The organism is Mesorhizobium comanense (assembly GCF_005503535.1).
GTDB classification, from domain to species: Bacteria; Pseudomonadota; Alphaproteobacteria; order Rhizobiales; family Rhizobiaceae; genus Mesorhizobium; species Mesorhizobium comanense.
Window position 1 is genome coordinate 171,863 of sequence record NZ_SCNN01000005.1, and the last position, 194,584, is coordinate 366,446.

Consider the following 194,584-nt stretch of genomic DNA (forward strand, 5'->3'; position numbering starts at 1 on the left):
TCGGGGCAGGGCCGGTCGGCCTGTTCGCGGTGTTCGAACTCGGCCTGTTGGACCTGAAGTGCCACCTGATCGATATCCTCGACAAGCCCGGCGGCCAATGCGCCGAACTCTATCCGGAAAAGCCGATCTACGATATTCCCGGCTGGCCCTCGATCTCGGCGCAAGGCCTTGTCGACAAGCTGCTGGAGCAGATTGCGCCGTTCAAGCCGGAATTCACCTACAACCGCATGGTTTCCAGCCTTGAAAGGCTGGAGGATGGGGGCTTTCGCGTTGTCACCGACGAAAACGAGGTGTTCGAAGCCAAAGTGGTGGTCATCGCGGCCGGCGGCGGCTCATTCCAGCCCAAACGCCCGCCGATCCCGGGCATCGAGGCCTATGAGGGCAAGAGCGTCTTCTATTCGGTGCGGCGGATGGAGGATTTCCGCGGCCACGACCTCGTCATTGTCGGCGGTGGCGATTCGGCGCTCGACTGGACGCTCAACCTGCAGCCGGTGGCAAAGAGCGTGACGCTCGTTCACCGGCGGCCGGAGTTTCGTGCCGCACCTGACAGCGTCAACAAGATGTACGCCATGCAGGAGATGAAAGAACTGGAGTTCCGCGTCGGCCAGGTGACCGAATTGAAGGGAGCCGACGGCCAGCTTTCATCGGCCACCATCAAGGGCGGTCCCGACGGCGATATCGAGGTGCCCTGCACGCGCATGCTGCCTTTCTTCGGGCTGACCATGAAGCTCGGTCCGGTCGCGGAGTGGGGGCTCAATCTTCATGAGAACCTGATTGCGGTCGACACCGAGAAGTTCCAGACGTCGGCCCCCGGCATTTTCGCGGTGGGCGACATCAACTGGTATCCAGGCAAGCTGAAGCTGATCCTATCGGGCTTTCATGAGGTCGCGCTGATGGCGCAGGCGGCCAAGCGCATCGTCAGCCCCGGCGAGCGCATCGTCTTCCAGTACACGACCTCGTCGACCAGCCTGCAGAAGAAGCTCGGCGTTTCCGAATAGGGCGTTACTCCGAAAGGATCGGCGCTGGATTGTCGACATGGCCGCGAAGTTCTTTCTCGGGCATCAGCGTCAGTGTGACGAGCCCCAGCAAAAGGGTGCCGGCGGCGACAAGAAAGATCATGACGAAGGGTTGGACCGACGCGGCATGTCCAGCGATCTCCACGCCTTCGCCGGCCAGCGGCAGTCCAAAGCCCAGGGCGACGGCGCCGAGCATCGCCACGCCCAAGGCGCTGCCTAGCGAGCGCAGGAAGGTCAGTACGCCCGTCGCGACGCCAAGATGAATGCGGTCGACGGCATTCTGCACCGAGACGGTGGTTACCGGAAATGTCGTCCCGGTTCCCAGCCCGATGCAAACGGTCAGCACCTCGACAACCAGCAGCGATGCATGGCCGGCGACAAGCGCGAGCAGGCCCAGGCACAATATCGAGAAGATGACGCCGAACATCGCGATGCGCTTGTAGTGCGTGAAGCGCGGTATGAGGCGGCCGCTGGAAGCGGCGCCCGCCACGGTCCCCAGCAGGAGGCCAAGCATTGCAATGCCGGACTCGCTGGCCGTCAGGCCGATGATGGATTGCAGATAGACGGGCAGATAGACCGCAAGGCCGACGCTGGATGCCTGTAGCAGGAACATCGACAGCGTGCCGGCCAGGACGATCGGGTTGCCCAGCACCTCGAGCGAGATCAGCGGTTCGGCCGCCCGCATCAGCCGCAGGGCAAAGGCGCCCCAGAACAGCGCGGAGCCGGCGAGGACGCCGATGACCTCCGGCGATATCCAGGGGTAGGCGCTGCCGCCCCAGTTCAGCGCCAGCAGCAGCAGCGCCGTGGCCACGATGAGAAGCAACGCGCCAAGGCCGTCGATGCTGTGGTTCTTGGCAGCGATCGGCAGCTTCTTGAGCGGTTTGTTGATGATCGCCATGGCGAGAAGACCGAGCGGTATGTTGATCCAGAAGATCAGCGACCAGTGCAGGTGTTCCGCAAAGGTACCGCCCAACAGCGGCCCGGCGACGCTGGCGACGGCCCATGTGCCTGAGAACCACGCCGCGTAGCGCGCCCGCTCACGTGGCGGGACGAGGTCGCCGACCACGGTCTGCGTCAGTGCGAAAAGGCCCCCGCCGCCGGCCCCCTGGATCGCGCGTCCAAGGACCAGGACGAACATGTTGGGGGCCAGTGCGCTGACCAGTGACCCGGCCAGAAATATGAGGATGGCCGCATAGACGGTCGGCCGGCGCCCGTAGACGTCGGAAATCTTGCCGTAGAGCGGCGCCACGGCGGTGGCCGTCAGGAGATAGCCGGTGACGATCCAGGGCAGGTAATCGGCATGGCCAAGCGCGCGCCCGATGGTCGGCATGGCTGGCGCGACGATGGTCTGGTCGAGCGCCGCCAGCAGCATCGACAGGAGAACGCCGCCGATGATGGCGTTCTTTTCGCTTTCGCTCAGTGGCGTGGCTGCAGCCGCCATGGCCTCTTTGTCGACAGCCTGATCCATCAGAGTTCGTCCGTATTTTGCGCGCTGCGCGGCTCACCGATTGGGCTTGACCGGCGTGCGATCGGTCGCGATGTCGGTTCTTCCGGGGTTGTGCCCTGCCAACCCATAATATGTCGCCCGGTATAGGCCGATTTCGACCGGCGCTCGAAAAAAAACCAAGGCTGGCATCATGCTTCGGCTCGATTGGCTCGCCGGCGACGATTCACCGAGGCAACCAAAATTACGCCGGCGGCGGCAACTGGCCATTCCCGATGCGCTCCATGCGGTAGCGCAACAGCCGCAGGATGCGGCTTTCGAAATTGACGCTTTCGACGCGATCGAACTGCACCTGGGCGCGGTCATGCTCGGCGAGGATCGTTGCGGTGATCTCTGCCGCCTTTGCCTTTGCCGCATCGCAATCCTTTTGCGGATAGCTTGCCTTCAGGGCGTCTTCCAGTTCGCGGGCGTGGTTCTTGGCGATCTCGACATGGCGCTCCTCATGGCGCTTGATGTCGGCCGACAGCGTGTCCCAGAACAGCCGTACATCGGCATCGGCCTTTCGGGGCCGGCGCCATTCCGGCAGGATCACCTTGACCTTGACGGTCACGACCGCGGCGGCGATCCGGCAGGAACCAGGCTGCGCGGCGTAGCTGATACGGGTCGTGAAGGCCATCTGTGTGGCGCCGGGGTGGCGCGAGCCGGTGCTTTTGACCTGCGGCCCATGTTTGGAAAGCTGCTTCTCGATATCCTCCAGCGTGCTGCCGCCGATGGAAAAGTAGCTGTATGTCTTGACGAGATTGGCCGCGCCGGCGGGGAGGGCGGTCGCAGCAAGCACCAGCGCGCAGAGCAGGGGTCGTTTCATCATGTTGCCTCTCGATCCACCTTGCTTTACGGCCATTGCCGGCGCAACGGAATTGATCCTTTGCGGATCACGCATCCTTGATGGACCATGGTTGATATCCAATGACGGCGAGGCAATGGCAACTGGCCCATGGACGCCTTATCGACCTCGGCGGCAAGGCTGTGGTCGTGGGCATTCTCAACGTTACCCCCGACAGCTTCTCCGATGGTGGCCTTTTTCATGCTCCCGAAACGGCGCTGGCCCAGGCCCGGCGCATGATCGGGGAAGGCGCCGACATCATTGACGTCGGGGGCGAATCGACACGTCCGGGTGCTGCCGCCATTTCGGCTGGCGAGGAACAGGACCGTATCCTGCCCGTGATCGAGGCTCTGGCGGGCCTCGGCGAGGTGCTGATCTCGGTCGACACCTATCGTGCCGAGACCGCGCGGCTTGCGGTGGCCGCCGGCGCGCATATCGTCAACGACGTCTGGGGCCTTCAGCGCGAGCCCGGCATCGCCAGCGTCGCGGCGCAAACCGGCGCCGGGCTGATCGTCATGCATACCGGGCGGGACCGCGAGAAACTGCCCGACGTGATTGCCGACCAGTTTGCGTTCCTGGAGAGATCGCTGGATATCGCGCGCCGGAGCGGCGTTGCGGATGACCACATCGTGCTCGATCCCGGCTTCGGATTCGCCAAGGAGACGGCGGACGAAAACCTCGACCTCATGGCGCGGTTTTCAGAACTGCACGCACTGGGCTTTCCGTTGATGGCGGGTACTTCGCGAAAACGCTTCATCGGCACTGTCACTGGCCGCGACGCCGCCGACCGCGCGGCCGGAACGGCGGCGACGAGTGTCATTCTCAGGCTCAAGGGCGCTCATCTGTTTCGCGTCCATGATGTCGCAATCAACGTGGACGCGCTGGCTGTGGCGGATGCTATGCTGGCGCGACAAACCGCCAAGCCGGACCCCAGATCGGAACGCTGAGCCATGTATGTCATCCGCATGAAGAACTGCGCCTTCTTTGCCCGGCACGGCGTGCTGGACGAGGAGGAGACGCTTGGCCAGCGCTTCTATGTCGACGCCGCGCTGACCGTCGAACCGGGACGGGCGCTGGTCGATGACGCCATCGGCGAGACCGTCAACTACGGCGTCGCCTTCGCGGTCATCGAGGAGATCATCACCGGACACCGGCGCTTTCTGATCGAGGCCCTCGCGCTCGAGGTGGCGAAGGCGCTCACATCGCGCTTTCCGCAGATCCGGAAGGCCGAGATCACCGTGCGCAAGCCGAACGCGCCGGTGCCTGGTGTGCTCGATTATGTCGAGGTGACCGTTGTCTGGCCAGAATAACACCGTTTTTCTCAGCCTTGGCGGCAATCTCGGCGATCCGGCCGCGTCGATGGCGGCGGCGCTGCGCCTGCTCGACGCCGATGCGCAGACAAGCGTCACGGCTGTTTCCTCGCTTTATCGCACGCCGCCCTGGGGCAAGCTCGACCAGCCGGATTTCCTCAACGCCGCCGCGGCGCTGTCGACGCGTCTTTCGCCGCGGGCGCTGCTCGACCTCTGCCTCGATGCCGAGCGCAAGCTGAAGCGTGTTCGGGAGGAGCGATGGGGGCCTCGCCTGATCGACATCGACATTCTGGTGTTCGGCGAGCGCGTCATCCACGAGACGGGGCTGGAAGTGCCGCATCCGCGCATGCTGGAACGGGCCTTCGTGCTGGCGCCGCTGGCCGAGATCGCTCCCGATCTGGCGGTCGGCGGCAGGAGCGTGGCCGAACGCCTTGGCGCGGTCGACGCGGCAGGTATCGAGCGGCTGCCGTCCGGCCGCGACTGGTGGCTGCGCCGGACCTGAGGTCAGGGCCGATGAGATGACGCCGGCTCCAATAGGAGTTTCCTGGCTACAGCATCCGCTTCAACACATCATCCCTGCGGAAAAAATGATGCCAAAGGGCCGCCAGCACATGCAGGCTGAGGATTGCGTACAGGCAATAGGCGCCATATTCGTGGATCCGGGCCGCGGCCTGCTCCAAAGGCCTGTCGAGCGGCAGGATGTCGGGCCACTGGAAGAGCCCGAACCATGGCAGGTCATGACCGCCGGCAGCCGAGGTGATGTAGCCGGCGATCGGCATCAGGATCATCAGCACGTAGAGCAGGATATGCGTGCAGCGGGCGGCATAGTGAACGAAGGCTCCAAACGGCTGACGATTTGCCGGTTCGCCGAAAGAAAGCCTGAGCGGCAGGCGGATTGCGATCAGGACCAGCGCTGTCATGCCAAGCGACTTGTGCACGTCGAGCAGCGCTCGGCGCAGCGCGGTCCCCTGCTCGAGATACGAGCAGTAGAGGCCGATGGCGAGCGCCGAGATGATGACAACGGCCATCAGCCAGTGCAGGACGCGCTGAGACGGCCGATAGCGTGGTGACAACCTATCCGGGGCGGCCTCGGCGACAGTGGACATGGGAAACTCTCCGGCGATCGATATTGCGGGCTATGAGCCCACGGCGATCGGCCGGAATATGGTTGATTTGACGGCTCGCCCGTTCACCTCTTCGCGAGCGGATTGGCCCGCAACGGATATGGTGTACCAGAGGGCCTCAGCCGGAGAAGCCGCCGTCATCGAGGAATGCCTTTTCCTGCGCCGTGGTGTCACGGCCAAGCATCCTGTTGCGATGCGGAAAGCGGCCGAAACGCTGGATGATGTCGCGATGCTCCAGCGCGTATTTCAGATTGAACGCGGCCCTGGCGGTATGCAGGTCCACCGATATGTCCTGGTCGGCAAGGTTTTCCGAGTGCTCGAACGGCAGGTACAGGAACACCCGCAGTTCAGGTTCCAGCGCCAGATCATGCCCGGCCGCAACCGCCTTGTGCGCGAAATGCTTCGCCAGCGGGTCGGTCGCAAACATATGGCCGGTGCCGCGAAAGCAGTTTCGCGGAAACTGGTCGAGCAGGATCATCAGCGCCAGCGAACCCTCGGCATGACTTGACCACTGGTCATGTTCGCGCCGCGCGGCCGCAAAGTGCAGATCGAGAAAGCGGTTGCGGAAGTCCGTGTCAAAGGCGTCGTTCTTCTCGAACCAGGCATCCTCGCCGGCATCGCGCCAGAATTTGGTGACCGATAGGGCTCTGTTGTCCAATTCCATGCTGTTTCCCTGGTCAGTCCGCCTGCTCGGATTTGTGCAGGACACCGGCGGTTTCCTCGTTGAGCGCCTGGCCGGGGCGGCGCGGCGTCGAGAGCGGGGTCGGGATCGGCGTGCCGATATTGCCTTTCAGGAAGCGCTGTCCGGAGCGTATGCCTTCGGCAAGCTGCGTCTCGAAACGGGCGGTATCCCGGCGTCTGACGTCCTCGATCGTTTCGGCAACCTCTTCGGGATCGACGCCCAGTGCTTCCAGGGTGGAGCCGCCAAAGACAAGCGCCGATTCGAAGGTTTCGCGCAGCTGATAGTCGACGCCGACCCGGATGAGCTGTAGCGCGGTGCCGCGGTCGAAGGCGCGGGCCAGAACCGTCAGCAGCGGAAACTCCGCCTTGACGAGCTCCGCGATCCGGACGGCGGCGTCGGGCTTGTCGACGCAGATCAGCACGGCGCGTGCGCGGCCGGCGCCGGCCGCATGCAGGATATCGAGCCGCGTGCCGTCGCCATAATAGACCTTGAAGCCGAAATCGGCTGCCGCCTGGATCATCTCGACATCATTGTCGATGATCGACACGTCGATGCCCCGCAACAGCAGCGGCTGACTGGCGATCTGGCCGAAACGTCCGAAACCGATGACCAGCACGCTGCCGGTCAGGCCGTCGGCAACGTCGACCCCGTCCAGCGATTGTTCGTCGCGCGGTGTCAGGTAGCGCAAGGCAATGATCGCCAGGGGTGTCAGCACCATGGAGATGATGACGATCGCGGTCAGGGTCGCATTGGCCTGGCCGTCGATGATGCCGACGGACGCGGCCGCGGAATAGAGAACGAAGGCGAATTCACCGCCCTGCGCCATGAAGACGGCGCGCTCCAGCGCTTCGCGATGGCCGGTTTTGAGGATGCGAGCGACGATGTAGATGCCGAGTGCCTTCATCACCATGTAGGCGACGACATAGATGGCGATGAGCTTCCAGTTCGCGGCGACGACATGCAGGTCTAGCGACATGCCGACCGCGAGGAAGAACAGGCCAAGCAGGATGCCGCGGAAGGGTTCGATGTCGGCCTCGAGCTGGTGGCGGAAGGTCGACTCGGATAACAGCACGCCGGCCAGGAACGCGCCCATCGCCATCGACAGGCCGCTGAGTTGCATGGCAAGCGCCGATCCCAGAACCACCAGAAGCGCGGCGGCCGTCATGACCTCGCGCGCACGAGCATCCGCCAGGATGCGGAAGAAGGGGTTGAGGAGAAAACGTCCCGCCAGCACGAGCCCGACGATCGCGGCCAGGCCGATGCCGACCTCCGTCAGCCGCTCCGACAGGCTGGTGTCGGCGCCGCCGGGCGCCAGGAAGGCGATCAGGGCCAGCAGCGGCACGATAGCCAGGTCCTCCAGCAGCAGGATGGAAACGATGCGCTGGCCCTTGGGAGTGGACATTTCGCCGCGTTCTTCCAGAAGCTGCATGACGATCGCCGTCGAGGTCAGCACGAATCCAGCGCCGGCGACGAAGGATTGCGCGACCGAAAACCCTCCGGCCATGCCGACACCGGTCAACAGCACCGCGCAGAGGCCGACCTGAAGCGCGCCCAGCCCGAAGATTTCACGGCGCAAGCCCCAAAGCCTTGATGGCTGCATCTCCAGGCCGATGATGAACAGGAACATGACGACGCCGAGTTCGGCGACATGCAGGATGGCCCCCGATTCGGAAAAGATGCCGATCCCGAACGGGCCGATCACGACGCCGGCCGCGAGATAGCCCAGAATCGAGCCGAGACCGATGCGCTTGAAGATGGGGACGGCGACGACCCCCGCGGCAAGCAGCGCCACCACCTGAATGAGATCGCTGCCCGATGTCTCTACCGCCATGCCTCTTGTCCCTGTGTCTTAGAGCACTCCTTGCATGCAGTGAGAGTGCGAGGCAAGGGCGGCAGACCTGCCAGCACGGGGAGGGTACCGTTCAGCCGAGTCCCCCGTGGAACAATGGTCGGTGCTTGTCTGCCGGACGTTCGGCATCTATATCGGAGGAATGCCTGACCATTCGTCCCGCCCGTCTTCGCCGCCTCATATCCCGATGGATGCCCTCAGCGAGGTTCTGCAGGACTTTCGCATGAGCGGCGTCAATTATGGCCGCTGCGAGCTTCGGCATCCATGGAGCATAGAGTTTCCGCAACAGCAGCTGCTTCGTTTTCACTTTGTCGGCCAGGGGCCGTGCTGGATCCATACAGAGGCGCAGGGCTGGCAGGAGTTGCGCGACGGCGATCTGGTACTGTTGCCGCAAGGCATCGCGCATCGGCTGGCGAGTGCGCCGGATGTCGCGGGCAGCTCGCTCGAGGGGTGCCAGGTAACCAAGCTGGGCGGCAATGTCTGCGAAGTGGTGCGGGAGGGGACTGGAACGGCGAGCACGCTTTTCTGCGGTTCCATGGCCTTGGGCGCCTGTGCGCTCAACCCTCTGATCACGCTAATGCCGCCTCTCATCAAGGGTTGCGACGTGGCCGGCAACGACCCTGTCGTCGGCCCCTTGCTGGCGGCAATGACGGCGGAGGCAGCGCAGCCGCAGATGGGCAGCGCCACCATTCTGTCGCGCATGGCGGACTTGCTGACAGCCCGGCTCATCCGCTGCTGGGTCAATTGCAATGGGGCCTCGACCACGGGCTGGCTGGCAGCCATCCGCGACCCCCACATAGGCCGTGCTTTGGCGGCCATGCACCGGGACCCCGGCGGTGACTGGACGCTGGAAAGCCTCGCAGGCGTGGCGGGCCAATCGCGCTCCATTTTCGCCGAGCGTTTCAGCGCCGTATTGGGGGAGGGTGCCGCACGCTATCTCGCCCGCCTGCGCATGCAGCTTGCCCGCGAGTTGCTGGGGCAGAACGGCCTGTCCGTTGCCGAGGTCGCGACCCGTCTGGGCTACGATTCGGAAGCATCCTTCGCTCGCGCGTTCAAGCGCATCACGAGTGTCTCGCCGGGCATTGTGCGTCGCACAATTTCCGGACGAACGGACATGAATTTCGGATTTTAAGATACATATCATCCGGGCGAACTTGTCTATGAAGAGCTCCAAACTTTGGAGATCTTCCCGTGACTGACACAACACTACAGCTTGAAGACGCCGCGATCGGCCTCGATGACGATGCGCCGGCCGCATGGAGCGCGGCGACCTGGTTCGCGGTCATTTCATTGGCTGCCACCAGCTTTGCCCTGGTGTCGGCCGAATTCCTGCCGGCGGGTCTGCTGACGCCAATGGCGCGCGATCTCGGCATCAGCGAGGGGACGGCCGGGCAGGTCGTCACCGCCACGGCCTCGGTCGGCGCCGTGACGGCCATGCTAAGCAATGTTCTCATCGGCCGGTTGAACCGCAAGACGGTTCTGGTCGGGCTCATGGCCCTGGCGGTCGCTTCCAACATTCTCGCGGCCCTGGCGCCCAATTTCTGGCTGTTGCTGCTCGGCAGGGCAGGGCTCGGAATCGCGCTCAGCGCATTCTGGGCGCTTTCGGTTGCCGTGGTCGCCAGGCTGGTCGGCGCCAATGCGACAGGCCGGGGCATGGCTATCGTCACCCTCGGCGTCTCGCTCGCCACCATCGCCGCGCCCTCGATGGGCGCTTTGATCAGCGATTGGCTGGGGTGGCGCAGCGCCATGGCGATGACGGCGGGGCTGGCGGTGCTGGCCATGCTGCTGCAATTGCTTAGCCTGCCGACCTTGCCCGCAGCGGAAAGCAACAGTCTTGCCGACGTGTTCCGGCTGACGCGGCGGCGCGGCATTCAACTCGGCATGCTGGCCATCGTTTTGCTGATGACTGGGCATTTTGCCGGCTCCGTCTACGTGCGACCCTTCCTCGAACAGGTTGCGCAGCTTGCAACCGGGCCGATTGCCCTGGCGCTGCTCGGATTTGGCATCGCCGCCGTGATCGGCAACATTGTCGGCGGCCGCATGGCCGACGCCAACATCCGCCTGGCTTTGGTGGTCACGGCAGCTTTGATGGCGATTGCCGCGCTGGCACTGGTGCTTTGGGGCGTGCACATGGGCGTTGCCTTCGGGTTCGTCACGCTTTGGGGCCTGGCCTTCGGCATGGGGCCCGTGGTGCTGCCGACCAATCTGTCCCGTGCCGCGCCGGATGCGCTGGAAGCGGCGGGCAGCCTGATGGTGGTCTCCTTTCAGGTCGCCATCACCATCGGCGCGATCGTCGGTGGTTATGTCGTGGACAATTACGGCGCCACGGCGCCCTTGACCCTTACCGCCGTCCTTGCCGCGTTGACCGCTTTGCTGGCGCTGCTGCAGCCTCGCGGCTGAACCTTGCTCCACCCGATGCGGCGGCCCGGATCCGGGCCGCCGCGATGTTGCAGCCGCGTTACAGAAGTTTACGCGCTGCGCGTTGCGTTCTGCCGCAATCGGCGGCTAAGGGACGCTCGGCTTCGGCCATTGGAGGGTGAGCGACGATCAAGCCGCGCCCTTTTGAGGAGATGACTGACATGAAGAAGTTTTTGCTTGTTGCCGTCGGCCTGGCGGTGCTTGCCGGTTCGGCCTGTTCGAAGGCTCCGGAATGCACGGCCGAAGTCGCCACCAAGAAGGCGCAGGACATGGCCGCCGCGTTGCAGGAGGCAATCACCAAGGATCCGTCCAAGGCGGCCGACCTGACCGCCAAGGTTCAGGCGGTGACGACCAAGTATCAGGGCACCACCAACCCGGCCGACGCCTGCAAGGCGTATGACGAGGTGACGGCGGCCATCAAGGGCTGACGTCCGGATTCATCCGGTTCAGGAGGGGCGGTAGCGATGGGCTGCCGCCTCTTTTGTTTTGAGAATATCGGGTCGGGCGCGATATACGCTCAGTTCGGCGTGATGGAACCGACTTCGACGGCGTCGACCCGCTTCAGGCTCATGCCGATGACCGGGACCAACTGATCCTGGACGCGCACCGCGACCGTCACCGTCATCGAATTGTCGTCGGGTATGCGGGCCTGCATGACGCCGTGCAGCTGGTTGCGGTTGATGGTGAAGACCACCTTGCGGGCATCGACGACATTGCCGCCGACGATATCGAGGCCGGAGCCGGAAGAGCCGCCCATGAAGGAGCCTTTGTAGTCGCGGCCCTTGCGCTCTATCTTGGCCGACATGGGTTGGGTGAACACGCCCACCCGGCAGCCGCCGTCCAAAGTCATGCCCGTCTTGCCCTCCGGCGTCGAGCCGGTGAAGCTGCAGTTGAATTTCGTGCCCTTGTACTTGCCGGCGATGATTTCGCCCGGGCCAACCCATTTGCCTTCGGCCGACTGGAAGAACTGCTTGTCGGGCTCGGTCGCGGATGCCTTGCCGACGATGCCTACGGTTGCGGCGATCGCGACCGCCAGGGGCAGCACGCTGGACAGATTTACGCTTTTCATCGACGACACCCGGCAACAACAGAGGCTGTTTTGGAACCAGTGTGACCATGAAGAAGATTGGTTAACGCTTCGTCACCGGGAGGGGCTTGTTCATCGTTCGGACGGTGTGCCGTCGCTTTCCTTTTTGCTTGCGAACGTCGTCAATGCCGAGAGAAAATCACCCAGTCCAGGACGCCTTGCTGCGCTGAAGGGCAGGGGCCGCGCCGTCTCCATCGCCGCGATGCCGATGCGCGCCGTCATCATGCCGTTGACCACCCCCTCGCCGAGCTTGGCCGAAAGCCGGGCCGCCAGGCCGTGGCCGACGATCTGCTGGACGAAACTGTCTCCGACGGCGATCGAGCCGGTCACCGCCAGATGCGCCAGAACACTGCGAGCCAGCCGGAAGAAGCCCAGCGTTCCGGGCCGCCCGCCATAGAGTTCCGACAGACGGCGAATGAGACGCCCGGCCTCGAAGACGACATAGGCAACATCGACGAGCGCACGCGGGCTGACGGCGGTCACCAGCGAGACGCGTTTGGCGGCCTCCAGGATCATCACCTTTGCCCGGGCATCGAGCGGCCCCAGGATTTCTGCTTCGGCCAGCCGCACGAGATTGCCGCCATCGATGATTTCTCCGCGCAGGTCCGCCAGCGCGCGCCGGCCAGCCGCTGTCTCGGGCTTGGCCGCGACGAAGACCGACAGTTCGTCGACCACCGATCGCGCCGCCTTAGGGTCGTCGCGCGCGATGGCATCGAGGGCGCGCTTCTGCAGTTTCTCGACCTCGGCGAGGCGGGCGATCGTCAGGAATTCGCGGACCAGAATCACAAGAAGCGCCAGCACGGCAATGGCCGCCATGCCGGCGGCCAGCCAGCCGAGCCATTCGGCCCGCGCGAACAGGTCTCGTATCAACTGGTCGGCCCAGAGGCCAACAGCCAGCGAAACCAGTGTGCCAACGGCGCCGAAGAAGATGCTGCCGAGCAGCGAGCGCCTCCTTGGGGCGATTGCCGGCGGCGGTTCGGCGACGACGATGTCGGGCTCGTCGAACACGTCGACCTCCGCCGGGATGACCAGCGCCACATCGGCCTTCGCCGCGCGGGGTCTGCGCGGAGCCTCAGGCTGTCGCGCCTGCGGCGCCTCCTGTGTTGGCGCGGCTTCCGGCTCGATGCGGAATGCGGCCGGCTTGCGGGGCGAGTTCATGCGAGATGGTCTCCGATCAGGAACTGCAAGGCGCGGTCCAACCTGATATGCGGCAAGGACAGGGTGACGCCTTCGGCGGTACGTTCCAGCTTTGGCGGGCGGAACCGGACGAAGCGGATCGCGGGATCCGAGGCGTCCTGCCGGTGCTCTGCTCCGGAAGTATCGAACACGGCATCGATTTTCTCCGGCAAGTCGCCGGGAAATATCGCGGTTTCCGTCTTTCCGTCGAATGTCTCGCCATTGATCTTCTCGCCGGCTATCGGCGTGCCGATGATGACGGGCAATGTCTCCCGGCCTTGCTTGACCGTGCCTTCGCGGGTCGCGCGCACCGCTGCCATGGCGGCCACGTCGACGTCGGCGCCGGTGAAGTTTGCCCGCGCAAGGGCGCGGTCGGCCAGCCGCCGCACGATCGCCTGCAGCCGGTCATGGCTTTCGTGGTGCAGATGATCGGCCTTGGTCGCCGCGATCAGGATACGGTCGATCCGGCGGGAGAACAGGTCGGTGATGAAGCTGCCCCGGCCCGGGCGAAAACAGGCAAGGATCTCGGTGACCGCCCGCTCCAGGTCGGCCATCGCGCCCGGGCCGGCGTTCAGCGCCTGCATGGCGTCGATCAGCACGATCTGCCGGTCCAGACGCGTGATGTGTTCGCGGAAGAACGGTTTGACGACATGCGTCTTGTAGGCTTCGTAGCGCCGCTCCATCATGGCATGCAGTGAGCCGGCACGCGGACGCTTGTCGCCGATGCCAGCCAATGGCGCAAAGGTCAGCGCGGGTGAGCCGTCGAGGTCGCCGGGCATCAGGAAACGGCCGGGCGGCAAGGTCGACAGCGCCCGCTCATCGAGCTTGCAGGCCTTGAGATAGGCGGCAAAGCTCTCAGCCAGGCGCCGTGCCGTCATCTCGTCGGCGTCGGCATTCGGGTCGATGTCCGCCGAAATCGCCCGCCAGGCCCGCGACAGGTCCTCGCGAACGGGCAGCACGGCCATTTCAAAGGCCTCGCGCGAAAAATCGGCGAAGGACTTGCCGAGCAGAGGCAGGTCGAGCAGCCATTCCCCGGGGTAGTCGACGATGTCGACCGAGAGCTTGCCGGAAGAGAACATGCGGCTCCAGCCGGAGGCCGATTCATACTCTATCGTCAGCCGCAATTCGGAAATGGCGCGCGTCGAATCGGGCCAGACGCGGTCGTTGACCAATGCCGCGATATGGTCCTCGTACTGAAAGCGCGGGACCGCGTCGTCAGGCTGCTCCTCGAGGAAGGCGCGGGCGATGCGTCCGGATTTCTGCGCTTCGAACAGCGGCAGCCGGCCGCCGTGGATCAGATTGTGGACAAGCGCGGAGATGAACACCGTCTTGCCCGCGCGGGACAGGCCGGTGACGCCCAGGCGCAGCGACGGAGAAAAAAGCCCCGTGGCGCGCCCCGAAAGCGTATCGAGGGCAATCCTTGCCTCGTCGGTGAAGGTGGTCAGCGATGATGCCAAAATGCAGTCTCTCGGGCTTCGGTCCGTCCGATATAGGCGCTGGAACCCGGCTTTGAAATGGCGCCTTGGCCGACATCACCGATCGGCGGGCGTCAGGAATGCCTCGAGATATCCCAGGCCCTGGGCCGCCTTTGCCAGGTCGTCGAGGAAGCGCACGACCGCCAGGCCAGCGGTCGGGAAGCCATGATTGAGCGTCGCGCGCGCCGTCGCGTCGCCGTCGCCGGAAACGGCCATGGCAAGATCCTCCATCATCGGGTTGTGGCCGATGACGAGCAGCGAGCCGGCCCCGCCATGATCGCGGATGAGATGGAGGTAGCCGGCCGCATCCTCACTGTAGAGCGTATCGAAGAACAGGACTTTGCCGGTGTCGGTCTGGCCCGCAAGGCCCTCCAGCGTTTCTCGCGCACGGGCGGCGTTGGAGCAGAGCGTCCGGTCCGGGACATAGCCGCGCGAGCGCATGGCGGCCCCCATGGTCTCGGCATCGGCGCGCCCGGACGCGTCGAGCGGGCGGTCGAAATCGCGCATGCCCGGCATTGCCCAACCGGCCTTGGCGTGTCGCAACAGATAAAGCCTACCCACCCAACCTCCAATGGTGCCGACGCGGTGCCGATTAGCCACGAGAACGGCATTGCGCACAAGGCCATGTTCTTCTGCGTCTTGAATAGCGCACGAGATGATGTGGCCAAGAGTTCAAGTACTTCCGACGTCAAAACAGCGGCGTCTCGATCCAAAGGGGGTTGTCAGGGCGCTTTAACAATTGCGTGAGTCGATGGCCGATTGCGCTTGTGCAGGCGTCTGACGGCGAATATATAGGCGCCAAATTTGGGGCAGTTTGGGTGAGTCGAATGAACGACATCGTTACCGCCGATTACGTACCCTCCGAAGACGAGCCGTTCATGAACGAACGGCAGAAATCCTACTTCCGCCTGAAGCTCGTCACCTGGAAAAACGACATACTGCGCGAAGCGCGCGAAACCCTCGAAATCCTGCAGCAGGAAAACGCCAACCACCCCGACCTCGCCGACCGCGCCTCTTCTGAAACCGACCGCGCCATCGAGCTCAGGGCCCGCGACCGCCAGCGCAAGCTCATCTCCAAGATCGATTCGGCACTGCAGCGCATCGACGAGGGCACTTACGGCTATTGCGAGGAAACCGGCGAGCCGATCGCGCTAAAGCGGCTCGATGCCCGCCCGATCGCAACCTTGTCGATCGAAGCGCAGGAGCGGCATGAGCGCCGCGAGAAAGTCTATCGCGACGACTGAGTATCTTGCGTGGAGGTTGCCGGAGCAGCCTTGAACTGAAATCGAAAATGGCCGGGATTCCCGGCCATTTTCGTTGGTGCTGACGCACCTGTCGCAGCAAATGGACGCGGGCGGAGTTCGGCCGCCGAACGGGTAGGTGCGGATTATCGCTTCTGGCTCGAGAGTTCGCCCAGCAGCTTTGTCATCTCGTCATCGAGGGATTGCGGTGCCTTGGGCGCCGGTTTGCCTACCGGGCCGCCGGAACGAGGCTGGTCGAGCGAAACCTCCAGTTCCTTCATCAGCGTGTCGTCGATGCTGTCCTGTCTCGGCGGCGGTGGCGCGTGCTTGACGACATTGGCATTGGCGGACCCATAGGCGGGCAGCGGTGTGACATTGGTGGACTGATAGTTCTGCACCGCCGGCTTTGAGGCAGGCGCGGTGGCGGGTGGCGGCGCCGCCGGGCGCTGGCGGGCTGGTGCCGCCACAGGCTGGGGAGCGGGCGCCTGTCTTGCGGGCGCGGCAGGGGCGGGCGCGGGAGGGACGGGCTGCGGTGGTCGCGGTTTCGCCGTCGGAGCCGGAGCGGCGACAGGCACGGGCTGCAGGCCGCCATCTCCAGTCAATGCCGGGCGTCGCGGTGCGGCGAGGCGTATATCGCGCTCGACGACGACGTCGGTCGGGCCGCCGATCAGGAGCAGATGCTCGATGTCGTCGCGGCGCACCAGCACCAGCCGGCGATGGCTGTCGACGGCGGTGGCGTCCATGACGGCGAGCCGCGTCTTGCGGTTCCGGCCGCCGGCGACAAAAGTGCCGAAGGTCAGGTTGCGGATCAGCCTGATGATGACGAGAACGATGACCAGCAGGATCAGCGCCGCGAAGGTCCAAAGCAGCGCTGCGGCATAACCGGGGCCCGCCACGCTATCCAGCCACTGCATTGGTTTCCCCCGATCGGTTTTGGAAAGTGACGCGACACTAGACCGTTGCGGCTGGCCACCGCAAGTTGCCTTTCACGCATCGTGAACAGGTTGAAACAGTCTGAGCCCAAGCCGGCATCATTTTTATCTGACATTTGCCGCCCGGGCCTTTTCCAGACCAGGAGAATGTGATTCAACCGGCTAGAGCGCGTCGTGCTGAAAGGGATTCCCCAGGTCCTTGTTTTCATGCATGTCGCCTTCCCAAAACCGAAGTCACTTTTGGGCGGCATGCATTAGGGGCGGGTGTCGGAAGATCGGACTTCACGAGCAGGGGGCATATGGCCAAGGAAGCGCGCGGCGATTTCTATCCGGTACCGATCGTCGACCAGAACACGCGACCGGGTGCGGTCACCCGGCTCATCATCTTCATCGTCGTTCTGACGGGCGCCGCGATCGTCTTTGGCCTGTTCCGCGAGCGCCTCGGCGATCCCTTCCTGCTCGGCATGCTCGGCGTGCTGGCGATGATCGGCGTGGGCTTCCTGTTCGCGACCGCGATCGGCTTCGTACAGATCACGCCGCGCTCGACCGGCGATGAACTGTCCAAGGCTTTCGTCGATTCGATGTCGCAGGGCCTCCTGGTCACGGACACCAAGGGCCGCGTCGTCTACGCCAACCGCGCCTATGCCGAAATGACCGGCGCCTCGTCGGCCGCCGATCTCAAGACGGTCGAAGGGCTGCTTTCGGATGTTCCCGAAGCCTCGGTGACGATCTACCGGCTGGCATCCGGCCTGCGTGACGGTCAGCCCGGCGACGGCGAGTTCCGCCTGGCGCAATCGATCCGGCCGGGCGCCGAACCGGGCGCTCGCTGGTACCGGGCGCGCGCCCGCACCTTCAGCGTTCCGGGCCAGCGTCTGCCGATGCTGGCGTGGCAGCTCGCCGACATTTCACAGGAACGGGCCGAGCAGGAACGGTTCTTCCTCGACCTGCAGAAAGCGATCGATCATCTCGACCACGCTCCGGCCGGTTTCTTCTCCGCCGACCAGGATGGCCGCGTCACCTACATCAATGCCACGCTCGCGGAATGGCTGGGCATCGATCTGGCCAGTTTCACGCCCGGCGCCGTCGCCTTGCCCGACATCGTTGCCGGCGACGGCATGGCGCTGGTGCGTTCGGTCAAGGCCGATCCCGGCACGACGCGCAACGCCGTCATTGATCTCGACCTGACGACGATGACGGGGGAGGCGCTCCCGGTGCGCTTCATGCACCGCGTTTCGGCCAGCCGCGAGGGCGTTGGCGGCCCCACGCGCACGATCGTGCTCAACCGCACGCAGGGCGAGGACGCCTCGGCTGACCTGCGCGCTTCGGAAGTGCGCTTCACCCGCTTTTTCAATTCGACGCCGATGGCGATCGCGGGTGTCGATGCCAGCGGACGCATTCTGCGCACCAACGCGCCGTTCCTGTCGCTGTTTTCCTCGGTCGTCGACCGGGACGCCGTCGATCGTCGCGTGCGGCTCGACACGGTGATCCACGACCGCGACCGGCCGGCCTTTGCCGCCGCATTCGAGAAGGCGCGGCTACGGCAGGCGGATATCGAGCCGATCGACACCGTGTTGCCTGGCAATGAGGAGCGGCATATCCGCTTCTACGTCAACGCCGTCGCCGACGGTACCGGCGGCGAGGGGGCCGAGGAATCGGCCATCGTCTACGCTGTCGAGACGACCGAGCAGAAGGCGCTCGAAGGGCAGATGGCGCAAAGCCAGAAGATGCAGGCGGTCGGCCAGCTCGCCGGCGGCATAGCCCACGACTTCAACAACGTACTGACCGCCATCATCATGGCTTCAGACCTGCTTTTGACCAATCATCGGCCTTCGGACCCGTCCTTCCCCGACATCATGAACATTAAGCAGAACGCCAACCGGGCTGCTTCGCTGGTCAGGCAATTGCTGGCCTTCTCGCGCAAGCAGACATTGCGGCCGGAAGTGCTGAACCTCACGGACGTCCTCGCCGATCTCAGGATGCTGCTAGCCCGCCTTGTCGGCAACGACATCAAGCTCAAGATCGACCATGGTCGCGACCTGTGGCCGGTCAAGGTCGACATCGGCCAGTTCGAGCAGGTGGTGGTCAATCTGGCGGTCAATGCGCGCGACGCGATGCCCGCGGGCGGCGATCTCACGGTGCGTACCCGCAACGTCACCGCCGAGGAGTGCAAGACCTTCCCTTACCGTGAACTCACCGCGGCCGACTATGTCGTGGTCGAAGTCGAGGACACCGGCAGCGGCATCGCGCCCGATGTGCTGAAGAAGATCTTCGAACCGTTCTTCACCACCAAGGAAGTCGGCAAGGGCACGGGCCTCGGCCTGTCCATGGTCTATGGCATCATCAAGCAGACCGGCGGCTTCATTTTCTGTGATTCAGAGGTCGGCAAGGGGTCTACCTTCCGCATCTTCCTGCCGCGTCACATTGCTGAAGCGAAAAAGGCGGCCGAACCCGGCGAGACGCCGGCCGCCGCGCCGGTCAAAGCCGCCGACAACGCCAAGGATCTGTCCGGATCCGCCACCGTGCTGCTGGTCGAGGACGAGGATGCCGTGCGCATGGGCGGCGTGCGGGCGCTGACCTCGCGCGGCTACACCGTTCACGAGGCGTCCTCGGGCGTCGAGGCGCTGGAAGTTTTCGAGGCGCTTGGCGGCAAGGTCGACATCGTCGTATCCGACGTGGTGATGCCGGAAATGGACGGTCCGACCCTGCTTGGCGAACTGCGAAAGCGTCAGCCGGACATCAAGTTCGTCTTCGTCTCCGGCTATGCCGAGGATGCATTCGCCAGGAACCTGCCGGCGGAAGCGCATTTCGGCTTCCTGCCGAAGCCGTTCTCGCTCAAGCAATTGGCGACGGTCGTCAAGGACATGCTCGAATCCTGAAGCAAGCTCCCGCAAGCCGATCGGAAGGAACGGTCCAACGCCTGCATGCGGCGATGAACCGTTCTGGATATGCTGATCAGGCCGCTTCCCGCTTCAAGGCCATCTGTTCATCCCTATCAGGCCGGTGGCCGCGCAAATAGAGCGCGCATGTCGTGCGCAGCATCGACGCGAAATTAGGGATAGCGCCATTGATCTCGATGGCTTCATCGTACAGCTTCGAGATGAATTTGGGTGTCGTCAGGCCCTGACTGTCGGCGATTTCATCCAGCAGGGCCCAGAATGTCGCCTCCAGCTGGATACTTGTTGAATGTCCGTCGATACGGATCGACCGGTTGATCTGGCGGTAGCCTTCCGGATCCTGTGCGGCAAAGACTCTGCACATCGTTTTCTCCCGTTTTGTTGGTTTTGGGCTCCGACGGACATGTCGGCGCCTATAAGCACTGCCTGCGGCATCATCTTCGGCCGGTCGGACTGACACGGCAATCAGACTTTCGTCCTTAGAGCCGTTCAGGACTTCACGGAATCGCTGAACGGCTCTAACTCTTTGTTTTTAAGCAATTCCGGACGGAAAACCGTTTCACACTTTTCCTGGAATTGCTCCAGACGCGGTGACACTACCCGTTTTTCGATCTCATGCGTGGTAATCGGCTGCCACCACCTTTCCCAGTCAAAGCGCATAATCGCCTTCGAAGCATGAACGCTGCGGAGTTTGATTTGGCGAAGGCGATCCACACCATGATCCGGGTTCTCGACGAAGCCCGGTCCATCGATTTCTACACCAGGGCGTTCGGGCTGGAGGTCGCCCAGCGGCTGGATTTCGAGACCTTCACGCTGCTCTATCTCAGCAATGTCGACGCGCCGTTCGAGGTTGAGTTGACCGTCAACAAGGGCAGGCAGGAGCCTTATGCGCTCGGCGACGGCTACGGCCACCTTGCGGTTTCGGTCGCCGATCTCGATAGCGAGCACGACCGGCTCGGCGCTCTCGGCCTCAACCCGAAAAAGATCGTCGAGTTCAACCGCGACGGTTCCCTCATCGCCCGTTTCTTCTTCATCGAGGATCCCGACGGTTACAAGATCGAGGTCCTGCAGCGGGGAGGACGCTTCCTATAGGGACCACCGGCCGCGCGGGCCGGCGCGGCGCCAGCAACGGCACTCTTTCGGGTGCGAACAGCAAGCAGGGAGGAAAACATGGTCACAATCTACGAGCGGAAGCCCCATGAGAGCAGGAATGGGCTCTCGCGGCGCGAGCTTCTCAAACGCGGCGGCGTCGGTGCGCTGCTTGTCATCTCCGGCAGTGCCGTCATCAGTCCGGAACATGCCTGGGGACTGGAGACGGCGGCGCTGAAGCCTGAAACCATGGCGACGCTGATCCAGGTGGCCCGCGACACCTATCCGCACGACCAGGTGCCGGACAAATACTATGCCGTCGCCGTCAAGGGGCACGACGAGATGGCCGCCAAGGATCCAGCCCACAAGGATCTTATCGAGAAGGGCATTGCCGAACTCGACAAGAAGGCCGGGGCCGGGGGCTATCGCGGACTTGGCTGGGAAGAGCAGCGCGTCACGCTGCTGAAGGATATCGAGAACTCGTCCTTCTTCCAGACGGTTCGCGGCGGCCTCGTCGTCAGTCTCTACAACCAGAAGGAGCTCTGGCCGATCTTCGGGTACGAGGGCGAGTCCTACTCCAAGGGCGGCTACATCGCGCGCGGCTTCAACGACATCGAGTGGCTCTGAGCCGCTCTGTTTTCACCGTTATTGACCGACTTCATGGGAGGAAACCATGGCAGCACCATTTGATCTGAAAAACGACGACGTCGTCGTCATTGTCGGCTCGGGCGCCGGCGGCGGCACGCTCGGCAACGAACTCGCACAGAAGGGCATCGATGTCGTCATCCTCGAGGCGGGCGCGCGTCACGAGTACGAAGACTTCATCAACGACGAGTGGGACTCCTTTGCCCAGCTCGCCTGGAAGGACAAGCGCACCACGTCAGGTGACTGGCGCGTGGCCAAGGATTTCCCGAACCTGCCGGCCTGGATCGTCAAGTCGGTGGGCGGCTCAACCACGCATTGGGCGGGTGCGTCGCTGCGCTTCCAGGAACATGAGTTCAAGACGCTTTCCACTTACGGCAAGCTGGAAGGCGCTAATCTTCTGGACTGGCCCGTCACCCTGGCCGAGATGGAGCCCTACTATGCCAAGGCCGAAGCCAAGATGGGCGTGACCGGCACCAACAACTGGCCGCGCCTGCCCGGCAACAACAACTTCAAGGTTCTGAAGGCCGGCGCCGACAAGCTGGGTTACAAGGAATGCCATACCGGCAACATGGCCATCAATTCGGTCGAGCGTGACGACCGCAACTCCTGCCAGCAGACGGGTTTCTGCTTCCAGGGCTGCAAATGGGGCGCCAAATGGTCGACCCTCTACACCGAAATCCCCAAGGGCGAGGCGACAGGCCATCTAGAGGTCCGGCCGAATGCCATGGTGATCAAGATCAACCATGACGCCTCGGGCAAGGTCACTGGCGTTGTCTACGCCGACAAGGACGGCAAGCTGCAGGAGCAGAAGGCCCGCATCGTCGCCGTTGCGGGAAACTCCATCGAGAGCCCGCGCCTGCTGCTTAACTCCGAGTCGAGCAAATTCCCGCATGGCCTCGCCAATTCGTCCGGGCAGGTCGGCAAGAACTACATGCGCCACACCACGGGCTCGGTCTACGCCATCTTCGACAAGCCGGTGCACATGTATCGCGGCACCACGATGGCCGGCATCATCCGCGACGAGGCGCGGCACGATCCCTCTCGCGGCTTCGTCGGAGGCTATGAGTTCGAGACGCTCTCGCTGGGTCTGCCCTTCATGGCAGCATTTCTCAACCCTGGCGGTTGGGGCCGTTCCTTCACCACCGCGCTTGATCGCTATGACCACATGGCCGGCTTGTGGATCGTTGGCGAGGACATGCCGCGCGAGGAGAATCGCATCACGCTGCACAAGGATGAAAAGGACGAGCACGGCATGCCGATCGCCGACGTGCATTTCGATGACCATCCCAACGACACGGCCATGCGCAACCATGCCTACAAGCAGGCGACGGCTCTCTATGACGCCGTCGGCGCGACGCGCAGCTTCCCGACACCGCCCTATCCCTCGACCCATAATCTCGGCACCAATCGGATGAGCGAGAAGGCGGAAGACGGCGTCGTCAACAAGCACGGCCAGGCGCACGACATCAAGAACCTGTTCGTGTCGGACGGCAGCCAGTTCACGACCGGCGCCGCCGAGAACCCGACGCTGACCATCGTGTCGCTGGCGATCCGCCAGGCCGACTACATCGCCGCGCAGATGTCGGCAAAGACGATCTGACCTCCCGACTGCCTGCTGGCGCGGGACCCGGCCGGGTTCCGCGCCTTTTTTCTGCCTGATGTCATGCCCCGACCGGCTGTCTGTCCTTGCGGCGGATGGCGACGACGGAGGGTCTTGGCGGCTGGCCGTCCTTGAAATCGGGCCAGAGGGACTGGGCCTTGTCGAGCGTTTCGGCGTCTTCGGAAGGATGCTGGACGGACAGGAACAGCGTGGTGCCGTCCGGCGTGAAGCACGGGCCGGTCGCCTCCGCGCCATGCGGGCAGGTGAACAGGAGCTTCGGCAAGCCGCGCGCCGGGCCTTCGGTGTCGACACCATAGACCCCGTCGGGCAGGTCGAAGTCATTGGCGCCGTCGGTCGCCACCCAAAGCCGCCCGGCCGGATCGAAGGTGATGTTGTCGGGGCAGACGAACCAGCCATTGTCAGACGTTTCGGGATGGAAGGTGGCGCCGACCTTGGCATCCCTGGGGTTGCCGCAGAGGACAAAAAGATCCCAGGCGTATATGTCGGCGGTGTGGTCGGCATCCGCGCCGCGGCCGCCGGGCGGTATCAACTCGACGATATGGCCCCACAGATTTTCGGGGCGGGTGTTGGCCGGATTGACCTTTGATTCGTCACGCTTCTTGTTCTTGGTCATGACCGCGTAGACCCGCCCGGTAACAGGATTGGTCTCGATGTCCTCCGGCCGGTCCATCGGGGTCGCACCGAGCGCATCCGCCGCCAGCCGCGTCTTCAGCAGCACCTCGGCCTGGTCGGCAAAGCCGGTCTCGGCGGTGAGCTTGCCCTGCCCATGGACGAGCGGCAGCCAGGTCATCGAGCCATCGGCGTCGTAGCGGGCGACCGAGAGCACGCCGTCGTCCAGAAGGCCTTTGCCGGACGCCGGGTTTGCCTTGTCGTAGGCCTTGTTCGAGACGTAGCGGTACATGTACTCGAAATAGTCGTCGTCGCCCATGTAGACGACGATGCGGCCATCCTTGTTGAGCACGACCGTCGAGGCCTCATGCGACATGCGGCCAAGCGCGGTGCGCTTCACCGGCTTTGACGCGGGATCGTAAGGATCGATCTCCACCACCCAGTCGAAGCGGTTCGGCTCGTTCGGTTCCTTGTCGATGTTGAAGCGGTCATGGAAGCGGCCTCGGCCGTAGATGTCGGAGCCGTCGAAGCCATAGCGGTCGAGAATATCCGTTGTCGGCGCTTTCTTGGGATCGCCGCCGAACAGATCCGACACGCCTTCCTCGCAGGTCAGCACAGTGCCCCACGGCGTGACGCCGCCGCTGCAATTGTAGCTCGTGCCGAGCACTTTCGTGCCGGTCGCATCGGCCGAGGTCTTCATCAGCGCATGGCCGGCGACCGGCCCGGACACCGTCATTGCCGTGCTGGCGGTGATGCGGCGGTTGAGCGGGCTGTCCTCGATGGCGGACCATTTGCCGTCCTTGAGCATCACCTCGACGATCGAATGCCCCATCGCCGCCAGGCCGAGATCGACCTGTTCCTTGCTCATGGCCTTGCCGGCGCCATCTTCGGTCATGCCCGCGAACATCACGTTGGGCGAGATGTACTCGTTGTTGACGCAGAGCAGGCCGTGGTCGGAGTTCACCGAGCCCTTGGGCAGCGGCATGAAGGCGATGTAATCGCAATTATAGCCAAAACGCTTCTGCTGTTCGTCGGCCGTGATGGTGTTGGCGTCGAACTCCGTCAAGCCGGCGACCAGCGGGTCGCCCCAGCGCGCGACGACGGTGGTTTCATAGCCTTCGGCGGCGGCATGGGTCTTGTCGTAGACCCGTTTCAGTTCCGGGAAGCCGAGCGTGGAAAGCGCTGCCGCGGCATGTGTTTCGCCGGCAAACAAGGAGCCGACAAAGCCGCCGCCGGCGGCCAGCGCCCCGGTCGCCAGGCCGCCTCTGAGGATATCGCGGCGGGAGGCCCTGGCGGCGATGACATCGCGGATGACGGGGGAGGGTGAAGACGGGGAAGTGGCCATGATATCTGCCTCTCGGGGTGGATGTTGACGGCGCACCGCTGCCTAGTCCGCTTCGGCAACATCCGAATGACAACGGTGCCGTCGGCCGGACGCGTGGCGGCCAGGCGAAGTCCGAGGGGCTGGGGGTTTCAGTTCTTTGTACAGGTCGAGGCGGTGAAGGCGCCGTCGGGCTGTTTCATGATGATATCGAAGGATGGCGGGCTCTCGCCGTCCAGCGTCGCCTGGGTCAGCGAGATCGTGTTGCCGCCCGTCGTGTAGCCGCCCACGGGCCCAAGCCAGGAAATCACGCCGTTCGCATCCATCTGGTAATTGTAGGCCTGTTGCGACCTGCCGAAAGTGATCGGCCCGCTGTAGACATTGCCTTTGATGGTGATCTCGCCGAGATCGATGAACATGCCCAGCAGATAGACCTCGCAGTGATACGTGCCGTCCGGCATCTTGCCGTCGCCGAAGTCGGCCCGAGCGGGGCCTATCGTCGTCGCCAGGAGCAGAAGGCCGATGGAAATGCGGGAAATCAGGGATGCCATGGTGTTGCTCGTTTGAAGCGTGAGCTTGCCCCATTTCCGTTCCGCGCCGCAATACGCTGGGCTCCCAGCCGAGACTGCAGGATAAAATATAGGCACTGACCGAATTTGGGCAAAAATTAGGCAAAGGCTTTGTGCGCTGCGCAAATTTCTCTCAACTAAATCTTAACCAGGCCGCCCCGGCCTTGCCTGTGATGTCAGGATAACGGTCTGATAACATTCGATTATTAGCTGGTTGTCGACACTCTCATGACGGTTGGCACGCGGGTTGCATTGCGTTGTTGCGGTGCAATCAACCAGCTTGGGAGTTTTCCGTATGAGGGGTAATTTCTCGACAATAACAAAAATGGTCTCGGCGAGCGTGGTTGCCGCCGGTCTGATGATGTCAGCGCCCGCAAGGGCGGCCGACGATACGATCAAGGTCGGCATTCTTCATTCGCTGTCGGGGACCATGGCGATTTCGGAGACGACGCTGAAGGATGCCATGCTGATGCTCATCGACGAGCAGAACGCAAAGGGCGGACTGCTCGGCAAGAAGCTTGAGGCCGTCGTGGTCGATCCGGCCTCGAACTGGCCGCTGTTCGCCGAAAAGGCGCGCGAGCTGATTTCCAAGGATCACGTCGCTGCGGTGTTCGGCTGCTGGACCTCGGTATCGCGCAAATCGGTTCTGCCGGTGTTCTCGGAACTCGACAACATTCTTTTCTACCCCGTCCAGTATGAGGGCGAGGAGAGCGAGCGAAACGTCTTCTACACCGGTGCTGCTCCGAACCAACAGGCCATCCCCGCCGTCGACTATCTGATGAGCAAGGACGGCGGCTCGGTGAAGCGTTGGGTGCTGGAAGGCACCGACTATGTTTATCCGCGCACCACCAACAAGATCCTCGAAGCCTACCTCAAGTCGAAGGGCGTGCCGGCCGAGGACATCATGGTCAACTATACGCCGTTCGGCTTCTCCGACTGGCAGACCGAGGTCTCGGCGATCAAGAAGTTCGGTTCGGCCGGCAAGAAGACCGCCGTCGTCTCGACAGTCAACGGTGATGCCAACGTGCCGTTCTACAAGGAGCTCGGCAACCAGGGCATCAAGGCCGAGGACATCCCGGTCATGGCCTTTTCCGTTGGTGAGGAAGAGCTTGCCGGTCTCGACACCAAGCCGCTGGTCGGCCATCTCGCCGCCTGGAACTATTTTGAGAGCGTCAACACGCCGGAGAACAAGAAGTTCATCGCCGACTGGCACAAGTTCATCAAGAACAACAAGCGCACCACCAACGACCCGATGGAAGCCCACTATATCGGCTTCAACATGTGGGTGAAGGCGGTTGAAAAGGCCGGGACCACCGATCCGGACAAGGTCATCGATGCCATGATCGGCGTTTCGGTGCCGAACCTGACCGGCGGCTATGCGACGATGATGCCGAACCACCACATCACCAAGCCGGTGCTGATCGGCGAAATCCAGGCCAACGGACAGTTCCAGACGGTATCGAAGACGCCAGGCCTGGTTATGGGCGACGAATGGTCCGACTACCTGCCCGATTCCAAGGACCTGATTTCCGATTGGCGCGCGCCGCTCAGCTGCGGCAACTTCAACGTCAAAACCGGCAAGTGCGGCGGCAAGGGCACAAACTGATCCTCCCCGGGCTGGACCTCCGGTCCATCCCAAGACCGCGTGCGTCCGGACGGCTACCTCCACCGTCCGGACGCCCATTCAACGTTCTAAGGGTCACCAAAAACCGATGAAGATTTTCCATGCGATGGGACTGACGCTCTTGCTCATACTGGCGACGCTGTCGTCTTCGGGCGCTGCGGAAGCCGATCTGCGTGCCATTATCGCAAAGTTCGCCACCGTAACGGATTTTTCCCAGACGGGAGCTGTCGTTCAAGAGTTGGCAGCCACGAGCGATCGGGCTGTCGAACGGCCGCTCGCTGCATTGGCAGACGGCAATCTCTACATTCGCATGGCCGACTCGATGGTATTTATCGGCAAGGAAGGCGATGAAAACGTCCAGCTTTTCGACCCGCTGAGCGGCGAAGCAGCCGGCGAGGCTTCACCGGACGACTTAACCCAGATCGGCGTCAACAACACCTTGCGCCGCACCATCCGCGATGCATTGGGCACGTTGACGCTTGGCTCCAAGGATCCGACAGTCCGCATCGCCGCCGCCGATACCATGTTCAAAACTCCCGATGCCGCCAACATCCAGCCGCTCGATGTAGCGATCGCCGGTGAGACTGTGGCGAGCGTCAAGGCTCTTCTGGAACAGGCGCGTGCGGCTTCGATACTGGTTTCAGACCAGCCCTATGCGGACAAGCTCGCAGCAATCGCAGTGATCGGTGCGCGTGGCGACCGCAACGCGGTGTCGCTCCTCACCTTTGTCGAGGCCAACGCCTCTGGAGACGTGAAGGAAGCGGCCACGGCTGCAATCGCCAGCATCAATTCGACGCTTGCCATCTGGGATGCCGGTCAGAACATCTGGTACGGCATCTCGCTGGGCTCGGTGCTGCTGCTGGCCGCGATCGGACTGGCCATCACCTTCGGCGTCATGGGCGTCATCAACATGGCGCATGGCGAAATGGTTATGCTTGGCGCCTACACGACGTTTGTCGTTCAGCAGGTGATCCGCACATCCTTCCCTGGCCTTTTCGACTGGTCGCTGATCATCGCCCTGCCTTTGGCCTTCCTGGTCGCGGCCTTTGTCGGCCTCGTCATCGAGCGCGGCATCATCCGCTTTCTCTATGGGCGGCCGCTCGAGACGCTCTTGGCGACATGGGGTGTCTCGCTGATCCTGCAGCAGGCGGTGCGCTCGATCTTCGGGCCGACCAACCAGGAGGTCGGCAATCCCTCCTGGATGTCGGGTTCGTTCGCTATCGGCCAGCTTGCCATTACCTGGAACCGGCTCTGGATCCTGGTTTTCGCGCTCACCGTCTTCGCGGTACTGCTTTACCTGATGAAGCGTACCTCCTGGGGCCTGCGGATGCGCGCCGTCACTGCCAACCGGCGCATGGCGGCTTCGATGGGCATCAGGACGCCATGGGTCGACGCGTTGACCTTCGCGCTCGGTTCCGGGATTGCCGGCATTGCCGGGGTCGCGCTCAGCCAGATCGACAATGTGTCGCCCAATCTCGGCCGCGGTTACATCATCGACAGTTTCATGGTCGTCGTCTTCGGTGGCGTCGGCAATCTGTGGGGCACGCTGGTCGGCGCTTTTTCGCTGGGCATCGTCAACAAATTTCTCGAGCCCTATGCCGGCGCCGTGCTCGGCAAGATCGTCGTGCTGGTGCTGATCATCCTGTTCATCCAGAAGCGCCCGCGCGGCCTGTTCGCGCTCAAGGGCAGGGCGGTGGAAGCATGATCACGGGACGCTTCTTCGCCCCTGGCGCTGACCGCCGCATCGCGATCACCATCTTCGTCCTGTTGGCGGCGGCCATCATCGTGCCGCTGCTCAATCTCGCTGTTTCTCCAGCAAGCGCTTTCTATATCCCGCCCTATATGGTGGCGCTGACCGGCAAGTACCTCTGCTATGCCTTGCTGGCGTTGTCGCTCGACCTGGTGTGGGGCTATTGCGGTATCCTATCGCTCGGGCACGGCGCGTTCTTCGCGCTCGGCGGCTACGCGATGGGCATGTATCTGATGCGCCAGATCGGCTCGCGCGGCGTCTATGGCAATCCGGTCCTGCCCGATTTCATGGTGTTCCTGAACTACAAGGAACTGCCCTGGTTTTGGCATGGCTTCGACCATTTCTGGTTCGCTGCGCTGATGGTGCTGGCGGTGCCCGGCCTGCTCGCCTTCGTCTTCGGCTGGTTCGCCTTCCGTAGTCGCGTTACCGGCGTCTATCTCTCCATCATCACCCAGGCTATGACCTATGCGTTGCTGCTCGCCTTCTTCCGCAATGACATGGGATTCGGCGGCAACAACGGCCTGACCGATTTCAAGGACATTCTCGGCTTCAACGTCCAGGCCGACGCGACGCGCTCGGCGCTGTTCGCTGCGAGCGCCGTTACGCTGGCCCTTGCCGTCTTCGTCACCTGGGCGATCGTCGGCTCCAAATACGGCAAGCTGCTGATGGCCGTGCGTGACGCCGAAAGCCGTACGCGCTTCCTCGGATGGCGGGCCGAAAATGTGAAGCTCTTCGCCTTCACAGTCTCGGCCGTGATGGCCGGCATCGCCGGCGCGCTCTACGTGCCGCAGGTCGGCATCATCAATCCGGGCGAGTTCGAACCGTCCAATTCGATCGAGGTGGTGATCTGGGCGGCGGTCGGCGGGCGCGGCACCATTGTCGGGCCGATCATCGGCGCTTTGTTGGTCAATGCCGGCAAGTCCTGGTTCACCGGCGTGTTGCCCGAACTCTGGCTGTTCGCGCTGGGTGGCCTGTTCGTCGCCGTCACGCTGCTGCTGCCAAAAGGCATCGTCGGCATGTGGGACAGCTGGCGCGGCAATGCCGGAACTCCGCGTGCGGTCCCTTTGGCTGACAAAGCCCACACCGGGGCCGGACTGGTGTCCGCGACTTCGAAGCCGGCTCGTTCGCCGGCAAGAAATCCGGGCGAATGGTCCTGGTCCGACCCCGAACCGCAGGCGGCGGAGTAAGCGCCATGAGCAAATCCAACACCATCCTCTACCTCGACGGCGTCTCGGTTTCCTTCGACGGCTTTCGCGCCATCAACAATCTGTCCCTGGTGCTCGACAAGGGCGAGATGCGCGCCATCATCGGTCCCAACGGCGCCGGCAAGACGACGATGATGGATATCGTGACCGGCAAGACACGGCCTGATGAGGGCGAGGTCTTCTTCGATGGTCAGGTTGACCTGACCAGGCACGACGAGGCCGAGATCGCAATGATGGGCATCGGCCGCAAGTTCCAGAAGCCGACGGTCTTCGAGAGTCACAGCGTTGAGGACAATTTGATGCTGGCGCTCAAGGGACCGCGGTCGATCTTTCCGGCATTGTTCCATCGCCGCTTCGCCGCCGAGGCGCGGCGGATCGACGAGATCCTCGGTGTCATCCGGCTCGGCGACAAGCGCGGCGACCTGGCGGCCAGTCTCAGCCATGGCCAAAAGCAGTGGCTGGAGATCGGCATGCTGTTGGCGCAGGACCCGAAGCTGCTTCTGGTCGATGAGCCGGTCGCCGGCATGACCGACGCGGAAACCGAAGAGACCGCGCGCCTGCTCAGGGATATCGCGCGCGACCATTCGGTCATCGTCGTCGAACATGACATGCATTTCGTGCGCGAGCTCGGCGTCAAGGTGACCTGCCTGCACGAGGGCTCGGTGCTGTCGGAAGGCACGCTCGATTTCGTTTCAGCCGACGAGCGGGTCGTCGAAGTGTATCTGGGGAGATGAAATTGGTGTGGCGGGTGCAATTCCATCGCTTCGATCTGTCGCTTCTCCGGTTCTGGAGAAGACGCTGACATGCTCGAAGTTTCCAACGCCACGCTCCATTACGGCGCCGCCCAGGCGCTGCGCGGCGTTTCGCTGAAGGCCGGCGCCGGTAGGATCACCTGCGTGCTCGGCCGCAACGGTGTCGGCAAGACCAGTTTGATGAGATCGATCGTCGGCCATCACAGGCTGACGAGCGGAAGTGTTGCCTTCGAGGGGAAGGCGCTCGACCGGAGCGCGGCGTATGACCGCGCCCGGTCGGGCATCGCATTCGTACCGCAGGGCAGGGAGATATTTCCCTTGCTGAGCGTGCGCGAGAACCTGGAGACCGGCTTTGCGCCATTGAAACGCGCGGACCGCACCATACCCGCGCATGTCTTCGAACTTTTTCCCGTGCTGAAGCAGATGCTTGGCCGCCGTGGCGGCGACCTGTCGGGCGGCCAGCAGCAGCAGCTCGCCATCGGGCGCGCTCTGGTGATGCGGCCGAAACTGCTGGTGCTCGACGAGCCGACGGAAGGCATCCAACCGTCGATCATCAAGGACATCGGCCGCGCCATACGCTACCTGCGCGACCAGGCCGGCATCGCCGTGCTTCTGGTCGAGCAATATCTCGATTTCTGTCGCGAACTTGCCGACGAGGTCAACATCATGGACCGTGGCCAGATCGTGCATACCGGCCCGGCGCATGATTTAGACAGGGCTGATATTCGCAAGTTCCTGACGGTCTAGAATCGGTCCTCGACTTCGGACTGGCCCCGATGTCCTTGGCAAGTCCAATATTTCTCCCGCCCGATCAACCGCGTACCTAGCCAACCAACTGTCGCATGCTAGTCTTTTCTTGGCTTTGTGAGTCGGCCGCTTCCGTATCAGTCTGGTTCGTCGCAGATCGAGGGGCGCGCGAGTGTCGGGCAAGGCCCACGCAAGCAAGCATTCCTAGCTTACCTCCTGCGATCGCTGTCGTTCAACGCGTTTGGGCACACAGGCTAAGGGACGGCCATGGAACGTTACGTCGAGGACTACCAGAAGAGGCGGCTGACGGACCGCGTCGACATCATCACCGCCATCAACATCCTGAGGTCCCAGGGCTGCGAGTACGATGATCTGATCGAGGAGATCACCAAGGTGTTTTACGTCGACCTCGACACCTTCAATGAAATCGTGATGGCGGCATAGGAGCCGCTTCTGCTCGCCGGCGCCTGCCTAGCTTGCGCGCCGGAACGCGGACGCAGTGACGCGGTTACGGCCACCTCGCTTGGCGACATAGAGGGCCTTGTCGGCGGCGCTGAGCACCTTGTCGAAGCTGAGCCCTTCCTTGGTGCCGAAGGCAAAACCGGCGCTGACGGTGCATGTCAGGGCACCCATCTCCGTGTCGATCCGGCGCGTCGCGAAAGCGACGCGGATGCGTTCGGCTGCTTCCTCCACCGTTTCGGGCAAGGTTCGCTTCAACACCAGCGCGAATTCCTCTCCGCCCATGCGGGCGGCAACGTCGGTCTGGCGAAGATTGCCAACGAGTTCCCTGGCGAAAACCCTCAGCACCTCGTCGCCTGCCGCGTGGCCAAATTCGTCATTGATGGCTTTGAAATTGTCGAGGTCGAACACGATCACCGCGGTGAACGCGCCGACCGGGACATGGCCATGCATGTCGAACAGCGCGCGCCGGTTCAAGAGGCCGGTCAAGGGATCGGTCAAGGCGTTGCGCCGGTGATGCCTGGCCAGGCGTCCCTGGTTAAGGGCAAGCGACAAGGCGCCGATGCCTGTCATGCTGGCGATGACGACGATGAGGCTCAATTCTTCGGCCCAGTTGCTCGGCGCGTGCCCCAGGACCAGCTTTCCATCCCAGGCAAGAACCATGGCGCAAAGGGCAAAGGAGGTCGCCGTGGCCGAATAGAGCGCGGTGATGCCGATCGTCAGGGCAGGGGCCTCGTCGCGGCCTCGCCAGTATTCGAACGCCGTCGCGAAAAGCAGCAAGGCCGCAAACGAATTCTCGAACATGAACCCCAGGCCGTCATAGCCCAGCGCCATGGGCGGCAGCGTCACCGCCAGCGAGATGCAGCCGAACAGTGTTCGCTTCATGGGGGAACCGCCGGTCCTGTACTGGTAGGCGGCCCCCAGCATCGCTGAAAAGCCGATCAACAGCAGCGCCAGCGTGGCAATGCCGAGCAAGCGCCCGGGCATGTCGATATAGGCGTCATAAACGAAGATATCGCCGACCACGAACAACAGGCTGGTTGCCCACGTCAGCAGGAAACGTTCCGAACGGGCGGTCAACCACATGCCGAACAATGTCAGGCTGAGGCAGGCGGCGGAAAAACCGACAGCCAGCAGAAGTGAAGTGTAGTCGAGCGACATGCCCCTCTTTCCCTGCCGGCGGCGGTTCCAGCTCTGCGGCTTGGCGTCTCTGCATTCTTGCAGAAGGAAGTGTCGATAAGGTTACGATCGCAGCGAAGATGCCACGAATAAGGTCTGCGCTACGCGCAAAACGCGTATGCGGTACACTTATAACGTGTAGCCCGATCTCGACCGTGAATTTGTCAGCCGGCCGTTCGCTTCATCAGCGCCATTGCCCCGAAAGGCGCGCGTACCTTGCCTTCGGTGATGAAATAGACGAACACGTCACGCGGCTGGACCGGCGCGTCGGTGGCGGGGTCGGCACGGCGCAAATCGGCTGGCTGCTTGCCCTCCGCCCAGATTTTCGCCCGCGCCGCCCATTCGTCGAGACCCTTCGGCGTGTAGCAATCCGGGTTGTCGTCGCTGCCGGTCTGCAGCCGCGCATAGACGAAGTCGCCGGTGACGTCGGCGATATCGGGGTACTTGGCATGGTCGGCGTAGACGATCGCCGCCCTGTATTTGCGGGCAAGTGCTGCGAATTCCGGCACGATGAAGCTGTCGTTGCGCACTTCGAGCGCATGGCGAAGGGCTACGCCATCCTGCTTTTCCGGCAGGAGCTTGAGGAAAGCCTCGAAATCATCCGGATCGAATTTCTTGGTCGGCGCGAACTGCCAGAGAATCGGCCCGAGCTTCTCGCCGAGCGCGGCGACGCCGGAACCGAGGAAACGCATCATCGATTCACCGGCTTCGCCCAGCACACGGCGGTTGGTGACGAAGCGGTTGCCTTTCAGCGAGTAGACAAAACCGTCCGGCGCCTCACTGGCCCATTTGACGAAAGTCGGCTCCTTGAAGGAGGAATAGTAAGTGCCGTTGACCTCGATGCTCGGCACCTGCCGGCTTGCATATTGCAACTGCTTGGCCTTCGACAATTTGTCCGGATAGAAGGACGTATCCCAGGGCTCGAAAGTCCAGCCGCCCATGCCCGAGCGGATTGTTCCCGATTTGCTCATTGTCGTCCTCCCAGGTTCAAACGTTCTGGCCAAGTAGGAAATCAGGCCGCGCTCAGAAAGATCAGTCCGTCATGGCTCCGCCGACCGGTTTTGCCATGTCGACGAGTACCCATCCTGGCCGGTAGGGATTGGGCCGGCGACCCGTTTCGCGATAACCGTAAGCTAGATAGAGCGCGATGTTCCGTTCCATTTTCGCATTGGTGTAGAGCCGTATCTCCGGCAGGCTCCACGAACCCGTCCGCTCGTCGGCGTGTTTCAGCAATGCGATACCGAACCCCTTGCCCTGAAAGGCGGGCGACACCGCGACGGAGAAGATCATCGCGTGGTCCTGATGCCGTTCCAGCGTGAGCACTCCGGCAAGTTCGCCGCCGCTCTCGAGCAGCCAGACCTCGCCGTTGGCGATGCGCGGCGCATAGTCCTCGGTCACCGGGATCGGCGGCGCGTCGAGTACGGCGCTATAGGGAGCGTAGGCTGCTTCCGTCAGCGCGACGATCGCGGCGAGATCTTCGGAGTGGGCAAGCCTCATGATTGATCCATTCCAGCGGCAGCGGCGATCACCTTCTTCATGCCGGCAACCATCGCCTCGACCGCGGCGCGGCTGGCTTCGCCCAGGCCATGGCGCTCGGCGATCCAGCGCGGATCATTGTAGGACAGCCAGATCTTGCCATCTTCATCCTCCCAGGCCAGCGCCTTCACCGGCAGGTCGATGCCGGCAAGTTGCCTGTCCTGCATCAGTGGTGTGCCACCTCTGGGGTTGCCGAAAACCAGCAACTCGGTCGGCCGCAGCGAGGCGCCGACATCGCGTGCGCCGGCGGCATGATCGATGCGTGCGAAGACGAGCAGGCCCGCGCGCTTGACCACCTCGGCCAGACGATCGATGGTCTCGGTCACAGCGAACCGGCTTTCGACGGAGACGAGGCCGTTGTTTTCCGTCACTCCGTCACTTCCTTCAGGGCGAGGACGATGACAGAAAGACGAGCGTTCGGAACGGCCTTTAACACTGTATTCTGCCAAAGCCGGGGAGCATCAAATCGCTCCGAATTCACGGCGGATAGTCGCGAGCACATCGCCAAAAACCTCGGAAATATGGCCTCGTTTAAAGCGAATTTGTTGTATTCCATCGAAATTGGAAGCGAGTTCAACCCCTTGCTCAACAACCATTATCGCACGATCGAAGCCTAAACGACCTTGGAAGAGTCCGCATTCGTGAATAACATTCTGCCGGGCTCTAATTCCGCTCTCAGTTTTGTCTTCTCCGGTAAGAACAAGCATAGCCAAAGACGTCTCCCCGGCCATACTGTCCAAAATGTCTCGAATTGTATGCCCAGATCGAGCGCCGGTCTCATATGCAACTACGCTTATGCCGTGCTTGTCTTGTAGATGGTTTTTTATTTTTTCCCACTGAGGGCTGCGGCCATGCCCTATGAAAATGTTTAGATTTTTCTTCGATATTTCCTCTGAAAGAACAGTCTTTTCGGAAGCATCGGCATCGGAAAAGATGGATAGAATTGATTCTATTATCGGTCTTGATTCCGCAAAAACGCTTATTTCCGTTTGACCTAGAATAAACTGTAGCTGTAATTCAAATTTCCTTTCATGATCCTTTAGTAATTCTACTCTAATAATGCAGCTTCCGGTTGTGTTTTGTCGATATAGGTCAAAAAACTCTTCAAGATTGTCAAATCTCCATCGTTCATTTTTATTCTTTACAGATAGAGTAGAAAATTTTGTCGTAATTCCTTTTCCGCCTTCAGTGCCGAGTTTATCAATGGCAGTGCGAATAAGCTTGGGGCTAAACTTCACATTGCCAAAATTTACTTCTTTTTCCATCAAAACTGCCCTGATCGGACGATACTAGAGGGTGAATGGCCGCTGAGCCAATCTAGGCATATGCCAAATGCCATCACTCAGCCGCTTCGCGCTTGCCTCCGGGGCGTCGCTCCAGCAATTCCTTGAGGAACTGGCCGGTGTAGCTGCGCTTCTCGCGCACAATCGCTTCCGGCGTGCCCGAGGCAACCAGTTCGCCGCCGCCGTCGCCGCCTTCAGGACCAAGATCGAGCACCCAGTCGGCGGTCTTGATCACTTCGAGATTGTGCTCGATGACCACCACCGTATTGCCCTGGTCGACCAGTTCATGCAGCACTTCCAACAGCTTGGCGACGTCGTGGAAATGCAGGCCGGTGGTCGGCTCGTCGAGGATGTAGAGCGTCTTGCCGGTCGCCTTGCGCGACAGTTCCTTGGCGAGCTTGATGCGCTGCGCTTCACCGCCCGAAAGCGTCGTCGCCTGCTGGCCGATATGGATGTAGCCGAGGCCGACCTGTTTCAGCGTGTCGAGCTTGTCGCGCACGCCGGGCACCGCGGCGAAGAATTCGACACCTTCCTCGACGGTCATGTCGAGCACGTCGGCGATCGACTTGCCTTTGAACAGCACGTCGAGCGTTTCTCTGTTATAGCGCTTGCCGTGGCAGACGTCGCAGGTGACGTAGACGTCGGGCAGGAAGTGCATCTCGATCTTGATGACACCGTCGCCCTGGCAGGCTTCGCAGCGGCCACCCTTGACGTTGAAGGAGAAGCGGCCCGGCTGGTAGCCGCGCGCCTTGGCTTCCGGCAAGCCGGCGAACCAGTCGCGGATCGGCGTGAAGGCGCCGGTATAGGTAGCGGGGTTCGAACGCGGCGTGCGTCCGATCGGCGACTGGTCGATGTCGATGACCTTGTCGAGGAATTCCAGTCCCTCGATGCGGTCATGCTCGGCCGGATGTTCGCGCGACCCCATGATGCGCCGCGACGCCGCCTTGAACAGCGTCTCGATCAGGAAGGTCGACTTGCCGCCGCCCGATACGCCGGTGACGGCGGTGAAGGTGCCGAGCGGAATCTCGGCCGTGACGTTCTTCAAATTGTTGCCGCGCGCGCCGACAACCTTCAGGCGCCGGCCCTTCTTGGCCTCGCGGCGCACGGCCGGCGTCGCCACTTCCAGTTCGCCCGACAGATATTTGCCGGTGATCGAATTGGGGTTGGCCATCACCTGCCGGGGCGTGCCCTGGGCGATGATCTCGCCGCCATGGATGCCGGCGGCCGGCCCCATGTCGACGACATAGTCGGCGTGCAGGATGGCGTCCTCGTCGTGCTCGACGACGATCACCGTGTTGCCGATGTCGCGCAGGTGCTTCAGCGTGTCGAGCAGCCGTGTGTTGTCGCGTTGATGCAGGCCGATCGACGGCTCGTCCAGCACGTAGAGCACGCCGGTGAGGCCGGAGCCGATCTGCGATGCGAGCCTGATGCGCTGGCTTTCGCCGCCGGACAGCGTGCCGGAATTGCGCGAAAGCGTGAGATAGTCGAGACCGACATCGTTGAGGAAGCGCAGCCTTTCGCGGATCTCCTTCAGCACGCGCACGGCGATCTCGTTCTGCTTGTCGTTGAGCTGCGCGGGCAGGTCGGTGAACCAGCGGTCGGCGTTGCGGATCGATTGTTCGGTGACCTCGCCGATATGCTTTCCGCCGATCTTCACAGCCAAGGCCTCGGGCTTCAGCCTGTAACCCTTGCAGACCGGGCAGGGCGTCGCTGACATGAAGCGCTCGATCTCCTCGCGCATCCAGGCGGACTCGGTTTCCTTCCAGCGCCGTTCGAGATTGGGAATCACGCCCTCGAAGGTCTTGGTCGTCTTGTAGGAGCGCAGCCCGTCATCGTACTGGAAGGTGATTTCGCGCTCGCCGGTGCCGCGCAGGATCGCTTCCTGGGCTGCGGCGGAAAGATCCTTGAACTTGTCGCCGAGCTTGAAATCATAGGCCTTGCCCAGCGCTTCGAGCGTCTGCGCATAGTAGGGCGAGGTCGATTTCGCCCAAGGGCTGACGGCGCCGTCGCGCAGCGAGACATTCTCGTCGGGGACGACGAGGTTGGCGTCGATGGCGCGCTGGCTGCCGAGGCCGTCGCAGGTGGGGCAGGCGCCGAACGGGTTGTTGAACGAGAACAGGCGCGGCTCGACCTCCGGAATGGTGAAGCCGGACACAGGGCAAGCGAATTTTTCCGAGAACAGGATGCGCTCATGCGTCTCGTTCTTCGATTTGTTGACCGAATCCTCGCCGGTCTGGCTTGCGTCGAGCGGCTTGTCGGCGAATTCGGCCACCGCAAGCCCGTCGGCGAGCTTCAGCGCGGTCTCGATCGAATCGGCCAGACGCGTGGCAAGATCGCCGCGCACGACGATGCGATCGACGACCACGTCGATGTCGTGCTTGTACTTCTTGTCCAGCGCCGGAACATCCGCGATTTCGTAGAAGATGCCGTCGACCTTGACGCGCTGAAAACCCTTCTTCTGCAGTTCGAGAAGTTCCTTGCGGTACTCGCCCTTGCGGCCGCGCACGATCGGCGCCAGCAGGAACAGGCGCGTGCCTTCCTCGATGGCCAGCACCCGGTCGACCATCTGGCTGACCGTCTGGCTCTCGATCGGCAGGCCGGTGGCCGGCGAATAGGGCACGCCGACGCGCGCGAAGAGCAGGCGCATGTAGTCGTAGATCTCGGTGACGGTGCCGACCGTCGAGCGCGGGTTCTTGGATGTCGTCTTCTGTTCGATCGAGATTGCCGGAGACAGGCCGTCGATCTGGTCGACGTCCGGCTTCTGCATCATTTCGAGGAATTGCCGGGCATAGGCCGAGAGGCTCTCGACATAGCGGCGCTGGCCTTCGGCATAGATCGTGTCGAAGGCCAATGACGATTTGCCGGAGCCGGACAGGCCCGTCATGACGATCAGACTGTCACGCGGCAGATCGAGATCGACATTCTTCAGATTGTGTTCGCGCGCCCCGCGAATGGAAAGGAATTTATGGTCGGCCATCGCCGCTCGCCGCCTCAGATCTGGAATTCGTGGGATTGGCGGGTTTTCCCGGCCATCCCCTATGTAGGTTGTTTTGCCGCTACGTCGAGGGACGTCACAATTCTCGACCAAGCCGTTTAACCGTCTTTCGCGCGAGGGGGCAAGCGGAAAGAACAAAAACCGAACACGCTCCTGACAATCGCGGTCAGGCTGGTGTCGCGAAGGAACCAGCCAGGCGCACCAGCTCGGCTTGCCGATGCGTGCCGGTCTTCGCGAAGAGCCGCAGAAGATGTGTCTTTGCGGTCGCATGGCTTATGCCGAGCGCTTTTGCCGCCTCGCCAAGCGTTTTTCCGTCGGCCATCGCCATATAGAGGCGCGTTTCCGCCGGTGTCAGGTCGAACAAGGCGGCGATGGTCTCGGCGGGCGGCTGGGACAAACCGCTCGCAGGCGCGATGAAAATGGCGGCGCTGGCGCCGGGGGCCAGATTCGGGCGCAATTCCCCCCGGTCGAGGGGCAGCACATGCACCACGGCAGGCGAGCCATCCGGTCGCATTGCGGGAATGCCGCTGACGCGTCGGCGAGGCATGTCTTCTTGCGATCCCTGAGACCAGCTCACCGCCCGCCGAAGGGCGGCGGTGCCGGCGGCGTTGCCGAGGGCCAGCGATCCTCTCTGGTCGATAATCGGGCCGCCGCTGGCGAACATGGCGCGTGCGGCCTTGTTGGCGCACAGAATGCCGCGCTCGCCATCGACCAGCACGATGCCGGCGGCGACGGCATCCAGCGTGGCGATCAGGTTTGCCGCCGCCAGGGTTTTTACGTCGAGGATCCGGCTTATCGCCACCGCGCGCTGAATATGGGGGACAAGCAGGCGGGCGAGTTCCACTTCGCGTTCGCCGATAGCGCCCTGGCTGTGGTGCCGCGCGAAGCCGACCGAGCAGGTCGTGTCCCTGTCGCGCGTGATCGCTATCGCCATCAGGTCGATGATACCCTGCGGCTCGATCCAGTCGCGATAGTAGGAGGTGTCTGGCCAGCTTGTTTGCTCCCGCTCCCGGGAGAGTACCTTCGGCTCTCCGACGGCGAAGCTTGCGATGCGCTCGGCGCCGCCCCATTGCGCGACGATGTCCGCGCCGTGCTCAGGAATGCGCCGCGCGTAATCGTCGGCGATGCCGCTGGTGACGTTGAGGATCGGCAGACCGTTCGGCGCCGTCCACACCGTGAACATGCCATTGCAGAAACCGAGCGACCGCCGGATTTCCGCCAGCGTCCGTTCCCAGTTGGTCGGGTCGATGGCGCAATCGTAGATCAGACCGATCAGCAGCGACAAAAGCTCTGTGTCGCGCAGGCTGTTCGCGGTCTTCGACATGCTCCCCCCGAAGCTGATTTTCGCGACCTTATGGTGGCGAGGCGAAAACGTCCACCGTTCGGTGGACGACGATTGCCCAGGGATTTGCGAGCCGTTCCGCGACTTGATTGAAAGGGGAAGATGGTGAGAAAATCAGTTTTGGTCCTGATGGTCCTCGCGGCGTCGATGGCGGTCAAACCCGCCTCGGCGTCCGAAGAGGTCTTCAAGCACCCGAAAGTCGGCGGCAACCGGCTCGACTGGTGCTTTTCGTTCCAGAAGGGTTGCGGCGAGAAGGCCGCCAATGCCTGGTGCCAGAGCCAGGGTTACAAGAACGCCGCCGCCTTTTCGAAGGCCGCCAATGTCGGCCTGACCCGCACCATTGGCGACTCATCGCTGTGCGCGGACACCCATTGCGACAGCTTTTCCCAGATCACCTGCTTCAAGCCGCCACTGCCCGTGGCTGTGCTGAAATACGAGGCTCCGACCTTCAAGGGGCTGCGGCTGGACTGGTGCTACGCCTGGCAAAAGCAGTGCGGCAAGCCCGCAGCGGAGGCGTTCTGCCAGAGCAAGGGCCATGCCGGCGTGAAATCGTTCGAGAAGGCGGCGCATGTCGGCGGGATGACCAGGGTCATCAGCAATTCGCAGGTCTGCGACGGCAATTGCGACAGCTTCGCCGCCATTGTCTGCCAGTAAGCGAGAAGGGGAGATCATATGCTGTTGAAAAGCCTTCGCCCAAAAGAACTGGCCCAGGTGCTGGTATCGGTGCTGTTCCTGGCCGCTCCCGATGTTGCGGTTGCGAACGAGCAGACTTTCATCAAGCCGACTTTCAAATTCAGCAGTCTGGCTGTCGTCAGTATGGTGCGCCTCGACTGGTGCTGGAAACATCAGCAGATGTGCGGCATGCGCGCCGCGGATCTCTACTGCAAGTCGCGCGGTTTTCAGAAAGTCGGCGCCTTCGCCAAGGATCCGTCCATCGGGGCGACCGTTTCGATGGGTGACAAGACGGTCTGCAACAAGGGTGTGTGCGATGGCTTTGCCAGCATCACATGTCAGGGTCCATGACGGTTTGTTTCAACCTCAATCGATTAAATCACAAAATGGCTTTGCCGGCTCTTCTTTCTTGACCCTTCCGGCCAAGAGGCGCAGTCTCGAAGGCGTCAGATGAAGCCGGCTGTCTTTCGATGGCCTCGCTGCCCCGAGGCGGCCTGCGAGACGCCGCAGGCATAAGCGATTTGCGCTTCGGAACGACAATGTCGCAACGGACAAAAGGAGCGGAGCATGACGCCACCGGACAGTCCCCCAGGGCTTCAATTGCCATTGAAGCCGCGGCAGGCATAAGTGCCAGAGGCAGGCGTATACGCCGCCCGACAAACCGTGACCTGCCGTATCCCCGAAAATCAGAGACCACTGGTCGGATCGTCGGCTGACTGCCGCGAAGCATCCGAGACCGAAAGCCGGTAAACATTCCCGGCAAGTTGGATTGGAAATCCATGAAAGCCCCGTCAGACTGCGGAAGCAGCGGCGGGGCTTGCATTTTATGGGCCGACCGATGGTCCGACAAACCGCAACAGCAAGCCTATCAGCGGTTCGGAATTCGACTGTCTCCGGTGGCCATGTCTATAGTTATGCTGCCGCCGATCCTGACATCGGTGTCGCCGATCTTGAACGACCCATCGTTGCCGGCCGGTAGCGCGTCATCCGGCTCCGGCTGTGGCGCCGGCTTGGCGATGCGGTAGTCGCCACTGACGCCGGGCAGTTGGGACGAACTGTCGTCGGCGAGAGCCGCGGTGCCCGCCATCGCGGCGCCGGCGAGGGCCGCGAGGGTGATACGCAAAAGCCTTGGTGTCCGACGACTGGTCATTGGCCAGATATAATCTGACAGCGGAGGCGATGCCACAGGCAGGGCAATCAAATTCCTGCGCCTGACGATCAAGCCGCCTTCTTGCGGGTGTCGAAGACGTGGTCGACAATGCCCCATTCCTGGGCCTCGCGCGCGGTCATGAAATGGTCGCGGTCCAGCGTGCGCTCGACCTCTTCGTAGGTGCGGCCGCAATGCTGCGCATAGAGTTCGGTCATGTGCCGCTTGGTCCGGCTTATCCGTTCGGCGTGACGCTGGATATCGGAGGCCTGACCCTGGAAGCCGCCCAGCGGCTGGTGCAACAGGACGGTGGCATTTGGCAGCGCAATGCGTCGCCCCGGCGTGCCGGCCATCAGAAGGAAAGAGCCCATCGACGCGGCAAAGCCCATGCAGACCGTCGACACCGGGCAACTGATGTACTGCATCGTGTCGTAGATGGCGAAGCCGCTGGTCACGACGCCGCCCGGCGAATTGATGTAGAGAGAGATTTCCTTGTCGGGATTGTCCGATTCCAGCGACAGAAGCTGTGCGCAGACCAGTGCCGAGACATCGTCATTGATCTCGCCGTTGATGAAGACGATGCGCTCGCGCAAGAGCCGCGAGAAAATGTCGAAGGCGCGTTCGCCGCGGCTGGATTGCTCGATCACCATCGGCACAAGGCTGGCAATACCGCTCATGGTCTTCTCCATTGTATGTGTTCAGGCCGCGCGCATCAGCGGCGGGATGTTCGCGGCGACAGGCTTTGCGGTCTCACGCAAGCCCAGGGAAAGCCTGCAGCCGGCGTTCGCCATGGCAACCGCGGGCATGGCCTTGCGGGCAAAGCCGTCATGGACGATGCGCAGATGCGTGCCGCCGGAGGCTGTGCGATCGAGGGTGAAAGTAACGACGCTGTCGAGTGGATCGCCCACGATGCCTGCATGCTCGCGCCAGGAATAGCGCAGCAATCGTTCGGGCTGAGCTTCGAGAACCTCGCATTCGATCGCCGTATCCGATCCGGTGAAGGCAAAGCGGCTGCCGGGTTGCGGCTTCATGTCGTTCGGCATCATCCAGGCGGCCAGCAGTTCCGGAACCGTCAGCGCCCGCCATACTTTTTCCGGCGGCTCGGCAAGATCGTATTCGAACTCGAGCGCGTCCGCTTCGGTCTCGGTCTTCATTGATCCATCTCCTTCAAAACGGTCTTCAGTCTTTCGATGCGCTCCGGCCAGAAGGCGCGGTAGCGTTCGATCCAGGAGAGCAGCGGCGTAAGCCCCTTGGGGTCGGCGCGGTAGTAGGCGTTGCGGCCGGCACGCCGCTCGATCACCAGGCCGGCGCTACGCAAGACCGCCAGGTGCTGGGAGACGGCCGGCTGCGACACCGTCATGCCGCTGCGCAGCTCCGACACGCTCATCTCGGCCGCGGCGAGCCGTTCGAAGACGGCGCGGCGCGTCGGGTCCGCCAGGGCGCGGAAAATCTCTGCTTCGATCATGGCAAAAGCATAAGTCGATACTTATTGATTTGGCAAGCGATGTTTTGAGACCCATATGCGTGTCCAGCCCATTGCTGCCATTCCTTGACAATCAGCGGCAGTGCATATAGGAACGAAAAGAGAACAAAAACCTTGTGGGAAAAGCCAGCCTTGGCAGGCGGGTGACGTGCGCAACCTGTAAGGTGCTGCCACAAAATTTGTTTCGGATGAGCGCGGAGAAGTATCATGGCGGGTAGCGTCAACAAGGTCATTCTGGTCGGCAATCTCGGCGCGGATCCTGAAATCCGCCGCCTGAATTCCGGCGAGCCGGTCGTCAACATCCGCATCGCCACGTCGGAAAGCTGGCGCGACAAGAATTCCGGCGAGCGCAAGGAAAAGACCGAGTGGCACAATGTCGTCATCTTCAACGACCAGCTCGCCAAGGTGGCGGAGCAGTATTTGAAGAAGGGCATGAAGGTCTATGTCGAGGGCCAGTTGCAGACCCGCAAATGGCAGGACCAGACCGGCGCCGACAAGTACACGACCGAGGTCGTGCTGCAGAAATTCCGCGGCGAGCTGCAGATGCTCGACGGGCGCGGCCAGGGCGAGGGCGGTCAGGTCGGCGGCTATTCAGGTGGCGGCAGCAGCCGCGGTTCCGATTTCGGCCAGTCCAGCCCGAATGAAAGCTTCAACCGTGGCGGCGGCTCTTCGAGGGGCGGCGGCGGCGGCGGTTCTTCGCGCGAACTGGACGACGAAATCCCGTTCTGATCGCAGACATGGACGGGCGGCCGACGCCGCGGATGATGCGCGCCCCGAAGGTCCGGCATGGACTTTCGGGGTTTTGCATTGTTGATTTCGCCGGAAGCAGGCGGTCAAGGACTGAAAGGACAGGGCAATGAAGGCACGGGTGAAATGGGTCGAGGAGCGCACTTTCGTCGGCGAGTCCGGCAGCGGCCACAAGCTCGTGCTGGGCACTGCCTCCGGTGCTGAAGGCCGGACGCCGGGGCCGAGCCCGATGGAACTGGTTCTGATCGGCACCGGCGGCTGTTCGGCCTATGATGTCGTGCACATTCTCGAAAAGGGGCGTGAGGCGGTCGAGGACTGCGTGGTCGAACTCGATGCCGACCGAGCCGAGACCGAGCCGAAAGTGTTCACCCGCATCCATATGCATTTCATCGTCAAGGGCCGCGCGCTCTCGCACGACAAGGTCAAGCGCGCGATCGACCTGTCGATCGACAAGTACTGCTCTGCCTCGGCCATGATGGCCAAGACCGCCACGATCACGCATGATTTCGAAGTGGTCGACACAGCGGCGAAGTAGGGGCAGCCGGCGACCGCTTCATGGGAATGCCGCCTGGCCTATGAGGCCGCACGCGTTCCCTGGTGGAACACGAGCCGCCAGTTTCCGTCGCGGCGCGACCAGACGGAGCTGCGCAATGACGCCACGGCATTCCCTGTCTTGGGTCGCAGGCGATAGGTGAGGAGCACAACCTCCGGAGCCAACTGGACTGCCCGGATGTTGGTCATCTCCAGATGATCGTCGGGCACCGGCCCATCTTCGGAGGCTGTCAGCGCGGCCAGGATTGACCGCTTGTCGTATTCATGGCCGGACTTGCCGAACTCGATCATGTCGTCGTCCAGGACAGCGTCGAGAAAATCCGGATCGGAGCGCGTTGGCGCCTTCAACAGTGCCAGTTCCAGTTCGACAATCCTTGGATCGACAGTCATTTCAAATGCTACCCAACCATCAGCGCCTTGATTCCGTCGGCCACGAACTGCACGGCCAGCGCCGCCAGGATGACGCCGAGCAGGCGGGTCAGGATCGAGCGGCCGGTCTGGCCGAGGATGCGGTCGATGCGCTCCGACAGCACGAACACCAGGTAGGTGATGACCAGGCAGGCAAAGATGATGCCGACGAGTGCCGCCTGCGCGGCAAAGCCCTGGAACGAGCCGGAGAGCAGCACCGTCGCCGAAATCGCGCCGGGGCCGGCGATCAGCGGGATTGCCAGCGGGAAAGCGGCGATGTTGTGGATCATGTCCTTGGTGATGGCGACGTCGCCGATCTTCTCCTTGCGGTCCTGCCGGCGCTCGAACACCATTTCGAAGGCGATGAAGAACAGCAGGAAACCGCCGGCGACGCGGAAGGCCGGCAGCGTGATGCCGAACACCGACAGGATCGAGGCGCCGGCGATGGCGAACAGGGCCATCACCAGGAAGCCGATGACCGAGGCGCGCACCGACACTTGCTGGCGCTCGTCGCGGTTCATGCCGCGTGTCACGGCAAGAAACAGCGGCGCCAGGCCGGGCGGATCGATGGTCACCAGAATGGTGACGAAGGCGTTGAACAGGCTGTCGAAGCTCGGCATCTCTGACCCCTCCCGCCGGGCCAGGCCCGTACCGCGATATTGGTAGAGCAAAGCCTGGTCGGTGGGAACAGTCAGGGTTGTGAAACCCGCTCAGCTGGCAGCGCCGCAGTAGGCTTCAAGACGATAGCCGTCGGGATCGACGACGAACGCGGCGTAATAGTCTTGGCCATAGTCCAAGCGCAGGCCCGGCGCGCCATTGTCGCGCCCGCCCGCACGCACGGCACCGGCATGGAACGCATCGACACTGTCTCGCGTCGGTGCGGTGAAGCAGAAATGCAGGCCGGATTTTTCGTCCGCCGGCACCGGCCGGGACGCTTCGTTCACCCACAATGCGACACCTTGCGCGCCATAACCCAGCGATCCCTGCGACTGGCTCAGGCAGCTGTACCCCAGCGGCTTCAGCGCGGCGTCGTAGAAGCGCTTGGAGGCGTTGCAGTCGCGAACGCCGATCGAGACGTGATCGAACATGTTTTTCTCCATTGTTACAAGGTGTTGTCAGGTTGAATTGCCGTAACGCGGCGTGCCAGGAATTCCACCTCCAGCCGCCAGGTCGCGCCATCGTCGTGCGAGCGTTCGCCGAGCCATCGGAACGAATTTTCGGTGATCCGCGAAAAACTCCAGCGCACCGACGAACCGCTGCCGTCGGCACCGACCTGCACGATCCTGTCGCCCTCGGCACGGCCGGACTGCCGGCTGTAATACTGATTGCGCGGGTCACTCCAGAATATGTGCCAGGCATCCGCGCCGGGGTCGTAGAGGCGCAGCGTCGTCCCGTAGAACGTCCATTTGCCAAGGGCGGGCGAGGGGCCGGCGTCACGTGCCGGGAGGATCCAGACGTCCTGGATGGCGCGGCCCTCCAGCACCCAGCCGAAATGCACCTCGCCGCGTCCGGTCAGCACGGTGCCGTCCTCGAGGTGGCGCGATGCGTCGAACGTCCAGGCGCCGACGAAGCGGCCGTAGAGGTTCAGCTTCCCGGCAAGCCCCTCGATCGGTCCGGGACTGTGCAAAGCTTCGGCAAAGGGGTCGAACATGGCGCGGTCTCTTCTTGTCAGGAGACCGATAGGAGTAGGCGGCGGCGCACTTCCGGGCTTGGGAAAAATTGCTATATCTGGGCGATGACCGCGATCACCCGCACCCTCGCATCCGGACCCGGTTGGCATGTGGCGGACGTGATCTGCACCGCCCGCGCCGGCGATCCGCCTTTCGAGGAAGCGCATCAGGATTTCTGCGTCGCCGTGGTCACCAGCGGCACATTCCGCTATCGCGCACCACAGGGCACAGCCATGCTGGCGCCTGGCGCGCTTCTGCTCGGCAATTCCGGCACCTGCTATGAATGCGGGCACGAGCATGGCGGTGGCGACCGCTGTATCTCGTTTCATTTCCGGCCGGCCTATATGGAAAGGATCGTCGCTCACGTGCCCGGCGCCAGGGCGCTCGACTTCGGAGCGCCGCGCCTGCCGCCTCTGCCGGCCCTGGCAGCGCTGCTGGCCGAGATGGAGGCCGCGCGCGAGACGAGCGAGGCCAGCTTGTTCGAGGAACTCGGACTGCGTATCGCCGGTGCCGCCGTGGCAGCCGCCTCGGGCACGACGCCTCTCGCGCGCACCCCGAGCCGCCGCGATCAGAAACGGGTCGCCGAAGCGGTGCGGCGTATCGAGATCGAAGCCGACGCACCGGTTTCGTTATCGATGCTTGCCAGCGAAACCGCGACCAGCCCGTATCATTTCTTGCGTACCTTCCGGCAGGTAGCCGGCATGACGCCTTACCAGTTCCTGCTGAAGACCCGCCTGCATCGCGCCGCCGTCCGGCTGCGCATGTCGCCCGATGCCATCTCCACGATCGCTTTCGAGGCCGGCTTCAACGATCTGTCGACCTTCAACCGCCGGTTCCGAAACGTCATGGGCCAGACGCCGGGCCGCTATCGCGCAGAGCGCTGACAACGATTCCCGGTCCCGCGGCGTCAGTCCGTGGTCGGCCCGCACCAGCCGGGCAGATAGTTCGCTTCCGCGCCCTTGGCCAGGACGAGGGCTTCCTTCATCGCCTTGTCGAAATTCTTCGTCACGGCATCCCGGTCGATGCGCCGGCGCAGGAAATCCGCCCAGATGAATTCGCTGAACGGCGTCGTGTCCTTGGCGTAGCCGCCCAGCCGGCGCAGTTCGCCCGCCATGCTGCGGTAAGGGTCGTCGACGAGCTCGCCGATGGTCTTGGGGATCGCCGCATAGTCGCGGCGCTGGCCGTTTGCGTCGAAAGGATGCATCCAGCCCCTGTTGTCGAGCATGAAAAGAAACGCGTCCTTGTCGAGGGCCGACAAGTCGCTGATCACCGTTACGAGCACGTCCTTGACCCCTTCCTCGAGCAAGGCGCGCGCCAGATGATGATGATCGGTGACATAGTTGCGTCTTTTCGGTCCCAGCACCACGGGAACCATGTGCTTGCCAAGGAAGGCGCCTGTCTTGGCCGCACTCTGCGAACGGATCATCTGGCGCTTCAGCTCGACCTCGCGCATGCCGACGGTAATCTGCGTCGGCCGCAGTTCCTTGACCGGAACCGGGGTCACCAGCGGCTCTCTGAGCACGATCATGCGGGGCTCTCCTGTTTTTCCGGCGGCGGACCGGCATGCAGCGCCCTGACGGCGGCATCGACGCTGTGGAAGATCCGCTGCGGGCCGACAAGGTCGATGATGCCGAAGCGGGCCAGGGCAGCCTGGGCGCGTACCGATTCCATGCGAGCAATGGCGAATATTGCGCCCGCATTGCGGCAATGGGTGATGGTTTCGATCAATGCCTGGGCGGCGGTGTAGTCGATCTCGACAATGTTACTGGCTTCCAGGACGACGAGCTTCACGTCACCCTTTCCGGCATCGACCAATTGGCAAAAGCCGCGCTTGAAGCGGTCGGCATTGACGAAGGACAGCGGCGCCTGGAACGCCGCGACCAGCACGCCGGGCGTCTGATTCCCCGGCGCTCCTTGGGTTGGCGGCCACCAGACCGATGTTCCGGGCACCTGGTCGAGCTCGATGGGCTGCGTGCGTGTCGCGCTCCAGACGCCATGCAGCAGCGAAAGACCGATGCCGATGGCAACGCCGATCTGGATCGGCAGCGCAACGATCGCCACCATCGTGATCAGGATCAGCACGAATTCGATCGGGGCCTGGCGGTAGACATTGGCGAACACCTGCCAGCGCAGAATGCGCTGCGCCACGAACAGAAGCACGCCCGCGAGGGCTGCCTGCGGAACGCTGGCAAGCAGGCCGCCGCCAAACGCGCCGAGCGCCAGGACGATGGCGGCCGCGACGAGGCCCGCCACTTGCGAATGCCCGCCTGTCTGGGCGGCGATCGCCGTGCGAGGGGGACTGGCATTGACCGGAAAGCCCCCGAACAGGCCGGAAGCGACGCCGCCGGCGCCGACGCCGACGAAATCGCGGTTGACGTCGGGCGCCTCGCCCTGGGGCGGCACGAAGGAACGGGCGGTTGCCGCCGTCTGGACCATGACGACGATGGCGATCAGCAAAGCCAGTGGCAACAGCGCCTGGATGTCATCGAGGCCGGCCAGGGGAAGGCTGGCCCGGGGCAGGCCGTTCGGCAACGCGCCGAGCACGGCGACGCCACGGTTTGCCAGACCGAGCACGATGACGGCCAGCGTCGCCAGCACGAGCCCGATCAGGGCTCCGGGAATGCGTGCGCTGATGCGCTCGCAGACAAAGACGATGAGGAACACGCCAAGGCCCAGGATCAGGCTCCACGGGTTGGTGAGGTGGATATTGGCGGCAATCTCGCCGACGCGTTGCAGCGTCTCTCCGCTTTCCGCCGGCAGGCCAAGCAGTCCCGGCAGTTGCGAGACGATGATGTGGATCGAGATGCCGGCAAGGAAACCGGTGGTGACCGGAACCGACAGGAGGTCGGCGATCCAGCCGAGTCGAAGCAGGCCGCAAAGGATGACCAGCGCTCCAACCATCACCGCCAGTGTCGCCGCCATCGCGAGATATTGCGGCGAGCCGCTGGCCGCCAGCAAGGCCAGGCCTCCGGCAAAAAGCGGCGTGATGGTCGAATCCGCGCCGGCCGACAGGTAACGGTTGGCGCCGAAGGCCGCGAACGCCACCGAACCGGCGACGAAGACGAAAAAACCGATTTCGGGTGCGAAGCCGCCGAGCCGCGCCGTCGCCATCTGTTCGGGAATTGCGATCGCCGCCAGGGTGAAGCCGGCAATGAGGTCGCCATTGATGTTCGCCGGCGTCCAGCCGCGCAGCGATTGGAAGGGCAGCCAGGAGGCCAGATTCGTCATGGGGCAGGCCTTTGCTGGAAAGACACCCAACAGGCGGCTTTTGCCGCGACGGTCCTGAAAAGCACCTTGGCCATATCGTCGCAATCGGTGGTATCCATTTGAAATTACCACCAAAAATGACACTGGAAAAGTGCCGACGACATTGGAGTTTCAGCCCCGCTTCCTATATAAGCAGCAAGTGATTCCTGATTAGATTGTGATCCGATTTGACCGACCAGAAGACACCGCGCGGCGCCGATGGCGGCCCCACCGGCATCGAGCCGATATCCATCATCGAGGAGATGCAGCGCTCCTATCTCGATTACGCCATGAGCGTGATCGTCAGCCGTGCGCTGCCGGACGTGCGCGACGGCCTGAAGCCGGTGCACCGCCGCATTCTCTTTGCCTCGCATGAGAGCGGCTACCACTGGAACCGCAAATATGTGAAATCGGCGCGTCCTGTCGCCGACGTGATGGGTAAATACCATCCGCACGGCGACGCCTCGATCTATGACGCCCTGGTGCGCATGGCGCAGGACTGGTCGCTGCGCGTGCCGCTGATCGACGGGCAAGGCAATTTCGGCTCCATCGACGGCGATCCGCCGGCGGCAATGCGTTACACCGAGTCCAGGCTGACCAAGGTCGCGCATGAGCTTCTGGAAGACATCGACAAGGAAACCGTCGATTTCCAGGACACTTACGATGCTTCCGGCAGCGAACCCAAGGTCCTGCCGGCTCGTTTTCCCAATCTTCTGGTCAACGGCTCCGGCGGCATCGCCGTCGGCATGGCCACCAACATCCCGCCGCACAATCTGAGCGAAGTCTGCAACGGCGCGATCGCCATCATCGACAATCCGGCGATCGACCTGCCGGCGCTGATGGAAATCATTCCGGGCCCGGATTTTCCGACCGGCGGCATCGTGCTTGGCCGTTCGGGCATCTACAGCGCCTATTCGACCGGCCGCGGCTCCATCGTCATGCGCGGCAGGGTCAACATCGAGCCGCGCGGCAATGATCGCGAATCGATCATCATCACCGAGATTCCCTATCAGGTGAACAAGGCCTCGATGATCGAGAAGATGGCCGAACTGGTGCGCGACAAGCGCATCGAGGGCATTTCAGACATCCGTGACGAGAGCGATCGCCAGGGCTATCGCGTCGTCATCGAACTGAAGCGCGACGCGGTGGCCGACGTCATCCTCAACCAGCTTTACCGCTTCACGCCGCTGCAGACCTCTTTCGGCGCCAACATGGTGGCGCTGAACGGCGGCAAGCCGGAACTGCTGACGCTGACCGACATGCTGAAGGCGTTCGTCACCTTCCGCGAGGAGGTGGTCACCCGGCGCACCAAGTTCCTGCTGCGCAAGGCGCGCGACCGCGCCCATGTCCTGGTAGGCCTCGCCATCGCCGTCGCCAATATCGACGAAGTGATCAAGCTGATCCGCACCGCGCCCGATCCTCAGACGGCGCGCGAGCAGTTGATGGAGCGGCGCTGGCCCGCAGGCGATGTCGAATCGCTGATCCTGCTGATCGACGACCCGCGCCACCGCATCAACGAGGACGGCACCTACAACCTGTCCGAGGAACAGGCGCGCGCCATCCTCGAACTGCGCCTGCAGCGCCTGACCGCGCTCGGCCGCGACGAGATCGCCGACGAACTGAACACGATCGGCACAGAGATCCTCGATTATCTCGACATCCTGTCTTCGCGCGCCCGCGTCCAGCAGATCGTCAAGGACGAGCTCGCCGCAGTGCGCGACGAGTTCGGCACGCCGCGCCGTACCGAACTGACCGACGGCGGCGCCGACATGGAAGACGAGGACCTGATCCAGCGCGAGGACATGGTCGTGACGGTGAGCCATTCGGGCTACATCAAGCGCGTGCCGCTGTCGCTCTACCGGGCACAGCGCCGCGGCGGCAAGGGCCGCTCCGGCATGTCGACCAAGGACGAGGATTTCGTCACCCGTCTGTTCGTGGCCAACACGCACACGCCGGTGCTGTTCTTCTCCTCGCGCGGCATCGTCTACAAGGAAAAGGTCTGGCGGCTGCCGATCGGCAATCCGCAGTCGCGCGGCAAGGCGCTGATCAACATGCTGCCGCTGGAGCAGGGCGAGCGCATCACCACCATCATGCCGCTGCCCGAGGACGAGACGAGCTGGGGCGAGCTCGACGTGATGTTCGCCACCACGCGCGGCACCGTGCGCCGCAACAAGCTGTCCGACTTCGTCCAGGTCAACCGCAACGGCAAGATCGCCATGAAGCTGGAGGAAGAAGGCGACGAGATTCTCGGCGTCGAGACCTGCACCGACAATGACGATGTGCTTCTGACCGCCAGCTCCGGCCAGTGCATTCGCTTCCCCGTCGGCGACGTGCGCGTCTTCCAGAGCCGAAACTCGGTTGGCGTGCGCGGCATAACCATGGCCGAGGCCGACCGCATCATCTCCATGTCGGTGATCGAGAATGTCGATGCGCCGCCAGCGGAACGCGCCGCCTACCTCAAGCGGGCCGCGGCCGAACGACGGCTTGCCGCCGGGGTTGCTGCCGGTGAAGAGGAAGAGATCGCGCTGACCAATGAAGAGGTCGGCGAGGAGACCGAGCTCTCCGAAGAGCGCTACGAGTTCCTCAAGGCGCATGAAAAGTACGTGCTGACGGTCACCGAATATGGCTACGGCAAGCGGTCTTCGTCCTATGATTTCCGCCTGACGGGGCGCGGCGGCAAGGGCATCCGCGCCACCGACGTGTCGAAAACCGCCGAAATCGGCAGGCTGGTGGCGACGTTCCCGGTCGGCAATGACGACCAGATCATGCTGGTTTCCGATGGCGGTACCGTCATCCGCGTGCCGGTCAACGGCATCCGTTTCGCCAGCCGTGCCACCAAGGGTGTGACCATCTTCAACACCGCCGAAGGCGAAAAGGTGGTTTCGGTCGAGCGCATTTCGGAGCCGCAATCGGACGAGGAAGGCGAGGAGGCCGTCGAGAATGGTGCCGGCAGCGATCCGTCGGCCGAGGCCGGTCCGGAGAGCGCCGAATAAATCCGGCAACAAGTCTCCTGATGTGGCAACGCCGGCCAATCGGCCGGCGTGTTGAAAAAGTCAGGCAGGTTAGCCGGGATCGGCTTAGTAGTTACGATAGGGCTTGCGCGGACCGAAGCCTTCGAAGCGTTTCGTGGTTGCCTTGACGCGGGCGCGTTGCGCCTCCTGATGCAGCCCGAATACTGTGGCGATCAGCATGGCAACGGTCATTGCGGTGGCGAGCATGTAGATCAGCATGTGCGTGTTCTCCTGCGCCTTACAACGGATAGATGGGACTTTGGTTTCATCTTATTAAGATGCAACCTAGTGAACGCTGCGTGAAGGCTTCGTGATCAGCGTGTTCATCTGTCGTTCATGTGCGCCGAAAGGTTCACAGAGATGATCTCGATCGGATTTGCCTTCCGCCCGCGCGCCCGCTAGAAGCACCGGCATGACCGAACGCACCGCCCTTTATGCCGGCTCCTTCGACCCGCTGACCAACGGCCATCTCGATGTGCTGAAAGCGTCGCTGGCTGTGGCCGACATTGTCTATGCGGCTATCGGCATCCATCCCGGCAAGAAGCCGCTGTTCTCCTTCGAGGAGCGGGTGCATCTGATCGAGGCCGCGACCAAGGCCGAGTTCGGCCGCGATGGCGCCCGCATCAAGGTCGTCGCCTTTGACGGACTGGTCATCGATGCGGCCAGGAGAGAGGGCGCCTCGATCATGATCCGTGGGCTGCGTGACGGCACCGATCTCGACTACGAGATGCAGATGGCCGGCATGAACGAGACCATGGCGCCGGAGCTGCAGACGGTTTTCCTGCCGGCCAGCCCTTCAGTGCGAACCATTACCGCCACACTCGTGCGCCAGATAGCCTCGATGGGAGGCGACATTCGCCCCTTCGTGCCGGCGGCTGTCGCCGGCGCGCTCACTGCCAAATTCGCCAAATAGGAATCCCCGGAGATAGATATGCAGCTGAAGAAGCTTGCCTCGTTCCTCGTCGTGCTTGCCGGTCTCGTGGCCGCCACGGTCTCGGCCCATGCCGCCGATCCCGAAAATACCATGATCATCACACTGAAGGACGGCGACGTGACCATCGCGCTCCGCCCTGACCTGGCGCCCAAGCATGTCGCGCAGATCAAGAAGCTGGTGCGCGACCATGCCTATGACAATGTCGCCTTCCACCGCGTCATCGACGGCTTCATGGCCCAGACCGGCGACGTCAAGTTCGGCAACATGAAGAAGGGTTTCAGCGCCGAGGCCGTGGGCACCGGCGGCTCCGATCTTCCCAATCTGCCTGCTGAATTCTCGCAGACCGAACACTACAAGCGCGGCGTCGTCGGCATGGCCCGCTCACAGGATCCGAACTCCGCCAATTCGCAGTTCTTCATCATGTTCGCGCCGGCGCCTTCGCTCGACGGCCAGTACACGATCGTCGGCAATGTCGTCAGCGGCATGGATCTTGTGGACAAGATCAAGAAGGGCGATGAGGCCGACAACGGCACCGTCACCGACCCCGACCGCATGATCAAAGTGCGCATCGCCGCCGACAAGTAAATCTCGTTCAAGAAAGGATATCCGACATGGCCGAAATCAAGGACCGCGAGAACGCGCTCATCATGGAAACGACCAAGGGCAAGGTCGTCATCGAACTCTTCCCCGATCTGGCACCCGGCCACGTCGCGCGCATCAAGGAACTGGCCAGGGAAGGCGCCTATGACGGCGTGGTCTTCCACCGCGTCATCGACGGCTTCATGGCGCAGACCGGCGACGTGAAGTTCGGCAATTCGAGCAAGCCGACTTTCGCGCCTTCCCGCGCCGGCATGGGCGGCTCCGACAAGCCTGACCTGAAGGCAGAGTTCTCGAACGCCAATCACGGCCGAGGCACCTGTTCGATGGCTCGCGCGCAGAACCCGAACTCGGCCAATTCGCAGTTCTTCATCTGCTTCGACGATGCCGCTTTCCTGAACCGTCAGTATACGGTCTGGGGCCAGGTCATTGAAGGCATGGACAATGTCGACAAGATCAAGCGCGGCGAGCCGGTGCAGGATCCCGACAAGATCGTGTCGCTGAAGGTCGCGGCGGACGTCAAGTAAGGCGAAACGACGATGATGGGCGTTGTCTGGTCCCTGCTCGGCATACTGTCCGGCGCCTTCATCGCCATCCAGGCGCCGATCAATTCGCAGCTGGCGCGCGGCCTCGGTCTACCGGTCGCCGCCGCGGCGTTCTCGTTCCTGTCCGGCGCGGTGGTGCTCGGCATCATCTCGGTCACGGTGGTGAAGCTGCAAGGCATCACCCTCGACTGGAAGGCGCCGGCGCCATGGTTGTTTGTCGCCGGCGGCATGCTCGGCGGCTTCTACGTGACGCTTTCCACCATCCTCACACCGCGTATCGGGGCCGCCGCGCTGATGGCGTTCCTGGTGGCCGGGCAATTGCTGGCCGGCATGCTGATCGACCGCGTCGGCTTCCTCGGCGTCGCGGTGCGTGAAATCTCGCTCGGCCGCATCGCCGGCGCGGTGCTGCTTCTGGCCGGAGCGCTGCTCGTCAGGCTCTACTGATGCGCGTCGACCTCTTCGATTTCGACCTGCCGGAGGAGCGCATCGCGCTTCGTCCGGCCGAACCGCGCGACAGCGCCAGGCTGCTGGTGGTCAAACCCGGTCACGCGCTCGATGACCGCAGGGTTGGCGACCTGCCGGCCTTGCTCAGGGCCGGCGACGTGCTGGTGTTCAATGACACCAAGGTCATTCCGGCACAGCTGAAGGGTATCAGGCGGCGTGGCGAGGCGGTGGCGCAGGTCGAGGCCACATTGCACATGCGGGTGGCGCCCGACCGGTGGTTGGCCTTCATGCGGCCTGGCAAGCGCGTCGCCGCCGGCGACCGCATCCATTTCGGCCATGACGGCAATTCCTGTTTCCTCGGCCAGCTGGACGCCACGGTGATCGAAAAGGGCGAGGGCGGCGAGGCGCTGCTCGGCTTCGACCTGTCGGGACCATTTCTGGACGAAGCGCTGCACGCCGTCGGCCACATTCCCCTGCCGCCCTATATCGCCTCGAAGCGCGCCGACGATGAGCGCGACCGGGCCGACTACCAGACGATCTACGCCAGGGAGGAAGGCGCGGTCGCTGCGCCGACCGCAGGGCTGCATTTCACGCCGGAACTGTTCGCGGCGCTCGATGCCAAAGGGGTCGATCGCCATTTCGTCACCTTGCATGTCGGCGCCGGCACGTTCCTGCCGGTGAAGGCCGACGATACATCAGACCACAAGATGCATGCCGAAATCGGCTCGGTCAGCGAGGCGACGGCGCAGGCTCTGAATGCGGCCAGGGCGAGGGGCGGGCGCATCGTTGCCGTCGGCACCACATCGTTGCGCCTGCTGGAGAGCGCCGCGCGCCAGGATGGCACGCTGGCCGCCTGGGCAGGCCCGACGGACATCTTCATCACGCCCGGCTACCGGTTCAAGAGCGTCGACGTGCTGATGACCAATTTCCATCTGCCGCGATCGACCCTGTTCATGCTGGTTTCCGCCTTCAGCGGTCTCGACACGATGCGCGCGGCCTATGCGCATGCCATCGAAAACCGCTACAGGTTCTATTCCTACGGAGACGCGAGCCTGCTTCACCGTGCGGTGTCCGATGCGCCGGCCCATGACAAGGAATTCAATGGCTAAGCCGTTCTCTTTCAAGGTGCTCGCGACCGATGGCAAGGCGCGGCGCGGGCTCATCGACATGCCGCGCGGCGAGATCCGCACGCCTGCCTTCATGCCGGTCGGCACCGGCGGCACGGTCAAGGCGATGTACATGGACCAGGTGCGCGGTGTCGGCGCCGACATCATCCTTGGCAATACCTACCATCTGATGCTGCGCCCCGGCGCCGAGCGCGTCGCGCGGCTTGGCGGCCTGCACGAGTTTGCCCGCTGGCCGCAGCCGATCCTCACCGACAGCGGCGGCTTCCAGGTGATGTCGCTGTCGAAACTGAGAAAGCTGACCGAAAAGGGCGTCACCTTCCGCTCGCATATCGATGGCGCGCCCTACGAGATGTCGCCGGAACGCTCGATCGAAATCCAGGGCCTGCTCGATTCCGACATCCAGATGCAGCTGGACGAGTGCACGGCGCTGCCGGCCGAGCTGAAAGAGATCGAGCGCGCCATGGAGCTGTCTCTGCGCTGGGCCGAGCGCTGCAAGACGGCGTTCGGCGACCAACCCGGCAAGGCGATGTTCGGCATCGTGCAGGGCGGCGACAATGCGGCGCTCAGGGTGCGCTCGGCGCAGGCGCTGAGCGCGATGGACCTGAAGGGCTACGCAGTCGGCGGCCTCGCCGTCGGCGAACCGCAGGCCGTGATGCTTGAAATGCTCGACATCACCTGTCCGGAACTGCCGGCGGATAAGCCGCGCTACCTCATGGGCGTCGGCACACCAGACGATATCCTGAAATCGGTGGCGCGCGGTATCGACATGTTCGACTGCGTGATGCCGACGCGCGCCGGCCGGCACGGCCTGGCCTACACAAGGCGTGGCAAGGTCAACCTGCGCAACGCCCGCCATGCCGACGACCACCGTCCGCTCGACGAGGAAAGCGACTGCCCGGCGGCGCGGGACTATTCACGCGCCTATCTGCACCATCTCGTGCGCTCACAGGAAGCGCTCGGCGCCATGCTTTTGACCTGGAACAATCTCTCCTACTATCAGAAGCTGATGCAGGACATTCGCGCCGCGATCGAGACCGGCAGCTTCGACGCGCGTGGGGCTGAAGTCACCGAAGGTTGGGCTAGAGGCGATATCCCAGTCCTGTAAGGCCTCAGGTGCTCAGCGAGTTCGACGCGCGCAGGCTGCAGCCGGTGATCTGGAACGTGCCGTCAGGCTGCTGCTGCAAGGTGTAGACCGCCTCGTAATCCTTGCCGTCGGGGCCGACGATCAGCACTTGCTGGATGATCGAACCCGGGCCTGTCTGCTCGACCTTGCCGAACGAATAGGATTGCGGCTTGCGCACCGGCGGGTAGCCGTTGGTCACCATGTTCATGAAGGCGTCGACCGTGGGGAAGATCTGCTTCACGTTCGGGGCGGCGAAACTGTAGGCCTTTGCGCCGTCATTGGCGATGAGAGCCTTCAACTGGCCGTCGATGACAGCCTGGCCGGCTTTGATCTCGGCGTCTCCGGCGAAGGCCGATGAGGCCAGGATGAATGGAACGAACATGAATGCGAAAAAAGCACGGCGCATCGCCTGTCTCCGCTGTCCCTCGAAAACTGCCTCCTGAACGCAATTCCGGAGACATCCTAACATACGCGCGGCGGTGACTTACGGTTTCATCGGTGGCCAATATTCCCCTCGTGTCGGCAGATTCCCTATGCTTAAGCTTCCGTTAAGGCGGGGCGCTCATCGTGGATGGCGGGGAGAGAGCGAGCAAACCATGGGACGAATGACGTTCGCGCAGCCTGTCGACCGGCGCTTTTTGTTGAAGGGCGCTGCTTCCCTTGCCGCTTTTGCTCCTTTTCCGTCCTGGGCGAACACCGCTCCGACGGTCACCGAAGTGGCCTTCGATCCGGCCATCCCCGCACTTGGCAATCCCGCCGGCGATGTGACCATCGCCGAGTTCGTCGACTACCAGTGCCCGGTCTGCAAGCTCGTCTTCGTCGAGCTGAAGAAGCTGATGGCCGAGGACCACGGCATCCGGCTGGTCATGAAGGATTGGCCGATCTTCGGTGACGTGTCACGCGACGCGGCGCGAATGGCCTTGTCGGCCGGCGGCCATTATGCGGCGGCCGTGGATGCACTCATGGCCAACGAGCGCGGGCTTTCCGAGCATCGGACCGACGATATTCTGGGCTCCGTCGGCGTCGACGTTACCGGGGCGCGGGCAAGCCTGGCCGGACTGCAGCCGGAGATCGATGCCCTCCTGTCACGTAACGCTGACCAGGCCGCCGCCTTCAAATTGCAGGGCACGCCCGCTCTGGTGATTGGCGGCAGGCTGTTCAAGCGCGGCATGCCCGTCGCCGAACTGCGGGATGCCGTGGCGAAGGCACGGGCCGGCTAAGTACGGTCGCAACGCTTGAAAGGCCGCCTCCAGTCTGCCAGAAGGGCCGCTTGGACTTGGAAGTTTTAGCGGGACGAAGCCATGAAGGCGTTTTTCGTGCAGATCAAATGCGAGCTCGGCAAATCCTATGAGGTTGCCAGCGCGCTTGCCGATGCCGAGATCGCCTCGGAAATCTACTCCACTGCCGGCAATTACGATCTGCTCGCCAAATTCTATGTCGATGACGAGGAAGACGTCGGTCATTTCGTCAACGAGAAGGTGCAGATTCTCCCCGGCATCAAGGACACTTTTACGGTCGTCACCTTCCGCGCCTTCTAGCCGGGAATGCGTTTGCCCGGGCACAAGGCAAAGCCTGATCAAGCCCGTCGATCAGCTGCCCCAATTTTAGGCAGTCGCAACATACTGATCTCCCGCCCCCTCGAAATCACCGATTGCGCTTGATTTTCTCCGGCGACGCCAGTGAAATGGCGTTACAGGGGAGTACGCGATTGGCAGCGTTCGATGAAATGCTTCCGGAAGTCTCCGGATTGAGAAGACCGTATTCGGCTTATGATCGCTGGCTCCAGGAGCAGGATCCCGCCAGGCTTACCGAGAAGATGCAGGACGCCGAGCGCGTCTTCCGCAAGACCGGCATCACTTTCGCCGTCTATGGCGAGCAGGAAGCCTCCGAACGACTGATCCCGTTCGATATCGTTCCCCGCATCATCTCAGGCAATGAGTGGCGTCGCCTGACGCAAGGCATCGAGCAGCGCGTGCAGGCGCTGAATGCTTTCCTCGACGACATCTATCACCGCCAGGAAATCCTGCGCGCGGGCCGCGTTCCCAAGGAACTGATCGCCAGGAACGAGGCTTTCCTGCCCGAGATGATCGGCGTGCGGCCACCGGCCGGCGTTTACACCCACATCATCGGCGTCGACATTGTCCGCATCAGCGAGGACGAGTTCTACGTGCTGGAAGACAACGCCCGCACGCCGTCCGGCGTTTCCTACATGCTGGAGAACCGCGAGACGATGATGCAGCTATTTCCGGAGCTGTTCCAGAAGATCAAGGTGCGGCCGGTCGAGAACTACCCGCAGCTGCTGCGCCAGTCGCTGGCGGCGGTGCGACCGCAGAGCACCAAGGGCGCGCCGACCATCGCCGTGCTGACCCCGGGCAGTTTCAACTCGGCCTATTTCGAGCACGCCTTCCTAGCCGACCAGATGGGCGTGCAACTGGTCGAGGGGCAGGATCTGCGCGTCGTCGATGGCCATGTCGCGATGCGCACGACCGAGGGCTACAAGCAGATCGACGTGCTTTACCGCCGCGTCGATGATTCCTTCCTCGACCCGCTGACCTTCCGGCCGGATTCGGCCCTTGGCATACCCGGCATCATGGATGTCTACCGCGCCGGCAACATCACTATCGCCAACGCACCCGGCACTGGCATCGCCGACGACAAGGCGATCTACTCCTACATGCCCGAGATCGTCGAATTCTATACCGGGCGCAAGGCGATCCTCGGCAACATACCGACCTGGCGCTGCTCGGAACCGGATAGCCTGAAATATGTGCTCGAGCACATCCACGAACTGGTCATCAAGGAAGTGCACGGCTCCGGCGGATACGGCATGCTGGTCGGGCCGGCGGCAACCAAGAAGGAATGCGAGGCCTTCGCCAAGAAGCTGCAGGCCAAGCCCTCGAACTACATCGCACAGCCGACACTGGCGCTGTCGACCTGTCCGATCCTGACCGAGAAGGGCCTGTCGCCGCGCCATGTCGATCTCAGGCCCTATGTGCTGGTCTCCGATCGCATCCAGATCGTGCCGGGCGGGTTGACGCGCGTTGCGCTGAAGGAGGGATCGCTGGTCGTCAACTCCTCACAGGGCGGCGGGACGAAGGATACGTGGGTGCTGGATGATTGAGTGAGTGAGTAGGGATTAGTGAGTAGTGAGTAGTGAGTAGTGAGATATAGAGGGGAAGCGCATGCCATATTTCGTTGAAATTCAACTATTTACCACTGACCACTCACTATTCCCTACTCACTAGCCCGAAGGGCCTTCCCATGCTTCTCGGCCGCACCGCCAACGGGCTCTACTGGATGAACCGCTATATCGAGCGGGCCGAAAACATGGCGCGCCTGGTGGATGCCGGCCTGCGCATGGCGCTGACGCGCACGCAGAATGCCTCGGAAGAGTGGAACTCGGTGCTGCTCAGCGCCGGCTCGGACGTCGCTTTCACGCAGAAATACCAGGACTATACGGCGGCCAACGTAGCCGACTTCCTGCTCCGCGACACGTCGAACCCGTCAAGCACGATGGCGTCGATCGAGACCGCTCGCAACAATGCCCGCATGGTGCGCACGGCGCTGACACGCGAGACCTGGGAGAGCATCAACGAGGCCTGGATGGCGCTGAAGCGGATGCTGGCAAGACCGATCGATGAGCGCGACCTGCCGAGCGTGCTCGACGCGATCAAGCGCGAGACGGCCCTGATCCGCGGCTCGTTCTACGGCACCATGCTGCGCAACGAGATTTTCGACTTTTCGCAGCTCGGAACCTATGTCGAACGCGCCGACAACACGGCTCGCATCCTCGACGTGAAGTATTACGTGCTTTTGCCATCGATCTCCTGGGTCGGGTCGACCCTCGACAACTACCAGTGGGAATCGATCCTGCGCTCGGTGTCGGCGCATCGCTCCTACCGCTGGGTCTATGACGCCGACTACAAGCCGACCAACATCGCCGACTATCTGATCCTCAATGTCCGCATGCCGAGATCGCTGACCTTCTGCTACCGCTTCCTGGCCGAGCATCTGAAGTTCCTCGGCGATGACTATGGCGAGCGCCATGCCTGTCATGCGACCGCGGAAAAGACGCAGGCGATGCTGCGCGCCGGGTCGATCAAGGACATATTCGACACCGGCCTGCATGAGTTCCTGGCCGGCTTCATCCGTGACAACACCAGGCTGGGCGACGAGATCGCGCAGGACTATCGGTTTTACTGAGCGGAAGATGGCGATGCGGCTCAAGATCACCCATCGGACCGAGTACAGCTACGATGCGCCGGTGCAGTATCTGCTGCAGCGGCTGAGGTTGTTGCCGCTCAGCGGGCAGACGCAGACGGTCAACGCGTGGACGATCAAGGTCGACGGCGCGCGCGAGGAGTTGCGCTTCGCCGACCATTTCGGCAATGACACGCGGCTGGTGAGCATCGAAGGCGGTCACAATGCCATCATCGTCGAGGCCTCGGGCGAAGTGATGACGCGCGACACGTCAGGTGTGAGCGGACCGCATCAGGGGTTCGCACCGCTCTGGCTGTTCACGCAGGAAACGCCCCTGACGATGATCGGCGCGGGCATACGCGGCCTGGCCGAGGCAGTTGGCAAAGGCACCGATATCGAAAGGCTGCACCGGCTGATGGCGCTCATCGGCGAGCGCGTCGCCTATACGTCAGGCGCCACCAACGCGGCGACGCCGGCGGAAGAGGCGCTGGCGCTGAAGACAGGGGTCTGCCAGGACCACAGCCATATTTTCGCGACCGCGGCGCGCGCCATGGGTTTTCCGGCCCGCTATGTCAGCGGCTATCTGATGATGGATGCCGCCGTCGAGCAGGCGGCCAGCCATGCCTGGGCCGAGGCGCATGTCCCAGGCCTGGGCTGGGTCGCCTTCGACCCCGCCAACGGCATCTCTCCCGATGAGCGTTATGTGAGGATAGCGATCGGCCGCGACTATCGCGATGCCTCGCCCGTCTCGGGGATTCTGCTCGGCCAGGTGCAAGAGAAGCTTGCTGTAACCGTCAGCGTCGAGCAGTAATCGGCTGGAGCCGGACGCTGAAGGACGAATCGACCTGAAATCTCGATCCGTCTCTGGTCAACGGGATGGGCATGGTGTCGTTCGGCGTCGTGCTCGAAAGCAATTTCAGGAAAAGTGTGAGCGGTTTTCTGTCTGAAATTGCGTGATAACAAAGAGTTGGAGTGATTTGCCGTCTCCGTGAAACGGTGAAGCACTCCAGGGATTACCGCCGGAAGAGAAATCATGACTTATTGCGTCGGCCTCAAGATCGATCGCGGGCTCGTCTTCATGTCGGACACGCGCACCAATGCCGGCATGGACTCGATCTCCACCTTCAAGAAGATGCATGTCTGGGAACAGCCCGGCGAGCGCGTCATCGTCTTGATGTCGGCCGGCAATCTGGCGACGACCCAGGCCGTGGTCAGCCTGCTCGACGAGCGCACAAAGGCGGTGGGCGACCGCCACGAAAAGCTCCTCGAAACGCCATCGATGTACCAGACGGTGCGGCTGGTGGGCGACACGGTGAAAGAGGTCATCGCGCAATCCTCGCCGACTGGCGACAAGGCCGATTCCTATTTCAACGCCTCCTTCATCCTGGGTGGTCAGATCAAGGGCAGTCCGCCGCGCCTGTTCATGATCTATCCCGAAGGCAATTTCATCGAATCGACCGACGACACGCCCTTCTTCCAGATCGGCGAGACCAAATACGGCAAGCCGATCATCATCCGCGCCTATGAGCGCACGATGAGTCTGGCCGAGACGGTGAAACTGCTGCTTGTGTCGTTCGATTCGACACTGAAGTCGAACCTGTCGGTCGGTCTGCCGCTGGACCTGCTTTTCCTGGAAAAGGATGCCTTCCAGGCCGGGCTGAAGAAGCGGATCGGCCAGGACGACCCGTATTACCGCGCCATCTCCGAGGGCTGGTCGAACGCGCTGAAGACGGCTTTTGCCAGCCTGCCGGATTTTCCGGGGTGAGGGCGGCTGCCCCTGAGCTTGGCCGGTTGCTTCAACATAATTAACGTGTTAATGAAATGCCGACACCGGATTGGTCGCCGGCATTACGTGCTGCCTGGGAGGATGGATGAACAACGAAGAGTTCCGCGGCTGGTCGCGGCGCGCCGCCGACTGGGGCGCCGACTATCGGGCAAGCCTGCGTGATCTGCCGGTGCGTCCGGCGGTTGCGCCCGGAGACATCTTCCGCAGCATCGAGGTGTCGCCGCCAGAAAATGCCGAGCCGATGGACAGGATCTTCGCCGATTTCGAAGACAAGATCGTGCCGGGGATGACGCATTGGCAGCATCCGCGCTTCTTCGCCTATTTCCCTGCGAACGCGGCGCCGGTCTCGGTGGTGGCGGAATATCTGGTCTCGGCAATGGCCGCGCAATGCATGCTGTGGCAGACATCGCCGGCGGCGACCGAACTCGAGACGCGCACCGTCGACTGGATGCGCCAGGCGCTCGGCCTGCCTGAGGGGTTTTCCGGGGCGATCCAGGATTCGGCTTCGTCCGCCACGCTGAACGCTGTGCTGACCATGCGCGAGCGCGCACTCGACTGGCAGGGCAACAAGAAGGGCCTGGCAGGCCAGGCGAAGCTTCGTATCTATTCCTCCGACCAGGTGCACACCTCTATCGATCGGGCGATCTGGGTCGCCGGGATAGGCGAGGACAATCTCGTGCGCATTCCTGTCAGCGGCAGGTTTCGCGCCATGGACACGGCCGCGCTCGAGGCGGCTATCGTCGCCGACAAGCAGGCTGACCTACTGCCAGCCGGCATCATCGCCTGCGTCGGCGGCACGAGTACCGGCGGCACGGACGACATAGCGGCGGTCGCAGAAGTGGCCAAGCGGCATGGGCTCTACCTCCATGTCGATGCCGCCTGGGCCGGATCGGCGATGATCTGCCCGGAGTACCGCCATTTCTGGAGCGGCGTCGAAGGCGCCGATTCGATCGTCTTCAATCCGCACAAATGGCTGGGCGCGCAATTCGACTGCTCGATCCAGTTCCTGCGCGACCCCGAAAGCCATGTCAGGACGCTGGCGATCAAGCCGGACTATTTGAAGACCCATGGCCATGACGGCATCATCAATTATTCCGAATGGTCGGTGCCGCTCGGCCGGCGCTTCCGCGCCCTGAAATTATGGTTCCTGCTGCGCGCTCACGGGCTGGAAAACCTGCGCGCCATGATCCGCAACCACGTCGCCTGGAGCGAACGCCTTGCCGGACGGCTGGCGAACGAGCCGGATTTCGAGATCGTCAGCGAACCGATGCTGTCGCTGTTTTCATTCCGGCACAAAGCTGTCTCAAGCGTCGATGCCGACGAGCACAATCTGCGCCTGGTCAATGCGATCAACGATGATGGGCGCATCTACCTGACGCAGACGAGGGTGGATGGGTGGGTGGCGATCCGCTTTCAGGTCGGGCAGTTCGAAGCGACGAGCGATGATGTCGATGCTGCATTTGGCGTCATCACCGAAATCGCGAGAGGCATGGCCTGAGCAAGCCGGATCATGATTGCGTCGGGTTTTCCTTTGCAATCAATCAAATTCAGTTAGCCGGCTCATGCCTTTTCATTGTTTTCGTTTTCGGCTATAAGCAAGAAAAGCGAAAACGGGAGCTTGCCTGATGTATCTGTCGCCACGCCACGCCGAAATCATCCAGATGGCGAAGGACAATGGCCGCGTGCTGGTCGATGACCTCGCGTCTCATTTCAATGTGACGCCTCAGACCATTCGCAAGGATCTCAACGATCTCTGTGATCAGCGCCTGCTTTCGCGCATCCATGGTGGTGCTCTGTTTCCGTCCGGCATCGAGAACATGGAGTATGAGGCGAGACGCAAGATCGCGGCCGAGGAGAAAGAGGCGATCGGCAGCGCCGCGGCCAGGCTGATCCCCGACAATGCTTCGCTTTTCATCAATATCGGCACCACGACCGAGGCCGTCAGCAAGGCGCTGCTCGATCACAACGGCCTGATGGTCATCACCAATAACATCAATGTTGCCAACAGGATGCGGATATATCCGTCAATCGAGGTGGTGATTGCCGGTGGGGTCGTGCGCGGTTCTGATGGCGGCGTTGTCGGCGAAGCAGCGGTCGATTTCATCAGGCAGTTCAAGGTCGACTACGCCGTGATCGGTGCATCTGCGATCGACCATGACGGCGCTTTGCTCGATTTCGATTTTCGCGAAGTAAAGGTGGCGCAGGCAATCATCGCCAACGCCAGGCACGTCATACTGGTCTCCGACCAGACCAAATTCGAGCGAACCGCGCCGGTGCGCATCGGCCATCTCTCGCAGGTCAACACCTTCATCACCGATCGATGCGACATTCCCTCGGTGCGTAGGATCTGCCAGGAGGCCGAGGTTCAGCTGATCGAGACATCGACTGGCTGAGCGCTTCACGCCATGCTCACGAGCTTGTGATATTTCGTTTGACATTCGTTATTAGTTCGAAATAATTCCGCCACGGTTTCGCAAAAGACCAAAATTGGTGCAATGCGAAATCGTGGAGGAATTAAGTGGACACGTCTTCAGTCCGGGACATCTTCGTCATAGGCGGCGGCATCAATGGTTGCGGCATCGCCCGTGATGCCGTTGGGCGCGGGTTTTCGGTGTTTCTGGCCGAGATGGACGATCTCGCCAGCGGGACCTCTTCCGGCTCGACCAAACTGATCCATGGCGGCCTGCGCTACCTCGAATTCTACGAATTCCGGCTGGTGCGCGAAGCGCTCATGGAACGCGAGGTTCTGTGGAAGAACGCGCCGCACATCATCTGGCCAATGCGCTTCGTGCTGCCCTACGCCAAGGGGCTGCGCCCGGCCTGGCTGATCAGGCTCGGTCTGTTCCTCTACGACAATATTGGCGGCCGCAAACTGCTGCCGGCTACCAGGACGCTGGACATGACCCGCGATCCGGCCGGCAAGCCTTTGAAGCCATTGTTCAAAAAGGCTTTCGAGTATTCGGATGGCTGGGTCAACGACGCCCGCCTTGTGGCGTTGAACGCGCGTGATGCCGCCGACCGGGGCGCAACGATACGAACCCGCACGAAAGTGGTTGCCGCGCGCCGCGAAAACGGCCTGTGGGCGATCAGCATCGAAGACCTGCGGACCGGCGAGACCGAGGAGGTCAAGGCGCGGCTTCTGGTCAACGCCGCGGGACCCTGGGTCGATCATGTGCTTTCCGGCGTCGTCGGCCAGAACAATGTGCACAATGTCCGCCTGGTGCAGGGCAGCCATATCGTCATCGCCAAGAAATTCGACGATCCGCGCGCCTATTTCTTCCAGAACAAGGATGGCCGCATCATCTTCGCCATTCCCTACGAGGAAGAATTCACGCTGATCGGCACCACCGACCAGGATCATCCCGGTGACCCGCACGATGTGAAGATCTCTGATGCCGAGATCGATTATCTCTGCGCCGCCGCCAGCGAGTATTTCGCGGTGCCGGTCAAGCGCTCGGACATTGTCTGGACCTACTCGGCGGTGCGCCCGCTCTATGATGATGGCGCGTCCAAGGCGCAGGAAGCCACGCGGGACTACGTGCTGAAGGCGGATGGCGGCGAGGGCACCCCGCCGCTGGTCAATGCCTTCGGCGGCAAGATCACCACCTATCGCCGCCTGTCGGAATCGATGCTGGAGAAGATCGAGGGTTTTCTCGGCAAACGCGGCAAGCCCTGGACTTCGGATGCGCCGCTGCCGGGCGGCGATTTCCCGGCCACCGGTTTCGATGCGCAGGTGGCGAAGCTGAAGGCGGCCTACCCCTTTCTCGATGCGCGTATCGCGCGCCGGCTTACCCGGCTTTACGGCACACGTGCATCTGTCCTGCTTGGCCTCGCCAAGTCGAATGCGGATCTCGGCCGCGATTTCGGTGGCGACCTCTATGAGGCCGAGGTGCGCTATCTCGTTGAAAACGAATGGGCTCTCACCGCGCAGGATGTGCTGTGGCGGCGCACCAAGCGTGGCCTGCATCTCAGCCGCGAGCAGGTCGCCGCATTGGACGAATTCATGCACGGCATAAGCCGCAGGCATGTTGCGGCGGCCGAATGATGAGGTCTTGAGCCGATGCAGAAAGCCTGGGAGGAGGCAGCATGCTGGAACTGAGGAACGTCACCAAGACAGTGGGTGCTGTCGAGCATATCAGTGACGTCTCGCTGACCCTCAAGCACGGCTCGCTCAACGTCCTGCTTGGCCCCACGCTTTCCGGCAAGACCAGTCTGATGCGGCTGATGGCCGGCCTCGACAAGCCGACGTCCGGCTCGGTCTGGTTCGACGGCAAGGACGTCACCGGACAGCCGGTGCAGAAACGCAACGTCGCCATGGTCTACCAGCAGTTCATCAACTATCCGGCGATGACTGTTTACGAGAACATAGCCTCGCCACTGCGGGTGGCTGGCATCGAACAGGCCGGCATCGAAAGCCAGGTGCGCGAGGCCGCCGCGCTTTTGAAGCTGACGCCCTATCTCGACCGCACACCGCTCAGCCTGTCGGGCGGCCAGCAGCAGCGCACCGCGCTGGCGCGCGCCATCGTCAAGAATGCCAGCCTGGTGCTGCTTGACGAGCCGCTTGCCAATCTCGACTACAAGCTGCGCGAGGAACTGCGCGCCGAACTGCCGAGGATATTCGCCGCCGCCGGGACAATCTTCGTCTATGCCACGACCGAGCCGCACGAGGCGCTGCTGCTCGGCGGCAACACGGCGACGCTGTCAGAGGGCCGCATCACCCAGTTCGGCCCGACCATCGATGTCTTCCGCAAGCCCGTCGACCTGGTGACGGCGAAAACCTTCGCCGACCCGCCGCTCAACACCATCGTGCTGGCCAAGAAGGGCGGCCACTTCCTGCTCGATGGCGGCGTCAAGCTGCCCGTGCCTTCGGATCTGGCAGGCATTGCCGACGGCAATTATACGATCGGTTTCCAGCCGCACCATCTTTCGCTCGAGCGTCCCAATGCCTCTGCGGTGCCGGTACGGGCAAAGGTGACCATCACCGAAATCACCGGCTCGGAAAGCTTCATCCATCTGGATTTCGCCGATGCGCGCTGGGTGATGCTGACCCACGGCATCAGGGATTTCGAGACCGACGCGGCGGTCGAAGTGTTCATCGACCCGCGTCACATCATGGTCTTCGACGGGCACGGCCGCGCCGTGGCCGCGCCGAAACTGGCGGCTTGAGGAGGGCGATATGGCGCGCATCGACGTCCACCATGTCAGGCATTCCTACCTGCCGAACCCGCAGAAGGATGAAGACTTCGCGCTTCGGGAAGTGCATCACGCTTTCGAGGATGGCGGCGCCTATGCGCTGCTCGGTCCCTCCGGCTGCGGCAAGACCACGCTGCTCAACATCATTTCGGGGCTGCTTCATCCCTCGCACGGCCAGTTGCTGTTCAACGGCAGGGACGTAACCAATCTGTCGACGCAAGAGCGCAACATCGCGCAGGTGTTCCAGTTCCCGGTCATCTACGACACCATGACCGTCTACGACAATCTGGCCTTCCCGCTGCGCAATCGTGGCGTGCCGGAGGCCGACGTCGACCGCAAGGTGCGCGAGACGCTCGACATGATCGACCTGGCGTCGTGGGCGAAGAAGAAGGCGAGGGGCCTGACCGCCGACCAGAAACAGAAGATATCGCTCGGCCGCGGCCTGGTCCGCTCCGATGTCAACGCCATCCTGTTCGACGAGCCGCTGACCGTCATCGACCCGCACATGAAGTGGGTGCTGCGCTCGCAGTTGAAGCAGCTTCACCGTCGCTTCGGCTACACCATGGTCTATGTCACCCACGATCAGACCGAGGCGCTGACCTTCGCCGACCAGGTCGTGGTCATGTATGATGGCGGCATCGTCCAGATCGGCACGCCGGCAGAGCTGTTCGAGCGGCCGCGCCACACTTTCGTCGGCTATTTCATCGGCTCGCCCGGCATGAACGTCCTGCCGGTGGCGGTCGAAGGCAGGACGGCGACGCTGGGCTCGCAGCGCATCGAATTGCCGGGGGTGCCCAAGGCCGCTGGCGGCGCGGTCGAACTGGGCATCCGCCCCGAATATGTCAGGCTCGGCCGCGACGGCATGGCTGTCCAGGTCGGCAAGGTCGAGGATCTCGGCCGCCACAAGGTCGTGCGCGCCAGGCTGGAGGGCCGCGACATAGCAGCCGTCATCGGCGAGGACGAGACGGTCCCGGCCGAGCCGAAAGTGCGGTTCGATCCGGCCGGCATCAACATCTACGCCGATTCCTGGATAGTTGAGATGGGGCGCGTCGAGGTGGGGGCCTAGATGGAAAAGACCTGGAACAACAGGGCCTGGTTCCTGGTGCTGCCGGTGCTAGTGCTGGTGGCGTTCTCGGCCGTCATCCCGTTGATGACCGTCGTCAACTACTCGGTGCAGGACACGTTCGGCAACAACGTGTTCTTCTGGGCCGGGACGGAGTGGTTCGAGGAACTCCTGCATTCCAATCGCTTCTGGGAAGCGATGACCCGCAATCTGATCTTTTCCTTCATCATCCTGGCCATCGAGGTGCCGCTCGGCATCTTCATCGCCCTCAACATGCCTAAGAAGGGCTGGGGCGTGCCTGTCTGCCTGGTGCTGATGGCATTGCCGCTGCTGATTCCATGGAATGTCGTCGGCACCATCTGGCAGGTGTTCGGGCGCAACGACATCGGTCTGCTCGGCTACTACGTCAACGCGCTCGGCATCGACTACAACTATGTGCAGGATCCGTTCGACGCCTGGGTGACCATCATCGTCATGGATGTCTGGCACTGGACCAGTCTCGTCGTGTTGCTCTGCTATGCCGGGCTGGTTTCGATCCCCGACGCTTTTTATCAGGCAGCCAAGATCGACGGCGCCTCGCGCTGGGCTGTCTTTCGCTACATCCAATTGCCGAAGATGCAGCGCGTGCTTTTGATCGCGGTGCTGCTGCGTTTCATGGACAGCTTCATGATCTATACCGAACCCTTCGTCGTCACAGGCGGCGGGCCGGGCAATTCGACAACCTTCCTGTCCATCGACCTCGTCAAGACGGCTCTTGGCCAGTTCGACCTCGGCCCGGCGGCCGCCATGTCGCTGGTCTACTTCCTCATCATCCTGCTGTTGTCGTGGGTGTTCTACACCGTGATGACCAACTACGACGCGGAGCGCTGAGATGAGCGGCGCCAACGAAAGAACGGAGCGGAACGCGATGAACGGCGCGGCCGCTTCCGAGCGGCTGGCGAGCTCGCTGTCGCAGAGCGAACTCGACAGGCGCATGCGCCGTCGCGGCGAGGAATCGCGCTGGTGGTGGATCGTGCCGACGCTCTACATCTTCCTGCTGCTGCTGCCGATCTACTGGCTCATCAACATGAGCTTCAAGACCAATGCGGAGATCGTCAACTCGCTGACGCTCTATCCGCATCAGCCGACGCTGGCCAATTACTATACGATCTTCACGCAGAAGGCCTGGTATTCCGGCTACATCAATTCGATCACCTATGTCGTCATGAACATGGTGATCTCGGTCGCCGTGGCGCTGCCGGCGGCCTATGCCTTTTCGCGCTACCGCTTCCTTGGCGACAAGCATCTCTTCTTCTGGCTGCTCACCAATCGCATGGCGCCCCCGGCGGTGTTCGCGCTGCCATTCTTCCAGCTCTATTCCGCCTTCGGCCTGATCGACACGCATATCGCGGTGGCGCTGGCGCACTGCCTGTTCAACGTGCCGCTGGCGGTGTGGATCCTGGAGGGCTTCATGTCGGGTGTGCCGAAGGAAATCGACGAAACCGCCTATATCGACGGCTATTCCTTCCCGCGCTTCTTCCTGAAGATCTTCATGCCGCTGATCGCCAGCGGCATCGGCGTCGCCTGCTTCTTCTGCTTCATGTTCTCGTGGGTGGAACTGCTGATCGCCCGTACCCTGACCACGACCGACGCCAAGCCGATCGCCGCGACAATGACCCGTACCGTGTCAGCATCGGGCATGGACTGGGGGCTGCTGGCCGCCGCCGGCGTGCTCACGCTGATCCCCGGCGCGCTCGTCATCTGGTTCGTGCGAAATTATATCGCCAAGGGCTTCGCCCTGGGGAGGGTGTGATCCATGAACCTCGACTTCTCCTGGATGGCGTGGACCTGGCCGACGGCCGCCTTCTTCACCGTCATCGCGCTGCTGCTGGTCGGCATGGGTGTGTGGGAATATGCCTCGCCGGGCGGAAATCCACGCGTCGGCGTGCTTCGCTTCGAGACGACGCGCGGCGACCGTCTCTTCGTTTCGCTGCTTGGCAGCGCCTTCATCCATCTTGCCTGGCTGGGTCTGGTCGGACCGAGCCTCTGGTGGGCTCTCGCTCTCTCCGTGGTCTACGCCGTTGGCGTGTTCCGCTACGTATAGAGGGGGAAAAAAGTTGGAGCGGCCGCGTGCAGGCGGCCGCTCCAGATCGCACTTGAAACCTGACAACTGGAGGAAACACATGCGACGCCAATTTCTAACATCGACAACTGCCCTTGTGCTATTGCTCGGCGTGGGCAACGCCTATGCCGGCATGGATGAGGCAAAAGCCTTTCTGGACAAGGAGATAGGCGATCTTTCGAGCCTATCACGCGCCGATCAAGAAAAAGAGATGCAGTGGTTCATCGACGCCGCCAAGCCGTTCGCCGGCATGGAAATCAAGGTCGTCTCGGAAACCCTGACCACGCACCAGTACGAATCGCAGACATTGGCACCGGCCTTCACCGCCATCACCGGCATCAAGGTCACGCATGACGTCATCCAGGAAGGCGACGTCGTCGAGAAAATCCAGACCCAGATGCAGACCGGCCAGAACCTCTACGACGGCTGGGTGAACGATTCCGACCTGATCGGCACCCACTGGCGTTACCAGCAGGTGCGCAACCTGACCGACTGGATGGCCAACGAGGGCAAGGACGTCACCAATCCGGGCCTCGACCTGCAGGACTTCATCGGCTCTTCCTTCACCACCGCGCCGGACAAGAAGCTCTACCAGCTTCCCGACCAGCAGTTCGCCAACCTCTACTGGTTCCGCTACGACTGGTTCAACGACGAGAAGAACAAGGCCGACTTCAAGGCCAAGTACGGCTATGACCTCGGCGTGCCGGTCAACTGGTCGGCCTATGAGGATATCGCCGAGTTCTTCACCGGCCGCGATGTCGACGGCAAGAAGGTCTATGGCCACATGGACTACGGCAAGAAGGATCCCTCGCTCGGCTGGCGCTTCACCGACGCCTGGCTGTCGATGGCCGGCAACGGCGACAAAGGCATCCCGAACGGCCTGCCGGTCGACGAATGGGGCATCAAGGTCAACGAAAAGTCGCAGCCGGTCGGCTCCTGCACGGCGCGCGGCGGCGATACCAATGGCCCGGCCGCCGTCTACTCGATCCAAAAATACCTGGACTGGCTGAAGGCCTACGCGCCGCAGGAAGCGCAGGGCATGACCTTCTCCGAATCCGGCCCGGTGCCGGCGCAGGGCAACATCGCCCAGCAGATCTTCTGGTACACGGCCTTCACCGCCGACATGGTCAAGCCCGGCCTGCCGGTCATGAACGATGACGGCACGCCGAAATGGCGCATGGCTCCGTCGCCGCACGGCGTCTACTGGAAGGACGGCATGAAGCTCGGCTACCAGGACGTGGGTTCCTGGACGCTGATGAAGTCCACGCCCGAGGACCGCGCCAAGGCGGCTTGGCTCTATGCCCAGTTCGTGACCTCCAAGACCGTGGACGTGAAAAAGAGCCATGTCGGCCTGACGTTCATCCGCGACTCCACCATCCACGACAAGAGCTTCACCGACCGCGCGCCGAAGCTCGGCGGCCTGATCGAGTTCTACCGCTCGCCGGCTCGCGTCCAGTGGTCGCCGACCGGCACCAACGTGCCGGACTATCCGAAGCTGGCACAGCTCTGGTGGCAGGCGATCGGCGATGCGTCTTCCGGCGCCAAGAGCGCGCAGGAAGCGATGGACTCGCTCTGCGCCGAGCAGGAAAAGGTCATGGGCCGCATCGAGAAGTCCGGTGTCCAGGGCGACATCGGGCCGAAGCTGGCGGAAGAGCATGACCTTGCCTACTGGAACGCCGACGCGGTCAAGGCCGGCAATCTCGCTCCTCAGCTGAAGATCGAGAACGAGAAGGAAAAGCCACAGACCATCAACTACGACGAGCTGGTCAAGAGCTGGCAGAAGTAAGTTTCTGCAACTACAGTTTGCCGGGGCATGGTGCCCCGGCGAACGCTTCGGAGCGGCCAGTGATTTCCTCGCTTTTTCGGCTTGCTGAACGTTGGGCTCCAGCCACAAGAGGTGAGAACGGTGAGCCGCTTTTCACTGTGGATTTGGCCCTTGAATTGGCCGAGCTGCACGTTTCAGATGATCGTGAAAGCGGATCTGAATCGGATCGACTGAAGCAAGTTCTGCAGAATCCGGAACTGCGACTGGCTTTCGAGCTGGTTCCAGAGATCATCGCGGAACATGCATTGAGAAAGCTCTCCGCGCCAAAGGATTTTGAATACGTGCTATGCGACCGGCATGGCCGGGGCCATGGCTTTAAAGTCGCCACGCACCCAATCGCTCAACTCATCCATGAGGCGCTTGCTCGCGACCTGCTCCCCGCGCCCACCGTACAAACTGTTGGAAAAGCCTCGAGCTATGCCGACGCCGTTTCCAGGGCCTTGAACGCGGGTGAGAAATTGGCGGATTTGACTGTTTGCGTTGCTCCGATCGGGCTTGGCCTGCATCGGGGCAAACTTGAAATCAGATAGGGTTGTCAACTTTGACCAGACACATCCTCGCCATCGACCAAGGTACGACATCGACCCGGGCGATCCTGTTCGACAAGGACATGAAGGTCGCCGGTACCGGCCAGCAAGAATTCACCCAGCATTATCCGGCCTCTGGCTGGGTCGAGCATGACCCGGAAGAAATCTGGGCGAGCGTGGTGGCGACTGTGAAGGCAGCGCTGAAGGCTGCAGGCCGCACCGCCGCTGAAATCGCCGCCATCGGCATCACCAACCAGCGCGAAACCGTCGTCATCTGGGACAAGGCGACCGGCAAGCCGATCCACAACGCCATTGTCTGGCAGGACCGGCGTACCGCGCCCTTATGCCAGAAGCTCAAGAAACAGGGGCTGGAGAAGAAGTTCACCCGCAAGACCGGCCTGCTGCTCGATCCCTATTTTTCAGGCACCAAGATCGCCTGGATGCTGGACAAGGTGAAGGGCGCCAGGAAACGCGCGGAAAAGGGCGAACTCATCGCCGGCACCATCGACAGTTTCCTGATCTGGCGGCTGACCGGCGGCAAGGTACACGCCACGGACGCCACCAACGCCTCGCGCACCCTGGTGTACAACATCGCCGAGAATGCCTGGGACCATGAACTGCTTTCCATCCTGCGCATACCCGCCGCCATGCTGCCTGAGGTCAAGGATTGTGCCGATGATTATGGAATCACGGAGAAAAACCTGTTCGACGCCGAGATAAGAATCCTCGGCGTTGCCGGTGACCAGCATGCGGCAACCATCGGCCAGGCCTGTTTCGAACCGGGCATGATGAAATCCACCTACGGTACCGGTTGCTTCGCGCTGCTCAACACCGGCGCCGATCTGGTGCGCTCGAAGAACCGGCTCCTGACCACCATCGCTTACCGGCTGAACGGCAAGACCACCTACGCGCTGGAGGGCTCGATCTTCATAGCGGGGGCCGCCGTGCAATGGCTGCGCGACGGCATCAAGGTGATTGGCAAGGCGGAGCAGAGCGGCGAGCTGGCGGCCCAGGCCGACCCAACGCAGGATGTCTATCTGGTGCCGGCCTTCGTCGGGCTTGGCGCGCCGCATTGGGACGCCGAAGCGCGCGGCGCGATCTTCGGGCTGACCCGCAATTCCGGCCCGGCCGAATTCGCCCGTGCCGCCCTGGAGTCCGTCGCCTACCAGACCCGCGACCTGCTCGACGCCATGCACAAGGATTGGAAGGGCGCCACGGCCAAGACGGTGCTCAGGGTCGACGGCGGCATGGTGGCATCGGACTGGACCATGCAGCGGCTGGCCGACATCCTCGATGCCCCTGTCGATCGCCCGACAATTCTTGAAACGACCGCGCTGGGCGCCGCCTGGCTCGCCGGCTCGAAAGCGGGTGTGTGGCCAAAGGCGAAGGAGTTCGCCAAGAGCTGGGCACTCGAGCGGCGCTTCAAACCGGATATGGAGTCCGCTGCACGCGCCGCCAAGCTGGCGGGCTGGCGCGATGCTGTGCGCCGGACCCTGAGCGTGCCATGAGGGGTCGCCATGAAACGGCTTGAGGGTGGTGGCATGCAGCCGGACTGGTATCCCGAATGGCGCGACGAGGCTTTTGAACAACTGGTCGCCAAGAACGCAGCCTTGGAGAAGGAGTTTCGCCTCGGCCACTGGCCGCGTTATGACTATGACCTGACGACCGGCAAGCTTCTGTTCTCGGAGCAGGGGGCGGTCAAAGTTGTCGCCGAGATTCAGATCGCAGGCTCGACGAGCGCCAAAGCCGGCAACTGGCTTTGGGCCTCGTCAAACTCAAACTTGCCAAGCGGCCTTCTCAGCGACGCAAAGCGGGCTCGCTCTTTCGGTGAGGAGAACGATATCGCTGCACTTCACCAGCCTTATGTGACCGACATGGAAAATGATCTGGAGGCACTAGGCTGGCAATTGACGGCAGTGATGGTGCGGGTCTGCGCCGCGCTCGGTGCCTACCGATCTCCGCGCGGCGAGGGCGGCGGCCTTTATCTGGTCCTTAAAAGCGTTGGCTGGGCGAGCTGATACGACGGCTCGCCGACCAATCCTTGCAAAAGGCCCGCATCGTCTTCGATACGGGCCTTATCCTTACGCCTGTCCCTGATGCTCAGTCTTGGATCAGTAAGGCGAACGGCACTGCTGGCGCGGGCCGTTATAGGGCTGGAAGGTATTGTCGGAAGCCCGGTAGCTCTTGTAGCGATCATAGCACCACTGGACGTGAGAACTGCCCTGGGCGCGGTTGTTCTCGCTGTTGACGATCGCACCCGAAATCAGTGCGCCGGCGGCAAAGGCGGCAAGCGGGAACCAGTAGTCGCCGTGACGGCGGTAGCCGGGCCGGTATTCGCGGTAGCCGCGATGACCATTCCAGTAAGAGCCGTTACCGCCGCGATAGAAATTGCGGTTGCCGTTGAAATTCCGGTTTCCGCGGAAATGGCGGTTTTTCATCCACGGCTTGTAGTCCACCGTTTGAATGTCGGGTGAGGTAGAAGCAGTCAGCGGCATAAAGGCAGGCGCTGCTTCAGCCGGGATCGCGGCTGCGACCGCGAATGAAACTGACAATGTGGTGGCCAGTAAACCTGAGATGACCTTGTTCATGCGGTTCTCCTTGAGAGGTGACGTCCCTTGTCCCAGGCAAAACGGGGGGCTGCATGAATTGTTCCGGTTGAAAAAGCCAAGTTGCTGATTTGTAATGTTTCTGCGGCTCGACATTGATGCTGGGGGATAGATCATCGGGCCTTTTCAAATGCCGACATCGGCCGCAATGGGGATAGCCGGACGTGGGGGACGGGATAACCGGTGAAGCTCGCCTGAAGGCCCGTTTTTTCCGGTTGACCGGCCGAGGCACTCTCCCTATGTTCCGCGCAATTTCGAGGGTGCCGTGTCCGCGCCCGCGGGAGCGCGTAGCTCAGCCGGTAGAGCAACTGACTTTTAATCAGTAGGTCATGGGTTCGAATCCCATCGCGCTCACCATAGTTTCACCTGAAATATCAATCGCTTAGCCTTTTGGCCTCTGGAGCAGAGGCGGCGAGAAAATGTGCGACCGTGCTAGAAAAGTTTTCTCGCACGGTCCGTTCGCTGCCTGTTCCCGCTTTGATTCATGCAGCGTGACGCGGCAGCTGGCTGACATCGCGATTGGCCGCTTGAAGAAAATGATCGTCCGTGAAATCTATTGTGCCGTGGCTGGCGCTGTTGTTTGCTGCGTTTTGTCCTGCTGCTGCAGCTGTTGCTGCTTTCTCGCCGCCTTCTGCTTTTTATGAAGCTCGTGGCCGGCGACGCAGCCGCCGATGGCGCCAAGCACGGCGTGATGGTGGGCATAGTGTCCAGCCACGGCACCGGCCGCGCCACCCGATATGCAACCGATAGCCTGCGCCTGTGTGCTTGCGCCAACAAACGCGATCATTGCCGAAATCAGGACGACCTTCATAAGCATCTCACCTTGAGTAGTCGCCACCCCAGGGGAGCGTAGTGCTGGAGAGGGGGCGTTACAAGCGAGCAAGACGGGTGTTCACGGTGTCGTGCTTGGCATGGGCTGGCCGGCGATCGGAGGCAGAACGGGCGGCGCGCGAAGCTTTCGGTAGCTCGCAGGAAGCTTCAAGGAGGCCCGAAAACCAGCGAAACATTGCCGCCGGCATGGCGCTCCAGCCTGCCAGCGAGATCGAGTTCCAAAAGCACCATGAAGACCTGCGCGGGATGCAGACCTGTGTGGCGGATGATTTCGTCTACCGAAACCGGCGCCGGGCCAAGCGCCTCCGTCACCTTGGCGCGGTCGCTGTCACCGGGCGGCGGCGTGGCTGAAAAGTCCGGCGGTTCTTCGAATGGCGGCACTTCAGGTGCGCGCATGCCGGTCAGCGGCGCGATTGCCCTGGAAATGTCCGACGCCTCCGTGACAAGCGTGGCGCCGTCCTTGAGCAGGCCGTTGGTGCCAGCCGCGCGCGGGTCCAAAGGAGAGCCTGGCACGGCAAAGACGAGCCGGCCCATTTCGCCCGCCAGCCGCGCGCTGATCAACGATCCCGACCGTTGCGCCGCCTCGACAACGACAAGCCCGAGGGAGGCGCCGGCGACAAGGCGGTTGCGGCGGGGGAAGTCCTGCGCGCGCGGCTGCCAGCCGAACGACATTTCCGAAATGACCGCGCCGCGTTCGGCAATCTCCTCGCACAGTCCGGCATTCTCGGGCGGGTAGGGCAGGTCGAGGCCTCCCGCCAGCACTCCGACGGTGCCGGTCGCAAGACTGCCCCGGTGCGCCGCGGTATCGATGCCGCGCGCCAGACCGGAGACGATCGCGTAGCCCTCGCCACCAAGGTCGGCGGCCAGCACACGCGCCATCTTGACGCCAGCCAGCGATGCGTTGCGGGCGCCGACGATGGCTATCCCCGGCAAGCGGAACACGGCACCGCTGCCCTTGACCGCCAGGAGCGGCGGCGGATTGTCCATGTTGCGCAACAGCGATGGATAGTCGGCCTCGCCGATTCCGACAAAGCGCGCGCCGGCTCGCCGGGCGGCTTCCATCTCGGCCTCGGCTTCGGCTGGCGAAGGGATGCGCACGATCCGGTTCGCGCCGCCTGAAATCATCAGTTCCGGCAGCATTTCCAGCGCCACCTCGGCCGAACCGAAACGGTTGATCAGGTCGCGGAAGGAAGCAGGGCCGACATTCGGGGTGCGGATCAGCCGCAGCCAGCTCAGCCGCTGCCGGTCGCTGAGGCGTGGGCCGGCGGCCGGTTCGCTGACCATGGTGGCGTGCTCGCTCACCCCTTGGCTCCGATCTTGCCTTCGGTTCCGGCAAGCAGCCGGGAAATGTTGGCCCGGTGCTTGATGAAGACGATGATGCTCATCACCACGAACAGCAGGGCCACCTGTGGCGTGCTCATGAAATAGAGAGCGATCGGCACGACGACGGCTGCCGTCAGCGCCGCCAGCGAGGAGTAGCGCAACAGAAACGCCATCAGCAGCCAGACGAGCGCGAAGATCAGCGCCACCGGCCAGGCAAGGCCGATCAGCACGCCGAGATAGGTGGCGACACCCTTGCCGCCCTTGAAGCCGAGCCAAGCCGGAAAGAGGTGACCAAGAAAGGCGCCGAGGCCGGCCCAGACCGCCGTTTCAGGCGCGAAATGGCCAGCAATCAGAACTGCGGCCGTGCCCTTCAGCGCATCGAGCAGAAGCGTCGCGGCAGCCAGTCCCTTGTTGCCCGTGCGCAGCACGTTGGTCGCGCCGATATTGCCGGAACCGATCTTGCGCACATCGCCGAGGCCAGCGGCACGAGTCAAAAGCAGTCCGAACGGAATCGACCCCAGGAGGTAGCCGAACACCAGGGCCAGGATCAGGCCGTAAGTCATTGTTTCCCCCGCATTTCCCATCGCCGGCTTGTAGCGGCTTCAGGTGGCGCCAGGATGCGTTCCTAGGCGCGGAACACTGTGCGGCCCGCCACCAGCGTTTGCAAGACCTTGCCTTGCAGCCGCGCGCCTTCGAAACAGGTGTTTTTCGAGCGCGAGCGGATGCCGCTTTCGCTGACGATCCAGGGTTCGTCGAGATCGACTAGCGTCAGGTCGGCCACGGCTCCCGGCGTCAGCGTGCCGCCGGGCAATCCGAACAGCCTTGCCGGCGCCGTCGACAAGGTTTCGATCAGCCGCAGCAGAGGCACGTCGCCATTGTGGTAGAGCCGCAAGGCTGCCCCAAGCAGCGTCTCCAGCCCGATGGCGCCGGCGGCGGCGTCCGCAAAGGGCAGGCGCTTGGTGTCGACATCCTGCGGGTCGTGCGAGGAGACGATGATGTCGACCGTGCCGTCCTTGACCGCCTCGATCATGGCCAGCCGGTCTTCCTCGGCACGCAATGGCGGCGTCAGCCGGAAGAAGGTGCGGTATTCGCCGACATCGTTTTCATTGAGCGAAAGATTATGGATCGACACGCCTGACGTCACGGCGGCGCCGTCGGCCTTGGCTCGTGTTACCGCGTTTACGGCCATTGCGGTCGAAATCTTCGCCGCATGGTAGGAGCCGCGCGTCAGGCGCGCCAGGGCCAGATCGCGTTCGAGAGGGATGGACTCGGCCTCGCGCGGAATGCCGGCAAGACCGAGCCAGCTCGCGTAAAGGCCTTCGTTCATGACACCGGACGAACCGAGATCGGCGTCCTGCGTTTCGTGGACGATCGTAGCGCCGAAATCGCGTGCGTATGTCAGGGCACGGCGCATCACCAGCGAGTTGGCGATGGTGTGGCGGCCATCGGTGAAGGCGACGGCACCGGCCTCGCGCAGCAGGCCGAATTCGGTCATCTCGCGGCCTGCGAGGCCCTTGGTGATGGCGGCCGCCGGGAAAATGTTGACGCTCGCGGTGTCACGTGCCGTGCGCAGCACGAACTCGACCAGCGCGACATTGTCGATGACGGGGTCGGTGTCGGGCATCATGACGATTGATGTTACACCACCGGCCGCCGCGGCCACACTTGCCGAAGCGATGGTCTCGCGATGCTCGCCGCCCGGTTCGCCGACGAACACGCGGCCGTCAATCAGCCCGGGAATGATCGTCTTGCCGGCGCAGTCGATCACGGCCGCACCCTCGGGAATGCCCTGGTTCAGCGCCGCCTTGCCGGCAGCGGCGATCTTCTTGCCATCGACCATGACGGAGCCGATTTCATCGATGCCGCGCGAGGGATCGATGATGCGTGCGCGTTCGAAGACCGTCGTGCTCATGGGCCGCGACCCTCCTGGTTGCGGCCCTGTTGGTTGCGACGGGGGTCGAGCAGCGCTTCCATCACCGCCATGCGCACGGCGACACCCATCTCAACCTGCTCCTGGATGACGCTTTGCGGGCCGTCGGCGATTTCCGAGGCGATCTCGACGCCCCGGTTCATCGGGCCCGGGTGCATCACCATGGCATCCGGCTTGGCGGCCTTCAGCTTTTCGGCGTCGAGGCCGAAATAGCGGAAATACTCGCGCACCGACGGCACGAAAGCGCCTTCCATACGCTCGCGCTGCAAACGCAGCATCATCACCACGTCAGCGTCCTTCAGGCCCTCCGCCATCGAGCGGCAGACGATCACGCCCATCCGGTCTATGCCGGAGGGCAGCAGGGTGGAGGGCGCCACTACCCGCACCTGCGCGCCGAGGGCGTTGAGCAGCATGATGTTGGAGCGCGCCACGCGCGAATGGAGGATGTCGCCGCAGATCGCCACGATCAGCTTCGACAGCGGCCCCTTGGCGCGGCGGATGGTGAGCGCGTCGAGCAGCGCCTGTGTCGGGTGCTCATGCGCTCCGTCGCCGGCATTGACGACGGAGCAGCCGACTTTCTGGGCCAGAAGTGCCGCCGCACCCGCCGACTGATGGCGAATGATCAATATGTCCGGCCGCATCGCGTTCAGCGTCATCGCGGTGTCGATCAGCGTCTCGCCCTTCTTCACCGAGGAGCTTGCCACCGACATGTTCATGACGTCGGCGCCGAGCCGCTTTCCCGCCAGCTCGAACGACGACTGCGTGCGGGTGGAGGCCTCATAGAAGAGGTTGATCTGCGTGCGGCCGCGCAGCGTCGAGGTCTTTTTCTCCGACTGCCGCGAAATGGCGACAGCCCGGTCCGCCCTGTCGAGCAACAGCTCGATGTCTCCGGGCGAAAGATCGCTGATGCCCAGAAGGTGTCGGTGGGGATAGAGTGGCAGGGACGAGGCGTCGGTCATCTCAAGGCGCTGCTATAGGGTGCGGATTTTGTGGCCGCAAGCACCTGCTTTGGATTGGAGCCGTTCTCCTCAATTTTTTCGTGTAGATAGCCGATTATATCGACCGGTATTTTCGTCGCGCGCGAAGCAGGGCTTGGGCTATATCTAGCCGACGGTCTTGGATTCGTGGCTATCCGACGATATGGACCTTTCGGCCGACAGAAGGATTGGGCGTGACCGACGACGTGACGAACCAGCCGCCGCCGCAGACAGGCGGCAACGCCTGGCGGGGCGATCCGTTGCTGATCCAGCTTGCGGAACGCTTTTCCGATCCGGTACGCAAGGATCTCGATGGCCTTGGCCGCTTTGTCCTGACGCAGGAAGCGCAGGAACTGGCGCGCCTTGCCAATGTCGACACGCCAAGGCTGAGGACGCATGACCGCCAGGGGCGGCGCATCGACCTGGTCGAATTCCACCCGGCCTATCACGCACTGATGCGCCGCTCGGTGGCGAACGGCCTGCATTCCTCGGTCTGGGAGAACGGTGATGCAGAGATCGGCCGTCGCCATCAGGTGCGCGCGGCACGGTTCTATCTGACCGCCGAACTCGAGACCGGCCACCTTTGCCCCATCACCATGACCAGCGCCTCGCTGGCGGCGCTGATGGCCAGCCCAAAACTGTTCCGCGAATGGGCGCCGCGCGTCACGACGCGCAAATACGACCAGAGCCAGAAGCCGCCGGTGGAAAAGACCGGGCTGACGCTGGGCATGGGCATGACCGAGAAACAGGGCGGTACGGATGTGCGCGCCAATGTGACGAGGGCCGAGCGTGCCGGCAGCGGGTTCTTTCGCCTGACCGGGCACAAATGGTTCATGTCGGCGCCGATGTCGGATGCGTTCCTGGTGCTGGCACAGGCGCCGGAAGGGCTGTCCTGTTTCCTCGTGCCGCGCGTCCTTGGTGACGGGTCGGGCAATGGCTTCCGTTTCCAGCGCTTGAAGGACAAGCTTGGCAACCGCTCCAACGCATCGTCGGAGGTCGAATTCGTCAACGCCATCGGCGAGATGGTCGGCGAACCCGGTGCCGGCGTGAAGACGATCATGGACATGGTGACATTGACGCGGCTCGACTGCGCGGTGGCGTCCTCGGCGATCATGCGTGCCGGTCTTGCCGAGGCTGTGCATCACGCCCGGCATCGCCAGGTGTTCGGCGCCACGCTTATCGAGCAGCCGCTGATGCAGCGCGTGCTGGCCGACATGGCGCTCGATGTCGCGGCCGCGACCGCGCTGTCGTTCCGGCTGGCACGGTCCTTCGACGAGGCCGCCAGCGATCGCGGCGAGGCGGCGTTCGCCCGCGCCATGACGCCTGTTGTGAAATACTGGGTCTGCAAGATCGCGCCGCCGCTGCTCTACGAGGCGATGGAGTGCCTCGGCGGCAATGGCTATGTCGAGGAGGCGCCGCTTGCCCGCTACTATCGCGAAGCGCCGGTCAACGCGATCTGGGAGGGATCGGGCAACGTCATGGCACTCGACGTGCTGCGCGTGCTCGGCCGCGCGCCTGGCCTGTTCGAGGAGGTGCTGGCCGGCATAGACCGCGACCTCGGCGCCGGCGGGCGTGGCACGATCGGCGTGCTGAAGGCGGCGATGCAGGTCGCTTCGACCGACGAGGGCTCGGCCCGGCTGCTTACCGAACAACTGGCGCTGTCGGCCGCGGCGGCCGAATTGCGCCGGCTGGGGGCAGGGCGGATTGCCGATGCCTTTGTCGAAACCCGCCTGGCTGGGCAGTGGCGCAACACTTATGGCATGATCGATTCACGCCACGATGCGCGCATGATCATCGATACGCTCTATCCGCCTGTGAACTGAGCCGTCCGGGGGAGTCGGGACGGCTGGTCTGCGGGAGTTGCGTCATTATCCGCCGGCTTCCGCTGCGCCGTTAACCTTAACAAATGGTTTCCATTGCGGCGGCGCGGCGCAAAGCCCACTGTCATTCCTGTCGAAGCAGGAATCACGATGCGACACCTTTTGACCTCATTTCTGTCCGCGCACTGGGCGATCGTTTTCGCCCTGCTCGCGGTGATCTGCATCGATGGAAACCGTGGTGTCGCGGCAGCGCTCGGCATGCTTGGAGTGGCCGCCGAGAGCGCCCGGCTGGTCGATCTGGAAAGCGTCGTGGTGGTAGCGCCGCTGGCGACCGCACTGCTGGTCGTGTCGGTGCTGTTCTTCTGGGCCTTTGTCGATACGCTGATGAACGATGCCGGCAGTCCCGGTGCCGACAGCGTCGTTCGCATCGCCTTCATCTCCGCCTCGGGCGTGCTGTCGCTGATCATGATCGGCGGTGCGGCCCAGGGTATCAATGGCTTGTTCATGGTCGTCGCCGTGCAACTGGCCGCGCTGTTGGCCTCTTACGTCGCCATGCTTGCCGAGCGGCGGTCCGCTGTGATGGCCGATGAGGGCGATGTCCGCGCCACGGCGCACAGCATGGCAAAGGCCGCTGCCCATAACTCGTTGCTCTCGCTGATATCGGGCCGTACGGGTTCGGACGGGAAGGGAGGCCGCTGATGCGTTACATCTTCGCATTGTGGGCCGCTCCGATGGCTCTGTTCTGGGGCTGGTTCTACCTGTCGCTCAACGACATGAATTTCGGCTATGTCATGCTCAGCCGGCAGCTTCACGATTTCGTCTTTCAGCTCTACGGCCAGATGCTCGGTATCGATCCGGCGATCATCCCGGGCATGGTGGCCAAGGCCTGCGTCTTCGACGGCTTCCTTTTGATCGCGATATGGGCATTTCGCCGCCGCCGCGAAATCTGGAGCTGGATCAAGCGGCGCGAGGTGGATCGGGTTCCGTTCGATCGGTTGCATCGAGCGACTGAAGCCGGTCCAAAACTCCCTGCAGAATAAAGGCGGCCGCGGCCGAATCGATCTTGCCGGCGCGTTTGGCGCGCGAGAAATCCATTTCGATCAAGGTGCGTTCGGCTGCCACCGTCGATAGCCGCTCGTCCCAGAACACGAACGGCAGCTCGCTCAGCTGCGCCATGTTGCGCACGAACGCACGCGATTTCTGCGCGCGCGGGCCTTCCGAGCCGTCCATGTTGATCGGCAGCCCGATCGCCACCGCGCCGACATTTTCCTTTTCCAGCAGGGCCAGGAGCACGGCGGCGTCGAGTGAGAATTTCCGCCGGATGATGACCGGCCGCGGATGAGCGAACGAGAATCCCCGGTCGGAAACCGCGACGCCGATAGTCTTGTCGCCGAGATCGAGGCCCGCCAGGGTCCTGCCATCGGCGAGCCGTGCCGGCAATTGCTCGATCGTGATGACTGCCAATGGATTTCCTTATCTTTTTCGGCGTCTGGCATTCTTCCAGATGCATCGCGAACGCTGTACCCTTCGATATGAAGGCCGTGACCGTTCTATCGTCCGGCCGGGCAAAAATCGAGGAACGCATTCATGAAACTGACCTGGTACGGCCACTCGGCCTTCCGCATCGAAACCGGCGCCGCCCAGATCCTCATCGACCCCTATCTGATCGGCAACCCCTCCTGGACGGGTGGCTGGGAAGGGCCGGCGGAGGGGATCACGCATGTCCTGCTGACGCACGGGCACAGCGACCACATCAGCGGCGCGCTGGAAGTGCTCGGCAAGAGCGGCGCGCAGCTGGTCGCCAATTTCGAAATCTGTATGTATCTGGTCGGCAAGGGAGCCGACGGCAGCAAGATCAATCCCGGCAACATCGGCGGCACCGTCGATTGCGGCGGCTTCACCACGACATTTGTCCAGGCAATGCATTCCTCGTCATTTGGCGAGGACGGCGGCAAAAATGTCTATCTCGGCAATCCTGGCGGGCTGGTGTTGCATTTCCCTGACGACAGGACGCTCTATCACATGGGCGATACCGATATCTTTTCCGACATGGCGCTGATCAACGAGCTGCATGAACCCAAGATCGGCATCGTGCCGGTCGGAGACCGCTTCACCATGGGCGGCGCGGTGGCTGCCCTGGCCTGCCGCCGCTTCTTCAACTTCGACACGGTCGTCCCGTGCCATTTCGGCACCTTTCCGATGATCGATGCGACCCCGGAGAAGTTCGAGGCGGGACTTGAAGGCTCGGGCGTCAAGGTCGCATTGCCTCGGATTGGAGAGACAATTACCATTTAGAGGTAGGGAAAGCGGAATTAAATCATGGTGTTGAGGCGATCTCTTTGTGTGTCGATGTTTGTCGCGGCGTCTCCGGCGCTCGCTGCCGATGATTTCATCGAAGGGGTCTATCTCCAGTCAGAGGAGCTTTGCGCGCAGGCCAGGAAGGATACGCTGCAGACATTGATCGACACCGGCAACATCGTGCTGTCGGCGCATGGCTTGCAGGGCGTCGAGTATACCTGCGAGTTCGTCCAGATCAGCAAGGCGACACGCTCGCCAAGCTGGGCTGTGACGGCCATCTGCCGGGAGCCGGGCTATGTCTTTCCCGATGTGCTTTCGGTGACGCGGGTCAGTCCGACGCAACTCGACCTCGTATCCGTCCGGCCCATCGACAACGAAAGCGAGGCGAGCGGCAACAGCGGCAGCTACTATTTGTGCGAGGGAATAGCGCCGCCATAATGGGACGATGATCGGTTCGTGGGGGACTGTGTTCGATGGCAATACTCAAACGGATGGCGTTGCTCCTGCGCGCAAAGCAGCCTGTGTTCCGGAATCTGGAGCTGCATGTCGCTCACGGCTGCAATCTCTCCTGCGAGAGCTGTTCGCACTACTCCAATCACGGCCATGCCGGCACCGTTTCGCTCGAGGATGCCGACCAATGGATGAAGCTGTGGAGCCGGCGCGTCTCGGTCAAGCGGTTCACGCTGCTTGGCGGCGAGCCAAGCATCCATCCGCGGTTGCCCGATTTTGTCGGCTTGGTGCGGCGTCACTGGCCCGATACGCGCATCGAAATCATCAGCAATGGCTTCTTCCTGCACCGCCATCCGACGTTGCCAGGCATTCTTGCCGCCGACGCGGACAACAAGTTGATCGTCTCGGTCCATCACGATTCGGATGAATATCGGGAAAGGTTGCGGCCGATCTTCGAGCTTCTGGAGACATGGCAGGGGGAACACAAGCTGCGCGTCGACATCCGTCCCTCGGACAAGAACTGGACCCGGCGCTACGAAGGTTTTGGCGGCGCCATGCTGCCTTTCGAGGATGGCGATCCTCGCGCCAGCTGGAAGATCTGCCCGGCCCGCCATTGCAAGCAACTGCATGACGGGCAGATCTGGAAATGCGCGCCGCTGGCCTATCTGCCGATGCAGAAGGCAAAGTACCAACTCTCCGGGAAGTGGGATCCCTATCTCGCCTATCGTCCGCTCGATCCGGATTGCTCCGACGCCGAACTGCGCGCCTTCGCTGCGCTGGAGGACGAACAGGCTTGCGGTATGTGTGCGGCGAAGCCGCGCCTTTTCGAACTGCCCAATCCTTTGCATCGTCAAAGGGGGCAGGCAGGTTTGCCAGCCTAGGCTTCGCATGATGGATGTTGCGCGTGGCGCGTGGCGCCGCTATAGCCCGGACTGGTTTTCCCCGAGGCAAGAATATGTCCGTTGATCTTCAGACTGTGAAGCGCGTCGCGCGTCTCGCCCGCATCGCGGTGAGCGAGGAGGACGCGGAACGCATGACCGGTGAGCTGAACGCCATTCTGGGCTTCGTCGAACAGCTCAGTGAAGTCGATGTCTCCGGCGTCGAGCCGATGACCTCGGTGACCCCGATGGAGATGAAGAAGCGGCAGGACGTCGTCACCGACGGCAACAAGGCTGCCGATATCGTCGCCAACGCACCCGCGACCGAAGAGAATTTCTTCCTCGTGCCGAAGGTCGTGGAGTAGCGGGCCGATGGCAATCGAGATCGCCGTCGAGACGCCGCTGCAGGACGATGTGCGCGGCCTGGTCGCCGAGCTCAACGCGACGCTGCTCGAACTGACGCCGCCGGAACATTGCTACCACCTGACCGTCGAACAGATGGCGGGCGAAGACACAACCGTCTTAATCGCCCGTGACGATGGCCTTGCCATCGGCTGCGGCGCGCTCAAGCGTCACGGCGACGCGGTCGGCGAGGTCAAGCGCATGTACACGCGGCCCACGCATCGCGGCCGCAAGATCGGCGCCAAAATCGTCGAACGTGTCGAGGCGCTGGCTCGCGAAGAAGGGTTGAAGCGCCTGGTGCTGGAGACCGGCGACCGCCATCCGGCCGCGTGGACCGTTTACGAGCGCGCCGGCTTTTCACGCTGCGGCCCGGTGCTGGATTATCCCGACTCCCCGTGGTCGGTGTTTTACGAAAAGAGCTTTTGATGAGCGACCTGACCCGACTGACGATTTCGCAAGCCCGCGCCAAGCTGCGCGCCAAGGAAATCACCGCGACCGAGATTACCGAGGCCTATCTCCAGGCGATCGATCGCGCCAATCCGGCGCTGAACGCCTATGTGGCGGTCACCGGCGACAAGGCCCGCGATATGGCCAAGGCGTCCGACGCCAGGCTGGTCAAGGGCGAGGGCGGTGCGCTGGAAGGCATTCCGCTTGGCATCAAGGATCTGTTCGGCACCGAGGGCGTGCACACCCAGGCCTGCAGCCATGTGCTCGACGGTTTCAAGCCGCGCTATGAATCGACCGTCACCTCGAACCTGTGGGCTGACGGCGCCGTCATGCTGGGCAAGCTCAACATGGACGAGTTCGCCATGGGCTCGTCCAATGAGACATCCCACTACGGTCCGGTCATCAATCCGTGGCGGCGCTCGCGCGTCGACACGGTGGTGATGCCAACGACCCATCAGGGCGACGGTGGCTTTGTCTCGGCCGGCGGCACCAAGACCCAGCGCAGCCTGGACAATGCCCAGCTGGTGCCGGGCGGTTCTTCCGGTGGTTCTGCTACGGCCGTCTCCGCCTTCCTGTGCGCCGGCGCCACGGCCACCGACACGGGCGGTTCGATCCGCCAGCCAGCGGCCTTCACCGGCACGGTCGGCATCAAGCCGACCTATGGCCGCTGCTCGCGCTGGGGCATCGTCGCCTTCGCCTCGTCGCTCGACCAGGCCGGGCCGATCGCGCGCGACGTGCGCGACGCCGCGATCCTGCTCAAATCCATGGCTTCGGTCGACCCCAAGGACACCACATCGGTCGACCGGCCCGTGCCGGACTACGAGGCTGCGATCGGCAAGCCGATCAAAGGCATGAAGGTCGGCATTCCCAGGGAGTACCGCGTCGACGGCATGCCCGAGGAGATCGAGGCGCTCTGGCAAAAAGGCATTGCCTGGCTGAAGGACGCCGGCGCCGAGATTGTCGACATTTCGCTGCCGCATACCAAGTACGCCCTACCGGCCTATTACATCGTGGCGCCGGCCGAGGCGTCGTCCAACCTGGCGCGTTATGACGGCGTCCGCTATGGCTTGCGGGTGCCGGGCAAGGACATTGTCGAGATGTACGAGAAGACCCGCGCCGCCGGCTTTGGCCGCGAGGTCAAGCGCCGCATCATGATCGGCACCTATGTGCTGTCGGCCGGCTATTACGACGCTTATTACTTGCAGGCACAAAAAGTGCGCAACCTGATCAAGCGCGACTTCGAGAACGTTTTCGCCGCCGGTGTCGACGTCATCCTGACGCCGGCGACGCCATCCGCCGCCTTCGGCATCGCCGACGAAGACATGGCCGCCGATCCGGTCAAGATGTATCTCAACGACATCTTCACCGTGACCGTCAACATGGCCGGGTTGCCGGGCATCGCCGTGCCGGCGGGGCTTGATCCCAAGGGCCTGCCGCTTGGCCTGCAGCTTATCGGCAGGCCGTTCGAAGAGGAGACGCTGTTCCAGACCGCCGGCGTCATCGAGCAGGCGGCCGGCACGTTCCAGCCCGAGAAATGGTGGTGACGTTGTCTCTCATCTAAAGGGGTGAGGGATGTTCTTCTATCTGTCGAAGATATTCTGGTTCTTCATCCAGCCGGTCAACCTGGCGATCTTCCTGCTTTTGGCGGGTCTGATCGCGAGGACGATCAGCCGGCGGCGGCTCGCCGCCACAGCCAGCGTTCTGGCGTTTCTGATCCTGGCTCTGTCGGCATGGACATCGCTCGGCGCCATGATGCTCAATCCGCTCGAGGAGCGCTTTCCCAAGCCGCCTTTGCCGGAGAAAGTCGATGGCATCGTCGTGCTGGGCGGCGGCTTCGAAGGCGCCATCAATCTGGCGCGCGGCGGTTATGAGCTGAACAGCGGCGGCGACCGCATGGTGGAGACGGCCATCCTCGCCCGGCGCTTCCCGCAGGCAAAAGTGGTCGTGTCCGGCGGCAACGGTTCGCTATTCCTGGATGGAGAGGGTGACGCGGACACGGCACCCCGCCTGCTTGGCGCGCTGGGTGTTGCGGCTGACCGGCTGATCCTGGAAGACAAGTCCCGCAACACCTACGAGAATGCCGTCTTCAGCCGCAATCTGGTCCAACCGAAGCCGGGCGAGACCTGGCTGCTGGTGACGTCGGCCTTCCACATGCCGCGCGCCAAGGCGCTGTTCGACAAGGCGGGTTTCGCCACGGTTGCCTGGCCTGTCGACTACCGCACCTCCGGCCAGGAAGGCATCGGCCTGTTCCGCGACAACCCGGGCGACTCGCTGCAGGCAACCACGATCGCGATCCGCGAATGGATCGGGCTTTTCGCCTATTGGCTTTCCGGCCGGATCGATCAGCCCTTTCCGGCGCCGGGCGGCTGACCGATGACGGCCCGCCGTGCCGCCGAAAAGAACTGGCGCCGCACCAGAACGGCCAGAAGCAGAATCGTCGACAGCACGAACACGACCGGATCGACGAACCAGCCGAGATAACCGATCGAGAAGAACACCCCGCGCAGGCCGGAGTTGAAATGCTTGCCGGCCAGCATGTTCATCTGCGTGGCGCGCCACACCGCCGTTTCGGTGACCGGATTGCGCGAAGCTTCGCCATGCGGGATCGGCACGGCACCGATCAGGATCGAACAGTAGTTGAAAAGGCGGTAGGCCCAGCCGAACTTGAAGAACGAAAAGGCCAGGATCAGCGCCAGCCCCAGCACCTTTATCTGGAAAGCCGCCCGCAACGGCGCGCCGCCGAGAGGCAGGTTGCTCAGCACCTCGAGCACCCGGTCGGATGCGCCGAGCAGAGCGAAACAGCCGCCGAGCGCTATCAGCGAGCTGGAGGCGAAGAAAGCGGTGCCTTGTTGCAGGCCGTTCATGATCGCGGTGTCGACGATGCGGATCTCGCGCTCGGCCATGGTGCGCATCCAGGCTTCGCGTTGCGCATTCATGGCGGTCGTGAGCGACATGCGGCTGACCAGCCTGCCGTCCGAGGCGAGCGTGTGCAGGAGCCATGCCAGCAGGAAGAAGCCAAGCGCCGCGATATCAGCTGCCGACAGGTAGGAGGAACTGGCCATTGGTTCAGATTGGCTGGGGTTCGGCGGGTTCCATTTGCAGGGCCGCTATGACCATGTCGGTCCGCGTAACCCATCCCAGGGCGTTCTCGAAGTTCCACAAGGTCGACTGCCGATTGAAATCCGGACCCGAATGGTTCATCGCGTCCTCGACCAGGATCGGCCAGAACTCCCGCGAGTACGCGTCTCGCGCGGTCGCATCGACGCAGATGTTGGTGGCGACCCCGCTGAACAGAAGGTAGCGGATCCCGCGAGCCCGCAGATACGCCTCCAGGCCGGTATCGCAAAATCCGCTATAGCGCGACTTGCGGACAATCTTGTCGCCTGGCGCGGGCTTCAAAGCATCGACGATCTGCCAGTCCCAACTGCCGTCAATCAGCAGCTTGCCGCGAAGCTCCGGGCGCTCGCGCATCATCACCATCCCCAGTTCCTTGTAGTGGTTCGGGGAGGTGGCGTCCCCGCCGTCGCTGAGGTCGGGCTTGTAGGACATCTGGAGGTAGACCACGGCCATGCCGCTTTCGCGGGCAGCGGCCAGCAGGCGGCGGTTGGCGTCGATGGCCGGCACCGCGCCCGATATGTCGATGCCCGCCAGGTCGAACATGCCGCCCGCCGAGGCAAAGGCGTTCTGCATGTCGACGACGATCACCGCCGTGCGGGTGGGATCGATACGCACTGGCTTGGGCCTGGCATTCAACGCGAGCATCACATCCCCCTCTGCAATCACGGACAACGCTGTCGTGCCCGGCGCAAGATAGCCGCGCCCCGACGGTCCGGCAATCAATGTCGCTGCCAGAGCAAACAAGGTCGGCGGATGCCGAGCCGCGATCGTCAAAAGAGCGGAAACATCCCGCGAGTTCCTATATATGGTCCTCGACGCACGACCCAGGAGACAACGTGTTCCTTTCGGTTTTCGACCTGTTCAAGATCGGCATCGGGCCTTCCAGTTCGCACACGATGGGGCCGATGACGGCCGCGCGGCGGTTCCTCGACGAGGTTGCGGGGGACGACTGGCCGCGGCCGGCAGGCAGCACGGTTGCCCGAATCGGCGCCAGCCTGCACGGATCGCTCGCCTATACCGGCATCGGCCATGGCAGCGACCGCGCCGTTGTTCTCGGCCTCGCCGGGCAAACTCCGCAGACGGTCGATCCCGACCAGGCCGACGATATCGTCGCCCGCATCTCCGCGGACAAGCTGATATCCCCGCCCGGCCATCCCTCCTACCGCTTCGATCCCGCCACCGATCTGGTGCTCGATCGCAAGACGCCGCTCACGGGCCACGCCAACGGCATGGCCTTCTACGCCTATGACGCCGGCGGCCGCCTGCTGCTAAAGCGCATCTACTATTCGATCGGCGGCGGCTTCGTGGTTTCGGAAGAAGAACTGCAGCGCATGAAGGCCAAGGGGTCGGTGACCACGGAAGGCAAGAAGGTGCCGTACCCCTTCAAGAATGCCGTCGAGATGCTGAAGATGGCGGCAAAGAGCGGTCTCTCCATCGCCGAAATGAAGCGGGTCAACGAGGAGACGCAGATGTCGCGCGAGGAGCTTGACGCCGGCCTCGACGGCATCTGGGGCGCCATGAAGGGTTGCATCGACCGCGGCCTGTCGCAGGACGGCATCATGCCGGGCGGTCTGAAGGTGCGCCGCCGCGCCCGGCAGCTCCACGACAAGCTGCAGGAGCAGTGGCAGCAGAACCGCCCCAATCCGCTGCTGGCCAATGACTGGCTCTCCATCTATGCCATGGCCGTCAACGAGGAGAATGCGGCCGGCGGCCGCGTCGTCACCGCGCCGACCAATGGCGCGGCCGGCACGCTGCCGGCGGTGCTGCGTTACTGGCTGCACTTCCATCCCGAAGCCGATCAGCCGAGCATTCGCGACTTCCTGCTGACCGCCGCCGCGGTCGGCGGCATCATCAAATCCAATGCGTCGATCTCCGGCGCCGAAGTCGGCTGCCAGGGCGAAGTGGGTTCGGCCTCGGCGATGGCCGCGGCCGGGCTCTGCGCCGTCATGGGCGGCACGCCCGAGCAGGTCGAGAACGCTGCCGAAATCGCGCTCGAACATCATCTGGGCATGACCTGCGATCCCGTCGGCGGATTGGTTCAGGTACCGTGCATCGAGCGCAACGCCCTTGGCGCGGTCAAGGCGGTGACGGCGGCATCGCTGGCGATCAAGGGCGACGGCGTCCATTTCGTGCCGCTGGACGCTGCGATCGAAACCATGCGCCAGACCGGCCTCGACATGAACGAGAAGTACAAGGAAACCAGCCTTGGCGGCCTCGCGGTCAATGTCGTGGAGTGCTGAGCCGCAACGGCCTCGATCAGACGGGCGGCTCCCGCTCAGGGGATGCGCTCTGCGGGATAGTCCTGACCGTCCCGATGGATGGTCAATCGCCTCGCATCGGCTGAACCGTCGGTTTCGAAGGTAAGTACCGAATCGAACGCGGTCGTGAAGAATTCCCGATCGCTTTGCGGGTATAGCTCGAATTTTGCCTGTCCCGTCGCTTGCGAAAACAGGTTCCCGCCTACATTCGAGATATGAAGGACCATGGTCGGGCTCAGCCGATAGTCCCCAACCAGCCGATCCAGCAACGTTGGGTCGACCACAGCCAATTTCCGCTCTTTTCGAATCCAGTCAGGCCATTGGTACTCGGCGGCGATGCTCTGCATGATCTCCGCGACCAGGACGTCGCCCTGATCGCCGTTTGTCATCACGATGGCACCGTCGCCCGTCTCACTGGCGATCATCGAATTTATGAAACCCGCGTTCACGCCGTCATGGCCAAAACGACGATGCGGCGATGAACTGCGGACAATGAGACCCAGCCCGTAGTTGCCCAGGCCCGGGGTCAGCATTTGAACGGTCGCCGGCTGGGAAAGCACTGGCATTGGCCGGCCCGCCCAGGCGTCGAGCAGGGCCAGATCGAAACGGGCCAGATCACTTGGCGTCGTCCACAATCCCGCTGCCGCCAGCTCCGGATAGACGTGGGGGCCACCGGTCACCGGATCACCATCCGCGTTGTGTGGCATGGCGGCATTGCGGAGGTCTCCGGCGGGAAGGGGCTGGCGATAGCTGCTGCGAGCCATTCCAAGTGGCCGAAACACTGTCTCATCCAGCAATTCGGCGAATGGCTTGCCGGTAACATCGATCAGCAATTGCTGCACGATCGTATAGCCCCCACCGGAATACCGAAAACGAGTGCCGGGCTGCAGGTCAACGACAATAGGAGGGTTGTTCGCCGGCGGAGCGCCGTTCAGAACCTCCATGAGAGTGGGGATCGCTGTCCCAGCCTCGTAGCCCGCAAAGCCGTGTACGGTCGTGCCGGCGGAGTGACTGAGCAATTGCCGAAGGGTGACCTTCGTCTTGTCGGTGTAGGAATTCGTCGGAACCTTCCAACTCCTGAGATAAGAATTCACGTCGGTATCGAGATCGAGCTTGCCTGCCTGCGCCAAAGCCAGAACCGCCATCGCGGCAACAGGCTTGCTGATCGATCCCGCCTGAAACAGCGTGTCCGGTTCGATCGGATCTCCACCGTTTGCAACAACGCCGAAGCCTCGCGCCCATTCGATGGCGCCCTTGTGGACAACCGCGATGCTGACTCCGGGAACATGTAACGCTGCCATCCGGTCCGCCAGGCTCGCATGCGGTTGACCTGCAAATCCGATTGGGGGCCGAAGTCCGGCGAGGACCCGCAGAATGCGCGCCTCGACATCGGTTGCCTGCATCCGAGCTGTTTCATCCGCGGAGGTAATGGCGCTTTGGGCCCTGGCACTCGTGATGATGGCGGGCAATGTCAGCGCTCCCGCCACAAGCAGCTTGCGTCTGTTGACCCCGTTCTGGTTTCGATCATGTGCCAACATGCCTGTCGCTCCGCATCTTGCCAGCATAGCTCCGCCCACGGGCATAGCCACTTCTTTCGTGTCCTCGTAGGCTAGCGCGGGCGGTCCCTTGGCACTGTGGAGAACTCGTCCAGGCCGTTGACGCATTCTCCCGGCGGATTAAATCTTCCGACATGGCTCTCAATCTCCTAAAGCTCTGCGTCGGCTGCGACAGCGTCGAGGATCTCGAAGAATGGATCGAGTTTCGCCTCGATGAGCGCCGGCGGGCCGGCGAACCGGCCGAGCACTGGCACACCACGCGCATGGTGCCGACGCGCGGCGAAGAGGTCACCGACGGCGGCTCGCTCTACTGGGTGATCAAGGGCAGCGTGCAATGCCGCCAGCTGATCACCGAAATCCGGCCCTTCACCGACGGCGAGGGCATTGGCCGCTGCCATCTGGTCCTCGACCCGCAAGTGGTGCGTACCGACTGGCAGCCCCGCCGTGCGTTTCAAGGCTGGCGCTATCTGAAACCATCGGACGCACCGGCCGACCTTGGCAAGGGCAAGGCAGGTCTGGTCGAAATGCCGCCGAAGCTCAGACGCGAACTCGCCGATCTCGGTCTGCTGTAGGCTCTCGCGCCAAACCGTTGCCTGTCCCCGCTTTCTGGCCCTAGATCTTGCCCGGCGCTGCACTTGCAAGCGGCCTGAGAACGCCACATCTTGAATTCCATGCGCGGAAAACCGTGGACTTCGACGTCAGAGGCGACGGCGAAGAAGCCGGCCCGCATGGCAGTCCTCGATCTGTCGGAGGCAGGCCATGATTCCGGCGCAGAAAAGATGTTTGAAGGACATCGCACGGCTATCCAGGTGGATGAAGGCCTGCGGGGCGGTTGGGAATGCTAGGCGCACTTATCGTGCTGGTCGCAATGTTGCTGATGCTGCTGATCGTGGCGACGGCGTTTCTTCGTGCCGATCCGGGCAAGCTGGCAGACGGCATGAGAACGGTTGGGCCGATCCTGTTGGCACTCGTGGGTGGCGCCGTTCTGGTGGTCGGGCGCAGCGGGATCGGTGGCCTTATCTTGTTCGCGGCGGTCGCCTGGTACGGCGCCTCGCGCACAAACCGGCCAAATCCCAAACTGACGGATGGAAAGCGCTCGACGGTGCGGACGGCGGCGCTCGAGATGGATCTCGATCACAATACGGGTGGTCTGGAAGGGCTGGTTCTGGCCGGCCGCCATGACGGCAAGATGCTTGGCTCGATGGGACTTGCCGAATTGCAGCACCTCTACCGCGAACTCTCCGCCGACGCGGAGAGCCGCCAACTGCTAGAGACGTATCTTGACGGCAGATTTCCCGTCTGGCGCAAAAACACTCAGACGAACAGTGGCGAAAGGCTGGGTATTGCGCCAGGTCCTGGCGCCATGACTAAGGAGGAGGCCTACAAGGTCCTTGGTCTTGAAGCGGGGGCCGCCGCGGCGGATGTCCGCAAGGCGCACCGCCGCCTGATGCAGCGCCTGCACCCCGATATCGGCGGCACGTCTTTCCTGGCGGCGCGGATTAACGAAGCCAAGGACGTCTTGCTCTCCAATCACGACTAGTCTCCTTCGACGCAAAAAATTTCCGGGAGATTGGTTCCACGCGTCCTATTGCTGGACCGCGTAGCACTCGATTTTCTTCTTCTTCAAAGCGGTGCAGGCCTTCCAGGCTGCGTCCTTCGACCCAAAGCCGCCGAAACGGGCGCGGTAGTAGGTGACGCCGTCCTTGTCGAAGGCGACGGTGAAGCCGGAAGCGTCGGCCAGGACCTTGGGCGCCTGCTTGGTCGTCTTGTCGAGGAAGGCCTGTGCCTCGGACTGCTTGGGCGAAGAGGCAACCTGGATGGCCCAGCCGGACGGGACCGAGGCGGTCTTGACAGGGTCGACGGCCGGAGATGGATCGGCATAGGCGGTCACGACCTGGGCCGTGGCGACCTTGGGGGCGGAGACGATGACCGTCTTCACCTTCTTTGCCGGAGCGACCAGCTTGGGTGCTTCGGCCTGGGCGCCGTCCTCGTCCTCGCTGTCGCCCTGGGCAATGGTCGCATCCGCAACGGTCGCATCGTCGGCGACAGCCGTATCGGCTTCCGCGACGGCAACCGGCTTTTCATCGGGGGTCGGCGCGTCGTGCTTGGGCAGCAGAACCTTGGCGAGCGCCTTGATCGGATTGCTGTCGGCCTTGGCGACGAGGTCGCCGCCGCCGCGGGTCGAGGCCCTCGGCATATAGGTGTTGATCAGGCCTGCCATCTGGTTGTCGCGGCTGCCTCCCGACGTGCCGCCCATGACGACGGCGACAAGGCGGCGATTGCCGTCGGAGACGGACGAGACGAGATTGAAGCCGGAAGCGCGGGTGTAGCCGGTCTTGATGCCGTCGACGCCTTTGATGCGTCCGAGCAGGCGGTTGTGACCGTTGATGCGCTGGCGGCCATAGAGAAAGGACCGCTGCGAGAAATAGCCGTAATATTGCGGGAAATGCTCCCTGAGCGCGATACCGAGCGTGGCCATGTCGCGTGCCGTGGTGAACTGGCCAGGATCGGGCAGGCCGTTGGCGTTGCGGAAGACGGTGCCGTTCATGCCGAGTTGCCGCGCCTTGGCGGTCATCATGCGAGCGAAGTTGGTTTCGTTGCCGCCGATCATCTCGCCGAGCGCGGTCGCCGAGTCGTTCGCCGACTTGGTGACCATCGACAGGATCGCGGTCTCGACCGTGACCGAACCGCCCGGCTTCACGCCGAGCTTCGTCGGCGCCTCGGCGGAGGCCTTGGACGAAAACACGACCGGCGTGTTCTTGCTGATCTTGCCCTTCGCCAGAGCCTCGAACGTCAGGTAGAGCGTCATCATCTTGGTGAGCGAGGCGGGATAGCGCCTGCCGTCGGCATCGGCCGAATAGAGCACCTTCCCGGTCTTGGCGTCGACCACGATGGCCGCCGACCTGGCGGCAAACGACGAAGCGGCGCCGGCAACGACGAGCGTCATCGCCATGGCGATGATCATGATCGTTTTGAGAGGGGTGGTGGATTTGGAAACGATGCCCGACAACGCCTGACGCACTGGTAGTTCCTTTGAATTTCTCGTTGCGTTGGAGGCGGCAAAGGGATCCTGCCTCACTTCCGGCCAAGCTACCGGGGCAGCGTTACCAATCCGTTTATGGTAACCGCCGCGTTCACCATTTTCTTCGGGCTTGAAGCTCTCTTTATTCGATTTTTAGCGATTGACCGCGCAAGCGCTCCCGGCAGGTAAGGGAATATTGACTTTTGTGCGGCGCACAATATATTGGCGTGCATTGCACAATGGCGCCCCGAAGAAGGACGCCTCAACCGTCAAGGGAAGCGTGAAATGATCCAGACCTATGAGGACTTCAGCAAGTACGGCAAGGAATTCGCTGACACCGGATTGAAGAGCTTCGCTTCGCTGTCCAAGGGCGCTCAGGCGATCGCCACCGAGGCCGGCGAATACACCAAGAAGAGCTTTGAAGCCGGCAGCGCCGCTTTCGAAAAGCTGTTCTCTGCCAAGTCGCTGGACAAGGCCATCGAGATTCACACAGACTACGCCAAACAGTCCTACGAGGCGTTCGTCGCCGAGGCCACCAAGATCGGCGACCTCTATGCCGAACTCGCCAAGGAAGCTTACAAGCCGTTCGAATCGATCGTTGCCAAGGCGAAGTAATTTTCGCCCGACAATTTCGGATACGGCTCCCTCGGGGCCGGAAAAAAGCCCGGCCGCGGAAGCGTGGCCGGGCTTTTTCATTGATGCCGTTTTGGTCTGCGGCGGCGGAGCGCTTCACGATTGCGAAAATCCGCCAAGTTGGTCACCTAGCCATATTGTCAGCTAACCAGAAGGGCTTAAAATCGTCCATCGAACACCTACATGTCGAACTCGCATGGGGATTCGAAAGAGGCAGGATTACGTGACGATCGGTTTGACTGCCACGCGATATGTGGCGCGGATGCAAAACGGCGGCGGCGGCGACGGCAATGAGGCCGGCCGCGGGACGGCTGTTATCACGCGCACCAAAACCAAGACCAAGAAGCCCAGCCTTTATCGGGTCCTCATCCTCAACGACGACTACACCCCGATGGAGTTCGTGGTTCACGTGCTGGAGCGTTTTTTCCAGAAGGACCGCGAAGCCGCCACACGCATCATGCTTCATGTTCACAATCATGGAGTGGGCGAGTGCGGGGTCTATACATTCGAGGTGGCCGAGACCAAAGTGTCTCAGGTCATGGATTTCGCCCGACAGAATCAGCATCCGCTGCAATGCGTGATGGAGAAGAAGTGAGGTAACATGCCGGCTTTCTCCCAAGGCCTGGAAAAGGCGCTTCACCAGGCGCTGACGCTCGCCAATGAGCGGCACCATGAATACGCAACCCTTGAACATCTGCTGCTCGCGCTGATCGACGACACCGAGGCCGCCGCCGTCATGCGCGCCTGCAATGTCGATCTCGACGAGCTCAAGCACACCGTTCTGACCTACATCGACACCGAACTCGACAATCTCGTTACCGGTTATGACGAGGACTCCAAGCCGACCGCCGGCTTCCAGCGCGTCATCCAGCGCGCGGTGATCCATGTGCAGTCGTCCGGGCGCGAGGAAGTGTCCGGCGCCAACGTGCTCGTGGCCATCTTCGCCGAGCGCGAAAGCCATGCCGCCTATTTCCTGCAGGAACAGCAGATGACCCGTTACGACGCGGTCAACTACATCTCGCACGGCATCGCCAAGCGCCCCGGCGCGTCCGAGACGCGCTCGCCGCGCGGCGCCGATGACGAGCAGGGCGGCCAGAACGGCGCGGAGCCGCAGGAGGAAGGCGGCAAGAAGAAACAGCAGCAGGATGCGCTGACCGCTTATTGCGTCAACCTCAACAACAAGGCCAAGGCCGGCAAGATCGATCCGCTGATCGGCCGCGAGTCCGAGATCAACCGCACCATCCAGGTGCTGTGCCGCCGTTCGAAGAACAACCCGCTCTATGTCGGTGATCCCGGCGTCGGCAAGACGGCGATCGCCGAGGGGCTGGCCAAGCGCATCGTCGAGGGCGATGTGCCGGAAGTGCTGCACAACGCCACGATCTTCGCGCTCGACATGGGCACGCTGCTCGCCGGCACGCGTTATCGCGGCGATTTCGAGGAGCGGCTGAAGCAGGTCGTCAAGGAACTCGAGGACTATCCCGGCGCGGTGCTGTTCATCGACGAGATCCATACAGTGATCGGCGCGGGTGCGACCTCGGGCGGCGCCATGGATGCGTCGAACCTGTTGAAGCCTGCCTTGTCTTCGGGGGCGATCCGCTGCATCGGCTCGACCACCTACAAGGAGTTCCGCCAGTTCTTCGAGAAGGACCGCGCTCTGGTACGGCGCTTCCAGAAGATCGACGTCAACGAGCCGACCATCGAGGACGCCATCGAGATCATGAAGGGCCTCAAGCCCTATTATGAGGAATTCCACAAGGTGAAGTTCACCAATGAGGCGATCAAGGCTTCGGTGGAACTGTCGGCCCGCTACATCAACGACCGCAAGCTGCCGGACAAGGCGATCGACGTGATCGACGAGACCGGTGCCTCGCAGATGCTGGTGCCGGAGGCCAAGCGCAAGAAGACCATCGGCATCAAGGAGATCGAGGCCACGATCGCCACCATGGCGCGCATCCCTCCGAAGACGGTTTCGGCCGACGACGAGAAGGTGCTGCAGGGCCTCGATGTCGAGTTGAAGCGCGTCGTCTATGGCCAGGACACCGCCATCACAGCGCTGACCTCGGCGATCAAGCTGGCGCGTGCAGGTTTGCGTGAACCGGAAAAGCCGATCGGCTCCTACCTGTTCTCAGGCCCGACCGGCGTCGGCAAGACCGAGGTCGCCAAGCAACTGGCTGCCTCGCTCGGTGTCGAACTGATCCGTTTCGACATGTCGGAATACATGGAACGCCACACCGTCTCGCGGCTGATCGGCGCGCCTCCCGGCTATGTCGGCTTCGACCAGGGCGGCCTCTTGACCGACGGCGTCGACCAGCATCCGCATTGCGTGCTGTTGCTGGACGAAGTCGAGAAGGCGCATCCGGATCTGTTCAACATCCTGTTGCAGGTCATGGATCACGGCAAGCTGACCGACCACAACGGCAAGCAGATCGACTTCCGCAATGTCATCCTGATCATGACCACCAATGCAGGCGCATCCGATGCGCAGCGTGCGGCCATCGGTTTCGGCTCGACCAAGCGCGAAGGCGACGATGTCGAGGCGATCAACCGGCTGTTCACGCCGGAGTTCCGCAACCGTCTCGATGCGATCATCCCGTTCGGCTCGCTGCCGGTGCCGGTCATCCATCAGGTGGTGCAGAAGTTCGTCATGCAGCTGGAGGCTCAGCTTTCCGAACGCGGCGTGACCTTCGACCTATCGCCGGACGCGATCGCCTGGCTGGCCGACAAGGGCTACGACGAGCGCATGGGTGCCCGGCCGCTCGGCCGTGTGATCCAGGAGCACATCAAGAAGCCGCTGGCCGACGAGGTGCTGTTCGGCAAGCTGAAGAAGGGCGGCACGGTGCGTGTCACTGTCGAGAAGAAGGAAACCGGTGAGACCGGCCTGAAGCTCGAATCGCTGGCCGACGAGGCGCCCGTGACGCCGAAGCAAGAACCGGAAGAGGCGGAAGCGCCGAAGCCCCGCAAGGCAGTGGCCAAGAAGCCGGTTGCCAAGAAGGCAGTGGCACAAAAGCCGGAGCCCAAGGGCAAGGAAGGCGGTAAGCGCAGCCTGGTGCCGCAACTGCCGCGCAGCAAGGGCTGATCGGCCTTATCCCGAATTGCAGAAAAGCCCCGGCGACGGGGCTTTTTTGTTGCAAGGAGAACAGGCATGAAGATTGGCCAGATCATCGTCCTCAACGGCGCGCCACGTGCGGGAAAGTCGAGTATTGCCGGGGCGATCCAGCAAACATTCGATGGTGTCTGGATGAATCTCGGCGTCGATGCTTATGCGCGCGTCACGCCGCCCGAACTGCAGCCGGGAATTGGACTGCGCCCCGGTGGCGAGCGTCCCGATCTCGAAGCGTTTGTGCCGGGCTTCTATGCGGCACTTTACGAATCGATCGCGGCGCACAGCCGGCTCGGCTTGAACGTCGTCGCCGATGTCGGCCATCACGATGCCTATTCCACTCCGCTGCACATTCTTCCGCAATGCGCGCGGCGCCTGCCTGGATTGCCGGTGCTGTTTGTCGGCGTCCATTGCCCGATCGACATTATCCTGCAACGGCGCGCAGTTGCGGCGGAAGGGGTCTATGTCGTCGCGTCGGAGCAGGATCCGGTGCCGCTGCCGGTGCGACGATGGCAGGACGAGGTGCACAAACCCGGTATCTACGACCTGGAGGTCGATACATCGCTGCTGAGCCCGCAGGGCTGCGCCGAGGCGATCCGGCTGCACCTGTCCAGCGGGCCGGAACCGTCGGCATTCAGGCTCCTGGCGCAACTGCCGATTGGCTGAAGCAAAGGTCAGTTCTCCAAGCACCGCCATAACTTGCTTGCCGCACCTCCGACCAACCCCTGAGGCGGGCGGCCAAAAGGTTTTCCTGGATCGATGGAAAGACGATACACGGCTTTCGCAACAGTCGCATCCTATGGCCACGCATGCTATGGCCGGCACATGTCGACTTGGATTCCGGACGCCACAGCGCCTCGTTCCACCTGGTTCCTGCGCGGTGTTCGCGCGGCCTTTTCCCTGCCTGGCCTGATCCTCATCAGCTCATTCATTGGCTTTGCCGCCTTGGCGAAGGACGCCGGGGTCACCGCGACGCACGCCGCTTTCATGGCCGCAACGGTGTGGGCATTGCCATCCATGGTCGTGCTGGTGGGCGCGATCACATCGGGAGCGGCGCTGCCGGCGGCGATGTTTGCCGTCACGTTGTCAGCTATACGTCTGATGCCGATGGTGATGGCGCTCGTGCCCGAGATGCGCGCCGGCAAAACCCGGCAATGGGTGCTCTATCTGCTGGCGCATTTCGTGGCTGTGACCTCCTGGGTGCTGGCCATGGAACGCCTCAAGCGCATCCCGCCCGACATGCGTACGACCTACTATGCGGGCCTCGGCGGCACGCTGGTGATGACGAACATCATCGTGGTGACTGCCGTCTTTGCGGTGGCGGACGCGCTGCCATCCGCGATTTCGGCGGCTTTGCTGATGTTGACGCCGATGTATTTCCTGACCTCGCTGTGGGGCTCCGCACGCGAACGGGCAGGGCATGTGGCAATGGTCCTGGGCCTCGTCCTTGGACCAGTCTTCCACATCGTGTTGCCGGAGATCGATTTGTTGGTTGCCGGACTGATCGGCGGAACGGCCGCCTATGGCTGGCACTTGTGGCGGCGCAAGGTGCGCGAGGCGTGAGTTACTTTTCCAACGGCGCCTGGTGGTGGCCATACCTGTTTATTCTCGTTGCCGGTTTCGCCGCGACCGATGTCTGGCGCTTCCTCGGTGTCTATCTCGGCGACAAGCTTTCCGAAGATTCAGACCTATTGGTGCTGGTTCGCACCATGGCGACGGCGCTCGTGGCCGCCGTCATCGGCAATCTCATCGTCTTTCCGGGCGGCGCGCTTGCGCACACTTCGCTTGGCTTGAGGATAGCGGCGGCGGCCCTGGGTTTCGTCGCCTACCTGGCGTCGGGAAGGCGCATGGTCGTCGGCATCGTTACAGCCGAGCTTCTGCTCCTGGCGGGACTTTATTTGAAATTTTGATTGCCCGCTGCGTCAACCCGCCAGCGCAGCCCGTATCTTCTCGGCATTCGCAGCCAACACATCAGGCTTTTCCATTCCGCCTGTGTGCGGCTTCAACGGGATGCCATCGAAGCGGGGAATGACATGCACATGCAGGTGATAGACGGTCTGGCCTGACGCGGGCTCATTGAACTGCAGGATGGTCACGCCATCGGCATCGAGCGCTTTCCTGACCGCGAGCGCCACTTTCTGAACGACGCTGAAGAGCGGGCCGAATGTGGACGGGCTGGCGTCGAGCAGATTGCGCGACGGCGCCTTCGGTACCACCAGCGTATGGCCTGGCCCCTGCGGCATCACATCCATGAAGGCAACCACTTGTTCGTCCTCATAGACGCGGTGCGAGGGGATTTCGCCGCGCAGGATCTTCGCGAAGATGTTGTCGGTGTCGTAGGTGGCTCCAGCCATGGCCGCACTCCGGTTTATGCCTCGCCATCCCGTGTAGCGAAGCGCCTCCCCAGCGGCAAGACGACGTGGCGGCGCAATCAGGCGAGATCGACCATGCCGGCTTCGACAAGCGCGCGATGGAAACGTCGCTTGCGTGACGACGCGCTGTCGAAATATGGCGCAGCGCAGTCCTTCAACAGGGCGGCGCGGGTGGCGAAGACGGGGTCGAGCGGCAGCCGTGCGGCCTGCAGCGTCAGCGTCGAGAGGAAGGCGCTGTCGAGCACTGGCGGCGCGGCAAGATCGTGCGGCAGCGTGCAGTTCACCGCCTCGATCGTATAAAATGTCCGCCTCAGGGCCGGATCGGATGGCGGCAGTCCGGTAAGCGCCGTGGTGAAGGACGGCTGGTGATCGCCGTAGCGCACGATGATGGCCGGCTGGCCGTGCAGCATGATTTCGAACCGCTTGCGGAAGGCGTCATAGGCCCCGACGGTTTCGGCCAGGCGCACGCTGTATTCGCCGTAGAAGGGGATGCCTGTCGCCGCGACGGCCTCGCGGCGCAATTGGCCATGGCGCTCGATCGGAAAGATCCGGCGGCGGTGGTCGCCATGATTCATCAAGGTCGCGATCGACAGGAAGCAGGGTTTGCCAGCCGCCAGGCGGTGCGAAAGCTGGCCGCGGGCGTGATCGTAGAGCTGTTCGTCATGATTTTCGCGCTTCCAGCGCTCGGCATCGAAGGGAGGCGGCAAGGTCTCGGCATAGCTGACCGTGTCGAACCCGATCGACTGGTAGAACCGGCCGCAATTGACGAAGGAAGGCCGGTCGCAGCTGATGTGGGACACGTCGTAGCCAAACCCTTTCAGCGCCGACGGAAGCGTATGCCGCACGCGTCCGCTAAGCAGATGGAAGACGTAGCGGCTGTCATTGCCGAAGGAGAGCGAGGAGAGCCCGGTCAGCACCGAAAATTCGGTCTGCAGCGTGCTTCCGCCGAAGACGTCGACATGCAGCGCGCCGGACAGGGCGTCCGGAGGCGTGAAGAAGCGCTCGAACAGGCCATTGACCGCAACACCCAGATGTCTCGGGTCGAAAGTCGATTCATGCATGATCATGACGATGTGCGGCATTCGTTCGCCTGCCTCCCGTTTTGATGGCACGGGAGGCAAGAGCGGCAATGGTTCCTGATCGATGTCGATGAAAGCCGGACGCCGGGAGGGGCCGGCGCCGAACCATGAAGCGACGAAGGCCGAAAGGTGGAAACGACCATCGGTCAGATGGTGAAAACGAAACCGCTTCGGGCCGCCGCTTGCCCACAGCACACACAGATAGACAAAAGCCGCCACGCAGAACAAGGCAATCCGCTGGGGAAGCGGCATGGCCGGTTCAGCGATCATGAGCGCCAGGAGAATGACACCTGACACGATCGTGACGATGGCGGCGAGGGCAGGGATGGTCATGCGTGCATGGTCGGCAAGCACGCTTCGGAAACTGCTCGCGGCAAGATGATAGATGTCGCCGGCGAGAAAGTTGAAGCCGAGATGGCGGTATTTCAGCTTGGAGACGATGCCGATGACCGCCGTCAGCACCAGCGCTGCCCACAAGGCGACAATATCACCCGCAAACAGGAGATGCGCGAGACCAAAAAGCAGGAAGAAAGTCGCGAAACCGAGAGGCCAGGCTGTGCGCCTGCCCTCGAGCCAGGCAACCAGTGGCGGCGCCGCCACCAGCCCCGCCGCACCAAGCCATTGCCCGACACCCAGAGATGCCAAACCCTGCATAGACCCCCCAGGATGCTTGCGCACCCATGCCCTCGCATTGCTTAGCAGGATTCCTGCCGAACGGTAAACGGTGCCGGGGGGTACAGAAAGCCGGCTAGTCTTCGAGATCCTTGCGGAACGGCGTGTGCTCTTCCAGATATTCGCCCATCCGTTCGACTTCGCGGCGCTCGCGCCTGAGATAGTCGGCGACCGCGTTGCGCAGGCCGGGATGCGAGATGTAGTGCGCCGAATGCATCGTCACCGGCCGGTAGCCGCGCGCCAGCTTGTGCTCTCCCTGCGCACCCGCCTCGACCACCTTCAGCTTGCGTTCGATGGCGAAGTCTATCGCCTGATGATAGCAGACCTCGAAATGCAGGAAGGGGTGATCCTCGATGCAGCCCCAGTTACGGCCGTAGAGCGCGTCGGAGCCGATGAAGTTTATGGCGCCGGCGATGTAGCGTCCGCCGCGTTTGGCCATCACCAGCAGGATGTCGTCGGCCATGCGCTCGCCGATCAGCGAGAAGAACTGACGGTTGAGATAGGGCCGGCCCCATTTGCGGCTGCCGGTATCCATGTAGAAGGCGAAGAAATCGTCCCAGGCCTTCTCGGTCAGATCCTTGCCGGTCAGCCGGTCGATCGAGATGCCGTCGGCAAGCGCTTCGCGGCGTTCCTTCTTCATCGCCTTGCGCTTGCGGGAGGCAAGCGTGGCGAGAAAGTCGTCATAGGTCGAGAAGCCTTCGTTGAAGAAGTGGAACTGCTGATCGGTGCGGTGCAGGAAACCCGCCGCCTCCAGCGTCGCGACGTCGCTCTCCTGCGCGAAAGTGACATGCGCCGAGGACAAGCCGAGCTTGTCGGTCACCATTTTCAAACCGGCGGCAAGCCCGGCTTTTACCGCATCGGGATCCTCGCCCTTGCCGACAAGCAGGCGAGGGCCGGTGACCGGGGTAAAAGGCACAGCGCATTGCAGTTTTGGATAGTAGCGGCCGCCTGCGCGTTCGAAGGCATCTGACCAACCATGGTCGAACACGTACTCGCCCTGGCTGTGCGACTTGAGATAGCAGGGAACCGCACCGAGCAGCCTGCCTTGCGCGGTCTCGAGCCGCAGATGGTGTCCTTGCCAGCCAGTGCGCCGAATCGCGCAGCCGGAATCCTCAAGCGCGCTCAAAAAATCGAATGAAACAAGTGGGTTATACCCTTTTTCGGCATCGGCGCGATTGGCGCCTGCAAACCCGTTCCACTCATCGCGGGTGAAAGACCCTATGCCCGCGGCGACGCGGATCGAATAATCCGCGCTCGCTGCCTGTCCGTCGCCTTCGTCGCCCTGATCCATGAGCCTTATTTAAGCTCCATCCGGGCCGCTACAAGTCACGTTTCGGGCACTCTGTTCAGGCGACTTTCACCAGGTCGGGTTCGAACCCCTCGAACGTCATCTGATCGGCATATTTGACGGTGAGATCGATCGCGGGCTGGTCATGCACCGTCCAGGTGATGACGGGCATTCTGAGCTTTTCGCGCACGAAGCTGACGAACGGGTTCGGCAGGTCGCCGGCAGCATAGGATGTGAAGGACAATTCATGCGCCAGCATGGCGAAATGCGCTTCGATCAGCTTGCCGTCCTTGCCGTAGGCGGTCAATCCAGCGGGAATGCCGGGGGCGTGCTTGGGGAAGTCGCGGATCAGCCAGTGGTCGAACGACATGATAGCCGCCTTGCCCTTGTAGCGCTTGAGCATCTTGCCGACGCGCGCCACCAGGCCCTCGTCGCGGCCCGGAATGCCTTTGAGTTCGACGACCATCGGGACGCGGCCATCGACCAGGTCGAGCGCTTCCTGCAGTGTCGGCACGTGATCCGACGTGCCACCCACGTTGAGCGCGGTCAGTTCAGCCGCGCTGCGTTGCCAGACGAAGCCGTCCTCTCCGGTCAGCCGTTTCAGGTCGTCGTCATGGATGACGATCGGAATGCCGTCCGACGACAGGTGCACGTCGCATTCGATGGCGTAGCCGCGGTCGGCCGCCGCGGCGAAGGCCGACAGCGTGTTTTCCCAGCGGGTCTTGTTCATGTCGTGGAAGCCGCGATGGGCCACGGGCCGGGCGATCAGCCAGGAAAGGTCGGTCATCACAGGCTCACTCGACTTCGAAGATCGCTTCGATTTCCACCGCTGCGTTGAGCGGCAGCGAGGCGGTGCCGACAGCGGAACGGGCATGCTTGCCACGTTCTCCGAGAGCGGCGACCAGGAAGTCGGAAGCGCCGTTGGCGACCAGATGCTGTTCGACGAAATCGGGGGTGGAGGCGACGAACACGGTGATCTTGACCAGCCGGCCTATCTTCTCGAGATCGCCAAGCGCGGCCTTGGCCTGTGCCAGTATGTTGATGGCGCAGTATTTCGCCGCTTCCTTGCCGGCGGCGGTGTCGACATCGCGGCCGAGCAGGCCGCTGGCCTGCAACTTGCCGTCCTTGAGCGGCAATTGGCCGGCCGTGAACAGCAGGTTGCCTGACCTGCAATAGGGCACGTAGTTGGCGGCCGGTGCGGCAGCGACCGGAAGCGTGACGCCGAGATCGCTTAGCCGCTTTTCGATTGTTTCACTCATTGCTTTTCCCTATTGCTTGAAGGCGCCGCGCTGGCCGGGCCGAAATTGCTATTTTTGCCTCGCTTCCGCCACGACTTTTTTTAAGCTGGACCATCTTTCCCTGCGGCCTGTCACCAGCCGCGACGATCGGAGTACCTCATGCGCGCAACGCGCCTTGCATTCCACGCCGTTCTTTTGTCGGCGCTGTTCCCCGTAGGCTCCGCGTTTGCCGTACCGGCCCTGCAAGCGCATCGCGCCGTCTACGATCTTACCCTCAAGAAGGCGGATGACCGTTCAGGCATTACCGGCATCACCGGCCGCATGGTCTACGAATTCAATGGCTCGGCCTGCGAAGGCTATACGGTGAAGTTCCGTTTCGTGACGCAGATCGCGACCAACGACAACACCAAGCTGACGGACCAGCAGACCACGACTTTCGAGGACGCCGAAGGCAAGACGTTCTCCTTCGTGACGAAATCGTTTGTCGACCAGAATCTCGACAAGGAGGTCAAGGGTGTCGCGACCAAGAATGCCAAGGGGCTGAAGGTCGACATCGACAAGCCGGAGAAGAACAGCCTGGAACTCGCGGCCACGCAGTTTCCTACCCAGCATCTGGTCGAACTGATCGGCAAGGCCGAGAAGGGCGAGAACTTCTATCAGACGAACCTGTTCGACGGTTCCGAGGACGCCAACAAGGTGATGACCACCACCGTCGTCGTCGGCAAGAAGACCGAAGCCGACAAGGCCGATCCGGAAGCGCCCGCGCTGGCCAAGCTCGCCACCGACAAATACTGGCCCGTCGACATCGCCTATTTCGACGACAGCGCGCAGAATGGCGAGGAAGTGCCGGAGTACCGGATCAGCTTCAAGCTGCACGAGAACGGCATCACGCGCGATCTCGTCATGGACTATGGCGACTTCTCCATGACCGGCAAGCTGGTCAATCTGTCGCTGTTCGACCAGACGAAACCTTGCCCGGTCTCCAAGTAGCGATCGCGTAGGCCGCGGCCGCCCGGTGGCAGTCTATGTCGACGCGGCGATCTGGAAGTGGGCCGGCCATCGCTGGTGCCACTTGATGGCCGACGACACCGACGAACTGCACCGGTTCGCCGCTTTGCTGGGCGTGAAGCGATCGTCCTATCAGGGACCGCCCAAGACATCGGCGCCGCATTATGACATAACGGGCTTCGAGCGCGACCGCGCCGTGCGGCTCGGCGCTATCGAATGCACCCGTGAGGAGATCGTTGCGATCTTCCGCCGGGTGCGGGTGCCCAACGGTAAGGCCAGGTCATGACACCAACGGCATTTCTGGCTTATTGCGTCGCAGTCACGCTCGCTGCCGCGACACCGGGCCCAGCCATGTTCACGGTCATCACCAATGGCGTGTCGCGCGGTTTCCTTCGCGCCTTCATCGCCGGTGTCGGGGTCGCGGCCGGTGATGCCGTGCTGGTCACTCTGGCGTTGCTCGGGCTGGTGGCCCTGGCGCAGACATTCGAATGGATATTTCTGCTGCTGAAATATGCCGGCGCCGCTTATCTGATCTACCTCGGCGTCAAGATGTGGCGGGCTTCGGCCACCCGGTCGGATGAGTCGCGAACGGCGGAGGCGCGATTGTCGCGCTCATTCTTTCTTGGCGCCTCCATCGCGTTGGGGAATCCGAAGGCGATCCTGTTCCACGCCTCGATCATGCCGCTTATCCTCAATCTCGACACCATGACCTTCCTCGACGGCCTGCTGGTCGTGGCCGTCGTCATCAGTGTCAACATCGTCACCATGGGGACCTACGCGGCGCTTGCCGGCCGGGCCTCGGGCTGGTTCAGGACCCCGAAGCGCATGCGCTTGATGAACAGGTTTGCCGGCAGCGCGATGATCGGCACCGGGGCGCTGATTGCCGCACGCTGAGCGCTGAAGCGCTACACCGCTTGCGTTTAGCGCGCTTCCCCTCTATATGCGCGCTCATTCCACACACGGACTTTGGTGTCTGCCCGGGAGAAATCCGGCTGAAACCTCCGGTGGCGTTCGAGGACTTCGTCCAGAAATGCCTGTGTCCGTGGAGGCTAACCGGAAAGGAAAATGAGAATGGCACTGCCTGATTTCAGCATGCGCCAGCTTTTGGAAGCTGGCATTCACTTCGGCCACCAGACCCACCGCTGGAACCCGAAGATGGCGCCCTACATCTATGGCGCCCGCAACAACATCCACATCATCGACCTCTCGCAGACCGTGCCTTTGCTGCACCAGGCGCTGAAGCAGGTTTCCGACACTGTCGCCAAGGGCGGCCGCGTGCTGTTCGTCGGCACCAAGCGCCAGGCATCCGACATCGTTGCTGACGCCGCGCAGCGTTCGGCCCAGTACTATGTCAATTCGCGTTGGCTCGGCGGCATGCTGACCAACTGGAAGACGATCTCGAACTCGATCCAGCGCCTGCGCAAGCTCGACGAGATGCTGGCCGGCGAAGCCCAGGGCCTGACCAAGAAGGAACGCCTGAACCTCGACCGCGAGCGTGAGAAGCTGGACAAGGCTCTCGGCGGCATCAAGGACATGGGCTCGACGCCCGACCTGATGTTCGTGATCGACACCAACAAGGAAGCGATCGCTATCCTCGAGGCCAAGCGCCTCGGCATCCCGGTCGTCGCCATCATCGATTCGAACTGCGATCCGGACAAGATCGACTTCCCGATCCCCGGCAACGATGACGCCGCGCGCGCCATCCAGCTCTATTGCGACCTGATCGCCAAGGCCGCCATCGACGGCATCGCCCGCCAGCAGGGTGCGCTGGGCGTCGACATCGGCGCTTCGGTCGAAGCTCCCGTCGAGCCGGCGCTCGACCCGGCTCCGGCATCGGAAGCCCCGGAAGCCTGATAATCGAAGGCCGCTCGCGGCCTTCATCTTTCTCATATTTTGGCACGCTAAACAGACGCACCATCGAGATTCGATGGTGCGTCGGCGCATTTGAAACAAAGAGGCGACAATGAGCATTTCGGCTGCACAGGTCAAAGAACTCCGCGACTTGACCGGCGCGGGCATGATGGACTGCAAGGCTGCGTTGAACGAGACCAACGGCAACATGGAAGAAGCCGTCGACTGGCTGCGCAAGAAGGGCATCTCCAAGGCCGACAAGAAAGCCGGCCGCACGGCCGCCGAGGGCTTGATCGGCGTCGACGCCGGCGTGCGCGAGGCCGCGGTCGTCGAGGTCAACTCGGAAACCGACTTCGTCGCCCGTAACGCCGCGTTCCAGGAAATCGTCGCCAACGTCGCCAAGGTCGCGCTTGCCTATGGCACGACGGAGGCCGTTGCCGCCGCCAAGTATCCGGGCTCCGACAAGTCGGTCACCGACACCATCAAGGATGCCGTCGGCACCATCGGCGAGAACATGGGCTTCCGCCGTTCGGCCAAGCTCACCGTTCCGCATGGCGCGGTCGCGACATATGTCCACAATGCGGTTGCCGACGGCCTCGGCAAGCTCGGCGTGCTCGTGGCCATCGAGACCACCGGCAACGAGCATGCGGCCAATGCGTTCGCCCGTCAGGTCGCCATGCATGTCGCAGCCACCAACCCGATGGCGCTGACCGCCGAGCAGATCGATCCGGCCGCGGTCGAACGCGAGAAGGCGATCTTCTCCGACCAGGCGCGTCAATCCGGCAAGCCGGAAGCGATCATCGAGAAGATGGTCGAGGGCCGTCTGCGCAAGTTCTACGAGGAAGTCGTGCTTCTGAAGCAGGCCTTCGTGCTCAATCCCGACATCACCGTCGAGAAGGCGCTGAAGGATGCCGAGAAGGAAATCGGCGCTCCGGCAAAGATCACCGCTTACCTGCGCTTTGCGCTCGGTGAAGGCATCGAGAAGGAAGCGACCGATTTCGCGGCCGAAGTCGCTGCGGCGGTCAAGAAGTAAGCCTAACGCTTTAATCTGACAGTGTTTTTCGGCCTGACATCCGCAGGGATGTCAGGCCGATTTCTTGTGCGGTGTCGATAAAGGCCCGTAGTTTTGGCGCCATCGACGCCCGTCGCGGAAAATAGAGGAAAAGCCCGGGCTCCTCGATCGCCGTCTGCGGCAGGATCTGGACGAGGCGACCGGCGGCGATATCAGCACGCACCAGCGGCTCGAAGACATAGGCGAGACCGACCCCCGCCAGCGCGAGCTCGATGGCGGCAAGCGAATCCGTGACGATGCTGGTGCCGCGCGTCTCGGCCACGATATCCTTGCCGTTCTCGCTCAGGTCCCAGCGGTAGAGCGCTCCGGAGCGAATCAGCCGGTAACCGATGCAATTGTGATTCTCGAGATCGGCCACGCGGAGCGGGCGGCCTCGCCCTCCGATATAGGCCGGTGAAGCGACGATCACGGCCTTGAATGGCTGGGTCAGCCGCACCGTGACCATATCCTGCGCGATCATTTCGCCCAGCCTGATGCCTGCATCGAAACCTTCGCCGACGATGTCGGTCAATCTCTGGTCTGTGAGCAATTCAACCGTCACATCCGGGTAACGCTCCGCCATCGCCGCGACCACCGGCGTAACCGCCAGCGGAATTGCAATGAGTGGAACATTGATCCTGAGCAGGCCGGAAGGGCGTCCTTTGATGCCGCGGATGCGGTCCATCCGCTCGGCGATATCCTGGAGGGCAGGGGCTGCCGCATCGACCAGCGCCTTGCCGGCTTCGGTCAGCGAAACGCTGCGGGTCGTTCGCGCAAACAGCGGCTGCCCGATGCGCTCTTCCACCAATCGTACCGCGTGGCTGACCGCCGAAGGGCTCATGCCGAGCTCGGCGGCGGCGAGTGCGAAGCCGCCGCGCCGGGCAACCGCAACGATGACAGGCAGGTGGCTGAGCAGATCCCGATCCATTCATGCATGATATCGCATAGTCCTTACAGACAATGCAATATTATCGAGCGGAGACGTCCGGGCCATATTGCCTCCAGAAAACGGCGTTGAGCCGGTTCAGCGAGGAGAAGAAACATGAACGCCTTGAAACATGCGACATTCGCGGCAGGCCTGGCGCTGGCGCCGATCGATGCCGGCGGGGCCGAACCATCCGGCTGGCGCGCGCTCGTCGACGAGCGGGCCGTCATCCGCATCGCCGACGCCATCGACCGTGCGGTCGACGCGCAGGACTGGAAGCTCGCCCGAAGCTATTTCGCGGACAAGGTCAGAGCCGACTTCAGCAGCCTTTCGGGACAACCCGCCGCCACCATTGCTTCTGACGATCTGATCGGCGCCTGGGCCGGCAATCTCAAGGGCGGCAAGACCAGCCTGCATCTGCGCACCAACCATCAGGTGGCGCTCGATGCCGATGCCGCGATCGTCCGCTCCAACGGCTATGCCTGGAACCGGATGGAAGGCAATGGCGATCCGCTCTGGGAGGTCTGGGGCACCTACGAGCACCATCTGACGCGCTCGGCCGCCGGCTGGAAGGTCGATGGCTTCACGTTTCGCATGACGCATGAGCGCGGCAACCCGTGGGTCAAGACGACACCCGGCAACTGAACCGCGCTTCGACTGAGAATCACGATCGGACAAGACAATGACGATGAGCTACTACACACTGGGCAATAGCGGCCTGCGCGTCAGCCGGCTGGCATTGGGCACCATGACCTTCGGGACGGAATGGGGCTGGGGTGCGGATCGGAAGACGGCCCGCGCCATATTCGAAACCTATGTCCAGGCCGGCGGCAACTTCTTCGACACGGCCGACCTTTACACCAACGGTACGGCAGAGACCTGGCTGGGTGAATTCGTTGCCGAACGGGGCTTGCGAGACAAGGCGGTGATCGCCACGAAATTCACCATGAATTCCAACCCCGGGAACCCCAATGCAGGGGGCAACGGCCGCAAGAACATCATGCGCGCCGTGGACGCTTCCCTGAAGCGGCTCGGCACCGATTACATCGACCTCTATCTCATGCATATCTGGGACAGACTGACACCCGCCGAGGAGGTTCTGCGCACGCTCGATGACCTCGTGCGGGCCGGCAAGATACGCCATATCGGCCTGTCAGACGTGCCGGCCTGGTACGCCGGCCGCGCCCAGACGATCGCCGAACTGCGCGGCTATGAACCGGTTTCGGCGCTGCAGCTCGAGTACTCGCTGACCGAGCGCGCCATCGAGCATGAGTTCGTGCCGTTCGGGACGCGTCACGGTGCCGGCATCATGGTATGGAGCCCGCTGGCCAGCGGCTTACTCAGCGGCAAGTACAGGCCGACCCAGGATGGCAACGCCGGCAGGCTCGATGGTTTCCGCAACACCACCCATCCGGGGTTCCGGAAATTCAGCGAGCGCAACTGGGCGATCGTTGCCGAACTGGAAAAGGTGGCCGCCGAACTCGGCCGCAGCATGGCTCAGGTCGCGGTCAACTGGGCAGCGACGCAGCCGGGGGTCGCTTCGGTCATTCTCGGGGCGACGAATCTGTCTCAGATGGAAGACAATCTCGCCGCGCTCGATTTCACCATTCCCGCCGCGCTGCGCCAACGGCTGGATGAGGTGAGCCACGCACCGGCGCCTTTCCCGCACTCCTATTTCGGTTCCGAGATTCAGGTTCGGGTCGCCGGCGGCGTCCTGACCGGCGACAAACCTTCCGGCTATGCGCTGCCGGTTATGATCGAAGGTGAAGCCGTTGCCGTCAGCAGCAACTGATCGCAAAAGCCTGGAATTTTGCACAAGGGCGCGGCGTGACATCACCGCGCCCTTCGTGTATCCGGTCAACCCGTCATGACAGCATCGCCGGGCGGACCGGAAGGCCTTTTCGCCTTCGGAATTTTGCCGCGCCGGGATTTTCGAGGAACCAGATGACGGTGAAACCCCTCTATCGACGTGTCTTGCTGAAAGCTTCGGGCGAAGCGTTGATGGGGGAGCAGCATTTCGGCATCGACGTCTCCGTCGTCGACCGCATCGCCGGTGATATCGCCGAGGCGCGCGCCTTGGGGATCGAGGTGGGCGTCGTCATCGGCGGCGGCAACATCTTCCGGGGCGTGGCCGTCGCCTCAAAGGGCGGAGACCGCGTCACTGGCGATCACATGGGCATGCTTGCCACGGTCATCAACTCGCTGGCGCTGCGCACTTCGCTCAACAAGATCGGCGTTGACGCCGTGGTGCTGTCGGCGATCGCCATGCCGGAACTCTGCGAGAGCTTCTCGCAGCGCCAGGCCACCGCCTACATGAACCAGGGCAAGGTGGTGATCTTTGCGGGTGGCACCGGCAATCCGTTTTTCACCACTGATTCGGCCGCCGCGCTTCGCGCCGCCGAAATCGGCGCCGATGCGCTGTTCAAGGGCACGCAGGTCGACGGCGTCTATTCCGCCGACCCGAAAAAGGACCCGCACGCGACGCGTTTCGAGCGCATCAGCCATGCCGAGGTGATAAAACGTGGCCTTTCCATCATGGATACGGCTGCGATTGCACTTGCGCGCGAAAACAACATTCCGATAATCGTCTATTCGATCCACGAAAAAGGTGGTTTCGGCGATATTTTGAGGGGCGGTGGCCGCTGCACGGTCGTCGCGGACGATTGATCCAGGGCCTGATCCCAGGACGGGAAACCGGTTCTTAGCAATCAGGCTCGACAAGGGGCCTTCGCCCCAAAGCAATGAACCCGCGTCAGACGGGTCGAGGAGACTAGGATGAGTGGTGAGTACGACGATCTCAAGCGGCGCATGGATGGGGCCATCGCCGCGTTCAGGCATGACCTGGCTTCGCTGCGGACCGGTCGCGCCTCCAGCAATCTGCTCGACGCGATCCAGGTGCAGGCCTACGGCACCACCATGCCGATCAACCAGGTGGCCAACGTCACGGTGCCGGAGCCACGCATGATCTCTGTGTCGATCTGGGACAAGTCGATGGTCAGCGCCGTCGACCGCGCCATCCGCGAATCCAATCTGGGCTTCAACCCGATCGTGGATGGCACCAATCTGAGGATTCCGCTGCCGGAGCTCAACGAACAGCGCCGCAAGGAACTGGTCAAGATCTCGCATGGCTACGCCGAGAACGCCCGGGTCGCCGCGCGCCATGTGCGCCGCGACGGCATGGATTTCCTGAAGAAGGCTGAGAAGGACGGCACCATCAGCGAGGACGATCAGCGCAAGCGATCGGACCAGGTCCAGAAGCTTACCGACGAAACGATCAGCACCATTGACCATCTGCTTTCCGACAAGGAAGCCGAGATCATGCAGGTTTAGGGCCGGCATTGCGCTGACCCGAAAGCGAGACCATGGCAACGCCCGCGCATGTCGCGATCATCATGGATGGCAATGGACGCTGGGCCAAGGCGCGCGGCATGCCGAGGCTCGCGGGCCATCGTGCTGGCGTGGAGGCTTTGCGCAAGGCGGTTCGCGCCGCCCCTGATCTCGGGATATCCTTCCTGACAGTCTATGCCTTCTCCTCGGAGAACTGGTCGCGGCCCAAGGCCGAGGTCAGCGACCTGATGGGACTGTTGAAGCTGTTCATCCGCCGCGATCTCGCCGAACTGCATCAAAGCGGCGTGCGGGTCAGAATCATCGGCGACAGGGCAGGGCTGCAGGCCGATATCAGGGGGCTGCTGGAAGAGGCGGAAGCGCTGACGGCCGGCAATGGCGCGCTGACACTCGTGATAGCCTTCAATTATGGCGGGCGCGACGAGATCGTTCGCGCGGCACGCAAGCTGGCGGCGGCCGTGGCGCGGGGCGAACTCAGCAGCGAGGCGATATCAGCCGAAAGCTTTGCCGGCGTCCTCGACACGCAAGGCATTCCCGATCCGGAACTGGTCATACGCACCAGCGGCGAACTGCGCCTGTCCAATTTCCTGTTGTGGCAGGCTGCCTACAGCGAACTCGTGTTCCTGCCTTGCTACTGGCCCGACTTCAACCGCGAGCACCTCACCGAGGCCTTGCGCGAATTCGCCAGCCGCGAGCGCCGTTTCGGAGGACTAGGCCCGCAAGACGTCGCCTCGCGACCGGCCGCTGGATGAGCAATCTTCAGCTCCGTGTCATTTCGGCGGTCGTGCTGGCCATCATCGCCCTTGGCCTGACCTGGCTTGGCGGCCTGCCTTTCCGCCTGCTGTGCGCGGCCATGTCGGCGATGATCTTCTACGAATGGACGCGCATGTCGCGGCCCGCCGCGGCCAACGGCCTCGGCTTGCTGCCGGAGGTGCTGGTGGCCGTCTTCATCGGCGCCTTGATCGTTGGCTTTCCCGCATTCTGGCTGCTGCTGCTCGTGGTGATTCTGGTTGCCGCTACGGCGGTCGCGTCACGACTGCGTAACGTCGGACAATGGGACGCGTGCGGACTTGCCTATGCCAGCGTATCGGGCCTGTCGCTCGCTCTGCTGCGTGATGGTGACCACTCAGGCCTCGTGGCCATTCTGTTCCTGTTCGCGGTCGTCTGGGCAACGGATATCTTTGCCTATTTCATCGGACGCGCCGTTGGCGGTCCCAAGCTGGCGCCGTCGATTTCGCCCGGCAAGACACGCAGCGGTGCGCTCGGCGGCGCGGCTGGCGGCGTTGTCGCCGGACTTGTCCTGGCGGCCATTGCCGGGGCTGACAACCTCGCGCTGCTGAGCCTTGTCGCGCTCGTGCTTTCGATCGTCGCCCAAGCCGGTGACCTGTTTGAATCCTGGGTCAAGCGCCGGCACGGCCGCAAGGATTCGGGCGTGCTCATTCCAGGTCACGGCGGCATCATGGACCGTGTCGACGGGCTTGTCGCGGCGGCTTTGGCCCTATACGTCATCGGCTGGATTTCGGCGGGCGCCGATCATCCGGCGAGGGGGCTGTTTCCCATTTGAGCGGCGTCTTTCCACGATCTGGGCCGGCGCGCCTTGGATTCGCCTGGATTGATGGCACAGTCATCACGCGACCGCGGAAGAATTTGAGGGCCTGAGTTGAACGAGATTCTTCACGCGATCTTCAGCACGGAAGGCTTCTTTCTCGGTACGCTCGTGCCGTTTCTCTTCGTGCTCACCGTGGTGGTGTTCGTCCACGAAATGGGCCACTACCTCGTCGGCCGCTGGTGCGGCATCGGCGTCAGGGCCTTCTCGATCGGCTTCGGCCCCGAGCTCCTCGGCTTCAACGACAGGCATGGCACGCGCTGGAAGCTTTGCGCCATACCGCTTGGCGGCTATGTCAAATTTGTCGGCGACATGAACGCCACCTCAAGCCAGCCCACCTCGGACGAGCTTGAGACACTGACCGATGACGAGCGCAAGGTCGCCTTCCACACCCAGGCGATCTGGAAGCGTGCGGCGACGGTGGTGGCGGGACCGCTGTTCAATTTCCTGCTGACCATCGTCGTCTTCTCCGTCCTGTTTGCCGCCTACGGACGCTACGTCGCGGAGCCGATGGTGGCGGAAGTCACCGCGGACAGCCCGGCGGCCAAGGCCGGCATCCTGCCCGGCGACCGATTCGTCAGCGTCGACGGCAGCAAGGTCGAAACCTTCGGCGACGTGCAGAGGCTGGTTTCGGGCCGCGCCGGCGATACCATCACCTTCGTCATGCTGCGCGACGGCAAGGAGGTCACGGTGACCGCCACGCCGCAGCTGATGGAGCAGGAAGACGCGCTCGGCAACAAGGTCAAGGTGGCCGTGATCGGCGTCGTCAACAACAAGGAGCTCGGCCAGCCCCGGCTTATCACCTATACCCCGGTCGGGGCCGTGGCGGCCGCGGTCGAGGAAACAGGCCATGTCATCGAGCGTACGGGTCAGTTCCTGCAGCGCTTCGTTGTCGGGCGCGAGGACAAGTGCCAGCTGGGTGGCCCCGTCAAGATCGCCGACATGGCGGGCAAGGCGGCGAAGCTCGGTTTCGAATGGCTGGTGCAGCTCGTTGCGCTGCTGTCGGTCGGCATAGGTATTCTAAACCTTTTGCCGATTCCCCCCCTCGACGGCGGCCATCTCTTGTTCTACGGGGTGGAGGCTGTCATTCGCCGGCCGGTGTCCGAGCGGATGATGGAAATGGCCTACCGGGCTGGTTTGCTCCTGGTGCTGTGCTTCATGGGTTTCGTGTTCTGGAACGATCTGTTTGGGTGCTGAAATCATGAAGGAATTTGGCTTTGGCATGGTCGATGTTGAGACGCCGTTTACCATGCACGGGGATATGAGTGACGCGAAAGCCACGCAACAGGGTTAAGTAAATACAAATTAACCAGAAGCCTTGCGTGTAGGGAAAATCCGGTTAATACGGTAGGGGAAATGACCGCACGTCCGGTTTTCTCGCCGTGGGGACTACGAGAAAAGGTTATTAAGCCCGATGAAGGCAGCATCCAAGTTTCTGAGCGCCGCGTCCGCGGCGGCACTGTCCGCCGCTCTGGTTGTGCCAGGTGCGCTCGCAGTGCAGTTCGTTGCCACATCGGCGGCCGAGGCCGCTGTCGTCAGCCGAGTGGAAGTGAGCGGCAATCAGCGTGTCGATGCCGAAACCATCCGCAATTACATCACCATCAAGCCAGGTAAGGCTTTTTCCAGCTCCGATATCGACAGCGCGGTCAAGGCGCTGTTCGGCACCGGTCTGTTTTCGGATGTCCAGATCAATCAGGTCGGCTCGACCCTGGTCGTCAAGGTCTCCGAGTACAAGGTCGTCAATCAGGTCCTGTTCCAGGGCAACAAGAAGCTCAAGGACAACGCCCTGCAGGCTGCGGTTCAGCTGAAGCCGCGCGGCACGTTCTCGCAGGCGACGCTTGATTCGGACGTCGAGGCGGTGAAGGCCGCTTACCGGCGCATTGGCCGTGATGACGCCGGCGTGACCACGCAGGTCATGGATCTCGGCGACAACCGCGTGAATGTGCTTTTCAAGATTACCGAAGGCGACCGCACGCAGATTGCCGCGATCAATTTTGTCGGCAACAGCGCCTATTCCAGCCGCCGCCTGTCTGACGTGATCAACACCAAGCGCTCGTCCTGGGTTTCGTTCATCCTGCGCGATGACGTCTATGACGAGGACAAGCTGCGCGCGGACCAGGAGCTGCTGCGCCGCTTCTACTACAATCACGGCTACGCTGATTTCCAGGTTGTCTCCGCGGTCGGCGAACTCGACAACGCGACGAACAAATACACGGTCACCATCACCGTCCAGGAAGGCGATCGCTACAATTTCGGTGACATCAGCGTCGAAAGCACCATCCCGGAAGTGGATTCCAAGTCGCTGGAATCGGTGGTGCAGACCCGCAAGGGCGACGTCTACAACGCCAAGGATGTCGAAGACTCGATCATCGCGCTGACCGAGAAAGTGGCCGGTTCCGGCTACGCGTTCGCGCAGGTGACGCCGCGCGGCGATCGGAACTTCGAAAACCATACGATTTCGGTGGTCTATACGATCGACCAGGGCACCAAGGCCTATATCGAGCGCATCGAAATCCGCGGCAACGACCGCACGCGCGACTATGTCATTCGCCGCGAATTCGATGTCGGCGAGGGCGACGCGTTCAACCAGGTGCTCATCCAGCGCGCGAAGAAGCGCCTGGAAGATCTCAATTATTTTGACAAAGTCGATATTTCGACAGTGCCTGGCTCGCAGCCGGATCAGGTCGTGCTTGTGGTCGACGTGGTCGAGAAGTCGACGGGTGAATTCTCGGTCGGTGCCGGTTACTCGACCGGTGGCAATACGCCAGGCCCGACGGTCGAAGGATCGATCACCGAGCGTAACTTCCTCGGCCGCGGCCAGTTCATCAAGCTGTCGGCCGGTGGCGGCAAGAACTCGCGCGACTACAGCATCTCGTTCACCGAGCCGTATTTCCTCGGACGGCGCATCGCCGCCGGCTTCGACATCTACAAGTCGACCCGGGAATACAACAGCAACTATGACAGCGACACCACCGGCGCGACGATCCGCTTCGGCCTGCCGATCACAAACAGCATCACGACGCAGCTGGCCTACAACATCTCGCAAGAGAAGTATAAGGTGGACGATAGCTGCGATCCCACTACCGGAAATCCCAAAGGCACCTGCAATATCTCCGACGCCGTTATGGACGGCATCGACCAAAGCCCGTGGATCAAATCGTCGGTCAGCCTCGGGCTGGTCTACAACACCATCGACGACATGAAGAACCCGCATGAGGGTATCTACGCCAACACGACGGTGGAAGTCGCCGGCCTCGGCGGTGATGCCAAGTTCGTCAAGGTCACGGGCCGCGGCAGTATATACCAGACGCTGTCGGAGCAGCTTGACCTTGTCGGCCTGATTTCCGGCGGCGCCGGCCACGTCGAGGGTTATGGCAACGACGGCAATCTCCGCATCTTCGATCAGTTCCAGAGCACGGACCGCATCATCCGCGGCTTCGCATACAATGGCATTGGTCCGGTTGCCAGCGGCACCAGCGGCGACCACCTTGGCGGCACGACGTATTTCAATGCTTCCGCCGAGGCACAGTTCCCGCTGCCGGTCGTGCCGGAGAGCTTCGGCCTGCGCGGTGCGGTGTTCGCCGACGCGGCGACGCTCTATGGTAGCAAGATTGCCGATCAGACCCTGGTCAACCCGGACTCGACTGGCATGAAGTTGCGCGCCTCGGTCGGCCTCGGCCTGATGTGGGCTTCGCCGTTCGGGCCGATCCGCATCGACTACGCGATCCCGGTCAAGAAGGAAGCGAGCGACGACGTGCAGGAGTTCAACTTCGGCATATCGACCCGCTTCTGATCGCCGGCCAACGATGCTCCCGGTTCTTGTGAGCCGGGAGAAATGTTCCGACCTAGCTGGATATAGCTTCTGGAATGACCGAACCGGTGTTCTTCGCGCCATCACGCCGGTATACGGCGGGCGAAGTCGCGAATCTGACCGGCTCGACGCTTGTCGATTCCGGCAAATCCGACGTTTCCATCGAGGCTCTGGCGCCGGCCAATGAAGGCGGCGCGAATGCGCTCGTCTTCGTTGACGGCAGGCGCAATTCCGCGCTTATGCCCTCTTTGCGCGCGGCCGCTGTCCTGTGCCCGGCGGAATTCGCCGGCAAGGCGCCTGACGGCATCGCTGTCCTGGTACATCCGCGTCCGCAGCAGGCATTCGCGCTGGTCGGCAGATTGCTGTTCCCCACAGCCGCGACGCCGGGGGCGATGACCGGCGAGACCGGTGTTTCGCCGCATGCCCATGTCGATCCGAGCGCCCATGTCGAGGCCGGCGCTATCATCGAGGCTGGTGCCGTTGTTGGACCGGGCGTCTCGATCGGCCGCGGCACGGTTATCGCGCCCAACGCGGTTATCGGTCAGCTTTGCCAGATCGGGCGCGACGGCTATATCGGACCGGGCGCGAGCATCCAGTACGCGCTGATCGGCAATCGGGTCATCATTCATGGCGGCGCCAGGATAGGCCAGGACGGCTTCGGCTTTGTCGGAGGCGCCAAAGGGCCGGAACGTGTTCCGCAGATCGGTCGGGTCGTCATCCAGGACGATGTCGAAATCGGCTCCAACTCAACCGTCGATCGCGGCGCGATGTCTGATACGGTCATCGGGCAAGGCACCAAGATCGACAATCTCGTTCAGATCGCCCATAACGTCCGCATCGGGCGCAATTGCATTGTGGCCGGGCTTTCGGGTATTTCCGGTTCCGTGGTTGTGGGTGACAACGTCACCATGGGCGGCGGTGTCGGGCTCGCGGATCACCTGACGATCGGCACAGGGGCCAAGCTTGCCGCCAGAAGTGGATTTATGAGCAACGTTCCCGCTGGCGAGATCTGGGGTGGTTATCCGGCACAGCCGATGGCGGAAGCCATGCGGGAGATAGCCATGTTGCGCACGATGGCCAGGGCACGCAAGCAAGGCAAGGACAATGGCTGATATGGTCGGGGCGACGACACTGGAGGCGGTCGACATATTGGGGCTGATGAAGCTCTTGCCGCATCGCTATCCGTTCCTGATGATCGACCGCATCGTCGACATCGATGGCGATGAATCCGCCATCGGCATCAAGAACGTCACCATCAACGAGCCGCATTTTCAGGGGCATTTCCCCGAGCAGCCGGTGATGCCGGGTGTGCTTATCGTCGAGGCCATGGCGCAGACGGCGGGTGCCATCTGCATCCGCAGCCTCGGGGCGTCGAAGCCGTCGCTGGTCTATTTCCTGACCATCGACAACGCCAAATTCCGCAAACCGGTCGTTCCGGGCGACCAGCTGAAGATCCACGTCAAGAAGATCAAGAAACGCGGTAACCTGCTCAAATTCGCTTGTGAAGCCATGGTCGAAGGTACCAAGGCGGCGGAGGCCGAGATTTCGGCCATGATGGTCACCGGCGACTGACAATCGAGTGCCCATGACAATCAAGACTTCAATTCATCCTTCCTCCGTCGTGGAAGAAGGCGCTCAGATCGGCCAGGGTGTTCGCATTGGACCGTTCTGCCATGTCAGCGCCGATGCCGTGATCGGCGACGGTGTCGAGCTGGTCAGCCATGTCTCCGTGATGGGCGCCACCACCATCGGGGCGTCGACCAAGGTCTATCCGATGGCGACACTGGGTGCACCGCCGCAGAACACCAAGCACAAGGGTGGCCGCACCACTCTGGTCATCGGCGCCAACTGCACCATCCGCGAAGGCGTGACCATGCACGTCGGCACCGACACCAGCCGAGGCGAAACGACGGTAGGAGACAACGGCAATTTCCTTGCCTATGCCCACATCGCCCATGACTGCGTTGTCGGCAAGAACGCCACTTTCGCCAATGGCGCCACGCTTGGCGGGCACTGTGAGATCGGCGACAACGTCTACATCGGCGGGCTCAGCGCCGTTCATCAGTTCGTTCGTGTCGGCGACAACGCCTTCCTCGGCGGATGCTCCGCATTTGTCGGAGACGTCATTCCCTATGCCATTGCCGTCGGCAACCGCGCCAGCTTGCGCGGCTTGAACATCATCGGCCTCAAGCGCGCCGGTCTGCCGCGGTCCGAGATCTATCTGCTGCGGAAAGCGTACAAAACGATTTTCGATCGCTCGCGCACCGTCGGCGAGAACATCGAATTCGCCAAGGCCGAGTTTGCCTCTTCGCCGACCGCCATGAAGATCATCGACTTCATCTCAAGTCGCGGCAAGCGGCACTATGCGGTGCCATCGCTCAAGGGCGGCGATGGCGACGACATCGATGACGAAGGCTGAGACAGCCACCGCGGCTCTTCATCTTCCGCCCGGCGCCAGGGTCGGCATCATTGCCGGCGGCGGCAGCCTTCCGGTTGAAGTCGCAGATGGCCTGGCCGCACACGGCTACCCTCCTTTCGTGCTGCTGATGGAGGGGGAAGCAGATCGCAAGCAGGAACTGCATCGATACGAGCACGATAGTCTCGCGCTGGAGCAGATCGGTTCGCTGGTGCCGAGGCTGAAGCGATACGGCATCACACACCTGGTTTTGGCCGGCGAGATCAAGCGAAGGCCGCAATTGGCCAGGATTCGGCCTAGCCTTGGCTTGCTGACGATCATACCTTCCGTGATCATGGCATTGGCGCGTGGCGATGACGGTCTGTTGAAGGTTGTGACACGCGGGCTGGAGAAGCGGGGCATCAAGGTGATCGGCGCGCATGAGGTCGTTCCCGAACTCGCCGCCGGCGAAGGCACCTTGACCGTGACGGGACCAAGGCAATCGGATTGGCGCGACATCGAGGCGGCGAGGCAGGCGGCCAAGGCGATCGGCGCCCTCGATATCGGCCAGGCAGCGATCGCTATCGGTGGCCGAACGATTGCGCTCGAAGGGATCGAGGGCACGAGTGGACTGCTCGAAAGGACGCGGGGGCTGCGCGGCCACGGCCGGCTTGCCGGCAAGAGCCGAGGGGTCCTGGTGAAGTGCGCCAAACCCGGCCAGGAGCTGCGCGCCGACCTGCCGTCGATCGGACCACAAACGGTCGAATCAGCGCACGCGGCCGGACTTGCAGGCATCGCCGTCGAAGCCGGACGATCGCTTATTCTTGAAGGTCCGGCAACCCTTGCGCGGGCCAATGAACTCGGCTTGTTCATTGTCGGGCTGGCTGCGGATTCCGGGCATGGCTGACAGGGCGCTGAAGATAGCGATCGTCGCGGGCGAGGAGTCAGGCGATCTGCTCGGCGCCGACATCGTGCGCTCGCTGCGCCAGGCGACAGGCCGCGAGGTGCGGCTCGTCGGTCTCGGTGGCCGTCATCTCACGGAACTGGGCCTGGTTTCGCCTTTCGACGCGAGCGAGATCGCGCTGATGGGTTTCAGCGCCGTCCTGCGCGATCTGCCGCGCCTTGTCAGGCGGATCGGGCAGATGGCCAGATCCATCGCGGACGAGAAGCCGGACTGCCTGGTCACCATCGACAGCCCGGATTTCTCGTTGCGCGTCGCGAAAAAAGTGCGAGCGGCCAATCCGTCGATCCCGATCATCCACTATGTCTGCCCGAGCGTCTGGGCGTGGCGGCCGGGCAGGGCGCCGGCGATGAAGCCCTATGTCGACCATATCCTGTGCATCCTGCCGTTCGAGGTGAGGGAACTCGAACGGCTGGGCGGTCCGCCGGGGACCTATGTCGGGCATCGACTGACGCATGACGCGGGGGTACTGGCGGCGGCTAAAGCGCAGGATGTGCCACGCGACCTTGCTGCCGATCGCGTGAAGACACTGCTGGTCCTGCCCGGCTCGCGGCGCGGCGAGGTGCGCCGGCTTGTCGACACGTTCGGCGAGACGATGTCGATGCTGCGCGCGAGAGGGCACCGCTTGCGGCTGCTTTTGCCGACGGTTCCGCACGTTGCAGACCTCGTCCGATCCTCGGTCACAAAGTGGGATGAAAAGCCCGAGATCATCGTCGAATCCCAGCGCAAATGGCAGGCCTTCGGCAAGGCCGATGCCGCGCTGATCGCATCGGGAACAGTGTCGCTGGAACTGGCGCTCGCAGGCGTACCCATGGTCTCCTGCTACAGGCTCGACCCGGTTGCCCGCGTCGTGGCGCCTTATCTGCTGTCGGTGTGGTCGGCCCTGCTTCCGAACCTGATCTCGGACCGGGCTCTGGTCCCCGAATTCTACAATGAGTATGTCAAGCCGAACAATTTGGCTCGCCAGTTGGAAGCGCTGCTCACCGACACCGGCATGCGCGCCTGGCAAAAGGACGGCTTTGCCGAAATTGCGCGGCGCATGGCGACGGACAGGCCGTCGGGCGAGATCGCGGCAGGCGTTGTGCTTCGCCATATAAAAAAGGCGCCCTGACAGGCGCCTTTTTTATTCAAACGGCCTCGATCAACGCTTGGCGATCGGAACGTAGTCGCGCTCCGGCGCACCGGTGTAGAGCTGGCGCGGGCGGCCAATCTTCTGGCGCGGGTCCTCGATCATTTCCTTCCACTGCGCGATCCAGCCGACGGTGCGGGCGACAGCGAACAGCACGGTGAACATGGTGGTGGGGAAGCCCAGCGCCTTCAGCGTGATACCGGAGTAGAAGTCGACATTCGGGTAAAGCTTCTTCTCGATGAAATAGGGATCAGTGAGCGCGATCTTTTCCAGTTCCATGGCGATGTCGAGCAGCGGATCGTCCTTGATGCCGAGTTCGCCCAGAACCTCATGCGCCGTCTTCTGCATGATCTTCGCACGAGGATCGTAGTTCTTGTAGACGCGGTGGCCAAAGCCCATCAGCCGGAACGGGTCGTTCTTGTCCTTGGCGCGGGCGATGAATTCCGGGATGTGATCGACATGGCCGATCTCGCCCAGCATGTTGAGCGCCGCTTCATTGGCGCCGCCATGCGCGGGACCCCACAGGCAAGCGATGCCGGCGGCGATACATGCGAACGGATTGGCACCCGACGAACCGGCGAGGCGAACCGTCGAGGTCGACGCGTTCTGCTCGTGATCGGCGTGCAGGATGAAGATGCGCTCCATGGCGCGCGCCAGCACCGGATTGATCTTGTACTCCTCGCAGGGCACGGCAAAGCACATGTGCAGGAAGTTCGCCGCGAAGCCGAGATCGTTCTTCGGGTAAATGAAGGGCTGGCCGATGTGGTACTTGTAGGCCATGGCCGCGATCGTCGGCATCTTGGCGATCAGCCGCATGGAAGCGACCATGCGCTGGTATGGATCGGAAATGTCGGTCGAGTCGTGATAGAAGGCCGACAGCGCGCCGACCACGCCGCACATGACCGCCATCGGGTGCGCGTCACGGCGGAAGCCGGTGAAGAAGCGGGACATCTGCTCGTGCACCATGGTGTGGCGCGTGACGCGGTAGTCGAAATCGTCCTTCTGCGCCTTGGTCGGCAGTTCTCCATAGAGCAGAAGATAGCAGACTTCGAGGAAGTCACCGTGCTCGGCCAGCTGGTCGATCGGGTAGCCACGATGCAGGAGGATGCCGGCGTCGCCGTCGATGAAGGTGATTTCCGATTCACAGCTCGCGGTCGAGGTGAAGCCGGGATCGTAGGTGAAGGCGCCGGTGGTGCTGTAGAGCGTGGCGATGTCGATGACGTCAGGGCCGACGGAGCCGCTTCGCACCTTGAACTCATGCGTCTTGCCGGCGAATTCCAGCTTTGCCGTGGCCTCCTGGGTCTTGCCGCCAAACTCAAGTTTTGTCGCAGCTTCGGTCATTGCAAACTCCTTTTTGTTTCCTCATGCCGGCAAAGGCAAATTCTGCAAAGCGACACGTCGAAATCACCGGAATGCGCTATTCGCGACCGCATTTTAGGAGGTGCGTGCCAGATTGGGCCAAGGGCTAATGTTGCACTGCGAAACGCGCCTTTCAATGCCAATCTTCTTGGGCCAGTTTGCTCCTAATCGATTTGATCCGCTATGCGCCCCAGGCTTTCCTCGCGCCCCAGCACCGCCAGCACGTCGAACACGCCAGGTGACGTGCTTTTGCCCGTCAGCGCGGCCCGCAACGGCTGGGCGACGGCGCCAAGCTTGTGGCCGCCGGCCAATGCATAATCGCGGATCGCGGCCTCGGCCGCGGCGGCCGTCCACTCGCCTGACAGCGCATTCAAAGCTTCGTGAGCGCCACGCAATACCTTGCGGGCATCGTCATTGAGCAGAAGGGCCGCCTTGTCGTCGAGCGGCAGCGGCCGTGCGGCGAACAGGAATGCGGCGCCGTCGACCAGTTCGACAAGGGTCTTGGCACGCTCCTTCAAGCCCGGCAGTGCCGCCAGCAGCTGCGCCTTGCTCTTCTCGTCCAGGCGCGCCGCCATCGCCGGTCCGCCCTCGAGATAGGGCAAGGTGGCGACGAAGATGTCGAACAGTTCGGCGTCCGCCATGCGGCGCATGTGGACGCCGTTCAGAGCCTCGAGCTTGGCGAAGTCGAATCGCGCCGCGCCCTTGTTGACGTCGCCGATATCGAACCAGGAAATCATGTCCTTGATCGACATGACCTCATCGTCGCCGTGGCTCCAGCCGAGCCGTGCCAGGTAGTTGAGCAGCGCCTCTGGCAGATAGCCCATGGCCCGATAGGCTTCCACGCCCAGCGCGCCATGCCGCTTGGAAAGCTTGGCGCCGTCTGCGCCATGGATCAGCGGGATATGCGACATGGACGGCACGTTCCAGCCCATGGCGTTGTAGATGACCGTCTGGCGCGCGGCATTGGTCAGGTGGTCGTCGCCACGGATGATGTGGGTGACGCCCATGTCGTGGTCGTCAACGACGACCGCATGCATGTAGGTCGGGTTGCCGTCCGAACGCAGGATGATGAAATCGTCGAGATCCTTGTTGGGAAAGCGCACTTCGCCCTGGACACGGTCCTGCACCACGGTCTCGCCCTCGGTCGGCGCCTTGATGCGGATCGCGCCCTTGACGCCCGTGGGCGCCTCCGATGGATCACGGTCGCGCCAGTGGCCATTGTAGCGCGGCGGCAGGCCCTTGGCCCGTGCAGCCTCGCGCATCGCCTCGAGCTCGGCTGGTGTCTCGTAGCTGTAGTAAGCCTTGCCCAGCCGCACCAACTCCTCGGCCACCTCGCGGTGGCGTGGCGCGCGCTCGAACTGCGAGACCGCGTCGCCGTCCCATGAGAGGCCGAGCCAGGTCAAGCCGTCGAGGATGGCGGTGGTGGCCGCGTCGGTGGAGCGTTCGCGATCGGTGTCCTCGATACGAAGAAGCATCGTGCCGTTGGTGTGCCTCGCATACAGCCAGTTGAACAGCGCCGTGCGCGCGCCGCCTATGTGCAGGTAGCCGGTGGGCGAGGGGGCAAAACGGGTTACGACCTTATCGGGCATGGAACTCTCGGGAAGCGTCTGAATCTGATGCTGTTCGCGGACTTTTCCGCACAGCGGGTTCATGTACCATAGGGCGTCAAGGGTGCAAGGGGCAGACCCGATGGCTGGAAGGGGCCGGGGCTCGGATCAGGGCGAGGACGCTGTTGTCGGCGTCAGCGAACGGTCCCTGTTTGCCAACACCATATCGATACCGGCCGCGCCGGCCTCTCCGGCCCTGCGGCCGGGTGATCAACGCCTGCCGCAAGTCATCGACGCGCCCATAACCGTTTCCGAAACCAGCCCCCTCGTTCGGTTGCGGCGGCATCTCGGTCGCCTTTCGTGGCCGGCAATCCAGGCAAGCCTGGCTTCCGCCGCGACCCTGGAGCTTGACCGCGGCATCGCATTTTTGCTGGTGCCGGTGTTCCTGGCCTCGGGCGTGATCTTCTATTTCTCGCTGGCCAATGAGCCTGGCTTTGCCCAGCCGATCGCCATTGCCGTTCTCCTGGCGGTCTGTGCGGCCGTATCGCGATCCTGGCCCCGAACCCATTTGTGCTTCTTCGCCGCGCTGCTGTGCGCGCTTGGCGTGCTCGCGGCCAAGGTCGAGACCTGGCGCGCGGGGACACGGATGCTGGGCTCCGAGATCGCCACGCAGGTCACGGGCAGGATCGTGGCGATGGACCAGATGGAGACAGGGCGTATCCGGCTGACTATCGACGTGACTTCGACCGCGCGGCCGAAACTGCGCTATGCGCCGGAGCGGGTCCGCATTTCCGCGGTCAAGATACCGGCCGGGATGAAAGCCGGTACGCTCGTGAGCGGCTACGCCAGGCTGTTGCCGCCGACGGGCCCGGTGCGTCCCGACAGCTACGACTTCTCCTTTGACAGCTATTTCTCGGGCATCGGCGCCAGCGGGTTCTTCATGGGCACGCCCAGGATTGTTGCCGACGATGATGATGCTTCGCTGCTGTCGCGTCTTTCCTCGTCCATCGAGAACGCCCGGCAGGACATAGCCGATCACATCCGAAGCCAAGTCGGTGGCGCCGAGGGCGAGATTGCTGCGGCGCTGATGGTCGGGGTGCGCGCCGGCATCCCCAATGAAATCAACGAGTCCATGCGGCGGACCGGCATTTACCACATCATTTCGATTTCCGGACTGCACATGGCGCTGGTGGCGGGCACCGTCATGATGTTGATGCGTGGCGCCTTCGCCCTTTTTCCGGACTTTTCCTCGCGCCGGCCGGTCAAGAAATACGCCGCCGCTGTCGCGCTCTTCTCGATCGCCGCCTACCTCGTCATTTCAGGTGTCGTCGTTGCGGCCGAACGAAGCTTCATCATGCTGGCGGTGATGCTCGTTGCCGTCCTGTTCGACCGGGCAGCGCTGACAATGCGCAATCTGGCGATCTCCGCCCTTGCGGTCATCGCCGTGTCGCCGCACGAAGTGGTGGGCCCGAGTTTCCAGATGTCCTTCGCAGCGACCGCGGCGCTGGTGGGTGCGTATGCGGGCTGGGCCGACCACCGCGCGGGAAAGGCGAGGCCACCGCCGCCAAAACGATCGCCGCTCGGTTTCCTGGTCCATCGATTTCTGCTGACGGCCGGCGGGTTGGCAATGACCTCCATCATTGCCGGCAGTGCAACAGCACTCTTCGCGGTCTGGCATTTCCAGCGTGTCTCGCCGCTCAGCCTGTTCGCCAATCTGGCGATCATGCCGATCGTCTCGGCCGTGATGTTCCTTTGTGTTGCCGCCGCGTTGTTGATGCCGTTCGGTCTCGACTGGCCGGCGCTCTATTTGATGGGCAAGGGTCTGACGGCGATGATCGCCATATCGGCGTGGATATCGGAGCGCTCGCCTGTCGACGCGGTAGGGCTGATCTCGCACCACTCCGTCTTCATGGTAACAATTGCGCTCATCATCGCGACCGTGGCCACGACCTGGCTCAGGCTGGCGGCCATACCCTTCGCGCTTGCCGGCCTGCTGACCGTTTCGAGTACGCGCGCGCCCGATGTGCTGATCTCGGAAGACGCCAGGCTGGTGGCGCTGCCGATCGGCGGTGGCGAACTCGCGGTCAGCCGCGCCCGTCCGAACCAGTTCACTGTCGACAATTGGAAACGCGCCCTGAAGTCCGAGACCATCGTGCTGCCAGAAGCTTTCGGCTCCGGGGAGGGGCAGTTCGACATCTTCGATCCCGCGCAACTGCCGGCGGGAGCACCGTTCTATTGTCTTGCAGACCTCTGCATGGCCCGCCATCCCGAAGGCGCCATCATTGCCTATGTCGAAGATCGCAAGGACACATGGAAGGCCTGCGGATATGCCAATCTGATCGTCGTCAACGACGCCACCGGCTATGATGCCTGCCATGACCCGATGGTTCTGGTCGTAACCAAGCGGCAGCTTGCACGCGAAGGCAGCGCCGCCATCTTCTTCGACCGCCAATCGTCAACGACCCCTGCCGAGATCGAATTCTCGGTCAACAAGCCGTACCGGCCCTGGCACGAGCAGCGGAAGTTTTCGCGCGAGGCGAGGGGCCTGCTACCCTACCAAAAGCCTGAAAAGCCGGATTCCGTGCCCGCTCAATAGCGCCTGATAAGCCCGACGAGCCTGCCCTGCACCTTGACCCTGTCCGGCCCGAAAATACGTGTTTCATAGGCCGGGTTCGCGGCTTCAAGCGCAATCGAGGCGCCCTTGCGGCGGAACCGCTTCAGCGTCGCCTCTTCCTCATCGACCAGCGCCACGACGATCTCGCCAGGGCTTGCCGTATCGGCGTTGCGGATGATGACGGTGTCGCCGTCGAAGATGCCGGCCTCGATCATCGAGTCGCCCTTGACCTCAAGCGCATAGTGCTCGCCACCCATGATCATGTCGGGCGGCACCGAGATCGAATGGGTCTGGTGCTGGATGGCGTCGATCGGCACACCAGCGGCAATGCGGCCCATCACCGGAATGGACACGGCGGAAACGGCATCGTCGTCATTGCCGGCCGCGGGCACGCGCGACGGCGGCGTCGCCGGCTTGATCTGGCGGCCGAGGCCGCCCTGTCCGGGGCTGGTCTGGCCAAGGCTGCCCTGGATGACGCTCGGCGAAAACTTCTTGGCCGCGTTGAGGCCTGGCGCGATCGAATCGGGCAACCGCAGCACTTCCAGGGCGCGCGCCCGGTTGGGCAGGCGCCTTATGAAGCCGCGTTCCTCCAGCGCCGTGATCAGGCGATGGATACCCGACTTCGAGGCCAGGTCCAGCGCTTCCTTCATCTCGTCAAAGGACGGCGGGATGCCGCTTTCCTTGAGCCTTTCATGAATGAACATCAGCAGTTCATGTTGCTTGCGCGTCAGCATGGCGGTCCCCAAGGTATGAACGGACGGTCTGCACCAGAATCGAAAAAACAAACCCAGAACAAACCCTATCTGTTCCAGTTGTGTTCCGCAACCGTTTAAAGTTTAATGAATTTGTTAAGGCGGCTGAAATTATTTGACCCCGGGCGCCTTGCGAGACGCCGCGGTTTCCGCGATCGGTATCGCCCGCGCTATTGAAATTGTTTTGGTTAATAGCCTGTGGCCTATCTCCAGAAGAACCTTGGCCTCAATCGATCGGAAGGCCTCCATCAGGCTGGTTTGTTCGATCTGCAGGCTGTTGCCACCGAGAACGAAACGAAGCCAAAACGCCAACCGTCGCAACGCGGAAATCCGGATGCTCTCACGCCACCGGTATCCCCCCGGCCAGCACCTGCGAGTAAGCGCCGGCATCGATGTTGCCGCCCGAGATGACGCAGACGATATTGCCGGTTGCGTATCCGCTGCCGAGAGCGGCGGCAAGCGACGCTGCTCCCGCGCCTTCGGCCACGATCTTTGCTTTCGAGAACAGGAGGCGCATGGCCTCCGTGACCTGCTCGAGGCTGACGGTGACGGCGCCATCAATAAGCTGCTTCGCCACCGGCCAGAGCCCGGGCACCAGGGACGGGCCGCCAATGCTCTTGATGAAGGAAGGCCGCGTCTCGATCTCGACGATGCGTCCAGCCGCCAGAGCGGCGGTGACCGGAGCGGCATTCTCGTCTTCGACCGCGAACGCCCTTGCCTGCGGTCGCAAAGACTTGACCGCGGCGGCCACCCCTGTCGTCATGCCGCCACCGCCGTAGGGTGTGAGCACGCAATCGATTGCGGGCAGGTCTTCGACGATCTCGAGGCCGATGGTGCCGTTGCCCGCCAGGACGGCTTGGTCGGTGACGGGATTGATCAGAAGCTCGCTGGCGCCGGGGTGTTCGGCACCGGTAATGTAACGCCACCATGTCTCATGCGAGACGAAGCGGACGTCTCCGCCGAGCCGGCGGACGCCGTCGATCTTGGTCTGCGGCGCGTCGGCATACATGTAGGCGGCCATTGGAATGCCAAGCGCCCGTGCCGCCCAGGCCATCCCATAGGCCATGTTGCCGGAACTTACCGTCGCCACGCCATGTCTCAGCGTGTCGGCATCGCGCGACAGCAGGGCATTGAGCGCCGGCCTGACCTTGAAGGCGCCAATCGGCGACAGCGTCTCCAGCTTCAGGAAAATATGCTGGTCGGCCCGGCCGAGGTCGACAGACAGCAGCGGCGTTCGCGGCAGCCACGCACTCAGCCGGTCACGCGCCGCCGCAATCTCGTCAAGCGTCGGAGGGCGAGGGGGCGCGAAACTCATCCGGAAACCGTTTTCAGGCTGCCGGCGCGCGCGGCATAGCCATTGGCGCCATTGTCTTCGGTGTGGACATAGACATGCAGCGTGTAGCCGATATGGGCAGTCATCAAAGCCCTTGCCCGTTCGATGTCGCGATCGAGCGCGGCTTCCATGATCGCGGTGTGATGCTCGATCGCGATCGCCTCGCGCAGCGCATCCATCGCTTCCTCATAGCCGTTCTTGAGGCCGGCCGCGGCCCGCAGCGTCGGTGCCAGGCCGAGAAAACGATGGTGCCGCCGCAATTGGTCCGCGATTGTCGAGCGGAAGCGCAGCAGCCAGTTGGACGTCGCTGCGCTCAGCAGTGCCGCGTGAAACGCCTCGTGGCTCTCGTCCCATTGGTCGACGGCCGCATCCGAGGGGTCATCGACCGCCGTCTTGCAGCGGGACAGCCGGTAATGAGCGGTGACGACGGCGTCCTCCCACTCGCGGCCGCCCTTTGCGATCGATTCCAGGAACAGCGGCATCTCGACGACAAGTCTTGCCCGCGCCAGATCCTCGAGTTCGGCACGGGAAACCGGGGCGACGGCAAAGCCGCGATTGCTTATGGCGGTGACAAGGCGTTCGGCTTCGAGCCGCGACAATGCCTCGCGGAGCGGCGTCCAGCCAACACCATAGGTGCCGCGTAGCGCGCTCAGCTTGAGCGGCGCGCCCGGCATGAGGCGGGTGGTCAGGATATCGCGCCGCAGCAGCTGATAGGCCGCTTCCGTCTTGGTCGAATTGGTCTGGTCCTGCATCGCGATCCGTCCATCGTCGGGCCTGGGAAATTATATATGATGGGAAGGCATGGCAAGAATTATATATAATGTTTGACACGCGCCGACTGACTGACCATGATCGCGGCAAGTGCCGTCCCGATGAACGGCGCTAGTCAAATCTGGGAGGGAAATGATGTTGAAGTCGAAATCCGCTTGGCTGTCGGGATTGGCCCTGGCAGGCGCATTGATGGTCAGCGCCGGCAGCGCCGCGGCAGACCAGATCCGCATCGGTATCGCCAATTTCGGCGAGCATCCTCAGCTCAACGCCTCTATAGCCGGCTTCAAGAAGGCCTTGACCGACAACGGTTTTGTCGAGGGCAAGGACGTCGTCTACACGGAAAGCCACACCAATTTCGACGCCTCGCTTGTGCCGCAGATGATCGCCAAGCTTCAGGCCGAGCAGCCGAAGCTGATCTACACCATCACCACGCCGGTCTCGCAGATCGCCAAGAAGGCGCTCGCCGGCTCCGGCATTCCGATCGTCTTTGCCGCCGTCACCGATCCGGTCGCGGCAAAGCTGGTGCCATCGTGGGACGCCGGTGACGACGGCATGACGGGCGCCAGCGACCTGCAGGACGTCGCCGCTGTCATGGCCTTCACCAAGAAGCTGCTGCCGAACGCCAAGCGCTTCGGCGTGCCTTACAATCCAGGCGAGGCCAACGACGTCGCCCTGATCGAAAAGATCAAGGCGGCGGCACCCGCCGCCGGCTTCGAAGTCGTGGAAGTCGGTGTCGACAACGTCAATGACATTCAGCAGCGTATTGCTTCGCTCGCCGGCAAGGTCGACGTGATCTATGGCCCGGCTTCGAACCTGATCCAGCCGGCGATCGCCGCTGTCTCGGCGGCCGCCCGCCAGGCCGGCATCCCGGTCGTCAACTCCGACGACAGCGCGGTTCGCAACGGCACGGTGCCGGCGAGCTTCGCGGTCAATTACACGCAGGTCGGAGTCAACGCCGGCAACATCGCCGCCGAAATCCTCAAGGGCAAGGATCCCAAGACGATCGCACCGTCGCGCCCGGCCTACAAGGACCACATGGCAACGATTTCCCGCAAGGCGATGGCGGCGTTCGGCATCGAGATTCCTGCCTCGATGGCCGATTGCGGCTGCATCGTCGACTGACAGCGGCTTGCGCAGGGTGGCGGCGCCGGATGCCGTCACCCTCTTTGGGGCCAGGGAGGAACGATGCTGGAAATCCGATCCGCGCGCAAAGTGTTTTATCGGGGGCAGCCTGACGAGAAGGTCGCGCTCGATGGCCTCGACCTGTCGCTGGCCACAGGCGAGTTCGGCATTGTCATCGGCTCCAACGGAGCCGGCAAGAGCAGCATGCTCAACGCCATTTCAGGCGCTCTTGTGCTGGATTCCGGCAAGATCCTGATCAATGGCTCTGACGTGACAAACATGCCGGTGCACAAGCGCGCCGCGAGATTGGCGCGCGTCTTCCAGGATCCGATGCGCGGCACCGCCGCCAGCATGACCGTGGCGGAGAACATGCTGCTGGCCGATCTGCGCAGTCAAAAACGCACGCTACGGCAAGGGCTGAACGCCACACGGCTGGCGTCCTACAAGGAGCGGCTGTCGATATTGGGCCTCGGTCTTGAAAATCGTCTCGATACCCGTGTCGATCTGCTCTCGGGCGGGCAGCGGCAGTCGCTGTCTTTGATCATGGCCGTCGGCGGATCGCCTGATTTGCTGCTGCTCGACGAACATACCGCGGCACTCGATCCGCGCACGGCCGAGATCGTCATGCGCGCGACGGTGCGCGCCGTCGACGCGCTGAAGCTGACCACCCTGATGGTGACCCACAACATGCAGCACGCCGTCGACTATGGCAGCCGGGTGATCATGCTCGACGCGGGTCGCGTCCTGCTGGAGGTCACCGGCGAGGAGAAGGCGAGGGTCACGGTTCTCGATCTGATCGGCCATTTTTCGGTCAAGACCGATCGCATGTTGCTGGCGAGCTGATCATCATGGGCTTCATTCAGGACGTACTGACGAGCTTCGTCGCGATCATCCCGGTCACCCTGGCGCAAAGCCTGATCCTGGCCTTCGTCGTGCTCGGGATCATGATCCCGTTCCGCATGCTCAATTTTCCGGATCTCACCAGCGAAGGCGCCTTTCCGCTCGGCGGCTGCGTCTGCGGCATCATGCTTGCCGCCGGAATGGCGCCGCTGACCGGCATTCTGGTCGCCTTTGTCGCGGGCTTCGCGGCGGGCTGCTGCACCGCCTTCATCCATCTGCGCTTCCGCATCCACACGCTTCTAGCCGGTATTCTGATGATGACGATGCTGTACAGCATCAACCTTCGCATCATGGGCAAGTCCAACCTTTCCGTGTTCGGTTCACCCACCGTCTTCGACTGGGTGCCTTTCGCGCGGCCGGGTTTCCCGGCGAGCAAGATCGTCGTCGCCGGCGCCATCGCGCTCCTCGTCTTCCTGGCGCTCTACATGTTTTTCAGGACCGAGAAGGGTACTGCCGTGCGCGCCGTCGGCGCCAATCCCGACATGGCCGAGGCGCAAGGCATCAATGTCTGGGCAGCGACCATTGGTGGCGTCGGACTGGCCAGCGCGTTTTCGGCGTCGAGCGGCGCGTTGATGGTGCAGTCGCAGGGATTTGCCGACGTCAATATGGGCCTGGGGATTCTCATCAACGGGCTGGCAGCGCTGATGATCGGCGAGGCGGTCGTCGGCAAGCAGACGGTCTGGCGTCAGCTGCTGGCGCCCTTTGCCGGCGCGATTATCTATTACCAGCTCGTCTCGTTCTGTCTTGCCGCCGGCATGCCGCCTCCAGATCTCAAGCTTGCGACCGGCCTGTTCGTGCTCGCCATGCTGGCCTTGCCGAGCCTCAAGCGCAGCCGCGGGCCGGCGCCGGCGCGCGAAGCGATCCGTGAATAAACAGGGAATGTCATGACCATGAACGCCACGCCCGATCTCGCGGCCGTCGAAGCCATGGATGCGGCCGATCCGCTACGCGCCATGCGCGACCGGTTCATCTTGCCGGAAGGCGTCATCTATCTCGACGGCAATTCGCTGGGCGCGGCAGCCCCCGGCGTCTTCGGCGAATTGCAGAAGGCCGCGACGCAGGAATGGGCGCAGGATCTGATCCGTGCCTGGAACACCGCCGGCTGGTTCGACATGCCGGTCGCGCTTGGCGATCAGCTTGGGCGGCTGATCGGGGCGGCCGCCGGCCAGACGGTGGTCTGTGACACGACTTCCATCAACATCTACAAGCTGCTCCACGCAGCCCTTGGCATGCGCCCGGACCGCTCCGTGATCGTCGCCGAGGGCGATAGTTTCCCGACCGACCTCTATATGGCCGAAGGCGTGGCCTCGACCCGGTCAGGAACGCGGCTGGTGCTGGAGGGCGTCGACGCGCCAGCCATCGAGGATTTGATCGACGAGCGCGTCGCCGTCATCCTGGTCAACCACGTCAACTACAAGTCAGGCCAGTTGCGCGACATGGCCGCGCTGACGCGCAAGGCCCATGATGCCGGCGCGCTGATCATCTGGGATCTCTGCCACACCGCCGGCGCCCTGCCGGTCGAACTCGACCGCGCCAATGCCGATTTCGCGGTCGGCTGCACCTACAAGTATCTGAATGGCGGGCCCGGCGCGCCGGCATTCATCTATGCGGCAGAACGCCATCATGGCGTTGTCCAGCAACCGCTGAGCGGCTGGTGGGGCCATGTGCGTCCCTTTGCCTTCGAGCAAGGTTTTACCGCCGGCAGCGGCATCCGCCGTTTCCTGTGCGGCACGCAGCCAATGCTCTCGATGCGGGCCCTGAAGGGGGCGCTCGACGTCTGGAACGATGTCGACATGGATGCGGTGCGCAAGAAAAGCATCGCGCTGACCGACCTCTTCATCGAGCTCGTCGAAGACAGATGCGGCGCTTACGGCCTCGAACTCGAGAGCCCGCGCGACGGCAACCAGCGCGGCAGCCAGGTTTCGTTCCTCCACCCGCATGGCTACCAGGTGATGCGCGCCCTGATCGAGCGCGGCGTCATCGGCGATTTTCGCGCGCCCTCGACCATCCGCTTCGGCTTCACGCCGCTTTATGTCGGGTACCGAGACGTATGGGAGGCGGTCGAAGTGCTGGAGGACATATTGCGCACCGGCGCCTGGCAGGAGGCGCGTTTCGCCGTCAAGACGGCGGTGACCTGAGTTCAGAGCCTGGTGCGGACCGTCCAGAGCTCCGGAAACAGAACGACTTCCAGCATCTTCTTGAGGTAGGACGCGCCTGACGTACCGCCGGTGCCGCGCTTCAGGCCGATGATGCGTTCGACTGTGGTGACATGGTTGAAGCGCCAGCGGCGGAAATAGTCCTCGAAATCGACCAGCTTCTCGGCCAGTTCGTAAAGCATCCAGTAGCGCTGCGGGTCGCGATAGACTGTTTGCCAGGCGACCAGCACTTCTTCGTTCTCGCCGCGTGTCTCGCGCCAGTCCGTTCGCTTCGCGTCGGCGCCGATGTCGAAGCCGTTGCGCGCCAAAAGCAGGAGCGCCTCGTCGTAGAGCGATGGCTCGGCCAGGATCGCTTCCAGCCGCTCAGTGAGGTCCGGCCGGTGCTTGTGCGGTCCGAGCATGGCGAGGTTGCGGTTGCCGGCCATGAACTCGATGGCGCGGTACTGCCACGACTGGAAGCCCGAGGACTGGCCGAGCGCGTCGCGGAACTCGGTGTATTCGCTGGGTGTCATCGTGCGCAGCACGTCCCAGGCATTGTTCAACTGCTCGAAGATGCGGGCGACGCGCGACAGCATCTTGAAGCTCGGCTCGAGGCGATCGGCGCGGATGGAGCGGATCGCCGCGCCGATCTCGTGCAGAGCAAGCTTCATCCACAGCTCCGATGTCTGGTGCTGGATGATGAACAGCATCTCGTCATGCGCCGATGATAGCGGTGCCTGCGCGTCCAGCACTTTTTCGAGATGCAGATAGTCGCTGTAGGACATCCGCTCCTTGAACGACATCTGCGCGCCTTCGGACGCCGGATCGTAGGGCTCGCTCAATTGACTTTCTCCGCGCGCAGCCGGAAGCGCTGGATCTTGCCGGTCTGGGTCTTGGGCAGGGCGGCGATGAATTTCACCGAACGCGGGTATTTGTAAGGGGCGATGGTGGCCTTGACGTGATCCTGCAGGCGCTTGACGGTCAGCGCGTCGGGCATCACGCCTTGCACGAGCACGACATGCGCCTCGACGATCTGGCCGCGTTTGCCGTCCTCGGCGCCAATGACCGCGCATTCGGCGACATCGGGATGCGACAGGAGCGCCGCCTCGACCTCTGGCCCCGCAATGTTGTAGCCGGCGCTGACGATCATGTCGTCGGAGCGGGCGGCGAAGTGGAAGAAGCCGTCCTCGTCCTGGATGAAGGTGTCGCCAGTGAGGTTCCAGCCGCCGCGCACATAGTCCTTCTGCCTGTCGTCGGCCATGTAGCGGCAACCGGTCGGCCCGCGCACCGCCAGCCGCCCGGTCTCGCCCCGAGGCACCTCGCGCATCTCGTCGTCGACGATACGCGCCTCGTAGCCGCCCACCGGCTTGCCTGTGGAGGCGGGCTTTCTGTCGTCGAAGCGGTTGGAGATGAAGATGTGCAGCATTTCGGTGGCGCCGATGCCATCGAGGATCGGCTTGCCGGTCTTTTTCGTCCACTCCTCAAAGACAGGACCCGGCAAGGTTTCGCCTGCCGAGACGGCAACGCGCAGCGACGACAGGTCGGCGCCTTCGTCCATGGCCTTCAGCATGGCGCGATAGGCGGTCGGCGCGGTGAAGGAAATGGTCGCCTTATAGGTTTCGATGATGTGGATCATGTTGGGCGGCGTTGCCTGTTCCAGCAGCGTCGCCGCAGCACCAAAGCGCAAGGGGAAGATGGCGAGGCCGCCGAGGCCGAAGGTGAAGGCGAGCGGTGGCGAGCCGACGAAGACGTCGTCCGACGTGACCTGGAGGATCTCACGGGCATAGGCGTCGGCGATGATCAGGAGGTCGCGGTGGAAATGCATCGTCGCCTTGGGCACGCCCGTCGTGCCCGAGGTGAAGCCCAGCAACGCGACATCGTCGCGGCCGGTGTTGACGGCGGTGAAGGTGACCGGCTTGTCGAGCGCGGCGCGATCGAGTTCGGCATCATGGTTGGCGGTGCCATCGAAGCCGATGACCTGCTTCAGGAATGCGCTGTCCTTGGCGCATGCGGTCATCTCGTCCATCAGCCTGGTGTCGCAGAGCGCGGTGGTGATCTCCGCCTTGTCGACGATCTTGGTGAGCTCGCCGGCGCGCAGCATCGGCATGGTGTTGACGACCACGGCGCCGACCTTTGTGGCGGCAAGCCAGCAGGCGACCATCGCGGGGTTGTTGGCGGAGCGGATCAGCACCCGGTTGCCAGGCTTGACGCCATAATTCTCGACCAGCGCATGGGCCAGCCGGTTCGTCCAGTCCGACAGCTCCTTGTAGGTGCGGCGCCGGCCATTGCCGATAAGCGCGGTGTGGTCGCCAAGTCCCTTCGCGACCAGCCTGTCGGTCAACTCGACGCCGGCATTGATATGTTCGGGATAGTCGAAGCCGTCGAGCAGGAAGTCGGGCCATTGGTCCGGCGGCGGCAGATGATCGCGCGTGAACGTGTCGATATGCGCTGAAGGCCCAAGCATGTCGCCGCTACCCTATCTGGTGCCGGTGCGCCCAGGCAGCCGGCCGGAGGTTGTAAATCTGAATTCCTGTCTCTCGCGGGAAGTTTCGTGCCGCCGGATACAACCGCTTTACACCGCCGCCGGCCAGGTCGGCTTCTACGGGATCGGGCAGGCACAGCGGACCTCCCATGTCGCTGTACCCTGGGGCAGGATCGCACCAGTCGAAATTTGTTTCAAGCCTAAAATGTTTTTGCCTGGAGCATTGACGCGTGGCATGCTGGTGGCCATTGCTAGCGTTGAACGACGCCGCTTCGGGGGAGGGTGCCGATGCTCGACCATCGCATTGCCGATTGGGACAATGCCTACGCCAACGGCGCGAACATCGCCCGCAGCGACCGCTGGCCGGCCGCGTGGACGGAACCAGCGCAGGCGTTTCGCAACGTGCTGTCGGCGCAGGGCCGGGCACGTATCGACGTCGCCTATGGTGAGAGACCGCGCAATCGGTTCGATCTTTTCCTCCCGGAGACCTCGCCGAAAGGGCTCGTCGTCTTCATCCACGGCGGCTACTGGATGGAGACCGACAAGAGCTTGTGGTCCCACCTTGCAAAGGGCGCGGTCGACAGTGGTTTTGCCGTGGCGATGCCGTCCTACACGCAGTGCCCTGACATACGCATCGCCGGCATCGTGCGCGAAATGGGGGCGGCGATCAGCACGGCGGCAGCAATGGTGGGAGGGCCGCTGATGCTGGCCGGACATTCAGCCGGCGGACATCTCGTCAGCCGCATGGTTACCACGACCACGCCGCTGGGCGCCGAAGTGGCAAGGCGCATACGGCATGTCCTGTCCATCTCGGGCCTGCATGACCTGCGCCCGCTCATGCGCACCGGGATGAACGCTGCACTGGCAATCGATGAGGCCGAAGCCCTGGCCGAAAGCCCGGCGCTGCTGCGCCCGATGGAGGGCGTTCGCATCACTTGCTGGGCTGGCGGCGGCGAGCGTTCGGAGTTCCTGCGCCAGAACGCCCTGTTGTCAAACATCTGGACCGGGCTTGGCGCCACCACCAGCACCGTGGTCGAGCCCGACCGGCACCACTACGACATTGTCGACGGCCTTGCCGATCCGGCGCATCCGCTGACACGGACCTTGATCTCGCAATAGCAGGGAATATTTTCTGGTTTGTTATTAGAGGCCTATAAGGCAATCCGTCAGCGCAGCATCAGAACGCTGCAGCCATCTCCGGCGGCGGATGCGGGGGCGAAGGGCGCTCGAACGATCAGCCCGTTGGCATCCGAAAGCATTCTCAGCATCGAGGAATCCTGGATGCCGAAGGGCGTCGCCACCAGCTTGCCGTCATTGTCCCTGACCACAGCCCGCACATAATCCTGGCGCAGGTCGTTGGCCGCCATGGCCGCACCAAGCTGGGCGGGACGTATGTCCTGGCGATGATCGCGGCCGCCGAGTTTTGCCAGCAGCGGCTTCAGGAACAATTGCGAGCAGACCAGGCTGGCCACCGGATTGCCGGGCAGGCCGATGCACCTGATGTCGCCGAGGCGCCCGAACATCAGCGGCTTGCCGGGGCGCATGGCGATCTTCCAGAAGCCGAGCGTCATGCCTTCGCCCGTCAGCACGTCGTGGATGAGGTCGTGGTCGCCGACCGAGGCACCGCCGAGGGTGACGATGACATCGGCGTTTGCGGCGACCGCCTTCCTGACGAGGGCGGCGATTGCCTCCGGCCGATCGGCGGCAATGCCAAGATCGAGTGCGCGCGCGCCGACGGACTGTGCGGCGGCGGCAACGCCATAGGCGTTGGACGAGATGATCTGGTCTGGCCCGAGATCACTGCCGGGCGGCAACAACTCGTCGCCGGTGGCGATGATGGCGACCAGCGGTCGCTTCACCACATTGACCCGCGGGTGGTTCGCCGAAGCCGTCAGGGACAGTGCTGCCGGATCAAGCATGCGGCCTTTCTCCAGCAAGACGTCACCCCTGGAGAAATCGAGACCGATGCGGCGGATGTTGCGCCACTCCGCCGTAGGCTCCGTTACCTCGATCGTGCCGTCGGCAAGATCCCGCACGTTCTCCTGGATCACTATCGTGTCGGCGCCGTCGGGCACGGGCGCGCCCGTGAAGATGCGAACCGCCTGGCGCTGGCCGAGCCTGCCGTCAAAGCCGCGCCCGGCCGGTGCCACGCCGATCACCGAGAGTTTCGCGGGCGCCGACGCCACATCGGCCGCGCGGGCGGCATAGCCGTCCATGGCCGATGCGTTGAAGGGCGGCTGGGTGCGCAGGGCCACCACCGGTTCGGCCAGCACCCTGTCGACGGCCTCGATAAGGGGGACGCTTTCGCTGGCGAGCGGGGCCGCGCCCTCCAGCAGGCGCTCGAGCGCTTCCGCCACCGGAACGAGCGCCATCAGGCTTTAGCCTTGTAGTCGCCCGACTTGCCGCCGGTCTTTTCCACCAGCCGGATGCCGGAGATGACCATGGCGCGGTCCACGGCCTTGGCCATGTCGTAGATCGTCAGGCAGGCGACCGACGCCGCAGTCAGCGCTTCCATCTCGACACCCGTTTTGCCGGTGACGCGCGCCAGCGCGGTGACTTTCAGGCCGGGCAACCCCTGGTCCGGCTCGATGTCGACGGAAACCTTGGTCAGCAGCAGGGGATGGCAGAGCGGGATCAGTTCATGCGCCTTCTTCGCCGCCATGATGCCGGCGATGCGCGCGGTGCCGAGCACGTCGCCCTTCCTGGCGTTGCCCGCGAGGATCGTTTGCAGCGTCGAGGGCTGCATCGAGACGAAACCTTCGGCGATCGCCGTGCGTGTCGTCTCCTCCTTGTCGCCGACATCGACCATATTGGCCTCGCCCTGCGCGCCGAGATGGGTGAGGGTGGCTGGCATTGTCAGAGGGCCATAGGGCGACGTGCGTCCATTCGGACGCACAAAGTACGTTCTATCACTTTCAATCTATGCATCGTGCTCTCCGAAAATCGATTCCGATTTTCGGGCCGATGCATCTGGCGCCTTGCCCGTCAGCAACAGCTGCGTGGCAGCGGTAACATCCTGCTGGCGCATCAGGCTTTCGCCGACGAGGAAGGTGCCGATATTGCTCTTCCGCATCCTGAGGCAATCATCGTGGGTGAAGATGCCGCTCTCGCTGACCAGCAGACGATCGGCTGGCACCATTGCCGCGAGACGTTCCGATGTATCGAGGCTGGTCTCGAATGTTCTGAGATTGCGGTTGTTGATGCCGATCAGCCGCGACGACAGCTTCAGCGCACGCTCCGTCTCGGCTTCGTCGTGCACCTCGATCAGCGCGTCCATGCCGAGTTCGAATGCCGTCGATTCGAGGTCGCTCGCCAAGGCGTCATCGACGCTGGCCATGATGATCAGGATGGCGTCCGCGCCCCAGGCGCGAGCTTCATAGACCTGATAGGGATCGAACAGGAAATCCTTGCGCAAGGCGGGCAAACCCACGGCCTCACGCGCTTTGGTAAGGAATTCCGGCGCGCCTTGAAACGACGGCGCATCGGTCAGCACCGAAAGACAGGCGGCGCCGCCTTTCTCATACGCCCGCGCCAGCGCCGGCGGATCGAAATCGGCACGGATCAAGCCCTTGGAAGGGCTCGCCTTCTTGATTTCGGCAATCAGGGCGAAGCCTCCTGACCCACGCCTGGCCTCTAGGGCCGCCAGGAAGCCGCGCGGCGCGCCGGCGTCGCTCGCCCGCGCCTTGATGTCGGCTAACGGGATGCGCGCCTTGGCGGTCGCGATCTCGTCGCGCTTGTAGGCCTCGATCTTGCGCAGGATGTCAGCCATCGCTCTAACCGTTCGAAACTTCGACCAGCCGGTCGAGCACCTGCAGCGCCCGGCCGCTGTCGATGGCTTGGGCGGCAAGCGCGATGCCGTCGCCAAGCGTCGTCGCCTTGCCGGCGATCACAAGCCCGGCGCCGGCATTCATCAGCACCGTGTCGCGATAGGCGCCGGCTGCGCCGCCCAGCATGTCGCGCAAGGCCTTGGCATTGTAGGCAGCGTCGCCGCCACGCAGTTCGTCCTTCGTGTGGCGCTTCAGCCCGACCTCTTCCGGGGTCAGGATGAAGCTGCGGATCTCTCCGCCGACCAGTTCCGCGACATGTGTCTCGCCGGTTGTCGTGATCTCGTCATAGCCGTCGCCATGCGCCACCCAGGCATGTTCGGTGCCGAGAGCCTTGAGCGTCTCGGCCACCGGCATGATCCATTCCGGCAGGAATACGCCGACCATCTGCCTGACGACGCCGGCCGGATTGGAAAGCGGGCCGAGCAGGTTGAAGATGGTGCGGGTGCCGAGCTCGACGCGAGTCGGGCCGACATGTTTCATCGCCGGATGGTGTGCCGGGGCGAACATGAAGCCGACACCGGCCTCGTGGATGCAGCGGCCGATGAATTCGGGCGAGAGGTCGATCTTCACCCCGAGCGCGATCAGCACGTCTGCCGCGCCCGTCAAGGACGACAGGCCGCGATTGCCGTGCTTGGCAACGGGCACGCCGCTGGCGGCGATCACGAACGCGGAGCCGGTGGAAATGTTGACGCTGTGCGAGTTGTCGCCGCCGGTGCCGACAATGTCGATGGCGCCGGGCGGCGCTTCGACGCGAAGCATCTTGGCACGCATCGTGGCGACGGCGCCCGAGATCTCGCTGACCGTCTCGCCGCGCACGCGCAGCGCCATCAGGAAGCCGCCGATCTGGCCCGGGGTCGCGTCGCCTGACATGATGATGTCGAACGCCTCGCGCGCTTCCTCGAACGAAAGCGCGGTGCCGCCCGCGACCTTGGCGATATGGGTTTTCAGCGCGCTCATCTTGTCGAAGCTTGGGCAACGGCGGCCTGGTCGATGCGGACGTCATACTGCGTCTGCAACTGCGCCACCAACTGGTCGAGCAGGTCGTCCGACATGCCGGAGGTGAAGGATTTCTGCGCATCCTCCGGCACCGAGCTGGCATCGGCCCCAGCGGGCTCGAAAACTTCGGCGACCTTGAACAGGATCTGTCCGTCGCCGGTGGGCGAGGGGATCAACCCGGTACCGCCTTCGCCGACGCCGAACATCACGGCCGCGCCCTCCTTGCCGAAGTCGGCGTCGTCAGCCTCGCGCTTCAGGCCGCGCTTGGTCTGCTTCTCCAGCTTGAGCTCGCCGGCGATGACCTCGAGCGTCGCGCCCGCCTTGAGCCGCTTTTCGAGTTCGTCCGCCTTGGCGGCGAGCCGCTTCGTCGTCTCCGCCGCCGTCCAGTCGGCGATGACTTTCTGGCGCACCTCGTCCAGCGTGCGGTCGCGGGCAGGCGTGACCGAGCCGACCTCATAGAAGACGAAGCCGTTATCCGCCGTGGTCAGCCCTTCGTTCTCCGTATTGGGTTCCGCATCGAACACGGCTTTGATCAGCTCCGGCGATTCCGGCAGGTCCTTGACGACGGACCCGTCCGGCCTCAACCCGTTGCGGTCGATGGCGTCGATGGTGATGTCCTTCAGCTTCAGCTTGGCGGCCGCGTCGGCCAGCGAACTGCCGGACGCGCGGGTGTCTTCATAATTGTCGTGCACGTCCAGGAGGATACGGCTTGCCTCACCCAGCGCCAGATCCTTGCGGATCTGGTCGGATACTTCGGCGAGCGGCTTCACCACCTCGGGCTTGATCTCGGTGACGCGCAGCAGTACCGGGCCGAAGGCGCCCTGCACGACCTGGCTGACTTCGTTGGCGTTGAGCGCGAAGGCGGCATCTGCAACCGCCTTGTCGGCGATCTTGTCCCTGGCGAGCGTGCCGAGCAGCGTGTCGGCCGGTGTCTTGCCTTCCGCGGTCACCAGCTTTTCGAAGGTGGCGCCGGCCTTCAGCGAATCGAGCGCTGCCTTGGCCGCATCCGGCGTCTTGAACACGAGCTGCTCGATCGTGCGCATTTCGGGCGTGGTGTAGCGCGCCTTATTCTTGTTGTAGTCGTCGCTGACCTGCTGGTCGGTGACGGCGGTCGGATCCGTGATGTCCGCCGGCTCCAGGCGTACATAGGAGAATTTGCGGTATTCAGGCGCCGCATAGGTTTTCTTGTTGGCCTCGAAATAGGTCGACAGGATGCTGTCGCTCGGCGCCTCGATCGGCTCGACGAGCGTCTTCGGCAATACCAGATAGTCGACCGTGCGATCCTCGCCGCGATAGAGTGCGACGGCCTTGAAGAAAGCGTCCGGCGCCTTCAATCCGTCGGACACCGCCTCGACGATCTGCTGGCGCACGGCAACCTGGGCACGGTTCTTCAGGTAATCCTCGGGCCGCATGCCGACCTCGCGCAGAAGGTATTCGAACGTCCTTCTGTCGAACTGGCCGCCTGGACCCTTGAAGGCGGGATCCTCGCGCGTCAACTCGGCCAACCTGTCCTTGGACAGGCCGAGACCCAGCTTGCGCGCCTGTTCGTCGAGGACGGCGCCGGAAACGAGCTGCGCCAGCACCGTGTTGTCGATGCCGAGCGCTTTTGCCTGTTCGTGGGTCAGCCGCTGGCCGAACTGCTGCGACATGACGGCCAGCTGGCGGTCATAGGCGAGGCGGTATTCGTTGATCGAAACCTTGGTGCCACCGGCGGTTATCACCGAATCATGGCCGGCGAAGCCGCCCATCAGGCGGCCGGAGATGCCCCACACCAAAAAGCTGAGCACCAGCAACACCAACAGACCTTTCGCGACCCAGGTGCCCGCCGCGTTTCTCAATATACTAAGCATCGTTACTTCCGATTTGTGCGCAGTTTTTCGGATGCGCCGAGTCTGAAACAAGCGCAATAGCGCCCTTCCGGCCCACTGTCGATTGCTTTGTGGCCTGATTTTGGTAGTGAGGGCGCTGCTTAATGTCGCCCGGAGAGACCGCCCCATGACCCCTGGAATTCGTCCGCTCGTCGCAGGCAACTGGAAAATGAACGGCACCAGCGCCTCACTCAACGAACTCAGGATGATCGGCAACGGGTTCATGAGCGGGCTGGACGCCGAAACCGAGGCGCTGGTCTGCGTTCCCGCAACGCTGCTCTCCCACGCCGCGGAAATCCTGTCGCGCACACCGGTCCATGCCGGCGGCGAGGACTGCCATCCCAAGGAAAGCGGCGCCTACACCGGCTGCATTTCGGCCGAAATGCTGAAGGATGCGGGTGCCAGCCATGTCATTGTCGGCCATTCCGAATGTCGCGAGCAGCGCGGCGACGACGACGCGACGGTCCAGGCCAAGGCGGCCGCGGCATGGCGCGCCGGGCTCGTGGCGATCGTGTGCATTGGCGAGACGCGTGGGGAACGGGAGGCCGGAGCCACGCTTGACGTGCTGTCGCGTCAGATCGAAGGCTCGGTGCCGCCAAGCGCCACGCCTTCCAACACCGTCATCGCCTACGAGCCGGTATGGGCGATCGGCACCGGCCTGACGCCAACGGTGGCCGACGTGGCTGAAGCGCATGCGCATATCCGCGAGAGGCTTTCGGAAAAGCTCGGCGCGGCCGCCGCCAAGATGCGCATTCTCTATGGCGGTTCGGTCAAGCCGTCCAACGCGGTGGAACTGCTGGGCGTCAGGAATGTCGATGGCGCGCTGGTTGGCGGCGCCAGCCTGAAGGCCGCTGATTTCCTTGGCATCGCGGAAGCCTATCGCAACATTTCCGGGTGAAATTGCAGACAAGAGCGGCGCACGGCGCGCTCAAATTCGTTGTAAAGGACGTGTTGCTTCCCATATTCCGGCCACGGGCTTGGAAATGCCGCGAAAGCATTGTATTGAGCCGCCTCCAATTCACCGGACGTGTCCACGGCCGGACAAGGCCTTGCCAGGATAAATTATGCAAACCGTACTGATCGTCATCCATCTCATGGTCGTGCTCGCCCTGGTCGGCGTGGTGCTGTTGCAGCGCTCCGAAGGCGGCGGTCTTGGCATTGGTGGCGGCTCGGGCTTCATGACGGCGCGCGGCGCGGCCAACGCGCTCACCCGGGCGACGGCGATCCTGGCGGCGGCGTTCTTTGCGACGTCGCTGACACTGTCGATCATTGCCCGTTATGGCGAAAAGCCGATCGACATTCTCGACCGGGTGCCCGCGACCTCGGACAACGCCGGCAAGGGCGTGCTCAATCAGTTGCCGGGCACGACGACGCCTGCGCCCGCGGGCACTACCGCGCCGACGCCCCCGTCGGCCAACGACAAGCCGGCGACGCCCCCGGCCAATGCTCCGGCACCCGCGCCGGCCTCCGGTTCGACGCAGCCCGCCGGCAGCGGCGCCACCAACACGGCCCCGGCAACGCCGCAGGTCCCGAACCAATAAGCTTTTCTTATTCTAAATCGCGATCTGTTGTCGTTTGACCACAGTCGCGGCAAATGCGGTGCGATCACGAAGATTCGACGGGGGCTGTCGTGCCCTCGCGCTTGAGGCACCCGCGCTTATTCGACTATAGATTGCATGCGGCATTTTCGGTGTCCTTGGGGGGCGCCGGGCGACGCCGTGGGCAACAAGCATTGAACGATCGGATCTTCGCCATGCAGCTTCGCAGCTTCATTTTCCTGGGACTTTGCGCCGTGTTCGGCATGAGTTCTTCCGCCTTTGCCGGCATGCCGGCAAACATGGCGGCACAGCAGTCGGTTTCATTTGAAAAGACCGATGCCATCAACGTAGCCGTCAAGAGTGACGCCACGCAGTTGAGGCTTCTCAAGAAGAAGAAAAACCCGACCCCGGACGATCTCGCCCAGATCAAGAAGATCGAGGCCAAGATCGTCGCCGACAAGGAAGACGCCAAGGCCAAGGCGCTGGAAGCAAGGAAGCTTGCGATGCGCGAGGCGGCGAAAGCCAAGGCGGAGGCCGACCGGCAGGCCTTCCTGGCCCAGAAGGGCCAGAGCGCGGCGGCAGCTACTGAAGTGGCCGAGGCCAAGCCGGCCAAGAAGACCACCAAGGTGATCGAGCCGGTGACACCGATTGCGCCGATCCAGTCGGCCGAACCCATTCCGGCCGAAGCGATGAACGTCGCCTTGACCGGCAACAATAGCGAGTTGCGCAGTGAGGCGCCCGGCCAGAAGCAGAACACCAGCAGCGGGCTTTTTGCAGGCCTGTTCGGCGGCCCGACATCGTCGTCCTCGATCGACTACCTGCCGGAGACCCGTGCGCTCGACGCCGCACTCGCCAAGAAAGATGCCAAGAAGCCATTCAAGGTGAAGCCGGAGTTCGTGCCGCAGGACGTGACATTCACCGGCTATGAGGCGGGCACGATCGTCATCGACACCAGCGCCCGCCGGCTCTATCTCGTCGAATCGTCAACCACCGCCCGCCGCTACGCCATCGCCGTGGGCCGCGAAGGCCTGCAGTACAAGGGCACGGTCGCAGTCGGCGACAAGCAGGAATGGCCACGCTGGATCCCCACGCTCGACATGCAGAAGCGCGAGCCCAAGCACTACGGCCAGTACAAGGACGGCATGCCCGGCGGTGGCCAGAATCCGCTCGGCGCCCGCGCCATCTATCTCTATGACGGCAAGAAGGACACGCATCTGCGCATCCACGGCACCATTGCTCCGCAGTCGATCGGCACCAGCGCCTCCAACGGCTGCTTCCGCATGATCAACGAGCACGTCATGGATCTCTACAGCCGCGTCAGGGTCGGCACCAAAGTCGTCATCATCTGACGTTTCATGCATCATGCCGAAAGGGCCGGCCCAGCCGGCCCTTTTGTTTTGCCCGTTCGCTTTCGAGTTCGTTCGAGCGTGGTCTGTGACAAAACGGAAACCGTTGTCCGAGAAAACCTGATCCTCTTTTCGGGATCATGGTCCGAGCGCCTTTTTGGGAAAAAGCCTTCGCGGCGGTTTTTTCTCTGGCGGAATCAATCTGGCCGCGTTAAGCGATGACTCCCATGGCGCGATATGTATTCATCACTGGCGGCGTGGTTTCCTCACTCGGAAAAGGCATAGCCGCAGCGGCCCTTGGGGCTCTCCTGCAGGCGCGAGGTTATCGCGCACGCATCAAGAAACTCGACCCTTACCTCAATGTAGATCCCGGCACGATGTCGCCTTACCAGCATGGCGAGGTGTTCGTGACCGATGATGGCGCCGAGACCGATCTCGATCTTGGCCATTACGAACGCTTCACCGGCCGTTCCGCCAATCAGCAGGACAACATCACCACCGGCCGCATCTACAAGAACATCATCGAGCGCGAACGCCGCGGCGACTATCTTGGCGCCACGGTGCAGGTGATCCCGCACGTCACCGACGAGATCAAGAACTTCGTGCTCGACGGCAATGACGACTACGACTTCGTGCTGTGCGAGATCGGCGGCACGGTCGGCGATATCGAGGCGATGCCTTTCCTCGAGGCGATCCGTCAGCTCGGCAACGACCTGCCGCGCAACAACGCCGTCTATGTCCATCTGACGCTGATGCCTTACATTCCGACGGCCGGCGAACTGAAGACCAAGCCCACCCAGCATTCGGTGAAGGAGCTGCGCGGCATCGGCATCGCGCCAGACATTCTATTGGTGCGCGCGGATCGGGCTATCCCCAAGGAAGAGCGCAGAAAGCTGTCGCTGTTCTGCAATGTCCGGGAGAGCGCGGTCATCCAGGCACTCGACGTGCCGCATATCTATGACGTGCCGATGGCCTATCACAAGGAAGGGCTCGATTCGGAAGTGCTTGCCGCCTTCGGCATCGACCCGGCGCCCAAGCCGCGCATGGAGCCCTGGCAAGCGGTATCGAACCGCATCCACAATCCGGAAGGCGAGGTAACCATCGCCATCGTCGGCAAATACACGGGCCTCAAGGACGCCTACAAATCGCTGATTGAGGCGCTGTCGCACGGCGGACTGGCCAATCACGTCAAGGTCAAGCTCGACTGGATCGAATCGGAAATCTTCGAAAAGGAAGACCCGACGCCGTGGCTGGAGAAGGTGCATGGCATCCTGGTCCCCGGCGGCTTCGGCGAGCGCGGTTCGGAGGGCAAGATCCTGGCGGCGAAGTTCGCGCGCGAGCGCAAGGTGCCGTATTTCGGCATCTGCTTCGGCATGCAGATGGCCTGCATCGAGGCCGCGCGCTCGCTCGCCGGAGTCGAACACGCGTCCTCGACCGAGTTCGGTCCGACCAAGGAGCCGGTCGTCGGACTGATGACGGAATGGCTGAAGGGCAACATGCTGGAGAAGCGCAGGGCCAGCGGCGATCTCGGCGGCACCATGCGGCTCGGCGCCTATCAGGCAGAACTCGCCAAGGGATCCAAGATCGCCGACATCTATGGCGACACACAGATCTCCGAACGCCACCGGCACCGCTACGAGGTCAATATCGACTACAAGCAGCGCCTGGAGGATTGCGGCCTGGTGTTTGCCGGCATGTCGCCGGACGGCGTGCTGCCGGAGACGGTCGAATATCCTGACCATCCCTGGTTCATCGGTGTGCAGTATCACCCCGAGCTGAAGAGCCGGCCGCTCGATCCCCATCCGCTGTTTGCCAGCTTCATCGAGGCGGCGGTCGAGCAGTCGCGACTGGTGTAAGCCGGCCGCGCTGCCATGCAAACCTATGTCGCGCTGCTCTACAGCATCACTCTAGGCGAGGGGCGCCGGCTGGTCATGGCCGACCTCAAGGCGATGGCGGAAGGCCTTGGCCTGAAGAACCCGCGCACGCTGGTGGCGACGGGCAATCTGGTCTTCGAAGCCGGGGCGACCGATATCGACAAGCTCGAACAGCGGCTGGAAACGGCGTTCGAAAAAAGCTTCGGCCGCCATGTCGACATCATCGTGCGCGCTGCCGAGGAATGGCTGAAACTTGCCGCCGGTAATCCTTTTCCCGTCGATTCAGCCGAGGCAGGCGATCAGGTCGCTGTGCGGGTGATGCGTAACCCTGCGCCCGCTGATGCTGTCGCCACGCTCCAGGCCTATGCCGCCGAGGACGAAAAGGTGTTTTCAGCCGGCGGCGACATCTGGGTCGTCTTTTCGCGCGAGAGGCCGAGTTCGCGGTTGCTCGCGGCAATGAACCACAAGCGGATGGGCATCGGCACATCGCGCAATTGGAACACGGTGCGCAAGCTGGCTGATATGGTAGGCAGTAGGCAGTAGGCAGTAGGCAGTAGGCATACGCTCTCCATTCCTACTGCCTAAGCCCAACTACCTAAGCCCTGTTTCAAGCCTTCGCTGTCCGCGCCCCAGCGCTCACGGCGGCGGTGCGCAGCACATAGTAGATGATTCCGGCAATCGCCACGCCGAAGAACCAGCCGTAAACACCCCACCAGGACGGTAGCCAATTGGTGAAGTTGGGCAGGATCGAGGAGAAGATGGCGCCGATACCGGCGGCGATGAAGGCATTGACGTGCCAGCCGCCCTGGAACCGGAATTCGCCATCCTCGCGATACAGCGCCTCGACGTCGACTTCGCCTTTCCGGATCAGATAATAGTCGACCATCATCACCCCGAAGATCGGTCCCATCGTCGCGCCGATAATGCCGACGAAATGCGCCGCACTGCCTTCCCACGGTGCGAAGGGGTACAACACCAGCGCGATCACCGCCGCGATGTAGCCGCCTTTCTTGAAGTCGATCTGGCGCGGGAAGACATTGGAGAAGTCAAAGGCCGGCGAAACGAAATTCGCCACCACATTGATGCCGAGCGTCGCCACGGCGAAGGTGAGCGCCGCAAGCGCGGCCAGGAACCAGCTGTCGAACTTGGCCGAGATCTGGTCCGGATGGAGCAGCACTTCATGGTAGACGTCGTAGGCCGCGATGGTGGTCACGCCGGCGACCAGCGAGAACAGGATCAGATTGACCGGCAGGCCCCAGATGTTGCCTTTGCGCAAAGCCGCTTTGTCCGGCGCATAGCGGGCGAAATCGCAGAAATTCAGATAAAGCGCGGAGAAATAGGTCACCCAGATTGCCGCCACCCCGAACAGTGCGGTCCAGGAGCCGGGGTCGCCGGGAATGCCGGCATCGGCGGTCTTCTCACGCAGCACATCCATCGGAATGTCGCTGGTGAAGGCAAAACTGCCCGACTTGATGCAGAGATAGATCGCGAGCAGCAGCATCATCACCCAGACCGCGGGACCCGCCCAATCCTGGAAGCGGCGGACCGTCTCCATGCCTTTCTGGATGATCAGGAGCTGTAGCGCCCAGATGACGACGAAACAGATCACCTCCAGCCCGGAATGGCCGAGGAAATGCGTGTTGGCGTTGAAATCGGCGAACCATTGCGAGCGGATGAGCAGTGCCACGATCGCGCCGGAGGCTGCTGCCGTCTGCGCGCCGTACCAGAAGCAGGCGACGATGGCGCGCACGAGTGCTGGTATGTTGGCGCCCCAGATGCCGAAGGACGCGCGGGCAAGCACCGGGTAGGGGACGCCGGTCTTGACCCCGGCATAGCCGACCATGTTCATCAGCGCGTAGATGATCAGCGAGCCGATGCCGATGGCGATGATGAAGTTGACGAAGCCGCCGCAGAACAGGAACAGGCTGGCCGCCAGATAGTATCCCCACAGGCTGTGAACGTCAGACGTCCAGACGTTGAAGATCGAAAATGGTCCCCAGTTTCGAACCTTGGCCGGGGCGAGGTCTTCATTGTATAGGTCAGGCGAGGCGCCCTGTATTGTCATCGCAGTGTCCCCTTCTTGTAGCACGCGCCCTCACGCGTTGACCGGGGAGGTTACGCCTGACGCTGGGGAACCGACAAGCAACCGATTTGCCGGCTTTGGCCTTAAAGATATTCAATGCGAACCGCGATTATCGGCGGACCGCATCGGTGGGTCGCCTTTTGAGGGGCCTGCCTTGATTCGAATTGGCTTGCGCGATCTTCGACAAAATCGACCGGAAAAAAATTTCATTTTTTGCGGAACCAAAGGGCTGGCCCTACGTTTCATTTGGTTCGATCGAGCATGGCACGGTCGACCGGGAGGAAACGATGGACTACCTGCATTTCTTTTCGCCTGTGCGGATATCGCGCGGGCAGGGGCATCCTGTGGAAGAAGTGGACAGTGTCGCCGAGGCGATGGTTTTCCTGCGTAAATGGCCGACGGGACGGCGCGGCCCTGTGTACCAGTGTGCGCTGAATTGCTGCGCCGCCGCCCTGTCTGGCCAGATGTCGGCGGAGGAAGCGAGGAAGGCCTTCACCGGCTTCGCACGCATCACCCGGCTTCTGGACGACGACATGGCGTTGCCGATCAGCGGCAACGGCATGGCCAGCGTACACGCGCTTCGGCGTTAGGCGCCGAGGCTTTCCGACCGCAAGACCACGCGCCCTCGCTGGCGCGGTAGGTCGGTATTTTCCGGTGAGACGCGCTGACCGTCAGCCAACCGAATACCGATCAATCACCCACAGCCAGGATCCGTCGGGCTGACGCCGTGCCACCTCGCTGGTCACGTCACCATCTGGAAGACGCGTCGATGTCAGCGCAACATCGCCGCAGATGAGCGCCGGGCGCTGCTCGCCCACGGCGAATTTCCGTCCCGATTTGACGATCTCCGCACAGTAGTCGCGGATGGCTTCCCGGCCTCGCACGAACCGTCCTCCGCCGCAATCTATCACCGCATCCGGCTCGAACAGGGCTGTCATGCCATCGACATCGCCCGCGTGCTGCCGTGATATCAGCAATGGCTCGAGATCCTGTGGATCGCGGGCGGGTTTTCCTTCGGCTGGATCGTTCATCATGACTCCGCTGTCTCGCGGGCGGTCTAGCACAACCGCTCTCCGGCCGTTGGCGGCAGGTAAAGGAATCTGGTGGAGCAGGCCGAGTGCAAGGCAGGCAAGGCATCGATAGATGCGAGCTATGCGATGGCCATTGCGTGCTTGTGGTCGGCGACTTCCGACAACAGCCAGTCCTGAAACAGGCCGGTGCCCGGCTTGTTGCCGATGCTGCGGCGCTGGTGCAGGTAGATGCCGGCCGGATAGGTGTGGCGCGCCTGAAACGGGGCGACAAGCTTGCCTTGCTGGAGAAGGTCCTGGGCCATCATGGTGTCGGCAAGCGCTATTCCGGCCCCGTTGATCGCTTCGCGCATGATCAACGTGCAATCATCAAGCGTGGTGCTGGATTTCGGGGTCGTGTCGAGGACGCCTTCCTGCTCCAGCCAGCGTTTCCACCGCATGGTTTCGCATTCATGGATCAGGTGATGATTGACCAGATCTGCCGGCGATCGCAGCGGCACCGGTCCGTCGAGCAGCGAAGGGGCACAGACCGGCGTCAGGACCAGCGGTATCAGCAGCGTCAGGGCAGGGCCGGCCTTGTAGACGAACTCGTCGACTATGGCCAAATCGAAGTTGGCCCGCTTGCCGGACGTCGAGATTTCCAGATCCACCGATGGGTGCAGTTTGCGGAAATGCGGCAAACGGTCCGCCAGCCAGAGATTGAGCACCGCCGGTACACAGAGCACCCTGACGCGCTGGGTTCTGCTGTGGCTGGGGCCGTCGGCGAGGCTCACATCGTCGGTGGCGCGCCAGATGGCCTCGAAAGCTTCGGAAAGTCCGCGCGCGTAGTAAGAGCCTCTGACGGTCGGTGTTATCTGGCGGAAGCCGCGTTCGAACAGATCCTGACCGAGGTTTCGTTCAAGCGCACGGATGTGGCGGCTGACGGCCGAGGGCGTCAGGTGCAGTTCTTCCGCCGCATCCTTGATGCTGCCGAGGCGCGCGGCGGCCTCGAAGGCCCGCATGCCGTTGAGTGAAGGTAGAGCCATTTGCCGATCATGAATTGTCGATTGAGTTTTTGTCAATCGACTTGCGCAAAATTGGCGTTTGATCGCCTCGGCCGTTCGGGGATACCCAAAGGCAAGAGCAACTAAGTCGCCTTACAAAAACGACTAATTGGGGACCTCGGTACCATTTCACCAAAGGCGGTGACCGGTTCGACCGGCCTTCGCCAGTGGCGAGCGGAGCTTTGCGCAAGCAACCGCCTTGGCCTGGTCACCCGCAATGGGGAGAATGCCTTCTTATGCCTCAATCGCCAGTGCCGGTCTTTGAAGCGGCCGACGAGATTTCGGCGGAAGCCTCTGTCGTCGTGATCCTGCAAACTGCCCAGACAGGCTTTGGTCCGCGCGCGGCGGCGCTTGATGCGGAAATGGGCGGGATCCTGTCCCGTGCCTGCTCTGACCAAGCCGCCTTGGCCGAGTCCGGCACCTGTGTCGATCTCATCGCCCCCAAGACCATGTCTGCCCGGCGCGTGATCATTCTGGCTTTGGGCCGCGCCGAGACCGTGAGCCCGCTGTCCCTGGCCCGTGCGGGTGGTTCGCTTGCCGCGCATCTGGAAGCCAAGGGTGAATGCGCCGTCACGCTTGTCCTCGACCCCACCATCGGCATCGAACTGCCGGCAGCCGAAATCCTGGCGCGGCTGGCGCTCGGCATGCGGTTGCGGCGCTATCGTTTCGATATGCGCAACCGGCGCCAGGGGGCGGGAGCCGATCGGACCTTGCGTGTGCAACTGGTCGGGGCCTCCGGTCCGGACCTGCCCCCGCGCCTGGCGCGGATCAATGCCATTGCCGATGGCGTCGAATACGCGCGGACCCTGGTCAACCTGCCGCCGAACCATCTTCATCCGGACAATTTCCAGGACCATCTGGAACCGTTGCGCGAAGCCGGCATAGACGTCGAGATACTTGATGCCGCGCGGCTGAAGGAACTCGGCATGAATGCGATCCTGGCCGTGGGCGCGGGGTCGGTGCGCCCGCCGCGCGTCGCGGTCCTGCGCTATCGCGGCAAGGGGGCTCCCGCGCAGCCCATGGCCTTCGTCGGCAAGGGCGTCTGTTTTGATTCCGGCGGCCTCTGCATAAAGGGCGGCGAGCAGATGTTCGACATGAAGGCCGACATGGGCGGGGCCGCTGTGGTGGTTGGCCTGCTCATCGCGCTCGCCCGGCAAGGTAGTCCGGTGCATGCCGTCGGCGTTCTTGGAATTGCCGAGAACATGCCCTCCGGCACCGCACTCAAGCCGCGCGATATCATCACCACGGCGTCCGGACAGACGGTTGAGGTGTTCGACACCGATGCGGAAGGGCGCCTGATCCTGGCGGATTGCCTTCATTACGCCGCTTCGCGCTTCAACCCATCGGTCATGGTCGACCTGGCCACGCTGACCTATTCGGTGATGCGGGGTCTCGGATCGGTATTTGCCGGCCTCTTCAGCACCGACAATGCCATCGCATCGAAGATGATCGCGGCTGGCGAGGCGGTCGGCGAGCGGTTCTGGCAGTTGCCCCTCGACCGGGCCTATGACGAAGGCCTGCAGTCGCCCTTCGCCGACATTCGCCATCACGCCAAGGACATGGAAGATGGCGATGCGCCCTACGCCGCCGCTTTCCTGCGCCATTTCACCGAGGACCGTCCCTGGGTGCATCTCGACGTCGCCGGCAAGGAACTGGCCGACAAGGATCGGCCGTTGGGCCGGGAAGGCGCCACGGCATTCGGCGTGCAGATGCTGGAAGAGTGGATCCAGTCCAGCCGCACGGCGAACTGAGGCGGCGGTAAATGTCTTCGAGCGAGCAAGGAGCCAGCATGTCGTCGCAGATCGCCAGCAGGGAAGGTCGAGCCGGCTTCGGCGGTTACGAGACCTGGTACCGGGTCTCCGGCAACCTCGACGCCGGCAAGCCGCCAGTGGTGATTTTGCATGGCGGGCCGGGGGCGGCGCACAATTATGTCGATGCCTACAAGCTTCTCGCCCGGCAAGGGCGCGCGGTCATCCATTATGACCAGTTGGGCTGCGGCAATTCCACCTTGCTGCCTCAGAAGGGTGCCGACTTCTGGACGCCGGGGCTTTTCATCGACGAGCTTGAAAACCTCGTTGACCATCTCGGCATCCGTGGCGGCTTCCACGTGCTCGGGCAGAGCTGGGGCGGCATGCTCGGCGCCGAGTATGGAGTGATCCGGCCGAAGGGCTTGAAATCACTGACCATCGCCAATTCACCGGCCTCGATGAAGCTGTGGGTGGAAGAGGCCAACCGTTTGCGCGCCGCTCTGCCCGGCGATGTCCAGGAAACACTGACCCGGCACGAGCAGGCCGGCACGACGGACGACGCGGCCTACCAGGCGGCGACGATGGTGTTTTATGAGCGGCATGTCTGCCGGATCGTGCCTTTCCCGGCCGAGGTCACGGAGACGTTCGCCCAGGTCGTACGCAACCCGACCGTCTACAACATCATGAACGGGCCGAACGAATTCCACGTCATCGGGACGCTGAAGAACTGGAGCATCATCGACCGCCTGCCGGCAATCGATGTTCCCACGCTGATCATCTCCGGCCGTCATGACGAGGCCACGCCCGCGACCGTGCAGCCGTTCAAGGACGGCATCGAGGGATCGCGCTGGCAGATATTCGAGCATTCCAGCCACATGCCGCATGTCGAGGAGCAGGACCTCTGCATGCGGGTGGTGGGAGACTTCCTGGACGACAACGACAACTGAGAAAAGGGGAATAAGGACATGAAGAAACTGTTTCTGGCGGCGTCGGCCGCGGCATTGCTGGCCGGCACATGGCTGGCCCCGGCACAGGCCGAATACCTCAAGGAACACCGAGGCGGCACCATTCGCCTGCTGGCCCGCTCGGCGGCGGGAACGCTCGATCCGCACATCAATTACACTGACCAGGGCTGGCAGATGTACCAGCCGATCTATGATGGCCTCGTCGCTTTCCGCAAGGCTGAGGGCAAGGACGGTTTCGAGGTCGTGGCAGACCTTGCCGAGGCATTGCCCACCCTCAGCAATGACGGCAAGACCCTCGCGTTCAAGCTGCGCAAGGGGATCAAGTTCTCCGACGGCAAGGACCTTGGCGTGAAGGATGTCGTCGCCTCCTTCCAGCGTATATTCAAGGTTTCCGGACCGACCTCGGGCACTTTCTACGCCGGCATCGTCGGCGCCGATAAGTGCCTTGCGGACACCAAGAGCTGCACACTCGACGGCGGCGTCGTCGGTGATGAAGCGGCCGGCACGATCACTATCAACCTGACCAAGCCGGATGCCGAAATCCTTTACAAGCTCGCCTTGCCGCACGCGGTGATCCTGCCGGCGGACACGCCCGCGGAAGACATGGGCTCCAAGCCCATTCCCAGCACCGGCGCCTACATGATCTCGGCCTTCGATCCCAACAAGGGCATGACTGTCACCCGCAACCCCAACTTCAAGCAGTGGAGCGAGGAAGCCCAGCCGGATGGCTATCCGGATGTCGTGCAATATGATTTCGGCCTCTCCGAAGAGGCGGCGGTGACGGCGATCCAGAACGGCGAAGCGGACTGGATGTTCGACGCGCTGCCCAGCGACCGGCTGGGCGAACTCGGCAGCAAGTCCATGGACCAGTTGCACATATCGCCGCTTTCGGCCTGGTGGTATGCCCCGCTCAACAACCGGCTCGCGCCTTTCGACAACGAAAAGGCCCGCCAGGCCGTCGCCTATGCGATCGACCGCAACACGCTGGTCAAGCTGTTCGGCGGCAAGGTGCTGGCCTCGCCGGTCTGCCAGGTCCTGCCGCCGGACTTCCCCGGCCATGAGGATTATTGCCCGTACACAAAGAACCCCGGCGCCAAATGGTCCGCTCCGGATGTCGACAAGGCAAAGCAGCTTGTCGAGGAATCGGGCACAAAGGGCCAGAAGGTGACCATCATCGTCGAGGATACGGCCATTTCGCGGTCCATCGGCGTCTATCTGCAGAGTGTGCTGACCAGCATCGGCTACGTCGCCGACGTCAAGCCGATCTCGTCCAATATCCAGTTCACCTACATCCAGAACACCAACAACAAGGTGCAGATGTCGGTCACGCAGTGGTACAAGGACTATCCTGCGGCTTCCGACTTCCTGAACATCCTGTTCAGCTGCGCTTCCTTCCGTGAAGGGTCCGACGCTTCGATCAACATCGCCGGCTTCTGCGACAAGGATATCGACGCCAAGATGCAGAAGGCGCTCGACCTCGGCGTGACCGATCAGAAAGCCGCCGACAAGCTGTGGGCCGAGGTCGACAAGCAGGTGACGGATAAGGCGCCGGCTGTCGGCCTGTTCACGCCGAAGCGGCTTGATTTCGTCAGCAAGCGCCTGGGCAACTACAAGTTCAATCCGCAGTTCAACTGGATGATCACCCAGTCCTGGGTGCAGTAACGAACCGCGGAGGGGCACGTCCGTGTCGAACCAAGTCGCCGCCGTCGTGCCGCGCAAGACGCGAGGGCCATGGGCCGTCGCGCTTGCCAAGCTGACAACGGACAGGGCCGCCATGGCGTCCCTGGCCGTGTTCCTGCTCATCGTCCTCGCCTGCTTCAGCGCGCCTCTCTACGCGAAATGGGCAGGCGTGGATCCGTTCGCCTCCACACTCGACGCCGTCATCCAGGTCGATGGTGCCGACGTTCCCGTGATGGAGCAGTCGACGGAAGGGCTCGGTCTTGGTTACACGCCCATTGGCCCGACCTGGCAGCTCGGAAACTACTTTCTGGGCGCTGACAGCCAGGGGCGTGATGTCATGGCAAGGATGCTCTATGGCGGCCTGAGCTCGTTGCTGATCTCGGGCGCCGCCACGATCTTCACCTTGATCCTTGGCACCGCGGCGGGATTGATCGCCGGTTATTTCGGCGGCATCACGGATACGGTTCTGTCGCGTCTCCTCGACGTGTTGTGGGCGTTCCCGATCTATCTGCTGGCGATCTCGTTATCGATCGTCACCATCGCGCAAGGCATCTCGATCGGCCCGATCGAGATCCAGTCCGGCAGCCTGTGGCTGCCGGTCATCATCATCGGCATCGTCTATGTGCCTTATGTGGCGCGGCCGATACGCGGCCAGGTCCTGTCGCTGCGCCACAGCGAGTTTGTCATGGCCGCGATCAATCTGGGCGTGCCGGGATCGCGCATCCTGTGGCGCGATATCCTGCCCAACATCACGACCACCCTCATCGTCTTCGTGCCGCTGATGATGGCGTTGAACATGCTGACGGAATCCGCGCTATCCTTCCTCTCGATCGGCGTGCAGCCGCCGGCGGCGAGCTGGGGCACCATCATCCAGGACGGGCAGGCGCTGCTCTACACGCGGCCGCTTGTGGCGCTGGTGCCGGGCCTGGCGATTGCCGTTTCGGTCATGGCGCTCAATGTCTTCGGCGACGGGCTGCGCGACGCGCTCGACCCGCGTTCCAAGGTCCGGCTGGGGCGCGACTGATGATCTACGCCATCCTTCGCCGTTTCGGTCAGATGCTGTTCGTCATGTTCGGCATCTCGGTCATCGTCTTCCTGATCTTCTTTGCTACTCCGGGCTCCGACCCGGCGGCGCGTATCGCCGGCCGCAACGCTTCACCAGAAGTGCTGGAGGCGGTGCGTCACTCCTTCGGCTTCGACCGGCCCCTCTACGTGCAGTATGTGACGATGATGGAAAAGATCTTCGTCACCGGCGACCTGACCTCCTTCGTCAATCGTGGCTGGAAGGTGGTGCCGGCGGTCATGGATTCGATCCCCGTCACCCTGTCATTGGTGTTCGGCGCGGCGATCCTGTGGGTGGTCGTGTCCATCATCATCGGCATCGTCGCCGCGGCGACCCGCGACAGCTGGCTGGACAAGCTTCTCATGGCTTTGGGATTGCTCGGCATTTCCATGCCGGTCTACTGGCTGGGCGAGGTGATGAACCTGATCACCCAGAGCCGCTACCACGACAGCTGGGCGTTCTCCTGGGTGCCGCCGCTTGGCTACAAGAATTTTTCCGACGATCCGAAGGGCTGGTTCCTGACCCTTGTCATTCCGTGGATCACGCTCGCCATTCTCTACATCGGCATCTACGGGCGCGTCCTGCGCGCGGCCATCATCGAATCCATGCAGGAGGACTATATCCGCACGGCACGCGCCAAGGGCCTTTCGGAGACCCGGATCCTGCTGCGCCATGCCTTGCGCACCTCACTCATCGCCTTCGTTACCTTGTTCGGCCTCGACTTCGGCGCGCTGGTCGGCGGCTCCGCGCTGCTGACCGAGGTGGTGTTCGGACTGCACGGTATCGGCAAGCTCACCTATGACGCGCTGCAAAACCTCGATCTGCCGATGATCATGGCAACGGTCATGTACGCGTCCATGTTCGTGGTCGTCGCCAATGCGGTGGTCGATTTCGTCTACATCCTTCTCGACCCGCGCCTGAGGACATCATGATACTATCGGTGCGCGATCTCAAAGTATCCTTCCGCACCGACGGCGGCCTGGTGCGCGCCATCGATGGCGTGTCCTTCGACCTCGACGAAAGCGAAATCCTCGGTGTCGTCGGTGAATCCGGTTCCGGCAAGACGGTATCGCTGCTGGCCGTCATGGGCCTCATCACCGATCCCAACGCCACGATAGAAGGGTCCATCCGCTACAAGGGACGCGAGCTGGTGGGGTTGCCCGCGCGCGAGCTCAGGCGCTTGCGCGGCAACGAGATCGCCATGATCTTCCAGGATCCGATGACGGCGTTGACGCCGGTCTACACGATCGGCTGGCAGATCGCCGAGCAGATCCGGGCGCATCGCGGCGTCAGCAAGTCCAAGGCGATGGAGCGCGTGGAGGAGCTGCTGGCGGAGGTGAATTTTCCCAACCCGCACGAGGCGATGTCGCGCTACCCGCACCAGCTTTCCGGCGGCATGCGCCAGCGGGCCGTCATCGCAATGGCGTTGTCGTGCAATCCGGCACTGCTGGTGGCGGACGAACCTACGACGGCGCTCGATGTCACGGTGCAGGCCGGCATCCTTGATCTTGTGCGCAAGCTGCGTGCGACCCACAAATCGGCGGTCGTTTTCATCACGCACGACATGGGCGTGGTTTCGGAACTCGCCGACCGGGTGATGGTCATGTATGCCGGCCGCGTCGTCGAGCGCGGCAGCCGCACGGAGTTGTTCTCCGACCCGCGACACCCCTATACCCGCGCGCTGCTCGGCTCGATCCCGCCCTTGACCGGGGAGAAGCCGCGGCGCCTGCCTGCCATTCCCGGCTCTCCGCCGTCTCTGCTGCGGTTGCCGCAAGGCTGTGCCTTCGGCCCGCGCTGTCCGGTTCGCTTCGAGCCTTGCGAAGCGGCGAAACCCGCACTCGGGGCCGGAACACATCCCGCTGCATGTTTCCGGGTGGCACAGGCATGAGCGAGCCAATGACAGACGCCGACCGCCCGATTCTCGAGACACGCTCGCTGGCCAAGCGGTTTTCGATCGGCACCCGCTTTTCCGCCGAAGGCCGGCGCACCGTGCATGCCGTCGACAATGTGTCGCTGACGGTGCGGCGTGGCGAAACCGTCGGCCTGGTCGGCGAATCCGGATGTGGCAAGTCCACGCTGGCGCGCTGTCTGGTGCGGCTCTACGACATTTCGGACGGCAAGCTTCTCTTCGAAGGCGACGACATCACTTCGAAATCGCTTTCCGAACTCCGGCCGCTCAGGCGCCGCCTGCAAATGGTTTTCCAGGACCCGTCAGCCTCGCTCAATCCGCGACGGCGCGCCGGCGACCTCGTGGCCGAGCCGCTGCGCATCCATACCAAGCTTTCCTCGGCCGAGATCTCCAAGCGTGTGGCAGAGCTGTTCGACCTCGTCGGGCTGTTGCCGGACCATGTCGTGCGCTTTCCGCACGAGTTTTCGGGCGGCCAGCGCCAGCGTGTCGGCATTGCGCGGGCGATCGCGCTCAACCCCGATCTGGTCGTGCTGGACGAACCGGTTTCGGCGCTTGACGTTTCGGTGCAGGCGCAGATCGTCAATTTGCTTGCCGACCTGCAGGAGAAACTGCAGCTCACCTACATCTTCATCGCGCACGACCTTTCGGTGGTGCGGCAGGTTTCGACGCGTATCGCGGTGATGTATCTCGGTTCGATCGTGGAGGAAGGTCCGGCGGAAGAGGTCTTTGCGAGACCGGCCCATCCCTATAGCCAGGCCCTCATCTCGGCGGTTCCCGTCGTCGAGACGACGCCCAGCGGAACGCGCAAGCGCATCATCCTCACCGGAGATGTGCCAAGTCCGCTCAACCCGCCATCCGGCTGCCGATTCCATCCCCGATGCCCGATCGCGGTGGATCGGTGTCGCTCCGAACGGCCGGAATTGAAGGAATATCGGCCCGGTCGCAGGGTCGCGTGCCACTTTCCGACGGTATAGTGAAGCAAGCGGCCGCCAAAAAAGGCTCGACGCGGCAATCATGACGGGAGTGTCGGTCTCTCTGCGCTCCTGCTTGTTGGGGCAGTGTCATGTTCCAAAGGTTGGCCGATCAAGGCTCTGTAGGCGCTCAGCATGGCATCGGCAGAGCGTCCTGCCTCTACGATCGACCGACGCGCGGCGATGCGCATGCGCGTCAGCGCGGCCTGATCGGCGACCAGCTTGGCGATGCGGGGTGTCAGCGCTTCCGGCGTTGAGGTCGGCGCGATAAAACCGTTGACGTCTTCGCTGATCATGAGCGCGACATCGCCGACATCGGTGGCCGCCACCGGGCATCCCATCGCGAGCGCCTCGAGCATTGCCAGGGGCGTGCCTTCGAAGCGGGACACCATGACGAGGATGCTGCAGGCGGCATAGAATTCGGGCATCGCCAAGCGGTCGAGACTTGGCACGTAGTGCAGGCGGTCCGTCACGCCGGCACGGCGGGCGGCCTTGCGAAAAGCCGCAGTCATCGGGCCGTCGCCCACCACGAGAAGCCGGGCCTCGCGATGGGCCGCCAGGATCGGCGCGGCCACGGCGAGGAAGGCGAGGGGATTTTTCTCCTCGCTCATGCGCCCGGCGAAACCGATGACGAAGCTGCCATCCTCGATCCCGTAACGAGCGCGAGCCGCATCGCGCTCAATCCGTTGCGGATTGAAAACGGCAGCGTAGTCAATGCCATTGGGGATGACGGCAACCGCCTCGGTCCTCGCGCCGCCCTGCGCGAGCGAGTGTCCGATGCTTTCACTGACGGCAATGAAATGGTCGATGGAAGATTTCGCATCGAGTGCTGAAGCCAGGTGGCCCTCGGCGGCGTCATTGTGCAGGATGTCGTAGCTCGTCAGCCCGCGAAAGCGCGACTTTATCTCTGCCAGATTGGCGTAGAGAAAAGGCGATCCGCTGGACAGGATCGCACTTGTGCCGCGCGAGGCCAGCAGAGCCGCGACGAATTCAAGCCAATGCCGACGGTCTAGGAAATTCGGCAAGTGATAGACTTCCGGCGTGATCGCCAGGAAGACAGGTGTCAGAGCCTGATCTCCAGGTTCGGTCGTCACGATGCTGAGCCGCCAGTGCGTTTTCAGACTGTTCAGGATTTCGGCCAGCAGGGCTTCGGCGCCGCCGATCGGCAGCCAGGGCGCCATGACAAGCAGATGCGGGCGCGCGTCCGTCTCGTCCCGCGACACACGCGCCAGTGCGGAAAACGGCTGGTCCGGCACGAAGGCCGCGGCCACTGTCCGGATGCGACCGCGCCAGGATGAATCCTCGAAAACCCGGCGGTTCTTGTCGCGGATCGTCGCCATGAGTTGCCGGCGCTTCTGGTCGGCCTCATGCAAGAGCGTGCGGCCGTGACGCCGGTGATTGAGCAATTCTTCTGGAACTGCTCTGCCGCGACGACCCAGTTGTGCCAACCGCAACCAGAACTCCCAATCTTCGTAGCCGCTCCTCATGGATGGGTCAAAGCCGCCGCAGATCATCCAGTCATCCCGGCGAAACAAGGCGCTGACGCTGGTATGGTTTTCGAAAAGCGCCGCCTCGATGTCGAAATCGCGTGTTCTCCAAAGGGATGAGTTGTCGCCAAAGCTGCGCACCCAGGAATAGACAAAGCCGAGCGAGGGATCAGACCTCAACAGCGCCACGCATTTTTCGACATAGGTCGGCTCGATCGTATCGTCGGCATCGAGGCAGCAGATGTATTCGCCCCGCGCGGCCGATATGCCGGAATTGCGCGCGCTGGGCAGGCCCAGATTCGTCTCGTGCCTGATGATCCGGACGCGTTTCTCGGCGCCCAAGGCAGCGAGCGCCGAGATGGTCTCGGCATCGTCGGACCCGTCGTCCACGACAATGACTTCAGCGGCAAGGGTCTGTCTCAGGGCGGAACGGACCGTCTCCGGCAAAAACCGTCCATAGTTGAAACAGGGAATGACAATGGAGACCAGAAGCGGGGCCTCCACGCCTGGAAAGACGTAGGCGGGTTTTGTCGTCAGGCCGGCCTGCGGGGAAAGGCGTTGGCGCGTACTGTCAATCAGTTCGGGTCTTTCGGGGTCGCGGCGTTGCAGGCGGATCATTCGCCGGCGCCATCTGAGCACCTTTCGTGACCAGCTCTTCGCCATACGCGTCAACATCAGGCGCACACCTGGCGGGCACGCTGCCAAGATGCTCATGCGTGTTCGGCGCTCCACAGCGCTTCATGTGCCGGGGCCGGGATTCGCAACGCCGGCGTCAATGCCGTGATTGAAGCCGGTGGCTGCTCGAACTGGCTGGGATAGAGCGCGGCGAGCGCCAATTTGTCGGCGGCTTCGCCGACGGGCCACAGCGAGCGCCGCGGTCTGATCCGCGCGGCGAGTTGCCGGAACCGGGCAAGCCCGGCAGCGCGCGATCGCCAGTTGGCGGCGTAGTGCAGGTCCTCGTAGAACGCTATGCGCCAGCGTTCGCGCAAGGCCTCGTAATGGCGCAGCACGATCTTGAGCACCACGAGATGGTCGATATGGCCGCCAATAGCGGCTGGGCAGAAAAGCCAGGGCCGTTGCTTTTGCGTCCGTTCCTGGGCGGTCGCGAAAATCGCCTCGGCGATGACAGCGTTCAACCGCCGCGCGTCCTCATCAACGCCGGTGATGTCGAACGGGTGATGGCCGCGCAGCGGCGCCTCATCGAGGCCTGCAAGGGATAGGCGTAACCCAGCCTGCCGTGCGAACGCCTGCTCCTCGCGCAGGCGCAGGACTGAAATCACCGCGATGCGCTCATCGCCGCGCGCCGAGACTGTGTCAGGCTGTGCCACATAGCCCGATCTCGAAAAGAGCGTCAGCAGAACACCCTGCTGCCGTCTTCGCGCGAAGGCCCCAAGCGAAAAGCAGATGTCGTCGCAATGCGGCGACAGGTAGAGATCATGGCTCGAAGCCTCGGCAAGGCCAGGCGGCGCAGAGCGCCAGCGCGAGGCGAGATCCTGCGAGGTCAGGTTGAGATTGCTCAAAGCCGTAGGGCCGAAGGACGCGATTGCGTTCCAACTCATGCTGCTTCAGTCCACCCGCCTTCGCAATTCACGCCAAGGAGGATATTCTCATGCAGACTAAGCCCCTGTCTGGCAAGGAACATTTCTACGCGGATGGCGAGGCGCGCATCAAGGTAAAGCGCTTCTGCGGAGATAGCATTCAGCGTCACGGCGAACGGTGCCCACAGTTGTAAGACGCTGCAAATAGGCTAGATAAGGGCCGAGACCGGCCGGTTGGGCCGATCGATCAGCCGATTTGCCTGGGAAAGCCGCCCGCAACAACATGACGGAAGCAAAGCTCGCCATAGCGCCCATGATGGACTGGACGGACCGCCATTGCCGGTTCTTCCATCGCCAGTTGACGACGCGCGCGCTGCTCTACACCGAGATGGTGGTGGCCGACGCGATCATTCACGGCGCGCGCGAAAGGCTTTTGGGTTTCGACGAGGCCGAGCACCCGGTCGCGTTGCAGCTCGGCGGCTCCGATCCGGCGAAACTTGCCGAAGCGGCCCGTATCGGCGAGGCCTTCGGCTATGACGAAATCAACCTCAATGTCGGCTGTCCATCCGATCGCGTCCAGTCGGGCACGTTCGGCGCCTGCCTGATGAAGGTGCCCGGCCTCGTCGCCGACTGCGTGGCGGCCATGAAGGCAGCGGTCAGTATCCCGGTCACTGTAAAATGCCGGATAGGTGTCGATGAACAGGACCCGGAGCCTGCCCTCGATGCCCTGGCCGACCGCGTTTTCGATGCCGGCACGGATGCCTTATGGGTGCATGCGCGCAAGGCATGGCTGGAAGGGCTCAGCCCCAAGGAAAACCGTGACATCCCGCCGCTCGACTATGACAGGGTCTATCGGCTGAAGAGCAGAAAACAAAACAAATTCATTGGTATAAATGGTGGCATTCAGTCGCTTGAAGAGACACGGGCGCATCTTGGGCATGTCGACGGCGCCATGCTCGGCCGAGCTGCCTATCATACGCCGGGAATTCTGATCGGCGTCGACGCCGCCTTTTACGGCGCGCGCCCGGAAGCTTTCGATTTCGCGGCGTTGATCGATGCGATGGCGCGATATGCGGCGCGCCATATCGAACAAGGCGGACGGCTTGGGCACGTCACCCGCCATATGGTCGGGCTGTTCCACGGACTGCCCGGCGCGCGCCGCTACCGCCAGATCCTGTCCACCGATGCGACCCGGCCCGGCGCCGGTCCGGACGTGCTGAAGACGGCATTTGCGGCCGTCGAGCTCGATGGGGCAGCGGCCGAAGCGGCCTGACGGGTTCTCAATCCCTGAGGATCATCCGGTCGCCGCGCACGTCGAAGCCCGACAGCGAGCCGATGAAGTTCATGCCGAGCAGGCTCTGGCTGAGCATGCCGGGCGCCGCCACCATCACCGACATGTCCTTGCGCACGATGCCGCCGATTGCCACCTGGCTGGTTCTGACCGCTGCCGCGCGCGCGATGCCGTTGGCGGTTGAAACTGGGATTGTGTAGTTGAGCGCCGCTGGATTGAACCCCGCGGCCTGAGCGTCTTCGGATGTCAGCACAGTGCTCGTGGCGCCGGTATCGACAACGGCCCGGACCGGATTGCCGTTGACCAGGATGCGCGCCTCGAAATGACCATTGTCTGCCTTGTCGAGGGTGACGGTGGCGTGCCCGTCCTCGACGCCTAGCGCAAGCGGACTGCCGGGAACCAGGCCGGCGGTCACCCGACTGGCAACGTCCTGCAACTCGTAGCGGTATTGATAGCCCGCGATGAGCGCGAGCACGATCGCCGCCCAGGTGCCGAGGTTGCGGGCCATCACTCCCAACGGGGCCGACCGCAACAGGCCGGCGCCGATGAGGGCGCCGAAGGCACCGAGCCAGATCAGCCGGCCGAAATCGTAATTCTCGATGCCAAGCGTGCTGCCAGCGGAATCGTTGAGCATGAGCAGAACTGCTGCCACGCCGATCACCGCCATCAGAATCCAGAACAGCCGGCTGGTCATGCGTTCCTCGCTAGAGTGCGTCGCGTTCGCGCGCCATGCGGGTGCGGCGCGTCTCCCGGCGCGGCCGGCGCTCGACGGTTTCCAGCCTGGCCGGCAGTTCGGCCATCACGTTGCGGCGCGTCTCCGGCGTCATGGCCATCCAGGCGCCGATTTCCTCGCGCGTGCGGCCGCAGCCGAAGCAGAAGCCGGTTTTCATATCAATGGAGCAGACCAGGATGCAGGGAGATTCGATGGCCGTCATGACTTTCTCTTGGATCCCATCCGGAATCCGCTCTTCCACCTCCACATGGTGCAACGGCAGAGCCAATGCAAGCCCTCAGGATCGCGCCCTCCGCGGCCGGATTTGCGGCGATCACGCACAATGATCAGAGGAGGTTGTGCCGATCGAGCAAGGCGGGTATGCCGCTCCCCTGATCCAGGAATGATTGCCCCGACATGACCAGTGCTCTGCCTTTCGACGATTTCCGCAACCTGCTGGACAAGCTTCCGCCAGGCGACACCACGGCCGAAGCACGGGTGCGCACGTTGTTTGCCAAGGCGGACAAGCCGCGAGGCTCGCTCGGCCGCATCGAGGATGTCGCTGCCTGGCTTGCCGCCTGGAGCGGCCGGGCTCCGCCGGTCGTGACAAGGCCTCTGATGGCGGTCTTTGCCGGAAACCATGGCGTCGTCAGGCACGGTGTTTCACCTCGCCCGGTGGCGGCGACGGCCAATGCGGTCGAGCTTTGCGCAGCTGGCGGCGCCGCGATCAACCAGATCTGCATCGCCAACGATCTCGGGCTGAAGGTCTTCGACCTCGCCCTGCACATCCCGACCGCCGACATCACCGGGGATGCAGCACTCGATGAGCGCGGCTGCGCGGCCACCATGGCTTTCGGCATGGAAGCGATCGCCGGCGGCACGGACCTGCTTTGTCTTGGCGACCTCGGCGTCGGCAACTCAACCGTGGCGGCTGCCTTGCTCGCCGCGCTGTTCGGGGGCCGGGGCGCCGACTGGGTCGGCCCGGGATCGGGCGCCGATGCGGCGATGCAGGCCCGCAAGGCTGATGTGGTCGATGCGGCCCTGGCCTTTCATCACGGCCACCTCGGTGATCCCCTCGAAGTGCTGCGGCGCGTCGGAGGGCGCGAATTCGCGGCGATCGCGGGGGCAATCCTTGCGGCGCGCGTGCAGAAGATTCCGGTCTTGCTTGACGGCCTGGCGGCAACCGCTGCGGCAGCGACGTTGCATGCCGTGAACCCCGCGGCCCTCGACCACTGTCTCCTGGCCAGCCTGTCGCCGGAGCCTGCCCATGGCAGGGCGGCCGAGCAGCTCGGGCTGCGTCCCTTCTTCGACCTCGGCATAGGTCATGGCGAAGGGGCAGGGGCGGCGCTTGCGGCAGGCCTGGTCAAAGCCGCGGCGCTGACGAGCTCGGGGATGGCCGCGGCGCTGCGTGGCTAGAGCCTTGCGCGCGTTGAAATTTCAAAGCCGGCGATTTGGAATCCGGTAGATCACGGCCGTGTATTTCGCATTGGAGCGGCTGCCGACAACCGTCCCTCCAAGGCTCTCTGCAACTTTTCTGCTGGCCAGGTTCATTTCCGCGACCGGGTACTCGAAACATTCCGGATCGAGCGTCTCACGCGCCCATTCGGCGACAGCCGCGACGGCCTCCCGGCCAAGACCTTTTCCCTGCGAATCTTCCCTGATCCAGATGCCGAGTTCCGGGCGCTCGGTCGTTGCCGCGTGGAGACCAACAAGCCCAAGACAGCGCTCGTCCGCCACCGAACGCACGACGAAATGCAGGTCCGACCCGTCGGCGATCGGCGCCAGCCAGGCTTTCCAGACCTTGGCAAAGTCCTCCGCTGATCGAGGCGGTTCCCACTGCATGAAACGGGTTATCGCGGGGGTGATGGCCGCTAAGACCTCTTCGGCATCGGCTACCGTGAACAGCTTCAGGTGAAGCCGTTGCGACCTGATTTCAACGAGGCTGGCGTCCCAATCCATCATCGTGCAATTCCGCTGAAGGTAGCGTCCGTCAGGGATTGAAGCGGAGCGCCTAGCGCCGCCGCGCCGCAACGGCCGCGGTCGGCAGCGCCGGAAGTTCTTCCATCACCCGGCTCAGCGGGAAGATGGCGATCGCCTCGGTGCCTTCCCGCAACTTGGAGTGAAGCTCGAATTCGCCGCCATGCATGGCAAGCAATCCTTGCACGATCGGCAGGCCAAGCCCGGTGCCCTGTTCGGCGCTCTTGATCGCGATCGAGCCCTGGCCGAAAGCGGAAAGCACGACCGGGATCTCGTCCTCGGGGATACCGGGTCCATTGTCCCTGATCGAAATGTATTGACCGCCGCCCGCTGTCCAGCCGACGCGGACGCGGATTTCGCCGCCCGTGGCGGTGAACTTGATGGCATTGGACAGGAGGTTGAGCGTGATCTGACGCACAGCGCGCTCATCCGCGAACAGGCGCGGCAAGGTCTGCTCGAAATCCTGGACGACACGGATGTCCTTGTTGCGCGCCTTCAGTTCCATCATATGGCAACAATCCTCGGCGATGTTGAGCAGCATCACCGGCTCCTCATTGAGCTGGTAGCGGCCGGCTTCTATGCGCGACAGGTCGAGGATTTCGTTGATCAGGTCGAGCAGATGCTGGCCGGAATCATGCACGTCATGGGCGTAGTCCCGGTAGGTCGGATTGCTCATCGGCCCCAGCACCTCATTCGCCATCACCTCGGAAAAGCCGAGGATGGCGTTGAGCGGCGTGCGCAATTCGTGGCTCATCGAGGCCAGAAAACGCGACTTTGCGAGATTGGCGTCCTCGGCCCTTCGCCGCGCCTCGTCGGACATCGATTTCGCCGTCTCGAGTTCCGCGATCAACGCATCCTTTTCGGAGCGAAACGACAACAGCATCAGCGAGGAGCTGTTGAGGTGGCGGGCGACGTAGGCGAAGAAAGGCAGTGACAGGACGAGCAGCGCGGACATGATTGCCTCGACCGGCATCCACTGCCTGGAGCCGGCATAGACATAGAGCGCCACCGGAACGGCAAAGGTCGCCAGCAGCGCGCCACGCAGGGACGACGCCATCACCGCTGTTCCCGCCATGGCAAGCAGCAGCACCACCGCCTTGATGACCTGGAACTGGTCGACCGCGCAGGCCTCGCAGCCCAGCAGCACAAACCATGCCCAGCCGAGCCCGCAGAGGAAATGGCCGACGAGGAATTCCCTTCGCGCTTGCAATGGGTTGAGGCCAGACGCTTCCGTGCGCTCGATCCGCCGCGCCATGAAGGTGACGATAGTATAGCAGGTGAGCGTGAACAGCGCCCACAGTCCAATCTCGTTGCCAACGCCGACGAGGCGGCCTGCCGCGGCGATTGCCAGAACGAGCAACGGTATGACCACCGCACCGCCTGTCATCGCGCGGGCGTGGAGCTTCAGGAGTTCGCGGTCGAAATCGGGATTGCCAGCCTGCTGCGAAAGACGGTCCCGCGTCTTGCGCACCGCGCGCGCGACATCGCTGTTGCGATGCCGTTTCATGCGGTCCACAATGAACTTGTCCGCTGTGTTCGAGCGTTGCAAGGGCATCAAAAACTTCAATTTATGCGTGCAGCGGTTTCAAGTGTTAAGCTACGTTCGAATGATTAACCAACCGTTTGCCATATGAGCTTTTACCGGTCGCCAAGGTCGCGCCGGCGATACGCGGCGCCATACCCGAGAAGCCTATGGCGCAGACTGCTGGACTATGGGCTTGCGGCCCTCATTCTGGGGTTGCTGATCCTGCTGGCGGCGCGCCTCGATCGGGTGGAGACACGCAACACGCAGGGCGCGGCCATCGTCAATGATGGCGATTCGATCACGCTTGGCGCAGAACGTATCCGCATGCGCGGCATCGACGCACCGGAATACACCCAGACGTGCCGCAGGAACGGCGCCGAGTATCCCTGCGGTACGCTTGCGCGACAGTCGCTGGTGCGCCTGATTGCCGGCCGGCCTGTGACCTGCAGCGGCTGGCAGCGCGATCGCTATGGGCGGCTGCTCGGCGCGTGCAAGGCGGGCGACACCGATCTCAACCGTGCCCAGGTCGAAGCGGGCTGGGCGGTCGCCTATGGCGATTTCGAGCGCGAGGAAGCCGTCGCCCGTGCCGCGAAGGCCGGCATCTGGGCGGGCACGTTCGACCGGCCGCAGGACTGGCGCGCCAGCCATCGTGGCGAGGTTGTCGAACAAAAGCACGGCACGCTGGCGTCGATCGGTGACGCGCTGCGCGAGATTTTTCGTTTCTGGTGAGGCATACCGGCGCGAGACAAAGGAGGATCGAATGAAGCTCTTCGACGGCGGGCGGGCGCCCAACCCGCGCCGGGTCCGTGTTTTCCTGGCCGAGAAGGGGATTGCGGTCCCGCTGGTGCCTGTAGACATGGGTGCGCTGGAGCATAAGAACCGGGCGGTCAGCGAGCGCAACCCCTTGCAGCGCCTGCCGGTGCTGGAACTTGACGACGGCACGATCCTGACTGAATCCGTCGCCATATGTCGCTACTTCGAAGAGTTGCATCCAGAGCCGGCGCTGTTCGGCCGGGGGGCGCTTGGCAAGGCGAAGGTGGAAATGTGGCAGCGACGGATGGAATTCAATCTCCTGACCTGTGTCGCGCAGGCCTTTCGTCACATCCATCCGGCGATGAAGGAGTGGGAGATCCCGCAGATTCCCGAATGGGGTGAAGCCAACAAGCCGAAGGCCGTCGAATTCCTGAAGCTGCTCGATGGCGAACTCGCGAACCGGGAGTTCGTCGCGGGTGATGCCTATTCGATCGCCGATATAACCGGCCTGATCGCGATCGACTTCATGAAACCCGCACGCATCAAGATGCCGGAGGAATGCACCAACGTGTCGCGCTGGCATGAGGCCGTCTCCAGCCGGCCGAGCGCTGCCGCTTGAGCATTGATCTGGAAAGCCTGGCGGCGACAATCCGCGCTTGCCGGATCTGCGTCGAACATCCGATTGGCCGGCCTTTGCCGCATGAACCGCGGCCGGTGCTGCGGCCATCGTCCGGCGCCCGCATTCTCATTGCCGGCCAGGCGCCCGGAACCAAAGTGCATCTGTCTGGCGTCCCGTTCACGGATGCCTCGGGAGACCGTTTGCGCGACTGGCTTGGTGTCACCAGCGATGAATTCTACGACACCGGGAAATTCGCCATCGTGCCGATGGGTTTCTGTTTTCCCGGCCAGGATGCCAAGGGCGGCGACTTGCCCCCGAGGCGCGAATGCGCGCTTGCGTGGCTGTCCCGCTTGATGGCCCTGATGCCGGCCATCGATCTGGTCCTGACAATCGGCATCTACGCACAGACCTGGCACATGGGCGCCGCGCGGCGCTCTTCCCTGACGGAAACCGTGATGGATTGGCGCGCGATATGGGAGAATTCCGCCGGCCGCAAAGTGCTGCCGCTGCCGCATCCGTCGTGGCGCAACACAGGATGGTTGAAGCGCAATCCGTGGTTTGAAATGGATTTGCTGCCTTTCCTGCGATCGGAAATCCGCTATCGCATCGGCTAGGCATCCAGCAAGAAATCACTCGCATTTGTCGCGATCGGCAGAATTTCTTTCTTGTGAAAGCCAGAAATAAGAGGGAATATAGGGAAACTATTCCCCAGGAGCCTCCGATGGACCGCCTTGACCGAAAAATTCTCCGCCTCCTGCAGGAGGACGCGACGCTCGCGGTCGCCGATGTCGCAAAGAAAGTCGGCCTGTCCACCACGCCCTGCTGGCGCCGAATCCAGAAGCTCGAGGAAGAGGGCGTGATCAAGCGGCGCGTCGCCATTCTCGATCATGAGAAGGTCAATGTGCGCGTCACCGTTTTTGTGTCGATCCGCACCAATTCGCACAGCCATGAATGGCTTCGGCGGTTTTCCGAGGTCATTCAGGAATTTCCCGAAGTGGTCGAGTTCTACCGCATGAGCGGCGACGTCGATTATCTCCTGCGCGTCGTGGTGCCTGACATTGCCGCGTACGACGCCTTCTACAAGCGGCTGATCGCCAAGATCGAAATTCGTGACGTGTCCTCTTCCTTCGCCATGGAGCAGATCAAGTACACGACCGAAATCCCGCTCGACTACATGGTGCTGGACAAGGAATCGGGTGCCAACGCCGCCTGAGGCAAGGCCCGTCAGTTCTTCTTCTTGTTGAGGAAACTCCAGGGCGAGTTCACTGGCAGGGTAACCGAATCCGGCACAGTGTCCACGCTTGCCACCTCCGCCTTGCGCACGCTGTAGCCGGACTGGATAACGCTGACGCCGTCGAGGATGAACAACTGGCTCTTTTCCATGTCCGTTTTCAGGGAACCGGTGACGGCGACAGGCTCGTAGGCTTCGGACATTTTGTATGGATGGGCTGGCGTGACCAGAACGATCTGGTTGGGCGGTGGGGTCGGCATGTGGCTGCATGCTCCCGTCCACGGCACCAGCAGGAACTGATAGACGAGGTCTTCGTCGCGATCGACAGGAAGTGCATAGCCGGCTAATTGCACCGTCTTGTCTTGAAGATCGACCGACAGGGTTTCGCCGTGGTCCGGCAATTTCGCCGCGATCATGGGAAGGCCGGCATCTTCGGCGACCGCCTGGGTGGCCGGGCGCAAATCCTTCCAGAAGATGTGCATGGTCTCGGCCGATGCGTCCGCGACAGTGGACGCGAACGCCAAGAGCGCGAGCACCGGAACGGATTTCAGATAGATGCTCATGCCGCTTCCTTTGGAGGCGAGTAAAGACGCCGGGGCCAATGAGGTCAATGCTCGAACCGGTTCACATATCGGCGAGCCCCGGCATTACGCGTCGGGGAAATTGTCCTGTCGGTTTCTCCTGCCGGTGATGCGTGCGAGCGTCCTGGCGTCCGACAATTCCTTCGCCGCGTCCTTGCCGATCCAGCGTTCGATCTTGTCGTTGGAACTCGCCAGTTTTTGCGCCAGCACAAGGGCAGGGGCATGCAGGCCGGCCGACCGCTTGCCGATCTGCCGCAATGCCCAGTTGACCGCCTTTCTGACGAAATTGCGCCCGTCGCCGGCATGCGCTTCGATCAGGGGCAGGTAGGACAGGAACGTCGCATCGGGCTCTTTCTTCAGGTGCACGGCAGCCCATGCCAGCATGGCAAACGCCGTGCGGCGGACGAATTCGCGCTCGTCGGTAGCGAACTCCTCGACCAGTTGACGCCAGAACGATGTTTCGACGAACAGGTCGGAGACGGTATCGACAACCTCCCAGCTGTCGAAGTCGTCGGCCCAGCGGCGGCATTCCTCGATGGCGATCTTCCTCGGCTCGCCCGTGAAAGCCGCCATCAGCCGCGCTTCGCGGATGCCGCTGTCCCACAGCGCCAGCGACCGCTGGTGGTCGCGTTTCACTTTGCGCGCCAGGAAGCGCAAATCCGTGTTGCCGACGCCGAGCGCCGTCGCGGTGTTGATGCCGAACCGCGACATTCCCAGGCGGCTTTCCTCGGTACCGATGCCGCGCAGATAGGCGAGAATATCCTGCGCGGTCCAGTCTGGAGCGGGCAGGGACATCGCCCGCTACTTCTCCAGCCGCGCCAGCAGCGAGGATGTGTCCCAGCGCTTGCCGCCCATGGCCTGCACATCCTTGTAGAACTGGTCGACAAGCGCGGTCACCGGCAGCCTGGCGCCATTGCGATCCGCCTCCGCAAGGCAGATGCCGAGATCCTTGCGCATCCAGTCGACCGCGAAGCCGAAATCATATTTGCCGGCGTTCATCGTCTTGTGCCGGTTTTCCATCTGCCAGGAGCCGGCCGCGCCCTTGGAAATCACGTCGACAACCTTCTCGATGTCGAGGCCGGCCTTCTTGCCGAAATGGATGCCTTCCGACAGGCCCTGCACCAACCCGGCAATGCAGATCTGGTTGATCATCTTGGTGAGTTGGCCGGCACCAGCCGATCCCATCAGGCCCACCATGCGGGCGTAGGCGTCGATCACCGGCCTGGCCTTGTCGAAAGCAGCCTGCTCGCCGCCGACCATGACGGTCAGCACGCCGTTTTCGGCGCCGGCCTGGCCGCCGGAAACCGGCGCGTCGAGGAACGAAAATCCGCTCGACTGCGCGGCCTGCGCCAACTCCCGCGCGACCTCGGCCGAGGCCGTTGTGTTGTCGATAAAGACGGCACCTTTCTTCATCGCCTGGAAGGCGCCTTGCGGACCTGTCGTCACCGAACGCAGATCGTCGTCATTACCGACACAGGAAAAGACAAAATCCTTGCCCTCTGCCGCCTGTGCCGGCGTCGCGGCGAAACTACCGCCATGTTGGGCGACCCACTGCTCGGCCTTTGCGAGGGTGCGGTTGTAGACGGTGACGTCGTGGCCGCCCTTGTTCTTCAGATGTCCGGCCATGGGATAACCCATGACGCCAAGACCGAGAAATGCCACCGATGCCATTGCTCATCCTTCCGGGGAAACAGGATTTCAGTTGGCGAAGCTCTAGGCCCTGTGCCGGATTCGTCAAGGCGCGCGCGGCTGGATCTGCTGGCACAGGCCGGCGCGGCAACTCAGCGGTGCAGGTGTATCGTGATCCGGCGCTCTATCCACTCGACGCCATGGCGCAGGATCTCCACCATCACCAGATAGACGATCGCGACCCAGACATAGGCCTGGAAATCGAAGGACTTGGCATAGGCGAGCTTGGCGTTGCCCATCAGATCGTAGACGGTGATGATGGCCACGATTGCCGAGGCCTTGATCATCAGCACCAGTTCATTGCCGTAGGGCCGCAGGGCCACGATGATCGCCTGTGGCAGAACCACCTTGCGCAGCGTCTGCAATTTGTGCAGGCCGAGCGAAGCCGCTCCCTCCCACTGGCCTCTCGGCACGCTCTCTATGGCACCGCGCAGGATCTCGGCCTGATATGCGGCCGTGTTGAGCGCAAAGGCGAACACTCCGCAGTTGAAGGCCTCACGGAAGAACCACCACAGGCCCACCGATTCGAGCTGCACCCGGAACGAACCCAACCCGTAGTAGATCAGATAAACCTGGACGAGCAGCGGCGTGCCGCGGAAGAAATAGACGTAGCAATAGGCGAGCCCGGACAAAAACCGGCTCCTAGACATACGGCAATAGGTAACGGGCAATGAAAGGATGGCCCCAAGAATCATCGAAATGACCACCAGCGCCAGCGTGGTCCCCAATCCCTGCAGGTAGGCGGGTGCGTATCTGGCGAAAAACGCTCCGTTCCAGGCACCGATCAGATAGGCGATAATTCCGAAGCCGAAGGCGATCCAGAAACCTACGAGCAGATAGCCGATGATACGCGCGCGTGGCCAGCCGCGCGCCTGTGGCGGAGGCCGGTCGACATCGATGGCTTGGCTGACGCTCATCGTGCCTCCCTCCGCCCTAGCGAACGCAGGATAAATCCAGTGGCGATCGACGAGAGGATGGCCAGGGCAAGAAAGACCAGCGCCGCGAAACTGTAGAAGAGGAAGGCATGCTTGGTGACGCGTGCGGCCACGCCGGCATTGCGCAAGGTTTCGGCGAGATTGACGACCGAGACCAGGGCCGTATCCTTGAGCAGGCTCAGCCAGCAATTCTCGAGACCGGGAAAGGCGATGCGCAGCAGCTGCGGCAGGATAATCTTGCGCATGGTCTGCCATTTCGACAACCCAATGGCGTAGCCGCCTTCATACTGGCCCTTGGGAATGGCGCGAAAGGCGGAAAGGAAAACCTCGCTGCTGTAGGACGAGAAGATCAGCGACAGCACGATCATGCCGGCAATGAAGCTGTCGACATCGATCGTCGCCTCCGGCTTGAACAACCGGATGACGTATTGCAGCAGGATGGGCATGCCGAAGAAGAACAGGAACAGCGTCACCAGTTCCGGCAGGCCGCGAAAGACGGTGGTGTAGATATTGGCCGCCAGCCGCAGCGATGGTTCCTCGGACTGCTTGGCCCAGGCAACGAAAAAGCCGATGGTCAGGCCAATCGGCAGCGTCGCAAGAGCGAGCGAGATGGTGACCAGGGCGCCATAGGCAATATCGTCACTCCAGCCATCGGGTCCCCAACTGAGCAGTGTCCATATGCTTTGGGCTGGCATTGACGGGTCTTGTCTCCACGACGGTCAGAGATAAGCGAAGGGCGGCGGGGTGTCCCCCGCCGCCCTCGGCATGATGATCAGGACTCGCTGCCGTAGACGTCGAACTTGAAGTACTTGTCGTTGATTTCCTTGTACTTTCCATTCTTCCGAATGGCGTCGATGGCTGCATTGAGCTTGTTGACAAGGTCGGTCTCGCCCTTGCGTACGGCAATGCCGGCGCCCGGTCCGAAGATCTCGACCGGTTGCGGCTTCGGCTGGCCGAGAATCTTGCAGCAGGCGCCATCAGGCGAATCCAGCCATTGTTGCAGGACCACGATATCGTCCTCGATCGCGTCGAGACGGCCGTTGGCGAGATCGGCCTGTTCCTCGGGGCTGCTCGGATAACCCTTGACCGTGCTGTCGGTGTAGGTCTTCGACGCATAATTGAAGTGGGTGGTGGTGGTGGCGACGCCGATCGTCTTGCCGGCGAGATCTTCCTTGGTCACGCCCTTCAGCGTGGAATCCTTCGGCACGGCGATCGCCGATGGCGTGTTGTAGTACTTGTTCGAGAAGTCGACCTTCTCCTTGCGCTCGGGCGTGATCGACATCGAAGCGACGATGGCATCGAACTTGCCGGCCTGAAGTGCGGGAATAATGCCGTCCCAGTCCTGGGCGACGAAGGTGCACTTGACCTTCATCTCGTCGCAAAGCGCCTTGGCGATATCGATGTCGAAGCCGACGAGTTGGCCGTCGGAGGTCAGGTTGTTGAAGGGCGGGTAGGCGCCTTCGGTGCCGATCCTCAGGGTCTTTTCCTGGGCTTGGGCTACGCCGAGCGTCAGCAGCGCAGCCGATGCGGCGAGCGCGATACGCAGTGCAATACGCATGATGGTCCTCTCTTTATGCTCCCGGCCGTCGTTCCGAAACGGCTCTGTGGGGCGGTGCTTTTGACCGCCCGCTGGGCGCGATACTCCCACTCTTTCCAAGAAAAAAGCAACTGCAAAACCACCAAAATCGGTAATCAGGTTCTGCCGTTACGTTACATCTCAAGCAACGAGGCCGGTTGTGCGCTCGATGAAGTCGACTATCGATTTTGCATCGTCGAGGTCGAACACGGGCAGGCTCCCGTCGGCGACGGCGAAGTCGGCCGCGACGGCAACAATATTGGGATCACCTGCCGAAAGCGGCGTCTGGTCCTTGGCGTCCAGCCGCCTCGTTTCGATCTTGCGGTGGGATTCGCGCTTGTAGCCCTCCACCAGCACGATGTCGCAAGGCGCCAGCCGTGACAGGATCACCTCCAGCGGCGGCTCGTCCTCGCCACGCAGTTCATGCATGAGCGCCCAGCGATTGCCCGACACGATCGCGACTTCGGTGGCGCCCGCCTGGCGATGGCGAAACGAGTCCGCGCCCGGCTTGTCGATATCGAAATCATGATGGGCATGCTTGACCGTGGAGACCTTCCAGCCGCGCCGCACGAGTTCCGCGACCAGCTTTTCGGTCAGTGTTGTCTTGCCGGAGTTTTTCCAGCCGGTGATGCCGAAGACGCGCCTGTTCATGGGATGATGCTCTGCAACAGTCGCTCGGCCTGGGCAAGGTCATCAGGCACATTGATGTTGAAGAATGGATCGAGCCCTGCGGCCTGCCGGAACGGAAACTCCACCTCGATGTGACCATAGTGCTCGATGAAGGCGGAAACGCGCCTGTTGTCTTCATCGACCAGGAAATGCCGCAAGGCCTCGCGGCACCCGATCGGCCACAGCGCGAAGGTTGGATGCAGTCGTCCACCCGACGAAGCGACGGCGATCGCTCCGGGCTGCTTGCTGGCGGCTTCGGCCAAGCGACTGACAAGGTCCGGCGGCAGGAAAGGCGTGTCGCCGGCAGCAGTGACGATTGCCTTGCACGAGGTGTCGACGGCGGCCCATTCGAGGCCGGTCAGGACGCCGGCAAGCGGTCCGGCAAAACCTTCGACAACGTCGGCAAGCACGGGCAGTCCGAAAGCGGAAAACCGTGATGCATCGCCATTGGCGTTCAGCGCCAGGGTTTCGGTCTGCGGATCCAGACGCGACAAGACCTGGTCAAGCACGCACCCATTGCCGAGCGGCAACAGGCCCTTGTCGCCACCGCCCATTCGCCTGGACTGGCCGCCGGCCAGAATGATCCCCGCTACACCTGACTTCATGCCGGGAGCCTGTACGCATGCCGAGGGAAAGCGCAAGCAGCTAGATTCCGTCGGGCGCCATCGCCGGGCCGGTACTCTCGGCGACGATCCGGCGCCTGCCGGCAATCCGCTCGCGGTAAAGCGCATAAAGGCCCGAGCCGACGACGATGGTGGCGCCGGCGATCATCGGTGCGTCCGGAAAATCGCCGAAGACGACAAGGCCAAGCAGGATCGACCAGAGGAGCGCCGTGTAACGGAACGGCGCAATGAAAGAGATTTCGCCTGCGCGCATCGCCATGATGATGAACTGATAGCCGATAAGCACCAGCACTGCCGCCAGTGCCAGCAGCGCCGTGCTCCGGCCGGTCATCGGCGTCCAGCCGCCCATCGGCGACAACAGCACGGCGCCGACAATGGTCATGGCAAGTGCGGTCGCGGTCGAGACCAGCATCGTCGGGATGGTTTGAGGGATGCGCTTGGTGGCGAGATCGCGCACGGTGCAGCATGCGACGCTGGCCAGGGCCCACAGGGAATAGGTGGTGAAACCGTCAAAACCCGGCCGCACGATGACCAGCACGCCGGCAAAGCCGGTGGCGATCGCCAGCCAGCGGCGCCAACCCACTGCTTCGCCGAAGAACAGTGCGGCTCCCATCGTCACCGACAGCGGCAGCGCCTGAAGAACGGCCGACACGCTGCCGATCGGCAGATGGGCGAGGGCCACCAGGAACGACACCGTGCCGCCTGCTTCGCCCAGCACGCGCAGCGCCACAAGCGGCTGCAGCATCCGGTCCGGTCGCGAAAGCGCGCCGCGCTGCCAGGCAAGCACGCCGACGAAAAGCGAAGCGAATGCTCCCCGGATCAGCATGACCTGCGCCATGTTCATCGATTGCGACGAGTATTTGGTCATGGCGTCGTTGAGCGTGAAGCCAACCATCGCCACCATCATGAACAACGCGCCGCGAAGATTTGGGGACAGAGGCAAGACATCTACCGGTTGCTTTCCAGCAAGGCTCTAGCAGTCCGGCACGAAACATCAACGGCTAATGGCTGTACCAGCACCGTCATGAAGTCCCCACGTAACCGCGGCTGGATAGACCGCAACCTGGGCCGGGAGCCGCCGCCGGCTCCCGCCGCTATGGTAACCGCTTTGAAATCTATTTCTTCGGCGTCAGCACCTCGGTGCCGTTGCCGTCCTTGCCGGCGATGGTCCACAGACCATGCAGCGACCCGTCTTCGTCGACCTTGTAGACGACGAGGCCGATATCCTTGCCCATCACGTAGCCTGCGGAGAATGCATCGTCGTTGCGCATGCAGATGCCGTCGGAGGATGAGCCGCCGGTTTCCCAATGGATGGTGCAGGTGGTCTCGCTGGTCAGCGTGATCGTTGCCTCGCCGCCATATTTCGATCCGTCGAAGTTCGTGCCGGCGACGGTATAAGTGCCGCCGATCGACTGAGCCGCCGCGGGCAGGGCCGTGAAGCCAAGCAAGGCAAGTGAAAGAATGAGTTTGCGCATGACGTGTTCCCCCTGTGAGCGAAGAGCCGCTTCCGGGCGGAGGCTAGGCCGGAAGAAGCTGGCCGTAAATTGGGCGGCGGGGCGCGATCAAGACTTTTTCTGGGGTGTGATCCGAAACACTCACTGTCACTTCAGGCTGCCGGCGATGGCGCCGACGAGTGGATCGTATTTGGCTTTCAGGGACGGTGGATAATCGATCCAGACCGTGCGGATCACGCCATCCCTGCCGAACACCCGGCGCTCGTAAAAGATCTTTCCGTCCTTCATGCCCGACAGCACTGCCCAACCCTTGCCGGTCTTGCTGTAGGTGACGGTATAGCCGGGTTCCTTGCTGGCCTTTTCATCGGCAACAAAGCTTTTCGGCGTGTCGTTGTCGACGTTGAGTATACCCGAACATGTCAGGCTGGCCCCGTCCGCGCTCAACCACACCTGCCCGTCGCCGTTCTCGGGTTCGGGCTGACGATCGGTGAAGATTTCGTCGGGAAAGGTGCAGACGGTGCCGAAGCGCTCGTTCACATAGGTGGACGGCGCGGCGCTCGCGGGCATGGCCGCTAACGTGGCAACAAACACCAGGACCGCCTGACGACGCTTCATCCGTGCCTCCATGTCAACGGAAGCCATCCTGCACCAAAATGCCGGAAAGATCAGCCGCCCGTGACGCTCATGTGCCGGGAGACGGAAGGACGACGGGTGCGGCGGTCGATGATGAAATCATGGCCCTTCGGCTTGCGGCCGATGGCCTCGTCGATCGCCTCGGCGACAAGCGCGTTGCCTTCGGAGGCACGCAAAGGCGCGCGCAGGTCGGCCGCGTCCTCTTGGCCGAGGCACATATAGAGCGTGCCGGTGCAGGTCAGCCGGACGCGATTGCAGCTCTCGCAGAAATTATGCGTCATCGGTGTAATGAAGCCGAGCTTTCCACCCGTTTCCGCAACGTGGACATAGCGGGCCGGCCCGCCGGTCTTGAGAGGAATGTCGGTCAGCGTGAACTGGCGCTCCAGCGAAGCGCGCAGCATCGACAAGGGCAGATACTGGTCGGTGCGGTCGGCATCAATCTCGCCCATCGGCATGGTTTCGATGACGGTCAGGTCCATGTCGCGACCATGCGCCCAGCGCATCATGTCGGGGATTTCTGTGTCGTTGAAATCCCGCAACGCCACCGCGTTGAGCTTGACCTTCAGCCCTGCCGCCTGAGCGGCATCGATGCCGTCCATGACCTTGCCGAGATGGCCCCAGCGGGTGATCTGGTGGAATTTGTCGGCGTCGAGCGTGTCGAGCGAGACGTTGATGCGCCTGACGCCGCAATCGGCGAGTTCTTTGGCGAAGCGTGACAGCTGCGAGCCATTGGTGGTGAGCGTCAGTTCCTCCAGGGCGCCGCTTGCAAGATGGCGCGACAGCTGGCGCACCAGATGCATGATGTTCTTGCGAACCAGCGGTTCTCCGCCGGTAAGGCGCAACCTTCTGACGCCCTTTTCGATGAAGACGGTGCAGAGCCGGTCCAGCTCTTCCAGCGACAACAGATCCTTCTTGGGCAGGAAGGTCATGTCCTCGGCCATGCAATAGGTGCAGCGGAAATCGCAGCGGTCGGTGACCGATACGCGCAGATAGTTGATCGTGCGACCAAAGGGGTCGATCATGTCCATGCTTCAAGCGCTTCCAGTGGCCGTGAACGGCTCCGTTATATACTTGTATGTGATACGAACCGTGCGGCCATTCAAGATACCGCGTCTCGATCTTTGGTAACATCCCGGAGCCGACACGGCGTGTCGGTCGTCCTATCGGGCCTTTTCCCATCCGTCGAAGCGGCGTAGGGAAGGGCAGCCGATACGGGATCAGACAGCATGACAGCACCAAAAGAACTCAGGGTCTCCAAGGACCGCAAACTGCTGTCGGTCACCTTTCCCAATCACCAGCCATTCGAACTGCCGGCGGAGCTGTTGCGCGTTGCCTCGCCGTCTGCCGAGGTGCAGGGTCATTCGCCGGATCAGCGTGTGACGGTTCCGGGCAAACGCAACGTGACCATCCTCAAGATCGAGCCGGTCGGAAACTATGCTGTACGCATCACCTTCGACGACTTCCATGACACGGGCATCTTCACCTGGAATTACCTGCACACGCTCGGCCATGAAAGGGACGAGCGCTGGAATGCCTATCTGGCGGAACTCGCGGAAAAAGGGCTGAGCCGCGACCGCTGATTTCAACGTCCGCAAACGCGGCTCGAGCGAGGGCCTGTCGTCAAATCGTCACGGATATGGCGTAGCGCCGGCAAAGGTTCGGAGGACGCAGAAATGTCGGTGATCACCTCGGTCGAGCAACTGGAGGCCCTTTATGGCCTGCCGGGCGAAGCTTCCCTGGTCAAGGAACTCGACCACGTCATCCCCGAATATGCCGCCTTCATCGAAGCCTCGCCTTTTGTCGCTCTCGCGACCAGTGGGCCGGAAGGTCTCGACTGTTCACCGCGCGGCGATCTCGCCGGTTTCGTGCGCATCGTCGATCCGAAAACGCTGATGATGCCGGACCGGCGCGGCAACAATCGCGCTGATTCCTTGAAGAACATCATCAGGGATCCACGCGTCGGCCTGCTGTTCCTTGTGCCTGGCTCCGGCACGACGCTGCGCATCAACGGCCGGGCTCACCTGACCACGGATGCCGCGCTGTGCGCGTCGTTCACGGTCGACGGCAAGCCGGCCCGCTCGGTGACTGTGATCGATGTCGATTCGGTCTATTTTCAGTGCGCCCGCGCCATTGTGCGGTCGGAACTCTGGAATCCGGCTAGGCATGTCGATCCGAAATCGCTGCCGACGCCCGGAAAAATCCTGGAAATCACCAGCCGCAAGAACATTGACGGCGAGAGCTACGACAAGGAATGGCCCGAGCGGGCGAAGAAGTCGATGTGGTAGCTGCTGGCGAACCGCCGGTCACGCTTCCTTCAGCACCTCGTAGATCTTGCGCATCTGCTCGCCGATCATGTCGCACTGTTCCGGTGTCGATTGGCTCATGGCCTTTTCGATCAGCGCCATATGCACCTTCAGCGCCTGCATCAGCAGCGCCTCGCCGGCTTCGGTCAGGGCGAGCCGCAGGATGCGTTTGTCCTTCTCGTCGCCTTCGCGGCGCAGCAGGCCGCGCGTCTCCAGCTGCGGCAAAAGCATGGTGATGTTGGAGCGGCCGACGAGCAGCTTGCGGGCAAGGTCGTGCTGCGACATGCCGGGATGGCGGTAGAGGTTCATCAGCACGTCGAGCTGCGCCGGCTTGAGGTCCAGCGGCGCCAGCTTCACCGCCAGCGTGCGCTCCAGCACATGGCAGGCGCGCGCCACCGCGACCCAGTTGCGAAAACGCGGGTTGTCCCAGGGTAGCTCTTGTTTATTGTTCATCTTTGAACTATTATGTTCATGCTTGAACGTATGGATGGATTCCCACTATGGCATCAATCGGGCTGAAGGTCATCCGGAGCGTATTTGGCGCGGCCGAACATATTGCGCCACGCATCACCGGGCGCGCGGCTTTCGAATTGTTCTGCCGCACGCCGAGCACCAAGGCGCTGACCGACGGAGAGCGCCGCGCCATCGGCCGGGCCGCGGAGTTCATGACCGAGGCGCGCCATCATCGGCTTAAGACCAAGACCGGCTGCGTCACGGTGCACGAATTCCGGCCGGAACCGGGCAGGGCGGCTCTTGGCACCGTGCTTGTCGTTCATGGCTGGCGTTCGCGCACCGAATACATGCGTGCCCTTATCGAAGGTTATCGCACGGCCGGCTACCGTGTCGTCTCACTCGACCTGCCGGGCCATGGCCATTCGCAGGGCCGGCGCCTCAACATGGTCAACGCCGTCGATGCGGTGCGGATTGCCGGAGAATGGTTCGGCCCGTTCGTGGCGGCGGTCGGCCATTCCTTCGGCGGCGCCGTTGCCGCCAATGCCATTGCTGGTTCCGTCAAGAACATCCCGCCGCTGGTGGCCGAACGCCTTGTGCTGATCGCAGCGCCCAGCTCGCTGCCGGCAATCTTCGCCGACTTCAGCCGCATGCTCAATGTCGGCCCCCGTTCGCAGGTCGCCATGGCGGACCGTGTCGAACACCTTTCCGGCCGCCCGCTGCATGAATTCACCGGCGACCGGCAGCTCGCGCAGGCGCCCGTGCCGACCCTGGTCATCCACGCGCCTGACGATCGCGAGGTGCCGGCAGAACACGCGAAGCGCTATGCCGGCGCGGGCGGCCATGTTCGGCTGCACTGGGCGGATGGGCTCGGCCACCGCCGCATTCTTGCGGACAAGGGTGTGGTCGAACGCGCCGTCACCTTCGTCGCGGAACATCGCGAGCCGTCATTCCTGCATTGAGTTGAGGACGGGCTACTTCTTCTTGTCGCCGGGTTCGACCGGCAATCCCGCCGCCTTCCAGGCGGTATAGCCGCCAAGGATATGCTTGACGGGCGACAGGCCCATATCCTGCGCCGTCTTGGTGGCCAGCGCCGAACGCCAGCCGCCGGCGCAGAAGAAGACGAAGCTCTTTCCCGACGCAAAGAACGGCTTGTGATAAGGGCTTTCGGGATCGATCCAGAATTCCAGCATGCCGCGCGTGACATGTTTGGCGCCGGGAATCCTGCCGTCGCGTTCGACCTCGCGGGGGTCGCGCAAATCGACGAAAATGGTGCCGTCGTCCTCGAGCAGTCCTGCCGCTTCCTCCGGAGACACCACTTCGATCTCGGCGTTCGCCTCGTCCAGCAGTTCGCGATAACCCTTTTTCACAGGCCTGTCCTCCCGACCGCGCATTTGGCTGGCTGTCGGGATTTCCACCATACTGGCCGACGTTTGTCACGCCTTGTCGGTGGCCGCGAGTGTAGGCCAGGCAGCCATGGCTCCCGCAACCGTTGCCATCAGCTCGGCGCACGAAGCTCCGTCGCGCGCCTGGATCGACATGCCGTGCTGCACCGTGGCGAAGAAGGTGGCGGCCGCGGCGCAATCGAAACCGGCGGGCAATTCGCCATCCGCGACACCTTTCTCGAGGCGTTTATGCAACGCGGAACGGTTCTCGCCGCGGCGACGGCGCAGATCCGCACAGATCAGACCGCTGCTGGAATCCTGGTGCAGCGCGCCAAGCGTGATCAGGCAGCCCTGCGGCCGGCCCGTCTGCGAATAGGCCCTTGCGGTACGGGTCAGAAAGAGCTCGATCGCCTCACGCGCGGTCGGCGCGTCTTCGAGAGCCAGCCAGATATCCGGTCCCTCGACGCGCGAATAGAAGTCGGTTGCTTCGAGGAACAGCGCTTCCTTGCTGCCATAGGCTGCGTAAAGGCTGGGCGAATTGATCCCCATCGCTCTCGCCAGCTCACTTATGGACGCGCCCTCGTAACCCCTGGCCCAAAACACATCCATCGCGCTCCGAAGCGCCACGGTTCGATCGAAGGTACGGGGACGGCCTCTTTCTGACATGACATTCTTTTCTGTGTTGATCGATACATAAATGAGTTGACGCCGCCGGACAAGCCTGTCAGCTATTTATGTATCAATCACTACATAAATGGAGAAACCAATGTCTTCCAGGAATCTGAGCGGCAAGGCCGCACTCGTCACCGGTGGCAGCCGCGGCATCGGGGCTTCGATCGCGCGAAGACTGGCGGCCGATGGCGCCGATGTCGCGCTGACCTACGTAAATGGCGAGGAGCAGGCCCGTTCAGTCGTCGCCGAGATAGAGCGCGCAGGCGGCCGCGCCGTCGCGATCAAGGCCGACAATCGCGATGCGCAAGCCATGGAAAAGGCCGTCAATGATGCGGCTGCGACCTTCGGTCGGCTCGATATCCTGGTCAACAGCGCCGGCATTTGGCGCGCAGCCCCCATCGATACGCTCTCGCTTGCCGATTTCGACGAGACCATGTCGGTCAATCTCAGGGCTCCGTTCATCGCCTCGAAAGCGGCGGCACGCCATATGGGCGAGGGCGGCAGGATCATCTCGATCGGCAGCAATCTGGCCGAGCGCGTCACCGATACCAGCCTCGGCGCCTACTCCACCAGCAAGGCCGCGCTGGTCGGCCTTACCAAGGCACTTGCGCGCGACCTCGGTGCGCGCGGAATCACCGCCAATGTCGTCCATCCCGGTTCGACCGATACCGATATGAACCCCGCCGATGGCCCGCATGCCGAACATCAGCGCCAGAAGATGGCGACGCCGCGCTTCGGCACGGCAGACGACATCGCCGGCATGGTTGCCTGGCTTGCGGGTCCGGAGGGGCGTTTCGTGACCGGCGCCGCGTTGACCATCGATGGCGGAGCCAACGCCTGATACGCTCCAAGTCCTCCCAGGCTGGAGTGGAAGCCACCTCCACTCCAGCCGTCACGATGTTGTGAAACCGTTCTGCAACAGGCTTTCGGAAATTTATGAAAGCTTAACGAAATCGGTATGAATCGGTATAGTCGCGCCTTACATCCGCCATGCGGTGAGCGAGACGTCTAGCGTGCGGAACGGGAACCGGTTGCGGCCGGAGCGGGTGATTGATGAAATTCCTCCGAAACAAAGCAACCGCGATGCCGCTGATGGCCATCACGGCAACGCTCGCCCTGGGTGCGCCACAGGCGGGCGCGCAAGGGCTCTTCGACATGCTGTTCGGCGGCGGCATCAAGCATCAGCCGCAAGGTGAGTTTCCGCCGCCACCCAAGCACAAGCCGAAAGCGCCGGCTGGCGGCGGTGGAGGCGGTGTAAAGATCAGCAGCCCATCCTACTACACCTACAAGGCCGACAAGCTCGTGCGCGTCGACTTCTCCGCGCTGTCGGCGGCGCCCCAGCCCGCGACAGCACAAGACGCCGCCTTCGTTCCATCCGCGACCGGGGCAGCATTCCACGATGCCATTGCGGGCCTGAGCGACTACGAGCTCTATGCCGAGCCCGATATCGCCAAGGCTTTGATCGCCTACTATTCGGCCAATCCCGACTTCATCTGGGTGAGCGGCACCGCTGCCAACAATCGCGCGCAGGATGCCGTGCGGGTGCTGGGCGAAGCCGGCAGCTATGGCCTGGCCCCCGCTGACTATACGGTCGACGTACCCGCGGCGAGCTCATCCTCGGCGGATGACGCGACCAAGTTGAAGGAACTCGTCCGCTTCGAGATGGCGCTGTCGGCGCGTGTGCTGCGCTACGCCCGTGACGCCCAGAACGGCCGTGTCGATCCCAACCGGATGACGGGTTACTATGATTTTCCGGCCAAGCCGCTGGACATGGCCGGTGTGCTGAAGACGCTGGCGCACACCCAGGAGGTGCGCACCTATCTCGAATCGCGCCATCCCCAGAACGCGGAATATCAGGCGCTGCGCGTCGAGCTGGAATCGCTGCAGGCAAGTGCTGAAAACGAGATTGTCGTCGATCCCAAGCTGCTGCTGAAGCCGGGCCAGAGCAGCCCTGAATTGCCGAAACTGCTTTCGCTCATCGCCCGCAACCTCGATGACGACATGGGCGGCACTTATGGCGAGATGCTGTCGCGGCTGGCAACCAGCGAGGTCTACGTCCCGGAGCTCGTTCCGCTGATCAAGGCGGTGCAGGTGAACGAGGGCATGAAGGGTGACGGCGTCATCGGTCCGCGCACGGTCGCCTTGCTGGCGGGAACGTCGAAGGCCGACAGGCTGCTTAAGGTGCAGGTGGCACTGGAGGAATTGCGCTGGCTGCCTTCCGATCTCGGCAGTCCGCGCGTCTTCATCAACCAGCCCGCCTTCACCGCGAGCTACATCGACAATGGCCAGGAGCAGTTGAAGACGCGCGCCGTCATCGGCCGTGTCACCAATCAGACGGCATTCTTCTACGACCAGATCAAGCAGGTGGACTTCCATCCCTATTGGGGCGTGCCGCAATCGATCATTGTCAATGAAATGCTGCCCAGGTTGCGCAGCGATCCCGGTTACCTCGACCGCGCCGGCTACGAGGTGACGGATTCGCGCGGCAAGCGCATTCCTTCCTCGGCGGTCAATTGGGGCGCCTATGGCGCAAACATCCCCTACAACGTGCGCCAGCAGCCGAGCGAGGCCAATGCACTGGGTGAACTGAAGATCCTGTTCCCCAACAAGCATGCCATCTACATGCACGACACGCCGCAGAAATCCTTCTTCAAGCAGGATATGCGCGCGCTCAGCCACGGCTGCGTACGCCTGCAGGATCCGCGCGGCATGGCGGCGGCTGTGCTCGGTACCTCGGTCGACTACGTCGCCGAAAAGCTCAAGCACGGACACTCGACCGAGGACGTGACGCGCAAGATTCCCGTCTATGTCGCCTACTTTACCGCTTGGCCCGACATGTCCGGCAAGGTCGAGTATTTCAACGACGTGTACGATCGCGACAGCAGGCTGAAGCAGGCCCTGGACGCCACCGAAGCGGTCCGCTCGCCTTCGAGCTGACCCTCAACGCTCCGAGATCGGGCGCCGGAAGCCGGCGTCCCTTCCAGCCACCAGCCAATAGACGAATCCCGCGACTAGGCCGGCGGCGGCAATGATGCCGATGTCGGCCCAGCGCTCCGGGTCCATGTCCTCCGGCGCGCCCGGCCAAAGCAGGAAAAAGCCACCTGCCGCGGCGGCGGCTCCGAAAAACATGTGCAGCAGAACGTTTCGCAGCGCGAAGAACTCGGCAATGAGCGCGAAGATGAGTGTCTGCAGCGCGGTCACCACGACCGTCAGGAAATAGACGAACATGCCGAGCGGCGGCACCAGCAGCACCGCGATCGGCGTGACCCCCATGGCGTCGAAATACTCTGGTGCGCCGGGCAGGGAACTGAGCGCTGCGTAGATCGCCACCACCGCGATCAGGCCGACCAGTACGGCGACGAGATAGCCGGCAAGCATCATCAGGATGCGCTTCAAAACATGTTTCGCCGTCGCCATGCCCATCCCCCAATGCGGCGCAGTCAACCGTGCCAGTCAGCCATCAAAGACGCTCCGGCGCAAGCAGCGCCGCGTGGCAAGTCTCCAACCCATGAAGCGGGCCTATCAGGCGCCGCCGCACATATGCTGCGAGTCCGGCAGCGCCCAACTGCCTTTCGCGACAAGGTCGATGGCGTAGTATACACGGCCGCGATCATCGTCCTTGGGGCAATCCCGGGGGATCGAGATCAGGCACATGACCACGGGTTCGCCGACCTTCGAGGCAACCAGGCCGGCCTCGCGGTCATAGGACACAGACCCGCCGCCATTGGTGAAGGTGGCCGCGCTGCCCGCATCGGGCGTGGCTGTTTCCAGGGGATCGTCGCCCAGCCGGGCAGTCAATGTCTTGATATGGGTGGATGCGCATTGGCCGATCGCCGAGGGCAGGGGCTCATCCTTGTGGCCGGGATTGCGTGCGGCCGCGTCCAGGGCCTTCTTGCCGATCAGTGCCACGTTGTAGTCCTGCACCCATGACGGCGCATTGCCGTATGTCTGCAAGGCGTTGTTCAGTGCGCTGACGATGCAGGCCGTGTCGCTCCTGCAGGCATTCCGGTCGGCGATCAGCCTGCGCGCGATCTTGTGCTTGTCGCCGCCGAAGGCCGGTTCGAAGCCCTTGTAGGCCTTGGCGACCAGCAGATCGATCGCCGACAGCTGCGGATCGGCACAGATCGCCTTTTCCGTCGGCAGGCTTGCCTTGCCGCAGTCGAACGATGGTCCGTCGGCTTTTGCCGAAGGCATCCCAAGAAAGCCGCCGGCCACCATGGTCGCAAGCGCAAGCAGCAGATTAGTCCGGTTGGAAAATCGCATTCATGCCCCCGAGCTTTCAGGATTGCCCACGGCGCGGCTACGCGCCGAGAGGCATAGCATGCCTCAAGAATGGATATTTTTAGGCGGGACCGTCGCGTGGTTGGGGGCAGAAAGCCCGCCCACAAGCAGGTCGTCAGGCAAACCTATTTCGGCTCGGCAGTCACGGGATCGTAGGTGATTTCGACCTTCGCCTTGTCCGACGTGTAGTATGTGACGGTATAGGCGCC

At 62.9% G+C, this 194,584-nt stretch carries 202 protein-coding genes, 1 tRNA gene and 1 pseudogene (1 of these 204 only partly in view); 116 read left to right on the forward strand and 88 right to left on the reverse strand.

The features are described from left to right. Positions 1-998, forward strand: the 3' portion of a protein-coding gene (locus tag FFS37_RS11375) for an NAD(P)/FAD-dependent oxidoreductase (protein WP_137931041.1). Its footprint begins 34 nt before the window's first position; 998 of the gene's 1,032 nt are visible here — the last part of the coding sequence; the start codon falls outside the window, past its left edge; its stop codon occupies positions 996-998. A 4-nt stretch (positions 999-1,002) separates the two neighbouring features. On the opposite strand, the gene FFS37_RS11380 is transcribed toward FFS37_RS11375, so the two are convergent. Continuing rightward, the gene (locus FFS37_RS11380) at positions 1,003-2,484 is read right to left on the reverse strand and encodes an MDR family MFS transporter (RefSeq protein WP_137931042.1); all 1,482 of its coding nucleotides are present in this window, start codon (positions 2,482-2,484) and stop codon (positions 1,003-1,005) included. Between the two features lie 220 nt (positions 2,485-2,704). Beyond that, the gene (locus FFS37_RS11385; RefSeq protein WP_171026244.1) at positions 2,705-3,328 is read right to left on the reverse strand and encodes a DUF922 domain-containing Zn-dependent protease; all 624 of its coding nucleotides are present in this window, start codon (positions 3,326-3,328) and stop codon (positions 2,705-2,707) included. A 98-nt stretch (positions 3,329-3,426) separates the two neighbouring features. Between FFS37_RS11385 and folP the strand changes: the two genes are divergently transcribed. The 3 genes from folP to folK are packed head-to-tail and all read left to right on the forward strand — an operon-like array spanning position 3,427 to position 5,155. After that, on the forward strand, positions 3,427-4,290 hold the full coding sequence (gene folP, locus FFS37_RS11390; protein ID WP_137931044.1) for a dihydropteroate synthase: 864 nt from the start codon (positions 3,427-3,429) through the stop codon (positions 4,288-4,290). A 3-nt stretch (positions 4,291-4,293) separates the two neighbouring features. Then, positions 4,294-4,653 carry a dihydroneopterin aldolase gene (gene folB / locus FFS37_RS11395; protein WP_137931045.1) on the forward strand — a complete coding sequence of 120 codons (360 nt, stop codon included), beginning with the start codon at positions 4,294-4,296 and terminating at the stop codon, positions 4,651-4,653. Next, positions 4,637-5,155 (forward strand): 2-amino-4-hydroxy-6-hydroxymethyldihydropteridine diphosphokinase, encoded by a 519-nt coding sequence (folK, locus tag FFS37_RS11400; RefSeq protein ID WP_137931046.1) that lies wholly within the window; start codon positions 4,637-4,639, stop codon positions 5,153-5,155. The genes folB and folK overlap by 17 nt, the downstream gene beginning before the upstream one ends. 46 nt (positions 5,156-5,201) lie before the next feature. On the opposite strand, the gene FFS37_RS11405 is transcribed toward folK, so the two are convergent. The 3 genes from FFS37_RS11405 to FFS37_RS11415 all read right to left on the reverse strand — a co-directional run bounded on the left by FFS37_RS11405 (position 5,202) and on the right by FFS37_RS11415 (position 8,290). Beyond that, positions 5,202-5,759, reverse strand: coding sequence for a cytochrome b (locus FFS37_RS11405; protein ID WP_137931047.1), 558 nt, complete (start codon positions 5,757-5,759; stop codon positions 5,202-5,204). A 136-nt stretch (positions 5,760-5,895) separates the two neighbouring features. Beyond that, positions 5,896-6,441: a DUF924 family protein gene (locus FFS37_RS11410; protein ID WP_137931048.1), complete on the reverse strand. Its 546-nt coding sequence runs from the start codon at positions 6,439-6,441 to the stop codon at positions 5,896-5,898. Positions 6,442-6,454: 13 nt separating this feature from the next. Further along, entirely contained in the window at positions 6,455-8,290 is a 1,836-nt protein-coding gene (locus FFS37_RS11415; RefSeq protein WP_137931049.1) for a monovalent cation:proton antiporter-2 (CPA2) family protein, read from the reverse strand. 160 nt (positions 8,291-8,450) lie between these two features. On the opposite strand from FFS37_RS11415, the gene FFS37_RS11420 reads away from it, so the two are divergent. The 3 genes from FFS37_RS11420 to FFS37_RS11430 all read left to right on the forward strand — a co-directional run bounded on the left by FFS37_RS11420 (position 8,451) and on the right by FFS37_RS11430 (position 11,154). Beyond that, positions 8,451-9,440, forward strand: coding sequence for an AraC family transcriptional regulator (locus tag FFS37_RS11420; RefSeq protein ID WP_137931234.1), 990 nt, complete (start codon positions 8,451-8,453; stop codon positions 9,438-9,440). A gap of 59 nt (positions 9,441-9,499) precedes the next feature. Then, positions 9,500-10,708: an MFS transporter gene (locus FFS37_RS11425; RefSeq protein ID WP_137931050.1), complete on the forward strand. Its 1,209-nt coding sequence runs from the start codon at positions 9,500-9,502 to the stop codon at positions 10,706-10,708. A 179-nt stretch (positions 10,709-10,887) separates the two neighbouring features. Next, positions 10,888-11,154 (forward strand): hypothetical protein, encoded by a 267-nt coding sequence (locus tag FFS37_RS11430; protein ID WP_137931051.1) that lies wholly within the window; start codon positions 10,888-10,890, stop codon positions 11,152-11,154. Positions 11,155-11,243: 89 nt separating this feature from the next. On the opposite strand, the gene FFS37_RS11435 is transcribed toward FFS37_RS11430, so the two are convergent. The 4 genes from FFS37_RS11435 to FFS37_RS11450 form a co-directional block, all read right to left on the reverse strand. Further along, positions 11,244-11,795, reverse strand: coding sequence for a hypothetical protein (locus FFS37_RS11435; protein ID WP_137931052.1), 552 nt, complete (start codon positions 11,793-11,795; stop codon positions 11,244-11,246). Between the two features lie 90 nt (positions 11,796-11,885). Further along, entirely contained in the window at positions 11,886-12,971 is a 1,086-nt protein-coding gene (locus FFS37_RS11440) for a YcjF family protein (protein WP_137931053.1), read from the reverse strand. Then, positions 12,968-14,446, reverse strand: a complete 1,479-nt coding sequence (locus FFS37_RS11445) for a YcjX family GTP-binding protein (protein WP_137931054.1) — start codon at positions 14,444-14,446, stop codon at positions 12,968-12,970. The genes FFS37_RS11440 and FFS37_RS11445 overlap by 4 nt, the downstream gene beginning before the upstream one ends. Before the next feature lie 75 nt (positions 14,447-14,521). Next, positions 14,522-15,025, reverse strand: a complete 504-nt coding sequence (locus tag FFS37_RS11450; RefSeq protein ID WP_137931055.1) for a SixA phosphatase family protein — start codon at positions 15,023-15,025, stop codon at positions 14,522-14,524. Positions 15,026-15,291: 266 nt separating this feature from the next. Between FFS37_RS11450 and dksA the strand changes: the two genes are divergently transcribed. After that, a complete protein-coding gene (gene dksA / locus FFS37_RS11455) occupies positions 15,292-15,708 on the forward strand; it encodes an RNA polymerase-binding protein DksA (protein WP_006202025.1) in 417 nt (138 codons plus the stop codon). Positions 15,709-15,851: 143 nt separating this feature from the next. On the opposite strand, the gene FFS37_RS11460 is transcribed toward dksA, so the two are convergent. After that, entirely contained in the window at positions 15,852-16,619 is a 768-nt protein-coding gene (locus FFS37_RS11460; protein WP_137931056.1) for a flagellar biosynthetic protein FliO, read from the reverse strand. A gap of 317 nt (positions 16,620-16,936) precedes the next feature. On the opposite strand from FFS37_RS11460, the gene cckA reads away from it, so the two are divergent. Then, positions 16,937-19,513 carry a cell cycle histidine kinase CckA gene (cckA, locus tag FFS37_RS11465; protein WP_137931057.1) on the forward strand — a complete coding sequence of 859 codons (2,577 nt, stop codon included), beginning with the start codon at positions 16,937-16,939 and terminating at the stop codon, positions 19,511-19,513. A gap of 76 nt (positions 19,514-19,589) precedes the next feature. On the opposite strand, the gene FFS37_RS11470 is transcribed toward cckA, so the two are convergent. Next, on the reverse strand, positions 19,590-19,895 hold the full coding sequence (locus FFS37_RS11470) for a ribbon-helix-helix domain-containing protein (RefSeq protein ID WP_137931058.1): 306 nt from the start codon (positions 19,893-19,895) through the stop codon (positions 19,590-19,592). Positions 19,896-20,227: 332 nt separating this feature from the next. On the opposite strand from FFS37_RS11470, the gene FFS37_RS11475 reads away from it, so the two are divergent. The 3 genes from FFS37_RS11475 (at position 20,228) to FFS37_RS11485 (ending at position 22,865) form a co-directional block, all read left to right on the forward strand. Then, the gene (locus tag FFS37_RS11475) at positions 20,228-20,623 is read left to right on the forward strand and encodes a VOC family protein (protein ID WP_137931059.1); all 396 of its coding nucleotides are present in this window, start codon (positions 20,228-20,230) and stop codon (positions 20,621-20,623) included. Positions 20,624-20,701: 78 nt separating this feature from the next. Beyond that, positions 20,702-21,247 carry a gluconate 2-dehydrogenase subunit 3 family protein gene (locus tag FFS37_RS11480; protein ID WP_137931060.1) on the forward strand — a complete coding sequence of 182 codons (546 nt, stop codon included), beginning with the start codon at positions 20,702-20,704 and terminating at the stop codon, positions 21,245-21,247. A 46-nt stretch (positions 21,248-21,293) separates the two neighbouring features. Then, the gene (locus tag FFS37_RS11485) at positions 21,294-22,865 is read left to right on the forward strand and encodes a GMC family oxidoreductase (protein WP_137931061.1); all 1,572 of its coding nucleotides are present in this window, start codon (positions 21,294-21,296) and stop codon (positions 22,863-22,865) included. Positions 22,866-22,926: 61 nt separating this feature from the next. Here the strand turns inward: FFS37_RS11485 and FFS37_RS11490 are convergent, their stop codons facing one another. Continuing rightward, entirely contained in the window at positions 22,927-24,840 is a 1,914-nt protein-coding gene (locus FFS37_RS11490) for a PhoX family protein (RefSeq protein ID WP_137931062.1), read from the reverse strand. A 128-nt stretch (positions 24,841-24,968) separates the two neighbouring features. Then, entirely contained in the window at positions 24,969-25,367 is a 399-nt protein-coding gene (locus tag FFS37_RS11495; protein WP_137931063.1) for a hypothetical protein, read from the reverse strand. Positions 25,368-25,710: 343 nt separating this feature from the next. On the opposite strand from FFS37_RS11495, the gene urtA reads away from it, so the two are divergent. The 6 genes from urtA (at position 25,711) to FFS37_RS11525 (ending at position 31,907) form a co-directional block, all read left to right on the forward strand. After that, positions 25,711-26,991 carry an urea ABC transporter substrate-binding protein gene (gene urtA / locus FFS37_RS11500; RefSeq protein ID WP_232375636.1) on the forward strand — a complete coding sequence of 427 codons (1,281 nt, stop codon included), beginning with the start codon at positions 25,711-25,713 and terminating at the stop codon, positions 26,989-26,991. Positions 26,992-27,097: 106 nt separating this feature from the next. After that, positions 27,098-28,714, forward strand: coding sequence for an urea ABC transporter permease subunit UrtB (gene urtB / locus FFS37_RS11505; RefSeq protein ID WP_137931065.1), 1,617 nt, complete (start codon positions 27,098-27,100; stop codon positions 28,712-28,714). Beyond that, complete coding sequence (gene urtC, locus FFS37_RS11510; RefSeq protein ID WP_137931066.1) at positions 28,711-29,946, forward strand: urea ABC transporter permease subunit UrtC; 1,236 nt, start codon at positions 28,711-28,713, stop codon at positions 29,944-29,946. The genes urtB and urtC overlap by 4 nt, the downstream gene beginning before the upstream one ends. 5 nt (positions 29,947-29,951) lie before the next feature. Next, the gene (gene urtD, locus FFS37_RS11515; protein WP_137931067.1) at positions 29,952-30,698 is read left to right on the forward strand and encodes an urea ABC transporter ATP-binding protein UrtD; all 747 of its coding nucleotides are present in this window, start codon (positions 29,952-29,954) and stop codon (positions 30,696-30,698) included. Between the two features lie 69 nt (positions 30,699-30,767). After that, positions 30,768-31,463, forward strand: a complete 696-nt coding sequence (gene urtE, locus FFS37_RS11520; protein WP_137931068.1) for an urea ABC transporter ATP-binding subunit UrtE — start codon at positions 30,768-30,770, stop codon at positions 31,461-31,463. 267 nt (positions 31,464-31,730) lie between these two features. Then, complete coding sequence (locus tag FFS37_RS11525; RefSeq protein WP_137931069.1) at positions 31,731-31,907, forward strand: hypothetical protein; 177 nt, start codon at positions 31,731-31,733, stop codon at positions 31,905-31,907. 27 nt (positions 31,908-31,934) lie between these two features. On the opposite strand, the gene FFS37_RS11530 is transcribed toward FFS37_RS11525, so the two are convergent. The 7 genes from FFS37_RS11530 to FFS37_RS11560 form a co-directional block, all read right to left on the reverse strand. Then, complete coding sequence (locus tag FFS37_RS11530; RefSeq protein WP_137931070.1) at positions 31,935-33,083, reverse strand: GGDEF domain-containing protein; 1,149 nt, start codon at positions 33,081-33,083, stop codon at positions 31,935-31,937. A 182-nt stretch (positions 33,084-33,265) separates the two neighbouring features. Further along, on the reverse strand, positions 33,266-34,072 hold the full coding sequence (locus FFS37_RS11535; RefSeq protein WP_137931071.1) for a DUF72 domain-containing protein: 807 nt from the start codon (positions 34,070-34,072) through the stop codon (positions 33,266-33,268). A 61-nt stretch (positions 34,073-34,133) separates the two neighbouring features. Further along, a complete protein-coding gene (locus FFS37_RS11540) occupies positions 34,134-34,598 on the reverse strand; it encodes a GNAT family N-acetyltransferase (RefSeq protein ID WP_137931072.1) in 465 nt (154 codons plus the stop codon). Next, the gene (locus FFS37_RS11545) at positions 34,595-35,008 is read right to left on the reverse strand and encodes a DUF302 domain-containing protein (protein ID WP_137931073.1); all 414 of its coding nucleotides are present in this window, start codon (positions 35,006-35,008) and stop codon (positions 34,595-34,597) included. Before FFS37_RS11545 ends, FFS37_RS11540 begins: the two co-directional genes overlap by 4 nt. Positions 35,009-35,098: 90 nt before the next feature. Beyond that, on the reverse strand, positions 35,099-35,902 hold the full coding sequence (locus FFS37_RS11550; RefSeq protein WP_137931074.1) for a TIR domain-containing protein: 804 nt from the start codon (positions 35,900-35,902) through the stop codon (positions 35,099-35,101). A 73-nt stretch (positions 35,903-35,975) separates the two neighbouring features. Beyond that, positions 35,976-38,897: an excinuclease ABC subunit UvrA gene (gene uvrA / locus FFS37_RS11555; RefSeq protein ID WP_137931075.1), complete on the reverse strand. Its 2,922-nt coding sequence runs from the start codon at positions 38,895-38,897 to the stop codon at positions 35,976-35,978. Between the two features lie 184 nt (positions 38,898-39,081). Then, entirely contained in the window at positions 39,082-40,239 is a 1,158-nt protein-coding gene (locus tag FFS37_RS11560; protein WP_137931076.1) for a helix-turn-helix transcriptional regulator, read from the reverse strand. A gap of 123 nt (positions 40,240-40,362) precedes the next feature. Here FFS37_RS11560 and FFS37_RS11565 point away from each other — a divergent pair, with 123 nt between their 5' ends. Both FFS37_RS11565 and FFS37_RS11570 read left to right on the forward strand, forming a co-directional pair. Next, the gene (locus tag FFS37_RS11565) at positions 40,363-40,911 is read left to right on the forward strand and encodes a hypothetical protein (RefSeq protein WP_137931077.1); all 549 of its coding nucleotides are present in this window, start codon (positions 40,363-40,365) and stop codon (positions 40,909-40,911) included. Between the two features lie 18 nt (positions 40,912-40,929). Next, a complete protein-coding gene (locus tag FFS37_RS11570; protein WP_137931078.1) occupies positions 40,930-41,280 on the forward strand; it encodes a hypothetical protein in 351 nt (116 codons plus the stop codon). Between the two features lie 517 nt (positions 41,281-41,797). On the opposite strand, the gene FFS37_RS11575 is transcribed toward FFS37_RS11570, so the two are convergent. The 4 genes from FFS37_RS11575 to FFS37_RS11590 form a co-directional block, all read right to left on the reverse strand. After that, positions 41,798-42,052, reverse strand: a complete 255-nt coding sequence (locus FFS37_RS11575) for a hypothetical protein (protein WP_408631432.1) — start codon at positions 42,050-42,052, stop codon at positions 41,798-41,800. A gap of 95 nt (positions 42,053-42,147) precedes the next feature. After that, positions 42,148-42,753 (reverse strand): ATP-dependent Clp protease proteolytic subunit, encoded by a 606-nt coding sequence (locus FFS37_RS11580; protein WP_137931080.1) that lies wholly within the window; start codon positions 42,751-42,753, stop codon positions 42,148-42,150. Positions 42,754-42,774: 21 nt separating this feature from the next. Continuing rightward, positions 42,775-43,230, reverse strand: a complete 456-nt coding sequence (locus FFS37_RS11585) for an SRPBCC family protein (protein WP_137931081.1) — start codon at positions 43,228-43,230, stop codon at positions 42,775-42,777. Beyond that, positions 43,227-43,541 carry an ArsR/SmtB family transcription factor gene (locus tag FFS37_RS11590; RefSeq protein ID WP_137931082.1) on the reverse strand — a complete coding sequence of 105 codons (315 nt, stop codon included), beginning with the start codon at positions 43,539-43,541 and terminating at the stop codon, positions 43,227-43,229. The genes FFS37_RS11585 and FFS37_RS11590 overlap by 4 nt, the downstream gene beginning before the upstream one ends. Before the next feature lie 225 nt (positions 43,542-43,766). On the opposite strand from FFS37_RS11590, the gene FFS37_RS11595 reads away from it, so the two are divergent. Together FFS37_RS11595 and FFS37_RS11600 are read left to right on the forward strand one after the other, a co-directional pair. Beyond that, complete coding sequence (locus FFS37_RS11595; RefSeq protein ID WP_137931083.1) at positions 43,767-44,288, forward strand: single-stranded DNA-binding protein; 522 nt, start codon at positions 43,767-43,769, stop codon at positions 44,286-44,288. Positions 44,289-44,415: 127 nt separating this feature from the next. Further along, positions 44,416-44,841, forward strand: coding sequence for an OsmC family protein (locus FFS37_RS11600; RefSeq protein ID WP_137931084.1), 426 nt, complete (start codon positions 44,416-44,418; stop codon positions 44,839-44,841). A 38-nt stretch (positions 44,842-44,879) separates the two neighbouring features. On the opposite strand, the gene FFS37_RS11605 is transcribed toward FFS37_RS11600, so the two are convergent. The 4 genes from FFS37_RS11605 to FFS37_RS11620 all read right to left on the reverse strand — a co-directional run bounded on the left by FFS37_RS11605 (position 44,880) and on the right by FFS37_RS11620 (position 46,917). Beyond that, a complete protein-coding gene (locus FFS37_RS11605; protein WP_137931085.1) occupies positions 44,880-45,248 on the reverse strand; it encodes a nuclear transport factor 2 family protein in 369 nt (122 codons plus the stop codon). 8 nt (positions 45,249-45,256) lie between these two features. Then, positions 45,257-45,886: a MarC family protein gene (locus tag FFS37_RS11610; protein WP_137931086.1), complete on the reverse strand. Its 630-nt coding sequence runs from the start codon at positions 45,884-45,886 to the stop codon at positions 45,257-45,259. A gap of 90 nt (positions 45,887-45,976) precedes the next feature. Then, positions 45,977-46,354, reverse strand: coding sequence for a VOC family protein (locus tag FFS37_RS11615; RefSeq protein WP_137931087.1), 378 nt, complete (start codon positions 46,352-46,354; stop codon positions 45,977-45,979). Positions 46,355-46,368: 14 nt separating this feature from the next. After that, entirely contained in the window at positions 46,369-46,917 is a 549-nt protein-coding gene (locus FFS37_RS11620; protein WP_137931088.1) for a hypothetical protein, read from the reverse strand. 84 nt (positions 46,918-47,001) lie between these two features. On the opposite strand from FFS37_RS11620, the gene FFS37_RS11625 reads away from it, so the two are divergent. Continuing rightward, positions 47,002-47,820: a helix-turn-helix transcriptional regulator gene (locus tag FFS37_RS11625; protein ID WP_137931089.1), complete on the forward strand. Its 819-nt coding sequence runs from the start codon at positions 47,002-47,004 to the stop codon at positions 47,818-47,820. Positions 47,821-47,843: 23 nt separating this feature from the next. Here the strand turns inward: FFS37_RS11625 and FFS37_RS11630 are convergent, their stop codons facing one another. Both FFS37_RS11630 and FFS37_RS11635 read right to left on the reverse strand, forming a co-directional pair. Next, positions 47,844-48,464, reverse strand: coding sequence for a ParB-like protein (locus FFS37_RS11630; protein WP_137931090.1), 621 nt, complete (start codon positions 48,462-48,464; stop codon positions 47,844-47,846). After that, on the reverse strand, positions 48,461-50,164 hold the full coding sequence (locus tag FFS37_RS11635) for a SulP family inorganic anion transporter (RefSeq protein WP_137931091.1): 1,704 nt from the start codon (positions 50,162-50,164) through the stop codon (positions 48,461-48,463). The genes FFS37_RS11630 and FFS37_RS11635 overlap by 4 nt, the downstream gene beginning before the upstream one ends. Before the next feature lie 206 nt (positions 50,165-50,370). Here FFS37_RS11635 and gyrA point away from each other — a divergent pair, with 206 nt between their 5' ends. Next, positions 50,371-53,175: a DNA gyrase subunit A gene (gene gyrA, locus FFS37_RS11640; RefSeq protein WP_137931092.1), complete on the forward strand. Its 2,805-nt coding sequence runs from the start codon at positions 50,371-50,373 to the stop codon at positions 53,173-53,175. 84 nt (positions 53,176-53,259) lie between these two features. On the opposite strand, the gene FFS37_RS11645 is transcribed toward gyrA, so the two are convergent. Then, a complete protein-coding gene (locus tag FFS37_RS11645) occupies positions 53,260-53,412 on the reverse strand; it encodes a hypothetical protein (protein WP_137931093.1) in 153 nt (50 codons plus the stop codon). Between the two features lie 193 nt (positions 53,413-53,605). Between FFS37_RS11645 and coaD the strand changes: the two genes are divergently transcribed. The 6 genes from coaD to tgt all read left to right on the forward strand — a co-directional run bounded on the left by coaD (position 53,606) and on the right by tgt (position 57,945). Further along, complete coding sequence (gene coaD, locus FFS37_RS11650; RefSeq protein WP_137931094.1) at positions 53,606-54,106, forward strand: pantetheine-phosphate adenylyltransferase; 501 nt, start codon at positions 53,606-53,608, stop codon at positions 54,104-54,106. 111 nt (positions 54,107-54,217) lie between these two features. Beyond that, positions 54,218-54,712 (forward strand): peptidylprolyl isomerase, encoded by a 495-nt coding sequence (locus FFS37_RS11655; protein WP_232375638.1) that lies wholly within the window; start codon positions 54,218-54,220, stop codon positions 54,710-54,712. 26 nt (positions 54,713-54,738) lie between these two features. Beyond that, complete coding sequence (locus FFS37_RS11660) at positions 54,739-55,251, forward strand: peptidylprolyl isomerase (RefSeq protein ID WP_137931096.1); 513 nt, start codon at positions 54,739-54,741, stop codon at positions 55,249-55,251. A 12-nt stretch (positions 55,252-55,263) separates the two neighbouring features. Next, positions 55,264-55,713 (forward strand): DMT family transporter, encoded by a 450-nt coding sequence (locus FFS37_RS11665; protein WP_137931097.1) that lies wholly within the window; start codon positions 55,264-55,266, stop codon positions 55,711-55,713. Beyond that, positions 55,713-56,822, forward strand: coding sequence for a tRNA preQ1(34) S-adenosylmethionine ribosyltransferase-isomerase QueA (queA, locus tag FFS37_RS11670; RefSeq protein WP_137931098.1), 1,110 nt, complete (start codon positions 55,713-55,715; stop codon positions 56,820-56,822). Before FFS37_RS11665 ends, queA begins: the two co-directional genes overlap by 1 nt. Beyond that, entirely contained in the window at positions 56,815-57,945 is a 1,131-nt protein-coding gene (tgt, locus tag FFS37_RS11675; protein WP_137931099.1) for a tRNA guanosine(34) transglycosylase Tgt, read from the forward strand. The genes queA and tgt overlap by 8 nt, the downstream gene beginning before the upstream one ends. 4 nt (positions 57,946-57,949) lie before the next feature. Here the strand turns inward: tgt and FFS37_RS11680 are convergent, their stop codons facing one another. Further along, the gene (locus FFS37_RS11680; RefSeq protein WP_137931100.1) at positions 57,950-58,369 is read right to left on the reverse strand and encodes a DUF4864 domain-containing protein; all 420 of its coding nucleotides are present in this window, start codon (positions 58,367-58,369) and stop codon (positions 57,950-57,952) included. A gap of 190 nt (positions 58,370-58,559) precedes the next feature. Between FFS37_RS11680 and FFS37_RS11685 the strand changes: the two genes are divergently transcribed. From FFS37_RS11685 to FFS37_RS11770, 18 genes are all read left to right on the forward strand, one after another. Further along, on the forward strand, positions 58,560-59,183 hold the full coding sequence (locus FFS37_RS11685; protein WP_232375627.1) for a DsbA family protein: 624 nt from the start codon (positions 58,560-58,562) through the stop codon (positions 59,181-59,183). An 81-nt stretch (positions 59,184-59,264) separates the two neighbouring features. After that, on the forward strand, positions 59,265-59,501 hold the full coding sequence (locus FFS37_RS11690) for an Lrp/AsnC family transcriptional regulator (protein ID WP_010909609.1): 237 nt from the start codon (positions 59,265-59,267) through the stop codon (positions 59,499-59,501). A 170-nt stretch (positions 59,502-59,671) separates the two neighbouring features. Continuing rightward, the gene (locus FFS37_RS11695) at positions 59,672-61,084 is read left to right on the forward strand and encodes a circularly permuted type 2 ATP-grasp protein (protein ID WP_171026245.1); all 1,413 of its coding nucleotides are present in this window, start codon (positions 59,672-59,674) and stop codon (positions 61,082-61,084) included. Positions 61,085-61,224: 140 nt separating this feature from the next. Beyond that, the gene (locus tag FFS37_RS11700) at positions 61,225-62,166 is read left to right on the forward strand and encodes an alpha-E domain-containing protein (protein ID WP_137931101.1); all 942 of its coding nucleotides are present in this window, start codon (positions 61,225-61,227) and stop codon (positions 62,164-62,166) included. A gap of 13 nt (positions 62,167-62,179) precedes the next feature. Further along, positions 62,180-62,974 carry a transglutaminase family protein gene (locus FFS37_RS11705; RefSeq protein WP_137931102.1) on the forward strand — a complete coding sequence of 265 codons (795 nt, stop codon included), beginning with the start codon at positions 62,180-62,182 and terminating at the stop codon, positions 62,972-62,974. Positions 62,975-63,196: 222 nt separating this feature from the next. Further along, complete coding sequence (locus FFS37_RS11710) at positions 63,197-63,928, forward strand: peptidase (RefSeq protein ID WP_137931103.1); 732 nt, start codon at positions 63,197-63,199, stop codon at positions 63,926-63,928. A 106-nt stretch (positions 63,929-64,034) separates the two neighbouring features. Then, entirely contained in the window at positions 64,035-65,447 is a 1,413-nt protein-coding gene (locus FFS37_RS11715) for a pyridoxal phosphate-dependent decarboxylase family protein (protein WP_137931104.1), read from the forward strand. 127 nt (positions 65,448-65,574) lie between these two features. Then, positions 65,575-66,342 (forward strand): DeoR/GlpR family DNA-binding transcription regulator, encoded by a 768-nt coding sequence (locus FFS37_RS11720; RefSeq protein WP_137931105.1) that lies wholly within the window; start codon positions 65,575-65,577, stop codon positions 66,340-66,342. A gap of 125 nt (positions 66,343-66,467) precedes the next feature. Continuing rightward, entirely contained in the window at positions 66,468-67,994 is a 1,527-nt protein-coding gene (gene glpD, locus FFS37_RS11725; protein ID WP_137931106.1) for a glycerol-3-phosphate dehydrogenase, read from the forward strand. 41 nt (positions 67,995-68,035) lie between these two features. Further along, on the forward strand, positions 68,036-69,115 hold the full coding sequence (locus tag FFS37_RS11730) for an ABC transporter ATP-binding protein (protein ID WP_137931107.1): 1,080 nt from the start codon (positions 68,036-68,038) through the stop codon (positions 69,113-69,115). Positions 69,116-69,125: 10 nt separating this feature from the next. Then, entirely contained in the window at positions 69,126-70,208 is a 1,083-nt protein-coding gene (locus tag FFS37_RS11735; protein WP_137931108.1) for an ABC transporter ATP-binding protein, read from the forward strand. After that, entirely contained in the window at positions 70,209-71,075 is an 867-nt protein-coding gene (locus tag FFS37_RS11740; RefSeq protein WP_137931109.1) for a carbohydrate ABC transporter permease, read from the forward strand. Between the two features lies 1 nt (position 71,076). Then, positions 71,077-71,997 carry a carbohydrate ABC transporter permease gene (locus FFS37_RS11745; protein WP_137931110.1) on the forward strand — a complete coding sequence of 307 codons (921 nt, stop codon included), beginning with the start codon at positions 71,077-71,079 and terminating at the stop codon, positions 71,995-71,997. Between the two features lie 3 nt (positions 71,998-72,000). Then, entirely contained in the window at positions 72,001-72,288 is a 288-nt protein-coding gene (locus FFS37_RS11750) for a DUF2160 domain-containing protein (RefSeq protein ID WP_137931111.1), read from the forward strand. Positions 72,289-72,367: 79 nt separating this feature from the next. Then, on the forward strand, positions 72,368-74,092 hold the full coding sequence (locus FFS37_RS11755) for an ABC transporter substrate-binding protein (protein WP_137931112.1): 1,725 nt from the start codon (positions 72,368-72,370) through the stop codon (positions 74,090-74,092). A 59-nt stretch (positions 74,093-74,151) separates the two neighbouring features. Beyond that, on the forward strand, positions 74,152-74,661 hold the full coding sequence (locus FFS37_RS11760) for a hypothetical protein (protein WP_137931113.1): 510 nt from the start codon (positions 74,152-74,154) through the stop codon (positions 74,659-74,661). A gap of 11 nt (positions 74,662-74,672) precedes the next feature. Then, complete coding sequence (gene glpK / locus FFS37_RS11765; RefSeq protein ID WP_137931114.1) at positions 74,673-76,166, forward strand: glycerol kinase GlpK; 1,494 nt, start codon at positions 74,673-74,675, stop codon at positions 76,164-76,166. Positions 76,167-76,175: 9 nt separating this feature from the next. Next, positions 76,176-76,676 carry a DUF6882 domain-containing protein gene (locus FFS37_RS11770; RefSeq protein ID WP_232375628.1) on the forward strand — a complete coding sequence of 167 codons (501 nt, stop codon included), beginning with the start codon at positions 76,176-76,178 and terminating at the stop codon, positions 76,674-76,676. A 93-nt stretch (positions 76,677-76,769) separates the two neighbouring features. Here FFS37_RS11770 and FFS37_RS11775 read toward each other — a convergent pair whose 3' ends face one another. Then, on the reverse strand, positions 76,770-77,246 hold the full coding sequence (locus FFS37_RS11775; RefSeq protein WP_137931115.1) for a BA14K family protein: 477 nt from the start codon (positions 77,244-77,246) through the stop codon (positions 76,770-76,772). A 299-nt stretch (positions 77,247-77,545) separates the two neighbouring features. Between FFS37_RS11775 and FFS37_RS11780 the strand changes: the two genes are divergently transcribed. Beyond that, positions 77,546-77,621, forward strand: a tRNA-Lys gene (locus tag FFS37_RS11780). 196 nt (positions 77,622-77,817) lie between these two features. Here the strand turns inward: FFS37_RS11780 and FFS37_RS11785 are convergent. The 5 genes from FFS37_RS11785 to FFS37_RS11805 form a co-directional block, all read right to left on the reverse strand. Next, entirely contained in the window at positions 77,818-78,075 is a 258-nt protein-coding gene (locus FFS37_RS11785; protein WP_232375629.1) for a hypothetical protein, read from the reverse strand. A 167-nt stretch (positions 78,076-78,242) separates the two neighbouring features. Next, on the reverse strand, positions 78,243-79,379 hold the full coding sequence (gene dprA, locus FFS37_RS11790; protein WP_137931238.1) for a DNA-processing protein DprA: 1,137 nt from the start codon (positions 79,377-79,379) through the stop codon (positions 78,243-78,245). A gap of 14 nt (positions 79,380-79,393) precedes the next feature. Then, complete coding sequence (gene plsY, locus FFS37_RS11795; protein WP_137931117.1) at positions 79,394-79,981, reverse strand: glycerol-3-phosphate 1-O-acyltransferase PlsY; 588 nt, start codon at positions 79,979-79,981, stop codon at positions 79,394-79,396. Positions 79,982-80,043: 62 nt separating this feature from the next. Then, positions 80,044-81,330, reverse strand: coding sequence for a dihydroorotase (locus FFS37_RS11800; RefSeq protein WP_137931118.1), 1,287 nt, complete (start codon positions 81,328-81,330; stop codon positions 80,044-80,046). Then, positions 81,327-82,307: an aspartate carbamoyltransferase catalytic subunit gene (locus tag FFS37_RS11805; protein ID WP_137931119.1), complete on the reverse strand. Its 981-nt coding sequence runs from the start codon at positions 82,305-82,307 to the stop codon at positions 81,327-81,329. The genes FFS37_RS11800 and FFS37_RS11805 overlap by 4 nt, the downstream gene beginning before the upstream one ends. Before the next feature lie 212 nt (positions 82,308-82,519). On the opposite strand from FFS37_RS11805, the gene FFS37_RS11810 reads away from it, so the two are divergent. From FFS37_RS11810 to FFS37_RS11820, 3 genes are all read left to right on the forward strand, one after another. Then, entirely contained in the window at positions 82,520-84,148 is a 1,629-nt protein-coding gene (locus tag FFS37_RS11810; RefSeq protein ID WP_137931120.1) for a DNA alkylation response protein, read from the forward strand. 147 nt (positions 84,149-84,295) lie between these two features. After that, positions 84,296-84,844: a hypothetical protein gene (locus tag FFS37_RS11815; protein ID WP_137931121.1), complete on the forward strand. Its 549-nt coding sequence runs from the start codon at positions 84,296-84,298 to the stop codon at positions 84,842-84,844. Beyond that, entirely contained in the window at positions 84,844-85,185 is a 342-nt protein-coding gene (locus FFS37_RS11820) for a DUF6105 family protein (protein ID WP_137931122.1), read from the forward strand. Before FFS37_RS11815 ends, FFS37_RS11820 begins: the two co-directional genes overlap by 1 nt. On the opposite strand, the gene ruvX is transcribed toward FFS37_RS11820, so the two are convergent. Continuing rightward, positions 85,103-85,609: a Holliday junction resolvase RuvX gene (gene ruvX / locus FFS37_RS11825; protein ID WP_137931123.1), complete on the reverse strand. Its 507-nt coding sequence runs from the start codon at positions 85,607-85,609 to the stop codon at positions 85,103-85,105. The two genes, FFS37_RS11820 and ruvX, sit on opposite strands and share 83 nt — an antisense overlap. Before the next feature lie 123 nt (positions 85,610-85,732). Between ruvX and FFS37_RS11830 the strand changes: the two genes are divergently transcribed. The 7 genes from FFS37_RS11830 (at position 85,733) to FFS37_RS11860 (ending at position 90,990) form a co-directional block, all read left to right on the forward strand. After that, positions 85,733-86,440 (forward strand): metal-dependent hydrolase, encoded by a 708-nt coding sequence (locus FFS37_RS11830; protein ID WP_137931124.1) that lies wholly within the window; start codon positions 85,733-85,735, stop codon positions 86,438-86,440. 24 nt (positions 86,441-86,464) lie between these two features. Continuing rightward, positions 86,465-86,881, forward strand: a complete 417-nt coding sequence (locus FFS37_RS11835) for a hypothetical protein (RefSeq protein WP_137931125.1) — start codon at positions 86,465-86,467, stop codon at positions 86,879-86,881. A gap of 35 nt (positions 86,882-86,916) precedes the next feature. Next, on the forward strand, positions 86,917-87,774 hold the full coding sequence (locus tag FFS37_RS11840) for a radical SAM protein (protein ID WP_232375630.1): 858 nt from the start codon (positions 86,917-86,919) through the stop codon (positions 87,772-87,774). Between the two features lie 74 nt (positions 87,775-87,848). Beyond that, positions 87,849-88,136, forward strand: a complete 288-nt coding sequence (gatC, locus tag FFS37_RS11845) for an Asp-tRNA(Asn)/Glu-tRNA(Gln) amidotransferase subunit GatC (RefSeq protein WP_137931126.1) — start codon at positions 87,849-87,851, stop codon at positions 88,134-88,136. A gap of 7 nt (positions 88,137-88,143) precedes the next feature. Beyond that, positions 88,144-88,599, forward strand: a complete 456-nt coding sequence (locus tag FFS37_RS11850) for a GNAT family N-acetyltransferase (RefSeq protein ID WP_137931127.1) — start codon at positions 88,144-88,146, stop codon at positions 88,597-88,599. After that, on the forward strand, positions 88,599-90,164 hold the full coding sequence (locus tag FFS37_RS11855) for an amidase (protein ID WP_137931128.1): 1,566 nt from the start codon (positions 88,599-88,601) through the stop codon (positions 90,162-90,164). The genes FFS37_RS11850 and FFS37_RS11855 overlap by 1 nt, the downstream gene beginning before the upstream one ends. Before the next feature lie 28 nt (positions 90,165-90,192). Continuing rightward, positions 90,193-90,990 carry a YdcF family protein gene (locus FFS37_RS11860; protein WP_137931129.1) on the forward strand — a complete coding sequence of 266 codons (798 nt, stop codon included), beginning with the start codon at positions 90,193-90,195 and terminating at the stop codon, positions 90,988-90,990. Here FFS37_RS11860 and FFS37_RS11865 read toward each other — a convergent pair. Both FFS37_RS11865 and FFS37_RS11870 read right to left on the reverse strand, forming a co-directional pair. Beyond that, positions 90,963-91,682 carry a DUF599 domain-containing protein gene (locus tag FFS37_RS11865; protein ID WP_137931130.1) on the reverse strand — a complete coding sequence of 240 codons (720 nt, stop codon included), beginning with the start codon at positions 91,680-91,682 and terminating at the stop codon, positions 90,963-90,965. The two genes, FFS37_RS11860 and FFS37_RS11865, sit on opposite strands and share 28 nt — an antisense overlap. 4 nt (positions 91,683-91,686) lie before the next feature. Then, complete coding sequence (locus tag FFS37_RS11870) at positions 91,687-92,511, reverse strand: cysteine hydrolase family protein (protein WP_232375631.1); 825 nt, start codon at positions 92,509-92,511, stop codon at positions 91,687-91,689. Positions 92,512-92,573: 62 nt separating this feature from the next. On the opposite strand from FFS37_RS11870, the gene FFS37_RS11875 reads away from it, so the two are divergent. Further along, positions 92,574-93,977, forward strand: coding sequence for an L-serine ammonia-lyase (locus tag FFS37_RS11875; protein WP_137931131.1), 1,404 nt, complete (start codon positions 92,574-92,576; stop codon positions 93,975-93,977). Positions 93,978-94,012: 35 nt separating this feature from the next. Here FFS37_RS11875 and FFS37_RS11880 read toward each other — a convergent pair whose 3' ends face one another. Then, on the reverse strand, positions 94,013-95,533 hold the full coding sequence (locus FFS37_RS11880) for a serine hydrolase (protein WP_171026246.1): 1,521 nt from the start codon (positions 95,531-95,533) through the stop codon (positions 94,013-94,015). Positions 95,534-95,685: 152 nt separating this feature from the next. Here FFS37_RS11880 and FFS37_RS11885 point away from each other — a divergent pair, with 152 nt between their 5' ends. Beyond that, positions 95,686-96,123, forward strand: coding sequence for a DUF1489 family protein (locus FFS37_RS11885; RefSeq protein WP_137931133.1), 438 nt, complete (start codon positions 95,686-95,688; stop codon positions 96,121-96,123). Positions 96,124-96,389: 266 nt separating this feature from the next. After that, positions 96,390-97,091, forward strand: coding sequence for a DnaJ domain-containing protein (locus FFS37_RS11890; RefSeq protein WP_137931134.1), 702 nt, complete (start codon positions 96,390-96,392; stop codon positions 97,089-97,091). 45 nt (positions 97,092-97,136) lie between these two features. Here the strand turns inward: FFS37_RS11890 and FFS37_RS11895 are convergent, their stop codons facing one another. Further along, positions 97,137-98,573 carry a D-alanyl-D-alanine carboxypeptidase gene (locus FFS37_RS11895; RefSeq protein ID WP_137931135.1) on the reverse strand — a complete coding sequence of 479 codons (1,437 nt, stop codon included), beginning with the start codon at positions 98,571-98,573 and terminating at the stop codon, positions 97,137-97,139. Positions 98,574-98,858: 285 nt separating this feature from the next. Here FFS37_RS11895 and FFS37_RS11900 point away from each other — a divergent pair, with 285 nt between their 5' ends. The 6 genes from FFS37_RS11900 to FFS37_RS11925 all read left to right on the forward strand — a co-directional run bounded on the left by FFS37_RS11900 (position 98,859) and on the right by FFS37_RS11925 (position 104,216). Beyond that, on the forward strand, positions 98,859-99,188 hold the full coding sequence (locus FFS37_RS11900) for a phasin family protein (protein WP_137931136.1): 330 nt from the start codon (positions 98,859-98,861) through the stop codon (positions 99,186-99,188). Between the two features lie 280 nt (positions 99,189-99,468). After that, complete coding sequence (gene clpS / locus FFS37_RS11905; RefSeq protein ID WP_171026253.1) at positions 99,469-99,801, forward strand: ATP-dependent Clp protease adapter ClpS; 333 nt, start codon at positions 99,469-99,471, stop codon at positions 99,799-99,801. 6 nt (positions 99,802-99,807) lie between these two features. Continuing rightward, on the forward strand, positions 99,808-102,282 hold the full coding sequence (gene clpA / locus FFS37_RS11910) for an ATP-dependent Clp protease ATP-binding subunit ClpA (RefSeq protein ID WP_137931138.1): 2,475 nt from the start codon (positions 99,808-99,810) through the stop codon (positions 102,280-102,282). Between the two features lie 66 nt (positions 102,283-102,348). Then, a complete protein-coding gene (locus FFS37_RS11915; RefSeq protein ID WP_137931139.1) occupies positions 102,349-102,972 on the forward strand; it encodes a chloramphenicol phosphotransferase CPT family protein in 624 nt (207 codons plus the stop codon). A gap of 159 nt (positions 102,973-103,131) precedes the next feature. After that, on the forward strand, positions 103,132-103,869 hold the full coding sequence (locus FFS37_RS11920; RefSeq protein WP_137931140.1) for an AzlC family ABC transporter permease: 738 nt from the start codon (positions 103,132-103,134) through the stop codon (positions 103,867-103,869). After that, entirely contained in the window at positions 103,866-104,216 is a 351-nt protein-coding gene (locus tag FFS37_RS11925; RefSeq protein ID WP_137931141.1) for an AzlD domain-containing protein, read from the forward strand. The genes FFS37_RS11920 and FFS37_RS11925 overlap by 4 nt, the downstream gene beginning before the upstream one ends. A 12-nt stretch (positions 104,217-104,228) precedes the next feature. Here the strand turns inward: FFS37_RS11925 and FFS37_RS11930 are convergent, their stop codons facing one another. The 5 genes from FFS37_RS11930 to FFS37_RS11950 all read right to left on the reverse strand — a co-directional run bounded on the left by FFS37_RS11930 (position 104,229) and on the right by FFS37_RS11950 (position 108,976). Beyond that, positions 104,229-104,660 carry an HIT family protein gene (locus tag FFS37_RS11930; protein WP_137931142.1) on the reverse strand — a complete coding sequence of 144 codons (432 nt, stop codon included), beginning with the start codon at positions 104,658-104,660 and terminating at the stop codon, positions 104,229-104,231. Positions 104,661-104,737: 77 nt separating this feature from the next. Further along, positions 104,738-106,411, reverse strand: coding sequence for a sulfatase-like hydrolase/transferase (locus tag FFS37_RS11935; protein ID WP_137931143.1), 1,674 nt, complete (start codon positions 106,409-106,411; stop codon positions 104,738-104,740). A gap of 94 nt (positions 106,412-106,505) precedes the next feature. After that, the gene (locus tag FFS37_RS11940) at positions 106,506-107,720 is read right to left on the reverse strand and encodes a GNAT family N-acetyltransferase (RefSeq protein ID WP_137931144.1); all 1,215 of its coding nucleotides are present in this window, start codon (positions 107,718-107,720) and stop codon (positions 106,506-106,508) included. Between the two features lie 55 nt (positions 107,721-107,775). Further along, on the reverse strand, positions 107,776-108,504 hold the full coding sequence (locus tag FFS37_RS11945) for a glycerophosphodiester phosphodiesterase (protein WP_137931145.1): 729 nt from the start codon (positions 108,502-108,504) through the stop codon (positions 107,776-107,778). Positions 108,505-108,511: 7 nt separating this feature from the next. Next, entirely contained in the window at positions 108,512-108,976 is a 465-nt protein-coding gene (locus FFS37_RS11950) for a RidA family protein (protein WP_137931146.1), read from the reverse strand. Positions 108,977-109,114: 138 nt separating this feature from the next. On the opposite strand from FFS37_RS11950, the gene FFS37_RS11955 reads away from it, so the two are divergent. The 5 genes from FFS37_RS11955 to tsf all read left to right on the forward strand — a co-directional run bounded on the left by FFS37_RS11955 (position 109,115) and on the right by tsf (position 112,847). Continuing rightward, a complete protein-coding gene (locus tag FFS37_RS11955) occupies positions 109,115-109,945 on the forward strand; it encodes a cell envelope integrity EipB family protein (protein ID WP_137931147.1) in 831 nt (276 codons plus the stop codon). A 25-nt stretch (positions 109,946-109,970) separates the two neighbouring features. Beyond that, on the forward strand, positions 109,971-110,249 hold the full coding sequence (locus tag FFS37_RS11960; RefSeq protein ID WP_137931148.1) for a DUF4031 domain-containing protein: 279 nt from the start codon (positions 109,971-109,973) through the stop codon (positions 110,247-110,249). Beyond that, positions 110,246-110,857, forward strand: a complete 612-nt coding sequence (locus tag FFS37_RS11965) for a LysE family translocator (RefSeq protein WP_137931149.1) — start codon at positions 110,246-110,248, stop codon at positions 110,855-110,857. Before FFS37_RS11960 ends, FFS37_RS11965 begins: the two co-directional genes overlap by 4 nt. 177 nt (positions 110,858-111,034) lie before the next feature. Continuing rightward, positions 111,035-111,817 (forward strand): 30S ribosomal protein S2, encoded by a 783-nt coding sequence (rpsB, locus tag FFS37_RS11970; protein ID WP_023777441.1) that lies wholly within the window; start codon positions 111,035-111,037, stop codon positions 111,815-111,817. Between the two features lie 109 nt (positions 111,818-111,926). Continuing rightward, a complete protein-coding gene (gene tsf, locus FFS37_RS11975) occupies positions 111,927-112,847 on the forward strand; it encodes a translation elongation factor Ts (RefSeq protein ID WP_137931150.1) in 921 nt (306 codons plus the stop codon). A gap of 10 nt (positions 112,848-112,857) precedes the next feature. Here tsf and FFS37_RS11980 read toward each other — a convergent pair whose 3' ends face one another. Next, entirely contained in the window at positions 112,858-113,793 is a 936-nt protein-coding gene (locus tag FFS37_RS11980; protein ID WP_137931151.1) for a LysR family transcriptional regulator, read from the reverse strand. 114 nt (positions 113,794-113,907) lie between these two features. Between FFS37_RS11980 and FFS37_RS11985 the strand changes: the two genes are divergently transcribed. The 13 genes from FFS37_RS11985 to lpxB all read left to right on the forward strand — a co-directional run bounded on the left by FFS37_RS11985 (position 113,908) and on the right by lpxB (position 127,019). Then, positions 113,908-114,435, forward strand: coding sequence for a nuclear transport factor 2 family protein (locus tag FFS37_RS11985; protein WP_137931152.1), 528 nt, complete (start codon positions 113,908-113,910; stop codon positions 114,433-114,435). A gap of 37 nt (positions 114,436-114,472) precedes the next feature. Next, on the forward strand, positions 114,473-115,582 hold the full coding sequence (locus tag FFS37_RS11990; RefSeq protein WP_137931153.1) for an aldo/keto reductase: 1,110 nt from the start codon (positions 114,473-114,475) through the stop codon (positions 115,580-115,582). Positions 115,583-115,734: 152 nt separating this feature from the next. Further along, positions 115,735-116,457, forward strand: coding sequence for a UMP kinase (pyrH, locus tag FFS37_RS11995; protein ID WP_137931154.1), 723 nt, complete (start codon positions 115,735-115,737; stop codon positions 116,455-116,457). Between the two features lie 108 nt (positions 116,458-116,565). Further along, complete coding sequence (gene frr / locus FFS37_RS12000) at positions 116,566-117,120, forward strand: ribosome recycling factor (RefSeq protein WP_137931155.1); 555 nt, start codon at positions 116,566-116,568, stop codon at positions 117,118-117,120. A 32-nt stretch (positions 117,121-117,152) separates the two neighbouring features. Continuing rightward, positions 117,153-117,887 carry an isoprenyl transferase gene (locus FFS37_RS12005; protein ID WP_137931156.1) on the forward strand — a complete coding sequence of 245 codons (735 nt, stop codon included), beginning with the start codon at positions 117,153-117,155 and terminating at the stop codon, positions 117,885-117,887. Next, positions 117,884-118,699, forward strand: a complete 816-nt coding sequence (locus tag FFS37_RS12010; RefSeq protein ID WP_137931157.1) for a phosphatidate cytidylyltransferase — start codon at positions 117,884-117,886, stop codon at positions 118,697-118,699. Before FFS37_RS12005 ends, FFS37_RS12010 begins: the two co-directional genes overlap by 4 nt. A gap of 96 nt (positions 118,700-118,795) precedes the next feature. Beyond that, positions 118,796-119,938 carry an RIP metalloprotease RseP gene (rseP, locus tag FFS37_RS12015; protein ID WP_137931158.1) on the forward strand — a complete coding sequence of 381 codons (1,143 nt, stop codon included), beginning with the start codon at positions 118,796-118,798 and terminating at the stop codon, positions 119,936-119,938. Between the two features lie 217 nt (positions 119,939-120,155). Continuing rightward, complete coding sequence (bamA, locus tag FFS37_RS12020) at positions 120,156-122,534, forward strand: outer membrane protein assembly factor BamA (protein ID WP_137931159.1); 2,379 nt, start codon at positions 120,156-120,158, stop codon at positions 122,532-122,534. A gap of 74 nt (positions 122,535-122,608) precedes the next feature. Further along, positions 122,609-123,664, forward strand: coding sequence for a UDP-3-O-(3-hydroxymyristoyl)glucosamine N-acyltransferase (lpxD, locus tag FFS37_RS12025; protein WP_137931160.1), 1,056 nt, complete (start codon positions 122,609-122,611; stop codon positions 123,662-123,664). Beyond that, positions 123,657-124,124 (forward strand): 3-hydroxyacyl-ACP dehydratase FabZ, encoded by a 468-nt coding sequence (gene fabZ / locus FFS37_RS12030; RefSeq protein WP_137931161.1) that lies wholly within the window; start codon positions 123,657-123,659, stop codon positions 124,122-124,124. The genes lpxD and fabZ overlap by 8 nt, the downstream gene beginning before the upstream one ends. Positions 124,125-124,137: 13 nt before the next feature. Then, on the forward strand, positions 124,138-124,971 hold the full coding sequence (gene lpxA / locus FFS37_RS12035) for an acyl-ACP--UDP-N-acetylglucosamine O-acyltransferase (RefSeq protein WP_137931162.1): 834 nt from the start codon (positions 124,138-124,140) through the stop codon (positions 124,969-124,971). Next, positions 124,958-125,854 (forward strand): LpxI family protein, encoded by an 897-nt coding sequence (locus FFS37_RS12040; protein WP_232375632.1) that lies wholly within the window; start codon positions 124,958-124,960, stop codon positions 125,852-125,854. Before lpxA ends, FFS37_RS12040 begins: the two co-directional genes overlap by 14 nt. Further along, a complete protein-coding gene (gene lpxB / locus FFS37_RS12045; RefSeq protein ID WP_137931164.1) occupies positions 125,847-127,019 on the forward strand; it encodes a lipid-A-disaccharide synthase in 1,173 nt (390 codons plus the stop codon). The genes FFS37_RS12040 and lpxB overlap by 8 nt, the downstream gene beginning before the upstream one ends. Before the next feature lie 30 nt (positions 127,020-127,049). Here the strand turns inward: lpxB and gltA are convergent, their stop codons facing one another. Then, on the reverse strand, positions 127,050-128,378 hold the full coding sequence (gene gltA / locus FFS37_RS12050) for a citrate synthase (RefSeq protein WP_137931165.1): 1,329 nt from the start codon (positions 128,376-128,378) through the stop codon (positions 127,050-127,052). A 182-nt stretch (positions 128,379-128,560) separates the two neighbouring features. Continuing rightward, positions 128,561-129,985 (reverse strand): glutamate--tRNA ligase, encoded by a 1,425-nt coding sequence (gltX, locus tag FFS37_RS12055; RefSeq protein WP_137931166.1) that lies wholly within the window; start codon positions 129,983-129,985, stop codon positions 128,561-128,563. Between the two features lie 100 nt (positions 129,986-130,085). Here gltX and FFS37_RS12060 point away from each other — a divergent pair, with 100 nt between their 5' ends. Next, positions 130,086-132,539, forward strand: a complete 2,454-nt coding sequence (locus FFS37_RS12060; RefSeq protein WP_137931167.1) for a ComEC/Rec2 family competence protein — start codon at positions 130,086-130,088, stop codon at positions 132,537-132,539. Here the strand turns inward: FFS37_RS12060 and lexA are convergent. From lexA to FFS37_RS12075, 3 genes are all read right to left on the reverse strand, one after another. After that, positions 132,533-133,291 carry a transcriptional repressor LexA gene (lexA, locus tag FFS37_RS12065; protein WP_137931168.1) on the reverse strand — a complete coding sequence of 253 codons (759 nt, stop codon included), beginning with the start codon at positions 133,289-133,291 and terminating at the stop codon, positions 132,533-132,535. The two genes, FFS37_RS12060 and lexA, sit on opposite strands and share 7 nt — an antisense overlap. A 358-nt stretch (positions 133,292-133,649) precedes the next feature. Continuing rightward, a complete protein-coding gene (locus FFS37_RS12070) occupies positions 133,650-134,624 on the reverse strand; it encodes a threonine ammonia-lyase (protein WP_137931169.1) in 975 nt (324 codons plus the stop codon). Further along, the gene (locus FFS37_RS12075) at positions 134,621-135,394 is read right to left on the reverse strand and encodes a GntR family transcriptional regulator (protein WP_137931170.1); all 774 of its coding nucleotides are present in this window, start codon (positions 135,392-135,394) and stop codon (positions 134,621-134,623) included. The genes FFS37_RS12070 and FFS37_RS12075 overlap by 4 nt, the downstream gene beginning before the upstream one ends. 154 nt (positions 135,395-135,548) lie before the next feature. On the opposite strand from FFS37_RS12075, the gene FFS37_RS12080 reads away from it, so the two are divergent. From FFS37_RS12080 to kynU, 4 genes are all read left to right on the forward strand, one after another. Continuing rightward, on the forward strand, positions 135,549-136,535 hold the full coding sequence (locus FFS37_RS12080; protein ID WP_137931171.1) for an ABC transporter substrate-binding protein: 987 nt from the start codon (positions 135,549-135,551) through the stop codon (positions 136,533-136,535). Positions 136,536-136,598: 63 nt separating this feature from the next. Continuing rightward, on the forward strand, positions 136,599-137,378 hold the full coding sequence (locus tag FFS37_RS12085; RefSeq protein WP_137931172.1) for an ABC transporter ATP-binding protein: 780 nt from the start codon (positions 136,599-136,601) through the stop codon (positions 137,376-137,378). 5 nt (positions 137,379-137,383) lie between these two features. After that, entirely contained in the window at positions 137,384-138,307 is a 924-nt protein-coding gene (locus tag FFS37_RS12090) for an ABC transporter permease (RefSeq protein WP_137931173.1), read from the forward strand. An 18-nt stretch (positions 138,308-138,325) separates the two neighbouring features. Next, the gene (kynU, locus tag FFS37_RS12095; RefSeq protein ID WP_137931241.1) at positions 138,326-139,573 is read left to right on the forward strand and encodes a kynureninase; all 1,248 of its coding nucleotides are present in this window, start codon (positions 138,326-138,328) and stop codon (positions 139,571-139,573) included. Between the two features lie 2 nt (positions 139,574-139,575). Here the strand turns inward: kynU and kynA are convergent, their stop codons facing one another. Both kynA and FFS37_RS12105 read right to left on the reverse strand, forming a co-directional pair. After that, positions 139,576-140,412: a tryptophan 2,3-dioxygenase gene (gene kynA / locus FFS37_RS12100; RefSeq protein WP_137931174.1), complete on the reverse strand. Its 837-nt coding sequence runs from the start codon at positions 140,410-140,412 to the stop codon at positions 139,576-139,578. Further along, positions 140,409-142,034, reverse strand: a complete 1,626-nt coding sequence (locus FFS37_RS12105; protein ID WP_137931175.1) for an AMP-binding protein — start codon at positions 142,032-142,034, stop codon at positions 140,409-140,411. The genes kynA and FFS37_RS12105 overlap by 4 nt, the downstream gene beginning before the upstream one ends. Positions 142,035-142,340: 306 nt before the next feature. Here FFS37_RS12105 and FFS37_RS12110 point away from each other — a divergent pair, with 306 nt between their 5' ends. Continuing rightward, positions 142,341-143,171, forward strand: coding sequence for an alpha/beta hydrolase (locus FFS37_RS12110; RefSeq protein ID WP_137931176.1), 831 nt, complete (start codon positions 142,341-142,343; stop codon positions 143,169-143,171). A gap of 47 nt (positions 143,172-143,218) precedes the next feature. On the opposite strand, the gene FFS37_RS12115 is transcribed toward FFS37_RS12110, so the two are convergent. The 5 genes from FFS37_RS12115 to FFS37_RS12135 form a co-directional block, all read right to left on the reverse strand. After that, positions 143,219-144,424 (reverse strand): molybdopterin molybdotransferase MoeA, encoded by a 1,206-nt coding sequence (locus FFS37_RS12115; RefSeq protein ID WP_137931177.1) that lies wholly within the window; start codon positions 144,422-144,424, stop codon positions 143,219-143,221. Next, positions 144,424-144,906 (reverse strand): cyclic pyranopterin monophosphate synthase MoaC, encoded by a 483-nt coding sequence (gene moaC, locus FFS37_RS12120; protein WP_137931178.1) that lies wholly within the window; start codon positions 144,904-144,906, stop codon positions 144,424-144,426. The genes FFS37_RS12115 and moaC overlap by 1 nt, the downstream gene beginning before the upstream one ends. A 66-nt stretch (positions 144,907-144,972) precedes the next feature. Next, positions 144,973-145,821 (reverse strand): indole-3-glycerol phosphate synthase TrpC, encoded by an 849-nt coding sequence (gene trpC / locus FFS37_RS12125; RefSeq protein WP_137931179.1) that lies wholly within the window; start codon positions 145,819-145,821, stop codon positions 144,973-144,975. Positions 145,822-145,825: 4 nt separating this feature from the next. Beyond that, complete coding sequence (gene trpD / locus FFS37_RS12130; RefSeq protein ID WP_137931180.1) at positions 145,826-146,836, reverse strand: anthranilate phosphoribosyltransferase; 1,011 nt, start codon at positions 146,834-146,836, stop codon at positions 145,826-145,828. Further along, positions 146,833-148,725, reverse strand: a complete 1,893-nt coding sequence (locus FFS37_RS12135) for a SurA N-terminal domain-containing protein (protein ID WP_137931181.1) — start codon at positions 148,723-148,725, stop codon at positions 146,833-146,835. The genes trpD and FFS37_RS12135 overlap by 4 nt, the downstream gene beginning before the upstream one ends. 145 nt (positions 148,726-148,870) lie before the next feature. On the opposite strand from FFS37_RS12135, the gene tpiA reads away from it, so the two are divergent. From tpiA to FFS37_RS12160, 5 genes are all read left to right on the forward strand, one after another. Continuing rightward, a complete protein-coding gene (gene tpiA / locus FFS37_RS12140; protein ID WP_137931182.1) occupies positions 148,871-149,641 on the forward strand; it encodes a triose-phosphate isomerase in 771 nt (256 codons plus the stop codon). Between the two features lie 166 nt (positions 149,642-149,807). Then, complete coding sequence (gene secG / locus FFS37_RS12145; RefSeq protein ID WP_137931183.1) at positions 149,808-150,284, forward strand: preprotein translocase subunit SecG; 477 nt, start codon at positions 149,808-149,810, stop codon at positions 150,282-150,284. A 212-nt stretch (positions 150,285-150,496) separates the two neighbouring features. Then, on the forward strand, positions 150,497-151,630 hold the full coding sequence (locus tag FFS37_RS12150) for a L,D-transpeptidase (protein WP_137931242.1): 1,134 nt from the start codon (positions 150,497-150,499) through the stop codon (positions 151,628-151,630). 215 nt (positions 151,631-151,845) lie between these two features. Continuing rightward, complete coding sequence (locus tag FFS37_RS12155) at positions 151,846-153,483, forward strand: CTP synthase (RefSeq protein ID WP_137931184.1); 1,638 nt, start codon at positions 151,846-151,848, stop codon at positions 153,481-153,483. 15 nt (positions 153,484-153,498) lie between these two features. Then, on the forward strand, positions 153,499-154,044 hold the full coding sequence (locus FFS37_RS12160) for a DUF1697 domain-containing protein (protein ID WP_137931185.1): 546 nt from the start codon (positions 153,499-153,501) through the stop codon (positions 154,042-154,044). Between the two features lie 64 nt (positions 154,045-154,108). Here the strand turns inward: FFS37_RS12160 and FFS37_RS12165 are convergent, their stop codons facing one another. After that, positions 154,109-155,566, reverse strand: coding sequence for an NCS1 family nucleobase:cation symporter-1 (locus FFS37_RS12165; RefSeq protein ID WP_137931186.1), 1,458 nt, complete (start codon positions 155,564-155,566; stop codon positions 154,109-154,111). A gap of 182 nt (positions 155,567-155,748) precedes the next feature. Between FFS37_RS12165 and FFS37_RS12170 the strand changes: the two genes are divergently transcribed. Next, the gene (locus FFS37_RS12170) at positions 155,749-156,174 is read left to right on the forward strand and encodes a DUF982 domain-containing protein (RefSeq protein WP_232375633.1); all 426 of its coding nucleotides are present in this window, start codon (positions 155,749-155,751) and stop codon (positions 156,172-156,174) included. A gap of 81 nt (positions 156,175-156,255) precedes the next feature. Here FFS37_RS12170 and FFS37_RS12175 read toward each other — a convergent pair whose 3' ends face one another. Together FFS37_RS12175 and FFS37_RS12180 are read right to left on the reverse strand one after the other, a co-directional pair. Beyond that, positions 156,256-156,615, reverse strand: coding sequence for a YybH family protein (locus FFS37_RS12175; RefSeq protein WP_137931187.1), 360 nt, complete (start codon positions 156,613-156,615; stop codon positions 156,256-156,258). Between the two features lie 119 nt (positions 156,616-156,734). Continuing rightward, positions 156,735-157,637: a LysR family transcriptional regulator gene (locus FFS37_RS12180; protein WP_137931188.1), complete on the reverse strand. Its 903-nt coding sequence runs from the start codon at positions 157,635-157,637 to the stop codon at positions 156,735-156,737. 254 nt (positions 157,638-157,891) lie between these two features. On the opposite strand from FFS37_RS12180, the gene FFS37_RS12185 reads away from it, so the two are divergent. From FFS37_RS12185 to FFS37_RS12215, 7 genes are read left to right on the forward strand one after another with little or no spacing between them, the layout of a single operon-like run. Beyond that, positions 157,892-159,406, forward strand: coding sequence for a leucyl aminopeptidase (locus tag FFS37_RS12185; protein ID WP_137931189.1), 1,515 nt, complete (start codon positions 157,892-157,894; stop codon positions 159,404-159,406). A 38-nt stretch (positions 159,407-159,444) separates the two neighbouring features. Beyond that, positions 159,445-160,350, forward strand: coding sequence for a proline iminopeptidase-family hydrolase (locus tag FFS37_RS12190; protein WP_137931190.1), 906 nt, complete (start codon positions 159,445-159,447; stop codon positions 160,348-160,350). 18 nt (positions 160,351-160,368) lie between these two features. Next, the gene (locus FFS37_RS12195; RefSeq protein ID WP_137931191.1) at positions 160,369-162,030 is read left to right on the forward strand and encodes an ABC transporter substrate-binding protein; all 1,662 of its coding nucleotides are present in this window, start codon (positions 160,369-160,371) and stop codon (positions 162,028-162,030) included. 22 nt (positions 162,031-162,052) lie between these two features. Further along, positions 162,053-163,072: an ABC transporter permease gene (locus FFS37_RS12200; RefSeq protein ID WP_171026249.1), complete on the forward strand. Its 1,020-nt coding sequence runs from the start codon at positions 162,053-162,055 to the stop codon at positions 163,070-163,072. Beyond that, on the forward strand, positions 163,072-164,043 hold the full coding sequence (locus FFS37_RS12205) for an ABC transporter permease (RefSeq protein ID WP_137931192.1): 972 nt from the start codon (positions 163,072-163,074) through the stop codon (positions 164,041-164,043). Before FFS37_RS12200 ends, FFS37_RS12205 begins: the two co-directional genes overlap by 1 nt. Beyond that, complete coding sequence (locus FFS37_RS12210) at positions 164,040-164,999, forward strand: ABC transporter ATP-binding protein (RefSeq protein WP_137931193.1); 960 nt, start codon at positions 164,040-164,042, stop codon at positions 164,997-164,999. Before FFS37_RS12205 ends, FFS37_RS12210 begins: the two co-directional genes overlap by 4 nt. A gap of 8 nt (positions 165,000-165,007) precedes the next feature. After that, complete coding sequence (locus FFS37_RS12215; RefSeq protein ID WP_137931194.1) at positions 165,008-165,994, forward strand: ABC transporter ATP-binding protein; 987 nt, start codon at positions 165,008-165,010, stop codon at positions 165,992-165,994. 38 nt (positions 165,995-166,032) lie between these two features. Here the strand turns inward: FFS37_RS12215 and FFS37_RS12220 are convergent, their stop codons facing one another. Further along, entirely contained in the window at positions 166,033-168,192 is a 2,160-nt protein-coding gene (locus FFS37_RS12220; RefSeq protein ID WP_137931195.1) for a glycosyltransferase, read from the reverse strand. Beyond that, positions 168,189-169,037 carry a hypothetical protein gene (locus FFS37_RS12225; RefSeq protein ID WP_137931196.1) on the reverse strand — a complete coding sequence of 283 codons (849 nt, stop codon included), beginning with the start codon at positions 169,035-169,037 and terminating at the stop codon, positions 168,189-168,191. Before FFS37_RS12225 ends, FFS37_RS12220 begins: the two co-directional genes overlap by 4 nt. 262 nt (positions 169,038-169,299) lie before the next feature. Here FFS37_RS12225 and dusA point away from each other — a divergent pair, with 262 nt between their 5' ends. After that, positions 169,300-170,289 carry a tRNA dihydrouridine(20/20a) synthase DusA gene (dusA, locus tag FFS37_RS12230; RefSeq protein WP_137931245.1) on the forward strand — a complete coding sequence of 330 codons (990 nt, stop codon included), beginning with the start codon at positions 169,300-169,302 and terminating at the stop codon, positions 170,287-170,289. Between the two features lie 7 nt (positions 170,290-170,296). Here the strand turns inward: dusA and FFS37_RS12235 are convergent, their stop codons facing one another. Both FFS37_RS12235 and FFS37_RS12240 read right to left on the reverse strand, forming a co-directional pair. Then, the gene (locus FFS37_RS12235; protein WP_137931197.1) at positions 170,297-171,001 is read right to left on the reverse strand and encodes a TIGR02281 family clan AA aspartic protease; all 705 of its coding nucleotides are present in this window, start codon (positions 170,999-171,001) and stop codon (positions 170,297-170,299) included. Between the two features lie 10 nt (positions 171,002-171,011). After that, positions 171,012-171,242: a DUF1289 domain-containing protein gene (locus FFS37_RS12240; RefSeq protein WP_137931198.1), complete on the reverse strand. Its 231-nt coding sequence runs from the start codon at positions 171,240-171,242 to the stop codon at positions 171,012-171,014. A gap of 194 nt (positions 171,243-171,436) precedes the next feature. Between FFS37_RS12240 and FFS37_RS12250 the strand changes: the two genes are divergently transcribed. Beyond that, entirely contained in the window at positions 171,437-172,435 is a 999-nt protein-coding gene (locus FFS37_RS12250) for a nicotinate-nucleotide--dimethylbenzimidazole phosphoribosyltransferase (RefSeq protein WP_137931200.1), read from the forward strand. Between the two features lie 21 nt (positions 172,436-172,456). On the opposite strand, the gene FFS37_RS12255 is transcribed toward FFS37_RS12250, so the two are convergent. Next, entirely contained in the window at positions 172,457-172,981 is a 525-nt protein-coding gene (locus FFS37_RS12255) for a GNAT family N-acetyltransferase (protein ID WP_210240452.1), read from the reverse strand. Between the two features lie 49 nt (positions 172,982-173,030). Beyond that, on the reverse strand, positions 173,031-174,551 hold the full coding sequence (locus tag FFS37_RS12260; protein ID WP_137931201.1) for a sensor histidine kinase: 1,521 nt from the start codon (positions 174,549-174,551) through the stop codon (positions 173,031-173,033). Positions 174,552-174,626: 75 nt separating this feature from the next. Here FFS37_RS12260 and FFS37_RS12265 point away from each other — a divergent pair, with 75 nt between their 5' ends. From FFS37_RS12265 to FFS37_RS12280, 4 genes are all read left to right on the forward strand, one after another. After that, the gene (locus tag FFS37_RS12265) at positions 174,627-175,250 is read left to right on the forward strand and encodes a thermonuclease family protein (RefSeq protein WP_137931202.1); all 624 of its coding nucleotides are present in this window, start codon (positions 174,627-174,629) and stop codon (positions 175,248-175,250) included. 31 nt (positions 175,251-175,281) lie between these two features. After that, positions 175,282-175,893, forward strand: coding sequence for a glutathione S-transferase (locus FFS37_RS12270; RefSeq protein WP_137931203.1), 612 nt, complete (start codon positions 175,282-175,284; stop codon positions 175,891-175,893). Further along, a complete protein-coding gene (locus FFS37_RS12275) occupies positions 175,890-176,507 on the forward strand; it encodes a uracil-DNA glycosylase family protein (protein ID WP_137931204.1) in 618 nt (205 codons plus the stop codon). Before FFS37_RS12270 ends, FFS37_RS12275 begins: the two co-directional genes overlap by 4 nt. 107 nt (positions 176,508-176,614) lie before the next feature. After that, complete coding sequence (locus FFS37_RS12280) at positions 176,615-177,106, forward strand: Lrp/AsnC family transcriptional regulator (protein WP_006205209.1); 492 nt, start codon at positions 176,615-176,617, stop codon at positions 177,104-177,106. Positions 177,107-177,117: 11 nt separating this feature from the next. Here FFS37_RS12280 and FFS37_RS12285 read toward each other — a convergent pair whose 3' ends face one another. The 12 genes from FFS37_RS12285 to moaA form a co-directional block, all read right to left on the reverse strand. Next, a complete protein-coding gene (locus FFS37_RS12285; protein WP_137931205.1) occupies positions 177,118-177,687 on the reverse strand; it encodes a DUF3299 domain-containing protein in 570 nt (189 codons plus the stop codon). A gap of 84 nt (positions 177,688-177,771) precedes the next feature. Further along, entirely contained in the window at positions 177,772-178,500 is a 729-nt protein-coding gene (locus tag FFS37_RS12290; RefSeq protein WP_137931206.1) for a DNA alkylation repair protein, read from the reverse strand. Positions 178,501-178,506: 6 nt separating this feature from the next. Further along, positions 178,507-179,376: an NAD(P)-dependent oxidoreductase gene (locus FFS37_RS12295; protein WP_137931207.1), complete on the reverse strand. Its 870-nt coding sequence runs from the start codon at positions 179,374-179,376 to the stop codon at positions 178,507-178,509. A gap of 110 nt (positions 179,377-179,486) precedes the next feature. Continuing rightward, positions 179,487-180,311: an ABC transporter permease gene (locus FFS37_RS12300; RefSeq protein ID WP_137931208.1), complete on the reverse strand. Its 825-nt coding sequence runs from the start codon at positions 180,309-180,311 to the stop codon at positions 179,487-179,489. After that, entirely contained in the window at positions 180,308-181,024 is a 717-nt protein-coding gene (locus FFS37_RS12305) for an ABC transporter permease (protein ID WP_137931209.1), read from the reverse strand. Before FFS37_RS12305 ends, FFS37_RS12300 begins: the two co-directional genes overlap by 4 nt. 77 nt (positions 181,025-181,101) lie before the next feature. Continuing rightward, entirely contained in the window at positions 181,102-181,887 is a 786-nt protein-coding gene (locus tag FFS37_RS12310) for an ABC transporter substrate-binding protein (RefSeq protein ID WP_137931210.1), read from the reverse strand. Between the two features lie 159 nt (positions 181,888-182,046). Next, positions 182,047-182,556, reverse strand: a complete 510-nt coding sequence (gene mobB / locus FFS37_RS12315) for a molybdopterin-guanine dinucleotide biosynthesis protein B (protein WP_137931211.1) — start codon at positions 182,554-182,556, stop codon at positions 182,047-182,049. Next, positions 182,553-183,179 (reverse strand): molybdenum cofactor guanylyltransferase MobA, encoded by a 627-nt coding sequence (gene mobA / locus FFS37_RS12320; protein WP_137931212.1) that lies wholly within the window; start codon positions 183,177-183,179, stop codon positions 182,553-182,555. The genes mobB and mobA overlap by 4 nt, the downstream gene beginning before the upstream one ends. A 40-nt stretch (positions 183,180-183,219) precedes the next feature. After that, positions 183,220-184,140, reverse strand: coding sequence for a DMT family transporter (locus FFS37_RS12325; RefSeq protein WP_137931213.1), 921 nt, complete (start codon positions 184,138-184,140; stop codon positions 183,220-183,222). A 172-nt stretch (positions 184,141-184,312) separates the two neighbouring features. Then, the gene (locus tag FFS37_RS12330) at positions 184,313-184,672 is read right to left on the reverse strand and encodes a hypothetical protein (RefSeq protein ID WP_137931214.1); all 360 of its coding nucleotides are present in this window, start codon (positions 184,670-184,672) and stop codon (positions 184,313-184,315) included. A gap of 126 nt (positions 184,673-184,798) precedes the next feature. Further along, entirely contained in the window at positions 184,799-185,278 is a 480-nt protein-coding gene (locus tag FFS37_RS12335; RefSeq protein ID WP_232375635.1) for a hypothetical protein, read from the reverse strand. A gap of 38 nt (positions 185,279-185,316) precedes the next feature. Further along, positions 185,317-186,312 carry a GTP 3',8-cyclase MoaA gene (gene moaA / locus FFS37_RS12340; protein WP_137931215.1) on the reverse strand — a complete coding sequence of 332 codons (996 nt, stop codon included), beginning with the start codon at positions 186,310-186,312 and terminating at the stop codon, positions 185,317-185,319. Between the two features lie 198 nt (positions 186,313-186,510). On the opposite strand from moaA, the gene FFS37_RS12345 reads away from it, so the two are divergent. Continuing rightward, on the forward strand, positions 186,511-186,864 hold the full coding sequence (locus FFS37_RS12345; protein WP_137931216.1) for a gamma-butyrobetaine hydroxylase-like domain-containing protein: 354 nt from the start codon (positions 186,511-186,513) through the stop codon (positions 186,862-186,864). Positions 186,865-186,957: 93 nt separating this feature from the next. Next, the gene (locus FFS37_RS12350) at positions 186,958-187,569 is read left to right on the forward strand and encodes a pyridoxamine 5'-phosphate oxidase family protein (RefSeq protein WP_137931217.1); all 612 of its coding nucleotides are present in this window, start codon (positions 186,958-186,960) and stop codon (positions 187,567-187,569) included. Positions 187,570-187,587: 18 nt separating this feature from the next. Here FFS37_RS12350 and FFS37_RS12355 read toward each other — a convergent pair whose 3' ends face one another. Next, positions 187,588-188,040, reverse strand: a complete 453-nt coding sequence (locus FFS37_RS12355) for a MarR family winged helix-turn-helix transcriptional regulator (RefSeq protein WP_019858112.1) — start codon at positions 188,038-188,040, stop codon at positions 187,588-187,590. Between the two features lie 47 nt (positions 188,041-188,087). Here FFS37_RS12355 and FFS37_RS12360 point away from each other — a divergent pair, with 47 nt between their 5' ends. Then, positions 188,088-188,999: an alpha/beta hydrolase gene (locus FFS37_RS12360; protein ID WP_137931218.1), complete on the forward strand. Its 912-nt coding sequence runs from the start codon at positions 188,088-188,090 to the stop codon at positions 188,997-188,999. 12 nt (positions 189,000-189,011) lie between these two features. Here the strand turns inward: FFS37_RS12360 and FFS37_RS12365 are convergent, their stop codons facing one another. Both FFS37_RS12365 and FFS37_RS12370 read right to left on the reverse strand, forming a co-directional pair. Next, on the reverse strand, positions 189,012-189,407 hold the full coding sequence (locus tag FFS37_RS12365) for a rhodanese-like domain-containing protein (RefSeq protein WP_137931219.1): 396 nt from the start codon (positions 189,405-189,407) through the stop codon (positions 189,012-189,014). Positions 189,408-189,473: 66 nt separating this feature from the next. Beyond that, on the reverse strand, positions 189,474-190,088 hold the full coding sequence (locus tag FFS37_RS12370; RefSeq protein ID WP_137931220.1) for a TetR/AcrR family transcriptional regulator: 615 nt from the start codon (positions 190,086-190,088) through the stop codon (positions 189,474-189,476). Between the two features lie 100 nt (positions 190,089-190,188). Between FFS37_RS12370 and FFS37_RS12375 the strand changes: the two genes are divergently transcribed. Together FFS37_RS12375 and FFS37_RS12380 are read left to right on the forward strand one after the other, a co-directional pair. Continuing rightward, complete coding sequence (locus tag FFS37_RS12375) at positions 190,189-190,935, forward strand: 3-oxoacyl-ACP reductase family protein (RefSeq protein ID WP_137931221.1); 747 nt, start codon at positions 190,189-190,191, stop codon at positions 190,933-190,935. 212 nt (positions 190,936-191,147) lie between these two features. After that, a complete protein-coding gene (locus tag FFS37_RS12380) occupies positions 191,148-193,031 on the forward strand; it encodes a L,D-transpeptidase family protein (protein WP_137931222.1) in 1,884 nt (627 codons plus the stop codon). Between the two features lie 3 nt (positions 193,032-193,034). Here the strand turns inward: FFS37_RS12380 and FFS37_RS12385 are convergent, their stop codons facing one another. From FFS37_RS12385 to FFS37_RS36575, 3 genes and pseudogenes are all read right to left on the reverse strand, one after another. Next, a complete protein-coding gene (locus FFS37_RS12385) occupies positions 193,035-193,517 on the reverse strand; it encodes a hypothetical protein (RefSeq protein WP_171026255.1) in 483 nt (160 codons plus the stop codon). A gap of 99 nt (positions 193,518-193,616) precedes the next feature. After that, positions 193,617-194,357, reverse strand: coding sequence for a lysozyme inhibitor LprI family protein (locus FFS37_RS12390; RefSeq protein ID WP_137931224.1), 741 nt, complete (start codon positions 194,355-194,357; stop codon positions 193,617-193,619). A gap of 143 nt (positions 194,358-194,500) precedes the next feature. Continuing rightward, positions 194,501-194,584 (reverse strand): annotated as a pseudogene (locus FFS37_RS36575) (PepSY domain-containing protein); the annotation flags it as partial.

Excerpts from the sequence above, each read along its gene's own strand:
- FFS37_RS11380 (WP_137931042.1), bottom strand. The coding sequence starts at position 2,484 with ATGGATCAGGCTGTCGACAAAGAGGCCATGGCGGCTGCAGCCACGCCA.
- FFS37_RS11385 (WP_171026244.1), bottom strand. The coding sequence starts at position 3,328 with ATGATGAAACGACCCCTGCTCTGCGCGCTGGTGCTTGCTGCGACCGCC.
- folP (WP_137931044.1), top strand. The coding sequence starts at position 3,427 with ATGACGGCGAGGCAATGGCAACTGGCCCATGGACGCCTTATCGACCTC.
- folB (WP_137931045.1), top strand. The coding sequence starts at position 4,294 with ATGTATGTCATCCGCATGAAGAACTGCGCCTTCTTTGCCCGGCACGGC.
- FFS37_RS11405 (WP_137931047.1), bottom strand. The coding sequence starts at position 5,759 with ATGTCCACTGTCGCCGAGGCCGCCCCGGATAGGTTGTCACCACGCTAT.
- FFS37_RS11410 (WP_137931048.1), bottom strand. The coding sequence starts at position 6,441 with ATGGAATTGGACAACAGAGCCCTATCGGTCACCAAATTCTGGCGCGAT.
- FFS37_RS11415 (WP_137931049.1), bottom strand. The coding sequence starts at position 8,290 with ATGGCGGTAGAGACATCGGGCAGCGATCTCATTCAGGTGGTGGCGCTG.
- FFS37_RS11420 (WP_137931234.1), top strand. The coding sequence starts at position 8,451 with ATGCCTGACCATTCGTCCCGCCCGTCTTCGCCGCCTCATATCCCGATG.
- FFS37_RS11430 (WP_137931051.1), top strand. The coding sequence starts at position 10,888 with ATGAAGAAGTTTTTGCTTGTTGCCGTCGGCCTGGCGGTGCTTGCCGGT.
- FFS37_RS11435 (WP_137931052.1), bottom strand. The coding sequence starts at position 11,795 with ATGAAAAGCGTAAATCTGTCCAGCGTGCTGCCCCTGGCGGTCGCGATC.
- FFS37_RS11440 (WP_137931053.1), bottom strand. The coding sequence starts at position 12,971 with ATGAACTCGCCCCGCAAGCCGGCCGCATTCCGCATCGAGCCGGAAGCC.
- dksA (WP_006202025.1), top strand. The coding sequence starts at position 15,292 with ATGAACGACATCGTTACCGCCGATTACGTACCCTCCGAAGACGAGCCG.
- FFS37_RS11460 (WP_137931056.1), bottom strand. The coding sequence starts at position 16,619 with ATGCAGTGGCTGGATAGCGTGGCGGGCCCCGGTTATGCCGCAGCGCTG.
- cckA (WP_137931057.1), top strand. The coding sequence starts at position 16,937 with ATGGCCAAGGAAGCGCGCGGCGATTTCTATCCGGTACCGATCGTCGAC.
- FFS37_RS11470 (WP_137931058.1), bottom strand. The coding sequence starts at position 19,895 with ATGTGCAGAGTCTTTGCCGCACAGGATCCGGAAGGCTACCGCCAGATC.
- FFS37_RS11480 (WP_137931060.1), top strand. The coding sequence starts at position 20,702 with ATGGTCACAATCTACGAGCGGAAGCCCCATGAGAGCAGGAATGGGCTC.
- FFS37_RS11485 (WP_137931061.1), top strand. The coding sequence starts at position 21,294 with ATGGCAGCACCATTTGATCTGAAAAACGACGACGTCGTCGTCATTGTC.
- FFS37_RS11490 (WP_137931062.1), bottom strand. The coding sequence starts at position 24,840 with ATGGCCACTTCCCCGTCTTCACCCTCCCCCGTCATCCGCGATGTCATC.
- FFS37_RS11495 (WP_137931063.1), bottom strand. The coding sequence starts at position 25,367 with ATGGCATCCCTGATTTCCCGCATTTCCATCGGCCTTCTGCTCCTGGCG.
- urtA (WP_232375636.1), top strand. The coding sequence starts at position 25,711 with ATGGTCTCGGCGAGCGTGGTTGCCGCCGGTCTGATGATGTCAGCGCCC.
- urtB (WP_137931065.1), top strand. The coding sequence starts at position 27,098 with ATGAAGATTTTCCATGCGATGGGACTGACGCTCTTGCTCATACTGGCG.
- urtC (WP_137931066.1), top strand. The coding sequence starts at position 28,711 with ATGATCACGGGACGCTTCTTCGCCCCTGGCGCTGACCGCCGCATCGCG.
- urtD (WP_137931067.1), top strand. The coding sequence starts at position 29,952 with ATGAGCAAATCCAACACCATCCTCTACCTCGACGGCGTCTCGGTTTCC.
- urtE (WP_137931068.1), top strand. The coding sequence starts at position 30,768 with ATGCTCGAAGTTTCCAACGCCACGCTCCATTACGGCGCCGCCCAGGCG.
- FFS37_RS11525 (WP_137931069.1), top strand. The coding sequence starts at position 31,731 with ATGGAACGTTACGTCGAGGACTACCAGAAGAGGCGGCTGACGGACCGC.
- FFS37_RS11530 (WP_137931070.1), bottom strand. The coding sequence starts at position 33,083 with ATGTCGCTCGACTACACTTCACTTCTGCTGGCTGTCGGTTTTTCCGCC.
- FFS37_RS11535 (WP_137931071.1), bottom strand. The coding sequence starts at position 34,072 with ATGAGCAAATCGGGAACAATCCGCTCGGGCATGGGCGGCTGGACTTTC.
- FFS37_RS11540 (WP_137931072.1), bottom strand. The coding sequence starts at position 34,598 with ATGAGGCTTGCCCACTCCGAAGATCTCGCCGCGATCGTCGCGCTGACG.
- FFS37_RS11550 (WP_137931074.1), bottom strand. The coding sequence starts at position 35,902 with ATGGAAAAAGAAGTAAATTTTGGCAATGTGAAGTTTAGCCCCAAGCTT.
- uvrA (WP_137931075.1), bottom strand. The coding sequence starts at position 38,897 with ATGGCCGACCATAAATTCCTTTCCATTCGCGGGGCGCGCGAACACAAT.
- FFS37_RS11560 (WP_137931076.1), bottom strand. The coding sequence starts at position 40,239 with ATGTCGAAGACCGCGAACAGCCTGCGCGACACAGAGCTTTTGTCGCTG.
- FFS37_RS11570 (WP_137931078.1), top strand. The coding sequence starts at position 40,930 with ATGCTGTTGAAAAGCCTTCGCCCAAAAGAACTGGCCCAGGTGCTGGTA.
- FFS37_RS11580 (WP_137931080.1), bottom strand. The coding sequence starts at position 42,753 with ATGAGCGGTATTGCCAGCCTTGTGCCGATGGTGATCGAGCAATCCAGC.
- FFS37_RS11585 (WP_137931081.1), bottom strand. The coding sequence starts at position 43,230 with ATGAAGACCGAGACCGAAGCGGACGCGCTCGAGTTCGAATACGATCTT.
- FFS37_RS11590 (WP_137931082.1), bottom strand. The coding sequence starts at position 43,541 with ATGATCGAAGCAGAGATTTTCCGCGCCCTGGCGGACCCGACGCGCCGC.
- FFS37_RS11595 (WP_137931083.1), top strand. The coding sequence starts at position 43,767 with ATGGCGGGTAGCGTCAACAAGGTCATTCTGGTCGGCAATCTCGGCGCG.
- FFS37_RS11600 (WP_137931084.1), top strand. The coding sequence starts at position 44,416 with ATGAAGGCACGGGTGAAATGGGTCGAGGAGCGCACTTTCGTCGGCGAG.
- FFS37_RS11605 (WP_137931085.1), bottom strand. The coding sequence starts at position 45,248 with ATGACTGTCGATCCAAGGATTGTCGAACTGGAACTGGCACTGTTGAAG.
- FFS37_RS11610 (WP_137931086.1), bottom strand. The coding sequence starts at position 45,886 with ATGCCGAGCTTCGACAGCCTGTTCAACGCCTTCGTCACCATTCTGGTG.
- FFS37_RS11615 (WP_137931087.1), bottom strand. The coding sequence starts at position 46,354 with ATGTTCGATCACGTCTCGATCGGCGTTCGCGACTGCAACGCCTCCAAG.
- FFS37_RS11620 (WP_137931088.1), bottom strand. The coding sequence starts at position 46,917 with ATGTTCGACCCCTTTGCCGAAGCTTTGCACAGTCCCGGACCGATCGAG.
- FFS37_RS11625 (WP_137931089.1), top strand. The coding sequence starts at position 47,002 with ATGACCGCGATCACCCGCACCCTCGCATCCGGACCCGGTTGGCATGTG.
- FFS37_RS11630 (WP_137931090.1), bottom strand. The coding sequence starts at position 48,464 with ATGATCGTGCTCAGAGAGCCGCTGGTGACCCCGGTTCCGGTCAAGGAA.
- FFS37_RS11635 (WP_137931091.1), bottom strand. The coding sequence starts at position 50,164 with ATGACGAATCTGGCCTCCTGGCTGCCCTTCCAATCGCTGCGCGGCTGG.
- FFS37_RS11645 (WP_137931093.1), bottom strand. The coding sequence starts at position 53,412 with ATGCTGATCTACATGCTCGCCACCGCAATGACCGTTGCCATGCTGATC.
- coaD (WP_137931094.1), top strand. The coding sequence starts at position 53,606 with ATGACCGAACGCACCGCCCTTTATGCCGGCTCCTTCGACCCGCTGACC.
- FFS37_RS11655 (WP_232375638.1), top strand. The coding sequence starts at position 54,218 with ATGATCATCACACTGAAGGACGGCGACGTGACCATCGCGCTCCGCCCT.
- FFS37_RS11660 (WP_137931096.1), top strand. The coding sequence starts at position 54,739 with ATGGCCGAAATCAAGGACCGCGAGAACGCGCTCATCATGGAAACGACC.
- FFS37_RS11665 (WP_137931097.1), top strand. The coding sequence starts at position 55,264 with ATGATGGGCGTTGTCTGGTCCCTGCTCGGCATACTGTCCGGCGCCTTC.
- queA (WP_137931098.1), top strand. The coding sequence starts at position 55,713 with ATGCGCGTCGACCTCTTCGATTTCGACCTGCCGGAGGAGCGCATCGCG.
- tgt (WP_137931099.1), top strand. The coding sequence starts at position 56,815 with ATGGCTAAGCCGTTCTCTTTCAAGGTGCTCGCGACCGATGGCAAGGCG.
- FFS37_RS11680 (WP_137931100.1), bottom strand. The coding sequence starts at position 58,369 with ATGCGCCGTGCTTTTTTCGCATTCATGTTCGTTCCATTCATCCTGGCC.
- FFS37_RS11685 (WP_232375627.1), top strand. The coding sequence starts at position 58,560 with ATGGGACGAATGACGTTCGCGCAGCCTGTCGACCGGCGCTTTTTGTTG.
- FFS37_RS11690 (WP_010909609.1), top strand. The coding sequence starts at position 59,265 with ATGAAGGCGTTTTTCGTGCAGATCAAATGCGAGCTCGGCAAATCCTAT.
- FFS37_RS11700 (WP_137931101.1), top strand. The coding sequence starts at position 61,225 with ATGCTTCTCGGCCGCACCGCCAACGGGCTCTACTGGATGAACCGCTAT.
- FFS37_RS11705 (WP_137931102.1), top strand. The coding sequence starts at position 62,180 with ATGCGGCTCAAGATCACCCATCGGACCGAGTACAGCTACGATGCGCCG.
- FFS37_RS11710 (WP_137931103.1), top strand. The coding sequence starts at position 63,197 with ATGACTTATTGCGTCGGCCTCAAGATCGATCGCGGGCTCGTCTTCATG.
- FFS37_RS11715 (WP_137931104.1), top strand. The coding sequence starts at position 64,035 with ATGAACAACGAAGAGTTCCGCGGCTGGTCGCGGCGCGCCGCCGACTGG.
- FFS37_RS11720 (WP_137931105.1), top strand. The coding sequence starts at position 65,575 with ATGTATCTGTCGCCACGCCACGCCGAAATCATCCAGATGGCGAAGGAC.
- FFS37_RS11730 (WP_137931107.1), top strand. The coding sequence starts at position 68,036 with ATGCTGGAACTGAGGAACGTCACCAAGACAGTGGGTGCTGTCGAGCAT.
- FFS37_RS11735 (WP_137931108.1), top strand. The coding sequence starts at position 69,126 with ATGGCGCGCATCGACGTCCACCATGTCAGGCATTCCTACCTGCCGAAC.
- FFS37_RS11740 (WP_137931109.1), top strand. The coding sequence starts at position 70,209 with ATGGAAAAGACCTGGAACAACAGGGCCTGGTTCCTGGTGCTGCCGGTG.
- FFS37_RS11745 (WP_137931110.1), top strand. The coding sequence starts at position 71,077 with ATGAGCGGCGCCAACGAAAGAACGGAGCGGAACGCGATGAACGGCGCG.
- FFS37_RS11750 (WP_137931111.1), top strand. The coding sequence starts at position 72,001 with ATGAACCTCGACTTCTCCTGGATGGCGTGGACCTGGCCGACGGCCGCC.
- FFS37_RS11755 (WP_137931112.1), top strand. The coding sequence starts at position 72,368 with ATGCGACGCCAATTTCTAACATCGACAACTGCCCTTGTGCTATTGCTC.
- FFS37_RS11770 (WP_232375628.1), top strand. The coding sequence starts at position 76,176 with ATGAAACGGCTTGAGGGTGGTGGCATGCAGCCGGACTGGTATCCCGAA.
- FFS37_RS11775 (WP_137931115.1), bottom strand. The coding sequence starts at position 77,246 with ATGAACAAGGTCATCTCAGGTTTACTGGCCACCACATTGTCAGTTTCA.
- FFS37_RS11785 (WP_232375629.1), bottom strand. The coding sequence starts at position 78,075 with ATGAAGGTCGTCCTGATTTCGGCAATGATCGCGTTTGTTGGCGCAAGC.
- dprA (WP_137931238.1), bottom strand. The coding sequence starts at position 79,379 with ATGGTCAGCGAACCGGCCGCCGGCCCACGCCTCAGCGACCGGCAGCGG.
- plsY (WP_137931117.1), bottom strand. The coding sequence starts at position 79,981 with ATGACTTACGGCCTGATCCTGGCCCTGGTGTTCGGCTACCTCCTGGGG.
- FFS37_RS11800 (WP_137931118.1), bottom strand. The coding sequence starts at position 81,330 with ATGAGCACGACGGTCTTCGAACGCGCACGCATCATCGATCCCTCGCGC.
- FFS37_RS11805 (WP_137931119.1), bottom strand. The coding sequence starts at position 82,307 with ATGACCGACGCCTCGTCCCTGCCACTCTATCCCCACCGACACCTTCTG.
- FFS37_RS11815 (WP_137931121.1), top strand. The coding sequence starts at position 84,296 with ATGCGACACCTTTTGACCTCATTTCTGTCCGCGCACTGGGCGATCGTT.
- FFS37_RS11820 (WP_137931122.1), top strand. The coding sequence starts at position 84,844 with ATGCGTTACATCTTCGCATTGTGGGCCGCTCCGATGGCTCTGTTCTGG.
- FFS37_RS11830 (WP_137931124.1), top strand. The coding sequence starts at position 85,733 with ATGAAACTGACCTGGTACGGCCACTCGGCCTTCCGCATCGAAACCGGC.
- FFS37_RS11835 (WP_137931125.1), top strand. The coding sequence starts at position 86,465 with ATGGTGTTGAGGCGATCTCTTTGTGTGTCGATGTTTGTCGCGGCGTCT.
- FFS37_RS11840 (WP_232375630.1), top strand. The coding sequence starts at position 86,917 with ATGGCAATACTCAAACGGATGGCGTTGCTCCTGCGCGCAAAGCAGCCT.
- gatC (WP_137931126.1), top strand. The coding sequence starts at position 87,849 with ATGTCCGTTGATCTTCAGACTGTGAAGCGCGTCGCGCGTCTCGCCCGC.
- FFS37_RS11850 (WP_137931127.1), top strand. The coding sequence starts at position 88,144 with ATGGCAATCGAGATCGCCGTCGAGACGCCGCTGCAGGACGATGTGCGC.
- FFS37_RS11855 (WP_137931128.1), top strand. The coding sequence starts at position 88,599 with ATGAGCGACCTGACCCGACTGACGATTTCGCAAGCCCGCGCCAAGCTG.
- FFS37_RS11860 (WP_137931129.1), top strand. The coding sequence starts at position 90,193 with ATGTTCTTCTATCTGTCGAAGATATTCTGGTTCTTCATCCAGCCGGTC.
- FFS37_RS11865 (WP_137931130.1), bottom strand. The coding sequence starts at position 91,682 with ATGGCCAGTTCCTCCTACCTGTCGGCAGCTGATATCGCGGCGCTTGGC.
- FFS37_RS11880 (WP_171026246.1), bottom strand. The coding sequence starts at position 95,533 with ATGTTGGCACATGATCGAAACCAGAACGGGGTCAACAGACGCAAGCTG.
- FFS37_RS11885 (WP_137931133.1), top strand. The coding sequence starts at position 95,686 with ATGGCTCTCAATCTCCTAAAGCTCTGCGTCGGCTGCGACAGCGTCGAG.
- FFS37_RS11890 (WP_137931134.1), top strand. The coding sequence starts at position 96,390 with ATGCTAGGCGCACTTATCGTGCTGGTCGCAATGTTGCTGATGCTGCTG.
- FFS37_RS11900 (WP_137931136.1), top strand. The coding sequence starts at position 98,859 with ATGATCCAGACCTATGAGGACTTCAGCAAGTACGGCAAGGAATTCGCT.
- clpS (WP_171026253.1), top strand. The coding sequence starts at position 99,469 with ATGCAAAACGGCGGCGGCGGCGACGGCAATGAGGCCGGCCGCGGGACG.
- clpA (WP_137931138.1), top strand. The coding sequence starts at position 99,808 with ATGCCGGCTTTCTCCCAAGGCCTGGAAAAGGCGCTTCACCAGGCGCTG.
- FFS37_RS11915 (WP_137931139.1), top strand. The coding sequence starts at position 102,349 with ATGAAGATTGGCCAGATCATCGTCCTCAACGGCGCGCCACGTGCGGGA.
- FFS37_RS11920 (WP_137931140.1), top strand. The coding sequence starts at position 103,132 with ATGTCGACTTGGATTCCGGACGCCACAGCGCCTCGTTCCACCTGGTTC.
- FFS37_RS11930 (WP_137931142.1), bottom strand. The coding sequence starts at position 104,660 with ATGGCTGGAGCCACCTACGACACCGACAACATCTTCGCGAAGATCCTG.
- FFS37_RS11935 (WP_137931143.1), bottom strand. The coding sequence starts at position 106,411 with ATGCAGGGTTTGGCATCTCTGGGTGTCGGGCAATGGCTTGGTGCGGCG.
- FFS37_RS11940 (WP_137931144.1), bottom strand. The coding sequence starts at position 107,720 with ATGGATCAGGGCGACGAAGGCGACGGACAGGCAGCGAGCGCGGATTAT.
- FFS37_RS11945 (WP_137931145.1), bottom strand. The coding sequence starts at position 108,504 with ATGACCGACCTTTCCTGGCTGATCGCCCGGCCCGTGGCCCATCGCGGC.
- FFS37_RS11950 (WP_137931146.1), bottom strand. The coding sequence starts at position 108,976 with ATGAGTGAAACAATCGAAAAGCGGCTAAGCGATCTCGGCGTCACGCTT.
- FFS37_RS11955 (WP_137931147.1), top strand. The coding sequence starts at position 109,115 with ATGCGCGCAACGCGCCTTGCATTCCACGCCGTTCTTTTGTCGGCGCTG.
- FFS37_RS11965 (WP_137931149.1), top strand. The coding sequence starts at position 110,246 with ATGACACCAACGGCATTTCTGGCTTATTGCGTCGCAGTCACGCTCGCT.
- rpsB (WP_023777441.1), top strand. The coding sequence starts at position 111,035 with ATGGCACTGCCTGATTTCAGCATGCGCCAGCTTTTGGAAGCTGGCATT.
- tsf (WP_137931150.1), top strand. The coding sequence starts at position 111,927 with ATGAGCATTTCGGCTGCACAGGTCAAAGAACTCCGCGACTTGACCGGC.
- FFS37_RS11980 (WP_137931151.1), bottom strand. The coding sequence starts at position 113,793 with ATGGATCGGGATCTGCTCAGCCACCTGCCTGTCATCGTTGCGGTTGCC.
- FFS37_RS11985 (WP_137931152.1), top strand. The coding sequence starts at position 113,908 with ATGAACGCCTTGAAACATGCGACATTCGCGGCAGGCCTGGCGCTGGCG.
- FFS37_RS11990 (WP_137931153.1), top strand. The coding sequence starts at position 114,473 with ATGACGATGAGCTACTACACACTGGGCAATAGCGGCCTGCGCGTCAGC.
- pyrH (WP_137931154.1), top strand. The coding sequence starts at position 115,735 with ATGACGGTGAAACCCCTCTATCGACGTGTCTTGCTGAAAGCTTCGGGC.
- frr (WP_137931155.1), top strand. The coding sequence starts at position 116,566 with ATGAGTGGTGAGTACGACGATCTCAAGCGGCGCATGGATGGGGCCATC.
- FFS37_RS12005 (WP_137931156.1), top strand. The coding sequence starts at position 117,153 with ATGGCAACGCCCGCGCATGTCGCGATCATCATGGATGGCAATGGACGC.
- FFS37_RS12010 (WP_137931157.1), top strand. The coding sequence starts at position 117,884 with ATGAGCAATCTTCAGCTCCGTGTCATTTCGGCGGTCGTGCTGGCCATC.
- bamA (WP_137931159.1), top strand. The coding sequence starts at position 120,156 with ATGAAGGCAGCATCCAAGTTTCTGAGCGCCGCGTCCGCGGCGGCACTG.
- lpxD (WP_137931160.1), top strand. The coding sequence starts at position 122,609 with ATGACCGAACCGGTGTTCTTCGCGCCATCACGCCGGTATACGGCGGGC.
- fabZ (WP_137931161.1), top strand. The coding sequence starts at position 123,657 with ATGGCTGATATGGTCGGGGCGACGACACTGGAGGCGGTCGACATATTG.
- lpxA (WP_137931162.1), top strand. The coding sequence starts at position 124,138 with ATGACAATCAAGACTTCAATTCATCCTTCCTCCGTCGTGGAAGAAGGC.
- FFS37_RS12040 (WP_232375632.1), top strand. The coding sequence starts at position 124,958 with ATGACGAAGGCTGAGACAGCCACCGCGGCTCTTCATCTTCCGCCCGGC.
- lpxB (WP_137931164.1), top strand. The coding sequence starts at position 125,847 with ATGGCTGACAGGGCGCTGAAGATAGCGATCGTCGCGGGCGAGGAGTCA.
- gltA (WP_137931165.1), bottom strand. The coding sequence starts at position 128,378 with ATGACCGAAGCTGCGACAAAACTTGAGTTTGGCGGCAAGACCCAGGAG.
- gltX (WP_137931166.1), bottom strand. The coding sequence starts at position 129,985 with ATGCCCGATAAGGTCGTAACCCGTTTTGCCCCCTCGCCCACCGGCTAC.
- FFS37_RS12060 (WP_137931167.1), top strand. The coding sequence starts at position 130,086 with ATGGCTGGAAGGGGCCGGGGCTCGGATCAGGGCGAGGACGCTGTTGTC.
- lexA (WP_137931168.1), bottom strand. The coding sequence starts at position 133,291 with ATGCTGACGCGCAAGCAACATGAACTGCTGATGTTCATTCATGAAAGG.
- FFS37_RS12070 (WP_137931169.1), bottom strand. The coding sequence starts at position 134,624 with ATGAGTTTCGCGCCCCCTCGCCCTCCGACGCTTGACGAGATTGCGGCG.
- FFS37_RS12075 (WP_137931170.1), bottom strand. The coding sequence starts at position 135,394 with ATGCAGGACCAGACCAATTCGACCAAGACGGAAGCGGCCTATCAGCTG.
- FFS37_RS12080 (WP_137931171.1), top strand. The coding sequence starts at position 135,549 with ATGTTGAAGTCGAAATCCGCTTGGCTGTCGGGATTGGCCCTGGCAGGC.
- FFS37_RS12085 (WP_137931172.1), top strand. The coding sequence starts at position 136,599 with ATGCTGGAAATCCGATCCGCGCGCAAAGTGTTTTATCGGGGGCAGCCT.
- FFS37_RS12090 (WP_137931173.1), top strand. The coding sequence starts at position 137,384 with ATGGGCTTCATTCAGGACGTACTGACGAGCTTCGTCGCGATCATCCCG.
- kynU (WP_137931241.1), top strand. The coding sequence starts at position 138,326 with ATGAACGCCACGCCCGATCTCGCGGCCGTCGAAGCCATGGATGCGGCC.
- FFS37_RS12105 (WP_137931175.1), bottom strand. The coding sequence starts at position 142,034 with ATGCTTGGGCCTTCAGCGCATATCGACACGTTCACGCGCGATCATCTG.
- FFS37_RS12110 (WP_137931176.1), top strand. The coding sequence starts at position 142,341 with ATGCTCGACCATCGCATTGCCGATTGGGACAATGCCTACGCCAACGGC.
- FFS37_RS12115 (WP_137931177.1), bottom strand. The coding sequence starts at position 144,424 with ATGGCGCTCGTTCCGGTGGCGGAAGCGCTCGAGCGCCTGCTGGAGGGC.
- moaC (WP_137931178.1), bottom strand. The coding sequence starts at position 144,906 with ATGCCAGCCACCCTCACCCATCTCGGCGCGCAGGGCGAGGCCAATATG.
- trpC (WP_137931179.1), bottom strand. The coding sequence starts at position 145,821 with ATGGCTGACATCCTGCGCAAGATCGAGGCCTACAAGCGCGACGAGATC.
- trpD (WP_137931180.1), bottom strand. The coding sequence starts at position 146,836 with ATGAGCGCGCTGAAAACCCATATCGCCAAGGTCGCGGGCGGCACCGCG.
- FFS37_RS12135 (WP_137931181.1), bottom strand. The coding sequence starts at position 148,725 with ATGCTTAGTATATTGAGAAACGCGGCGGGCACCTGGGTCGCGAAAGGT.
- tpiA (WP_137931182.1), top strand. The coding sequence starts at position 148,871 with ATGACCCCTGGAATTCGTCCGCTCGTCGCAGGCAACTGGAAAATGAAC.
- secG (WP_137931183.1), top strand. The coding sequence starts at position 149,808 with ATGCAAACCGTACTGATCGTCATCCATCTCATGGTCGTGCTCGCCCTG.
- FFS37_RS12150 (WP_137931242.1), top strand. The coding sequence starts at position 150,497 with ATGCAGCTTCGCAGCTTCATTTTCCTGGGACTTTGCGCCGTGTTCGGC.
- FFS37_RS12155 (WP_137931184.1), top strand. The coding sequence starts at position 151,846 with ATGACTCCCATGGCGCGATATGTATTCATCACTGGCGGCGTGGTTTCC.
- FFS37_RS12160 (WP_137931185.1), top strand. The coding sequence starts at position 153,499 with ATGCAAACCTATGTCGCGCTGCTCTACAGCATCACTCTAGGCGAGGGG.
- FFS37_RS12165 (WP_137931186.1), bottom strand. The coding sequence starts at position 155,566 with ATGACAATACAGGGCGCCTCGCCTGACCTATACAATGAAGACCTCGCC.
- FFS37_RS12175 (WP_137931187.1), bottom strand. The coding sequence starts at position 156,615 with ATGAACGATCCAGCCGAAGGAAAACCCGCCCGCGATCCACAGGATCTC.
- FFS37_RS12180 (WP_137931188.1), bottom strand. The coding sequence starts at position 157,637 with ATGGCTCTACCTTCACTCAACGGCATGCGGGCCTTCGAGGCCGCCGCG.
- FFS37_RS12185 (WP_137931189.1), top strand. The coding sequence starts at position 157,892 with ATGCCTCAATCGCCAGTGCCGGTCTTTGAAGCGGCCGACGAGATTTCG.
- FFS37_RS12190 (WP_137931190.1), top strand. The coding sequence starts at position 159,445 with ATGTCGTCGCAGATCGCCAGCAGGGAAGGTCGAGCCGGCTTCGGCGGT.
- FFS37_RS12195 (WP_137931191.1), top strand. The coding sequence starts at position 160,369 with ATGAAGAAACTGTTTCTGGCGGCGTCGGCCGCGGCATTGCTGGCCGGC.
- FFS37_RS12205 (WP_137931192.1), top strand. The coding sequence starts at position 163,072 with ATGATCTACGCCATCCTTCGCCGTTTCGGTCAGATGCTGTTCGTCATG.
- FFS37_RS12210 (WP_137931193.1), top strand. The coding sequence starts at position 164,040 with ATGATACTATCGGTGCGCGATCTCAAAGTATCCTTCCGCACCGACGGC.
- FFS37_RS12215 (WP_137931194.1), top strand. The coding sequence starts at position 165,008 with ATGACAGACGCCGACCGCCCGATTCTCGAGACACGCTCGCTGGCCAAG.
- FFS37_RS12220 (WP_137931195.1), bottom strand. The coding sequence starts at position 168,192 with ATGAGCATCTTGGCAGCGTGCCCGCCAGGTGTGCGCCTGATGTTGACG.
- FFS37_RS12225 (WP_137931196.1), bottom strand. The coding sequence starts at position 169,037 with ATGAGTTGGAACGCAATCGCGTCCTTCGGCCCTACGGCTTTGAGCAAT.
- dusA (WP_137931245.1), top strand. The coding sequence starts at position 169,300 with ATGACGGAAGCAAAGCTCGCCATAGCGCCCATGATGGACTGGACGGAC.
- FFS37_RS12235 (WP_137931197.1), bottom strand. The coding sequence starts at position 171,001 with ATGACCAGCCGGCTGTTCTGGATTCTGATGGCGGTGATCGGCGTGGCA.
- FFS37_RS12240 (WP_137931198.1), bottom strand. The coding sequence starts at position 171,242 with ATGACGGCCATCGAATCTCCCTGCATCCTGGTCTGCTCCATTGATATG.
- FFS37_RS12250 (WP_137931200.1), top strand. The coding sequence starts at position 171,437 with ATGACCAGTGCTCTGCCTTTCGACGATTTCCGCAACCTGCTGGACAAG.
- FFS37_RS12255 (WP_210240452.1), bottom strand. The coding sequence starts at position 172,981 with ATGATGGATTGGGACGCCAGCCTCGTTGAAATCAGGTCGCAACGGCTT.
- FFS37_RS12260 (WP_137931201.1), bottom strand. The coding sequence starts at position 174,551 with ATGCCCTTGCAACGCTCGAACACAGCGGACAAGTTCATTGTGGACCGC.
- FFS37_RS12265 (WP_137931202.1), top strand. The coding sequence starts at position 174,627 with ATGAGCTTTTACCGGTCGCCAAGGTCGCGCCGGCGATACGCGGCGCCA.
- FFS37_RS12270 (WP_137931203.1), top strand. The coding sequence starts at position 175,282 with ATGAAGCTCTTCGACGGCGGGCGGGCGCCCAACCCGCGCCGGGTCCGT.
- FFS37_RS12280 (WP_006205209.1), top strand. The coding sequence starts at position 176,615 with ATGGACCGCCTTGACCGAAAAATTCTCCGCCTCCTGCAGGAGGACGCG.
- FFS37_RS12285 (WP_137931205.1), bottom strand. The coding sequence starts at position 177,687 with ATGAGCATCTATCTGAAATCCGTTCCGGTGCTCGCGCTCTTGGCGTTC.
- FFS37_RS12290 (WP_137931206.1), bottom strand. The coding sequence starts at position 178,500 with ATGTCCCTGCCCGCTCCAGACTGGACCGCGCAGGATATTCTCGCCTAT.
- FFS37_RS12295 (WP_137931207.1), bottom strand. The coding sequence starts at position 179,376 with ATGGCATCGGTGGCATTTCTCGGTCTTGGCGTCATGGGTTATCCCATG.
- FFS37_RS12300 (WP_137931208.1), bottom strand. The coding sequence starts at position 180,311 with ATGAGCGTCAGCCAAGCCATCGATGTCGACCGGCCTCCGCCACAGGCG.
- FFS37_RS12305 (WP_137931209.1), bottom strand. The coding sequence starts at position 181,024 with ATGCCAGCCCAAAGCATATGGACACTGCTCAGTTGGGGACCCGATGGC.
- FFS37_RS12310 (WP_137931210.1), bottom strand. The coding sequence starts at position 181,887 with ATGCGTATTGCACTGCGTATCGCGCTCGCCGCATCGGCTGCGCTGCTG.
- mobB (WP_137931211.1), bottom strand. The coding sequence starts at position 182,556 with ATGAACAGGCGCGTCTTCGGCATCACCGGCTGGAAAAACTCCGGCAAG.
- mobA (WP_137931212.1), bottom strand. The coding sequence starts at position 183,179 with ATGAAGTCAGGTGTAGCGGGGATCATTCTGGCCGGCGGCCAGTCCAGG.
- FFS37_RS12330 (WP_137931214.1), bottom strand. The coding sequence starts at position 184,672 with ATGCGCAAACTCATTCTTTCACTTGCCTTGCTTGGCTTCACGGCCCTG.
- FFS37_RS12335 (WP_232375635.1), bottom strand. The coding sequence starts at position 185,278 with ATGGAGGCACGGATGAAGCGTCGTCAGGCGGTCCTGGTGTTTGTTGCC.
- moaA (WP_137931215.1), bottom strand. The coding sequence starts at position 186,312 with ATGGACATGATCGACCCCTTTGGTCGCACGATCAACTATCTGCGCGTA.
- FFS37_RS12345 (WP_137931216.1), top strand. The coding sequence starts at position 186,511 with ATGACAGCACCAAAAGAACTCAGGGTCTCCAAGGACCGCAAACTGCTG.
- FFS37_RS12350 (WP_137931217.1), top strand. The coding sequence starts at position 186,958 with ATGTCGGTGATCACCTCGGTCGAGCAACTGGAGGCCCTTTATGGCCTG.
- FFS37_RS12355 (WP_019858112.1), bottom strand. The coding sequence starts at position 188,040 with ATGAACAATAAACAAGAGCTACCCTGGGACAACCCGCGTTTTCGCAAC.
- FFS37_RS12360 (WP_137931218.1), top strand. The coding sequence starts at position 188,088 with ATGGCATCAATCGGGCTGAAGGTCATCCGGAGCGTATTTGGCGCGGCC.
- FFS37_RS12370 (WP_137931220.1), bottom strand. The coding sequence starts at position 190,088 with ATGTCAGAAAGAGGCCGTCCCCGTACCTTCGATCGAACCGTGGCGCTT.
- FFS37_RS12375 (WP_137931221.1), top strand. The coding sequence starts at position 190,189 with ATGTCTTCCAGGAATCTGAGCGGCAAGGCCGCACTCGTCACCGGTGGC.
- FFS37_RS12380 (WP_137931222.1), top strand. The coding sequence starts at position 191,148 with ATGAAATTCCTCCGAAACAAAGCAACCGCGATGCCGCTGATGGCCATC.
- FFS37_RS12385 (WP_171026255.1), bottom strand. The coding sequence starts at position 193,517 with ATGGGCATGGCGACGGCGAAACATGTTTTGAAGCGCATCCTGATGATG.
- FFS37_RS12390 (WP_137931224.1), bottom strand. The coding sequence starts at position 194,357 with ATGCGATTTTCCAACCGGACTAATCTGCTGCTTGCGCTTGCGACCATG.